The organism is Ruegeria sp. CF5 (assembly GCF_056537325.1).
Genome location: NZ_JBQFRI010000006.1, coordinates 1 through 227586, shown reverse-complemented (window position 1 = coordinate 227586; position 227586 = coordinate 1). Strand labels below are relative to the sequence as shown.

Below are 227586 nucleotides of genomic sequence, written 5' to 3'. Positions count from 1 at the left end.
ACTGAGTTGGAAGAGTTGCTGTCGGCACGGCAGGCGGCGGTATCCCAACAACTCTCCCGCCTGCGACTTGAGGGGTTGGTTGTCCCTCGTCGGGAAGGAAAGGCGATCTACTACCGCCTGGCCGATGATCGCCCGCGCCGCATGCTGGAAACCGTCTACGAACTCTTCTGTGAGTCCGGCGACCAGTAATATTATTGGGAATATTCAGGCGCTTAGGTTGACGATTTTGCGCTTCGGGGAAGGCAATGTTGGACCAGTGTCACCGGCCTGATGCACGGTTGCTTCTAACGAATACAATCTGATCTTGATCCAAACGCTCGCGTCGATTGCAAATGACGCGCTAGTGCTGTGTTGATTGACAACAGGGTCGTGTGCCCGTGAACGCTCTTGTCCCAGAGTGTCTTTTGTGCCGAACTGAGCATAAGGCCCCTTGATGCGCAGACCGTGATCCCATTTTGAACCTCTGGCCTGTGCCGCCTAATAGTGGTACCCGAGCGGTGTCGAGCACAGAAGGAATACACTATGATCCGCGCTACTCTTGTTGCACTGGCCCTGACTACACTGGCCGCCTGCGAAACGGCCAAAGGCGCCGGGCGAGACATCGAAAAAGCCGGGGACGCCATCCAGAATGCGGCTACAGACGTACAATCCAAGTTCTAACCCGCCTATATTGCGGGTGCGCGCACCACAAACTCAATATCTTGTTGTATTTTGAGCGATCACCGGTATCCTGTACATACAGGTGCATAGACGCGGTATTGCATCAGCTGACGCTGAAAACGGGGTTCCATTGCAACGCAACAGAACCCCGTTCCTCATTGAGAGGGTGAGTGGTGGTCTTCGTGAATTTCGACTTCGACAAAAGGAAAAGGCGTCAGGTGCGCAGACGCGGTCTTTGCACGTATCCAAGCGGACACTCCTGACGCCTTGCCGGTCCGGGACACCCTGAGGCACCCGATCCAGTTACTCCGGCTCCGAGGGAACCGCAGCTGCCGCGCCGCGCCCTAAAGCACTTTGCAGCACGCATTGACCTTCTGAGAAACTGGTCACCCGGCGCGAGTACGAAACTCGCCTGCGGCTAACCCGTCACCGGTAAGTCTTTGCAGTTCAACGCAAATCCTAGGACCCGCCTCTCCCCGCTTCGACCCCCTGGCCTTTGCGTCCCGCCCTGGTTCCTAAGAACCGTTGCGGTGTTTGGACTGTTGCATCTGACCCGCCACCGGACAAGAAAATAGCACTGCAGCATAAAATTTAGGCGGGGATAACATGTTAATATCCTGCGGGAAAACGATGTGGATAACCCGAGAAATCGCGCATCCGTGAAGGTTTGAATGCGGATAAGTTCACACGTGAACTGTCACCCAGAAAATGCCGCGTTTCTGCGGGTGCAAAGGCTGCGTACGCCCGGTTAGCCGCGAATTTGTCCGGTTTGTACCAGAATCACGGCACCAATCTTCCGAATCGTACAAAAGGAAAACCACCGATGCGCTACACGATTTCCGAGGCCCGCGCCCAGCTGGGACACCTGATCACCCGCGCGCAGGACCCACGTGAGGTGATCGTGGTGACGCGGCGCGGCGAACCGCTGGCCGCGCTGGTGTCGATTGCCGAGGCGAACCGGATCTGGGATCTGGACTCGGACGAGAGAGTGGGATGGAAGCATCCGCTGAGCGGCATTCGCGGATGGTGGTCACGGGGGCGAAACATCCCCGGACTGGAACCTGGACCGGACGGCACCTATGTCACCGCGCGCGAGGCAGCGCTGAAGGTTCGAGAGATCCAGATGACCCGCGCCGAGGAACGCCGCATCCTGGCGCGTGGCGGTCTGGACCCTGTCGAGGGCGGTGAGGTTGCCGCCCGGCCCGTCTCCTCCCTGTGGAGACGCTGGTTCCGTAATTGAGAAGCGTTCCGGCCCGGTCGGCGTACCCTTTAACCGGCTGCCGCATTTTGTGGACAACGGCAGAACATACCCCCTACTGCCGGTCCGGGCCGGAAACACTTCAGTTCACCTGACGTTCCAGAACGGTGCTATAGGTCGTTCCGTTCCGCAGGCTACGGAAATCGGCAAAAATCTTGCCGTCTTCGTATCGGGCGTCGATCAGGGCATTCACGCCGATCGTTGGATCAGCCGAGCTTTCGACGATGCCGATAGTGCCCGAGCCATCCATGCTGACGGTGCCGGTGGCGTCATAGACGGTCCAGTCGTCATTGGCCGCGCGCCGCCATTTGCTGGGGCCCCAGAACACGTTGTCCTGCTGCTTTTCGATATGCAGCACCCACTCGGCATTGCCAAAGCGCGGTGCGTCACCTGTTGCGGTGCGCGAGGGCGATACAGTGGTGTAGCTGCCTGCCCATGTGCCGCGCAGATCGGGCGTGGCGTCGGCCAGTGCAGCGGTTCCAAGGGCAAGGCTCGTGGCCAAAGCGGCTGCTCCGGCAGTCATGTATCTGGTCATGGGCTCTCCTCCTGAATGCGACCCTTTGGAGCTCAAAAGCGAACTTCCGTCGTTGTGGCATACAGATTGGGAGAGGCTGGCAAGGTTACAAGTTACCTTAGGGAAACTTCATGTTTGTTTAATCTGAGCGTTAGAGTTGAGGCAGGCGGCCAACCCGCCTGCCCCGGACGCTAATCACTGGAAAATCACAAGATCAGTTGAGGCCAAGCATCTCTTTGGCCTGAGCGAGCGTCTCAACGGACGCGTCATGGTCGCCCGCGTCATGCAGCTGCTGCCCCTCGTCGCGCCAGGCCTGAACCTGCACGATCTGTTCGTCAGTCAGGTCGGTGCCTGCAGCCAGCGCTGCGTCGATGGCGGCAATGTCGGTGGGGCACTGCCCGGCAAAGGCAGGAGCGGCAAAGAGACAGAGTGCGGCGGCAATAGTCAGATGTTTCATCGCAATATCCTCCTACGATGGTGAGAGGAAAATACCACAAATCCGAGGGCATTTCAGCGGAGTTGACCGGCGCGTAATGCAACTGGCGGGAGATGGCCGATAGTGCGCTGGGTGGCGCAAATTCGAGTGCGATGGTTGATCAGCAGAGATGAGGGCCGCGACCGACCCAAGAGGACTCCGCCCGTTTTGCCGGAGGCAAACCTTCGGTTTGATTGGGCGAACCGACGGTGCCGCCGGGCGAATTAGTTGACTAATGAGCTTTAATACTTTTTGGAGCGATTTGGTTCCTAGTCCGTAATTTCACCGATATTCTGAATAACATTTAAGACCCAGATATCTTCACCCTCTACTGTTCGAAGAGTTACAAAGAGATTTGAGTCTACAAATACGAGCCTTTGCTTCTCACCAGACAGTTTGACTTCCGGTGCGTTCCTTTCAAGCGCCCGCCCCTCTGCATTGCCAATAAGCCAGGCACACAAAAGGATAGCTGTGGAAACACCCATGGCCTTGATTTCACTCAGGTCCACTCGCCTATTTGAATAAACAAAACGTACTTTCCATTTTTCTTCAAAAAGATTTTCTGCTTGATAGCCGCCAACAATTACAATCGCCAAAATGAACACGATTGCTATCAGAAATCGAAACTCCCCTTCTAACGTGAAAAAGAAAATGCAAAAAGCAAAGATAGACGAAATCAATACAGGCCTACCAACCCAAATAAGTAGCACCGCGTCAAGTAGCCTTCTAGCCTTAACTATGTACCTCCGTGACCAACGCTTAGCTTTGGTGGGAAGAATTCTTGAAACGGACCAAGGAAATTGAATTATCAGCAGCCTAGAAAGACCGAATAGAGGATCGTAGATTACAAGGGTCGCTGCCCTTGCCAAAAAAATCGCAAAAGCAACTCGAAAAACAGCGTCTTGGGTGCAATACGTTAGTATTTGCACCCCAACGGCCTGACGGACGTGTTGCGGAAACTCCAATAAAACAGAATAGGAAAAAACGCTAAATGCGCCAAAAACCACTACCGACCAAACGATAAGCCATCTGTGCCTATTGTAAAAATCGGCTAGGACTTCCATTAGCTATCCATCTTCAACGCCGAAATAAACGCCTCCTGCGGGATATCGACCTTCCCGAACTGCCGCATCTTTTTCTTACCCGCCTTCTGCTTGTCCAGCAGTTTGCGTTTCCGCGTGGCGTCGCCGCCGTAACATTTCGCGGTCACGTCCTTGCGCAGCGCTGAGAGGGTCTCGCGCGCGATGACCTTGCCGCCGATGGCCGCCTGAATCGGGATTTTGAACATGTGGCGCGGGATCAGGTCCTTGAGCTTTTCGCACATCGCCCGGCCCCGCATTTCGGCCCGGTCGCGGTGAACCATGGTGGACAGCGCGTCGACGGGCTCGTCATTCACCAGTACCGACATCTTGACCAGATTATCCTCGGTATAGCCGGTCATCTGGTAGTCGAAGCTGGCATAGCCCTTGGTCACCGATTTCAGGCGGTCGTAGAAGTCAAAGACGACCTCGTTCAGCGGCAGGTCATAGACGACCATGGCGCGGGAACCGGCATAGGTCAGGTCCAGCTGGATGCCGCGGCGGTCCTGACAGAGTTTCAGCACGTCGCCGAGGAATTCATCAGGCACCAGGATGGTCGCCTTGATGCGCGGTTCCTCGATATGGTCGACCTTGGAGGGGTCGGGCATGTCGGCGGGGTTGTGCAGCTCGATCATCTCGCCGTCTTTCATGTAGACGTGATAGATCACCGAGGGGGCCGTCGTGATGAGCTCGATATCGTATTCGCGCTCGATGCGGTCGCGGATGACCTCAAGGTGCAGAAGGCCAAGGAAGCCGCAGCGGAAGCCAAAGCCAAGCGCTGCCGAGGTTTCCATTTCAAAGCTGAAGCTGGCATCGTTCAGGGCCAGTTTGTCGATCGCGTCGCGCAGGTCTTCGAATTCGGAACTGTCGACGGGGAAGAGGCCACAGAACACCACCGGCTGCGCGGGTTTGAAGCCGTCCAGCGCCACTTCAGCCCCGTTGCGGTCATTGGTGATGGTGTCACCGACGCGGGTGTCGCGGACCTGTTTGATGGAGGCGGTGAGAAAGCCGATCTCACCGGGGCCTAAGGAGTCGACCATCTCCATCTCGGGGCGGAAGACGCCGACACGGTCGACGTGATGCAGGGTATTGTTCGACATGAACTTGACCCGCATCCCCTTTTTCAGCGTGCCGTCCATGATGCGGACCAGAACGATGACGCCGAGATAGGCGTCGTACCACGAGTCGACCAGCATCGCCTTGAGCGGCGCATCCAGATTGCCCTGCGGGGCGGGCAGTTGCTGAACGATGGCCTCAAGCGTTTCGTGGATACCCTGCCCTGTCTTGGCGCTGACCTGAATGGCGTCGGTCGCGTCGATGCCGATCACGTCTTCGATCTGTTCCGCCACGCGGTCACAATCGGACGCGGGCAGGTCGATCTTGTTCAGCACCGGCACGATCTCATGATCGGCGTCGATGGCCTGATAGACGTTGGCCAGCGTCTGCGCCTCGACCCCTTGGGTGGAGTCGACAACCAGCAGCGAGCCTTCGACCGCGCGCATGGACCGGCTGACCTCATAGGCAAAGTCCACGTGGCCGGGCGTGTCGATCAGGTTCAGAACGTACTGCTCGCCATTGTCGGCGGTATAGTCGATGCGAACCGTGTTGGCCTTGATGGTGATGCCACGCTCGCGCTCGATATCCATGCTGTCGAGCAGCTGTTCCTTCATGTCGCGATCCTTGACCGTTCCGGTCTCTTGGATGAGCCGGTCAGCAAGGGTGGATTTGCCATGGTCGATATGCGCGACGATGGAGAAATTGCGGATATGAGCGAGGTCTGTCATGGGTTGGGATATGTCCGGAGTTTGGGGCCTCGTCAAGCGTTGAAGCGTTGCAATAAAGGCTGCACCAACGTCTTTCTGCCCCACGGCATTTACCCGATTTTTGCGAATGGGTAAGATGTTGGAGGCAAATGACCCAACCAACAACAAGAAAGCAGCATAAACGTTGGCCGATTATTCAATCTTTGTTCTTGGCGAAAGCCAGCTGACGATCTCGGTCACGCAGGGGCTGGACGGCGTCAATCAGGGCACGGGGATACACCTGATCGGTGAGACCATCACGATTGACTCGCGCGCGGCCACGGAAGTTTTCATAACCGATGGCGGAAGTGACACGGATTTTGCCGACAACGACAGCAATCAGCGACTGGACGGCGATCAGACGATTGACGGAACACTTTTCACCAGCGGCACGAGGGTTGAGGCCGAATATGGCATTACCCTGACGGATGGCACGAATACGTGGCAGGCCGTCGCGTTCAACGTGAACAATTCCTCTCCGTCCTATGCCACCGTCGAAGGGATCGCGTTCATTGGCGGTCCGGGCGCGTTTCCTCCGTCAGGAGTGCCGCTGACTGTCGTCGACACACAGGAAGGGCCCAGCTTTGACGAGGGCGATTATGTCACTCCGATCTGCTATGCCAAAGGGACCTTGATCGATACCGAAAACGGCAGCATCCCGATCGAGGCTTTGGCAGTAGGCGACAAGGTCTGGACACAGGATCACGGGTATCTTCCGGTGCAATGGACTGGATCACAGGATGTCATCACCGCCGGACGGTTCAGGTTGGTCGATGTCCCAACAGGTGTCCTGTCGAACTTTGCACCGCTGATGATTTCACAACAGCACAGGGTGCTGATTTCACATCCGATTGCTGAATTGCTGTATGCCAGCGCCGAAGTATTTGTGCCGGCAATCAGTCTGGTGGATGCGGGTGTCGCAAGCCTGTCTGACCACAAGATGGCCTGCTATCATCATATTTTGCTGGAGCACCACAGCGTTATCCGCGCAAACGGCGCTGCGTCCGAGAGTCTTTTGACCTCATCCCTCACTGCCCTGCAAAATCCGGACAGCCTGTTCTTCCCACAACTCGCCGGGCGGATCACGTCTGCAACAAGAACAGCAAGGCCTGCCCTAAAGCGGCAGGAAGCGGCGCATTTGGTGCAAATGGTCTTGTCCATTGATCCTGAGCGCCAATTGATTCATACTCGCGCGCAGCCGAGAGGGGCGTCAGATCTCTCCGGGCAGGCAAAATACGAGGCATGAGCATGAAACAGTTCCTCATCATCGCACTTTGTGCCACGTCGTTTACGGCGGTGGCTCCGCAATCCGCAGACGCGGCGCAGATCAAACGCGCCTGTATGGCGTCGGATCGTGAGGCCGCAACGCGGCAGCGGTGCAGTTGCATTCAGAAAGTGGCGAACGACGCACTGTCGCGCAGTGATCGCAAGGTCGTGGCCAAGTGGTTCACTGATCCACATCAGGCGCAGGTGCTCAAGATGTCGACCACCGCGCGCGACGATGCGCTGTGGGATCGTTATCAGGCGTTCGGCAAGCTGGCGCAGGCTGTCTGCCGCTGATCCCCGGCCCTTTTGATCTTTAAAGCGGATGAACCGCCCGGGCGCGTGCCCTGGGCGGGGTCTTTTTGTCTGAACGCTTGACCCCTCGTGCGGCTGGCCGCAGAAATGGCGCAGCAGAAAGGGTGCCGGAATGGTGATGAAAGGGATAACCCTGCGCGGGCTTGAGGTATTCGAGGCCCTGGCGCGGACCGGGTCGGTGGCGCAGGCCGCCGAGATCACCGGGCTGAGCCAGCCTTCGGTCAGCCAGCAGTTGCGCAATCTGGAAAACGCTCTGGGCACCGAGCTTGTGGATCACGGGCGGCGGCCGATGCGGCTGACGCAGGCCGGGCGCGGCTTTCTTACCCGCGTGCAGGCGGTGCTGGCCGAGTTGCAGATGGCCCAGAGCGAACTGGCCGTAATGGATCTGGGTCATCTGAGCACGCTATCCATCGGGTTGATCGACGATTTCGACAACGACTTGACGCCACGTCTGGCCACCCTGCTGGCCGACAGCCTGACCCGGTCAAAGTTCAAGCTGATCACCCTGCCCAGTCTTGAAATTTTCGAGGCGCTGGAATCGCAGCGGCTGCATCTGGCGGTGTCGGCCCATAGCGGCGAAGTGCTGGAGGGGGTGGTCGAATACCCTCTGGTCCGCGATCCCTTCATTCTGGTCGCGCCGAAAGGGGTTGTGCCCGGTGGGAGCGATGTGATCGCCGGGCTCAGGGACCTGCCGTTTCTGCGCTATGCGCGCGAGCAGTTGATCAGCCGCCAAATCGAAACCCATCTGGCCCGGCATCAAATGGAATTCGAGGAGCGGTTCGAAATCGGATCTCACCTTGCGCTGATGGCGATGGTGGCCCGCGGGCTGGGCTGGGCGATGACAACGCCGCTGGGCTATATGCGGGCAGCGCGGTTTCACGATGAGCTGGACGCGTTTCCCGCTCCGTTCGAGGAATTCTCGCGCACGATTTCGCTGTTCACCCGGTCCGACTGGCCGGATCAGGTGCCGCGCGACGTTGCCGGGATGATGCGACGCCTGATGCAGAGCCAGATCATAGACCCGGCGGTGGCGCGCCTGCCTTGGCTGAACGGACGCTTGAAGGTGATCGGCGACTAGCGGTCCAGATGCGCCTGCAGCCCGTCGACGGCTGCTTCGATCAGATCGAGCGCACCGTCGAAGTCGCGGGTGTAGTACGGGTCGGGTACGTGATCAGCCTGAGTTTCAGTGGCAAAATCCGTCAGCAGGCGCACCGGGGTCTCGCTGCCGGGCGGGCGCAGGGCCTCGATATCGGCGAGGTTGGAGGCATCCATCCCCAGAATCAGATCGAAGCAGTCGAAATCAGCGGCTGAAAACTGCCGCGCGCGTAGATCGCTCAGGTCGATGTCGCGGTTGCGCGCGGCCTGCTGCATCGGGCCGTAGGGCGGCTTGCCGACATGCCAGCCAGCGGTTCCGGCGCTGTCCGTGGCGTGGTGCGGGGCGCGGGCGCGAAAGACGCCTTCGGCGGCGGGGGAACGGCAGATGTTGCCGAGACAGACAAAGAGGATACGGTGGGTCATGGGCTTGGTGTATCGCGCGGAGGGGAAATGGAAAAGATCGTCATTCTGACCGGGGCCGGAATTTCGGCGGAAAGCGGGCTGGGCACGTTCCGCGACGAGGGCGGGCTGTGGGCGCAGCATCGGATCGAAGATGTGGCCACGCCTGAAGGATTTGCGCGCAATCCAGCGCTGGTTCACGGGTTCTACAATGCCCGGCGCGTACAGGCTGCAAAGGCGCTGCCCAATGATGCCCACAAGGCGCTGGCACGGTTGCAGCGGGAATGGCCGGGCGAGGTCATCATCGTCACGCAGAATGTAGACGGCCTGCACGAGGCGGGCGGGGCCGAGGATGTGATCCACATGCACGGTACTCTGGCTGGGGCGCTTTGCGGGGCTTGCGGGCATCGCTGGACATCGCCCGATGAAATGGCCGTGGGTGAGCCCTGCCCGGCCTGCGCCAATACCAGCGCGCGGCCGGATGTGGTCTGGTTCGGCGAGATGCCATATCACATGGATGCGATTTATGACCATCTGGCCGGGGCATCGGTCTTTGCCGCTATCGGCACGTCGGGGCAGGTTTATCCGGCAGCAGCCTTTGTGCACGAGGCCATTGCAGCGGGTGCACGCACGATCGAGTTGAATCTGGAACCTTCGCAAGGCGTTTCGAGCTTTGACGAAACCCGGTTTGGTCCGGCCACCGAAACCGTTCCACTATGGGTCAGCAAACTGCTTGGCAGCCGATAGCGGGCGGGCAAAGAAAGATTGCAGACATCGCGCCGAATTCTCGTTTATGCTGTGAAGACAACAAGCTGGGGAGCGTCATGACAGAGAACGAGACACGACACGGCGAGATCGTCGACGATGGCAGCATGGCAGATCGGGATGCGCTTGGTGAACATCTGGCGGGCTTGTGGTGGACTTTCCTGCTGCGCGGAATTCTGGCCGCGCTTGTAGGTATCGCGGCACTTTTCTGGCCGACAGGCAGCATCTCGCTGCTGTTGCGACTGGTCGGAGTGCTTTTGATACTGGATGGCGGGCTGACCTTGCTTGGGTTCGGTCGCCGAGGGCTGATCGGTGGTATCGGCCTCGGCGCCGTTGTGATCGGTCTGGTTCTGCTGATCTGGCCGGAAGGCGTTGCCAGAATTACCTTTTTCCTGTTGGGCGCCTGGGCGCTGATCATCGGTATCGGCTCTCTCATGGCGTTGGGGCAGATGCACACGCTGGACCCCGAGCGTGCGACGGTGCGCAATTCGGGCATCGTGGCGCTGGTCATCGGGCTGGTGTTGATCTTTTGGCCGGGTAGCGGCCTTGTGGCGCTGGGATGGGCAATCGCCTTTTCCGCGTTGGCGTTTGCCGTCGTCATGTTTTTCATGACTGCGCGCTTCAAACGCGCGGCGGACCGTCTGGCGATGCGCGTCGTCAACCGGTAGCGGTTCAATCGCCCAATCGCGGACCTTCAAAGCGACAACAGGCCGGGCATTGCCCGGCCTGACGCATGGATGAGGGCCGCAGAGCGGCCTGAAGACAGGTGTAACCTCAGTTCGAATGCCCGCTATGTGCGCCGCTGTCCTGGCGTTCCAGATCGACCGGGATCTCAACCTCGATCTCTCCGGCGTTTTCGAAGATCAGAGTTACGGGGACGGTCGCCCCTTGTTCGAAGGACTGCTTCAGCCCCATGAACATCACATGATCACCGCCGCGCTGCAGCGGGTGGGATTCACCTGCGGGAATGGCAAAGCCTTCCTCGACATGCATCATCTGGGCTACGCCTTCGTCATTGATCTTGTGCGTGTGCAGTTCGACCCGCGCCGCAACATCTGATTCCACGCCGATCAGGCGATCATCCGCGTCGCTGTGGTTCATGATCATCATGAAGGCCGCCCCGGCCTTGGCATTTTTACCAGATGAGCGTGCATAGGCGTCATCGACCATGATGGCGCCTTCCGCCAATGCGGTACCGGCAAGAGTCAGGGTTGCAAGGGTTGCGAACAGGGTGGATTTGAGGGTCATCGTGCCTCTCCTTTTTGATTTGGCTGAATTTATTGAAAAAATTCAGTCAACAGGAGGCGCGCGCGCAGGTGTCTGTGGCTGCGGCAATGAAATAAGGTTGTGCGCAACAGTGGCCGGTCCGGGCAGCGCACGGTCCGGTGGTGTCGGAAGGGATTGCTCGGCCTGCAGAACGGCCCCCAGAAGGCTGAGCGCATAATCCGGGCAGTAGTGAGGTGGCCGAGTCGGCTGACCGTCCTGGTCCATATAGACAACAACGGGGCCCGTGCCCGTGCACAGCACCATCTGGCCAACAGCCTCGCCAACGCCGCGCGAGGCGGCAACCCCCTGCCCGGTCAGAACCAACAGCACAGACAGAGCAAATGCCAGATATCCGCGTAGAACCATCATGTTGGGGATTCTATAGGCCGGTCCGGAAAAGCGCTTCAAGCGCATTCGACTGACTGCGACAGGATAGCCGCGCACCATGTCCGGAAACCGGGGTGCCGAATGCAGGTTCGGCCCTGCATTCGGCGATGGGACCGATTACCGGTCCAGATTGGGGCGCGACGACGTATCGGTTGTCATGCTTGTGTGCAGACGGTTTACGCGCCGCTGTATCTGAGTGCATTTCCTGATTCCGCTTGCCGCGAAATCAATCAGAATTCCAAAAAATGCATATTGTTTGAAAGGCATAGGCGGAGCCTCCGATCTACTAATATGCACAAACGTATTCGCATTTTTGCGAGCGGTATGTGAACAATGTCACGCCAAAACACGAATTAATATTAAATTTGAAAACAATTTTGGCGGTTCGGCTTTCACCCCGACAGAGGCAGATTTTCCAACTCACCGATCTTAAACAGGAAAACCCCGCACGATGTCGCGCGGGGTTCCGAAAATCGAAATGTAAGGCGGATCAGGCCGAGGCTTGTGCCTTGGCGATTTCCTTTTTCACCTTCAGTGCGTTTGCCGACAGCTCTTCGTCCTTGGCTTTGGCCAGGAACGCGTCCAGACCACCACGGTGGTCAACCGAGCGCAGGGCAGCCGCCGAGATGCGCAGCTTGACGCCACGGCCCAGGGTTTCCGACTGCAGGGTGACGTCGTTCAGATTCGGCAGAAAACGACGACGAGTTCTGTTTTTGGCGTGGCTGACATTGTTGCCAGTCATCGGGCCTTTTCCGGTCAGTTCGCAACGGCGCGACATGGTTTCTTCCTTTGTTTCTGGAGGCCGGGCATCTGCCTGCGGCCAAATCACAAGGGGCGCAACCCGAAGTCGCGCCCGAAAACTGGTTGGATGCGTGTAGTGGGAATCACGGATGGGGTCAAGATGGGCGGGCGCGAAATCTTTGCCGGTGCCGGTGGTTTTGATGTGACCGGGAAATGGCCCGCTCGGGCCATGCCTCCGGCGGCCGCATTTGTCAACGATAAGAAGGACGGCGCGGCGCAGGATCAGGCGCGGGACAGTGTCGTCAGCATCTTTTCTGCAGCGGCGCCCGGGCTGAGGTGGCCCTGTGATACCCGGTCATTGAGTACGGCCATCTCAGCCTTTGCCTCAGGCGTATCGAGGCGGGCCAGAAGGGCGTGGCGGACCTCCTGATCGAACCAGTAGCGGGCCTGTGCGGCGCGGTTGGCTGCCCAGTGGCCGTTTTCCCTGCGCCAGTCCGACAGCGCCTGCATCTCGTCCCAGGCTTGGGCCAGGCCCATTTCCTCGACCGCCGAAACCATTATGGCCTTGGGGAAATCGTCTGGATCCTGCGGGCGCTTGCGCAACAGACGCAACGCACCGGAATAGTCGGCGCAGGTGCGGGTGGCGGTGGCTTTCAGGTCACCGTCCGCCTTGTTGATCAGAATCATGTCGGCCATCTCCATGATGCCGCGCTTGACGCCCTGCAATTCGTCCCCGCCGGCCGGAGCCAGCAACAGCAGAAAGAGGTCAGACATCTCGGACACCACCGTTTCCGACTGCCCGACACCGACAGTTTCGATCAGCACCACGTCAAAACCCGCCGCTTCGCACAGGGCAATCGCTTCGCGTGTGCGGCGGGCAACGCCGCCAAGGTGGCTTTGGCTGGGGGACGGGCGGATAAAGGCGTTTTTCTCGCGGCTCAGACGCTCCATCCGGGTTTTATCGCCAAGGATCGATCCGCCTGAGCGGGCGGAACTGGGATCAACCGCAAGGACCGCGACTCGCAGCCCCTGCCCGGTCAGCAGCATGCCGAAACTTTCAATGAAGGTGGATTTGCCAACACCGGGCGTGCCCGACAGGCCGATGCGCAGCGACTGGCGGTCGGCGCGTCCGAGACGCTCCAGCAGCTCAGCGGCCTGAGCGCGGTGGTCAGGGCGTTTGCTTTCGACAAGCGTGATCGCACGGGCCAGCGCCCGGCGGTCGCCGTTCAAAATCTTGTCACTCAGGCTGTCTAATTGCATTCTGACCCCAAATTCTGTGGCACGAATACTTGCAGCCGACCAACCCGGTTTGTCCAGCCCGGACCGCATAGGAATTTTGATCCGTGTTTCGCCTGAGCCATGTTTTTTGCATTGTGACCCTTCTGGTTCTGCCTGCATCGCTGTTGGCGGAGCAGACGCAGGCGCGTTTTGCCTTGCGGGCACTTGGTGTGAAGGTGGGCGAGTTCACGCTGGACGGCAGCGCCGGCACCTCGCGCTATTCGGTGTCGGCGCAGCTTGCCACGACGGGGCTGGTCGGTGCGATCAAGCAGGTGCGGTTTGTTATTCAGGCGTCAGGGCGGCGCAAAGGGGATCGGTTCATCCCGCAACAGTACGTCGAGGATATGGACACAGGCCAGCGCCAGTCACGCGCACGGTTGACCTATTCGGGCGGCGTGGCGACGGCCAGCGGGTCGGAGATCGGGGAAAGGACGGCCTATTCCGTGACCGATCAGGAACAGCGCGGTGCGGTGGACCCGTTGACCGCGATCTTCATGGTTTTGCGGGATCAGCGACCCGAAGACCTGTGCAGGTTGCGACAGAAAATCTATGACGGCGAGCGGTTGACCGAGATTGCCCTGACCCAGCGTGTGGACTCAGGTGGCACGGTTCGGTGCAGCGGTGCCTTTACCCGGCTCAGCGGCTATGCGCCTGATGATCTGCGCAAGGGCAGCCAATTTCCTTTGACGGTAACCTATGAGGCGCAGGGCGGCGTCATGCGGGCGGTACATGTACAGGCGCAGACGGTCTATGGCGCGGCAACGGTTGTGCGGAAATAGTGCGATCTGGACGGCGCTGGCGAGTTGGCGGATAAGGGCCGGATGACACTGCGCCTGCCGATTGACGACGCCATTCCCGAACTGCTGGAGGTTCTGCGCACCTCGGGCCGGGCCGTTCTGCAGGCCCCGCCCGGAGCAGGCAAGACCACGCGCGTGCCGCTGGCCATGCTGGAGGCCGGGCTGTGCGACGGGCGTATCGTGATGCTGGAGCCACGCCGGCTGGCCGCGCGGGCAGCGGCGGAGCGCATGGCAGAAACGCTGGGCGAGCGCGCGGGCGAGACCGTTGGGTATCGTGTGCGGGGTGATGCGAAGGTTTCCAAGGCCACGCGGATCGAGGTCGTGACCGAGGGCATTCTGACCCGGATGCTGCAATCCGATCCCGACCTGCCGGGCGTGGGTGCGGTCATTTTCGATGAATTTCACGAGCGTTCGCTGAATGCTGATCTGGGGCTGGCCTTGTGTCTGGAAGTAACCGGGGCGCTGCGCGACGATCTGATCCTGCTGGCAATGTCGGCGACACTGGATGCTGACCCTGTGGGGCGCTTGATGGATGCGCCGCTGGTGACCTCGGAAGGGCGGAGCTTTCCGGTCGATCTGCGCTGGTTGGAGCGGCCCTTGGGGCAAAAGGCGCGGCGGCTGGATGCGCTTGTCGATCTGGTCGTACAGGCCGAGCGAGAGACGCGTAGCGTTGGCGGCGGAATGCTGGTGTTTCTGCCTGGTGAGGGTGAGATCAGGCGGGCCGAGGCGGCGCTGACCGGACGGTTGCCTGGGGTTTGTACGATCAGGCCCCTGTTTGGTGCCATGCCGTTTGCCGCCCAGCGCGCGGCGATTGCCCCGGTTAATGGCGGGCGAAAGGTGGTTCTGGCGACGTCGATTGCCGAAACCTCGCTGACCATTCCGGATATCCGGGTGGTGGTGGATATGGGTCAGGCCCGGCGTGCGCGATTTGATCCCGGATCGGGCATGTCGCGGCTGGTGACAGAACGGGTGACGCGGGCCGAGGCCACACAGCGCGCGGGCCGCGCCGGGCGTGTGGCAGAGGGTGCGTGTTACCGGTTGTGGTCGAAGGGAGAGGAAGGCGCATTGGCCGCCTATCCCCCGGCCGAGATCGAGGCGGCGGACCTGACCGGGCTGGCGCTGGAACTGGCGCTTTGGGGGGCTGATCCCGGTGATCTGGCCTTTCTGACCCCACCGCCCGAAGGTGCAATGGCCGAGGCGCGGGCGCTGCTGGCGATGCTTGGGGCGCTGGATGGCAAGGGGCGGATTACCGATCATGGGCGGGCACTGGCGGCGCTGCCGCTGCATCCGCGGTTGGGGCACATGCTAGTCGAAGCAGGCCCGCAGGCCGCGACTTTGGCGGCGCTGATGGCCGAGCGGGACCCGCTGAAGGGCGCGCCGGTTGATCTGGCGTTGCGTCTTGAGGCGCTGCGGGACCTCCGCGCGTTTCAGCGCAACCGGCCGTGGCAGGTAAACCCGGGCGTTGTGGACCGCATCCGGGGCGAGGCAAAGCGGCTGCAAAAGCAGGCTGGTGGCAAGACCCGCGACCTGAGCCCGGCGGCCATGGCGGCGCTGGCTTATCCGGATCGGATCGGACAGCGGCGCAAAGGGGATGTACCGCGATTTGTACTGTCGGGCGGCAAGGGTGTCGTGATGGAAAGCGGCGATACGCTGGCGGGTGCGTCCAATCTGGTGGCGATCGATACCGATGGAAACCCGCGCGAGGCGCGTTTGCGGATGGCGGCGCAGATTTCCGAACGCGAAATTCGCGATCTCTTTGCCGATCTGATTGAATGGGCCGACAGTTGCGCGTGGTCGAAGCGCGAACGGCGCGTCGTAGCGCGGCGGCAGGAGCGGTTCGGCGCCATTACTCTGGACGACCGCATCTGGAAGGATGTGCCGGACGAGGATGTCGCGCGCGCGATGCTGGACGGGGTGCGCGATCTGGGCATCCGGCTGGATGGCGCGGCGGCGCGGTTGGCGGCGCGGGTTGAGCTGGTGCGTTCCGAAGGCATTGATCTGCCTGACTTTACCGTCGAAGGGTTGACGGCCACGGTCGAAGATTGGCTGCTGTCAATGCTGTCCAGCGTCAAAACCGCCGAAGACTGGAAACGTTTTGATCTGTTGCCCGCGCTGCAAACGCGGTTGAGCTGGGATCAGATGCAAGAGCTGGACCGGCGCGCGCCGGGGTCTTTCGTGACGCCGCTGGGGCGCAAGGTCCCCATTGATTACGGCGCGGCGGTGCCGGAAATCTCGGTCCGTTTGCAGGAGCTGTTTGGCGTCACACGGCATCCGGTGATCGGGGGTGAGCCGCTGAAGATCACGCTGTTATCCCCTGCACAGCGGCCCATACAGATCACCCGTGATCTGCCGGGGTTTTGGGCCGGGTCTTATGCGGATGTGCGCAAGGACATGCGGGCGCAGTATCCCAAACATCCGTGGCCCGAAGACCCGACGCAGGCCGACCCGACACTGCGTGCCAAGCGGCGGTCGTAGAGGGGGCTTTGCCCCCGCCGCCTTCGGCGTCTCCCCCAGAGTATTTTCAAAAAGATGAAGAGCGGATCATGTCGGCGGCTTTTTCGGCGATCATGATGACGGGTGAGGCGGTGTTGCCGGATACGATTTTCGGCATGATCGAGGCGTCGATGACCCGCAGCCCGTCAAGACCGTGAACCCGCAGGTCCGGCGCGGTTACGGCCATGGGGTCGGTGCCCATTTTGCAGGTGCCGGTGGGGTGAAAGATCGTGGTAGCGATGTTGCCGGCCTCGTGCAGAAGTTCGGTATCGGACCGGATGGAGGGGCCGGGTAGAAACTCCTGTGGATCGTATGGCTGCAGCGCTTTGGCCGTCATGATCCTGCGCGCCTGTTTGACAGCGGTCACCGCGACCTGTTTGTCGCGTTCGGCGCTCAGGTAGTTGAGGCGGATATGGGGCTGTGGATCAGCAGCGTTTTGGGTGATGTGACAATCGCCGACGCTTTCGGGGCGCAGATTGCAGACCGATACGGTGATGGCCGGGAACGGGTGCAGCGGGTCACCGAGGCGGTCGGTAGATAGTGGCTGGACATGGTATTCCAGATCAGGAGTGGCGAGTGCAGGGTCGGATTTGGTGAACATGCCGAACTGGCTGGGTGCCATCGACAGAGGGCCGGAACGGGTCAGCGCGTATTTGAGGGCGATGCCGATACGCCCGGTCAAGGAGTTGGCGGTTTCATTCAGCGTACGTGTGTTACTGACACGGAAGGCGGTGCGGATTTGCAGGTGATCCTGCAGGTTTTCGCCAACGCCCGGCAGGTCGTGAACCGGGGTTATGCCCAGCGCGGACAGGCGGTCGGGCTGGCCGATGCCCGAAAGCTCCAGCAGTTTCGGGGAATTGATGGCCCCGGCGGCAAGCAGGACCTCACGTCTGGCACTGACGGTGCGCGCCTGCCCCTTGTGGCGGAAGGCGACGCCGGTGACACGGCGGCCATCAAGGATCAGCCGGTCGGTCATGGCATGGGTTAGTACCCGCAGGTTGGGGCGCTTCATGGCCGGTCGCAGAAACGCCTTGGTGGTGTTCCAGCGCACACCATTCTTCTGGTTTACCTCGAAAAAGCCTGACCCTTCGTTGGTGCCGGCGTTGAAGTCGGCGGTCGGCATATAGCCGAATTCCTTCGCGCCCTCCTGAAAGGCGCGTAGGATGTCCCAGCCGAGGCGCTGTGTGGTTACCTTCCATTCGCCCCCTGCCCCGTGCAGGTCGGTTTCGCCCTTGTGGTGATCCTCGGACTTGCGGAACCACGGCAGAACGTCATCCCAGCCCCAGCCGGTGTTGCCCATCTGCCGCCAGCCGTCGTAGTCGGCGGCTTGTCCGCGCATGTAGATCATGCCGTTGATCGAGGTGCAGCCGCCCAGAACCTTGCCGCGCGGATAGACGAGGGACCGGTTGTTCAGACCCGGCTCCTCGGCTGTCTTCATCATCCAGTCCACGCGCGGATTACCGATGCAATAGAGATAGCCGACGGGAATGTTCACCCAGTGATAGCGATCATTGCCGCCTGCTTCGAGAAGAAGAACGCGGGTGCCGGGGTCTTCGCTCAGGCGGTTGGCCAGAACACATCCTGCCGTGCCGCCACCAACGATCACGTAGTCGTAGTCTCCGTCCAGTTGATCTGTCATCCGGTTCCTCCCCTGTGCGTCAGCTTGCCGATTGGCGCGGCGGTTGCAATGGAGAACCTCGGGCAATCAGGCAGTTATTTGTGCCCCGAATTGTGAGGAATAGGCGGGGACATACCAACCGGAGCCGTCGAAGCAATCCGGTGCTATTGAAAATTCGCGGGAAAGGCCCACGTTCCAGTGCGATTGTTGAAAATTTCAGCCAAATCAGGTATCAAAGCGAACCCACGGAAATATCCGGGCACAAGACAGGCACTTTTGACATGGCAACATGGCTGCGTAATATCTGGGAAGAGGTCGCCAGACCTCTTGTCCTGCGTCCCAAGCGGGTGCAGTGCGCAGCGCTGTGCACCAAACAGGTGGACGGGCGGAATACCGTGCTGCTGATCACCAGCCGCGATACCGGACGCTGGATCATTCCCAAAGGCTGGCCGATCGACGGTCTGGACGGGGCCGAGACCGCGTTGCAGGAAGCTTGGGAAGAAGCCGGGGTTAGCCGGGCGAATGTCGACAGCGAGCCGGTGGGATATTATTCCTACGACAAGATGATGAAGGATGGCTCGGCTCTGCCGATCCAGACCAATGTTTATCATATCCATGTCTCGGAACTGGCGGATGACTATCCCGAGGCGCATGAGAGAAAACGGTGCTGGGTAAGTGCCAGCGATGCGGCAGATCGGGTGAGAGAGCCCGAGTTGCAGGCCATATTGCGGCAAATGTAACGGATTTGTAAAATTTTCATGACAACCCCTTGCCCCATCCGGCGCAAGGCTGTAGCGCGCGGGCGCCTGAAATAGTAAGCATTGCGCAAAGCAGATGACCGACAGCCAGACTGAACCGCGCTGGAAAGCGCTGGATAACGACCTGCATCGTATTTCGCGTGTCGAACGCGCGAGCGCCTATGTCGCGCGCCCGCTGGTGGCGCCGGGGATCGCGCTGGCCTTCATCGCTTTGGCCGGGCTGGTCGCTGCGGTGTGGTTCGGACAGGCAAACGGCGGGCTGGTCGTTGTCGCCGCTGCCGCTTTCGGTGCCTATATGGCGATCAATATCGGCGCAAACGATGTGGCCAACAACATGGGACCGGCGGTGGGCGCGAATGCGCTGACCATGGGTGGTGCCATCGTCATTGCGGCCATTGCCGAAAGCGCCGGTGCGTTGCTGGCGGGGGGCGATGTAGTATCGACCATCTCGAAAGGGATCATCGATCCGGCCTCGGTTCAGAATAGCGAGGTCTTTATCTGGGCGATGATGGCGGCGCTGATTTCGTCCGCCATGTGGGTCAATCTGGCCACCTGGATCGGCGCGCCGGTTTCGACCACGCATTCCGTCGTGGGCGGTGTGATGGGCGCGGGCATTGCCGCGGCGGGCATGAGCGCGGTCAGTTGGGGGACCATGGGGACCATCGCCGCCAGCTGGGTGATTTCTCCGGTATTGGGGGGCGTGATCGCCGCTGCGTTTCTGGCGCTGATCAAGGCCAGGATCCAATATCAGGATGACAAGATCGCTGCGGCCCGGCGCTGGGTGCCAATTCTGGTGGCGCTTATGGCGGGGGCCTTTGCCTCGTATCTGGCGGTGAAGGGTTTGAAACGGATCGTGAAGGTCGACCTGGAGCTGGCGTTGCTGATCGGTCTGGGTGCTGGTGTGGCGGTCTGGGCCATCACCGTGCCTTGGGTCCGCCGCAAGTCCGAAGGGATGGAGAACCGGACCCGTTCGCTGAAAACCCTGTTCGGTCTGCCGCTGGTGATTTCCGCCGCCTTGCTGAGCTTTGCGCACGGCGCGAATGACGTGGCCAACGCGGTTGGGCCGCTGGCCGCCATTGTCTATGCCGCCGAATTCGGGGATTTCGCCGCCAAGGTGACGATCCCGAGCTGGGTCATGATCATCGGAGCATTCGGAATTTCCTTTGGTCTGTTCCTGTTCGGCCCCAAGCTGATCCGCATGGTCGGCAGCCAGATCACCAAGCTGAACCCGATGCGGGCCTATTGCGTGGCGCTGTCGGCAGCGATCACGGTGATCGTGGCCAGCTGGCTGGGACTTCCGGTCAGTTCCACCCACATCGCGGTTGGCGGCGTGTTTGGTGTCGGGTTTTACCGCGAATGGCATTCGGAACGGCGGCGGCGCGGTCTGAACCTGAAACGCCAGCCCGAATTGCGGCTGGCGCAAGAAGAACGCCGGCGGCGCAAGCTGGTGCGGCGGTCGCATTTCATGACTGTCGTGGCGGCCTGGATCATCACGGTTCCGGCGGCGGCCTGTATGTCGGCGGTGATTTTCCGGGTTCTGACAGCATTCCTCTGACGCTGGTGCGTTCTGCGGTCAGCTGTAAATCTGATCGGGCGAGAGGGGTTCGTTCGGGGATTGCACGATCAGGGTCGCGACCCGCGAACAGATCGGGGTCGGGACGGCGTTTGCCTGACCAAGCCGCATGATCTCGCCCTGCAGGCTGTCGATTTCAGTGGGGCGCCCGGCCTTCAGATCATAGGCCATTGATGTGCGGGCGCTGGGGTCGATCGTCAGCATGCGCGCCGCGATGCGGGAAAACAGCGGCGTCGGCAGGCGCAGGATATGTGGCGTCATCCATGCCGGGAGTGGTGTCGTCGAAGCGACCGGGTGTCCGGCGGATTTGAGTACGCCCAGTGCCTCGGCCATCTGGTCGGCCATGAGGCGGCGCCAGCTTGGATCCAGCAGTTGTTCCCTGAGAGTCAGCCCGGACAGCGCATTGAGCGCGTTGTTAAGGTTGATCACCAGCTTGCCCCACTGAACCGCCTCGATCCGGTAGCTTTCGGTGACGGGCAGCGCGGGCGACGAGAGTGACATTGCCAATGCGCCCTGCCCTGTCTGGATCACGATATCGCCGGAGGTCGCGCGATGATACGCGGCCAAAGTGGTCGGAACGACGTTGAAAGGTACCATACCGGCACGAACATCGCGGTCAGGCAAGCCCGCGCGCAATATTCGAGCATTGTCCATCCCGTTTTGCCAAGAGAGGACCGGCGCGGTTTCAGGTCCATGCCGGGCGATCAGCTCGGCCATTGTTTCAGTGGCACCTGATTTGACCGTGACGATGATCAGATCGGCCGAGGCGAGACATTCCGGGTTTTCCGCAAGGGTCAGGCGGTCTGAGGAAACCGTGCAGCGCAGGCCAGAAAAATCTGTAACCGTGAGACCCTGCGCACGGATCGGATCCAGAATGCGGGCACGCCCCAGCAGGGTCACATCATGCCCGGCCTCTGCAAGCAAGGCCCCGCAATAACAGCCAATGCTGCCCGCGCCGGCGATGACAAGTTTCATGGCGCCCCTTTCCATTTGCGGAAAGGATGCGCCGGGATGAACCGCTGGGGCAAGGGCGGTACGGAATGACGTAGCGCCGCCTCGGTCAGAGGCCCAGGCACCAGCGCATGACCGCCTTTTGCGCATGCAGGCGGTTTTCGGCCTCGTCGAAGATGACCGAGTTGGGGCCGTCCATCACTTCGGACGTGGCCTCTTCTTCGCGGTGCGCAGGCAGGCAGTGCATGAACAGCGCGTCCGGTTTGGCGTGGGACATCAGTTCGGCGTTGACCTGATAGGGGCGCAGAAGGTTGTGGCGGCGTTCCTTGGCCGATTGTGCGTCATGCATCGAGACCCAGGTGTCTGCGACCACCAGATCGGCCCCTTCGACGGCCTTGAATGCGTCCCGTTCGACGGTGACTTTCGAGCCTTTGGAGCGGGCGAACCCCATGAATTCCTCTTCGGGGTCGAACTGGGCCGGGCCGGTGAAGGTGAAGTCGAACCCGAACTGGCCTGCTGCGTGCAGGAACGAGGAACAGACATTGTTGCCATCGCCGGTCCAGACGACCTTTTTGCCCGCGATGGGGCCGCGATGTTCCTCGAATGTCAGCACGTCGGCCATGATCTGGCAGGGATGGGTGCGGTCGGTCAGGCCGTTGATCACCGGCACATCGGCAAACTCGGCCATCTCGGTCAGGATGGTTTCATCGAACGTGCGGATCATGATCATGTCCACGTAACGGCTGAGCACGCGGGCGGTATCGGCGATGGTTTCGCCATGGCCAAGCTGCATGTCCTTGCCGCTGAGCACCATGGTCTGACCGCCCATCTGGCGCACGCCGACGTCGAAAGACACTCGGGTCCGGGTCGAGGGCTTTTCGAAGATCAGCGCCACCATGCGGCCTTCGAGCGGCTGATCGTCATCCAGAGCGGCCTTGGGGCGACCCAGGCGATCCTGCTTCATCGCCGCGGCCTGGTCGATCATGGCCCGCAGGTCGGCGGGATCGGTTTTGTGAATGTCGAGAAAATGGTTCATTGGATATCGCTTTTGGCTGTCGGCGGGTGGGGACCAGCCCCCACACCCCCGGGATATTTTTTAGCAAGAGGAAGGTTAGGCGGTTTCGAGATTGGCTTCGACCTGCGTGGCGGCCTTGTCGAGGCGGATCATGGCCTGAGCGACGTCATCCTCGGTCAGGGTCAGCGGTGGCAGCAGGCGAATCACGTTGTCTGCAGCGGGCACGGTGATGACGAGGTTGTCATAGCCTGCATTGACGACATCAATATTGGGCGCCTTGCATTTGAGACCCAGCATCAGGCCCGCGCCGCGCACTTCTTCGAACACGTCGGGGTGGTCGGCGATCAGGCCTTCGAGCTTTTGCCGCAGCAGGCCGGCCTTGCGGTTGACCCCTTCGAGGAACGCCGGAGTGGACACCTGATCCAGAACCGCGCAGCCCACGGCGCAGCCCAGCGGGTTGCCGCCATAGGTTGAACCATGGGTGCCCGCGGTCATGCCGCTTGCCGCGTCCTCGGTCGCCAGGACCGCGCCCAACGGGAAGCCGCCGCCGATACCCTTGGCAACCATCATGATGTCGGGCGTGATGCCCGCCCATTCATGGGCAAAGAGTTTGCCGGTGCGTCCGACGCCACACTGCACCTCGTCCAGGATCAGTAGCAGACCGTTGTCGTCACAGATCTGGCGCAGTGCCTTCAGCTCGGAATCGGGCACCGGACGGATGCCACCTTCGCCCTGTATCGGCTCGATCAGAATGGCCGCTGTCTTGTCGGTGATGGCGTTGGTGACACCATCAAGGTCACCGAAAGTCACATGCACAAAGCCGGGCAGCAGCGGGCCGAAGCCTTTGGTCATCTTTTCCGATCCGGCAGCCGCGATGCCCGCCGAGGAACGGCCATGAAAAGAGCCGTCGAAGGTAATGATCTCGACCCGCTCGGGCTGATCTTTGTCATAGAAATACTTACGCGCCATCTTAACGGCCAGTTCGCAGGCTTCGGTGCCGGAATTGGTGAAGAAGACGGTGTCGGCAAAGGTGTGTTCGACCAGCTTGTCGGCCAGCGCCTGCTGTTGTGGAATCTGATAGAGGTTCGAGACATGCCACAACGCATGGGCCTGATCCGACAACGCCTTGACCAGAGCCGGGTGGGCATGGCCCAGCGCGTTCACCGCGATACCCGCGCCAAGGTCGAGGAAACGTCGGCCATCCGCCTCGGTCAGCCAGGCGCCCTCGCCCTTCACAAAGCTGAGGGGCGCACGGTTATAGGTCGGCAGAACGGACGGGATCATCGGATCATCCTTTTCGAAAGTTTGAGCCCAAGTGAGTGATACACCAAGGGCGGGTTCGTCAACTGGTTTGGAGAGGGATGCGCTGATTTTGCAGCGCAAATGGATCAAACGGGCCGGTTACGCAAAGATGCGTCGGCGTCGGAGCAAAGAGATATGCGCGTGTCTGATCATGCGTGCTCTATAACGGCGCAATGCCGGTCTGAAAACCCGGTATTTTGGCAGACACGTAATTTTGGTAATCACGATGGCGGGCGCGGTTTTCGCGCTTGCCATTTGGCCTGCCGTGGCGCAGGGCTGTGGGCATGTATGTTCAGCAGCGTCAGAACCCGGCATTTGCGGCAACACTGATATTCGTCGCCAGCGCTTTCATTGCGGCCACGACGCTGCTGGCTAAGGCATTGGGGACCGAGGCACTTGGTCCGCCCCTGCATCCAATGCAGATCAGCCACGGGCGGTTTCTGTTCGCGTTCATCGTGATTGTCAGTGCGGTTGTAACACTACGTCCGCAGCTGCGCCGCCCACATTGGGGTCTGCATATCGGGCGGACCAGTTTCGGCTGGGCCGGTGTGACGCTGATGTTCGCCTCGGTCGCGTATATTCCGATGGCGGATGCCACGGCGATATCTTTCCTGAATCCGGTCTTTGCGATGATTCTGGCCATCCCGTTGCTGAAGGAAAGCGTTGGGCCGTGGCGCTGGCTTGCGGCGGCCGTGGCACTGTCCGGCGCGCTGATCCTGTTACGGCCGACACCTGAGAGTTTTCAGCCCGCAGCGCTGCTGGCACTGGCAGCGGCGGCGGTGATCGGGATGGAGCTGATTTTCATCAAGAAGCTGTCGGGGCGCGAAAGTCCCATCCAGATATTGCTGGTGAACAACGCGTTGGGATTGACCATCGCTTCGGTCGCGGTGCTGGCGGTCTGGCAACCGCCGACAGCCGAGCAATGGGCGGCACTGGCAGGGATCGGCGTGCTGATGGCCTGCGCGCAGGCCTGCTTTGTCAACGGGATGGCACGGGCGGATGCGTCCTTTGTCGCGCCCATCAGCTATGCAACGCTGATATTTGCCGCGCTCTATGACTTTGCGATCTTTGAGGTGATCCCGGATTCGGTCAGCATTTTGGGATCGACCATCATCCTGACCGGCGCGCTGATCCTTGTCTGGCGGGAAGCACGGGCCAGACGCAGCTGAGCCCATTCAAAAAATTTTGTGAGGCAGGTCCAGCCGCGACCTGCGTGTCGCATTTCCTCATGAAGGTGAGTTAAAAAGGCGCAATTTGAGGGCAGTTGATTAGCGAGATTGTCCCATGCACGAGCGTCGAATTCCCGAATGGGTCCGCCATGCCCCTGCCCCGTCCGTCCGCGATTTCGGCATTCTTGCCGGGCTCGAGGCGGTGGTGCGTGGTATTCTGATATCGGTCTTTCCGTTGGTGATGTACCGGGCGCTTGGCGATGCGGCGACGGTTTCGTTTTTGTACTTTCTGGTCGGCCTGATCTCGCTGGGGGCCGGGCTGATGGTGCCGTTCCTGATCCGGTTCATACCGCGCCGCTGGGCCTATACCGGGGGGTGTCTCATGTTCATGGGCGGCGCCCTGCTTGCGCTGGAGGGCAGCCCCGAGGCTGTTGTGGGCGCATTGGCGCTGAACACGGTCGCGGCAGTTGTGACCTTTATCTGTTTCAACGCCTATGTGCTGGATTACATCAGCAAGATCGAATTGGGCCGGTGCGAGACCAGCCGCATGTTCTACAGTGCACTGGGCTGGACCGCGGGCCCGATGGCAGGCGTGCTGCTGATGGAGGTCTGGCCCCCGGCCCCCTTTGTCATCAGCGCAGTTGCGTCGGTAGTCATGCTGGTGGTTTTCTGGGCCTTGCGGATGGGCAATGGCAAGCTGATCACCAAGGCGCGCGGACCGACAAAGAACCCGCTGGCGTTTCTGCCGCGTTTCTTTGCCCAGCCAAGGCTGGTGGCGGGCTATCTGTTTGCGATGATCCGGTCCTGCGGCTGGTGGATTTATGTTGTCTACCTGCCGATTTTCGCGATCGAGAACGGGTTGGGTGAACAACTGGGTGGCATCCTTCTTTCGGCAACGAATGCGATGCTGTTCGTCGCGCCACTGATCCTGCGCTGGGTACAGGGTCGGTCTCTACGCTCGGCCGTTCGGACCGGTTTTGCCGCGTGCGCGATCTGTTTCATCGCGGCTGGGGGGCTGGCGGGATGGCCCGTGGCCTCGGTCGCGGCGCTGGTGCTGGGATCGGTCTGCCTGATCGTGCTGGATATCTGTGCGGGCCTGCCCTTCCTGATGGCGGTGAAGCCGTCCGAGCGGACCGAGATGTCGGCGATCTATTCCAGCTACCGGGACGTATCGGGGATCATCACGCCGGGCGTCGCGTCGTTGGTGCTGATCGTCACGCCGGTGGCCGGGGTCTTTGCAGCTGGCGGGCTGGCGCTGTTCGGGGCGTGGGCCATTGCATCGCGGCTGCATCCGCGACTGGGGCGGCCACGGGTGCCTTTGCAGCCCGGATCACTGGCTGAAGCGGCCTAGGACTTGAGCCGGTAACCGGTACGCAGCATCTGCCATGTCAATGCGCAGACCAGAAGGGTTGCGACAGTGCAAACCAACACCCCAAGGATGGGCGAGCTGTCGGATACGCCGATCATGCCATAGCGTAGCCCGTCGATCAGGTAGAAAACCGGGTTCACGTGGCTGAGCCGGTTCAGCACGGTCGGCAGGGCGTCGACCGAATAGAAAGTGCCCGACAGGAACGCCAGTGGAGTGACGATGAAATTGGTGATCGCTGCCATCTGGTCGAACTTGTTGGCAAAGATGCCCGCGAACAGGCCCAGCGCGCCCATGAAGGCCCCGCCGAGGACAACAAATGTCAGTGCCACCAGCGGATGGTGCGGTGTCAGGCCAAGCACCAACGCCAGAGCGATGCCGACAGCAAAAGCGATGAAAACTCCGCGCGCGATGCCTCCCGCAAGATAACCCAGCAGAATTTCCAACGGAGACAGCGGCGGCATCAGCGTGTCGACGATATTGCCCTGCACCTTGGCGATCACCATCGAGGACGAAGTGTTGGCAAAGGCGTTCTGGATCACCGTCATCATCATCAGGCCCGGTGCCAGAAAGGTCAGAAACGGCACGCCCATGACATCCGGCCTGCCGGGGCCGATGGCGATGTTGAAGATCAGCAGGAACAGACCGGCAGTCACCAGCGGCGCTAGCAGGGTCTGCGTCCAGACAGCCAGAAACCGCAGCACCTCGCGCTGAGCGAGCGTATAGAGCCCCATCCAGTTGACCGCGCCGAAACCGCGCGGGTCTTTATCCGACAGAATCTGCATTGCTGCCCCCAAACCTGATTCGAAGACAGCTTGTAACTCGGGCCGCAGTGTTTAGAATAGGGGGCTGAGACGAATTCCGAAGGCGGCCCGAATCCGGGGCCGCTTTCCCGCTTTTTGAAAGGCTACCCATGTCCTGGACTGACGAGCGCGTAGAACTGCTCAAGAAAATGTGGGGCGAAGGCCAGTCGGCCAGCCAGATCGCCAAGGAACTGGGCGGTGTGACCCGCAACGCGGTGATTGGCAAGGTGCACCGTCTGGGCCTGTCGAACCGCGCCACCGGTGCAACTCCGGCCAAACCGGAACCCAAGGAAAAACCTGCGCCCGCCGCCCCCAAGGCCGAGGCCAAGCCGAAACCCGCGCCCAAGACCGAACCGGCGCGTCCCGCCCCCGCCCCTGCGGCCGAGGCGAAACCGGCCACCCCGGCGCGGCGTCAGATCATCCCGGCTGGCCAGCCGCTGCCGCCGCAGCCCTCTGCCAACGAGATCAGCCCCGAGGCGCTGGCCAAGGTCAACGAGGTCGAGAAGAAGGCCAAGAAACTGACGTTGATGGAACTGACCGAGCGCACGTGCAAGTGGCCGGTCGGCGATCCGGCAACCGAAGATTTCTGGTTCTGTGGCCTGCCGGTTGAAGCGGGCAAACCCTATTGCGAAGCCCATGTGGGCGTCGCCTTCCAGCCGATGAGCGCACGCCGCGACAGACGGCGCTGAGGCCAGCCGGTGCGCCAGGACCCCACAGCGTTGGAGGATACCTGGCTTGCCCGGGCCAAGCGGTTGCTGGCGTTGGCCGAGACCGGCCAGCATTTCACCCGCGATCCCTTTGACCGCGAACGCTATGACGAGATCGCCGGTATGGCCCGCGCCATGCTGGCTGATCTGGGCCGTGTTCCCGTTTCCCGGATCGAGGGTCTGATATCGGACCACGCGGCAGGATATGCCACCCCAAGTCTGGACATTCGCGGCGCGGTAATCCGCGACGACCGCATTCTGCTGGTGCGCGAACGCAGCGACGGGCGGTGGTCGATGCCCGGCGGCTTTGCGGACATCGGCACCTCACCCGCCGAGAACGCGGAAAAGGAAATCCGCGAAGAGGCCGGGCTGATTGTCCGCGCGCGACATCTTTATGCGCTGCGCCACAAGGCCCGCCACCCCTATCCCGCCGATGCGCGCGATTTCTACAAGCTGTTCTTTCTATGTGACGAGATCGGACCTCAAACACCGATGGCCGGGGCCGAAACCAGCGAGGCGGCATTTTTTACACTCGACGCCCTGCCCGAGCTGTCACTGGTTCGCAATCTGCGTACGGATATCGAGGCAGCGTTTGAGGCGCACCGTGTCGGACAGAAAGTCACGTTGTTTGATTGATCTTTGCCAAAAGGCAGGATCACTGCGCCGGATGTGATGGCAGGTCCGGTTCGGGCAGCCAGTTTGGCAGGTCCTCCGGTGAGACCGAGACATGCAGGTGCTCTGACCGGTCACGGCCGACCTTTCGATGCCCGCGCAGCAGAAAGATCTTACCCCAGCCGCGCCATGTTCCAACCGACGATGCGTTCGGGTCGGTCGGGAAACGGGAGCGCCAGTCGGCGGGCAAAGGCAGGCCGTGACGTTCGGCCTTGTCCAGCATCCAGATCAACGGGATGTTGCCCAGCGGGCGCGCCTCTTCGAACCCGCCCAACTGACCACCGACATCTCCATGGGTGCCCCTGAACCAGACCTGTTCCACATGGCCTTTGAAACCGGGCGTGCAATCCCAGAGCACCGGTTCGAACACCTCGCGCGTCTCGTCCAGCGCCAGAGCGTGGTATCCGTGCCGGGTTGAGGGGCCCAACTGGTGGTTGTGAAAGGCGTGGCGTTCTTCGGCCCAGCGCCACAGCAGCGGCAGGCGCAGGCCCAGCGCCTTCACGGTGTCCCAGACGCCAACCATTTCGATTGCCAGTTCCTCGTGGCAGAATTTGCGGCGAAACACGGCGGCCGCCTCTCCGCCGGAATTGCATTCGTAATGGCGGTAGGCCTGTTTGATGTTGCGCTCGGTTGCATGTTCCGCCTTGAGCAAACCGATCATGTCGATCACACCCGCAAGACTGCGCACGCCGTAGGCGCCGCGCGAGTACCCGATGAAGAAAATCCTGTCGCCCGGTTTGTAGCGCGAGGCGAGATAGCCATAGGCGCGGCGAATCTGGCGGTTGATGCCGCGTCCCATCAGGACGTCCAGCGTGGTTTTCCAGCTTTCCCACTGTACACCGGCCTCATAAAACACCGAAACTTGGCTGCCCATTTCGCAGGCCAGCCGATAGGTCATGCCCGCATGGGTTTCGCGCCCGGATTCAAGTGTGGACATGGTGCCGTCAAGGATGATGACGTGGCTGATAGGTTCGCGATGGCGTGTCTCGGCCGAATGCTCGGAGCGCAGTGGCCGCCCGAGCCATCCCAGAACCTTTTTAGTGAGCCGCGACAGTACCATCCTTCAACAGTTCCCATACCTTGTGGGGTGTGAAAGGCATATCCGCCTGCCGCACCCCGTAATCCCAGAGCGCATCCTGAACCGCGTTTGCCACAGCGGCCAGCGCGCCCACGGTGCCTGCCTCGCCACAGCCTTTCATCCCCATCGGGTTGGCCGTTGACGGAACCGGCGCCGAGGTAAACTTAATCATGGGTACGTCCGCCGCGCGCGGCAAGGCGTAGTCCATGAACGTTGCCGTGAGCAGTTGTCCATCTGCATCATGTACAACATGCTCGGCCAGTGCCTGACCAATGCCCTGCACCACCCCTCCGTGCACCTGCCCCTCGGCAAGCATCGGGTTGATCAGGTTACCAAAATCATCGACCACTGTATAGCGGTCAACGGTCACGACACCGGTGAAAGAATCGATCACGACTTCGGCAACATGGGCCCCGTTCGGGAAACTGCGATCCGGCAGTGTCGCCCGCGCCTCGTGTTGCAGCAGATCGGTGCGGCCATCGGCGCGCGCCATCTCGGCCGCCTCAATCAGCGTCGGCGTCAGGTTGGAGCCCGGCGCGCGGAAGGTTTCGTGATCGAACGTCACCCTGTCTTCCTCGACCCCCATCTTATCCGCAAGATAAGGCGTGAATGCGGCGACAATGGTGTCGACGGTGGCCAGAGTGGCATTGCTTTGCGTGGTGACCGACCGCGACCCACCGGTCCCGCCGCCCTGCGCCAGCCGGTCACTGTCGCCCTGCACCACATTGATAAGCTCTGCCGGAATACCTGTCTGGTCCGACAAAAACTGGGCATAGACCGTTTCGTGACCCTGCCCGTTCGATTGCGTCCCGACATAGAGGTTCACCGTCCCGTCCCCGCAAAACTCGACCTTTGCGCCTTCGGAAGGATCGCCCAGAATACTTTCGATGTAGTAGCACAGACCCTGCCCCCGGATCAGGCCACGTTCGGCATCCGCCGCCTTGCGCGCGGCAAAGCCTTGAGTCTGGTCTGCGGCACGGTCGAGAACCATGTCGAAATCACCAACGTCATAGGTCTCACCCGTCGCCGTCTTATAGGGAAACGCATCGGAAGGAATGAAATTCCTGCGCCGCAATTCCCACGGATCGATGCCCAGCTCGCGCGCGGCGCGGTCGATGGCGCGTTCAAGGACATAGATCGCCTCGGGCCGCCCGGCGCCGCGATAGGCATCGACCTGCGTTGTGTTGGTATAGAACCCTTCGACCCGCAGATAGGTGGTCTGCACATCATAGACGCCCATCAGAACGCGGCTGAACAGGTTGGTCTGGATCGCCTGACCGAAGTGGCTGTTATACGCGCCCAGATTGCATCGGGTATGCACGCGATAGGCGGTGATTTTATAGTTCTCGTCAAAGGCCAGCTCGGTCAGCGAGGTCAGATCGCGCCCGTGATGATCCGACAGCATCGCCTCGGTCCGCTCGGACATCCAGTGGACGGGCTGGCCCAGTTTCATGGCGGCAACCGCGACCGAGAAATATTCGGGGTATGGCATCGCCTTCATGCCAAAACCGCCGCCCACATCGGGGGTAGTGACCCGGATCACATCGGCGTCGAGTTTCAGTTTCTGCGCCAGCTGCGCCTTCATGCCCCAGACGCCCTGCCCACCATAGGCAAAATTCAGGCGCCCATCGGACCAGTTGGCCTGACAGCCGCGCGGTTCGATCGAATTCACGATCACCCGGTTGTCGTGCACGTCCAGCGAGACCGTGTGCGCAGCAGCCTGAAACGCGGCCTCGGTCGCCTGTTCATCCCCCAAGCCCCAGTCAAAGGCGCGGTTGTCGGGTGCCTCGGGGTGAAGCACCTCACCGCCGGGTCCGATATCGGTTTTGGCGGGCAGGTCATCGGTGTCCATCCAGATCAGTTCGGCCGCATCGCGCGCCTGCGCCAGAGTGTCGGCGACCACCACCGCAACCGGCTCTCCGACAAAGCGGACACGGGTTTTGGCCAGCATGTGCCGTTCAGGTGCAGCCCCTTGTGATCCGTCGCGGTTCGGAACCACGGAGGCGTTCATCACCGTGTCGACCCCGGCATCCGTCAGATCGTCGATTGTCATGACCAGACGAACGCCGTCGGCAGCACGCGCCGCATCCAGATCAAGCAAGGTGATTTCCGCATGGGCGACCGGGCTGCGAAAAAATACTGCGTGTAATGTGCCCTGCGGAATGGTGTCGTCCATGTACTGGCCCTGCCCGGTCAGAAACCGCTGATCCTCGACCCGTTTGACGGGTTGGCTTTTGCCGAACTTTTCCATGCCTTGCCCTCGCTCTGCGGTTTGGGGCGAGCCTAGCCCGTGCGCGGGGGAAGTCCAGAGAATGACCAAGAAAAACGCGTTTACCTTTCCGCCGGGCTTCGTCTATCGTCCCGGCATGACTTGGACCCATGAAACCGTTTTTCCGTTCACCGCAAAACTGTCCTCCGGCACTGAGACGACGCATGACGTTTATGTCGGTGGTGAGGGCCCGCCGATCATGATCTTACAGGAATTGCCGGGGATCGGGCCGGAAACGCTGGCATTGGCCCAACGGCTGAACGACTCGGGGTTTCGTGTGTATCTGCCGCATTTGTTCGGAACATTCGGCAAAATCACAATGGCCGGAAACCTGTTCCGTCTGTTCTGCGTGCGCCGTGAATTCAATATATTCCTGAAAGGCAAACAAAGCCCGATTTCTGACTGGATGCGCGCCTTGGCCCGCCATATCCGCGAACGCGAAGGCAGCGATGGCGTCGGTGCAATCGGAATGTGCCTGACCGGCAGTTTCGCCCTGCCCCTGATGGCCGAGGACGCGGTGGTGGGTGGTGTTGCCAGCCAGCCGGCCTTACCCCTATTTGGCGGAAATCAGTTGCACATGAGTGCCGAAGACATCGCGGGCGCCTGTGCAGGCATGGCGCAAAAAGGGCCCGGTCTGGCCATGCGCTACAAGGACGACTCGATGGCGCCCGAAAAGCTGATGCGCGCACTGGAAAACGCCTTTGGCGATCATCTGGAAACCGAGGAATATGCCGGCAAGCAACACTCGCTCCTGACCCTGCACTTCCACGAGCCCGCCTATCAGCGGGTCGAAGAGTATTTCAGGGCGCGTTTTGCACAAGCGGCGCAGGCCGAATAACGCTTACGCGCCCTTCCCCTTCCCGCATCCATTCGCTATTGCAGGCACCGACCCGAATTCGATGACGCAGGACGCACCCCATGGCGATGGAAAAGACATTCAACGCGGCCGAGGCCGAGGCCCGCATCTACAAGGCCTGGGAAGAGGCCGGAGCCTTTAAGGCAGGCGCGAACAAATCGCGCGACGAAAGCTTTACCATCATGATCCCGCCGCCCAACGTGACGGGCGCGCTGCATGTGGGCCACGCGTTCAACAACACGCTGCAGGACATCCTGATCCGCTGGCACCGGATGCGTGGGTTCGACACGCTGTGGCAGCCCGGTCAGGACCATGCGGGCATCGCCACGCAGATGCAGGTCGAAAAGATGCTGGCCGCCACCCAGCAGCCCGGTCGGCGCGAGCTTGGCCGCGAGAAATTCCTTGAGAAAGTCTGGGAATGGAAGGGCGAATACGGCGGCACGATCATTGAACAGCTGAAGCGTCTGGGCTCCTCCTGCGACTGGTCGCGCAATGCGTTCACCATGGCCGGAGCGGCGGGCGACCCGCGCACGGGACACGAAAATTCTGCGAATTTTCATGACGCGGTCATCAAGGTCTTTGTGGAGATGTACAACAAGGGCCTGATCTATCGCGGCAAGCGACTGGTCAACTGGGACCCGCATTTCGAAACCGCGATCTCGGACCTTGAGGTCGAGAATATCGAAGTCGCAGGCCACATGTGGCATTTCAAATACCCGCTGGCGGGCGGCGCGACCTATACCTATGTCGAAAAGGACGAGGACGGAAATATCGTGCTTGAGGAAGAGCGCGATTACATCTCGATCGCCACGACCCGCCCGGAAACCATGTTGGGCGACGGTGCGGTTGCGGTTCATCCGTCAGATGAACGTTATGCGCCAATCGTCGGGAAACTCTGTGAAATCCCGGTCGGGCCGAAAGAGCATCGCCGTCAGATTCCAATCATCACTGATGATTACCCCGATCCCGACTTTGGCTCGGGCGCGGTGAAGATCACCGGCGCGCACGACTTCAACGACTATGGCGTTGCCAAGCGCGGAAACATCCCCTGCTATCGCCTGATGGACACGCGCGGCCACATGCGGGCCGATGGTGCGCCGTATTCGAACGAGGCCTATAAGGCCGGGCAATACGCGCGCGGCCAATCCTTTACCGAAGGTGAGATTGACGCGATCAATCTGGTGCCCGATCACCTGCGTGGCCTAGACCGGTTCGAGGCGCGGGCGAAGGTCGTCGAAGAGATCACCAGCGAAGGGCTGGCCGTCATGACCCGCGCCGATGATGCGCGTCTGGGCGCAACGTCGCTGAAGCCCGATCACGAAGGTGCGGACAAGGCGGTTCCGCTGGTCGAGTCCAAGCCGATCATGCAGCCCTTTGGCGACCGCTCGAAGGTTGTGATCGAGCCGATGTTGACCGATCAGTGGTTCGTTGATGCGGAAAAGGTCGTCGGCCCGGCGCTGGATGCGGTCAGGGACGGCACGGTCAAGATCATCCCCGAGTCAGGTGAAAAGACCTATTATCACTGGCTGGAAAACATCGAGCCCTGGTGCATTTCTCGCCAGTTGTGGTGGGGGCATCAGATTCCGGTCTGGTACGGGCTTGATCTGTCGGCAGAAGATTTCCGGGGTGCGAACGACGGCGAACTGGATCTGGTCCAGCTTGGCCGACTGCTGAACGATGGCGGGATGCTTCATCGCGGCCATGTGCTGCATGCGGCCGCCAATTTCGACGGCGTGATCGAGAAATTCCTGGACGACAACGCCAACATCCCCAGCCCGCTCAGCCATTCCACTGTGATTGAGGTGGCGGACAAGCACGAGGCCATCCACCAGCTTGCGGAAAGTCTTGCGCAATACGCGCTCGATCAGGACCCGACCAAGCTGGTTTATCCGGTCTGGCGCGATCCCGACGTCCTCGACACATGGTTTTCCTCCGGGCTCTGGCCCATCGGCACGCTCGGCTGGCCCGAGCAGACCGAGGAACTAGAACGCTACTTCCCCACGGACGTTCTGATCACCGGGTTTGATATCCTGTTCTTCTGGGTCGCCCGGATGATGATGATGCAGCTGGCCGTGGTCGATCAGATCCCATTCCACACCGTCTACCTGCACCAGCTCGTCCGTGACGAGAAGGGCAAAAAGATGTCCAAGACCACCGGCAACGTCATTGACCCGCTGGAGATTGTGGACGAATTCGGCGCCGACGCGCTGCGGTTTACCAATGCTTCAATGGCGGCGATTGGCGGTGTTCTGAAACTGTCCAAGGAACGTATCACCGGCTATCGCAACTTTGGCACCAAACTGTGGAACGCCGTCCGCTTTGCCGAGATGAACGAGGTCTTCACCGACGCCGTCCCGCAACTGGATGTGGCCGACCTGAAGCCAAAGGCGGCCGTAAACCGCTGGATCATCGGCGAAACCGCCCGCGTGCGGGAAGAGGTCGACGCGGCGCTGGAAAGCTATCGTTTCAACGACGCCGCGAACGGACTTTATGCCTTTGTCTGGGGCAAGGTCTGCGACTGGTACGTGGAACTGTCCAAACCGCTGCTGCAGGGCGATGACGCCGAAGCGCAGGCTGAAACCCGCGCCACCATGCGCTGGGTTCTGGATCAGTGCATGGTCCTGCTGCACCCGATCATGCCTTTCGTCACCGAAGAGCTGTGGGGCCTGACCGGCACCCGTTCCAAGATGATCGTCCACGCCGACTGGCCTTCTTACGGCTCTGAACTGGTTGACGCCGACGCGGATCGCGAGATGAACTGGGTGATCTCGGTGATCGAGAACACCCGCTCGGCCCGTGCCCAGATGCGGGTTCCGGCGGGTCTGTATGTGCCGATGCTGGTGACAGACATCGACGCCCACGGACAGGCCGCTTGGGATCGCAACGAGGCGCTGATCAAGCGTCTGGCGCGGATCGACAGTCTGACAAAGGCGGATGAACTGCCCAAAGGCACCATCTCGATCGCGGCCCCGGGCGCTTCTTTCGGCCTGCCGCTGGCGGATATCATCGATATCGGCGCAGAAAAGGAACGGCTTGAGAAAGCCAAGGGCAAGCTGGCCAAGGAACTGGGCGGTCTGCGCGGGCGCCTGAACAACCCGAAATTCGTGGCCTCGGCCCCGGAGGAAGTTGTCGAGGAAGCCAAGGCCAACCTCGCAGCCCGCGAAGAAGAAGAAGCAAAGCTGAACGAGGCGCTCGCCCGCCTATCTGAAATCGCCTGATCTTCATCTTTTATCAAATACTCAAATACCGAACCCCGCCGCGCTTGCACCGGCGGGGTTTTCATTTCGTGGCAAGGATTTTCCCACTGTTCACGGAAGCCACCGGTTGTTAGCAAGTTCACTAGGTAAACCCGAGGCTGAGATGGCGCGTCCCTACCCCCCCATGCAAACCGTATCCACTGGTCTGGTGGTGGCTGTGGTCGGATTTTTCAGTTCTTTTCCCATCGTTCTGCATGGGCTGGATGCCATGGGGGCGTCGCCCCAACAGGCTGCCTCGGGCCTGATGACTGCAGCGGTAACGATGGGCCTTGCCGCCATCGTGCTGAGCCTTTGGTACCGGATTCCGGTCAGCATCGCATGGTCCACGCCGGGCGCGGCCTTGCTGGCGGTGTCGGCCACCCCGGCAGAGGGGTTTTCTGGCGCGGTCGGAGCGTTCCTGTGCGCGGGTGCGCTGACGGTGCTGTCCGGGCTGTGGAGACCGCTTGGCCGTCTGGCGGCAGCCATTCCGACGTCGCTGGCGCAGGCCATGCTGGGGGGCGTGCTGCTGCCGCTCTGCATCGTTCCGTTCAAGGCGGCAGTCGATCTGCCATGGCAGGCGCTACCAGTCATTCTGACATGGTTCATTGCCGGCCGTATCAACCGTTTGTTCGCAGTACCCGCCGCCGTTGTCGCCGCCGCCATCGTGGTGGTGCTGAACGCGCATGGGCAATCGGTTGCACCGGCGCACATCCTTGCCGTCCCGGTCTGGACCAGCCCTACATTCTCGCTTGCATCGGCTATCAGCATCGGCATCCCGTTGTACGTGGTCACCATGGCAACCCAGAACATCCCCGGCATCGCGGTGATGCGCAGCTTTGGATTTACGCCCAAACCCAGCCCACTGTTTTCTGCCGTGGGTGGTGCGAGCCTTTTGTCTGCGCCTTTCGGCGCACCTGCGACCTGCCTCGCTGCAATCACCGCAGCCATGTGTTCGAACGAAGACAGCCACCCCGACCCGAAACAACGGTATTGGTCGGCCATCATGGCGGGTGTGTTCTACTGCGTCTTCGGGGTTTTCGCCGTAGCGATCACTGGGTTTGCCGCCCATGCCGATCCGATGCTGATGGGCACACTGACCGGCGTTGCGCTGATCGGTGTGATGGCCAACGCCACCTTCGCGGCACTAGAGGTGCCTGCCGAGCGCGAAGCGGCCATTCTGACCTTTGCCATAACCGCTTCGGGCATCACGGTTTTTGGGTTGGGGGCCGCCGTCTGGGGGTTGCTTGCGGGGGGCATCGCTTATCTGGTTTCACACAAGGTACGCTGAAACCTATCGCTGAGGCATTGCGCGGGGTATAATCGCATCATGCTTAGATCGCTCGAAAAACTGATAGAACGTCAGATCCAAAAAGCGCAGGCCGAGGGTCAGTTGGAGGGCCTTGAAGGCGAAGGCAAGCCCCTGCCCGATCGCTCAAGCGAGGCCCAGACTGATCCCGCATTGGCGGCCGGTCACAGGATCATGGCGCAGGCCGGAGTTCTGCCCGAGGAATTCCAGATCAAAAAAGAACTGGATGCGGCCAGAAAGCACTATGCGACCCTCAGCGACCCCGAAGAGCGCAAGGCCGCAATGGCGCGGCTGGCTGATCTTGAGATGCGGTTCAATATGGCCCGCGATGCAAGGCGGGCCTTTATGCGTTAAGTGTGTTGCGAAAAATTCAGGCTGGTCAGCTTAAAAGCGATCACTGCAGGACCCCTGAAACCATTAACAGAACACCAGCCGTGTCCTCATCAATCGTGAGTTCGATGGCCTCAGCCTGGTCAGAGCCGTTATCATTCTGAATGACGGATTTTTTGGCCAAAAGTGAGCTTTTGGTGATGGTTTTCATTGCAGATTGCATATCCCGGCTATTACGGGGAATGGCGAGTTCGGCATACCCACGCAATTCCTGCGCAGCAAGCCGCGGCCTGAGTTCCTGAAAGTAGCGCACCGCTTCTGAGGGTTCGCCTGCTACGAATTGGTAGGTCACCATGGCCATGGTCGCTCTGTCACCAAGCTCTGCCTTTGTATTTTCGTATACACTCAGGAAAGCCGGATCTCCGACTATGCTGAGGCCATCAAGCAAGTCCAGTTTGGAATATTCGTCCAGTTCAACCGAGTTTTCGAAATCGGATTTGAGCTGTTGCAGAGCATCGAATGTTGGGCCGCCAAAATGATAAAGTTGTTCATACACAGAATTCCTGGCCGTTTCCAAATCCTCGATACGCCCCTCATCGGCGAGAACTTCCAGATATTCTTCGGCCAGTACGGGCAATCCGGCGGCAAGGGCACGTATCGCAGGCTCAATACTGTCGGGTCGTTGAGCAATCTTGCTCATTTTCTTGAAAACTGTACTGGGCTTTTCGTGGTAGATGCCATGAGCGACCATGAATTCCAGATTTTGTCTGACACCGGCCTCGGCCTCACCCGCCGCCGCCAGCACGTCATCCACCTGACGCTCGAACGCCTTTGAGTACCCGTTGTGGAGAACCTCGAAATAGACATGGGAAAGCGCCATAATTTCGGGCGGGCGTCCGAATTTTTCCGACTCCTGAACAAACAGGTCGCGGGCGCACTCAATATCCTCGACACACTCCATAACCTCGTTGATCCATTGCATTTCCGCCGCTTTCGCATCGGCAATGGCCTGCTGTTCCGACAGCAATACCTGAACTTCGGCGTCAAGCTTGTCACGTTCCTGTTTCAGAAGGGTCGGATTGACGTTTCCGATGGATTGCCCGGTCGCCAGCGATACCGCCAGACCAGAGGACGGGTGGGCCGAAACAATCTCGTCCAACTTGCTGATCGCGTCGTTCAGCGAGGCGAGTTTTTCTATCGGGTCCTCGTGTTGTTCCGCCGCCTGAACCAGCTGCACAGCCTCAACCAGCAGTGCATTTGCTTCGGCATCGCCAGCTATACCCGGAGTTGCTACTGAAAGGAAAACACCTGCGGCAAACGCCGCCAAACTATTCGTTTTGTTCATTATTTCACACAGATTCCACTAACTACGACAATAACCGCAGCTTCACTGAGCAGATTACAGCTTGTCAACTGCGGGAATCCGGTAAAACCGTGCGAAATCAATCAGAACACGCCTTAAGCGGGCGAGTTCACTTGAACTCAGGCTTACGACCCTGCATCTGGGCGGCGATGACCTCCATCTGGTCCGGCTTGCCGATCAGCTTGACCTGTTCGGCGGATTCTTCCAGCAGGACTTCCTGACGCGATCCGGCCTCGGCCACGTCAATCAGGCGTTTTGCGGCCCGGATGCCCGAGGGGCTTTTGCCGGCAATCTCTTCGGCAAGGGCAATCGCCTCGGTCAGGGGGTCGTCGGACAGCTTTGTCACCAGCCCCCAATCGGCTGCCTGCTGCGCGCCGATGGGCCGGGCGGTGTAGGTCAGCAGGCGCAGGACGTCCGAGCGGACCAGTTGCGGCAGCAACACCATGCCGCCCATGTCCGGGATGATGCCCCATTTCATCTCCATCACCGACCATTTGCTGTCGGGATGCGCGATGCGGATATCCGCACCCATCGCGATCTGCAGCCCGCCGCCATAGGCCACACCCTGCACCGCGCAGATCACAGGGACCGGGACACGGCGCCAGATCATCGCCAGCTCCTGAAGGTCGTTGGTGTCCCCATGGGTACGCCCCATCAGCCATTCTTCGGGATCGATGGTGCCCATTGTGGCAAAGCTGGCCATATCCAGCCCGGCGCAGAAACTTCTGCCTTCGCCCGACAGCACGACGGCGCGGGCGTCCGAGGCCGCTACCTCCTGCCCGGCGGACAGAATCGCCTGGATCATCGCACCATCCAGCGCATTCATCTTGTCACCCCGCGTCAGCGTGACATGGGCGATGTGGTCCTTGTATTCGACGGATACGCGTGACATGCGGGTTCTCCTGCTGATGTTTGGTCAACCATGCCCGCAAGTTGCAATGGTTTCCACCGCTACGTCGGGGCATATGGACAGTGCGGCTTGCCGGAACCCGTTCCTTGCGTTTATCTGCGCACATGAGTGATCCGCGTTATACCCCGCTTGCCCAGTCCCTACCTGCAACCGTGCCGTTTGTCGGACCCGAAACGCAGGAGCGCGATCGCGGCGCACCCTTTGCAGCGCGGCTGGGGGCAAATGAAAGCGTGTTCGGCCCCTCACCCCGTGCTATCGAGGCCATGGCGAAGGCCGCCAGCGACATCTGGATGTATGGCGACCCCGAAAATCATGATTTGCGCCATGCTCTGGCCAATCATCATGGTGTTATGGCGAAGAACATCGTGGTGGGCGAAGGGATCGACGGGTTGCTGGGCTATCTGGTGCGTTTGATGATCGGCCCCGGTGATGCGGTGGTAACGTCCGCCGGGGCTTATCCGACATTCAATTACCACGTTGCGGGCTTTGGCGGCGCTTTGCACAAGGTTCCGTATACCGGCGATCACGAAGATCCCGCCGCGTTGTTCGCACAGGCGGCAGAGGTGGACGCCAAGCTTGTCTACCTCGCCAACCCCGACAATCCGATGGGCAGCTGGCACAAAGGTGCGGATATCGTCCGGGCCATGGAGAACCTGCCGGATGGAACCTTGCTGGTACTGGACGAGGCTTATGTGGAATGCGCGCCCGAAGGGACCGCAGCACCGGTTGGCGCGGATGATCCGCGTGTGATCCGGATGCGGACCTTTTCCAAGGTTTACGGCATGGCGGGCGCGCGGGTTGGCTATGCGATAGGCGCGTCCGGGTTGATCTCGGCGTTCAACAAGGTGCGCAACCATTTCGGCATGAACCGTGCCGCTCAGGCCGGGGCGCTGGCCGCGTTGCGGGACGACGCCTGGCTGCACCAAATTCAGGACCGGATCGCCGAGGCACGAGAGCGCATCGGGCAGATCGCCCGCGACAACGGGCTGAAGCCCCTGCCCTCGGCCACTAATTTCGTGGCCATAGACTGTGGGCGGGATGGCGCGTTTGCGAAGGCGGTCTTGGACTCGCTGGTGGCGCAGGGCGTATTCGTCCGGATGCCCTTTGCGGCTCCGCAAAACCGCTGCATCCGGGTCAGTTGCGGAGAAGAGGGTGATCTGGACGCCTTTGCCGCAGCCTTGCCCAAGGCGCTGGCCGCGGCGCGCGGTTAGCCTGCAAGCACCGCCGCTGCTGCGTCCAGCGCGCCCGGTCCGCGCGGGATGTTCAGCGCCGCCATGGCGGTTTCAACACCGCCCAGCATTCCCATGACCATATGGCCGTTCACGTGTCCCATATGGCCCAGCCGGAAATACGAATCCTCGTCATCCATCCCCAACCCGATGCCGAGCGTCAGGCCCAGATTGTTTTCGGTATATTCCCGCAGCGGCGTGCCCTGTCCCTTTGCAAGACGCAACGCCGTGACCGCATGACTGCGGTGGGCATGTTCCGCGACATTCAGGCTCAGCGCGCCGCCTTCGGACCAGGTTTCACAGGCGGCCCAGACGGCCTGAGCAAGGCGTTCATGACGGGCCCAGATCTGCTCCATCCCTTCGGCGTGCATCATGTCCAGTGCCGCCCTGAGACCATAGAGGTGATGGGTGGGCGCAGTGCCCCCGAAATACTGATAGAACCAGCCGGGTTCGGCCCGCGGTTGCCAGTCCCAATAAGCCGACACACGGGGCATGGCGGCCCGTTTCTCCTGCGCCTTTTCGTTGAAAAAGACAAAGCCCAACGCCGGTGGCGTCATCAGCCCCTTCTGGCTGGCCGAGACCATTACGTCGACGCCCCATGCGTCCATCTCGAACCGGTCGCAGCCGAGTGAGGCGATGCAGTCGGCCATCAGCAGCGCCGGGTGGCCCAGATCATCAAGCAGCGCCCGCAAGGCCGGAATATCGTTTCGGACCGAGGTGGAGGTATCCACATGCACGGCCAGAACCGCCTTGATCCGGTGGGCATTGTCCGCACGCAGCACTTCGGCAATTCGGTCAAAGTTCCATGGCGCGGATTTGCCGAAATCGATCAATTCAACCTCGGCCCCGATACCTTGGGCCATTTCTGCCCAGCCGTATGTGAAGCTGCCCGAAGCCGGGGCCAATACGGTTTCACCCGGCGCGATCACGTTGGAAAGGGCAGCCTCCCACGCGCCGTGGCCGTTGGAGATATAGATCGCTACGTCGTGCTTTGTACGCGCCACGCGGCGCAGGTCGGCTGTCAGCGCAGGCATCATGTCGACCAACTCACCCGCATAGATATTGGGGGCCGGGCGATGCATCGCCTGCAACACCGCATCCGGCATGACCGAAGGGCCGGGGATCGCAAGATAATCGCGCCCCTGCGCGAGAGAGATTTTGTTTTTCATGAGGGCAACCTGCGTAAATTCGGGCTTACATTAGCGCCCGCGTAGGCCGCGTCAATGCATGAGGCTGGCGGCCTCACGTGCCAGCGCCTCAATCCCGGTCCAGTCGCCACTGGACACCATCTGTTTCGGCGCGACCCAGCTGCCGCCAGCGCAGATAACGTTCGGCATGGACAAATAATCCGGTGCATTTTCGGGCGAGACACCGCCGGTGGGGCAGAACCCGATCTGAGGCAGGGGAGCGCCGATGGCCTTTAGTGCCGGAGCGCCACCTGATGCCTCGGCCGGAAAGAACTTGAGCATGTCGTAGCCCTTCTCCAGCAGGGCCATCGCCTCGGTCGCCGTGGCGGCCCCAGGCAACAGGGGGAGACCTTCGGCCTCGCAGGCGGCAATCAATGTGTCGGTTGCACCCGGTGAGACGCCGAATTGTGCGCCCGCCTCTTTCGCGGCCCGGACATCTTCGGGGGTCAGCAATGTCCCCGCCCCTACTACTCCACCCGGCACCTGTGCCATGGCGCGGATGGCATCAAGGGCCGCGGGCGTGCGTAGCGTGACCTCAAGCGCGGGCAGCCCGCCTGCGACCAGAGCCTCGGCCAGCGGTGTGGCCTGAGCCGCATCGTCGATGACAAGAACCGGAACAATCGGCGCAAGGGCACAGATTTCGCGGGTACGGTGCGATTTTGAGGTCATGAATCAGGCTCCAAACACGCTGGCGCCGGTATCTGCCGACCCAACGGAATTGCGGAAAGTGGCGAAAAGCTCGCGACCAACGCCGAACTGGTTCGCGGTCAGGTCAGCCGATGCAGGCGTGCGGTCGAGGACACCTTTGGTCAGGATCTCCAACTCACCGTTCACCGCATCGACGCGCACCAGATCGCCATCGCTCAGATAGGCAATCGGGCCGCCCTCGAGCGCCTCGGGGCAGACGTGGATGGCAGCGGGAACCTTGCCGGACGCGCCCGACATGCGACCATCGGTAACCAGCGCCACCTTTTGCCCACGCCCTTGAAGGATCGACAGGATTGGCGTCAGCGAGTGCAACTCGGGCATACCGTTGGCTTTTGGCCCCTGAAAGCGGACGACGACGATCACGTCACCGGTGAATTCACCTGCCTTGAAGGCGGCCTTGACCTGATCCTGATCGTGGAAAACGCGCACGGGTGCCTCGACCACGTGATGCTCGGGCGCAACCGCCGAAACCTTGATCACTGCCGTGCCCAGAGAACCGGTCAGGCGCGACAGCCCGCCCGTGGGTTGGAACGGGTCCGAAGCCGGACGGACGATTTTCTCGTTCAGGCTTTCTCCCGCACCATCCTGCCAGATCAACTGACCATCAATCAGTTTGGGTTCCTGCGTGTAGTGGTGCAGGCCTTGCCCAGCGACGGTGAGTGTATCTGGGTGCAGCAGCCCTTCGTCGAGCAACGTACCGATGCAATAGCCAAGCCCGCCTGCGGCGTGAAAGTGGTTCACGTCTGCCAGACCGTTGGGATAAACCCGCGCGACCAAAGGTACTGCGGCTGAAATATCGGAAAAGTCCTGCCAATCCAGAACGATGCCACCGGCGCGGGCCATTGCGATCAGATGGATCAGCAGGTTAGTCGAACCGCCCGTTGCCATCAAACCGACGATACCGTTCACAAAGGCACGTTCATCGAGGATCTGATAAACCGGCGTATAGTTGTTGCCCAACGCGCTGAGCGACAATGCGCGGCGGGCGCCTTCTTGGGTCAGGGCGTCGCGCAGGGGCGTGTTGGGATTGACAAAGCTGGAGCCCGGCAGGTGCAGGCCCATGAATTCCATCAGCATCTGATTGGTGTTGGCGGTGCCATAGAATGTACAGGTGCCAGGACCATGATAGGCGGCCATCTCGGCGGCCATCAACTCCGCTCGCCCGATCTCACCGGCTGCGAATTGCTGGCGTATTTTTGCCTTTTCATCATTGGGCAAGCCGCTGATCATCGGCCCGGCGGGCAGGAAAACGGCCGGAAGATGCCCAAAGCTCTGCGCTGCAATAACCAGACCCGGGACGATCTTGTCGCAGACACCAAGGAATACAGCCGCGTCGTAGGTGTTGTGGCTGAGCGCCACCCCAGCGGCCAGAGCGATCACATCACGGGAAAACAGCGACAGTTCCATCCCCGCGGCCCCTTGCGTGACCCCGTCGCACATGGCGGGAACACCGCCCGCGACCTGAGCCGTTCCCCCTGCCGCCCGCGCTGTCTGGCGGATCAGTTCGGGGTAGCGTTCGAAAGGTTGATGCGCCGACAGCATGTCGTTGTAGCTGGTGACGATACCCAGATTGCCCGCATGCCCGGTGGCCAGCGACTGCTGATCCTCTCCTGCCCCGGCATAGGCGTGGGCCTGACCGCTGCACGACAGATGACCGCGGGCCGGTCCTGATGAGCGGGCCTGTTCCATGCGATCCAGATGGGTCGCGCGCAATGATGCGCTGCGTTCCGTGATCCGGTTTGTGACTTGGGTGATGACGTTGTGAACCATCTCAACCTCCGATCTGGCGCCAGCGGCGCCCGTCGCGGTGCATTAGCATCAGGGCCTCTTCGGGGCCGGAACTGCCCTGATCATAGGGGGCGGGCTTGTCGCGGCTTTCTTCCCACTCGCTTATGATGGGATCGACCCAGGCCCAGGCGGCCTCGACCTCGTCCCCGCGCATGAACAGGGTCTGATCGCCGCGAATGACATCCATCACCAGCCGTTCATAGGCGTCCTGCGCCCGAACGTCTGCGCCCAGCGCCTCGGCAAAGCTCATGTCCAGCGACACGTCCGCAAGACGGAAACCACCCGGCCCGGGGTCCTTGATGGTGGTGCGCAGGGTTATCCCCTCGTCCGGTTGCAGCCGGATCACCAGAACGTTGCCGCGCAACGGGCCGACATTGGGAAAGATCGTGTGCGGTGGGTCACGGAAGAACACGGCAATCTCGGACTCGCGGGCGCGCAGACGTTTGCCGGTGCGCAGATAGAACGGCACGCCGGCCCAGCGCCAGTTACCCACATGCACCTTGAGCGCGATGAAGCTTTCGGTGCGGCTGTCGGGGGTGCCCACGTGATCCAGATAGCCACCGCCACCGTCTTCGGACCGGTATTGACCGCGCGCAATGTCAGAAGGTGCGACCGGCTCCAGCGCCTCGATCACCTTCACCTTTTCGTCGCGCACCGAATTGGGCGCGAATTTAGAGGGCGGTTCCATGGCCGTCAGGCACAGAAGCTGCACAAGATGGTTCTGTATCATGTCCCGCGTTGCGCCGGACTGATCATAATAGGCCTCGCGCCCCTCGACACCGACGGTTTCCGCAACCGTGATCTGAACATGGTCGATATGCGTGGCGTTCCATAGCGGCTCGAACAGAGAGTTGGCAAAGCGCAGCGCCATCAGGTTCTGCACGGTTTCCTTGCCCAGATAGTGATCGATCCGATAAATCTGATGCTCTTCGAAAAATTCCCGCAGCTCGCCGTTCAAGGCTTTTGCCGAAGCCAGATCGTGGCCAAAGGGTTTTTCAACGACAATCCGGCTGTCCGGCGTCGCAAGGCCGTGATCGTGCAGCCGTTGCGCAATGCCGGAAAACAGATTTGGCCCGACAGAGAGGTAAAAAGCCCGGATGGTGTCAGGCCGCAGAGATTTGGCCAATTCGGGCCAGCCGTCGCTGCCCAGTGCATCCACCGAAACATATTCGACCTGTTTCAAAAACCGGTCCAGTACCTGAGGCTTTGATTCCGGCGCGAATTCCTGAATTGCGTTTCGGGCGAGCGTTCGAAATTCATCATCGGACATTTCGGACCGGGCCGAAGCGATGATGCGGGCCTCATCCGGCATCTGGCCGACCTCGAAACGGTGATAGAGACCCGGCAGGATCTTGCGATGCGCCAGATCACCCGTGGCGCCGAACAACACAAGGTCGAACGGATGCACAGGTATTACGCGTGAAACCATCGCCAGGCTCCTTTGAATTTGCCCTGCCCTGTCTAGCACAAACTGTTGGCAGGGTACGAAATGCATATATAGGTGTTAACGATAATGTTATCGCTAACATTCGTGAGCTGGATAAGAAAAACCCCGACAAAATGCAAGTCCGGAAGTCAGATTAAGACCATCACCGTGAAAATTCACCTCAGTCCTGATTTCGCAGCCATTCCATGACCGCCGGGCGCACGCTTTGTTCGCCCCGATGGCGGGCATCGGTGATGATCTTGCGCACCTCTTGCAGGTTGGACCGCAACAGCAGGCTTTTGACAGGACCGATGGAGGCCGGGCGCATCGAGAGTGTCCGTATGCCCATGGCTGCAAGGCACAGCGCCTCGATCGGGCGGCCCGCGTCCTCGCCACAGAAACTGAGGGGCGTGTCGGAAATGCCGCAGCGTTCGACGATCCGCTCGATAAGGCTCAGGAAGCTGACATTCAGCGTGTCGTACCGACGGCGCACAAGTTCGTTTTCACGGTCCGCCGCAAAGAAAAACTGTTTCAGGTCATTGCCGCCGATTGAGATGAAGCCGACATCGTCAAAGAATTTCTGAGGCGCAAAGACAAGAGACGGCGTTTCAAGCATGGCGCCCACTTCGAGCGTTTCCGGAAGGACGTGCCCGAGGCGTTTTTCCCGTTCGATCGTTTTGTCCACTTCGGCGCGGGCGGCGCGGTATTCCTCGGCCTGCGCAACGAAGGGGAACATGATGGTCAGCGGGCGGCCGTTGGCCGCGCGGATCAGCGCCTGAAGCTGCATGCGCATAACGCCGCGCTTGTCCAACCCGACCCGGATGGCGCGCCAGCCCAGCGCCGGATTCGGCTCGGCCACATGTTTCATATAGGGCAGAACCTTGTCCGACCCGATATCCAGCGTGCGGAAGACGACCCTTTTGCCATGAGCCGCGTCTAGAACCCGTTGATACAACGCCACCAGCTCGGAGCGTTTGGGCATCTGGTTCCGGATCAGAAACTGCAACTCGGTCCGGAAAAGCCCAACACCTTCGGCCCCCGAGTTGTCCAGCGATGGCAGATCGGCCATCAGGCCCGCGTTCATTACAAGGTTGACCCGTTCACCATCCCTCGTGACGGCAGGGCGTTCGCGGATCGACGCATAGCGTTCCTGCGCCTTTGCCTGCATGGCGATCTTGTCACGAAATGCACCGACAACCGTATCTTCGGGGCGCAGGTGCACAACGCCCTGATCCCCGTCCACAAGGATGTGGTCGCCGTTCAGTGCCTCGGTCGTGATCCGGCCGGTATGAACGACAAGAGGGATCGCCAATGCACGGGCCACAATGGTGGCATGACTACCAACCGAACCCTCCTCAAGCACGATGCCCTTGAGGGATCGCCCATATTCCAGCAGATCGCCCGGGCCGATATTGCGGGCGATCAGAATCGGGTCGGGCGGCAGTTCCAACCCGGTATTGTTGCCCTGCCCCGTCAGAATGCGAAGCAGGCGATTGCTGAGATCATCCAGATCGGCCAAGCGTTCGCGCAAATAGGGGTCAGTGACCTGACTCATCCTTGCGCGGGCCTGTGACTGTTCCTTCTCGACTGCGGCTTCGGCACTGAGGCCGCGCGCGATATCCTCTTCCATGCGCCGCATCCAGCCCTTGGAGTTGGCAAACATTCTGTAGGCTTCAAGAACCTGCAATTGCTCCTTGTCGCCGCCCTGCGAGATTTCGAGCATCTTGTCGACACCAACGCGCAGTTCCTCGACCGATTCAGTCAGGCGTTGAAGTTCACGTTGCGGGTCGTCCGCGATCGGGTTGGTGACAACGACGCGCGGCTCGTGCAGCCAGACGTGGCCCTCGGCAGAGCCTTCCTGCGCCGGGCCTCCCTTGAGCACGACGGATTGCTGGTGCAATGGGGACAGGGCTGCGCCTTCGCCGATAAAGGCGCCAAGTTCGGCCATCTCGGCCAGAACCATCGCCACCACTTCCAGAGCATAAACCTCGTCCGAGGAGAATTCCCGCGCCTCGCGGGACTGCACAACCAGAACGCCCAGCTTTTCGCCCAGACGCTGCACCGGAACACCAAGAAAGGAAGAGAACCTCTCTTCTCCCGTCTCCGGCATGTAGCGGAAGCCTTTGGCCGAGGGGGCATCCGCGGTGTTGACCACCTTGCCGTATTTGGCAACGCGGCCCACCAGCCCCTCACCCATGCGCATACGGGTCTGGTGCACCGCCTCGGGTGCCAGACCTTCGGTCGCGCAAAGCTCCAGCGTTTCTTCGTCGCGGAACAGATAGATCGAACAGACCTCGCACAGAATGCTGTCCGCAATCAGATGTGTGATCCGGTCAAGACGTTCCTGACCGGCGGCCTCGCTCGCCATTTCTTCGCGCAGCCGCCCCAGCAGCTTGCGGGATTCTGATTCTGTGCCGTCTGCCATGGCCCAATCACATTCAGGTGTCAGGCAAGTCCCTGGCAGAAATGCTCAGGCCGCCTTGTCCAGTTCAAAGGCATCATGCAGTGCTTGAACGGCAAGTTCCATGTATTTCCGATCTACGAGAACGGAAATTTTAATCTCGGAGGTTGTGATGACCTTGATGTTGATCCCCTCATCCGAGAGTACCTTGAACATTTTGGCCGCCACACCGGATTGAGAGCGCATTCCGATCCCGACCACGGACACTTTGCAGACATCGTTATCGGCAACCAGATCAGCATAGTTCAGCTCGCCACGCTCCTTGATTCCCAACAGCGCTTTTTCCGCCCGCGCAACCTGATCGGTTGGGCAGGAAAAGGTCATGTCCGTGCGCCCCTCGTCCGAGATGTTCTGAACGATCATGTCCACATTCACGCCCTCGTCGCTGAGCGCGGTAAAGATCGTCGAGGCGATACCGGGGCGGTCGGCGACCGACACAACGGTCATCTTGGCCTCATCGCGGGAATAGGCCACACCGGAGACTACGTTGGATTCCATGATTTCCTCCTCGTCGACGACCAGCGTACCGGCCTCGTCGGATTGTTCCTCAAAGCTTGAGAGGACGCGCAATTTCACCTTGTACCGCATCGCCAGCTCGACCGAGCGGGTCTGAAGCACCTTGGCCCCCAGCGAGGCCAGTTCGAGCATTTCCTCGAACGAAATCTTATCGAGTTTGCGGGCCTTTTCACAGATACGCGGGTCGGTGGTATAGACACCGTCCACGTCCGTATAAATGTCACACCGTTCGGCATCGAAGGCCGCCGCAAAGGCCACCGCAGTGGTGTCCGAACCACCACGACCCAGCGTGGTAATGCGCCCCTCGGGGCTGATACCCTGAAAGCCCGCGACCACGGCAACCTTCATGCCTTCGGCGAATTTCTGGTTGATATTGTCGGTCGGAATCTCTTCGATCCGGGCAGCCGAATGCGCGCCGTTGGTGATCAGCGGCACTTGCCAGCCCTGCCAGCTGCGAGCCGGGATATCCATTTCCTGCAGCGTCAGCGACATCAGACCGGCAGTCACGTTTTCGCCAGACGATACAACGGCATCATATTCGCGCGCATCATAAAGCGGCGAGATTTCATCGACCCAACCCACCAGTTCGTTGGTCTTGCCCGACATGGCCGAGACGATGACGATCACGTCATAGCCCTTGGCCACTTCTACGCCAACGCGTTTCGCCGCGCGGCGGATGCGGTCAGGATTAGCAACAGAGGTGCCGCCAAATTTCATCACGAGTACGGGCATGGGGCCAGTGTCTCCGCGCCTTGGAATTCCGATCCCGTGCCTCATATGCGAGGGGGGCCGCAAGGGCAAGTGGCCAAACAGGTTCTGCCTGCGGCGCGGGGCCGCTTTACATTGCCCGGCAGGGGTGCGAGCGTAACGGAAATACTGTTTACCAAAAGGTTACCCATGTACCGCTTCATTCTTGCCCTTGCGCTGCTGTCTTCCCCGGCCACCGCACAGGTTGCCACCCTTTCCGGTACGGACGGACAGAATTCGCTGGGCACGGTTCCCTGCACCGCGCTGGCGGGCCAGCCGCTGGAAAACTGCCCGGCCGAGCTGCGCCGCAAGGATGACGGCACCGCAACGCTTGCCGTGCAGCTTGGCACCGGCGAAGTGCGACGCATCTATTTCGAAGGTGCCGAGGCGGTCTCGACCAGTTCAACATCGCCCATCACCTCGGAATCGCGCGGCGACATTCTGGTGATTTTCATCGATCCCGGCGAGGTTTACGAAATTCCAAAGGCCGCGCTGACCAGTCAGTAGGCGTGCGCCTGTCCATCCCAGGTTTCAAAACAGCCCGTGGTTTCAAGCGAAAGCCCATCGAACCGTTCGGCAAGGCCCGACACGGCCTCGTTGACGTGGATGTCGGCGGCTGCTCCGCCCATATCTGTCTGCACCCAACCGGGGTGATAGATCCCGACGGCAATCCCATCGCCCCGGAGGTCCGTGGCAAGATTGCGCCCCAGATTGAGTGCCGCCGCCTTTGAAGCGCGATAGATATAACTGCCGCCCGGCGCACGCGTATGAGACGCCATCTGGGAGGAAATGATCACGATTTTACCGCCGGCCATGCGCAGGTTGGGCAACAGGGCCTGAACGGTCAGAAACACACCCGTCACATTCGCGGCAAAGGTCTGCGCCCACATTTCCGCCGGATAACCGTCGATCCCCTGCCCCTTGTCCAGATAGACACCGGCATTGCACACCAGCAAATCCAGCGGCTTGCCTTCCAGCTTTGCTGCCATTGCTGCCTGCTGGGTCGGATCGGTGACATCCAGCACAATGTCTGCCGCACCATCCCGTGCGGTGCCGGTGACATCATCCCCACGGGCACGCAGGTGTTCCGCCAGAGCCTTGCCGATCCCGCGATTGGCCCCGGTAATCAGTACATGCATGGATCAGTTTGTCTTTCTGCTGGGCATGAACGGCAGCGGTGCCACTGGCACGCCATCGTCAATGAGCGCCTTAGCCTCGTCAGGTTTGGCTTCGCCATAGATCGCCCGTTCAGGCGCCTCGCCCAAATGTATCTTCCGGGCCTCGGAGGCGAAATCCTTACCGACATAATCGGAATTTTCTTCGACTTTGCGCCGCAGTTCAGCCAGCACCGTCGAAACATCCCGGGATTGAGCCAGTGAATCTTCTGCCGTTTCCGCAACGGGTGCAGCCTCAATCCGGCGCGCAGGTCGCACACTGGGCGTCATGATTGCCTTGGTGACTTCCGCGCAACCGCAAACCGCACAGGACACCATTCCGGCCGCCGAAAGCTTGTCGTAGGCTTCGGCAGACTGAAACCAGCTGTCAAAGCTGTGTCCGTTGCTGCATTTCAACGCGTATTGAATCATGGTTTGTCCAAAATGGATGGTTGCGAAATAGATACTGACCAAAAAGGCGAGATCAAGACATCATAGCCGATAGATCCCGCAATTTGCAGTGAAAATCGAGTAAAACTCTGGCGAGGTCCTGTTGGTGTACGCGCGCTGCCGCTTTTTTGGGCGAAAACCACTTGCGTCTGCGCTCGGTCCGTTCCGGGAAACTTTCCGCCAGACTTTCAACCCGAACGGGAAACAATTCGACCGCACACAGCACATTTCCCTTGCTCGGGCGCCGTTTCAGGTAGGTATAGCGGCCAATGCTCTGCGCCTCGCACGACCCTACGACCCCGGCTTCTTCCCACGCCTCCCACTCGGCTGTTTTGGCGGGTTTCAACCCGTCGATCGGCCAGCCCTTTGGCACGATCCAGCGCCCCGTTTCACGTGTGGTGATCAGAAGGATACGTAAATCCCCATGATCGAACCTGTAACAAATCGCACCATATTGCGGCTGAACCGGGTAGGCACCGGGCCTTTGCAACATATCCGCCGGCAGTCTGGCGTTCATCGTACTTTCCGCAGAATCGTGTTGAACAAAGGCTCGGCCCCTCAAGACACATACCGGCCGGATATCGCGGCCAGACACTGGCACCATACCATATATTGAGGAATCAACCAAATATGCTGATCTAGATCGCCCTTTCAGGCAGGCGTTTGACCAGTCTTTGAACCAACTCGTCATGCGGTATGTCGGCGTCTATGGCCAGACGGCGCAGGCCAAAATGCACCCGGGCAATCTGTTGGTAATAGCGCGAATAAACGTAATTCGTGCCACCCCCGGCAAAAGCCCCGAGAACGGGAACCGACTGAGCCGCAAGCTTTTGCCCCAGAACCACCGACAGACGCGGCGCTACAACAGAGATCAGACGCTGGACGGCAGGGCCGGTTAGCGTCAGACGTACCGAGTAGAACCCCAGATCGGCCCCATCATCGTCGGCCAGCGGTCCCGCAGCGGAAAGTACGCGGATGCAATCAAATCTCACGCTGTCGGACGCCGGGTCAAAACCTTCTTTTGCCGCAGCGCCCTGAATTGAGCGCAACAACATGGTTGTCGTTGCCGGAAGCTCCATCAATGCGGTTGAAAAGCCGCCAAAGCCGCCTGCTGCACCCATTGCGGTTGTAACAGCGGTATTCACCCAAGGCTGCTGATCCGGAACCGCGCGCCGCGACGTCTGGGCTGCATGCAGGGCAATACGCAACGCACCTTCGGTGGCATCGTACAAACCGTTGCGCACCTGCGGCGGAAGTTGTTCCAGCAGAGATTCAGCCTTGCCGCCCAAATGGTTGAGCAACTTGACACCCGATCCGCCTGCCGATCTGTAGCGATCCGCCAACCGGTCAAGCTCTGCTTCCGTATCCACCGTTTCGACCAGAACAACATCCTGCACGTCGCGCACCTCCGTCTATGAAAGACATCGTGTCACGAGTGCCCGGATTCAATGGTTTATTTGCTCCAGCGGGTCACGGAACCGCAAATATCGCGCCATGAACCGGATACCAGTTCCATCCCCAGAACCCGGTCAGGGTTGGTCGGCGGCGGCATTTCCACGCCGCCCAGCCGATCGAAACCAAAGCGAGAATAATAAGGGGCGTCACCCACCAGAATCACGCGCTGCCAGCCCTTGCCGCGGCCCGCTTCGACACCTTCGCGGATCAGAAAACCGCCCAGACCTTCGCCCTGATGAGTCGGGTGCACGGCAACAGGTCCAAGCAAAAGGGCGTCATGTTCCCCGACATGCACCGGCCAGAACCGGATGGCCCCCGCCAATATCCCGCCAGTATCACGAGCGACCATGGACAGGCCGGATACGGGCGGCACGTCATCCCTCAAACGGTATGACGACAGCGCCTCGCGCCCCGGCGCAAAGCACAGGTCATAGAGGGCCTCGACCTCCCACCAATCACCCGGCTCCTCCGGCCTGATTACGAATTGCTGCACCCCTGCCCTCTTTTCCTTGCTGGAATTCGCCCTAGCACTTCGTTACGCCTTGGGCAAACGCTTGGAGAAAAGATGTTCTATCGCCCCGAAGACGGCCATGGTTTGCCGCACAATCCGTTCAACGCCATCATTACCCCCCGGCCCATTGGCTGGATATCGAGCCGGGATGCGGACGGGATCAACAACCTGGCCCCCTATTCCTTCTTCAACGGTGTCGCCTACACCCCGCCACAAGTGATGTTTGCCACAACAGGCACCAAACACGATCAGGATGGGGGAAAGGACAGCATCGCCAATATCAAGGCGACCGGGGTGTTTTGCGTCAATGTCGTGGCACATGCCCATCGGGACGCGATGAACGCCAGTTCCGCAGGCTTGCCCAAACATGTAGACGAGTTCGAACACGCAGGGCTAACCCCGATTGAGTGCGAAACCATCCCCTGCGCGCGGATCGAAGGCGCGCCCGCATCGCTGGAATGCAAACTCACACAAATCGTGACCCTGCCGGGAGAGGCCAACCGCGTTGTCTTTGGCGAGGTCACAGGCGTGCACCTGCGCGACGACTGTTTGCAGGACGGAAAGTTTGATGTCACCAGATTTCAGCCGCTGGCCCGGCTTGGGTATCGCGATTATTCGGTTGTGACCGAGCTATTCAGCCTGTCCAGGCCTGACGACTGATGCCACTGCCTGATCCTCATCGCAGATACCCGGTTACCCTGCCCGATGGGACCGACCACAAGGGCACGGTGTTTTTGTCCGAGGCGGTCGATCATCCACGGTTTGAGGCCGGGGCCTTCAGCTACGCATCAGATTTTGACCCGCCCGAGGATTGGGGGGCACGACTGGCCCCTTATCTGTTTCCGTTTTCGAAGGAAAAACTGAGCTTGGGCAATTTTTGCCAGATTGCTCATGGCGTTCGGTTCATTACATCTTCGGCCAATCACGCGATGACGGGACTGACCTGTTTTCCTTTTCCTGTCTTCGATCCTGACAGGATGTCGGGATACCAGCCCGATACGCGGGATACGATCATCGGGCATGACGTGTGGATCGGATATGGCGCACTGATTCTGCCTGGAACCCGGATCGGCAACGGATCAATCATTGGTGCCGGATCGGTTGTCCGAGGTGATATCCCACCTTACGCAATCGTCACTGGAAACCCCGCAGAGGTGCGGCGATACCGTTTTGAAGCGGATGTGATCGCCAGACTGGAAGCGCTTGGCTGGTGGGACTGGCCACCTCAAGAGGTTGGTGCCGCCGAAAGCGCCCTTCTATCCGGTGATATAGATAGGTTGGAACGTCTGGCACCAAATTGAAAGGCGACCCTCAGGCCGCCTTTCCAATACGTCAGTGACCGCCCAGAATTCCGGTCCGGACCGAATAATCCACAGCCAGCGCGTAATCCGGGTCGTCGTCGCTGTCGACCATGAGGTGACCCGCCTTGTTCAGCAGCTTGTGGCAATCCCGGCTGAGGTGCCGAAGCATGACGCGCTTACCCGCCGCCTCGTATTTCGCTGCAATCGCTTCGATAGCCTGCAACGCGGACTGATCCACGACACGGCTTTCCGCGAAATCAACGATTACAACGTCAGGGTCATTTGGCACGTCGAAAAGTTCCACAAAGCCTTCGGAGGATCCAAAGAACAGCGGGCCCTGAACTTCGTAAACTTTTGCGCCCTTTTCGGTCTCAGATTCACGGGTGATCGCGTGGATGCGTTTGGCGTTGTTCCACGCATATGCCAGCGCTGAGACGATCACACCGACGACGACGGCAACCGCGAGGTCCTCCATCACGGTCACGACGGTCACCAGCACGATGACGAACGCATCCATCAGCGGCACCTTGCGCATGATCTTGAACGAGTTCCAGGCAAAGGTCCCGATCACCACCATGAACATCACACCAACCAGAGCGGCCAGCGGAATCTGCTCGATCAGGGGCGAGGCGAACAGGATGAACACCAGCAGGAACAGGGCGGCAGCGATCCCGGCGATACGGGTGCGGCCGCCGGATTTCACGTTGATCATCGACTGGCCGATCATGGCGCAGCCGCCCATGCCACCGAAAAAGCCGGTGGCGACGTTGGATACGCCCTGAGCGATGCATTCCTGCGAAGCTCCGCCACGTTTGCCGGTGATTTCGCCGACAAGGTTCAGGGTAAGCAGAGATTCGATCAGACCAATGGCCGCCAGAATGACGGCGTAGGGCAGAATGATTTCGAAGGTTTCCCAGTTCAGCGGAACCATTGGGATGTGGAATGTGGGCAGGCCGCCCTCGATCGATGCCAGATCACCTACGCGCGGCACATCCAGACCAAAGCCGATCACCAGCGCCGCCACGACGACGATCCCGGCCAAAGGTGCGGGCACGATACGCGTGATGCGCGGCATCACCCAGATCACGGCCATGGTCAGCGCGACCAGACCCAGCATGGTGTAAAGCTGCATGCCCGAGAGCCATTCGCCACCACTCATGCCATGACCGGTGTTTTCCATCGTTCCCGGCACCTTGAACTGGCCCATCTGCGCCAGAAAGATCACGATGGCCAGTCCGTTCACAAAGCCCAGCATCACCGGATGCGGCACCAGCCGGATAAACCGTCCCCAGTGCATGGCACCGGCGATAACCTGCAGGATGCCCATCAGAACAACGGTCGCAAACAGGTATTCGACCCCATGCTGCGCCACAAGCGCCACCATCACCACAGCCAGAGCACCGGTCGCGCCCGAGATCATGCCCGGTCGTCCGCCAATCAGTGCCGTGATCAGACCGACCATGAAGGCCGCGTACAGACCGACCAGAGGGTGGACACCAGCGACAAAGGCAAAAGCCACCGCCTCGGGCACCAAAGCCAGCGCCACAGTCAGGCCCGACAGCAGTTCGATCCGCAGGCGGGAAAGGGTCAGCCCCTCGTCCGGCATCCAGCGCAGATCGGGAATGGCTAGGCGATTGGCAAAACTTGCCAGCAAGGCTCGGGGCATGGGGCTGTCCTGTGGATCTGTCGTGTTCGCGCGAAAGCGCCCTTTTACAGGCGTATCGCCCTGCGAGCTACCGCATCAGGCGGGACACTGCCATGCGAATTGTGCATGCCCTGAATCGCTTTTTCCGGACTCGTGCAACTTTGCCACGGTGCACACCCTTGCCAAACCGGCCGTTAACTCACAGATTTTCCGGCAACAACAAAGATTCAGCAGGGAGCGCACAGGTGGCTCAGACAAAAATTGCCGTCATCGGCGGATCGGGTATCTACGACATCGACGGATTGGAAAATTCCGAATGGGTTACGGTTGAAACGCCGTGGGGCGATCCGTCGGACCAGATTCTGACCGGATCACTGGGCGGCGTCGACATGGCATTTCTGCCCCGCCACGGACGTGGTCATGTCCATTCACCGACCGAGGTGCCCTATCGCGCCAATATCGACGCGCTCAAGCGGCTGGGTGTAACGGATGTGATCTCGGTTTCGGCCTGCGGATCGTTCCGCGAACATATGGCCCCCGGGGATTTCGTGATTGTCGATCAGTTCATCGACCGCACCTTTGCACGCGACAAAAGCTTTTTCGGCACAGGCTGCGTCGCCCATGTCAGCGTGGCGCATCCCACTTGCCCGCGCCTGAGCGATGCCTGCGAAACCGCAGGCAAGGCCGCTGGGGTCACCATTCACAGGGGGGGCACCTATCTGGCGATGGAGGGGCCGCAGTTTTCCACCCTGGCCGAGTCTAAGTTGTATCGCGAGCAATGGGGTTGTGACGTAATCGGCATGACCAACATGCCCGAAGCGAAACTCGCCCGCGAGGCCGAGCTTTGTTACGCCTCGATCGCCATGGTCACGGATTATGACAGCTGGCATCCCGATCACGGCGAAGTGGACGTGTCTGCCATCATCGCCACACTGACCGGCAACGCCGAGAAAGGGCGCGCGCTGGTCAAGGGCCTGCCTGCGCTGCTTGGCGCGGATCGTGCGCCCTGCCCGCATGGCTGTGATCGCGCATTGGAATACGCAATCCTGACCGCACCGGAAAAACGCGACCCGGCTCTGCTGGCCAAGCTGGATGCGGTGGCCGGTCGTATTCTATGACGCGACTGAATGCGCTGGACGCCGCGCGGTTCGTGGCGTTTTGCGGCATGGTTCTGGTGAATTTCCGCATCGCCGCGCAGGTTGCACCGGCAGATGATTGGGCGTCGGCCTTTGTTGACGCATTGGAAGGGCGGGCTGCCGCGCTTTTCGTGGTTCTGGCCGGGATCGGTGTTGGCCTGTCCGGGGTCTCAGCCTCGCAGTTATTGCGCCGCGCGGTTTTTCTGTTCTTGGTCGGATTGATCAACATGGCGGTGTTCGATGCGGATATCCTGCATTTCTATGCCTTGTACTTTCTTGTCGGGGCGATGTTTCTGACTGCCCCTGCGCGCAGTCTTTGGATTGGCGCAGTCGGCATCGTAGCGCTGAGCGTCGCGGCACATTTGATTCTGGACTATGACCGGGGCTGGAATTGGGACACGCTCAGCTACACCGACCTGTGGACCCTGCCGGGCTTTCTGTACAACGCGTTTTTCAATGGCTGGCATCCGGTGCTGCCATGGGCCGCGTTCCTGCTGATCGGGATGGCCATCGCCCGCGCCGACCTGCGTACGCTTTGTGTGCAGCACCGGTTGATCATGTGGGGTTTTGGTGCGGCGGTGCTGGCTTTGCTCCCACAAAATCTGACAACTGATCCTGATCTGGCCGCCCTGCTGGGAACTGAGTCCATCCCGCCGGGACCGTTCTACATCCTTGCGGGAACCGGCAGCGCCTGCATGGTGATCGGGTTGATGCTCAAGCTTTGGCCTGTGATCGAGCGGCTGCGGCTGGGAAAGCTGTTAACTGCACCGGGACGACAGAGCCTGACCTTGTATGTGGCGCATATACTGATCGGCATGGGCGTTTTGGAAGAGGCCGGGCTACTGAACGGCACCCTAACGGCACCGCAGATCGTCGCATACGCATTGTGCTTCTGCGCCTTGTCGTCGGCTTACGCCATCCTGTGGTCCCGTAAATTCCAGCGTGGTCCGCTGGAAGCCCTGATGCGGCGGGTAACCGAAACACGAAGGGCTTGACCCCGGCCTTTAACCGAGGCTTGATCGGCCGGAACTTCGGATAAGGATACCCTCATGCCCCTGGATCTTTGGCTGGCTTTCGTCGCAGCCTCGACCGCGTTGCTGCTAATCCCCGGCCCGACCGTGTTGCTGGTGCTTAGCTATGCTCTGTCCAAGGGGCGGAGTGTCGCCGTCGCGTCGGCAACCGGTGTGGCGCTGGGAGATCTGATTGCGATGACCGCATCGTTGCTAGGGCTCGGGGCACTTGTTTTGACCTCGGCAACTTTGTTTTCGGTGTTGAAGTGGATCGGCGCGGCCTACCTGACCTGGCTGGGCGTAAAACTGTTGTTCAGCGCACCGTCCAAGGCAACGGAAGCGGCAGAAGCTGATCAGGATATCTCGGCCAGAGGCGTGTTTGGGCACGCTGCTGCCGTTACCGCGCTGAACCCCAAATCCATCGCCTTTTTCATCGCATTTGTTCCGCAGTTCCTGCGCCCCGATGACGTGCTGGCACCCCAGTTCGTCATCCTGATCGCCACATTTGTTGGTCTGGCATGGATCAATGCGCTGGCCTATGCCCTTCTGGCTGACCGCCTGCGGAGCGTCGTGGGCAGCGCGAATGTCGTATCCGCCTTGACCCGCTTTGGCGGCCTGACGCTGATCGGGATGGGGATTGCAACGGCAGTGCTGCGCCGCCCTGCCTGAGACGGTTCAGTCGCCGGCGTTTTCTTTCATGAAACCGCGAATGAAACGGCGGATTTCCCGCGCCGCAGAGGTATCCAGTTCCTTGCAGAGCTCCACGAACGCATCCCGTTCGTCCTTGTCCAACCGCAAGACCAACTGACTGTTTTTCTTGGTCGAACCTTTGCCGTCTTTCTTTGCCACGCGCCTTTGCTCCGCCTGATACTTGATTCCCTGAGAGATGCATTGTATATACATCGCATAGAGAATGTAGATATCGAGCACCTAACAATAAAACGGAGGATAAGGCAATGAACCTTCATGCAGCTCAGGCATTTCTTCTGCGTGATCAGCGCAACTGGCGCAAACCGCATCTGTCGTGGTTGCCGGGTACTCTGTACCGCTACTACGGTCTGCCGAATGTGATCTCGAAGCGCCAAAGATAGTTTCCCTTCCCCCTCTTGCGTGCGCGGACCCGATGGGCGAAACACCTGTTGGTTACGCGATGCATCAGGGGATGAGCCATGCCCAAAAACAAAACGGTCAAGGATTACATCCGGACCATCGTCGATTTCCCTCACGAAGGGATCATGTTCAGGGATGTCACCACATTGTTCGCGGACCCGCGCGGATTCCGGATGGCAATCGACCAGATGCTGCACCCCTATGCGGGCGAAAGGATCGACAAGGTCGTCGGGCTTGAGGCGCGCGGCTTCATTCTGGGCGGTGCGATTGCGCACCAGCTGAGCGTTGGATTTGTACCGATCCGCAAAAAGGGCAAGCTGCCCGGAACGACCATCAGTCAGGATTACAAACTGGAATATGGCGAGGCCATCGTGGAAATCCATGATGACGCCATCCAACCGGGCGAAAAGATTCTGGTGGTGGACGATTTGCTGGCCACAGGCGGCACCGCTGCTGCGGGCATCAAGCTGATCGAGCGTCTGGGTGGCGAGATTATCTCGTGCGCCTTCATCGTTGATCTGCCCGAGCTTGGCGGCCGCAAGGCACTTGAGGCGATGGGCATGGACGTTCATGTCCTGTGTGAATTCGAGGGCCTCTGAGCGATTCAGCGCAGCACGGCGCCGGGGTTCATGATCCCCACAGGATCAAGCGACGCCTTGATGGCCCGCATGGCCGCCAGCCGCACCGGATCGCCATAGCGTTCCAGATCGGTCACTTTCAGCCGCCCCACCCCGTGCTCGGCACTGACCGAACCGCCAAATTCGGCGACAAGATCATGCAGCGCGTGCTTTACTGCCTCGCGCTGATCATCAAATTGCGCACGATCATGTCCTTGCGGGGGAAATACGTTGTAATGCAGGTTTCCGTCGCCCAGATGGCCGAAGCAATTGATACGGAACGGCCCAAATCCTGCGACAACACCAGCCCCGCGTTCAATGAACTCGGGTATCCGGGAGATCGGGATCGAGATATCGTGACTTGAGACCGAACCGATCAGCCTGTTTGCCTCGGGGATGTTCTCGCGCACGGACCAGAGCATCTGACGTTGCGCCTCGCTGTTGGCGATAACGCCGTCCGTGGCCAGACCTTTGTCAGATGCGCGCTGAAACAGGGTTTCCAGCAGAGTCAAATGGTTCTGCCCCTCGAACACGCCGATCTCGATCAAAACGCTCCATTCTGGCGCGCGATCGAATGGCTGGCGAATACCGGGCAGAACCTCGTCCAGAAACTGCAATCCCTGCCGGTGGATCAATTCGAACGCGCTGACGTCTTCGCCAACCAGATCGCGGGCCAGCGCCAGCAGAGAGATGGCCGCTTCGGGCGACGGAGTTTCGATTATCGCGGTGCCGATCCCGGTGGGGCGCGGATGCAGCTTCAGCGCCGCCGCGGTAATGATACCCAGTGTCCCTTCGGACCCGATCAGCAGGTTACGCAGGTCATAGCCGGTGTTGTCCTTTCGCAGCCGACTGAGCCCATGCCAGATTTCACCATTGGGCAAGACCGCCTCAAGCCCAAGACACAGATCGCGCGCATTGCCATACCGCAGGACGTTGACGCCACCCGCGTTGGTCGCAAGGTTACCGCCGATCCGGCATGAGCCCTGCGCGGCAAGCGACAGGGGGAACAGCCGGTTCGCGGACTCTGCCGCCGCCTGCACATCGGCCAGTACGGCACCGGCTTCGACCACCAGAATATTCTCGGTTGGATAGACTGCCCGAACCGTCGACATGCGTTCCAGCGAAATCATCAGCGGCGCGGGGCCATCCGGCATAACCTGCCCGCCGACCAATCCCGTCCCGCCGCCATACGGGACAACCGGCACCCGGGCGTCCAAAGCCAGCTTCACCAATGCGGCGACCTCGTCCACTTTCTTCGGCAAGGCCAGCACTCCGGCCTGCCCCGCAAAACGCCTGCGCGGTTCTTCCAGATAGCGCGCTTCGACCGGGCGCACGAGGTCGTCGCCGATCTTGTCACGGATGCTCTGAGCAAATGTTTCGTCGGCTGGTCTGAGGGTCATGCCTATTCCTTGCCCAAGCTGCGGCGCGTCGACAAGTATTATTCCTGTTCAATGAGATATTGTGGCTCCAGCACGACGACTGTGGGCCGGTCGGGCAGAGATCGCAGCGAAACCTCGATCTCCGAGACCCCATCGCGCACGACAGAGAATTCATCGCGAATGCCAGCCAGAAACCGATCAAGCGAATAGCCGGAGAACCAATGCATCGGAATGATGACGGAACTTTTCAACCGTTTGAGTACGGAGATCATTTCGGGCAGCGGCATCGTCGTGCCACCATCAACTGCCGCCATGACCACGTCCATCCGGCCAAGCGCCGCAAACTGTTCATCGCTCGGGATATGGTGCAGATGCCCAAGGTGACCGATGCACAACCCTTCGACTTCGAAAACGAATATCGAATTACCCTTCTCTTCGACACCCCCATAGAACGAGCGGATGTCGGTCGAGACATTGCGGATCAGCAGCTCTCCCAGATCGAGGTGGTGGTCTATGCCCTGCCCGAACTCGCCCCAGCCTTCCAACACATGGGGAATCGCGGGATCGGGATGCGCCGTCCAGTGCGTGTCATGCGCGTGGTTCATTGTCACGATGTCGGGAATAAGGGTCGCGCTGCCGATGAACCCGGTGAAATCGGTCACGGCATTCAGCCCGCCTTGAGTTTGAATAAGAAAGGACGCATGCGCGATATAACTGATCCGGACCGAGAATTCGGGAACCGGGTCCTGCCAGGCAGCCTTGTGCAGAAATTCGATGCCCGGTGCTGCGTCAGCAATGGCGATGCAATGGCTGGGCCGCCGCTCTTGCGCAGCCGCCCCACCCGCGATCACAATCAGTCCCGCAACAATCCACCGCATGGCCCAAGTGTAGCGCACCTGCCGCCCAAGTCATGCCCCTTCTTCCGTATGAATGCGGAATGGTGTTCGGGGCCGCGCCCAAAGACGCAAGCAGGGGCCGCTATCCGGCGTCCGTCCGTCCCCGCCGGTCAGACCGCAGACTGGCGTACAGAACATGCGTCCGCCAGCGCCCGTCGATCTGAAGATAGGACTGCGCCACGCCTTCGTATTTGAAGCCCGAGCTTTCCAGCAACCCCCGAGAGGCTGCGTTCTCGGGCAGGCAGGCGGCCTCGATCCGGCTCAGGTCGAGGCGCGTAAAGGCATGGTGCACCAAGGCGCCAATGGCTTCGCGCATGTATCCCTGTCTCGAAAACGCCTGTCCCGTCCAATATCCCAGCGTCCCTGCCTGTGCCGGGCCACGGCGGATGTTGTCCAAAGTGATCGCCCCCACCAGCACATCATCACTGCGGCGAAACAGGAACATCGGAATGGCCGTTCCGCTGACAATTGACCTCTGCGCCCAGTAGACCCGGTTGGTAAACGACTTGCGGCTCAGATGGTCATGCGCCCAAATCGGCTCCCAAGGGGTCAGATATTCTTTGGACGACCGTCGCAACGCAGACCAATCACGAAAATCGGAATGCACCGGCGGACGCAGGCTGAGCCGCTCGGTTTCGAGTTTCAGCTTGCGTCTGCCTAACAGCATCACGCCGCGCGCCTCTCCTGCAGTTCGGCCAGTGTGGGCGCGCCGGAAACCGGACCGTAAAGCGCCAGAGCGGTCGGAGCATTTACAGCCATCTGTTCCGCGAATTCACGCACTTCCGCCGTGGTCACAGCGTCGATCTTGGCAACGGTGGCCTCCAGCGGCGGAACCTTGCCCCAAATCTGCACAAGCCGGGCCAGACGTTCGGCGCGGTTCGAAGGGCTTTCAAGCCCCATCAGCATCCCGGCCTTCATCTGGGCGCGGGCGCGGGCAACCTCTTCGGGTGTCATGTCCTCGGCTGCGCGCTTCATCTCGTCGATGGTGATGTTGGCAAGTTCCGCCACCTGATCGGCAGAGGTACCGGCATAGATTGTCGTTGTCCCGGTATCGGCATAGGCGCCGGTCTGGGCAAAGATCGTATAGCACAGACCGCGCGTTTCACGCACTTCCTGAAACAGGCGCGAGGACATGCCGCCGCCAAGTGCCGTCGAATAAATCTGAGCAGTATAGATCGCGTCATCGCGATATCCGGGGCTTTCCAAGGCCAGTGCGAAATGCGCCTGCTCCAGTTCTTTCTCCTGCCGCGCCTCACCGCCGGTGAAGCGGCCCGGTTCGGCGACCAACCCTTTGCGTGGTTGCAGGTGGCCGAACATCTCTTCGGCCATTTTCATCAGCGCGTCGTGATCCACTGCACCAGCCGCAGACAGGATCATCTGCTCGGGGCCATAGTGTTCTGCCACAAAGCCTGACAGATCCTCGCGCGAAAACGCGCTGACCCGTTCGGTCGGTCCCAGAATGGTCCGCCCCAATGGCTGATCGTGATAGCTCTGCTCCTGCAGCCAGTCAAAGATCACGTCGTCCGGCGTGTCAAAGGCCTGACCGATTTCCTGCAGGATCACGCCACGCTCGACCTCGATCTCGCGCGGATCGAAGACCGGGTTCAGAACGATATCGCCGATTACATCCATAGCCAGCGCCACGTCATCCTTCAGGACACGCGCGTAATAGGCCGTCACCTCGCGTGAGGTGTAGGCGTTGATATATCCGCCCACATCCTCAATCGCCTCGGCGATTTGCAGCGCGGAACGCCGCTCGGTTCCCTTGAAGGCCATATGCTCAAGGAAATGGGCGATGCCGTTCTGCTCGATCCGTTCATGCCGCCCGCCGGCGGTTACCCAGATGCCGATGGCCGCCGATTGCAGCCCCGGCATATGTTCACTGACGATACGAAAGCCGTTCTTCAGTTGGTCCTGTCTGACAGTCACTCAGCGATATGCCTTCTGATATGATCCTCGAGGGCACCCAGATCGTTGGCGATGCGGGTCACCCGTTCCGGACGTTCATACAGATCAGACATGCGGGATGGAAGAGGCGGATGCACGTCGCTCGCCTTCTCGACCGCTGCCGGGAATTTTGCCGGATGCGCGGTGGCCAGCGTGATCATCGGCACATCAGCGGCGCGGTGTTCTTCGGCGACCTTGATGCCGACAGCGGTGTGCGGGCAGACCAGTTCCGTGCTGTGGGCCAGCGTGGATTTGATCGTGGCAAGAGTTTCCTCTTCGGAGACCCTTCCCGAGTCGAAGTTTTCGTGCAACGCTTCCATCGCACCCTGACTGACGTTGAAGCCGCCGTTTTTCAGTTCATCCATCAACTGTGCCACGGCGCCGCCATCCTCGCCATAGGCATAATACAGCGCCCGCTCAAAGTTCGAGCTGACTTGAATATCCATCGACGGGCTGATCGAAGGGATGGTGTCGCCCTTGAAATACCCCTCGCCCGACAGGCAGCGATACAGGATGTCGTTCTGGTTGGTCGCAACCACCAGCCGGTCGATGGGCAGGCCCATGCGCTTGGCGAGGTAGCCGGCAAATATATCTCCGAAATTGCCGGTCGGAACAGTAAAGCTGACTTTGCGGTGCGGAGCCCCGAGGCTTACCGCGGCGGAGAAATAATAAACGATCTGCGCCAGAACGCGGGCGAAGTTGATCGAGTTCACACCGGCTAGTTTCACACTGTCGCGGAAATCGAAATCGTTGAACATATCCTTCAACGCGGCCTGACAATCATCAAAATCGCCATCCACGGCCAAGGCGTGCACATTGCTGTCCGCAGGGGTGGTCATCTGACGACGCTGCACTTCGGACACGCGGCCATGCGGATACAGGATGAACACGTCCACCGCGTCCAACCCACGGAACGCCTCAATCGCCGCCGATCCTGTGTCGCCGCTGGTGGCGCCCACGATGGTCACGCGGTCCCCGCGCCGTTTCAGCGCCACCTGAAACAGTTGACCGATCAACTGCATCGCAAAGTCCTTGAAGGCCAGAGTGGGCCCGTGGAACAGCTCCAGCAGGAAGTGGTTCTCGTTCAACTGCTTCAGCGGCGCGCGGGCGTCGTGGCCGAACCCTTCATAAGCTCGGGCGATGATTTCTTTGAACTCATCCTCGGCAAACGATCCGCTGACATAGGGCCACATCACGCGGAACGCTATTTCCTCGTAGGGCAGACCGGCAAGTGCCGCGATCTCTTCCTGCGTCATCACCGGGATTTCGGCAGGCAGGTACAGGCCGCCATCCCGGGCCAGCCCGGTCAGCATCGCCTCTTCAAAGGTAAGTTCAGGCGCTTGGCCACGGGTTGAGATGTATTTCATTGCTCATCACTCTCTGAAGGGGCGCGGTTGCGCCACAGGAAATAACCAGTCATCACGGCCCAGACCAGAGCCAGACCAAACCATGTGATTGCATATTGCAGGTGATCGTTCGGAATGCCTGCGGCATCCACAGGCAGAGGCGTAATACCGGGGTCGGTTTGCGTTCGTGCAATCAACAACACCGGTTCCGTCCCAAGCGCCGCCGCCAGATTGGGCACGTCGCGGGCAAACCAGATATTATCGTCAAGATCCGGTTCAGGCGTGTAGCTGTCGATCTCATCCGGCCAGTGCAGGTTGCCTGTCACCGTCATCTGCCCCGTCAGCCGTTCGGATTGTTTGGCTGTGGTCGGAACAAAACCCCGATCCACCAGAATGGTCCGGTCTTCGGTGCTGAAGGACTGGATGATGCGATACCCTGCCCCGACCTGTTTGACCGAGACCAGAACGTGGATTTCCCCCGGCTCCATCTTGCCGGACACTGTAACCGGCAGGTACTTGTCGCCCTCGGCAGAGACAGACCCCGGCAGGCCCACGGAATCAGCTGAAATGCGGTCTTCGATCTCTGCCAGAACGCCTTGCTTCCATGCCAGACGCTGCACCTGCCAGAATCCCAACGACAACAGGATCGCCAGACCGGCGAAGCCAAAAATCAGCAGGAACAGGATGCGGCGCATATCGGGACCAGATCTCTTCATTTTTCGGCTCGGGCTGAACCGGCGTCTTGTTAAGAGGGACGCGGGTAAAATTGCAACCATGCAATTGTATCGGGCGCAATCTTGCGCCCTGAGAAAGAAAAAGCCGCCCCAAAGGGCGGCTTTTGCAATTGATCAGTCTGACCGGCGTTACATCAGCGGGGCCTGACCCCAGATGTAAACGGCGAAGAACAGGAACAGCCAGACAACGTCAACGAAGTGCCAGTACCAAGCCGCAGCCTCAAACCCGATATGTTTCTCGGGGGTGAAATCACCGCGCAGAGCTCGGATCAGACAGACCGACAGGAAGATCGTCCCGATGATGACATGCGCGCCGTGGAAACCGGTGGCCATGAAGAAGTTCGAATAGAACTGATCGTCGCCGAATTTCCAGCCTTCATGGGCCAGCAGTTCGTAATACTCAAACGCCTGCAGGAAGGTAAACGCGATACCCAGTGCAATACCGATGGCCAGACCGTTGATCAGCGCCTTGCGGTCGTTGTCATGCACAAGCGCATGGTGCGCCCATGTGATCGCACAGCCCGACAGCAGCAGGACCAGAGTGTTGATCAGCGGCAGGTGGAACGGATCGACCGCGTGGATGTCCGGCTGGATGTATTCGGTGCCGGCATAGTCGTACATCGGATACATGCGATGTTTGAAGAACGACCAGAACCAGGCAAAAAAGAACATCACTTCGGACATGATGAACAGGATGAAGCCATAACGCAGGCCGATACGCACAACGGGCGTATGATCGCCAGCGCGGCTTTCGGCCACCACTTCGGACCACCATGCGAACATGGTGTAGAGCACGGCCACCAGCCCTGCCCAGAACATCCACGGAGTGATTCCGTGCATCCAGAGAACAGCTCCGAACAGCATCACAAAGCCGCCGATCGCGCCGATCAGCGGCCAGATCGAGGGGTTCAGAATGTGGTAGTCATGGTTTTTAGCGTGTGCCATCAGCGTCCCTCACCTACAGGCATTAGTTCGTTGTTGTTTCCGCCTGCGCGTCAAGGGCGGCATAGCCCTCGGGCAGGTCGATTTCGTAGAATGTATACGACAGTGTGATCGTATGAACATACTTGGCTTCCGGGTCGTCGACGATTTCCGGGTCGACGAAGAAGGTCACGGGCATCTCAACCCGTTCACCGGGTTGCAGAACCTGCTCATCAAAGCAGAAGCAGGCGATTTTCTGAAAGTAGCCGCCCGCCGAATAAGGCGTCACGTTATAGGACGCCTGACCGGCAATCGGTTTGTCGGTCGGGTTGTAGGCCTCGTAAAAGGCCAGCCCGGTCTCGCCGATACGAATCTTCATCTCGCGCTCGACCGGCTTGAACTCCCACGGCATTTCCCGGGCCTTCGAGGCATCGAAACGAATGGTAACCGTCTGCTCCAGAATGTCATCGGGGGCCTGTTGCGCCACCCCGGTGGTGCCGCCGAACCCGGTGACACGGCAGAACCAGTTGTAGAAAGGGACTGCCGCCCATGCGAGGCCACCCATCAGCACAACAACGCCGACAAGCTGAATGACCGTTTTCTGGGGTCCCGACACTGCCATCAGTTCTGCACCTCTGCACGCGGCATCTCGAAGTCGCCACGCGTGACTTTGACCACGGTCAGCCCAAAGATGATGACGATCAGCGCGGCCAGTGTCAGCGCTACGCCCAGATTGCGGCCGAACCGGCGGTTATGCAGTTCGTGGGTTTTGCGTAGACTCATCCCCAGCCTCCCAGCCCATAGGGCTTGAGCAGCGCCTCGACCAGAATGGCGCCGAAATGCAGGAACAGATAGAGCAGCGAAAGCTTGAAGAATCCACGCTCGACCTTGAAGTTGTCGGCCTCGGCGTCGTCTTCGTTTCGGCGCGAGATTTTCCATGCACCATGCAGGAACAGTGCGTTCAGCACCAGAGCGACTGCCAGATAGATCGGACCACCGATGCCCGAGAAAGCGGTGCCAACAGCCAGCAGCGATAGCAACGCGGTATAGACCAGAATGTGCACCCGCGTGGCACGGCGGCCATGGGTCACGGTCAGCATCGGCACACCCGCATCGTCATAGTCCGAGCGCATGAACAGCGCCAACGCCCAGAAATGCGGTGGCGTCCACATAAAAGTCAGGGCGAACATCAGCCACGGCTCAAGAGTCATCGAACCGGTTGCGGCCACCCAGCCAATCACTGGCGGGAATGCTCCGGCGGCGCCGCCGATTACGATGTTGTGCGGCGTCGAACGTTTGAGCCACATCGTGTAGACGACGGCGTAGAAAAAAATGGTGAAGGCAAGGAATGCGCCTGCGAAGACGTTGGTGGCCAGGCCCAGCATGATAACCGACAGGCCGGACAGACCGAGGCCCAGCGCCAGCGCCTCGCCCGCTTCGATCTTACCCGCGGGGATCGGGCGGCCTTTGGTGCGCTTCATCACCTTGTCGATATCGGCATCCCACCACATGTTCAGCGCGCCCGAGGCACCGCCGCCGATGGCGATGAACAAAATGGCGCAGAATCCAATGAATGGGTGCACAGGAACCGGTGCGGCCAGCAGGCCGACAAGCGCGGTGAACACAACCAGCGACATGACACGGGGCTTCAGCAGGGCGAAATAATCGCCAAAGCTGGCCTCGTCCTCGTGTCCCTTCGCGGTCACGGTGCTGGCGTTGATGCTTGCGTCGCTCATTTTCGGTCCTTCCGGGGCGAAAGGCGCGCGGATCCCGCGCACCCTGCGTCTTTCGTCGGGCGAGAGTTTACCCCGCCCCCAGTGGCATCATCAGTTCGATGCGACCTGATAAGGCTGCGGAAGACCTGCATATTCTTCCTTGGCGCTTTCCAGCCACTGTTCATATGCCTCTTCGCTGACCACTTTCACGGTGATCGGCATGTAGGCGTGATCCTTGCCACACAGTTCCGAGCACTGGCCGAAATAGATGCCCTCTTTCTCGGCTTTGAACCACAGCTCTGCCAGACGGCCCGGTACGCCATCCTGCTTTACGCCAAAGGCGGGGATGGTCCAGGAATGGATCACGTCGGATGCGGTCACCTGCATCACCACGATCTTGTTCACAGGCACGACAACTGCGGTGTCGGTTGCCAGCAGAAACTCGTCTTCGCCGTAGCCTGCGTCGGCCAGCTTGGCGCGCATCGCGTCGTCCAGAACAAATGCCGATACATCAGCATCCGCAGGGCGGGCATCTGCATCCAGTGTCGCCGGGTGGCCCAGCATGTAGCTGTCGAATGCAAAATCATGGTCGATATATTCATAGGTCCAGTACCACTGGTTGCCGACCGCCTTGATGACCACTTCGCCTTCGGGGATTTCCTGCTGTTTGAACAGAACCGGCAGCGAAAACGCGCCGATGAACACCAGAATCAGAATCGGGCCAATCGTCCATGCGATTTCGACCGGTGTGTAATGCGAAAAGCGCGAGGGGGTCGGGTTGGCGCGCTGGTTGTAGCGCACGATGCAGTAGACCAGCAGCCCGGCGACCAGCAGACAGATTGCCGTGATGATAACCAGAATCATCCCGTCCAGCCGCTGAATTCCCTCGGCCAGACTGGTTGCTGCGGGCTGGAAGCCCACGCCGCCATCAACCGGTTTGCCGATAATCTCAAGCTCCTGAGCCATTGCGGGCAGGCTGGAGAGGGCTGCGAAAAGCCCCGAAAGCATCAAAGCATTCTTCATATTCTGTCCTGATCGTTTGATCTTTGCGTCCCTGGCGATAAGGCGTGAATCGGTCACACCTCTCCCGTTGTCTTTGACCGCGTTAAAAACCATATTCCGGAGGGTAGATAAAGCAAAATGCTTGCGTCAAACAGACGCTATTTTTGATCTGGATCAAACCGGAAAGGTTCCAACCGATGGCTCAAGCCCCGTTTCGCCCATTTGAAACCGCTCTACCGCATGACGAGGCGCTTGCCGTACTAAGGTCGGCAACCGACGGTGCGGAAGATGGCGAGCTGTTCGTCGAGCGGCGAAAATCCGAAGCGCTGGTATTCGATGATGGCCGTCTGCGCACTGCGTCCTATGACGCGTCCGAGGGGTTTGGCCTGCGCGCGGTTCAGCGCGATGTGGCGGGTTATGCCCATTCGACCGAGGTTTCGATACCGGCCCTGAAACGCGCAGCCGAGACCGCGCGACTTGCGGTGGGTGACGGGGGCGGCACACTGGCCGAGGCCCCCCGGGCGACCAATACGCGGCTTTATACGGACGAAGATCCGATCGAATCCGCCAGCTTTCCGGTCAAAATCGAAACCCTGCGCGAGATTGATGCCTTTGCCCGCGATCTTGACCCTCGGGTCGTGCAGGTCAGTGCCACCATTGCCGCGGCTGTACAGGAGGTCGAGATTCTACGCCCCGACGGGGTTCGCGTGCGTGATGTGCGCCCGATGACGCGGCTGAACATCTCGGTCATTGTCGAACAGAACGGCAGGCGTGAAAGCGGATCCGCCGGGGGCGGCGGGCGCGTTGGCCTGGACGGGCTGATTGATCCGGCAGACTGGCAGGGCAAGGCGCGCGAGGCGTTGCGGATTGCTCTGGTCAATCTGGATGCGGTCCCTGCCCCCGCTGGTGTGATGGAGGTTGCGCTTGGCCCCGGCTGGCCCGGTATTCTGCTGCACGAAGCCATTGGTCATGGGTTGGAAGGCGATTTTAACCGTAAAGGCAGCTCGGCCTTTGCCGGGCTTATGGGGCAGCAAATTGCATCGAAAGGCGTGACAGTCGTGGACGACGGCACAATTGCCGACCGGCGCGGTTCGATCACCGTGGATGATGAGGGCACACCTAGTTCCCGAACAGTGCTGATCGAGGACGGCGTTCTGACCGGGTACATGCAAGACCGCCAGAACGCGCGCCTGATGGGTGTGGCCCCCACTGGCAATGGGAGGCGGCAAAGCTATGCGCACAAACCGATGCCTCGGATGACCAATACGATAATGCTGGGGGGCGATGCCGATCCGGCGGAACTGGTGGCCGAGATCAAGGACGGTATATGGGCTGTGGGGTTCGGTGGCGGTCAAGTCGACATCACAAACGGGAAATTCGTATTCTCCTGTACCGAAGCATACCGTGTTCAGAATGGTAAGATCGGAGCGCCAGTAAAAGGAGCCACCCTTATCGGCGACGGGCCTTCGGCCCTGAAACGCATTCGCGGACTTGGCAATGACATGGAGCTGGATCCTGGAATGGGAACCTGTGGCAAGGATGGCCAGTGGGTGCCCGTGGGCGTGGGTCAGCCGACCGTTCTGATGGATGGGCTGACGGTGGGCGGATCGGCAGCCTGATTCGAAATCTACCTGCGGCGCAGGATTGTTCTGCGCCGCACCCCAAGCGACAACCTGCAACCCGGGATGGTTTATCTTCCGTTTTGCCAAGGCATAACTGGAACTTCGCAGTAGTTTTGCAGAAATTTTCGTAGATTTTTCCTCGATTCACCGAGCGTTAACCTCACCACCCGTAAACCGGTTCTGCAATCAGGCGGAGCGACGGATGACCGAGGAGCAGCTTTCTTCCAATCACCCCACACTCCCACCCACCACGGAAGATGATCGGTTTTCCTGGCTCCGTCTGTTGCGCTCACGCAAGGTCGGTCCGGCAACGTTCCGGCGGTTGCTGCGTGAACATGGGACAGCGCAGAACGCGCTTGCCGCGCTGCCGGAAATGGCGCGCGCTGCCGGGATAGAGGGTTATGAAATCTGCCCTCCCGGCGTTATTGAATCGGAACTTAGAGCGGCGAAAGCAGCCAATGCACGGCTGTTGTGCCTGTTCGATCCCGAATTTCCGAATGCCCTTACTGACTTGCAGGATGCGCCACCGCTTTTGTGGGCGGTTGGCGATCCGGGCCTACTGCAACGCCCCATGATATCGATTGTCGGTGCCCGCAATTGTTCTTCCCTTGGCGCGCGCATGACCCGGGCACTGGCGAAAGAGCTGGGAGAGGCAGGCTATGTCGTCGTTTCGGGCCTGGCCCGCGGCATTGATACAGCAGCGCATATGGCGGCACTGAACTCGGGCACGGTGGCTGTTCTGGCGGGCGGCGCTGATGTCGTCTATCCGGCGGAAAACGCCAATCTGGCAGCGGAAATCTCAGACAAGGGGCTGCGGCTTTCGGAACAGCCAATGAAGACCGTTCCGCAGGCCCGTCACTTTCCACGCCGGAACCGGATCATTTCGGGGCTGGCTCAGGCTGTCGTCGTCGTCGAAGCGGCCGCAAAATCCGGCAGCCTCATCACCGCGCGGGATGCGCTTGATCAGGGGCGCGAGGTTCTGGCGGTTCCCGGACATCCTTTTGATGCGCGTGCCGCAGGGTGCAATCTGCTTCTGCGGGATGGGGCCACGCTGATCCGGTCCGCTCAGGACGTGATAGATGCTCTGCCGAGGCAACAATCGGATCTGCCGTTGAATTCCCGCAGCAAGTCTGAAACTCCGGCTGCAACGCAACCGGTGAAAGACCCACGCGATGCCCAAGTATTGCATAGCCGCATCCTCAGACTTCTGGGGCCGTCGCCTGTGGCCGAGGATCAACTGATCCGGGATTTGTCGGTCAGCGCCGGAGAAATAGGCCCCGCTCTGGTCGATCTGGAACTTGACGGGCGGATACGACGGCAGGCGGGTGGTTTGCTGTCGCTTGCCAGCTGACGCAAAAACCCGGTCGGAATCACGATGACCGGCGCAACAAGGAACACACTCTGCACGCTGACAGCCGGACATGTGATAAAAACACCGAGCCATCGTGTTGATCTTTAGGCGAAAATCCAATTTCAAACGGAACGCATTGACAATCTGCCCTTGCCCCACACATTTTGCACGGCCATACAAGGCGCCAATTCCGTCGAGCGAGGTTTTTCACTAAATGCCTGTAGTTGTTGTAGAATCCCCGGCCAAGGCAAAAACGATCAATAAATATCTCGGCCCTGACTACACGGTTCTGGCCTCATACGGCCATGTGCGCGACCTGCCTGCCAAGAACGGATCAGTCGATACCGACGATGATTTCGCGATGACATGGGAGGTTGGTGCCGACAGCCGAAAACATGTCAAAGCCATCGCCGACGCACTGAAAGAAGACAATGCGCTGATCCTCGCAACCGACCCCGATCGCGAGGGCGAAGCGATCAGCTGGCACCTGCAGGAGGCGCTGACCAAGCGCCGCTCGATCAAGAAGGACACGCCGGTCAGCCGCGTGACATTTAATGCGATCACAAAGGACGCGGTGACGCAGGCAATGCAAAACCCGCGCGAGGTGGATATGCCACTAGTCGAGGCCTATCTGGCCCGACGCGCGCTGGATTATCTGGTCGGCTTCAACCTCTCACCTGTTCTGTGGCGAAAACTGCCTGGCGCGAAGTCGGCGGGCCGAGTGCAATCCGTCTGTCTGCGCCTGATCGTCGAGCGCGAGATGGAGATCGAAGCGTTCAAACCAGTCGAATACTGGTCGGTAAAGGCACTTTTCGAAACACCACGGGGCCAGACCTTTGAGGCGCGGCTTGTCACGCTGGCAGGCAAAAAGCTGGACAAGCACGATCTGGCCAATGCCACGCAGGCGGAACTTGCGGTGCAGGCGATCACCAGCCGCGCACTGAGCGTGACATCGGTCGAGGCCAAGCCCGCTGCACGAAACCCCAGCGCTCCGTTCATGACCTCGACCCTGCAACAGGAAGCCAGCCGCAAGTTCGGTATGGGCGCCCGCCATGCGATGCAGGTGGCGCAGCGGCTCTACGAGGCGGGCTACATTACTTATATGCGGACCGACGGCATCGACATGGCCCCCGAGGCGGTTGCGGCCACGCGCGATGCCATCAGTGACCGTTACGGCGCGGAATATGTGCCGGACAGCCCGCGTATCTACAAGAACAAGGCCAAGAACGCGCAGGAAGCCCACGAATGTATCCGCCCGACGGATATGAACCGCGACGCCAAGGCGCTGAAAGTTACCGATGACGACCAGCGCAAGCTGTATGACCTGATCTGGAAGCGTACCATCGCCTGTCAGATGGCTGCAGCGCGGCTGGAGCGGACCACCGTCGAGATCGGCAGCGACGACGGTCAGGTCGGATTGCGAGCCACCGGTCAGGTGGTGATGTTCGACGGCTTCATGCGTGTCTATGAAGAAGGCCGCGATGATGTGGCCGATGACGATGAAAAGCGCCTGCCCCAGATCATGCAGGGCGACCCGGCCCGTTTTGCAAAGACTTCGCTGCGCGATCAGTTCGCCAAGGCATCCGGCGACAGCACCGGCAAGACAGCCGCGATCCTGTCCGAAAACGAAGCCGTTCTGGCCTTGCAACACCACACTCAGCCCCCCCCGCGCTACACCGAGGCGACTCTGGTCAAGCGGATGGAGGAGCTGGGGATCGGGCGGCCGTCGACCTATGCCTCGATCGTGACCACGATTCAGGACCGCGAATATGTGCGCAAAGACAAAAACCGGCTGATCCCCGAGGAAAAGGGGCGGATCGTCACCATCTTTCTGCTGAATTTCTTCCGCCAATACGTGGGGTATGAGTTCACCGCAAATCTGGAAGGGCAGCTGGATGACGTGAGTGCGGGTGAGCGAGATTACAAGGACCTGCTGGGCAAGTTCTGGCGCGATTTCTCTGCCGCCATTGGCGAGACGTCGGAATTGCGCATCTCGGAAGTGCTGGACAAGCTGGACGAGGTGCTTGCGCCGCAGCTTTATCCGCCACGCGAAGACGGCTCGGACCCGCGCATTTGCCCGAAATGCGGTGTGGGCCAATTGCATCTGAAAACCTCACGAACCGGCGGCTTTGTGGGATGTGGCAACTATCCGGAGTGCAATTACACCCGTCCTATCGCAGGCGAAGGTGCCGAAGGCGATGAACGTCTGCTGGGCGAGGACGCGGGAGACGAGATCTGGCTGAAATCGGGCCGTTTTGGTCCGTATGTCCAGCGGGGCGAACCCACGCCCGAGAACAAGAAGCCGCCGCGCGCCTCACTGCCGCGCGGGTGGAGCAAGGATGATATGGATCTGGCCAAGGCGCTGACGCTGCTGAGCCTGCCGCGCCAAATCGGTGAGCACCCCGAAGGCGGAATGATCAGCGCCAATTTTGGCCGCTTTGGCCCCTACCTGATGCATCAGCTGGCAGATGAGGCCAAGCCGATCTATGCCAACCTCAAGGACCCCAACGACGTGTTCGAGATCGGCATGAACCGCGCGGTGGAGCTGTTGGCAGAAAAGCGCGCCAATCCGGGACGCGGAAGGCGCGCGGCGGCAAAACCGCTGAAAGAACTGGGCGACCATCCCGACGGCGGCGCAGTTCAGGTTCTGGATGGACGCTATGGGCCATATGTCAAATGGGAAAAGGTGAATGCCACCTTGCCCAAGGATGTGGAGCCGGCAAATGTCACAATGGAAATAGCGCTGGGCCTGATCGCGGAAAAGGCCGCAAAGAAGGGCACCAAAAAGAAAGCCGCACCAAAGAAAAAGTCAGCGCCCAAAAAGACGGCCAAGAAGGCGGCCACCGAATAACAATGACGCGGGCCCGGTAATCTACCGGGCTTGCATCATTAGGTAGAAATACCATTGCCCCTTGGTTTCATTGACTTCCTCGTGACGTGGCGGCACAACCTGCGCCATCACCAAGTCATTGGGGGAGTATTCCATGAAAAAAGTCTATGCCAATGCCACCGAAGCGCTCGATGGGGTGCTGAAGGACGGCATGCTGATCGCAGGGGGCGGGTTTGGCCTTTGCGGTATCCCGGAACTGTTGTTGGAAGCCATCAAGGAGTCGGGGGTCAAGGACCTGACATTTGCATCGAATAACGCAGGTGTGGACGACTTCGGCATCGGTATCCTGCTGCAGACGAGGCAGGTCAAAAAGATGATCAGCTCTTATGTCGGTGAAAACGCAGAATTCATGCGCCAGTACCTGTCTGGCGAACTTGAGCTGGAATTCAATCCGCAGGGCACGCTGGCCGAACGTATGCGCGCCGGAGGCGCGGGCATCCCCGGCTTCTACACCAAGACCGGCGTTGGCACCGTGATCGCCGAAGGCAAGGAGCACAAGGACTTCAACGGCGAGACCTATATCATGGAAGAAGGTCTGTTTGCCGATCTGGCCATCGTCAAAGCCTGGAAGGCCGACGACACCGGCAACCTGATTTTCCGCAAGACCGCACGTAACTTTAACGTACCGGCGGCAACCTGCGGTAAAATCTGCATCGCTGAAGTCGAGGAAATCGTGCCGCGCGGCGAGCTGGACCCGGACAACATCCATCTGCCCGGCATCTATGTGCATCGCATTATTCAGGGCGAGCACGAAAAGCGCATCGAACAGCGCACCACCCGTAAGAAGGAGGAAGCATAATGCCCTGGGACCGCAATCAGATGGCCGCCCGCGCGGCGGAGGAACTGGAAGACGGCATGTATGTGAACCTCGGCATCGGAATTCCGACGCTGGTGGCGAACTATGTCGGTGACAAGGACATCACTCTGCAATCCGAAAACGGCATGCTGGGCATGGGCCCCTTCCCTTACGAAGGCGAAGAGGACCCCGACCTGATCAATGCCGGTAAGCAGACCATCACCGAACTAGCCCGGACGGCGTATTTCGACAGCGCAACGTCTTTTGCCATGATCCGTGGCGGCAAGATCGCCGCTGCGATTCTGGGTGCCATGGAAGTGGATGAAAAGGGCGATCTGGCGAACTGGATGATTCCCGGCAAGCTGGTCAAGGGCATGGGCGGCGCCATGGACCTGGTCGCAGGCGTTGGCCGCGTGGTGGTTGTGATGGATCACACCAACAAACACGGCGACTCGAAAGTGCTGAAGGAATGCACCTTGCCATTGACCGGGAAAGGTGTCGTTGATCGCATCATCACCAATCTGGGTGTTCTGGATGTGGTCGAAGGCGGTCTGAAAATCGTGCAGCTGGCCGACGGCGTCAGCGAGGACGAGATGCGCGCGGCAACTCAGGCAACCATCGTCAACTGAGCACGCTCACCGATCAGAAAGGCCCGCCGTTTATGGCGGGCCTTTTCATTTCACTGGCCGTTCATGGACTGAAACACACACCCGTCAGAGATAAGTTCGGGTGGCGTGGCGCAGAGGGCTTTAGCCACCTGAAACGCGGCCAGAACCTTGGGAACGTAATCGCGGGTCTCGGAATATGGGGGAACGCCGCTGTGCTTGCGTACCGATCCCTCGCCCGCGTTATACCCGGCCAAAACCAGAATCGGATCGTTGCCGAACTCTTCCATCAGCCAGCTCAGGTACTTTACGCCCCCGGCAATGTTCTGAGCCGGCACGAGACTGTCTGAAACGCCGAACCGTTTGGCAGTTGCCGGCATCAGCTGCATGAGCCCCTGAGCACCCGCCGAACTTACCGCATCGGCGCGGCCGGCTGATTCAACAGAAATGACCGCCAGAACTAAGGCGGGAGACACATTGGTTCCTACCGTAGAGCGAAGAATGTCTATTCCACGCTCGGTCGCGATGTTCTGCAGAGACTGAAGGCGTGGTGAGGTTACCCCGGCATCAGTCAACGCCCGCATCGCCCGGTTCAACCGCCCCGCGCTTGCACTGGTCAGCTCAGGTGACACCCTGTCCCAGAACGTTCCATATTTGCTTGTCGGCGCGGGAAGTGCCGCCGGTATCGGTGGCGCGACACTGGCAACAACATTGGCCGAGGGTATTTCAGCACCTGTACTGGGTGCAAAGGGGGCTGCTGCGTGCTCCTCCGCGGTGATCTGTACTGTTATTTTTGGCCTAGTGCCGGGTTTTGGTGCCTTGATCCGCTTGTAGACCCCTTTGGTTTCGGGTTCGGTGGCGGTAACCTGTTGAGCGCCAATAAGAAGCAGCGCCAGCATGCCGGCGCAAGTGATCGCGTTCCGGAGGTACATCTGCCTGCCTCACTATTATTGTTTTAAGGCGAGTTGATACCGATTTCCTCCCGCAACACCAGAGAAACAAAGCGAAATGGGGCGGTTTTGCCTCATTTGATACCATTTTGCACCGCACGCTTTGCCCAGAACAAGTTGTGAAAAACTTTTTATCATTGTTTTTCAATGCTTTGTAAAATTCGTAACTAAAAAATTAAGGTCCGGGCAAAAAATTCCTGATTTGGCCCAATTCCTGCCACGCCTGATAGGCAATCTCTGTTTCATACCGAGACGGACAGGGACCGACGAGAGAGATGGTTCCGAATGTCGCCGAGGTTAGTATTTTTAAGTTTGATCCTTTAGGAGGGACGTAACATGATCAAGTTCATCAAGAACTTCCGCAAAGACGAAGACGGCGCCGTAACTGTAGACTGGGTCGTTCTGACCGCAGCCGTTGTTGCTCTGGCAGCCGTTGCATACCAGGGTATCTCGGGTGGTGCAGAAGGTCTGGCCAACAACGTTGACACAGCTCTGTCCGGCGCGACCGTCAGCACCGGTACCATCACCGGCACCGGCACCTCCACTGTTTCAGGCGGTATCACTGCTGCTGGCACCAGCGGTTCCAGCAACTAATATTTGCCGACACGGCAGAAACAGAAGCTACGCCTCATCCAGAGGCGTAGCTTTTTTGATTCAAAATCCCATACCGCGTGACTGTCAAAGCCTGGTGGCACGCCTCGCATATGCCAAATTGGCAAAACCCATTGAAAAGGCGTTTAAAATCCCGACTTTTCGGCAAATCCAACCTGATTTGGTCAAATTCTTGCCACGCATCTCTGGCTAAGATGACCTAATGCCACGGTATCGGAACGCGTGAGAGAGACGCAGCCGCATGCACGAGAAGGCTGAAGCAAGCTCGCGCCACCAGGAGGGACGCAAATTGATTACATTTATAAGGAACTTCAAAGACGAAGACAGTGGTGCTGTGACGGTTGACTGGGTGGTGCTAACCGCTGCGGTCGTTGCCCTTGCGGCGCTTGCCTATGTAGGAATCGCCGGCGGTTCGGAAACTTTGTCCAGCAGTGTCGGCAACGCTCTGGACCGCACGACCGTCAGCAGCGGTACAGCGACAGGCACAACATCGACCTCTGGCGGTATCATCGTCGGTGGAAGCAGCACCGGCGGCAGCTAAACCCGCTATTCCCGAGAAATCCCGCCGCGATCCAATCCGGGTCGCGGTTTCTTTTCGATCAGGACGACTTGCCAGGGAATATTTTTCAGTAAGAGTGCCAGGATATCGTTTTTGCAACAGTCATTTTGAGCATTTGTCCCTTATTTCGACACAATTAGGATATAGGAAATACTCTGTTTAATGCACTGCGCCAGCGGCTGCACGTTTGACGGAATACGAACGAGGTGTGTGAATGCGAGCTGTTTTTGGTCTTGTCCTGATTTTTGGGGTCGCGTTGGCGGGGGGTGCCGTTTACATGGCCCGAAACTATATTTCGGCCCATCAGGCCGAACTGGCGCGCGAGCGTCAGGCGCGCGCTGAGGCGTTGGCGAACGCGCAGGTCGAAACCGTCCCCACTGTTAATGTCATTGTGGCGAACCGCCCCCTGAAATACGGAGAGCGCCTGACCGAGGAAGATGTGCGCGTGGTCGGATGGCCCGAAACCGCGATTCCCGAAGGAACGTTCACTGAAATCGCCGTTCTGTTCCCCGATCAGGCGGACAACGAGCGTTTCATTCTGCGGACAATGGAAAAAGACGAGGCGATCATGGCCGTTAAGATCACCAAACCCGGTGAGGCGGCAGGGCTGACATCGCAACTTGAAAAAGGCATGAGGGCGTTCGCCATCAGCGTGGATGTGGCGTCGGGCGTATCCGGTTTTCTGCGCCCAGGGGACACTGTTGACGTGTATTGGACGGGATCACTTCGCAACATCTCTACCGATGTGGAAGGTGAGATCACGCGCCTTATTCAACCCAATATCCAGCTGATTGCAGTTGACCAATCGGCGGGTTCGGACGTAACCGGCACGACCATCGCCAGAACGGTAACCGTTGCAGCCACACCAGAACAGATCGCGGCCCTCGCCCAAGCGCAAAACACAGGGCGGTTGTCCTTGGCATTGGTCGGTATTCAGGACGATACGATCGCCAGTGCAATCGAGGTCGACCAGCGTAAACTTCTAGGGATTGAAGCCGCTGCACCGGTCATCAAGAAGGTCGAAGAAAAGGTCTGCACCAACCGAGTTCGCCGAGGCGGTCAGATTCAGGTCGAACAGATCCCCTGCACCAACTAACTGACTGCTATTCAGTTGTTAAACTTTCCTGGGCCGCGCAATTTGCGCGGCTCAAGTTTTTTGCATGTTGCCCATTATCCACATAAGGAACCTTCCAGAAACCCTTGATTATTGCATAAAATCGGGAAATCGCGCACAGTCTGGCATCATAGGGCGTAAGACCCAAAAAAACGAGGCGTGATCGGAGAGGCAGGTCACATGACATTAAGTTCCTGGATCAGGTCAACCCTGTTGGGGTTGGCACTTGTTATGAGCCCGGTCGGCCATGCCGCCTGGGCTGAAAATCTTCGAATCGTGAAGAACGGGACGGCGGAAACGCTCGAAGTTCCGATGAATCGCGCGATCGTCGTAGAAAGCGAGCAACCCTTTGCTGAGCTCAGCATTGCAAACGCGGGGATTGCTGACATTTCTTCTCTGTCGGACCGGACGATCTATGTCCTTGGTAAGTCCCCCGGGTTGACGACACTGACCCTGTTCGACCCCGGTGGAAATCTTATCACAAACGTGAAAGTTCGCGTTGCACCCGATGTGACCGAATTCAAGGAGCGTCTGAGACAGATTCTGCCGAACGAGCAAATCGAAGTTCGCACGGCAAACGATGGCATCGTCCTGTCCGGAACCGTTTCCAGCGGCGCGCGACTGGATCGCGCACTGGAGCTGGCCGAACGTTATGCGCCTGAGCGGGTTTCGAACCTGATGAATGTGGGCGGCGTACAGCAGGTGATGCTTAAAGTTCGGTTTGCCGAGATGAACCGCGCCGTGGCAAAATCGCTGACAACGTCTCTTGGCTTCTCCGGCACAGATGTCACAGCCGGATTCCAGTCGTTGAACACGCAAAATGCGCTGAACAGAGCGTTGAACGGCAACATTCCGAATGGTCAAACCAATACCGGTGCAATTCTGTTTGGCTTTGGTGTCGGGTCCACCCAGGTAGCGCTTATGTTGGAAGCCCTGGAAACCAAAGGACTTGTCCGCAGTCTGGCCGAACCGAACCTGTCAGCCCTGTCCGGGCAGGAAGCTACATTCCTGGCGGGTGGCGAGGTTCCAATTCCGGTCCCGCAGGAAGACAACGTAATCACCATTGATTACAAGCCCTTCGGCGTAGAAATGAAGTTCGTTCCGCGGGTGGTGGATGGTGATCTGATCAACCTGGAAATGGTCGCGTCGGTTTCGGCTATTGACCCCAACACCAGCTTTACATTCAACGGTGACACTATCCCCAGCTTTATCAGACGGGAAACCGCCACAACCGTTGAACTGCGAGACGGAGAGAGCTTTGCCGTTGCTGGTTTGATCCAGGATGATTTCAGGGACCTTAACTCGCAAGTCCCATGGATTGGCGACGTGCCGGTTCTGGGTTCGCTTTTCCGCAGTGCGGATTATCAGCGTGAGCAAAGTGAACTGATTATTATCATCACTACCCATCTGGTATCGCCGACACGCGGAGAAGCACTGGCCTTGCCAACGGACCGCGTCAAACCGCCAAGCGAACTTGATCTGTTCCTGAACGGCCACGTGTCCAGAACCGTTCGCGCCGGAAGCGGAGCCGCCGCAGAAGTCGCCAAGCAGGACTTTGGCGGGTCCTACGGTTATGTTCTGGACTGATAGGAGGATAGGACCAATGCAGAAGTGGATCATCACACTGGGCCTAACGGTCGCAGTCGCCGCCTGTTCTCGGGAAGCTGGATACGAGATTGATCAGGGAACGTTTGGCAACGCGAATCTGAACAATATCCAGGTCATGAACGGTGAACTGACCTATGGGCAGATTCTGAATCAACGCTTCTCCAATGAGGTGCCGACACAGATCAACTTTGCCTTCGACAGCACAAAGCTTGATGCTGCGGCACAGCAGACGCTGACTCAGCAGGCAAATTGGATCCGGCAGTTCCCCGAAGTCCGCTTCCGGGTTTACGGGCATACGGATTCGGTCGGCTCCGCGGCTTACAACAAGAGCCTCGGCTTGCGTCGGGCCCAAGCGGTTGTAGCGTTCTTTGCCAGCCAGGGTATTTCCCGGTCTCGCCTTGAAGCCGTTGTTTCCTATGGTGAAAACAGGCCGCTGATCTCAACGCCCGATCGCGAACGGCGTAACCGTCGGACTGTGACAGAAGTATCTGGTTTCGTCGATCGGCATCCGAATATCCTGGACGGAAAATACGCGCATGTCGTCTATCGAGAGTACATCGACAGCGCGACGACTGTTTCCAGCGTCACCGTTCAAAGCCGTGCCGGAAACTTCGCTGACGAATAACAATACTGTGTAATTGGGCGGCATCGTCGCCCAATTCCCTACAATTGGTTCTTTTGCGCCAAATTCTCGCCAAACTTCCGGGCAACATTTTCAACAATGGGTGACTTGCGGCCATTTTGACCGCTTTGGGGCGACTGTGTTTGCTCGGATGGCCGGCCAAGTCTCTACAACGAGGATTCTGTTAATGACCAGCGCTACGCCGCAAAACGACGCGAATTCAATTCTGGCCTGTACGGTTAGCCGGGATGTGCAGAATTTTGATCTGCTGATCGAAGATATGGAAGCCGCGTTGGGGGAAAGCTGGGGCGATCTGGGATTTGCTGAGGCGCTTGCCTTTTTCAGTCAGCCCGAAGCGGAAACCCTGCAATTCATTGCGCTGGCCATAGATGGCGAAGACGAAGACAACCTTTCACTGATGGGTGAGATCATTTCTCAGGCCAAAGCGAAAGGTATCAAGGTCGTTCTGATCGCCGAGGACGTTTCTCCTGCCTCACTTCACCAGCTGTTGCGTAAGGGCGCCGACGAATTCGTCCCCTACCCTCTGCCGGAAAAAGAGCTGCAGGAAGCGATCGAACGAATGAATCGGCCCGAACCCGCGGCAACGGCGCATCCGGAACGTGCCAACCTGTCCAGTGGAGAGTCCAAAGAGGGCGCCATGTTCGTCGTTCAGGGCCTCGCGGGCGGTGTGGGTGCAACAACGATGGCAGTCAATCTGGCCTGGGAACTTGCCACCGTCTCGGCCAAGGAAGCGCCAAGCGTCTGCCTGCTGGATCTCGACCTGCAATACGGCAGTGTTTCAACCTATCTGGACCTGCCACGACGCGAGGCGGTCTTTGAAATGCTGTCCGAAACCGAAACGATGGATGACGAGGTTTTTGGAGCCGCACTGCAAACCTTCGAAGACAAGTTGCACGTTTTGACTGCGCCGACCGACATGGTCCCGCTGGACATCATCACCCCCGAAGATGTCCAGCGCGTCATCGACGTGGCCCGCGCGCAATTCGATTATGTGGTTGTCGACATGCCCAAGACCCTGGTGCACTGGTCGGAAACCGTACTGCATGCCGCACATGTTTATTTCGCGCTGATTGAACTGGACATGCGTTCTGCCCAAAACGCCCTGCGCCTGAAACGCGCGCTGCAGGCCGAGGATTTGCCCTTTAACAAGCTTCGCTTCGCGTTGAACCGTGCACCAAAGTTTACCGACCTCAGTGGCAAAAGCCGGGTCAAGCGTATGGGGGAAAGCCTGGGTATTTCGATCGACCTTCTGCTGCCGGACGGTGGCAAACAGATCATGCAAAGCGGCGATCACGGGCTGCCACTGGCCAGTTCGGCCGCGAAAAATCCGCTTCGCCGTGAAATCGCAAAACTCGCACAATCACTTCACGTCCTGGGAACCAGTGACGCCGAAGCCGCCTAAACCCAACCCGAGGGGGGAGCCGTGTTTTCAAGATACAAAAAACAGCCTGCAGCGCAGCCTGTAGGAGCTGCCGCCAAAACCCCAGCGGCCGAAAAGCCGGCAACCACGCCCGAAGCGGCGGCCAAGCCAACGGCCATTGTCCGCAAGCCGGTGGCAAAAAAGTCCGCCGAGGTAACCTCTTCTGACCGTGATCGAAAGCGGAAAGAGCGCCTGGGTGAAATCAAGATCGAACTTCATCGGGAACTCCTTGAAAACCTGAACCTCGCAGCGCTTGAAAACGCAGCAGAGGCAGAATTGCGCGCCGAAATCAGCTCGATTGCCAGCGAGGTTCTCGAAGCTAAAAATATCGTTCTGAATCGCGAAGATCGCACGCAGCTGAACAAGGAGCTGTATGACGAGGTTACCGGCCTTGGCCCGCTGGAAACACTGCTTCAGGACGATACAATCAACGATATTCTGGTGAACGGGCCGCAACAGATTTTTGTCGAACGCGCCGGTAAGCTGGAACTCAGCGATATCACCTTCAAGGACGAAAAGCACCTTCTGCGCATCATCGACAAAATCGTGTCTGCGGTGGGTCGTCGTGTCGACGAATCCAACCCTTACGTGGACGCGCGTCTGGCTGACGGGTCTCGTTTCAACGCCATGGTGCCGCCGATTGCCGTGGACGGATCGCTTGTCTCGATCCGGAAATTCAAAAAGGACAAGCTGGGCATTGACGATCTGGTCAATTTCGGCGCCTTCACCGAAGAAATGGCTGCTTATTTGCAGGCAGCAGTCTCGACCCGCCTGAACGTGATCGTTTCGGGTGGTACCGGTTCCGGTAAGACGACCACGCTAAATGCCCTGTCCAGCTTTATCGACGATGCCGAACGCATCCTGACCATTGAGGATACGGCGGAACTTCAGCTTCAGCAGACGCATGTGGGGCGGATGGAAAGCCGCCCGCCGAACGTCGAAGGCAAGGGTGAAGTCAGCCCGCGGGACTGTCTGAAAAACGCCCTGCGTATGCGTCCCGACCGTATCATTGTCGGTGAAACGCGGGGCTCCGAGGTGATCGACATGTTGCAGGCGATGAACACTGGCCACGACGGTTCGATGACCACAATCCACGCCAACTCGGCCCGCGATGGTATATCGCGCCTTGAGAACATGATCGCCATGGCCGGTATCGAAATGCCGATCAAAGCCGTGCGCAGCCAGATCGCCAGCGCTGTGAACCTGATCGTACAGGCCAGCCGTTTGCAGGACGGTTCACGCCGCATGACTTCGATCACCGAGATCACCGGCATGGAAGGTGATGTGATTTCCATGCAGGAAATCTTCCGCTTTCAGCGCTCGGGCCTGACCCCCGACAATAAGATCATCGGACATTTTACGGCAACCGGCGTTCGCAGCCACTTTTCCGAGCGCTTCCGTCTGTGGGGCTTTGACCTGCCCGCTTCCATTTACGACCCGACAACGATGTAGGAACACAGTTATGCAAATCAGCATGGAGCCCCTCATCTATGGCCTTATCTTCATCGGGGTATTTGCCCTGGTCGAAGGTATCTATCTGGTCGCATTCGGAAAATCGATCAGCCTGAACAGTCGGGTCAATCGGCGCCTGGATATGCTCGACAAAGGAGCCGGACGCGAACAGGTGCTGGAACAGCTGCGCAAAGAAATGCAGCAGCACATGAAATCGCAGACCATCCCGCTGTATTCGCTTTTGGCTGATAAGGCACAAAAAGCGGCGATTGCGTTTACGCCTAGGCAGCTGATCATGATCATGGCGCTGGTTTCGGCGCTTGCATTTGTGGGCCTGAGCGTCGGAACCAACACGGAAACACCGATCCGAGCGGCGCTGTCTGTCTTAATTGGAATCGGTGCCGTTTACATGTGGGTCAGCAAAAAGGCCAAAACGCGCATGGGCCTTCTGGAAGAGCAACTGGCCGATGCCGTTGAACTGATGGTTCGATCCTTGCGTGTCGGCCACCCCTTCATCTCATCCATCCAGATCGTCGCCCGGGAAACGCAGGACCCTATCGCGACCGAGTTCGGCATTATTTCCGATGAATGCTCGTACGGGCGCGATGTTGGTGAGGCGCTCAAGGAAATGGCGACGCGTCTAGATATGCAGGATCTTCGCTTTCTGGCTGTGGCCGTTGCCATTCAGCAGCAATCAGGCGGTAACCTGGCTGAAATTCTGGCAGGGCTGGCCAAAGTGATCCGGGCACGCTTTCGCCTGTTCCGGCGCGTCAAGGCAATCACGGCCGAGGCGCAATGGTCGGGTAAATTCCTGTCTGCCTTCCCCCTCGTCTGTCTCGGTGTCATTCTGATTAACGACCCCGGGTATTATGACGATGTCGTCGACCATTACCTGTTTATCCCCGCCTGTTTCTTTGTTGGCATCATGCTGACGGTAAACCTGATCGTCATGCGCGTGCTGACCAACATTAAGGTGTAAGGACAAGCCATGGAATTTCTTACCCGTATCAACGACATTCTGACAGAAAACTTCGGAGAGTTCGGACCACTGATCGTCGTCGGCGTTCTGGGGCTGTTCATGATCCTTCTGACCCTTCCGTTCTTGCTGAACCAGCCGGAAGATCCGTTGAAAAAGCTGCAGCGTAGCAATGCAGCTTCGAACAAATCCAAGAAGTCGGACAAAAAAGACAGGCTGCGTACTGCGGGTCGGAACGAGCAACTTGAAAAGTTCGCGACGTTTCTTGAGCCGCAGAACGAAGAGGAACTGTCTGCCGTACAGCTCAAGTTGCGCCAGGCGGGATATCAGTCCAAGGATGCGGTCCGTTTCTATCACTTTGCCCAGTTCGCATTGGGGATCGGCGGCCTGCTGTTCGGCGTTCTGCTTGTAACCGTGTTTTCAGGCGGTCAGGAATTTACGGGCCAGCAACTGCTGCTGCGCGTTCTCGGCCCGGGCATCGCGGGGTATATGGTTCCAAAATACTGGGTCACGCGCCGCGTCGCTGAGCGCAAGGACAACATCACGGCCGGTTTTCCGGATGCGCTGGACATGATGCTGGTTTGTGTCGAAGCGGGCCAGTCTCTGGATCAGGCGATTGTTCGCGTGGCCGCGGAATCGCAAGCCTCATATCCCGACATCGCTCAGGAGTTCGAAGTCGTGGCTCATGAAATGAAGGCGGGCAAGGACAAGGACACCGTTTTGCGCGACATGGGAACACGTTGCGGTGTTCAGGACGTAAGTTCGTTCGTGACCGTGATGATCCAATCGGCGACATTCGGTACGTCGATCGCCGAAGCACTTCGCGTCTATGCAGGTGAAATGCGTGACAAACGTGTGATGCGCGCGGAAGAGGCCGCTAACAAGTTGCCAACCAAGATGACACTTGCCACAATGATGCTAACGGTGCCGCCGTTGCTGATCATTCTGGTCGGTCCTTCAGCGAAAGGCATCATGGACCTGCAAAACATGTGAGCGACCTGAAATGAAAAACCTGGGCGAGCGAACATATGCACGCCTCCGTAATTCCCTGAAAGCCATCGCAGTTCTTGCTGCGGTGGCTTCGTGCACTGAGCCCGGATCACAAAATGGCCCCTTCCCTCCCGGTGTGGATCCGCAAGGCCAGTCGGAAGACGGCGTGGAAGTCGGCAACAGGCTGATGGAAGCCGGTCAATTTGAACTGGCGCTCGACGCGTTCACACGGGCGGCGTTGGAAGACGGGATGACGACAGAAATCCTGACCTCGATGGGAACCGCCAATTTGGGTCTGAAACGGCTGGGGCAGGCAGAAACCCTGCTGCGCCGTGCCGTGGAGGATGATCCGGACTGGCCCGTTGCATGGAACAATCTGGGCGTCCTGCTGATGGAAACCGGTGAATACGCAGAAGCCGCGCAGGTGTTTCGAAGGGCGTATGCACTGGACAATGGCGAAAGTGACTCAATCCGGGACAATCTGCGGTTAGCACTCGCAAAAATGGAAAATCCTGTTAATAATGATGTCCAAGAAGAAGAATTTAAATTGGTGCGGCGGGGTGAAGGCGATTTCGTCATCCGCAAGACACCTTGATTGAGGCAAGTGCAGTAGGGGACGCAAAAATGCGCCATCCATTCCTGATTCCGACCATGGTGACATTCGGGCTGCTGGTTTCGGCCTGCTCGGACAAATCCGAAGATACAGTTGAACGTACATTTCAGGATGTGAACGTCATCGACGAAACCAACCTGAATGACGTCATGCTAAGCGCGGCAGATCCGAACGAAGCGGTCACCTATTTCCACGGGGCCGCAAGCAAGAACCCGGGGCGGGCGGATTTGCAGCGCGGTCTTGCGATCTCGTTAACCCGCGCCAGAAGGTATACCGAGGCTTCCTCGGCCTGGGCCAAGCTCGTTGGCATGAAGGGCTCAAACGTTTCTGATAAGGTCGACTATGCCGATACTCTGGTTCGTGGTGGAGAGTGGGACCGCGCCAAGGAAGTGCTGAACTCGATTCCACCCACGCATGAATCGTTCGAACGCTATCGGCTTGAGGCGCTTGTGGCCGATTCCAACAAGGACTGGAAACGGGCCGATCACTTTTATGAGACAGCAGTTGGCCTGACCACGCGCCCGGCGGGCGTCATGAACAACTGGGGATACTCAAAACTCACACGCGGGAACTATTCCGACGCCGAGCGCCTGTTCTCAGAGGCTATCCGTCAGGACAAGTCACTGTTCACGGCCAAAAACAACCTCGTCCTGGCCCGCAGCGCGCAGGGAAACTATTCCATGCCGGTCATTCCCATGACGCAGGTGGAACGCGCACGGCTGCTGAACACGATGGCGATTTCCGCCGTAAAACAAGGCGATGTGACAACAGCCAAAAACCTGCTGCGCGAGGCGATAGCAACGCACCCGCAACATTTCGATGAAGCTGCACGGGCGCTGAGCGCGCTGGAAGAAGCATAGGTCCATGGCCATCCCCGCTGCGGCGGCACTATGGTTTTTGCCGTTTGTGCTGCCAATTTGCTTTTACGTCGCCTTCACCGACATGCGTGAAATGCGGATCAAGAACCACGCGGTTGTTGCGTTGGCGGTTGTGTTTCTGGTCGTTGGGCTTTTCGTTCTGCCGCCGTGGTCCGAGGAATGGAGCCAAGGTCACATTGGTCCACTGGCGGTATCCCTGCCGTCTTATGCTTGGCAATTGTTGCATCTGGTCGTCATTCTGATCATCGGCATTCTACTAAATGCCGGAGGCGCAGTTGGTGCTGGCGATGCCAAATTCGCTGCCGCAGCGGCACCGTTCATCTGGACCGATGACTTTCGGCTGCTCATGGCAATTTTTACCGCGACGATTCTGGGCGCCTTCGCCGCGCATCGGATCGGTAAATACACCGGATTGCGCCGGATCGCGCCCGAGTGGGAAAGCTGGGAAAAAGGCAAACTTTTTCCGATGGGCCTGACGCTCGGGGGAACACTCGCCATCTACCTGATACTTGGCGCAATGTTCGGTTCGTAAACCACCATTTACGCGCCTTGCCTGCGCCTTTGTCCTGCCACAAATCTGCGACAGATTTTCCACAAGCGGCCTCTACCGTATTGAATTGACGTGCAACCTTGACAGACGAGCGACGCTCATGAACATGCAAACCACTTCCGTTCTGGCCCCCCCTGCCCCGAAGGGCCTTGAGGAAATGCAGCTTCCGCTCGTGATGATGCGGGACATTCTGCTCAAGACTATTTTCCGGAAAAACGTATCGATTGTCAGCGAGATCGCAGAAGCCATCTGTCTGCCCGGTTCCGTAACACAGGAACTGGTCGATATTGCGCGGGAACAAAAGCTGCTTGAGGCAACCGGTACGCTGAACGCAAACAGCGGCAACGAAATGGGGTATCAGCTGACGGATGCGGGCAAGGCGCGGGCGCTGGATGCGCTGAGCCAGTCCGAGTATTTCGGGGCCATGCCCGTTCCTCTGGCTGTCTATCGCGAACAGGTCAAACGCCAATCGATCCGCAACATTCAGGTCACGCGTGATCAGCTGGTCGGGGCGATGGGGCATCTGGTTCTGCCAGACAGCCTGCTGGATCATCTGGGTCCCGCAGTCAGCGCTGGTCGTTCAATCCTGATGTACGGACCGCCCGGAAACGGTAAATCCTCGATCTCGAACGGGATCCGTGATGCGTTGGGCGACAATGTCTATGTTCCGCGCGCCATCGAATATGCCGGTCAGGTCATCACTGTATATGACCCGATCGTTCACAACGCGATCGAGCAGGAACCCGACGATCCAAACAGCCTGCGCCGCCGCAAACGGTTCGACACCCGATACGTGATGTGCGAACGCCCCACAGTTGTGACCGGTGGTGAACTGTCACTGAATATGCTGGATCTGGTTTATAACCCGACCGCGCGAACGTATCAGGCACCGCTGCAATTAAAATCCACCGGTGGCATCTTCATCGTCGATGACCTTGGGCGTCAGGCGGAACCACCGCAGGCGCTGATCAACCGCTGGATTGTTCCTCTGGAAGAAAACAAGGACATTCTGGGCCTGCAATCTGGTGAAAAATTCGAGGTTCCGTTCGACACGCTGGTCATCTTCTCGACCAACTTTCACCCGAACGAGATCTTCGACCAGGCGGCGTTGCGGAGGATTTTCTTCAAGATCAAGATCGACGGCCCGAATCAGGAGAACTTCCTGAAGATCTTTGCCATGGTCGCTCGTAAACGCGGCATGCCGCTGGACGAGGCCGCGCTGGTTCATCTGCTCAAGGTCAAATACCCGACGATCAATAATATCTATGCGAACTATCAGCCGATCTTTTTGATCGATCAGATGATCGCGATCTGCGAGTTTGAGGGCATTCCCTATCAGATGAGCCCTGACCTGATAGATCGGGCGTGGGCCAACATGTTCGTAAAGGACGAGCATATCGTCAAATGATCGGCCTTGCAGGATGTGGACGCATGGGCGCGCCGATGCTGGCCACCCTGCTGCGCGCGGGGTTTGAAGCCAGAGGTTTCGACACACGCCCTAGTTCCGAATTCGGGGTCCTGTCCACGCATGTCAGCAATGATGTAACGGCTTTCGCATCCGGCTTGCAGATTTTGCTTACGGTCGTGCGCGATATTCCCCAGACCGAAGATGTTCTGTTTGGCGCTCAGGGCTTTGCAAACATTGATACGCTGAAGCAGATCATCATTTGCTCGACGCTTTCCCCACGATATGTGCTGGATCTGCGCAAACGGATACCACCAACCGTCAGCCTGATCGATGCCCCGATATCCGGTGCACAAATAGCCGCGCAAGAAGCGCGTTTATCGTTCATGCTGGGTGGGACCAATGCGGATCTGGACGCCGCGCAACCACTTTTTGATGCAATGGGTGCGCATTTCCATCGGATGGGCCCGTACGGTTCAGGCATGCAGGCAAAAGTGCTCAACAATCTGCTGGCAGCTTCGAATACTGCGATGACGCGACTGGTGCTGGAGTGGTCGCAGAATTCCGACCTCGACGAAGGCAAGCTATTGAAGTTGATCCACACAAGCTCGGGCCAGAACTGGTTCGCGTCAAATTTCGACCAGATCGAATTCGCCCGGGATGGATACTCTACTGAAAACACGATTGGCATTCTGGAAAAGGATGTCGAGAGTGCGTTGGACGGTGTGCCGGAAGAGTTGGATAGGTCCCTGCCGTTGGCCGTCAGAGACGCAATCAGAAACCTGACGGAAAAGCGCTGAGAAGCCGTTTCCGTCCCGCTGGGACACGGGTATTCTGCGAGTATGACGCAGATTCCCGCCCCGATCAGAAACTGGTTCACATCAAGGGGCTGGACTGTTCATCCCCATCAAAAGGACCTGTATGCGCGCGCGGCCGATCCTGCCACGCTACTGATCGCGCCAACCGGCGGTGGCAAGACAATGGCAGGGTTCCTGCCCACGTTGGCAGAACTGGCGGACGGTTCCCATACCGGATTACACACGCTTTATGTCTCACCCCTGAAGGCGCTGGCCGCTGACATAAAGCGCAATCTGCGAACTCCGGTGGATGAGATTGGCCTGCCCATTCGCATCGAAGACCGGACTGGCGATACCTCGGCCACGCAGAAAAAGCGACAGCGCGCAGACCCGCCACATATCCTGCTGACAACACCTGAAAGTCTGGCATTGCTCACCTCATACGAGGACGCGCCCCGCATGTTCGACGGATTGCAGCGCGTGATCGTCGATGAAATCCACGCCCTTGCAGAAAGCAAGCGTGGCGATCAATTGATGCTGGCACTGGCGCGGTTGCAAGCGTTATGCCCACAGCTCAGACGCGTTGGGCTGTCGGCTACTGTCGAGGATCCAACGGCGATTGCACAGTTTCTGGCACGCCACCCGGACCCTTGCGCCATCGTTCAGGCCGATCCCGGCCCCGATCCCGATATCTCGATGCTCAAGACCGATGAGAAACCACCCTGGTCAGGGGGCGGCGCGGCCTATTCGATCCCCGCGGTTCTGGATCAGATCAGGCGGCACCAAACAACACTGATCTTTCACAACACCCGCGCACAGGCCGAAATCTTTTTTCGCAACCTCTGGCTGGCCAACGACGACGGACTGCCAATCGGCATTCATCATGGGAGCCTCGACCGGCAACAGCGTGAGCGGGTCGAAGGCGCGATGGTGCGTGGTGAACTGCGGGCCATCGTGTGCACAGGTTCACTGGATCTGGGCATCGACTGGGGCGATGTGGATCTGGTGATCCAGATCGGCGCGCCCAAAAACGTCAAACGTCTGGTGCAGCGCATTGGCCGTGCAAACCATCGATACAACGCCCCCTCCAAGGCGCTACTGGTTCCAGCGAACCGTTTTGAGGTAGTCGAGTGCGTGGCAGCGCTTGAGGCCGTCAGAGAGCATGATCTGGACGGAGACCCGCGCGGCCCCGGACCTCGCGATGTACTGAGCCAGCACATCCTGATCGCCGCAGCGGCTGGCCCGTTCGATGCGGACGCACTTTTTAACGAAATGGTGTCAGCCGGGCCATACGCCAACCTGACCCGCCCCGAGTTCGATGCCTGTCTCGAATTTTGCGCCACGGGCGGCTACGCCCTGCGCGCCTATGACCGCTGGCAGCGTTTGCAGCAGCGCCCCGACGGGCGGTGGCAATTGCGCGATCCACGCGCGGCACAGCGGATTCGCATGAATCTGGGGACCATCCAAGATACGGACACGCTGAAGGTTCGGCTGAAACGCAACCGGGGCGGCAAACCACTGGGAGAGGTCGAAGAAGCGTTTGCCGCGTCGCTGACCCCCGGCGATACCTTCCTGATCGGAGGGCAGATCGTCCGCTACGAAGGACTGCGCGAAATGGTGGTCGAGGTGACCCGGCGTGCAGACAAGAAGCCCAAGATCGCCACCTTTTCCGGCACGAAATTCGCAACCTCGACGCAGCTGAGCGACCGGATATTGCGAATGTTCGCCCAGAAAGACTGGCCGCAACTGCCGCAGCACACCGCGGAGTGGCTGGCGCTGCAGCGGGACGTCTCGCGCCTGCCCCGGCGCGACCGTTTGCTGATTGAAAGCTTCCCCGAGGACCGGCGCGAACATATCTGCGTCTATGGGTTTGCAGGGCGCAATGCACAGCAGACCCTTGGCCTGTTGCTGACCAAACGAATGGAGGAATTGGGGCTGGCCCCTCTTGGCTTTGTCGCAACGGATTACGCCACATTGATCTGGGGGCTTGATGCGGTCACCGACCCACGCCCTCTGTTTCACATCAACGCGCTGCGCGAGGGTTTGGAAACATGGCTGGCAGGAAATGCGGTGATGAAACGGACTTTTCGGGCATCCGCCACCATCGCCGGCCTCATCGAGCGCAACACTGGTGGTCAGCGCAAAACCGGGCGGCAGGCGACGTTTTCTTCCGATATCCTGTACGATACGCTGCAAAAATACGACCCCGACCATTTGCTGATGCAGATCACCCGCGAAGAGGCCATGCGTGGTCTGGTGGATTTTGGTCGCATCGAAGCAATGATCGGGCGGATCAGCGGCCAGATTGATCTGGTACGTCTGGATCGCGTGTCGCCACTGGCAGCACCGCTGTTTCTGGAAGTTGGCAAGGTGCCGGTCAAAGGCGACGCCGAAGAACGCCTGCTGGCCGAAGAGAGTGAGAAGTTGCTGCAAACTGCGGGTTTAACGCCCGGCTAGAAATGGCCTTGAAAAGACAGTCGAAACCAGCAAAGAACGTAACATGAACGGATGGGGTTTTTCTTTTGCGGAAACGCGGCTGTGTGCGCTCGGCTCGGGCGCTCTTTGGTGGCCCGGTCAATCGACGCTCTGTGTCTCGGATCTGCATCTTGGAAAATCCGAACGTATCGCACGCAGGGGCGGCCCATCGCTGCCCCCGTACGAAAGCCGCGACACACTGAACCGGCTTTCTGATGACATCGAGCGCACGGGCGCCGAAACGGTGATCTGTCTGGGCGACAGCTTTGACGACCTCATCGCCTCGACTGCTATCCCCGAGGCTGAGAGGTTGCAGATTTCGGCCCTACAGGCGGGACGGCGATGGATATGGATCGAGGGCAATCATGACCCCGGCCCGGTTGAGCTTGGCGGGACGCATTTGGCCGAGTGGAAATGCGAAGGTCTGGTTTTCCGCCACATCGCGGAACCCGGTGCCACAGCAGAGGTGTCAGGACACTATCACCCCAAAGCGCGCCTCCGGGCCCGTGGGCGATCCATCAGTCGCCCGGCCTTTCTGGTGGATGAAAATCGGCTGATTTTGCCTGCATACGGTACCTATACCGGAAGCCTGCGTAGTTCAGAACCGGCGCTGTCCAAACTTATGCAATCCAACGCGGTGGCCATTCTGACTGGTGCGCAACCCCGCGCCATTCCCATGCCGCGCTGATCTATAACACGCCCGCCTGTTCCAACATCGGTCGGTACTTCCGGCTGACAGGAACAAGATCTCCGTTTTTCAAACGCAGATGTGTTTTGCCTGCCGCACGCTCTGCCCCGACGATCGCGGCCTCAGTCACCCAATGGGACCTATGCGTGCAATGCCCCGGCATCGGCTCCATTTCGTCAATTGCGTCAGTGAACCTTGAGCGAATGGTAAAGGTTCCGTCCGAGGTAACGATGTCCACGTTGTGATCACGGACCGTCAGCCGGTAGATTTCGCCATTGAAGGACGCCGGTAACCGCTTTGTCATACGCGGTCGGATTTCGACATCTTCACGCGGCGCATATGCTTCGCCCCGCCGAATCAACAACAAGCCCGCCGCAAACAAGGCACCATAAGGCGCTACGGTCAAAAACGCCGGACGGGCCAAACCTTCGTATGTCAGGAGCAATGAAACCAACGCCCAAAGCAACGGCGTAAACAAAACAGCAATCAATACCGCAAATGTCAGGTCCTGAGCGACCTGCTTCAGATTACCCCATCGCCGTTTAACCAAATCCCCGGATGTCCACGTCACCCCTACCGCCAAGAGCATTACGCAGCTCCAGAACAGGAATCGGCACCCAAAGGAAAGTTCCACATGATGAAACGGCGGCACCGCGTAGCTGAGCAAAAATACAAAAACTAAACCGGAAACCAGCCTGAGTGGACCATATACAAACAAAATTGATTTCAGTTTTGACCGCATGCCAAAATTGCTAACCACCTACCCGATTGCCGGTCTAAATCTTCGGGAACCGTTACAGCACCAATTGCTCGACCGGAAATTCTGTATAACATTCAATGGAATGCAAGAAAACCGTTTGTTGGCCTCACTACGGAACTAGCCGGGTTTTTCGACGGTAAATTCACGTGGTCTCGGGTGAAAGGCGCGATGGCTGCGCGCGGCAGGCTTCACCGGGCCGCAAAAACTGCGGCCCGGTGTATTACTCAGGCAGTCAGACCTTCGGGTTCAGGCAGGCCGTTGGCACGGCAGCAGGCCGTCAGGGTATTGGCCAGCAGGCAGGCAATGGTCATCGGGCCAACGCCGCCGGGAACTGGTGTGATTGCGCCGGCAACCTGCGAAGCGCTTTCGTAGTGAACGTCGCCAACCAGCTTGTTCTTGCCGTCACGCTCGATCCGGTTGATGCCGACGTCGATGACGGTGGCGCCTTCCTTGATCCAATCGCCTGGCACCATCTCGGGTCGCCCAACAGCCGCGACAACAATGTCCGCGCGACGGACAACGTCGGGCAGGTCCTTGGTGCGCGAATGCGCGATGGTTACTGTGCAGCTGTCACCCAGCAGCAGCTGTGCCATCGGCTTGCCGACGATGTTCGAACGTCCCACGACGACCGCATCCATACCGGAAAGCGAACCGTGGTGGTCACGCAGCATCATCAGGCAGCCCAGCGGCGTGCAGGGCACCATCGATTTCTGGCCGGTACCAAGTAGACCCACATTCGAGATATGGAATCCATCGACATCCTTAGCCGGGTCGATGGAATTGATCACCAGATCTTCGTTCAGATGCTTGGGTAGCGGCAGTTGCACCAGAATGCCGTGGACCGCCGGATCATTGTTCAGCTTGTCGATCAACGCCAGCAGATCCTCTTCCGAGGTCTCAGGATCAAGCTTGTGTTCGTACGAGTTCATACCGACTTCGACGGTCATCTTGCCCTTGGAACGAACATAGACCTGGCTTGCGGGGTCTTCACCAACAAGAACCACGGCAAGACCCGGCGTGATGCCGTTTTCTTCCTTCAGTTTCGCAACCTGATCCGCCACTTGGGCGCGCACCTTGGCCGCAAAGGCCTTACCATCGATGACTTGGGCTACCATCCATTGATCCCTTCTTTCAAAAGCTGATCGGGCGCGATCATCGCGCCCGGTCTTTCAGTCCGCGCCGATCACACGTTCTTCACGCGCAATCGACCAGTCAATCAAAATTCGCCAGAGATTTTCGGCCAAGTCGGGGTCCATCCCCGCCTCGCCCGCGCTGGCGCGAACATTCTGCACCACTTGTTCGACCCGTTCCGGAATACGGGCTGGCAGACGCTCACCCGGTTTCAATTCAGCGGCGCGGTCGATGTAACCTGCGCGCGTAACCAGCATGTCGATCAGATGCCGGTCAAGTTTGTCGATCTGAACCCGCAGTTCCCGCATCGTGGCGCAATCCTGCGGCGGTGTCAGAGTGGGCATGTTGGTCTCCTCATGGCCCGGGGATTCCCCGGACCACGAGATGTCGTATTCAGCAGCTTAGAACAAGCCCTCGATCTCACCTGCGTCATTGAGGCAGATGGTTTCAGCAGCCGGTTTGCGCGGCAGACCGGGCATGGTCATGATCTCGCCGCAGACAACCACGATGAACCCTGCACCTGCGGAAAGGCGAACCTCACGCACCGGAACCGAGTGGCCGGTGGGTGCACCACGCAGGCTGGGATCGGTCGAGAACGAGTATTGGGTTTTCGCCATGCAGACCGGCAGGTTGCCATAGCCTGCTGCTTCCCACTCGTGCAGCTGGTTGCGGATCTTGGCATCGGCCAGAACTTCGTCAGCACGGTAGATGCGCTTGGCGATGGTTTCGATCTTTTCGAACAGCGGCATGTCGTCCGGGTAGATCGGCGAGAAGTTCGCGGTGCCTGCATCGGCCAGCTCGACAACCTTATGAGCCAGATCGGCAGAGCCTTCCGACCCCAGTTCCCAGTGACGCGACAGAATCGCTTCGACACCATGTTCCGCACAGTAGTCGCTGACGGCCTTAACTTCGGCATCCGTGTCGGTGACGAAGTGGTTGATGGCAACGACAACCGGCACACCGAACGATTTGACGTTTTCGATGTGACGGCCAAGGTTGGCGCAACCGCTGACAACTGCATCGACGTTTTCCGCGCCCAGATCGGCCTTGGCAACGCCACCGTTCATCTTCATCGCGCGCACGGTGGCGACCAGCACCACGGCCGACGGGGCGATGCCCGCCTTGCGGCACTTGATGTTCATGAACTTCTCGGCACCCAAATCGGCACCGAAACCGGCTTCGGTCACGACATAGTCGGCGACTTTCAGAGCGGTCTTGGTCGCGATGACCGAGTTACAGCCATGCGCGATGTTCGCGAACGGACCACCGTGGACGAAGGCCGGGTTGTTTTCCAGCGTCTGCACCAGGTTCGGCTGCATCGCGTCCTTCAGCAGAACGGTCATTGCGCCTTCAGCCTTGATGTCGCGGCAGTAGACCGGGGTCTTGTCGCGGCGGTAGGCAACGATGATGTCACCCAGGCGCTTTTCCAGATCTTTCAGGTCGTTTGCCAGGCACAGGATCGCCATGACTTCGGACGCCACGGTGATGTCAAAACCTGCTTCACGCGGGAAGCCGTTCGATACACCGCCCAGCGAGCAGGTGATCTGACGCAGGGCGCGGTCGTTCATGTCGACCACACGGCGCCATGCGACGCGGCGCATGTCGATCTTCTGCTCGTTACCCCAGTAGATGTGGTTGTCGATCATTGCCGACAGCAGCGAGTGGGCCGAGGTGATGGCGTGGAAGTCACCTGTGAAGTGCAGATTCATCTCTTCCATCGGAACAACCTGCGCGTAACCGCCACCTGCAGCGCCGCCCTTCATGCCGAAGTTCGGGCCAAGCGAGGCTTCGCGGATACAGATCATCGCGTTTTTGCCGATGCGGTTCAGGCCGTCGCCCAGACCAACGGTGGTGGTGGTTTTACCTTCACCTGCCGGGGTCGGGTTGATCGCGGTCACAAGGATCAGCTTGCCATCTTTGCGGTCCTGAACCGAGTTGATAAAGTCCTGGCTGACCTTTGCTTTGTCATGGCCATAGGGCAGCAAATCCGCGGATTCGATGCCGATTCTTGCGCCGATTTCCTGAATCGGCTTCTTGTTCGCCTCGCGGGCGATTTCGATGTCGGATTTGTAGCTCATTGGGCAGGGTCCCTGGTTGAATTCCGTGCAAAACCGACGCGCAGCGTCGGCGCTGTGCAATCCATACCGTTGTGTACAATTGAGATGGATATAGATTCCGACATAATCATGCCGTGAAGCGGCGTCGCCTCGATTCGGTGTGTTCTAATCCATCGGATTAAAGCATTATGGCGCCCAGTTTCGCTGATCCGGCACAAACAAAGTCAATGCATCACCAAGTGCCAGCGCACCCGGGCGTTCAACCCAGGCTGTGACGCCCCGACGATTTTGGGCTGCCGGTTTGAATGCTGCCCCGTATCCCGGTGAAACCGACTCGATCTCGCGGCCGGGAATGACGCAGGGGCGGTTTTCCATATCCACGGTCAAAGTCAGACCACCCGATGCCTGCAACCGGGACGATGGCGGGATATGGGTGAAATCAGGTATTCCCCGCACGACGACGCTTGCCCCCAGCAGCGCCGGGTCAAGCCGGTCCAGACCCATCTCGGCCGCGATTACATCCAGTTCTTCTGCCGACAACACCGTAAGTTGGCGGACATTCCGGATTTCGGTCCCCACCGGGTACAGATTTTTCACACGCACGCAGGAAGCGCGATTGACACCCTCGTGCCGGGCGCCCCGATCGCCCGGGAAATCCAGTTCCAGCGTATCAACAGGTGTCGCGCGCAACGATTGTCCATGTGGGACATGTCCAAGCCAGACAACTTCGCCCGAGAATTCCGTTTCGCGCAATACCGGCATGCGGTCCCTCATTCCATTCGATGATCACCGCGATACTAATAATCGGTACCAAAGGATTGAAAAGTAAAAAGACCCGGGAATTCCCGGGTCTTTTGGATCAGGCCGTCGGTTCAGGCTCCATCCCGCCTTCGGGCGGTGCCTTCTTGGGCTTGGTCTTGGGAATGGCGGTTACGCTTGGCGCGCTGCCTTCATCCGGCTTGTCGCCTTCGTCATCACCATCGCCGGGCGACTCGCCGTTCATAACGCGTTTGATCTCATCGCCAGTCAGGGTTTCATATTCCAGCAGACCCTGCGCAAGACGCTCCCACTCTTCATTGTGGTCAGTCAGAATCTTGTGGGCGCGTTCATACCCTTGCTGAATCAGGTTTTTGACCTCTTCTTCGATCAGCTCTTTTGTATGAGCGGAAACCGAGAAGCCCGCCGTGTTGCCGGAATATCCTTCATGCGCTTCGGCATAGTCGATATTGCCGACCTTGTCGGACATACCCCAACGCATCACCATGGCGCGCGCCAACTGGCTTGCCTGCTGAATGTCACCCGCCGGGCCGTTCGAGACGTGGTCTTCACCGTATTTGATGATCTCGGCGGCCTTGCCCGCCATAGTCATCGCGAGTTTTTGCTCGCACTCGTCCTTGTGCCAGTTCAGACGGTCGATTTCAGGTAGGGAAACCACCATACCCAACGCACCACCGCGCGGGATGATCGTTGCCTTGTAGACCGGATCGCATTCGGGAAGAACCAGACCAACAACAGCGTGACCCGCTTCGTGATAGGCGGTCTTTTCTTTCTGGTCCTGCGTCAGCACCATCGAGCGGCGCTCGGCCCCCATCATCACCTTGTCTTTCGCGTTCTCGAAATCTTCCATGGTGACAAAGCGACGACCAACACGTGCAGCCATCAGCGCGGCCTCATTCACAAGGTTGGCCAGATCAGCACCCGAGAAACCCGGCGTGCCGCGCGCGATGATGCGCAGATCGACGTCGGGGCCCAAGGGCGTCTTGCGGGCGTGGACGCCCAGAATTTTCTCGCGGCCCTTGATGTCGGGATTTCCGACAGTGACCTGACGGTCGAACCGGCCCGGACGCAGAAGCGCGGGGTCCAGAACGTCCTTGCGGTTGGTGGCCGCCAGAATGATCACGCCTTCGTTCGCCTCGAACCCGTCCATCTCGACCAGCAACTGGTTGAGGGTCTGTTCACGTTCGTCGTTACCACCGCCATAGCCTGCGCCACGATGGCGGCCCACAGCGTCGATTTCGTCGATAAACACGATACAAGGCGCGTTCTTCTTCGCCTGTTCGAACATGTCACGAACACGGCTAGCACCGACACCAACGAACATTTCGACAAAGTCCGAACCCGAAATGGTAAAGAACGGCACACCTGCCTCACCCGCGATCGCGCGGGCCAGCAGGGTCTTACCAGTACCCGGAGGGCCAACCAGCAACGCGCCTTTGGGAATCTTGCCGCCAAGGCGCGAGAATTTCTGCGGGTTACGCAGGAATTCGACGATCTCTTCCAGCTCTTCCTTGGCTTCGTCGATCCCAGCTACGTCATCAAAGGTCACGCGGCCATGCTTTTCGGTCAGCATTTTCGCTTTGGACTTGCCAAAGCCCATCGCGCCGCCTTTGCCGCCGCCCTGCATCCGGTTCATGAAATAGACCCAGACGCCGATCAGCAGCAGGAAGGGCAGCAAAGTGATGATGAAGGACTGGAAGCCCGATTGTTGCTGCTTTTCGGCCCGAACGGGGATGTCCTTGTCGATCAGCAGTTTCGTTACCTCGGCATCGGTCGGCTTGATGGTCACATAGTCCTTGCCGTCATTGGTTCGATACCGGATTTGTTCGCCGTCCAGCGTCACATTCTTGACTTCACCCGCATCCACCGCGCTGACAAAATCGGAATAGGTTCTTTCATGGCTCTGGAGCGTTCCACCAGTGCCACTGAACAGGTTGAACAGTGCCAGGATCAAAAGGAACAAGACGACCCAGAAGGCGATATTTCGAGCGTTGCCCAAGGAAATTCTCCCAAAACGTTTCGGCAATTAAGGGGACTGCCGGGTTATCCCTTAAAATAGAGATGATTGAGGCAGGTTCAATGCGATAAAAGCGATGCGTAAAACTCTTCGGCTTCAGCATGGGTTTCGACCCGCCAGCCGTTTGGAAATCCGGCCAGCGGTGCGGCCAGCAGTTCCTCTCCGTCCCAGACAGCCGGAGTGGAAATCAGCGCGACCCTTGGCCTTCCGGTCTCACGCCAGTCCGGAAGGCGGCGCAACCCGTCTTCTCCCAAAGCTTTTACCCGGGCGGTGTCAGGTCCTGCACCTGTCACAATCCACCTACCATCCCAGCATTGCCCGGGGCGACAGATTTCATCGCGAACCGCGTTAAATTCCCTGCAAAACCGCACTTTACCGTTGGCAGGCACATACACACAGCCACCGAATACGCCGGACTCTCCGTTGCGTACCGACGCTATGGCCTGCTCGACTGCGCCCTTGCGTGGCGGATATTCCTTACGGCCCATCCATGAAACGATTCCAGCGATCAACCTCCGAACGATTTCGTCCGGCAAGCCGGCAAGGCCATCTACGTCAACCAACACATCACCTGCATCCACCTGCGTTACCTTGCGTGCGGATTCCTGCGCAAACCGCTCCAAAGCCTCACGGGCTTGTGTCAGATTGTCGGCTACGCGTGAAAGTGTTTCCGCGGTAATTCCCAGCGGCGCGAGCCCGGCAAGCGCCTCGCGCGCCTTTATGCGGTCAAATCTGGTGTCCTGATTCGAAGGATCCTCGACCCATCCAATACCCTCAGATTTCAGAAAGGCGCGCAGACGGGCGCGCGTAATTCCAAGCATCGGACGCAACAACTGTACCCCGTCCTGAAGACGCGCGACAGGCATGGCCGCCAAACCGGTGACACCGGCCGAACGCCCCAGCCGCATCAACACCGTTTCGGCCTGATCATCGGCGGTGTGCCCCAACAAAATGGCATCGATTCCGTTGCGCTCGGCCCAGTCGGCAAGCAACCGATACCGGGCGCGTCTGGCTTGATCCTGCAGGTTTCCCGATCCGTCCCATCCGCCCCAGTTCAGGATTTCGTGTGGAACATTCAGCCGCGCGGCGAGCTCGGCCACCGATGCCGCTTCTGTCGCGGATTCGGGCCGCAATCCATGGTCAACGGTTGCCGCCAGAACCTCGGTGCCTTCCTCATTCGCGATTCCCGTGATCAGGCACAGCAAGGCAACGGAATCCCCGCCGCCAGAGACGGCCACACCAAGTCGTTTTGGTAACACCGAGGCAAGCCGCGCCCGAATTTCGGCCCGAAGTGTATCTGCCTGTAAGGTCAAGAACAGCCCAAGGATGCCATCTCTTGCGTCGCATCCGCCACCGAAGTCGACGTCGGGAAGCGAACCCCAACCTCGCCCAACGTTATGCAGGCCTGATCGGTTTGACCCAACCGCCCAAGTGCAGCGCCAAGTTCATACAGTGCCTCAGGCGCTACCGGACCTTCCGATGCGCCTGTAAAACTGGCAAGGAACGCCCGCGCCGCTTCGCGCGTGTCACCCAGACCTTCCAAAGCCTGCCCTCGTTTCAGATGCGCTTCGGGCGCCAGAGGGCTGCCGGGATAAGAGGTGTCAAATTGCGCGAACATGTTTGCCGCCGACTGGAAATCTCCATCGGCCAAAGCCTTTGTAGCCGCATCAAAATCTGCCTGCTCGCCAATCGCCAGCTCACCCTGTTCATCACCGGTGGGTTGCGCGGGGTTCGAGGGATTTGCCGCTACCACGGGCGCATCGCCGCCACCCAGCGTCGAGGTTTCGCCAAGCGTGCTCAGGTCACCGCCTTCAAGCTCAACCAGCCGGAACTCCAGGTCGCCAATACGGTTGGTTCCATCGGCCACGATGTTCTCGATACGCTGGTTCATCTGCTCCGTCTGGCGCGTCAGGCGCTGCAACTCAGCCTCGATGGTGTTCACCCGTTCCAGAACGGTATCGCCGGACAGGTTTGGCGCCGGAGAACCTGTAGTCGAAAACTCGCGTTTCAGACGCTGAATCTCGACATGCAGAATTGTCAGCTCCTGACGGATATCCGCCAGTGTCTGCTGATCCTGCGCCTGTGCAACACCAGCGGTCGCGATGACCGCCGCCAGAACCAAACCTGCAATTCGCATTCTGTTACCCCGTCGTTGAACCCGTCAGCACAGTCACGGCCCGACGGTTCTTGGAATAGCACTCCTCGGTGCTGCAAATCTCAATCGGGCGTTCCTTGCCATAGCTGATGGTCTGAAGGCGGTTGCCAGCAACACCGCGCGAAATCAGGTATTCACGCGCCGCATTTGCACGCCTTGCGCCAAGGGCAAGGTTGTATTCCCGCGTGCCTTGTTCATCCGCGTGCCCTTCGATGGTCGCGTTGAAATCGGGATTCGCCATAAGCCACTCGGCCTGCCCCTGAAGGGTCGTCTGCCCCTGTGCCGTCAACGTCGACTGATCCACCTGAAACAGAACACGATCACCGACCGCCTGCTGGAAATAGGCGGGTGAGCGCGGATCGCTGGGCGAGCCCGGCACGACCGAGCCACTGCCGGTTCCGCCTCCGCCAAGTCCGGATGGATCGTTGTTGCTGCAGGCGGCGATCAGCGTCAGCGCGCCCAGAGCAGCTATTTTGCCCAATACGTTCATTCCAATGCCTCGTGTTCGGTTTGTTATTGGCCTCTCTCTACCACAGCGACCGGACCTTGTGAACGCTGCCGGTCGCCGGGCCAGATCAATTCTGCAATGGCGACCACGAGGGGTCGCTGGCCCCATCCGGCGTCCGAACAGGTCGCAGGTTGCGCCCGGTGATGTCCACCGAATACAGCGAGGACCGTCCGCTTGCCCCCTGTGTTTCCCGCGAGAACATGATGACCCGACCGTTGGGCGACCAAGTTGGCCCTTCGTCAAGGAACGAGGCCGTCAACAAGCGTTCCTCGCTGCCATCCGTGCGCATCACGCCGATGTGGAACCGACCCTGATTCTGCTTGGTAAACGCCACCAGATCACCACGCGGTGACCAGACCGGCGTTCCATAGCGTCCCTGACCAAAGCTGATGCGGGTCGCCTCACCTCCGTTGGCGGACATGATGTAAAGCTGCGGCGTTCCCGAACGGTCGCTTTCAAACACGATCTGCGTTCCATCCGGTGAATAGCTTGGCGCGGTTTCGATCGCCGGAGTGTTGGTCAAGCGCGTGCTCTGACCGGATGCCAGATCCATTTTCCACAGGTCGGTATTTCCGCCCTGCGTCAGCGAATAAACGATCGAGCGGCCGTCCGGCGAGAACCGTGGCGAAAAGCTCATCGTGCCTTCCTGTGTGTTCAGAACCTGCCGCTTCACCCGTCCGACATCCAGAACATAGATACGTGGGGTACCGCTTTCATAGCTGGTGTAGAGCAGCCGGTCGCCAGAAGGTGAGAACCGGGGCGCCAGAACGATTGCCGCGCTGTCGGTCAGGTACTGAACGTTTGCCCCGTCATAGTCCATGATCGCCAGCCGCTTGCGCCGCTGATCCTTCGGCCCGCTTTCCGAAACAAAGGCCACGCGGCTGTCGAAATAACCCCCTTCACCAGTGATCCGGCTATAGACCTGATCGGCCACCTTGTGGGCCATACGGCGCCAGCCATCAGTGGTTCCGGCAAATTGCAGCCCGTCCCCCATCTCCTGACCCGAAAAGACATCCCACACCCGGAACCGAACCGTCAGGCGTTTGCCCGATACATTGACGGCGCCGGTGACCAGAGCCTGCGCGTTGATGGCCTTCCAGTCCGCAAACTGAACCGGCGCATCGAAACTGCTGACACGACTGATGAATGCGTCTGATGATATCTCGCGAAACAGTCCCGTTCCGGTCAGGTCCGCTGCGATGACCCGGGATATATCGTTGGCATATTGCGTTGCCGCCGGGCCGTCAGGGACGAAACTGGGCACCGCGAAAGGCAGCGGTTCGATCACGCCCTCGTCTATCTCAATTCGAAGCGGCGTGTTTTGTGCATAGGCCGGAGCCATCAACAGCGTCATGCCGACAAAGAGGCTGGTCAGGAATTTCATCATTTGATCCGCATCCTCTCGGGATTGAATGTAATTTCGATATTTTGCCAATGGGCATATTTGTCAGCAGGCAGGTCATATCCCCTAGCACCGCCGCGGATAATTGCGCGCCGAGCAGCCTCAAACGCTTTGTTGGTGGAAACCGGTGTTCCGCCCGAACTACTCAACAAACGGATACTGCCCTCAACTAACTTACCATCTGGGCTCAATGAGAATCCTACGACCACAATGGTATTCAATGCATCAGTGGACAGCGAGCCAACATTCCATTTATCGGAAATTGCCCGTCGCAACGCATCCTTTTCACCGCCAGTCAGCGGAGGGCCAGAGGGTTTTGCTTCAGGCTGTGTTGCTTCTCCCCCCAAAGCCTCTCTTACCGCGTCGCTTGCATCGATTGCAGGCACCTCGGCCACTTCGGTTTCGGCAGGTGCCGGAGGTTGCGGTCGACGAACCTGCGGGCGCGGCGAGCGTTCCGGAGCCAGATCATCACTTTCTTCGGCTTCGGTCACGATCTGATCCGTTGCTTCCTCGGGCGCGGTCTGTTCCTGCTGATCTTGCTGCGTCTCGGCCCCTTCGTCCTGTGACACCGGAGGGGTTTCCACATCATCCGGCTTTACATCTGGCGGTGGCGGGGCAACCGGTTGCGGCGCGACTTTGTCTGCTGGGCGTGGATTGGCCTCGGGACCGGGCGGAACCGGAAGGGCGGCCACCTGAGTGTCGGGCTCATCCAACGCCGGGGGTTGGTCAATCACCTCGGGTTCAGGGGGTGTCACAACCGGCTCGGGTTCGACCTCCGGCTCAGGTTCGGCGGGAACCACGGGATCGGGACGGGACTGTTCGTCCTCTACCGGTTGCGGCGCATTCACGTCCTCGGCAGGTTCCGGGGGCTGTTGCAGGTCAGGTAGCGCATTCGTCACATCCGGCACCTGCTGGGCCGCAGTCATCGCCGCAAATTCCTCAGCCGAAATCACGGATACATCCTGCGTGTCGAACGGCAGCGGTTCGGATCGGAACGTACCGCCGAACAGCGCCCATCCAACCAGTGTCACATGGGCAATCGCCGAGATCTTGGTGCCGGTCTGCAAATCGCGGCCTCACTCTCCACCTTCGTCCAGCGTCGGCCCGCCCGTATCTGTCACCAGACCCACATTGGAAAACCCGCCCGAATTGAGCGCCCCCATTACCTGCATCACCTGCGCATAAGGGATGGTACCGTCGGCGCGCAAAAACACCCTGTCACTTGTTCGTTCAGCCGCAATTGCGCGCAGCTTGCCAATCAAATCTTCGCGCGCGACATCCGTTGTCTGGATCTGCACGCGGCCATCGGCGGTCAACGTCACGGTCAGCGGCTCTTCGTTATCACCGGGCAGCGCATTTGCCGCCGTCTTGGGCAACTCGACCGGAACTCCGACCGTCAACAGAGGTGCAGCCACCATGAAAATGATCAGCAGCACCAGCATGACGTCCACAAATGGCGTCACGTTGATTTCGGCCATTGGCTGCGCCCGGCCCCGCCGCCTGCCGCGCCTGCGTCCGTTGCCTCCGTTCTGCTGTACCGCCGCGCCCATGTCAGCCGTCCAACTGACGCGACAGGATCGTGGCAAATTCATCGGCAAAGGCTTCGTACCCCGCGACGATGCGATCACTGTCCGCGCTCAGCTTGTTGTAAAAGATAACCGCCGGAATGGCCGCCAAAAGACCAAGGCCAGTAGCCAGCAAAGCTTCGGCAATACCCGGTGCGACGACAGCCAGATTGGTGTTCTGTTGCTCGGCAATCTCGATAAACGCGTTCATGATGCCCCAGACCGTACCGAACAGTCCGATAAACGGCGCGGTCGAACCCACTGTCGCCAATACAGGCAGACCCTTTTGCAAGGTCTCGGCCTCTTTTGCGATGGCAACATCCATCGACCTGTCGATCCGCGCCTGCGCCCCGGCGATCATGCCGCCATCGTTTCGATGTGATCGTCGCCATTCGATCATGCCCGAGGCAAAAATCTTTTCCGAACTGCCATCGGGCTGAGTGCCAATCTGTTCAAACAGCTCATCCAGCGGATTACCGGACCAGAAGCTCTCATCAAAGTTCTGCGCCTCACGCCGCGCGGCGCGGTAGTTGATCAGCTTTTGGACAATGATGGCCCAGGACCAGAAGGATGCGATCAGAAGGATCAGCATCACCACTTTCACGATAAAGGTTGCGCGGGCAAACAGCCCCCACATGGAGAAATCGATCTCCTGCGCCAGCGCCAGCGTTTCAGCTTCCATAAACCTGCTCTTTTTTGCCTGATGGCCGTTCATTCAGCCTTGTTTTGCCGAACGCTAACGCAGATTGGGCCGAAAAGCCAACAGAACCACCCCCATGGACCAAATTGTTACTTCAATGCGCGAATCTCTGCCGGAAGGCGGATCGGCTTGCCCTCGCTGTTGATGCAAACCGCTGTCACAGTGGCCCGGAAAATCTCGGTCTCACCCCGCAGGACCAGTTGCGCCATCGTCAGCCGAACGCCGGACATCGACACCACCTCGGTCTCGACAATCAACTCATCGTCGAACTTGGCAGAGGCCAAATATTCAGCCTCGACCTTACGAACGACCCAGACAATCCCCGCATCGCGCATGGCGTTCTGATCATTACCCAGATTGCGCACCCAATCGGATCGGGCGCGTTCGATGAACCGAAGGTAATTCGCGTGATAAACGACCCCGCCCATATCGGTGTCTTCGTAATACACGCGGATCGGGAAGGTGTGCCGGGTGTTCGTCATATCCAGCCCATCCAAATGATTACCGCACCAAATGCCAAGAGGCCTAAGGCCTCAAGTATAGCCTTTCGTTTTGCGGCGGTTATTTCGTGACCACGCTCTGCCAACCCTGACCACACAGTATTTCCGGCCTGAATTGAAGAATACGCCGAAACACAAAGCCCTATTGAAGCAAGCACATTAAATGTTGGCGACACCCAGTCTCGAGAGGCAACTAAAAAAACGGCAGCAACGACCATCAATGCAACTCCAACCCTACGGGCGAGTTTGGACCGATTTATTGCAGCTTGAACTATCGCGCTTTGCCTCTGCGCTTCCGGTTCATGTTTTGCGAGCTGTCCAAAAGTTAACAATCCCAGAAGCATGGAAAAGCCAAGAATAGCACCGGAAATTTGGGTCGCAAAAAGTGGATCAATCAAGATGGACGCTCCAAACGGGCAAACAGACGCAATGCATGTGAAGCGTCATGGGCTACGGCTGGCAAGACCGGATCGTAAGCGGACCGAATTAACGCTGCGATATCCGGGCGCAGAACAGTTGTGTCCGCCGCAACCGCCAGAGGAGACTTTTCACGAAATGCGCTATCGCTCCAAAGCAGAACGGTCTGCACAACCTGACTCAGCGCAAGCGTCTCGGCCGGAATCTTCGACAGCTCTTCATCCATCTTCAGGAATACGAAGGCCGCTTTGATCGCGCCAACTTCGTCAAACCGAAACACGCGATACTGATTGGCCTCTGCCTCGATCAGACGCTCAACCAAAGGCCCAAGATCCGCGATCAGGCGATCAAGATCGGGCACCTCAAGAAGCTCCTGCCATTCACGAAAAAAGAAGACCATGCAGTTGGCCCCCAGTTCCGGATCAGTTTCGGCCATTTTGTGCCCGGCCAGCGCCACCACCGCTTCAAAGGCGCCTTTGACGACCGATAGCGTCCGATCCTCGACCCCAAAAACGATCGGCACGATTGGCCGCCCCCAGCGGGCAAACAGAAACTCACCGCTTTCGCGCGTGAACAGCGCTTCAATCTCTTCCGGTGTCACGTTGTTTCCTCTTGCCTCAAATATTCCCGCCAGAGGCATAAAATCTTCGGCGCGCCGCTTCAACCAAAGAGATCGCTTTGCCGCTTGGGCATTGCCATACCCAGATGCGCCCAGGCCTTTTGCGCCAGCATGCGCCCGCGCGGCGTTCGCTGGATCAATCCCTGCTGAAGCAAAAAGGGCTCAATCACTTCTTCCAGCGAGTCCCGGCTTTCAGACAGGGCAGCAGACAGCGTTTCAATTCCGACCGGGCCACCGGAGTAGTTTTCGGCGATCAGGCGCAAATACCGCCGATCCGCTCCGTCCAGACCAAGATTGTCAACGCCAAGCCGTGTCAATGCGCCATCCGCCAACTCGCGCGTGATCCGGCCATCGCCTTCGACCACGGCAAAGTCCACGACCCGCCGAAGCAAGCGACCGGCGATCCGGGGGGTGCCGCGTGATCTGCGTGCAATCTCACGCGCACCTTCGTCATCGGCAGGCGCCCCCAGCTTGCGCGCATTGCGGGTGACGATCTCGTGCAATTCGTCGACCGTATAAAACTGCAACCGCGTCGGAATGCCGAACCGGTCCCGCAGCGGAGTGGTCAGCAAACCCATCCGCGTGGTGGCGCCAACCAGTGTGAACGGTTGCAACTCGATCCTAACAGTCCGGGCCGCTGGGCCCTCGCCAATTACAAGATCCAGTTCGAAATCTTCCATCGCGGGATACAGAACTTCTTCCACTGCCGGATTCAGCCTGTGTATCTCGTCGATAAATAGAACGTCGCGCGCCTCGAGGTTGGTCAGGATCGCAGCCAGATCGCCCGCCTTGGCCAGAACCGGCCCTGACGTCATGCGAAAATTCACCCCCAGCTCGCGCGCAATGATCTGCGCCAGCGTCGTCTTTCCCAATCCCGGCGGGCCGTGAAACAACGTGTGATCCATCGCTTCATCCCGCTTGCGAGCGGATTGAATAAAGACCCGCAGATTAGCGCGCGCCTCGGCCTGTCCGATGAATTCATCCAGCCCCTGCGGACGCAACGCACGATCGTTATCTTCAGGCAGCGGCTCGGGTCTCAGGGCGGGGTCCGCGTCAACCATCAATCACTCAACCTTTCGGAGCCAGAAGTTTCAGCGCAGCGCGGATCAGGTCCGCCTCGCCCGCATCCGGCAGATTGGCCGCAGCTTCGGCCACCGCCGAGGCTGCATCGGACGGACCGTATCCCAGATTGGAAAGGGCCGAAAGCGCGCCAGCCGAGGCCGCAGCACTACCAGACGCCGGTTGCGGCGCACGCCTTGGGGTCGGGGTCGCATCCACTACCTCAACAACTTCCGGCGCAGGGCCATCCATGGCCTCGGCAACCGTGCCACCCATCGCCATGACACCCGGAGCCTTGTCCTTGAGGTCCAGCACAATCCGCTGCGCCGTCTTGGGGCCCACGCCCTTGGCCGCCTTGACCGCGCCCCAGTCACCCAGCGCTATGGCCCGGCTGACACCATCCGGCCCCAGCGCCCCCAGAATGGCCAGAGAAACCTTGGCGCCCACCCCCTGCACGGAACACAAGAGCCGGTGCCATTCCTTTTCAACCAGCGAAAGAAAGCCGTATAGCTGCATCAGATCTTCGCGCACGACCATGTCGGTATATAGGGCGACGGCTTCGCCCACCCCCGGAAGCGCGGCCATCGTCCGATCCGAGCAGTAGACCAGATATCCGACACCACGAACATCAATCAGAATGTGATCCGCCGCCCGATAATCCAGCCTGCCGGTCAGTTTTCCGATCATGCCCGCACCTCTTTCAATCGCGTTTGTTGTGCCTTGCCGTAATAGGCGTGACAGATCGCAATCGCCAGCGCATCTGCAGCATCAGCCCCCTTGGGCTGACATCCCGGCAATTGCAGCTTTACCATATGCAGGACCTGTTCCTTTTCGGCATGACCGACACCCACCACAGTTTTCTTGACCCGGTTCGGAGCATACTCGCCCACCAGCAAGCCGGCTTTCGCCAGTGTCAGCAAAGCCACACCCCGGGCCTGGCCAAGCTTGAGCGTCCCCGCCCCGTCCTTGTTCACGAAGGTCTGTTCGATAGCGGCCTGATCGGGCTGATGCGCGGCAATCACTTCGACAATCTGATTGTGCAGCGACAGCAGCCTCTCGCCCAGATCGTCCCCGTCCGAGTGGCACAGTCCGTTCGCAACGTGACTCAACCGGCTGCCATGCGATTCGATGACGCCCCATCCCAGGGTTCTCAACCCCGGATCAATGCCCAGAATCCGCATTTTTTGCCTCGGCCTGCTCGGGTTTTGTGACTTTTTTCATGCACTAGCACGAAACATGAACATTTTCCAAGTGATTTGACACGAGGGCAAAAACGACACGGGTTGCTCCAACGCGACAAAACCGGTCACTTCCCGACACGGAATATCCTGAAACCGACCAACTTTATGAAGATCAATTTACCAATAAATTAAGGGGTCTTAACCCTCGGCGAGCCTTGCAAAAATCGCATAGGACACATGCATTTTCATCTCTTGTGAAACAAAAATGACATCACTAGATGCCCGTCAGATCGAAAGATCGAAACGTTGACACAAACCAGAAGGAAACAGGATATGGCTGCACTGGACACCACCCGCACCACCACTGGCTCGTTCGGCCTCGTTGGCCGTATCGGCGCAATTTTTGCATCGGTCGTAAACACCGTTGTTGAATGGAACGATGCCCGCGTAACCCGCAACGCGCTGAACGGTCTGACTGACCGCGAACTGGATGATATAGGCCTGTGCCGCGGTGATATTGATATCGTGGCCGAAGGCCGCCACTAAACGCACCACTCACAAAGTTGCCCTGCAACAAGGGGCTACAGAAACACCGCGGGCTTTTGGCACGCGGTGTTTTTCTATCTCCGGACAGTTTTTGGGATCAGGGCAGAACTTTGCCCAACTGGGCCGCCAAAAAGCCCGATACCGGCTCGGTCTGCATCACCCATGCCCCGGCCTTTTCGACAGGCGTTCCATCATTCAGCCGCGAGACCCGCGCCTCGTAGGATGTTGTGCCCAGACTGGCCATCAAAAATGCCTTGAAGGCAAAAAAGCATAAAACACACAAGACCAGAAACCGCAGCGGGATCGCCGACCGCACACGTTGCGGTTTCATCACCACCAGACCATCCGGACGCATCTGGGTACGATAGCCCCGGCTCATCTTTTGATGTTTCTTTGCCAGGCGACTCACGCGCTGGTCGAATTCCAGTTGTTTCCCTGTCATGGCAGCCTCCGAAAACCGCCCCCCTACGAATCTAGGACGGTAGACAGAGAATGCGTCAAAAGAGGGGCAAAAAACCACAAAGCTCCTCAAAACGACCTAATTTAAGCCTTCTTTCCTTAAAACCAGCGTTGTCCACTCACCAATCTCACCCTTATTGACCAGATTGACGCCATTTTCGGAATAAACGGAAATGACTTCAGCCGCCTGTTCGTTAAGGATTCCCGACAGGATCGCGTAACCTTCGGGGCGCAGGTTCTGCGCAATCTCGGGGGCAAGCGCGATCAGAGGGCCTTTCAGAATGTTGGCGAAAATCAGGTCATAGGGGGTATTGGACTGCAAATCCGGGTGATCGAATCCCGCCGCTTCGATGCACCGGACGGTCCCTTCCATCCCGTTTGCGCGCAAATTGGCCTCGGCAACGTCTACGGCCACCTGATCGATGTCACTGGCGATGATATCACCATCCCAGACCCGCGCGGCAGCCATTGCCAAAACGGCGGTACCGCAGCCGATATCGGCCACTTTGGATGCCGTGAAACCGTCACTCAGCAGGTGGTCCAGAGCCTTGAGGCAGCCCAGTGTCGTGCCATGATGACCGGTACCAAAAGCCATCGCGGCCTCGATCAACAGCGGGATGCGCCCTTCGGGTAGCTTGTCGGCGTCGTGACTGCCGTAGACAAAGAACCGCCCGGCCTCGACCGGGGCCAGCTCTCGGCGTACGTGGGCGACCCAGTCCGTTTCGGGCAGTTCGGACACAACAAACGGCTTGGCCTCGAACGCGGCGGCCAGTACGGCCAGCGCGGTTTCATCCGGTTTTTCCGTGAAATAGCCGCCGACCTCCCACAGGCCCGATCCGTCTTCGACCTCGAACACGCCAACGCCGGTGGGTTCCGGGTCCAGTCGCTCCATCGCTTCGCCCAGACCTTCGGCGGCCTTTTTGCCGGTCAGAGTGGTAAGCGCGGTGAATGTGGGCATGGGGGCCTCCTGTCTCAGTTGCCTAAGCGCCTAGGGCCATGGGCAACCGAGGTCAAGCCGTGCCGCCTATTCCGCAGGCGCCGGAGCGTATTTCGACAGGATGGTTTCGTTGCCCGGCTCCGGGTGGCGCGGGATCAGCAGGGACAGGGCCAGCGACACCATCGCCATGGCGGCAGCCAAGGCAAAGACCGCACCGGGTGAGACCACCCACAGCAAACCCAGCAAGGCTGGCAGGAACACCGCGGCGATGTGGTTGATCGTGAACGCGACTGCAGCCGTCGGCGCGATATCCGCGGGATCGGCGATCTTCTGAAAATAGGTCTTCAACGCCAAGGCCAGCGCGAACAGCACATGATCGATCACATACAAAGTCGCCGCCAGAACCACGCCCCAGCCAAACCAGTAAATACCGCCATAAGCTGCAAAGACGATAGCCAAACCGGCATACTCGAAGATCAGCGTACGGCGTTCACCGAACACCGAAACCGCTTTGCCCAACAGCGGTGCGGCCATCATGTTGATCATCAGGTTGATCAGGTAAAGGCCGGTCAACTCGTGCACTTCGAACCCGAATTTCTCGACCATCATGAAGCCCGCAAACACGACAAAGATCTGCCGCCGTGCCCCGGCCATGAACTGCAGTGCGTAATACAGCCAGTAGCGGCGGCGCAGCACGATTTTCTTTGTCTGCGGCGTGGGTGCATCGAATTGCGGATAGGCGATCAGGCAGAACAGTGCCAAAAGCACCGTCACCCCGCCCGCAGCCATGAACACGAAGTTATACGACAGATCGAAACGATCCCAGGTCAGCACAATCAGGCCATACACAACCGCCGTAGCCGCCGAACCCATGGCCACCAGCCAGCCCAATACCTGCGGAGCCCGATCCTTGGGCAGCCATTGCAGCTGCAAAGACTGGTTTACCGTTTCGTAATAGTGAAACCCGATCGAGCTGAAGAGCGTGACAAACAGCAACCCGCCAAGGCTGGGGAACCACGCGGTCACAGCGGTGGCCACCCCCAGCATCATCAGCGAGATCATCGCCAACACCTGTTCGCGGATGAATATGATCACCGCAATCACGCCCACGGCCAGAAAACCAGGGATTTCCCGCACCGTGTGAAGCAGGCCGATATCCGCGCCATCGAAACTCGCCACCTCGATGACAAAATTGTTCAACAGCGCACTCCACGCGTTGAAGGCGATGGGCATGGTCAGCGCCATCACGAACAGGAGCGTCACAGGTCGGCGCCAGAACGGAAGGCTCTGCGCCTCGGAAAGCGGCATGGGTTTCAGCATGGGACTCCGTCTACGCCCATTTTCCGGCTTTGGCGAGGGGGAAGCACACCGTGCACAGCCACCCTGCGTGAATGCAGACGTCAGTAGAAACTCTGCGGATCGATATCCACCGTCAGGCGAATGTCACCTTTCAGACGCAACGGTGCGATCCAGCGTGCAATGGCGTCCTGAATGGGTGCGCCCTTGGGGGCCTTGACCAGCAACCGCACCCGATGCCGCCCCCGGATGCGCGCAATCGGCGCCGGGGCCGGGCCGAAAACCTGCGCGCCGATCTGGCGCAAGGGCGCATCATTGCGCGCCATGGCGTTGCCGATGTCGAAAACCGGGCCGACCTCGGGGCCCGACAGGACAATCCCCGCCATACGGCCATAAGGGGGAACCCCCGCCGCCTGACGCCCGGCGGCTTCGGCCTTCCAGAAACCCTCTTCATCCCCGGACAAAATCGCCCGGATCACCGGGTGTTCGGGCTGAAACGTCTGCAATAACGCCTGCCCCGGCTTTTCCGCCCGACCCGCACGCCCCGCCACCTGTCGCATCAACTGGAATGTCCGCTCGGCCGCGCGCAGGTCCGCGCCGTGCAGACTGAGGTCAGCATCGATGACCCCCACAAGCGTCAGTTTGGGAAAGTTGTGCCCCTTGGCCACCAACTGCGTACCAATAACGATATCTGCATCACCCTGAGCAATCTCTTCGATCTTGGCCTTAAGCGCCCGCGCCGAGCCGAAAAGATCGGAGCTGAGCATAGCGATCTTCGCCTCGGGGATTGTCGCCTCGGCCTCTTCGGCCAGCCGTTCGATCCCCGGCCCGACCGGTGCCAGTTTGCCTTCGACCCCGCAGGACGGGCATTCTTCGGGCATCGGTTTGGTTTCACCGCATTGGTGGCACATCAGGCGCTTCAGGAACCGGTGCTCGACCATCCGCGCATCGCAATGATCGCACGCGATCTGCTCGCCGCAGGCCCGGCACAGGGTCACCGGCGCATAGCCACGGCGATTGATGAACAGCAGCGACTGCTCGCCCCGCTCGATGCGTTGCCGCACGGCCTGGCGCAGCGACGGAGAAATCCACGTCCCCGGCTGCATCTGCTCGGCCCGCATGTCGATGGGTTTCATGTCGGGCAGTACCGCCTCTCCAAAACGCGAGGTTAGGTCCAGCCGGTCATATTTGCCTGCCTCGGCATTGGCCCAGCTTTCCAGCGACGGCGTCGCGCTGGCCAGAATGACACGCGCGCCACAAATGGCCGACCGCAGAACAGCCATATCGCGCGCACTGTAATGCACGCCGTCTTCCTGCTTGTACGAGGTGTCGTGTTCTTCATCGACAACGACCAGACCCAGATTGCGAAACGGCAGAAACAAGGCCGACCGCGCGCCCACAACCAGTTGTGCATCTCCCTGACCGACCATCCGCCAAACCCGACGGCGTTCAGTCATGGTCGCGCCCGAATGCCATTCCGCCGGACGTGCGCCAAACCGCGCCTCGACCCGGGTCAGGAACTCGGCGGTCAGGGCAATCTCGGGCAACAGAACCAGCGCCTGCCGCCCCATTCGCAGCGCCTCGGCCACGGCTTCCAGATACACTTCGGTCTTGCCGGACCCAGTGACGCCTTTCAACAGGGTCGTGCCATAATCGCCTGTCTGCTGCCCAGCTTGCAGCCGCGCCACCGCCTCTGCCTGATCCTCGGTCAGATCCTTCCCCGACAAATCCGGATCAAGATGCGGATAAGGCAGATCACGTGGACTGTCCTCTTCCCTTACTGCGCCTTGTTTCACCAACCCTTTGACAACCGAGGATGTCACCCCTGCCTGCTCGGCCAGTTCCTTCAGCGTAAAGGCAAGCCCGCCATAGTCGCGCAAGACCTCCAACACGCGGGTCCGTGCGTCGGTCATCCGGTCAGGTTCACCCTTACCCAACCGATATATCTTGCGCATCGATGGTGGGTCGCCCAATCCCGGCGCGCGGGTCGCCAGCCGCAGCATCGCGGGCATCGGTGTCAGCGTGTAGTCGGCCACCTTGCCCAGAAACACGCGCATCTCTTCGCGCATCGGTGCAACCTCAAGCACCCGGATCACCGACCGGGCCTTGCTGAGGTCAAAGCCCCCCTGCCCTGGCCCCCAGACCACGCCCAACACCTTTCGCGGCCCCAAGGGGACCTCGACAAAGGCACCCAGAAAGCACCCGCCCTCGGGCGCTTTGTAGTCCAGCGTCCGGTCCAGCGGCTGGGTGGTCAGGACCGCCACCAGTTCGCCTTGGTCGAAATACTCCTGACTGCTCAATGCGCGCCTTTCCTTGGCAGGGGTTTCGGCAGGTGTTTCTTTGAGGTAAAGGCATCCGCAACCAAGGCCAACCCATCAAAGGACTGCCCTCATGAAATTCTTCGTAGACACAGCCGAGATCGACGCCATTGCCGAGCTCAACGATCTGGGCATGGTGGACGGTGTTACCACCAACCCTTCGCTGATCCTGAAATCGGGTCGCGACATTCTAGAAGTGACCAAGGAAATCTGTGATCTGGTCGACGGGCCCGTCTCGGCCGAAGTGGTCGCAACCGAAGCTGAAGACATGATTGCCGAAGGCCGCAAGCTGGCAAAGATCGCGCCCAATATCGCCGTCAAAGTACCGCTGACCTGGGCCGGCCTGAAAGCCTGCAAGACGCTGACCGACGAAGGTCAGATGGTCAACGTGACCCTGTGTTTCTCGACCAATCAGGCGATTCTGGCGGCCAAGGCTGGCGCAACCTTCATTTCGCCCTTCATTGGTCGTTTGGACGACATCAATCTCGATGGAATGGACCTGATCGCCGATATCCGTCAGGTCTATGACAATTACGGGTATGAAACCGAAATCCTCGCCGCTTCGATCCGCACGGTGAACCACGTGACCGACAGCGCCCGCATCGGCGCCGACGTGATCACTGCGCCGCCCGCCGTGATCAAGAAGCTGGCGGATCATCCCCTGACTGACAAAGGTCTGGAAACCTTCCTGGCTGACTGGGCCAAGACAGGTCAGAAAATCCTCTGATATTCAGAGCTACCGCGCGGTGCCGCCAGGTACCGCGCTCGGCCCAACTGCCTTGCCTGATCTCTGATCGGGCCAAGCAGGCGGGAGCTTTTGTGTTCTGATTGCAATGGCCAACCAATACCACGAAGTACGGAAAATTTTACCGAGTCAAAGCGGCCAACTCATGCTATAAGTTGCCGCAACAACAAAATCGGACACAACATGAGCAGTAGCCCGACACTCAAAGACGATCTGCGCGCCGCTATTCTGGCCAAGCCGGATGCGATTCTGGACGACAAGGATCTGATGCAAGCGCTTGTCGCCGCCAATGAGCGGGCGATGGGCGAAAACATCATCGATTTGCGCGGCATCGCCATGGAAAGGCTGGAAACACGGCTGGACCGGCTTGAAGACACGCATCGTTCGGTGATCGCCGCGGCTTACGAAAATCTGGCAGGAACCAATCAGGTTCACCGGGCCATTCTCCGCCTGCTCGAACCGATGCAGTTCGAGGATTTTCTGCGCGCACTTGGCACCGATGTGGCCGAAATCCTGCGCGTGGACCGGATCACTCTGGTTCTTGAAACCACGCTTGAACACGAAGATCCCTCCATCAACACGCTGGACGGTGTGCTGACGGTGGCCGAACCCGGTTTTATCGACAGTTATCTGACCTACGACCGCGGTCGCCCGGCGCGCCAGGTCACGCTGCGCGAAATCCAGCGGGCTACACAAAAAGTCTATGGCGGCCTGTCGCAGCAACTGCGCTCCGAAGCTTGCCTCAAACTGGACCTCGGTAAGGGTCGGCTGCCCGGCATGATCGCCATGGGCTCGCGTGATCCGGGACACTTTACACCACAACTCGGAACTGACCTTCTGTCATTTTTTGCCGGTGTCTTTGAACGGTCGATGCGCCACTGGCTGTCATGAGCCTGATCTCACCAGCCTGCCGTGACGCACTTGAACGGTGGCTGGACAGCCTTGGGGCACTTTCGGGCCGGTCTGAGAATACACAAAACGCATATCGTGGCGACGTCGCTGAGTTTCTGTCTTTCCTGACGCTGCACAAAGGCGCGCGCGAAGGTCTTGGTGCGCTTGAAACGGTTACCGTATCCGACATGCGCGCCTGGATGGCGCAGCAACGCGGATCGGGGGTCGGCGCCCGGTCGCTTGCACGCAAACTTTCGGCTGTCAAAAGTTTCTACAGGTGGCTGTCCGAACGCGAAGGGTTCGAACCAACCGCCGTTCTGTCCACCCGATCCCCGAAATTCACGAAGAAGCTCCCTCGTCCTCTGGCCGAGGACGCGGCGCAGACAATGATCGAAACGGTCGAGATGCAATCCGCCTCGGATTGGGTGGCAGCGCGGGACGTAGCGGTCGTCACATTGCTCTATGGTTGCGGGCTGCGCATTTCCGAAGCACTTTCGCTGGCCGGACGCGACGCGCCGCTGCCCGCCACACTCAGAATCGTTGGAAAAGGCGGTAAAGAAAGGGTCGTTCCGGTGCTACCGGCGGCGCGGGATGCAGTGGATACCTACCTGCGGCTTTGCCCTCATCCCATGGCTCCGCAGTTGCCGCTTTTCCGGGGCGTACGCGGCGGTGCGTTGAATCCAAAGGCTATCCAGTCGGTCATGGCCAAAGCCCGCATGCAACTTGGGTTGCCCGCGACCGCGACACCTCATGCAATGCGGCACAGCTTTGCGACACATCTGTTGTCGGCAGGCGGCGACTTGCGGGCGATACAGGAGCTGTTGGGACACGCCTCACTGTCGACAACTCAGGCTTATACCGCAGTCGACACCGCGCGTCTGATGGAAGTGTACAACCGCGCGCATCCAAAGGCGTAGATCGGCAGACCTGTCGCCTTCGGGTCATGTTTCAGTCTGAAAATCCTTCAAAAACCGATATTTCGATGCCCCCGCCACAAAAGCCGGGCTTTTTGCTTTGCATCTCGGTTGAGCATGGTTCATGAAACGGCCATGACCTCCAGATTCAAAGCTCTCTTTGTTCACCTTTTCACTGCAACCGGTGCCGTATTTGCCATGTTGGCCATGCTTGCAGCTGTCGAAGAGAAATGGAGCCTGATGTATCTGTGGCTTGTCGTTTCCTTCATTGTGGACGGTATCGACGGACCGCTGGCCCGCCACTATCACGTCAAAAAGAACGCCCCGGAATTCGATGGCGTGCTGCTGGATCTGATCATCGACTACCTGACCTATGTGTTCATCCCCGCCTTTGCCCTGTTCAAGTCGGGGTTGATGGACGGCTGGACAGGGTGGTTCGCCATCATTCTGATCACCTTCGCCAGCGCAATGTATTTTGCGGATACACGCATGAAAACAAAAGACAATTCCTTCTCCGGATTTCCCGGGTGCTGGAATATGTTCGTCATCGTGATCTTTGCACTGGAACCGAATTTCTGGGTCATTCTTGCTTTGGTCACACTGCTGGCAGTTGCAATGTTCCTGCCGCTTAAGTTCATTCATCCGGTGCGGACGGAACGCTGGCGCGCCCTGTCGCTGCCGATGGCTTTTGCATGGACCTTTTTCGCAGGCTGGGCGGCGTGGGTCGATTTCCACCCCCAAAGCTGGGCGCATTGGGGTCTGGTAATCACCAGCCTCTATCTGGTTTCCGCAGGCATCGCACAGCAGATCATTCCGCAACGCACGGTCCCGGCCCGCTAATTCAGCGTGTGATACGCAGGCCTTGCCGCTAAAGAACGTCTTCGACTTCGAACTCGGTGCCGTTGTGGGTGAATACATCACCCTTCTGCAGCCCGGCCATGACCAGGTAGATCGGGCTTTGGGTTGAAATACCCATATAGGTCTTACCGTCCACTTCGAATCTGGTAGTTGAGACACAAACAACAAATCGACGATTATTGAACTTGATGACAGCGCCTGGGCTTACTGTGTCGGTCAATCCGAAATCAGTGTTTTCGATAACATCTATTTTGGCGTGGTGCGCCTGTACCGGGGCGTCAAAGGCCGCGGCCAAATCGGCATTCTCGCGAGATGCGGCGATATCATCCTTGTCGTGGCCTTCCCGGTCATCCAGTTGGGATTCCTTCATGAACGCATCATAATGCGCCTGAGCCGTTGCCAGTTCCTGCTCCTCAAGCGACATCAGGCGATCAATAATAGCTTTCTTTTGTCCAGCGCGATCTTGCTCGGCAGTCATGAAATGCGGTCCTTCATATTCGATCTTTTGAACAGGTTGTGTCGCAAACGGTGGGAATGCAACATGTTTCGATCTATCAGATCAGCAAGCCCGCAGCCCGTTCGTGCTTTAGCAGCTCGACTTTGGTTTCGATCCCACCCTGCCCCGAGAACCCACCAAGCCCGTTTGCCGCCAGCACGCGGTGGCATGGAATAATGACGGGAATGGGATTTGCACCACAGGCCTGACCAACCGGTTGTGCCGGTTGCCCCAGCTCTTTCGCGATATCCCCGTAAGTTCGGGTATGGCCAAAGGGGATTGCGTACATCAGGTCGCACACCTGACGCTGGAAATCCGAACCAGCGACCCGATAAGGCAGATCAAACTGCTCCAGCCGCCCCTCATCATACGCTTTCAGTTGCCCTGCGGCTTCTTTCAGCAAAGGGGTATCAGGTTCATCGTCCGCGCCGTTCCAGACCAGACGGACAATAACGCCATCGGCCTCTTCGACCCCAAGACATCCAAACTGAGTTTCAACGGCGATCATAGGCATGAACACAGGCTGGCAGATCAGCTGAAACAGTGCAAGCGGACAAAGAAAAACCCCCGCTGCGGCATGGCAGCGGGGGTTTGAATGACAATACGGTCTGCGATCAGGTCAATGCTTCGTCGCAGCGACCGCAAACATCGGGGTGCGTGTGTCGGCCGACATCCGGCAAGATTTTCCAGCAGCGCTGACATTTCACGCCTTCGGCTTTTTCAAACACAACGCCTACACCTTCGATTTCGGGAACTCGGAAAGCCTCGGCCGGGGCGGGATCGCCGGTCACGGTCAGGCCCGACGTGATGCACATGTCATCCACATCAAATGTGGACAACAGATCGCGCGTTTCCTCATCTTCAACATACACAATCGGCGCAGCCTCAAGGCTGGAACCGATCACCTTGTCCTGACGCTGAACCTCCAGTGCGGCTGTGACTGCGCGGCGGACGCGACGCACCTTGGCAATACCGGCCTCAAGTTCGGTGTGACGCCAATCAGCGGGCGTATCCGGGAAATCGACCAGATGGACCGAGCTGTCATCGCCCGGGAAACGCTCCAGCCAGACCTCTTCCATGGTGAAGACCAGAACCGGGGCCAGCCATGTGGTCAGGCGATGGAACAGGATATCCAGCACAGTGCGCGCCGCACGGCGTCGCACGCTGTCGCCATCGCAATACAAAGCGTCCTTGCGGATATCGAAGTAGAAGGACGACAGATCGACCGTGGCAAAGGTAAACACCGCACTAAACACGCCCTGAAAGTCGAACTCGGCATAGCCTTTGCGCACCTGCTCATCCAGATCGGCCAGTCGGCTCAGCACCCAGCGTTCCAGACGCGGCATTTCAGCCGAGTCGATCCTGTCAGCCTCGGTGAAATCGGCCAGCGAGCCCAGCATGAACCGCATCGTGTTGCGCAGGCGGCGATAGCTATCGGCGGTACCTTTCAGGATCTCCGGTCCGATCCGCTGATCGGCGGTATAGTCAGTCTGTGCCACCCACAGGCGCAGGATATCAGCGCCGTACTGTTTCACGACCTCATCCGGCACAATGGTGTTACCCAGTGATTTGGACATCTTGTTGCCCTTGGCATCCAACGTAAAGCCGTGGGTCACCACATTGCGATAGGGCGCGCGACCTTTGGTGCCACAGGCTTGCAGCATGGACGAATGGAACCAACCGCGGTGCTGGTCGGTGCCTTCCATGTAGACATCAGCGATGCCGTCCTCGGTCCCGTCCTCGCGGTCGCGCAGAACGAAAGCATGGGTCGAGCCCGAGTCGAACCATACGTCCAGCACGTCGAAGACCTGATCGTAGTCGTCCGGGTTGGCGATGCCGTCCAGCACCTGAGCCTTGAAGCCATCGGTATACCAGATATCCGCGCCGTCTTTCTCGAACGCCGCCTTGATGCGTGCGTTCAGGTCTGCGTCGCGCAGCAGATAATCCGCATCGGTGGGCAGAGCACCCTTTTTGGTGAAACAGGTCAGCGGCACACCCCATGCACGCTGGCGCGACAGAACCCAGTCCGGGCGCGCTTCGATCATCGAATACAGACGGTTACGACCGGTCTGTGGCGTCCATTTTACCAGTTCGTCGATGGACCGCAGCGCACGTTCGCGGATGGTGTCGCCCATCTCGCCCATACCATCGTCCAGCTTGCGATCAACGGACGCGAACCACTGCGGCGTGTTGCGATAGATGATCGGCGCTTTTGAGCGCCACGAATGCGGATAGCTGTGCTTGATCTTGCCGCGCGCCAGCAACCCGCCGACCTCAACCAGCTTGTCGATGACGGCCTTGTTCGCGTCACCTTCGCCACCCTTGCGGGACAGGATGTATTTGCCGCCAAAGAACGGCAAATCAGCGCGGAAGCTGCCATCGTCCATTACGTTATAGGTGATGACCTGCTCGAGCATGCCCAGATCGCGATAGAGTTCGAATTCCTCCATACCGTGCGAAGGCGCACAGTGGACGAACCCGGTGCCTTCGGTGTCGGTCACGAACTCAGCCGCGCGGAAATCGCGGATGTCGTCCCACTCACCGTTGCCGCCTTCGGCCCCGGCCAGCGGGTGGGTGAGTTGAACACCTGCCAGCTCATCCGTGGTCACATCGCGGACGCGGGTCCACTGGTCGTCATTCAGGCGTGCGCGGCCCAGCACGTCAGCAGCCAGATTGTCTGCCAACAGAAATTTGTCACCTACCGAGGCCCAGCATTCGTCGGGCGTACCAACGACCTCGTACAGACCGTAGGAAATATCCTTGCCATAAACGACCGCCTTGTTCGAAGGCATGGTCCAAGGGGTCGTCGTCCAGATCACCACATAGGCATCATCCAGATCGCCAGCGTTCACGACCTTGAACTTCACCCAGATGGTGAAGCTTTCCTTGTCGTGATACTCGACCTCGGCCTCGGCCAGAGCGGTCTTTTCGATGGGCGACCACATCACAGGCTTAGAACCCTGATAGAGCGTGCCGTTCATCAGGAACTTCATGAACTCGTCCGCGATCACGGCCTCGGCGTGATAGTCCATGGTGATGTAGGGATCAGCCCAGTTGCCGGTGATGCCCAGACGCTTGAACTCTTCACGCTGGATGTCGATCCAGCCTTCGGCGAACTTGCGGCATTCCTGACGGAAATCGACGACGTTCACCTCGTCCTTGTTCTTGCCCTTCTTGCGGTACTGTTCCTCGATCTTCCATTCGATCGGTAGGCCGTGGCAGTCCCAGCCAGGCACATAGCGCGCGTCAAAGCCCATCATCTGATGGGACCGCACGATCATGTCCTTGATGGTTTTGTTCAGCGCGTGACCGATATGCAGGTGACCGTTGGCGTAAGGAGGGCCGTCATGCAGGGTAAAGGGCTTTCTGCCCTCTTTCTCGCGCAGGCGGTCATAGACCCCGATTGTCTCCCACCGCTCCAGCCAGTTGGGCTCGCGCTTGGGCAGGCCGGCGCGCATGGGAAATTCGGTTTTAGGCAGGTTCAGAGTGTCTTTGTAGTCAGGTGTTTGGGGTGTGTCGGCGCACATGGGGGGCGTCCCTTGGATGATCTGGTCGTGTATGGATCGAAGCGGTCAGTGCGAAATCTCAAGCACCTTTGCCCGGCGTCTCGCGTAGTCAGAGCGCCGGGGATATAATTCGAATAATGATGGCCAGACGGTCATGCATGGCCGCGCTTATAGGACGCCCGCCCTCAATGGTCCAGAGGTTCCGCCCCCTGCGGTGATTGGCGCAATTTGGCCCACCGGTTTAGCCACGCCAGACCCGCCAGTGCGAGGCCCAGCGCAAGCAGAGAAAAGACGCGGATCAAACCACCCAGCCCGGCAATATCGATCAGAAACACCTTGGCCACGGCCAGACCGATCACAGCCAGCCCGGCCTTACGCATCAGGTCCGACTGGCGGGCAAGCGACTGATAAAACAGAACCGCGCCAATTATCAGTAGTGCCAGCGTGTATGTATAGAGTTCGGGCTGGGTGACGCCGTTACCTTCGTACATACCCTCCGCACCCTGCCAGACATGGCGGATCGCAAGGCCAAGCCAGAACGCCGCCAGTCCAGCGCCAGTAATATAGCAGAGCTTTCTCAGCCAATCGGGTGTGAACGAAATCCGCCACGCGGAAAAACCGATGACCAGAGCAGGCAAAAGATAGGCTACTGCCAGCGTGTTCATAATTGGCAGGCCAAGCACCGGTTCGGCACCCGGGCGCGTCAATGGGTTGGCGTCAACCAGCGCCTCCCCCAGCAATGCGATGCCGTGGAGTGCGAAAACCCCGCCCAACAGCGCCCGGAAAATCCGCAGCTTGCCTTCGATTTCCAAACGCTGAAGCTGCGTGAACGCAAGCAACAACCAAATAACAGCCAGCAATCCCAGCCCCCAATGGCTGTCCCTTGCACCACCTTCCCCGAAGCTTTCCAGCCAGCGCAGCAACAGCAGGGTCAGCAGGATACCAGCCGTTGACCACGCGGCACTTTCCAGCATCAGCGCCGCGACAGGGCGGGTCAAAGGTTTCAGCAGCCAAAAGGCAATCAGGAACCCGATCAGAGCGGCCCCGTAAACCAACGTCATCTCATGCACTGGAACTGTATTGGCCCAGTCGAGACCGGGGTCCAGAACCAGACGAACGCCGACCGTCACGACGCCAGCCCAGATGAACCAGCTCATCGGCGGCAGGTTAAACCTGCGATCCAGCGCAGCGGCGGCGACGATGGCCGTCACAAAGGCGATGGTCAACGCAGCCGAACTCAGCACTATGACACAGGCAAAGGTCAGGCAGGACAAGGCTGACAATGTTGCCAGTGCCGGTCGCATCCGGTTTTCGCCGTCCACGCGCGCAAACCGCTCGGCTATTACCACCATTAACGCACCCAATGCCACAGCGTGCAGTGCCCAAGGGTAGGCGCCGATCACATCTGCCGGGCGCCACCCAATCTCAAGCGCGACAGCCATCACCGGCGCGAAAAGCGCCGCTGCTCCGGCCCAGATAACGGCTGTGCGCCCGGCCCGGAATGATCGCCACGCCGAAACGATCGATATCAGCCCTGCCAGTACAACCAGAATTGTTACTGACATGGGAAAATCGGCCTCAGCGGTTTCCAGATAGGTAGCAGCAAATGTCCGGCTTACTGCGCCGCCGTCCAATCCATGCACCAGAACGAACCAGATCAGACCTGCCGCCGGAAATAAGGTCGCGTCCTGCAGAGCACGCGCATCCCGTGCCCATGTCATCAGCGCCAATGTCAGGCCGGACAGCAGAATAATCGCAAGCCAGAATTCGCTGCTCGTGTCGGCCCAGTGCAACGTCAATATGGCCGAGGATGTTGCAACGGCACCAAAGGCCAACCGCGTTGGAAACTCGGGCCAGACATCGCCTTTTTTTCGAACCAGAATTTCACAGATCATCGGGCCGGAATGATCGGGCCAAAGACGGCGTACGGGGATCACGATAGCGGCCAGCGCAAGTGCTGTGGCAAACAGCAGATACGCCCATTCGGTCAGCGGCGAGGCAAGAACAAGCAACAATGCGGACGCATAAGCCCCAAGCAGCGCCAGAACCGATATCCACGCCCAGCGCCGCACGGTGTCTATGCCCAAACCCAAAACGGAGATGACAAAGAAATAACCATAAAGCCACGACGGATCGTCCGACGCGCCGCCCACCAGAAACGGCGCGGAAAAGGCGCCGATCAGCCCTACAGCAGCCAAAAGCGGACCATGAAACCAGCCCAGCACCAGACCGGTAAGGGCGATTAGAGTCAAACCAATCAGGGCCGTTTCGGGTCCGATCAGGCCATAAAGCTGCCGCGCCGCCAGAACGCCGCCAAACAACGTGACAAGGCCTGCGCCCGAAAAGACCGATGGCAAATAGGCCGTGGCCGAGCTTTCATCGTCACCATATCTGCGCCGCACTAACTCGCCCGCACAAATTAAAGCAGCGCCAAAGATCAGGGCGGCGGCAACTCTGGCAGTTGGGGGCAAAAGACCGTTTTCCACGCCGTACTGAACAAGGAATATACCCGCCAACGCCAATGACAGGGCAGAGACAGCGTAAAACCAGTTTTCGCGCAGCCAGGCACCAAATGCCTCGAACCGGTCATGTCGAAAAACCACCGCCTTGGGTGTTGCCTCGTCTGATGGTTCGATCTCCGGACCCTGCGTTTCAACCTCAGCAGGTGGTCTCGGCTTTGACGCCTTTTGAGGTGCCCATGGCCCGGAAGAGGATTTTTCTTTTTCGGGCTCCGGCAATGGAGCCGTTGGGCGTCTCTCTTTCTCCGCCGGGCCGACAATTGCGGCACCCTGCGACGCAGCGATCTGGCGCTCCAGCTCCTCCACCCGCTTGCGAAGGCGTGCCTGTCCGATCAGGAGAACAACTATGGTTACCGGAATGGCCAGAACAATCAGGCCGACAAGGACAAGCAGTGACTCCAAAACAAACCTCCGGGTGGTATCGGCACAAGGTACTCTGGCCTGCAGCCGTGTGACAATCCGGATATCCTGATGATATCAATATGTTGCGATCCTGCAGGGTATTCGATCCTAATCCAGGAAAGGTATTTCCGGGCGCGCGAGCATTAGCCATATGATCGCCAGAACGGAAAAGAATGCCGGAAACCCGCAGGCAAACCAGATACGGAACAGGCGATAATATGCGCCCGGCAGTTCCGTCGCCCCCTCTACCGCGCGCTTCGCCAGATCGCGCATTCTCAGCTGAATCCAGACCACGGGCAGCCAGAAGGCACCTGTAACGACATACAGAACCAGCGAGAGCACGAGCCAACCTTCGGTCAGGTTCCAGCCCAACCGCCAGGCTAAAAAAGCACCGGTAACAGGCTGCAGAATGACCGCAGTCATCGTAAATACCAGATCAGCTACAACAACTGTTCCGGCAGTATGGGCGATGACCCTCGCATCGTTGCTTCGATGTGCCATCAGCATGAAAAAGGCTATTCCCGCACCGGTGCCCAAAAGCACGCAAGCACCGATCACATGCAACCAGCGCAACAGAAGGTCAGGATCGATCATCGGCTCTCCAGCAATTGACGGGCCAACAAGTACAGGACCATGGCTGGCAGAACCTTGACCAGCGGCCCCAACGGATCGGCCCACAGTTCAGGGGCAATACAAGTCGCGGCGATCAGATAGAATCCGGCGACCATTGCCTGAAGAAGACAGACACGCGCAGCCCAGGGTCGCCACAAAATAGCCAACCCCAAGGCCACGTCGACCAGCGACCAGAAGGCGACACTTGCAGCCGCCGCAGCGGCCGGCCAGCCCGATGCGGTCAATACCTCTTTGGCCGCAGAGAGGCTGATAAGGCCCACGACACCGGACAGCACCCAAAAAAGGCTGAGCACTCCGACAACGAAAGGCATGAACAGAGACATCCGTGCCGCAAGCCTGTACTCGCGACCACATGCGAAACCGGCATAGATTTCGGGCAGTGCGGACAGCCCGTGACCAGCAACCGAACGGTATGGTTCGGGGTCACCCAGAATGCCTTTATTTATCACCTTAAGGGACGTGCTGCGCAAGGGGGATCGCCAACCAAGCTTCCCCAGAAAATCAGCCGCGGCTGCAATCAGCCGAACGGTCCAATGTGGCATGCTGAACGTGATACGCGCCGGTGAAAATCCAAGCCAATTCCGGGTTTGTGCGACGACCTCTGCCAATGAATGCGCGTTGTCTTCCACCAGATCATAAGATCCTTGCGGGAGGTTTTTGGACACAGCAGCAGAGATGACGTTGCAAAGATCGGTCATGCCAACAGACTGAATAGAAGAGTCTGCAAAGGCGAGTGGTTGAAACAGCGGGACTGCGGCGATCATCCGCAGCATCGCCGTGCCGCCATAGTCGCTCTGACTGATCACAAGCCCGGGCTTCAGAACCCACAGGGAAGCGCCACATTTGCTCAGCGCCGCGTCTCCGGCGGCTTTTGTTCGCATGAATGCCGTGTCAGCATCAGGTACGGCACCAATGGCCGATACCTGCACCACGGCAATTCCCCTATCCGTACAAGCCTGCCCCATCGCGGCAATCGACAGGTGATGCACGGCCTCAAGATTGTCCTCGGGGCCGTCCTGCAAAGCGCCCGCGCAGTTCACAACGACGCCGATACCTTCAAGTGCCTCTGCCCAATCCTGTGGACGGGTAAGAGACCTCAAATCCCCCTGAACTAAATCTACACCCGGCAGGACCCTTGCACCTGTCCGCACGTTTCGCACCATGCCCCTGACGACATGGCCATTCCCCTGCAGAGTGCGAACAACCGCGCTTCCGATGAACCCGTAAGCCCCCAGAACCAGTACATGCCGTCTGATTATTGTATCGTCCAAGATGCGCATCCATTTTTCCGCCCGCGCATCATCAGACCTCGAACCGATACTTACCAGAGCATAACTTACCCCTGCGACATCAATACCTTGTCAGGGGTGAAACAGCGTTCCGACCAGATAGGCGATGGATGCAGCAAACCCGCCGATCAGGAACGTTTCAAACCCCGAACGCCACCACGGCGCTAGCGACCAGCGGCTTTTGAAGGCGCCGATGGCAAAGAAAACGCCCATCGTCGTCCATGCCGACAGTGCAAAGGCCTGCTCCATACCAAGAAGAAACGGCAGCAACGGGATCATCCCCGCGACGAGGAAGGCCAGAAATGTGGCCAGCGCAGCCTTGATGGGATGCGGGTCAACACTGCCCAGCCCATATTCCCCTTCGATCATGAGGCTGATCCAGTTTTCGCGATCCCTTGTTATCGCGGTTGTCGCATCCTCAAGCACCGGTCCTGAAAGACCCTTTTGTGCCAGAATCTCGCGTACCTCATTTCGCTCGCCTTCGGGGTAGAGTGAGATGTGGCGTTCTTCAATCGCCCGGATGCGGCGAATATTGTCCAGTTCGGCCTTGGTGCCCGAATAGTTTCCCGCCGCCATGGAAAACCCGTCGGCCAGAACATTTGCCAGACCAAGCGCAACAATGACAAACGGCGATAACCCTGCCCCCGCAACCCCCGCGACAATGGCAAAGGTGGTCACCGATCCGTCAATGCCACCATAAACCACGTCTCGCAGCACCCCTCGCCCGGGCGGAGCGTTGATCCTGTCTGAAATCTCCTGCTGGCTGTGCCCGTGGTCGGTCATGGCTGGCTCCCCCTGTTCCCGTCAATATCGGGTATGGGCGGGCCTTTGGCGTTGCGTCAGATCAATCCTTGCTGAAAAGCCCGCTTAGCGCACGTTTTACCATACCCCGCGTCGATGGCTTGTGTCGTTCCGAGAATGGCATCGGACGGCATACTTCCATAGCAGCAACCCCAACGCGGGCACTGAGGGCGCCGTTCACCAGACCTTCACCAAACCGGCGTGACAACTTGCTGAGGATGGATCCCCCCAACACAGGCTCAAGCAGATCATCCCCCACTGCCACGGCACCGGTTGCCACAAGATGAACAAAGACTGCACGGGTCAGACGCCAGCTGCCTAGGAACCCGGCACGCCCGCCATAAATTTCGGCTATCCGCCGTATCATCCTGAGCGACGCGGCCAGTGCGGTGACCACATCCGCCAGAGCCAATGGAACCAGCGCCGTCACCGTTGCAACCTGCCGTGCCGCAGCCTCAACCTCACGGCTGGCGGCGGCATCAAGGGGGGCGAGTAGTTCGTCCTCGGCCAGGGATAACAGTGAGGTGGCGTCGAACTGCTCTGACGCGCGCTCAGCCAGTCGCTCCCGGCCCCAACGTGTTTCCTCACGTCCCTTGTAGAAAGCGATCAGGCGGCTGGTTACATCCCGCGCCTGCGCCAGATCTTCTTCGGCCAGCGCTGCGTCCGCCGCCCGGCGCAGGCCATCCACACGCGACAGCCGACCAATGGCCGCCAGTTCCCGGATGGCGACGATCAGGGCAACCAGAACAAAAGCCGCGATTAACCCGGTGACGACCCAACCCAATATCGGTGCGCGCAACAACAATGATGTCGCAAAATCCCATGCGGCAACCGAAACCACCGCTCCAATCACCGCCAAGGCCAGCCCCCAGAACCATCTGGACAGTGCCGATGGCTTGCGGGCCGCAAACCGGGCCGCGGCCTGCATCGCCTCACCACTTGGTGGCGCGATATCAGGTACCGGGGGCGCTTCGGACACGTCCTGAACAGGCGCTGCGTCGTCTTCAAGATCAATCAGAACGGGACCCTTAGCCATTTGCGATCCTCTCAAGCCGCCAGACATATTTTATGTCAGGCAGGCATTCATCGTTGTCCGAACCATCCCTGCGCGCAGCCTCGACAAATCCGTTGCGCTCGTAGAATCGCCGCGCGCCAAAATTGGCCTCAAATGCAAAGAGAGACAGGTTCGGGCTTTGCGATTTCGCCCGCTCCAGCAACTGCTGTCCTATCCCCTTCCCCCGCGCAGAGGGCCTAAGGTAGAGCGAGTGAATTTCGTCCCTGTCCATCGCCAGAAATCCCGCAATTCCCCCACCTGTTTCAGCCACCGTGACCCAGCCCCGGTCAATCATCGTACCGCAAAAGGAAATCGTCTCGGCCAGCGAATGGAGTTCGGGCATCCACGCATTTTCGCGGGCGAAGCCATGCAGGATGTCTCCGGTCTGACCCGCATCCAGACTGCGCGCAGGGCGAAGGGTGACGGTCATAGGCGGTCTCCGATCAAAAACTGGGCCGAACGGTCCAGACGGATATGGGGCGGTCCGTCTCCGGGTCGCAGAGTCAGTGGCGCAGGTGCAAAATCCATGAACCCATAATCCTCACCCAGCCATGTTTCGGCTCCATCGCGTGCGGGGGACAGCAAATGCGCGGGATCTTCGGGCAGGTCTCCGGGATAAAAGGCCGCCTGCTTGCCGGTTTCCAGCAAGGTTCCCCGCACACAAGGCAACTCGACGCCGTTATGGGCGCGCATCTCTTCGGTCGTCGCCCGCAGCGACGCCAATGACAGGGCGGATGTTTCGGCCCCTGCAAACTTCGCCCGGTCCCGTGCCTCGCGTGTCAATGCCTCCATGATCGCGGTCAGGCGCGCATGTTGCAGATGGTGCAGATGATCGGCCTTGGTGGCGGCGAACAGTATACGTTCAACCCTTTTCCCCAGCAAAAGCTGGCTGAGCCATGCGTTGCGCCCGGGGCGAAAGGCAGACAAGATATCAGCCATCGCGCGTCGCATATCCTCGACCGCCTGCGGCCCCTTGTGGATCGCACCCAGCGCATCCACCAGAACAACCTGCCGGTCAATACGGGCGAAATGATCACGGAAGAAGGGCTTGACGACCTGCGCCTTGTAGGCCTCGTAACGGCGCTCCATTTCCCGGTGCAGGGTCCGGCGCCGCGCGGGACCACTAACCGGCAGCGGCGCGAATGTCAGAACCGGTGAACCTGCCAGATCACCCGGCAGCAAGAACCTGCCGGGAGTACAATCATAAAACCCTGCTTCGCGTGCAGAATTCAGATAGGCGGTGAATGTCCGCGCCAGCCCTCGCGCGGTGGCTTCGTCGTGCGACCCTGCCGGATCGGCTTTGCCAGCTTCAGCCAGATATTCGCTGGCCTCAGCGCGTGGCCTGATGCGGGACAGCGTTTCCTGCGCCCATTCCGCGTAGGATTTGTCCAACAGAGCCAGATCCAGCAGCCATTCCCCCGGATAATCCACAATATCCAGATGAACCGTCCGTGGCCCCTGCAGGCCCGAGAGCAAACCCGCCGGCTGCACCCTGAGTGACAGGCGCAACTCTGATACCGCGCGCGTACTGTCAGGCCAGTGCGGCGACGGCCCCGTCAACGCGCCAAGATGAGCCTCATAGTCAAAACGTGGCACAGTATCGTCAGGCTGAGGCTGCAGATAGGCGGCCACGATCCGCCCCTCCTGTTGCGCGACAAGGCCAGGCATGCGTCCGCGATCCAGCAGATTGGCCACCAGCGATGTGATGAATACTGTCTTGCCGGATCGCGCCAAACCAGTGACGCCCAACCGGATCACCGGCTCGAAAAACGTCTCGGACACCCGGTCGCCCACGGTTTCGACGCCGCGCACAAGACTGTCTGCCAGTGAAGAGATGACCAAACTGCCGCCCCGCTTTTTTCGTTTCAACCAAGATAGGTAGCACGAGCCCGCGTTGCCAGAGCTTTTGGCGCAACCCGGTCTTGCCCGTTGGCGCAGCGCAGGATACCAGCACGCCATGCCAAGATTTGCTTTAAAAGTCGAATATCAGGGGGAACCGTTCGCCGGGTGGCAACGGCAAAAGGAATTGCCGTCGGTGCAGGGTGCAATCGAACAGGCACTGTCCCGGATCGAACCGGGGTCGCACACCATTGCGGCGGCGGGGCGCACGGACGCTGGTGTACATGCATTGGGACAGGTGGCGCATTGCGACCTGACCAAGGACTGGGACCTGTTTCGTTTGTCCGAGGCGCTGAACTATCACCTCAAACCGCAGCCGGTGGCGATCCTCAAGGCAGCGCGGGTCGATGACGACTGGCACGCGCGGTTTTCAGCGCTTGAGCGGCAATATCTGTTCCGCATCCTGATCCGCCGCGCACCCGCGACGCATGACAAGGGGCAGGTCTGGCAGGTCAGCCACCCACTGGATGCTTACGCGATGCAGGCCGGGGCCGATATGCTGATCGGACGGCACGATTTCACGACATTCCGGTCATCAATCTGTCAGGCAGCCAGCCCGGTAAAGACTCTGGACGAATTGCGGGTCGAGCAGGTCAACGGGTTCTCCGGCCCCGAGGTGCATTTTCATGTGCGTGCCCGGTCGTTCCTGCACAATCAGGTGCGCAGTTTTGTCGGTACGCTGGAGCGTGTCGGCGCGGGCGCGTGGTCACCCGAAGATGTCCGCGACGCGCTTGAGGCTGCTGACCGCGCCGCCTGCGGACCGGTCTGCCCGCCGCAGGGGCTGTATCTGGCGCGCGTCGGATATCCGGAACCGGTATTCGACTGACCTGTAGCGTTCTGCAATTCAGATTGCGCGCAACAGCAAACCCGTCGCGACGACAACAATCAACAACCCGGCCACAAGTTCAATCGTCGGGGCCAGTACTGCCGCAAAACGCGTAGTCGCGGCCGAGGTCAGCAGCCCGCCGCGCAACCCGAAAGAAGCCCAGCCGACCAATGTCGTGACAGTCGCGGTCCCCAGCGCCATCGCAAACGCCCCGGCAATTCCAAGCATTGCGATACCCATTTGCCAGGTAAGGATCAGCAGGAATAATGCGCCCGTACATGGGCGCGCGGCAATCCCGGCGATCAGAACCAGCGCCTCACGCACAGTACCCACCTGTGCGACTTCTTCCGGGCTTGGCCCATGCTTGTGACCGCAGTCAGAGCACGTGCCTTCACCGTGATGATGGTGTTCACCGTGATGATGGTGTTCATCGTGATGATGATGCACGTGCTGAGACGGCTCATTTTGCCGCTGGCTGCGATGACGCCGAAAAAAGGTTCTGGTGGCGCGTACGACCAACCATAAACCGATGACTGAAATCGCGGCATAACTGACCGGCGCCATGATCTGTTCCGTTGTCCCGACAAGGCTTTCGCGAGACATCTGGAACACCAGAACACCGGCATAGACCAGCACGATGGCAGTCACTGCCTGACCAAGGCTGGACAGCACGCTGATTGCCGACAAACGCAGGAACGCGACCTGCCGCCCCAGCCCGTATCCGCCGATCAGCACCTTGCCATGACCGGGTCCGACAGCGTGAAAGAATCCGTAGGCAAAACAGACGGTCAGCAAGGTTGCAACCGCTTCGGGTTGTTGCGCGCGCGTGGCTCTCAGGGCCAGTGCAATTCTGTTCTGAAACGCGCGCTGTTCACCCGCGGCCCAGGCGGCCAGCTGGTCAAACCCGCCGCTGCCCCAGAACCAGAGCAACAATCCACAGGCGACGGCAACAGGAACGATCAGGTAGCGGGACATGACAGACGAATTTCAGCCGCAAATTCGGCCCCAATTAGGGGGATATCATTTTCCTCAAGATCGTAATTCGCGTCGAGCGTTTTCAGAAATGCCTGCATCTGTGCCAGTTGCCCATCAATGTCGGGATCTTTCTTGTCGATCTCACAGGTGTCCTGTCCGGTCACGATGACCGGGCGCGTAATCTCGTAAGCGGTGTAGTAGGTCTCGTCATAGGCTTTGATCGACAGCGCGTTGGCTGCAACCGGGCTGCCCTCAATCCTCCGCAGATGGGACGTGACGATGCGCCCATCCTCCATTACGGCCGTTGGCTCGTTCGGGCCTGACAAAGGAACGGTTGCGTCACCGTTCATGATCACCAGATCGCCGTTATATCCTTCGACCCATTGCGCATCGAAACCGGCAAGCTTGTCCGTTTCCTCGGCTGTCAGAACGCCGTCGGCATCCGGGTCCAGCCCCATATCCTCGAGCACCAACAGCGAATAAAACGCATCATAGGCCCATGTAACGCGGACATGTGTCAATTGCCCTGCCTCGTCGACAACGAACTCCAGTCCGGTGTCGATGAAAACATGGGGGTGCGCAGTCACCGTTACAGGCAACAAACACGTCAGACATGTGGCCAGCCATCGCATAAGCGCAAGTTAGTGCAGGTCACCCCGCTGGGCAATCCGATTGGCAGACAGGCGCGAAATCCGGCCAAGGGCAACTACTTTGGCGGAAACAGAACCAGCGTTTGCAATGCTGTGCCAACCGGACCTTCGGTATCATAGAGAACCGATTGCGACATACCGATCCCGGTTGAATGCCAATGGGATACCGACTCCGAAGCGAGCCAGTCCGAAACGGGTTCTCTGTGGATGTGAACCGTCAGATCCGTGTTCATGAATCCCATTTCCGTTAGCGGTGCATTCCACGAGATTCCATTCCCGCAATCGGCAAGCGGGCACAGAGACTGAATTGGCGACTGATCCTCACCATCAAGCAGCGGTGGTGCGCGCATCCAGATTGTCTTTGGCCCGGGTCCCTGATTTCCACCTTCGGGATAGGCCACATCCACGAAATGCGCAAAGACGGGCAGATCGTGCCGCATCTGACGAATTGGAAATGGCCCGACGCCCGAATTGCCGAAATCGGGGCCTTGGGTATCCGGCGTGGGGACCTGACCCAACTCCTTGCGGATCAGATGCATCGTTGTTGCCGTCGCGCACAGCGTGTCGTCAAGGTCATGCACTGTGACCCGCGTCATCGCCAGCGTCTTGGTATGGCGCACGGTTTCAGCGGCCACTCTTAAACCCGCCAGAGGCAGCGGGCGCAACAGATCGACGGTCAGGCGCGTCAGCATCTTGCCTTCACCGACCTCAATTTCAGCCGCGCGCGCAATCAGTCCCGTGACGGGGCCCGCATGGCAGTGATCAGCCGACCACGGCCCCCGAACTGGGTCGTTTCCTATGAACGCCCCATCCGGGCCGATATGGAAATAGGATTGGACGGCCGGTTCAGGTTGCATCATACCGCGCTCTCCGGTTCAGACCTTTTCCTGCGTGTATTTCCGCAACTCGGTGCGTGCGACCTGACGGCGATGCACCGCGTCCGGACCATCGGCCAGCCGCAGGGTACGCACATGCGTCCACGCGGTCGCCAGCGGCGTATCCTGACTGATCCCCTGCCCGCCATACATCTGCACCGCCTCGTCGATCACCTTCAGCGCCACCCGCGGAGCGACAACCTTGATCTGGCTGATCCACGGCGCGGCGGCCCGGGCGTCGCCCTGATCCATGTACCACGCCGCCTTGAGGCACAGCAGGCGCGCCATCTCAATTTCCATCCGGCATTCCGCGATGATGTCATAATTTGCGCCAAGTTGGGCAAGCCGCTTTCCAAATGCTTCACGCTGCATCGAACGTTTGCACATACGCTCCAGCGCGATCTCGGCCTGACCGATTGCGCGCATGCAATGATGAATGCGCCCCGGCCCCAGGCGGCCCTGGGCAATCTCGAACCCGCGACCTTCGCCCAGCAGGATGTTTTCCGCCGGAACCCGTACATCCGTAAACCGGATGTGCATATGGCCGTGCGGCGCGTCGTCGTGGCCATAGACCTGCATCGGGCGCAGAATCTCGATACCCGGTGTGCCGGCTGGAACCACGATCATCGACTGGCGCTTGTGCACCGGCAATTCCTCACCACCGGTCCGGACCATGACGATATAGACCTTGCAGCGCGGGTCCCCTGCCCCTGACGCCCACCATTTCTCGCCGTTCAGAACATAGTCGTCGCCATCGCGCACGCAGGACATCGAAATATTCGTTGCATCCGATGAGGCAACATCCGGTTCGGTCATCAGATAGGCCGAACGAATTTCACCTTCGAGCAGCGGCTTCAGCCAGTCGGCCTTCATCTTGTCCGAACCATAACGCTCGAACACTTCCATATTCCCGGTGTCCGGAGCCGAACAATTAAAAACTTCGGCCCCCAGTGGGGTCTTTCCCATTTCCTCGGCAAAATAGGCATATTCGACGGTTGTCAGACCAAAGCCCTTGTCGCTGTCGGTCAGCCAGAAATTCCATAGCCCGGCAGCTTTGGCCTTGGCCTTGAGCCCTTCAAGGATCTCGGCCTGTCGTTCGGTATATTGCCAGCGGTCGCCATTGCCGATCTCGGCCTGGTACTCTTCCTCCAGCGGCATGACCTCGTCCCGTATCATATCCGTGACACGTTGCAGAAGCTCTCGGTTTTCGTCCCGCATTCCAAAAGTCATATTCATCAAATCAACTCCTCTGACCGGCAGACCGGTCTTTACCTTTGCCCCGAAGATGACTTAGCTGCGGTGGCAAAGTCCAGTTGCGTGACGGGACGTAACACCAAAGATATTCAGGGGAGAGAGCACGCTCATGGCACTACTGGTCGAAACAGGTCTGTCCGGATGGATGAGCGATGCGCAAATCGCCGGGGAAATCGCCGATCTGCTACCGGGGGCGGATATCCGCACGCCGCAAACGGTTGGAAATTCGGCTGAGATCACAATGATCGCCGTCGTGGGCCTGCAGGACGACCACCCGGCACGCCTGCCCAATCTGCAACTAGTGCAAAAGCTGGGCGCGGGTGTGGAAACCATTGTTGGCCATCCGGCTTTGCCCGAACATGTCCGTATCACGCGGCTGAAACCGGACGCACCTGCGCAGGGCATCGCCGAGTGGTTTCTGGCCTATATCCTGCGCACCCAGCGCAACATGGTTTTTCATGATGCCGAACAGGACAAAAGTGCATGGAAGCCTCTGGCCCCCAAATCCGCGTCGGACACAGTCGTCGGCGTTCTGGGCCTTGGACATATCGGCAGCCGCACGGCAGGAATGATGCGCGATGTCGGGTTTCAGGTCAAAGGCTGGAGCCGCTCTCCCAAGGAACTTTCAGGCGTCGATTGCCGCCACGGTGCTGAAGCGCTGCCGGAACTGCTGGGCGAGTGCGATCATGTTTGTGCGATCCTGCCTTCCACTCCGGATACAATCGGCCTGTTCAATGCGGATCTTCTGGCGGCCATGAAACCGGGCAGCCAGTTGTTGAATGCCGGGCGTGGTGATCTGGTTGACGAAACGGCGCTGTTGGCGGCGCTGGATCGGGGCACACCGGGACATGCCGTTCTGGATGTAGTCCATCAGGAACCGCTACCTGCGGACAGCCCGCTCTGGCAGCATCCCGGCGTAACCATCACGCCGCACGTGTCAGGCTGGCATCTGGGTGATGCGATCAGGGATGTGGCCGAGAACTTTCGGCGGCTGAGCGCGGGCGAATCCCTGCTGCACGAAGTCGACAGACGGCGCGGGTACTGATTGCAGGGGCGGGCCGGTCCCGCCACCTGCTTTGGAGGTCAGCCGATAAAATCGTTGTACCCGGCCTCGTCCATATAGTCGTCCATCTGCGACAGGTCCGTGGCCTTGACCTTGAAGAACCACCCGTCGCCGGTCGGGTCTTCGTTGACCAGCCCGGGATTGTCGGCCAGCACCTCGTTCACCTCGATGACCTCACCATCCAGCGGCGCCAGAATATCCGACGCGGCCTTGACCGACTCGATCACGACGATCTCGTCATCCTTGCCGACTTCGGTGCCCGTTTCGGGCAATTCGACAAAAACGATCTCACCCAGCTGTTCGGCGGCATGGGCGGTAATGCCAACCGTCACCACATCCCCGTCAGCCACCAGCCATTCATGTTCTTCGGTAAACTTCATATCCCTGTTTCCCTTAGGTGCGTTTTCGATATTTCATACCCGCGCACTGTGTGATTTCAACACTTTCCACGACAGGCCAGAGATTCTCTGCCGACCCGGCAACAACCGCTCTGAAACAGGGTCAGGGCGTCAAAATCCAATTCCCGTTCGCATCACGGCATCTGCGGGTGCGAATCTCGCGCGCGGTCTCCTCGCCCGCGGGCTGAACGAAGTTCTGCAGGTGCACGCAATTGTCGCGCACGTCGCGCACACGGACGGTCCCTTTTGATCCCGTATCCTCATTCACCCACGATCTCTCCTTGCCGACACTGGGTGTGCCACTCTTCAACAACGCATTCGAGGTGGCATTCAGCACCTCAAAATCCGCAGGGCTCAACCCCATCTCGGCGATGATGCGAGAGATTGACTTGGCTTGTGCCATTGGCGCCGCTGCCAACAATGCCAGCGCGACCAAAACTGTAGTAATCCGGGCTTTCATGTTTGCCTCACGAAAATGAATTCCATTTGGCCTCAAGGATATACGCCTGACAGAGTCGGGCCAAGACCCGGCTTTGAATCTTCAAATAATTCCGAACAAACCTATCGCGATGGCGCAGCTAGGACCGGCGCCGCGTTCTGCCCATATTGCAGGCGAAACGAACAGGGGCTTACGATGGCAAAACCGACCTATTATGCGTCCATGGGCGGACATCCCGGACAGGAACAACTTTTGACTGACCGTGCCATGTTCACGGATGCCTATGCCGTGATCCCCAAGGGCACCATGCGCGACATAGTCACCAGCTTTCTGCCCTTCTGGGAGGGCACGCGTCTTTGGGTTCTGTCCCGCCCCCTGAGCGGTTTTGCCGAGACATTCTCGCAATACATCATGGAGGTGCAGCCCGGAGGCGGCAGCGATCAGCCCGAAACCGACCCGCAAGCAGAAGGGGTGATTTTCGTCGTTGAGGGCACTGTGCTGCTGACGCTGGATGGCGAAACTCATGAACTGGAAACCGGCGGCTATGCCTATATCCCGCCGGGCAGAGATTGGGCGCTGCATAACCGTGCCGGGACCGTTGCCCGGTTCCATTGGGTCCGCAAGGCCTATGAGGCTGTTTCCGGCCTACCCGCCCCCGACCCGATCATCACCAACGAAAATGACATTGCGCCCATCCCGATGCCGGGGACCGAAGGGCGCTGGGCCACAACCCGTTTTGCCGACCCACAGGACCTGCGCCACGACATGCACGTCAATATCGTCACCTTCGAACCGGGCGGCGTGATCCCGTTTGCCGAAACACATGTGATGGAACACGGCCTTTACGTGCTGGAAGGCAAGGCGGTCTATCGGCTCAACCAGGATTGGGTCGAGGTCGAGGCAGGCGATTACATGTGGCTGCGCGCCTTTTGCCCGCAGGCCTGTTATGCGGGCGGCCCGGGGCGGTTCCGTTATCTGCTCTACAAGGATGTGAACCGTCACATGCCGCTGTCACTGTCTCGTCGCTGACTTGTAAATGCCCCACATCCCAAGGGTTTTTTCCCGGCAGGGCTTCACAGAGGCGGGGAAATTTGCTCAAATCAGACAAGTGTATTGATAAGCTTTGGAGATTGTTCGATGAAACTGCGCAACACGATGGTGGCGCTGGCCGCCCTGCTTTCCTTTGCAGCGATCGACACGGCTCCGGTTGCGGCAAAGGAAGAAACCAAATCCGTCTTCGTTATGAGCCGGACCTGGGCGATAACACAGGTATCTGATGAGCCTGTGATCTATCGGGCCACACGCGACAACAACAACCTTAACCCCTTTGGCCCGCCGCCACGCCTGCGCACCATTCAGGCCATTGCCGCGATTCAGCAGGCAACCGGGTGCAAACCGATCGTGGCCAGCATGTATCAGAACATCTCGGGCCAGTTCTTTTCGCAGGTCAGCTGCAACTGACGATGATCAGAACGGGCATTGAGGTCGCCCCTTTGCCCTGACATAGCTTGCGCATGAAACTCGCGATCAACGGATTCGGCCGCATTGGCCGCACGATCCTGCGACAGGTCCTCGCCCTGCCGCAGGGATCGGGAATCGAGCTGGTGCTGATCAATGACATCGCGCCGCTCGAAACCTGCGCCTATCTTTTTAAATACGACAGCACCTTTGGCCCCTATCCCGGTACCGTGCTTGAGGGCGAGGAAGCACTGATCGTGGATGGGCACAGCGTTCCGATGACCCACAGCGCCGATCTGGCGCGGGTCGATCTGTTGGGCGTCGATGTCCTGCTGGACTGCACAGGCATCGCACGCACCTCGGACGTTGCCAGCCGTGGCCTGACGGCTGGCGCGGGCAAGGTTCTGATCTCAGGCCCTTCGCCTGCGGCAGAGGTGACCGTGGTTCTGGGCGCCAACGAGGATCAGCTCGGCAATGCAAGGATCGTCTCGAATGCGTCCTGCACAACCAACGGACTGGCCCCACTGGCCAGAGTTCTGGATGAGATCGGCGGTATAGCCTCGGCCCATATGACCACCATCCACTGCTACACCAACAGCCAGCCAATGGTTGACGCTCCGCGCGGCGATCTGGCCCGCTCGCGCGCTGGCGCGCTTTCAATGGTTCCCACAACGTCAAGCGCCACGCATCTGATCGACGTGGTGCTGCCGAACCTCGCGGGACGCATCTCGGGCGCAGCCGTCCGCGTACCGACCGCCAGCGTGTCTGCCGTGGACCTCGTGGTGCAACTGGAGCGCGGATTTGAGGCTGAGGAATTCGAAAAGGCGCTGCGTGGTGCCGTTGCATCCTCGCCGGTACTGGGCTGGACCGACTTGCCGCTGGTGTCATCTGATCTGCGCACGCGGTCCGAATCCCTGATCATCGCTGGCCCCGAAACACGAATGGTCGGAGGAAATCAGGCGCGGGTTTTTGGCTGGTACGACAACGAGTGGGGATTTTCCGCCCGAATGCTGGACGTCGCCCGGATCATGGCCGAAGGCTGATCCGGCCCGTTCGCAGCGCGCAGGTCGACCCCGCGCGCTGCCTGTTCAGGATCACAGGTCAGTGCAGGCTGCCGGAACCATGGCCCGCCATACCGCCCGAGACTTCTTCGGTTGCTTCGTCCGCCAGTTCTTCCGGCAGAAGAAGGTTCAGCAGAATAGCAATCAGGGCTGCCGGTAACAGGCCGCTTGTCATCAGAATACGCGCCGTATCCGGCAGATGCTGGACTGCTCCGGGCTCAAGCTGCAGGCCAAGACCTATGGACAGTGAAATCGCAAAGATCACCATGTTGCGCCGGTTCCAGTTTACATCTGACAGCATCGAGATACCTGCCGCGACGACCATACCGAACATGACGATCACACCGCCGCCCAGCACTTCGATCGGAACGGTTCGGATGATCGCGCCTACCTTGGGCACAAGGCCGCACAGGATCAGGAACAAGGCGCCGCAAGTCACGACATGGCGGCTCATGACGCCGGTCATCGCGATCAGGCCGACATTCTGACTGAACGACGTGTTGGGAAAGCCGCCAAAGATACCGGCAACGGCCGAGCCCAGACCGTCTGCGTAAGTGGCCCCGGCAATCTCGTCATCAGTTGCTTCGCGCCCTGCACCACCCTTGGTGATGCCCGATACATCGCCGACGGTTTCAACCGCCGAGACGAGTCCCATCAGGCAAAAGCCGATGATCGCAGCGGCCGAGAACTCAAACCCGTATTTGAACGGCACGGGCAAGGCGAAAGTGGACGCGCGGCTCCAGCTGTTGCCGATTGCCTCGAATGTGACCATCCCAGCCATCAGCGCGTAGAGGTACCCGACCGCAAGCCCGATCAGCACTGCGGAAATTGACAGCATGCCCCGCGTGAAGAATTTCAGCGCCAGCGTGACAACAACCACAACCAAAGCTGCCGACCAGTTCAGAAGCGAGCCATATTCGGGCGTGCCAATGGCCGGAACACCACCGGCCGCATATTGAATGCCCACTTTGACCAGCGCCAAACCGATCATGGTCACGACAAGGCCGGTGACAAGCGGCGGCAGGGCAAAGCGAATCTTACCGATAACGAGGCCCAGACAGGCGTGGAACAAACCACCGATGATGACACCGCCAAACAGCGCCCCCAGGGCATCGACGCCTTTCCCGGCAACCAACGGAATCATGATCGGCAGAAAGGCAAAACTGGTTCCCTGCACGATGGGCAGGGCCGCACCAACGGGGCCAATCGTGATGGTCTGCAGCAAGGTCGCGACCCCTGCAAACAGCATCGACATCTGGATCAGGTACAGCAATTGCGGAAAATCGGGTGAGTTCGATCCAAACCCGAACCCGGCCGCCCCTGCGACGATGATCGCGGGCGTGACGTTGGATACGAACATCGCCAGAACGTGTTGAATGCCCAGCGGTATCGCCTTGTGCAATGCCGGTGTATAGTTCGGATCCCGGAGCTGTTCCGGCGTTCCTATCGAAGTTTCGGCCATGAGTTACTGTCCTCCCTGTCAGTTTTCATGGGGGTCTTGCCGCTTATTCCGCGGCTTCGCTGGTCACTCCTCCACCAGATACGGGGTGTCGAACCAGTATTCTTCAAGATTGCTTCCCGCACCGATCCGGTCGACGACGGCAAACAGACCGGGCCCGGACAGGGGCGTCAGCACACCGTGCCATGTACCCCTGTGATAATTCACGGCCTGGCCCGGTTGCGTCACGAAAGCGCGAGGGCGGGCGGGCGTTCCGTCCTTATCCGCAGCAACAATGACCAGAAACGGTTGGTGCGTCATGGGAATGAACGCCTGACTTCCCTCCGGATGACGCTCAACCATATCCAGTTGATAGGGCAATGTGCGCGGGTTTGCGTCAAACAGGCTGATCCCCGCACGGCCGTCTGCAAAATCCAGCTGCGCGCGGTCGTGATACCTGCCGCACTGCCCCTGATTGATGATCTTATCCGGCTCGCCCGCGACGTCGATCAGGTCGCCGAAGGGCGCGAACGCTTCTGCCGAGATCGGCTCGATTGTTATCCGCGCGCTCATGAGGGCAGCAGGTCCCGCAGCCGGAATTCGGCAATCCGTTCGACCTGTCGGCAGGCTTCAGAGAATTCAGTATCCCTGTCCTGATCAATCCGGCGTTTGAAAGCGTCCAGAATGGACGCCTTGTCGTGGTCACGCACCGCAATGATGAAGGGAAACCCGAACGTGTCGACATACCGTTGGTTCAGATCGGTGAATGTCGCCCGTTCCTCATCGGTCAGTGCGTCCAACCCGGCCGAGGCCTGCTCGGACGTGCTTTCCTGCGTCAACCGTTTCGCCTGCGCCAGCTTACCCGCCAGATCGGGGTGGGCTGTCAAAACGCCCAGACGCTCTGCCTCGGATGCAGACCGGAACATGCGCGCCAGCGCGTTGTGCACCCCTCCGGCGGTGTCGTGCGCGGGGCCGAGTTCCAGATCAAACGCCCGCTCGGCGATCCAGGCGGAGTGTTCAAAGACGCCGCCAAAGGCCGCAACAAACTCCTCGCGCGTCATCTGTGACGGGCGTGGTCGCGCGACGGGTGAATGCGTTGCCGCCCAATGTTCGGCAACCTGCAGACGGGTCGCGAACCAGACATCCTGAAAGCTGCTGACGTAGTCCAGAAAACGCCGCAGAGCCATGACCCGGCCGGGGCGTCCGATCAGACGGCAATGCAGCCCAATGGACAGCATTTTGGGCGATCCCGCTTCACCTTCGGCATAGAGCGCATCGAAACTGTCCTTGAGGTAGGACAGGAACTGGTCGCCGGAATTGAATCCCTGCGGCGTCGCAAAGCGCATGTCGTTGCAGTCCAGCGTATAGGGCACAATCAACTGATCCCGATCGCTCACGTTCATCCAGTAAGGCAGATCGTCGGCATAGGTATCGGCCACATAATCGAAACCGCCCTCTTCCGCCGCCAGCCGAACGGTGTTGACCGAACAGCGGCCCGTGTACCAGCCGCGGGGACGCTCACCCACCACCTCTGTATGCAGGCGAATGGCCTCATTCATCTGGGCGCGCTCGTCCTCCTCGGTCATGTCCTTGTGTTCGATCCACTTCAGCCCGTGGCTGGCAATTTCCCAACCCGCGGATTTCATCGCCGCCACGTGATCCGGCGAACGTGCAAGGGCCGAGGCCACACCATAAACGGTGATTGGAAAATCCTTGAGCAGGCGATGTAACCGCCAGAAACCGGCCCGCGCCCCGTATTCATAGATCGATTCCATGTTCCAGTGCCGCTGCCCCGGCCATTGCGCGGCCCCTACGATTTCGGAAAGGAACGCCTCGGACGCCGCATCCCCGTGCAGCACGCAGTTTTCGCCGCCTTCCTCGTAGTTCAGTACAATCTGCACTGCTATTTTGGCGCCATCCGGCCAGCTCGCATCGGGCGGATTGGCTCCGTAACCGATCATGTCACGGGAATAGCGGGGTGGCTGCATTACGTCATCCGTTGTCAAAGTCATCACTCAAGAATTCTATATCTCAGAAAAATGTATCTGATTATCAAATCAAACCGAACGCTGTTTCCATTTCTTTTGATGCGTCTCACAGGTTCAAAACCCTTACAAATCGGTGTCAGATGAATCTTGTCCACCGGTTGAGGTGCCAAACGGCGCTTCCGGATATGGCAGAATGAGACTAAGGAGACGACTGTGGCAGGTTACCTGACAACCCATGTTCTGGATACGGCGCGGGGCCTGCCCGCTGCGGGAATGAAGATCGTGCTTTACCAGATTGACGGGGACACGCGCACCCGGCTGGCCGAATGCGAAACCAACTCGGATGGCCGCACTGACAGCCCGATATTGCCGCAGGACAGGTTTGCCACCGGTCAGTACGAGCTGATGTTTCATGCCGGCGACTATCTGCGCGCAATCGGAATGAGTGGTGATGAACCCCTTTTCCTCGACCAGATCCCGATCCGTTTCGGTTTGTCCGATCCGGATGCCCATTATCACGTGCCGCTACTGCTATCGCCTTACGGCTTTTCGACCTATCGCGGCAGCTGATTGCGATCAGCTCTGGCTTTCAGCGCTTTTGATCACTGAACTGATGTGCGGGACCATGTAGTCCATGAACAATCGCGCCTTGGGGTCCTGATGACGTCGATGCGTATAAAGACAGGCCATCTGAACGGGGACCGGCGGGGTTTCGTTGGCAACCGTAACCAGGCGGCCTGCTTTCAGGTGCTCTGCCACCTCGAACACCGGTTTCATCGCAATTCCCTGCCCTGACAGCGCCCAGTCGGTCAGGACGTCCCCGTCATCACATTCGAACCGTCCTGAAACCGCGAACTTTTTCGGTCCTTCGGGCGTTGTCAGCACCCACTGGAATTCAGTTGCGCCCGGGAACCGCAGGTTCAGACACTCATGCCCGCCCGAGATCAGGTCGGCACCGGATTGCGGCATGCCCCTTTGTTTCACATAGCCTGGTGCGGCGCATAATACGCGCTGGCAATCCGAGATCTTGCGAATTCGCAACGTGCTATCCTCGGGCTGACCTATGAAAAAGGCCAGATCCAACCCCTCGGTCGTCAGGTCCACCGACCTGTCCGTCAGCCGTAGTCGCACATCAATTTCCGGATATTGTGACAGAAAATCAGGGACATGTGGCGCAAGTAATCTGCGCCCCACCCCCAACGGAGCCGCTACAAACAGTGATCCGCGCGGGGCTTCGGTCAGGTGCATGACCTGCGCTTCAGCCTCGTCCACAGCATCCAGAACCGCCACGGCGCCGGGATAAAACGCCCGCCCCTGTTCGGTCGGCGTCAGGTTTCGTGTCGTGCGCTGAAACAGACGCACACCCAGATGATCCTCAAGCTGAGAGATTCGCGCCGATGTCACAGCCGGAGATATACGCAGGTCGCGCCCAGCAGCTGACATGCTGCCCAGATCATAGACCCTGACGAAGGTTCGGATGTTGTCGAGATAGGACATCTTCTCGTTTTTTTTGATACAGTTTGACAATATACGGGAATACCGAAGAAAAGCCCGCTTGCCTAGTGTGGCAGCAAGCAATCGGAGACCTCACGCATGTACGACTTCGCCGTGTTCTGGGACTGGATGGCATTTGCCGTGCGCTGGCTGCACGTCATCACGGCTATCGCCTGGATCGGATCATCCTTTTATTTCATTGCGCTGGACCTTGGCCTGAACCGGGATATCCCCGGCCCCGCAGATGGCGAAGAATGGCAGGTCCATGGCGGCGGCTTTTATCATATCCAGAAGTATCTGGTCGCACCCGAACGGATGCCCGACCACCTGACCTGGTTCAAATGGGAAAGCTATGCGACATGGCTCAGCGGCGCGGCGCTGTTGATGATCGTCTATTGGGTCGGCGGAGAGCTGTATCTGATCGACGCGCAAAAGGCCGATCTGGCGCTGTGGCAGGGCATTCTGATTTCGGCAGCCTCACTGACCATTGGGTGGCTGATCTACGACTTCCTTTGCAAGTCGGGGCTTGGTGAGCGCCCCACCCTGCTTATGGTGCTGCTGTTTGTTCTGCTGGTTGCGATGGGCTGGGGATATAACCAGATCTTCACCGGCCGTGCGATGATGCTGCATCTGGGCGCCTTTACCGCTACGATCATGACGGCAAACGTGTTTTTCATCATCATGCCCAACCAGCGCATCGTTGTGGACGATCTGAAAAACGGGCGCACGCCCGACCCCAAATACGGCAAGATCGCCAAGCTGCGCTCGACCCACAACAACTATCTGACGTTGCCGGTCGTGTTCCTGATGCTGTCGAACCACTATCCGCTGGCCTTTGCCACCGAATACAACTGGATCATCGCCAGCCTTGTATTCCTGATGGGCGTCACGATCCGGCACTATTTCAACACACGACATGCCCGTGCGGGCAATCCAACCTGGACCTGGCTGGTTACCGCTCTGTTGTTCATCGCAATCATGTGGCTGTCGACCGCCCCAATGTACAAGCCACTGGAAGAGGCCGAGGCCCAACCCCTGACCCCGTACGAACAACGCTTCGCTGGGGCCCCCGGTTTCGAAGAGGCGCATGACGTGGTGCTTGGACGTTGTTCCATGTGCCACGCACGCGAACCCGTGTGGGAAGGTATCCTATGGGCACCCAAGGGCGTTCTGCTTGAAACCGAAGCCGATATTGCGCGCAACGCACAGCAGATTTATCTGCAGGCTGGTGTCAGTCACGCAATGCCACCTGCCAATGTGACCTTCATGGAGCCCGAAGACCGTGAGGCCATCATCCGTTGGTTCAAAAGCGTCGGATCGTAACGCGGGCGTACATTCAAGGCTCAGGCTGCCGGAAATTACCTGAAAACCCTAAATTTCCTTTCCATCGACCTGCCCAAATGTTCTAACATGAACGAGAGCAGCCGTGATGTTGAGCATTTCACGGCAATAATGATTTCGACTTGGGGCAGTTGGAGCCGGGTAATGAAGCTGAACAGGCCATCGGGCATGGTAAAATGCTGGCTGTTCACACTGATTTCTTTGTCCCTTCCCAGTGCGGCCGCCGCTCTTGAGACAACGCTGTCTGCCCCCGGCACCTCCGAACAGTTGCAGGAGAGGATCGAAGAGACCTCCTCGGTCTTGACGGCCAATTCCCGTGGCCTGGACACGCCTTTGGAAATTCTGTCAGCCGCACTTTCGGATTATCGGACCGTGGTGCAGATTTTGTATGATGAGGGGTATTTCAGCCCGGTCGTCAGCATCAAACTAGATGGCCAGGAAGCCGCGAGTATCGACCCGCTGGGCGTTCCGAAACAGATCAACCGCGCCGTGATTTCTGTTGAGGCCGGGCCGACCTTTACCTTTGGCACTGCTATTGTCCAACCGTTGGCCCCAGAAACGGAATTGCCAGAAGGGTTCGCTCCGGGCAAACTGGCGACGACCGCCATCATTCAACAAGCCACCACCGTTGGCGTTCAATCCTGGAGAGACGCAGGCCACGCAAAGGCGGATGTGGCGGATCAAAAGATTATCGCGCGCCACGCTCAGTCCAAGCTGGATGCCGAGATTGACCTGGCCCCCGGCCCCCGGCTGACCTTCGGCAAGATGTTCATTCACGGCGACACGAGTGTTCGTCATCGCTCGATCGAAAAGATCGCCGGTTTTCCCACCGGCGAGGTTTTTTCGCCTCAGCAGGTGCAAAGGGTCGGCACCCGGTTGCGCCGCACCGGCACCTTTAACGTGGTCTCGATAAAAGAACGCGACGAGCCCAATCCGGACGGCACACTGGATTTTGACGCGACTTTCGAGGACATGCCAAGACGCCGATTGACCTTCGGGGTCGAGGTTGCGTCGCGTGACGGTGTCGATGTCACGGCGACCTGGACCCACCGCAATGTCTTTCGACGCGCCGAGCGCTTCCGGTTCGAGGCTGCAATCCGAAATATCGGGGGGGCCGAAGACATCGATGGCCGGATCGGGATGCGCCTGGATCAGCCAGACAGGCTGGGTCCGGATGACAACACATTTTGGAGCGCATTGCTGGAGCGTCGCAACACCGAGAACTACAACGTGTCGGTCGCTTCGCTGGCCTATGGTGCGCGCCGGACATTTTCCGATCGCCTCTATGCCGAGGCTTCAGCGGGTTTCTCGTTCTCGAATGCCGATGATGCCTATGGAAGCGGTCGCCAGTTCAGATACTTCATCCTCCCGTTCCGTTCTGAATGGGATCGACGCGACAGCAAGGTCAGCGCCACGCGCGGGTTCTATCTGGATTCCAACGCGATGCCGTTTGTCGGCGTCTCGGGCACAAAATCCGGCCTGCGCCTGTTTTTTGACGGGCGCGGATACTGGGATTTCGGCAGCTCAGGACGGGTCGTCGTGGCCGGGCGCGTCCAACTGGGATCGGTCATCGGCCCGCCGGCGGATGGCGTAACGCCTGACTTCCTGTTCTTCTCCGGTGGCGCGGGTACGGTGCGTGGTCAACCTTATGAAAGCCTCGGAATTCCGGTTGGTACAGGAATCGCGGGGGGCAAATCCTTCCTTGGTCTTTCCGGCGAGGTTCGGGGCAAGGTGTCCGAAAAACTCTCTCTCGTCGGCTTTTACGACTACGGCACAGTGGATACGGCGTCGTATATCACCAGCAACGCCGTTTATCATGCAGGTGCCGGATTGGGGATACGGTACGATTTGGGCGGGTTCGGCCCGCTACGCTTTGATCTTGCCTATCCAGTCTCGGGCCCCACCGGGGACGGTTTGCAATTTTACATCGGGATCGGACAGGCATTTTGATCCGTCGCGCTTCATATCCTGTTCTGATCGTCAGCCTGACGATCGGGTCCCCTGTGTTCGCGCAGGACCAGTCCGAAGATGAAGGCGGGATGCTGGTCGATTTCCTTCAGAACACGCTTTCGACCGACGGCCGGAACATCAGGGTCCGGGGACTGACCGGCGCATTGAGCTCCCGCGCCACGATCGATGAAATCACCGTATCGGATGACGAAGGTGTCTGGCTTACCATCAAGAATGCCGAGCTTGACTGGAACCGGCTCGCCCTTCTGCGGGGTCGGTTCTCGGTCAATGCTCTGACGGCAGGGGAAATCGATGTCGCCCGCGCGCCAGAGCCTGCTGCGACACAGACCCCACCCCCAAGCGCGGAAACGCAACCGTTCCAACTGCCTGAGCTACCCGTGGCAATTGAGGTCGGTCAGTTGCGTGTCGACAAACTGGAACTTGGCGAGCCGCTGATCGGTCTTGCGGCCGAGCTTTCAGTCGATGGTAAGTTGAATCTTGCCGATGGCGCGCTGGACACGTCACTGGGCGTCACCCGGCTGGATCGCCCCGGCGACTCGATCAGCCTGACGGCGCAATTCCAGAACGAAGGCAGCGAGATCAACCTTGATCTGCAGGTTGACGAAGACGCAGGCGGGCTGATTTCCACGGTTCTGAAAATCCCGAATGAGCCACAGCTCAGCCTGTCTGCAAAGGGCAACGGGCCGATCACCGATTTCACTGCGGATATATCCGTCAGCAGCGATAGCACACAGCGAATTGCTGGGCAGGTCCGCCTTCGCGAAGCTGCTACCGATGACGGTGACTCAGCACCGGGCATCGCATTCACGACCGATCTGTCCGGCGATCTGACCCCGTTCCTGACCGATGACCTTGATCCCTTCTTTGGGACCGACACGCGGCTTTATGTGGACGGTAATACCGGCCCTGATGGTCAGGTCGCCCTGTCTGATCTTGATATCACCTCTGAGGCTCTGAAGCTGGAAGGCGAGATGAACCTTGCCGGCGGCCAACTGGAAAAAGCCGCCTTGCAGGCCCGAATTACTCCGCCACAGGGTGAAACCGTTGTTCTGCCCGTCACCGGTGGCGATACATTAATCGGTGCCGCACAACTTTCGGGACTTTTCGATCAGACCAATGGCAATCTGTGGGACATAAGCCTGACGGCAAACGACGTCGCCACGCCGCAACTGAATCTGGACCACGCCCGACTGACCGCGCAGGGAACGTTCGAACAGGGCGACACCCTGCTGCTTGACGGTGATGTTCAGGCGGCTCTGGACGGTCTGAGCATGTCCGACCCTGCGCTGAGCACAGCCTTGGGCGAACGCGTCACTCTGGACGGCCTGTTCAATCTGCGTGACGACAACGCATTGGAAATCTCGGACCTCGAACTGCTGGGAACAGACTATACCCTCGGCGCGGATGCCGTGATCAGCGGGTTGGACAGCGGTCTGAAGGTCGACGGATCGGCCTCGCTTGTGGCCTCGGACCTGTCGCGGTTTTCGGGGCTGGCGAAGATGGATCTGGGCGGCTTCGTGTCAGCACAGGTTCAGGGCAGCGGCTCACCACTGGAGGGGAGTTTTGACGGCAAGCTGGACGTGACGGCGCAAAATTTGTCGGCCGGTCGTGACGAAGTAGACTCCCTTATCTCCGGCGACACACAGATTTCGGTGAATGCCGCCCGTGGCGGTGACGGCCTGACGATTCGGGATTTTTCGATCACCGGAGACGCTTTGACAGCGCAGGCCAGCGGTGTCGTCACCACCCCCAACGGGCTACTTACAATCGACGGCAAAGCGGACGTCAGCGCGCCGGATTTGTCGGTCTTTTCGGGATTGGTGCAACAAGATCTCGGTGGCTCTGTTCAGGCGTCCGTCCAAGGCAAAGGCACCCCTGAAACGCTGGAGTTCGACGCAACGGCCAACCTGACAGGACGCAACCTGCGGACCGGCCTGACCGAGATCGACCCGATCATCACCGGCCGGACGCTGATAGAACTGGACGCGGCGCGGGCGGGTGATCAGGTGACGATCCGCAAGGCAAATGTAAACGGTTCAGCCCTGACGGCTGAAATAGTGGCCACAATTGACGACCCGGCAGGTGCACTGGCCATCGACGGCGAAGCCAGCATTAATGCGCCTGATCTTTCGGTCTTTTCGGGGCTGGCCAAACGCGATCTTGCCGGGTCGGTGCAGGCAAAGGCGAAGGGTAAGGGCAACCGGAAAACCCTGGAATTCGATGTTCAGGGCAATCTGGACGCGGACGACATCCAGACCGGAATCGATCAGCTTGATAATCTTATCCAGGGCAGAACGACCCTTACAGTCGACGCTGCAAACAATTCCGATGGTCTGAACATCCGCAACTTCCGCCTGTCCGGCACGGCTCTTTCGGCGCAAGCCCGCGGTGTATTGAACGACGAGACGAGTGGGTTGAATTTCTCGGCCGAACTCGACGATCTGGCGCGTGTATCCAAAACCCTGACGGGCCCGCTTACCGCCAGTGGCGACGTTTCCCCGACCAACACAGGGCTTCAGGGCAATGTTCGGCTGAACGGGCCCGACAGCTCTTATGCCAATCTGGTGGGTACCGTCGAAAGCTCAGGTGCCGCCGATCTGGATTTCGACGCCAAACTGAATCAGCTTGAACGGTTCGTTCCCGATTTCCCCGGAACAGTTTCGGCCACTGGAAACGCAAAGCGCAGCGACGGAATCTGGACAGTGGATGGCCGCGCGCAGGGACCTGCGCAGATTGACGCGACAGTGACGGGAACCTTTAACGAAACCGACACCACCGCCGATCTGAACGCAAAGGGCAACGTCAACGTCGGTATCGCCAACAGGTTCATCACGCCCAACAAGATCGACGGAGCCGCAAGGTTCGATGTCTCGCTAAAGGGCAAACCCGGTTTGGATGCACTCAGCGGAACCGTGACAACCTCGGGCACCTCGATGGCGATCCCATCTGTCGGCCAGACACTCACCGACATCGGCGGAACGGTCAGGTTGGCGCAAAGCCGGGCCACCATTGACCTGCGCGGTGGCCTGCGCGCGGGCGGCAACTTTACGGTGAGCGGACCGCTGGACCTGACACCGCCATTCAATGCGCAAATCACGACCGCGCTGAACGAACTCGTCCTGACTGACAAGCTGCTCTATGAAACGGTTCTGAACGGGCAGATCGCCATGTCGGGCGCTCTTGCGGGCAACAGTTCTATCGCCGGTCAGATCGTTTTCGGCGAGACCAACATCAATCTGGCAGCCGCAGCGGGGGCAGTTGGTGCGGCTCCAATCCCGCCTATGACCCATGTCAACGAGTCCCAGGCTGGGTTCGTCACCCGTGAACGCGCCAATCTGGTCGCAAAAGAAGACAAATCCGCCAATCAGTCCCGAATCGCACTGGATGTGGGGTTGCTTGCACCCAAGGCGGTGTTTGTACGCGGGCGGGGTGTCAATGCGGAACTGGGCGGCAGCATCCAGATAGGCGGAACCACAACTTCGGTCGTGCCGTCCGGACAGATCGAACTGATCCGAGGTAACATCGACATTTTGGGTCGCAGGCTCGCGCTGACCAAGGGGCTCGTGACCCTGCAGGGCGATCTGACGCCTTATATCGAGTTTGCCTCCTCAACCAGCACCTCTGACGGCACCGCAACCATCGAAATATCCGGACCGCTCGATTCGCCTGAGGTCGATGTCTACTCGGACCCTGAACGCCCCGCCGAAGAGGCGCTGGCCATGCTGCTGTTCGGCAATCGCTTTTCCGAACTGTCACCCTTTGTCATTGCCCAGATGGCGGCATCCCTTGCGCAACTCAGCGGGGCCGGAGGCGATGCGACCAAGGGAATTCGCGATGCTACGGGTCTGGACAATGTCGATGTCGGCACATCCGAAAGCGGCGCGGGACGGCTGGGGGCCGGGGCCTATCTCAGCGATAACCTGTATACCGATTTCACCGTCAACACCGAGGGCGATACCGAGGTGAATTTGAATCTGGACGTCACTGACAATTTCACGGTCCGGGGCACGGTGGACGGCCGCGGTGAAACCGGCATCGGCGTGTTTTTTGAACGTGACTATTAAACGGCTCTCGCTCTGGTGACTTGACCCACGCGGTAGCCCATGCACCATCTGCACGAACAACAAACGAGCCGTCATGACCTTTACCACCCGTCCGGAAATCACGGGGACCTTCGGGGTCGCCACAAGCACGCACTGGATCGCCTCGGCAGTCGGCATGAAAATGCTCGAACAGGGCGGCAATGCTTTTGACGCAGCTGCTGCAATGGGGTTCGTGCTGAACGTTGTCGAGCCGCATTTGAATGGCCCCTTGGGCGATATACCCATGCTGATCAAACACGCCGGGGAAGAAGCGCCCACCATGGTCTGCGGTCAGGGAACTGCACCGGCAGCAGCGACAATAGAACACTATCGCGACGAAGGGCTCAGCCGTATTCCCGGGACCGGTTTGCTGGCAACGGTCATTCCGGGTGCATTTGACGCATGGATGATCACGCTGCGTGACCATGGTTCATTGCCGTTGCGGACGGTGCTGGAACCGGCGATCCATTATGCTGAAAAGGGCCACCCTGTTTTGCCGCGCGTGGCGCATACGATTGCCGGGCTTGGCGACTTCTTCCGTGACGAGTGGCCGACGTCCTATCAAACCTGGCTGCCCAATGGAACGGCCCCGCAACCGGGACAGTTGTTCAAAAACCCGCAACTGGCCAACACCTGGCAGCGGCTGCTGCTCGAGGCCGAGGCGGCGACGGGGCGAGAAAAACAGATCGAAGCCGTGCGGAATGCTTTCTACCGGGGCTTCGTGGCCGAGGAAATCGACAGCTACCTGCAAAACGCCTGCGTCATGGATGCCTCCGGCACCCCGCATCGCGGCGTTCTGACCGCGCAGGACATGGCAGGTTGGCAAGCCCAATACGAACCGCCGCTTTCCACCGATTATAAGGGATGGACCGTCTGGAAGGGCGGACCCTGGACGCAGGGGCCGGTTCTGTTGCAGTCGCTGAACATTCTGGCTGGTTTCGAACTTGCCCCCCAGAACCACGACGACTTTCTGCATCTTGTCACCGAGGCGATGAAGCTGAGTTTCGCAGATCGCGAGGCATACTACGGTGATCCCGACCATACAGAAATCCCGGTCGATACACTGTTATCCCAATCTTACGCCGACGAACGGCGCAACCTGATCCGTCAAACTGCTTCCATCGAACAGCGCCCGGGGCACCTGCCCGGATTGGAACACTGGGCCGACGCGTCTGTCGCCCATGCCGCCGAAACGTTCAGGACGGATGGGCAGATCGGCGCCGGGGAACCCACGATGGCACACCTTTCGGAAAAGCGTGGCGATACCGTGCATCTGGATGTCATCGATCGGTGGGGCAACATGGTGTCGGCCACACCATCGGGCGGATGGCTGCAATCATCACCCGTTGTTCCGGGACTGGGGATGCCCCTCAACACGCGGGCACAGATGTTCTGGCTGCAAGAAGGGCTGCCAAATTCGCTGGCCCCGGGGCGTCGCCCACGCACAACGCTTTCCCCTTCGATGGCGCGCGACCCAATTGGCACCGAACTGGCCTTTGGCACACCCGGCGGCGATCAGCAGGATCAGTGGCAACTCATCTACCTGCTGCGCCTCATTCACGGCGGCATGAACCTGCAGGAAGCTATCGATGCGCCGCTGTTTCACACGGCCCATTTCCAAAGCTCCTTTTACCCGCGCGAGGTGCGCCCCGGGCATCTGATGATCGAACAGAGTTTCGGCACGGATGTGATCGAAGGCTTGAGGGCACGCGGCCACGACGTCGAGGTGGCCGAACCCTGGACAGTAGGGCGCCTGACAGCAGCCAGCCGTACACCAGACGGGCTGCTGCGTGCAGCGGCCACGCCAAGGCTGATGCAGGCCTATGCTATCGGGCGCTGATCAGGCCTGTTTACGGCGAATACCGATGGGCCGCCCAATTTGCGGATCTGCCTGCAGTTCCTTGTGATCGGCAACCATTCGCGCCAGCCGTGCGACGGCCCAATCCGGGTAAGGGGCCGAGCGGCCTGTCTCATGACTGACATTCATGAACAGCCCCTCCTGCGTCGCGCAGACCTGGTCATCGGTTTCCGACAACATCCGGGCAAAGTAGTGACCTCGTTTTTCATCCGAATCCAATAGGACGAACTGAAAATAGAAACGCTCGCCTTCGCGTATCTCGCGCAAAAAATGCAGGTGGGACTGCAACATATACGGCCCCTGCCCTGCCGCCTTCACCTGTACTTCACCCAGCCCAAGCTGGCGCACCATCACTTCTTCAAGCGCCAGATCAAAGGCAACGCCATAAAAGCCCACGTTCATATGGCCGTTGTAATCGATCCATTCCGGGCGAACTTGAAATCCCCGGACCTCGACCGGAGCGGGATAGGGGCCATCATGGCCTTCGGCCGCAGTGTTATCCGTGGACACGTGTTTTCTCCTCATCTCAATCTTCGAAAATTGCCACCGCCCTGACAAACCCGGCAGACGCGCCCTTGATCTTGAACGGAAAGCACGAAATTTCGAACCCCGTTGGCGGCAGGTCTTCAAGGTTGGTCAGCTTTTCGATGTGGCAATACCCGACCTCCATCGATGCCCGGTGCCCTTCCCAAATGATACCCGGATCGCCCGATTTCGCGTATTCCTGCGCGGTCAGAGGAAACGGCGCATCCCAGCTCCAGGCGTCGGTACCGGTCACGCGCACGCCCCGCTCGGTCAGGTACAGAGTCGCCTCGCGCCCCATCCCGCAGCCTTTCATCAGATAATCCGGCTGGCCATACCGTGTCCCGGCCGATGTATTCACCACCACGATATCCAACGGCTGCAGGTCGTGGCCGATACGCTTCAACTCTGCCTCGACATCTTCTGCAGAGGCGACATACCCATCCTCGAAATGGCGGAAATCCAGTTTGACACCCGAATTCATGCACCATTCCAGCGGTACCTCATCAATGGTAATCGCACGTTCGCCTTTGTTCATCGTGGAATGGTGGTGATACGGCGCGTCCAGATGTGTGCCGTTATGGGTGGCAATCTGCAACCGCTCGATGGCCCAGCCTTCTCCGCCCGGCAAATCCTCTTTCTTCAATCCCGGAAAAAAGGCCATGACCTGCTCGGCGGTCTGGTCATGCGTCATGTAATCGATCTGAGGCAACATGATCGGGGGGTCCGATATGATGCCGGTTTCCAGCGGCACAGACAGGTCGACAAAGCGGCGGGGCATGGAAAACTCCATTGATTGCGAGACCTCCAAAGGGTTGGCCGCGCGCAAGCCAGTGTCAAGCAACGAAAAAGGCGACCTTTTTGGGGCCGCCTGTTTCAGGTTCGTGAGTGGTGGTGGAATTATTCCGCCGCGATGGCGTCTTCGATCTTTTCGACCCGGATCGCCGAGAATTTGAACTCGGGGATTTTGCCATAGGGGTCGATTGCAGGGTTGGTCAGGATGTTCGCGGCCGCCTCAACATAGGCGAAGGGAATGAACACCATGTCCTCGGCAATCGCCCGGTCGGCGCGGACCATGATTTCAATCGAACCACGACGCGTGGTCAGGCGGATCATCTCGCCCGGCTCGATCCCCATCAGCTTCAGCGTCCGGGGGTTCATAGAACAATTCGCTTCCGGTTCGACCGCATCCAGAACCAACGACCGGCGCGTCATCGAACCGGTATGCCAGTGCTCCAGCTGACGACCCGTCGTGGCAATCATCGGGTATTCGTCATCCGGCGCCTCATCCGGCGGGATCACGCTGGCAGGCGTGAAGCGCGCGCGGCCATCGGGACGCGGGAAACCATCGCCGAACACAATTGCCTGCCCGGGATCGGTTTCGCTGAGCGACGGATAGGTGATGGTTTCGGTCTTCAGACGCTCCCACGTGATGTTGTTGAGCGAGTTCATCGTCAACTTCATCTCGTCAAAGACCTGAGACACGTCCGTGTAGTCCCAGTTCAGCCCGATCCGCTGCGCCAGTTCAACGGTGATCGCCCAATCCTCGCGCGCCTCACCCGGAGGTGACACGGCGGGGCGTACCCGCTGCACCTGACGGTTGGTGTTCGACACGGTGCCGTTCTTTTCGTACAGCGCCGAGGCGGGCAGAATGATGTCGGCATAGTTCGCCGTTTCCGTCAGGAAGATATCCTGTACGATCATCAGCTCCAGCTTGGCCAGCGCCTCGCGAGCGTGACCGGCATCCGGGTCGGACATTGCCGGGTTTTCACCCTGAATGTACATACCCTTGATATTGCCGGCATAAATCTGGTCGATGATCTCGGTAACAGTCAGGCCCTTCTCGTTCGAGAAATCCTCGGACTCCCACACGTTGTTGAACTTGGCGCGAATACCGTCATCCGTCACCGACTGGTAATCCGGCAGGAACATCGGGATCAGACCCGCGTCCGAGGCACCCTGTACGTTGTTCTGACCACGCAGCGGGTGCAGACCCGCACCCGGTTTGCCAACGTTGCCGGTCATCAAGGCCAGCGAGATCAGGCAGCGCGAGTTGTCGGTGCCATGGATATGCTGGCTGACGCCCATACCCCAGAAGATCAGACCAGCCTTGGCCTGCGCAAAGGTGCGCGCAACACGACGCAGCTGATCCGGTTCGATGCCGCAGATTGGCGACATTGCCTCGGGCGTGAACTGGCGCAGATGCTCTTTCTCGGCTTCCCAGTTCTCGGTCCAGCGGTGGATGTACTGGCTGTCGTACAGCTCTTCCTCGACGATCACATTCATGATCGCGTTCAGCATCGAGACGTCGGCACCCGGACGGAACTGCAGCATTTCATCGGCAAACTTGCGCATGCCAACGCCACGCGGGTCCATCACGATCAGCTTGCCGCCGCGCTTGGCGAACTGCTTGAAATAGGTTGCCGCAACCGGATGGTTCTCGATCGGGTTCGAACCGATGATGATCGCCACATCCGCGTTTTCGATCTCGTTGAAGGTCGCTGTCACGGCGCCTGAACCCACGTTCTCGATCAGTGCAGCCACCGACGACGCATGGCACAGACGGGTGCAGTGGTCGACGTTGTTGTGCTTGAAACCCTGACGGATGAACTTCTGGAACAGATAGGCTTCTTCGTTGGTGCACTTGGCCGAACCAAAGCCCGCGACATAGCGCGGATTTTCGTCGCGCAGCGCCTTCAGCTTGGTCGCGGCCAGATCCATCGCCTCTTCCCATGTCGCTTCGCGGAAATGGGTCGACAGGTTGCCCGGATCGACGTTAAGCCCCTTCTCAGGTGCATCTTCGCGCCGGATCAGCGGCTTGGTCAGGCGGTGCGGGTGGTGGATATAGTCAAAGCCAAAGCGGCCTTTGACACACAGACGGCCTTCGTTCGCGGGGCCGTTGATGCCCTCGACATACTTGACCTTGCCGTCTTTGACCTTCAGCGAGACTTTACAGCCCACGCCGCAGAACGGGCAGACGCTTTCGGTCTCGGAATCGTAATCCTTGCTATCGCCCTGTTGTTTGTCATCCAGCACGGTGGCAGGCATCAAGGCCCCCGTCGGGCAGGCCTGAACACATTCACCACAGGCCACACAGGTCGATGTGCCCATCGGGTCGTTCTGGTCAAACACAACTTGCGAGGTGTGGCCGCGACCGGCCATGCCGATCACGTCATTCACCTGCACTTCGCGGCAGGCGCGGACGCAGAGGTTGCAGTTGATGCAGGCGTCCAGATTGACGCGCATCGCAACGTGGCTGTCATCCAGCAGCGGGATTTTCTCGGCCTCTTTCGCCGGGAAACGGCTGTCACTGACGTCGTTCAGCTTGGCCATGTCCCAGAAATGGCTCGAGACGTCGTGCGGTTCCTCGGGCTGATCGGCCACCAGAAGTTCCATGACCATGGCGCGCGATTTCTCGGCACGATCCGAGTCCGTTTTCACCACCATACCGTCAGCGGCAGGGCGGATGCACGAGGCGACCAGAGTACGCTCGCCTTCCACCTCGACCATACAGGCGCGGCAGTTGCCGTCGGGGCGATAGCCCGGCTGTGGCTTGTGGCACAGGTGCGGAATGGTAAATCCCTGCCCCTTGGCGGCTTCCCAGATGGTCCAACCTTCGGGGACGGTGACATCTTCGCCGTTCAGGTTGAAGGTGACGGTCTTGGTTGGGCTTGCATCAAGCATGGCTGTCTCCCTCAGATTTCGTCAGCGAAATGTTTCATGACCAGGCGGATCGGGTTCGGGGCCGCCTGCCCCAGACCGCAGATCGAGGCATCGCCCATGACCTGACACAGGTCTTCCAGCAGGTCCTGATCCCACTTGTCGGCCTGCATCAGCTTCACCGCCTTTTCACAGCCCGCCCGGCAGGGCGTACACTGACCACAGCTTTCATCCTCGAAGAACCGCAGCATGTTCAGGGCCGCATCGCGGGCGGTATCCTGATCGGACAGAACCACCACGGCGGCGGACCCGATGAACGTGCCCAGCGGCTGCAGGGTGTCAAAGTCGAGCGGGACGTCGTCGATACTAGAGGGGAGAAGACCTGACGACGGCCCGCCCGGTTGATACGCCTTGAAGACATGACCATCGGCCATACCCCCGGCGGCATCAATCACGTCAAGAATGGTTGAACCTGCAGGCAGCAGGTAAACACCCGGCTTCGCAACCCGGCCCGAGACCGAATAGCTGCGCAGACCCTTGCGACCATTCTTTTCAACTGAATTCAGAATCTGCGGCCCTTCGCGGCAGATTTTTGAGACCCAATACAGCGTCTCGACATTGTGCACGAGCGTCGGGCGGTTAAAGACCCCAACCTGCGCCACAAACGGAGGACGGTGGCGCGGCAGGCCCTTTTTGCCTTCGATCGACTCGATCATCGCGGATTCTTCACCGCAGATATAGGCACCGGCACCCCGGCGCAGGTCGATATAGCCTTTTTCGACAATCCCGGCCTCTTCCAGCGCGGCAATCTCGGTTGCCAGAATTTCCAGAACCGCCGGATATTCGTCGCGCATGTAGATAAAGCAGGTCTCGGCCTCAACCGCCCATGCGGCGATCAGCATGCCTTCAAGGAAGACATGCGGCGTGCGCTCAAGATAGTAACGGTCCTTGAACGTGCCGGGCTCACCTTCGTCGCCGTTCACGGCCAGATAGCGTGTGCCCTCGTTCATGCGAACAAAGCCCCACTTCTTGCCGGACGGGAAGCCAGCACCACCCAGGCCCCGCAGGCCCGAGGACAGGATGTCTTCCTGCACCTGTTCCCAGTTACCACCCTCGCGCAGCTCTTTCAGTTTGGCGTAGCCGCCGTTCTCGACATAGGTCGAAAAGGTCTCAAAGTCGGGCAGATGGGCGTGGGTATCGCCAGCCGCGATGGCCGCGTTCACTTTTTCAGGGGTGGCATGATCGATATGGTTATGACCGATCTCCAGCACCGGCGCGGTGTCGCAGCGGCCCATGCAAGGCGCGCGCACCACACGCACCTCAGAAGCATCAAGACCGTCCTCCAGCGCCTTCTGCAACTGCTGGGCACCAGCCATTTCGCAGGATAGGGAATCACAGACACGGATCGTCAGCGCGGGCGGAGGCGTCTCACCCTCTTTCACCACATCGAAATGGGCATAGAACGTGGCGGTTTCGTAAATCTCCGCCTGACCGATCCGCATCTCAACTGCCAAGGCGGCAATATGGTCGGCGCTGATGTGGCCGTGTTCGTCCTGAATCAAATGCAGAAATTCGATCAGCAGATCGCGGCGGCGCGGGCGGTCGCCCAGCAGGCGCGCAATTTCGGCCTGTGCTTCATCCGTAAACTGCCGGCCCTTGGGCGTGTGCCGCCCCTTGCCTTTACCTGACTTCCAGACGCCTTTTTGCGCGCCCGATGGCTTGGTATCCAATGGTGCCATGATGCCCTCCGATTGAGGCCCCCGTCTCTCATCAGCAGATCATATCGTCAAATCTCAAAATACAATCGCACGATAACGACACCTTATCACCGCAAAGACGTCACGACGGCCCGCAACGCATCCACGGTCGGCAATTCCGGATCTCGAGTGAGGGTCGCAAGGCAAATCGGCTTGCTGACAACGGGGTCGATCAAAGGCAGCACTCTTGTCCCCTTCAGATCCCCCAGTGCACGCACCAGCACACGTGGAACCACCGTCGCCGCCAACCCTTCGCGCGCCATCACCATCGAAGCCGTAAATCCGCTGGTTTCTGCTACTACATGCGGATGTAGCCCCTGTTCCGCAAAAATCCTGTCCAAAATCCTCCGGTTTTGCATCTGCGGCTCAAGCAGGCTGATCGGAAACTCCGCAACCCGCGCCCAGGGAATCGGGCCGGTTTCGTCCGTCATGTGTGCGGGGATCAGCAGAACATAGGTTTCCTCATACAAAGGCTGCACCTGCCTCAGGTCCGCGCCGATACTGTCGCCATAGGTTACGCCCGCATCGATGCTGCCCTCATCCAGCCGGTGCTGGATCGACGAGGCAGACATCGTTTCGATTCGGGTCAGAATGCGTGGATGCGCTTGTTGCAAACGTTTGATCAACCGTCCCGTAAACGCGATGGCCGTCGGGATAACACCCAGAATCAGTGTTCCGGTAATCTCGCCACGCGCGGCCAGAACCTGTTGTTCCAACGCCTTGGTGTCGTCCAGTATCCGCCGCGCCCGGCGCACGATCATCTCGCCCTCTTCCGTCAGCCCTTGAAACCGGTTGGCCCGGCGCACGATGGACACACCCAGCCGATCCTCGAGGTTCTTGATCCGCATGGAGAACGCCGGTTGAGAGATACCGCATTCTTCGGCCGCTTTGGCAAAATGACGATGCCGCGCCAGCGCGTTCAGCAATTGCAGGTCTCGAAGTTCGATCACGGCGGTCAGCCCCGGTTTTGAGTGACAGATCACCAACTTAACGCAGCGCCCGCAAAGTGAAAGGCCCGGCGCCCGGGCCCAGATCACTCAGGTTTCGCTCATTACCCCGATACGAGCGGCCAAGTCAGGCGCAGTGATCGGCCAGCAACGTTCCAAAACCTGTAAGGGCCTCTGACACGCCAGCCTTGCGCAGAACCTGCCAATAAACCGCAGCATTGCAGGCAACAACCGGCTTTCCCGTTTCAGCCTCTATCTCGCTGATGATCCCGACGACCGGCAGGGCTGTTCCAACCTGCAAAATCGCGTCGCAGTCGGCTGCCGCTACTTCCCAGAAAACCGCCCTGATCTGATCAATCGGGGTCTCGCAGATTTCCGGCAGTGACGGTGCACAGGTACCCTTGATCGAAACAACCGTGAACCCCGCAGCCTCGACATTAGCCTTCACGACCTGATCCACCTCAGGCGCGAAGGGGGTGACGACTGCGACCCGGCTGGCACCGAGCTGGCGCAAGGCCGCGTGGTTGGCAGTCGATGCATTCACGACCGGAACGCCGACGGCCTCTTCCACCTCGGCGCACCGTCGTGCCAGCTTGTCGACACCACCCGGCGCGGCATCCGTCGTCAGTCCGATGGCAATCGCAACCGGGTTGCAATCCATCAGCTTCTGCGCCTCTTCAATCAGGTCGTCGGATACATTTTCTCCGCCCAGCCGGAACCTTTGCATCTGGTTGGTCACACCTGCAGGCCGCAGCAATTCCAGTTCGGGCTGCACGACGGTGTTCATGGCCGGTGTCATCACCCCAATCAGGGCGCGGGGGGCAAGCGTGTCAGCCATTGGTAACCCCCGCAAGAGTAGCGTTCAGCCCGGTCATGCCACCGATATAAATCTGGTCGCCCACCACTTCGTTCATCTGCGCCGCGACATCTGCGTCGCAGTCAAAGTGGCTTTCCCAGATGCCCAGTGTCCTGCTGCCATGCGTGATTGGAACAAACCGATGGGTCGACACATAGTTCCGAACCGGCAGCGGACAGTCGATAATGTCGTAGCTGTAGTAGTAATCACGGTCCGACAGGGCCAGAAGAGTTTCGCGAAAGACGGATCCGTCAACGATATCCAGATGCCGGATACTGCCGGGCGTGATCGCAGAACCGCTTTCCATCCGTGCCGCCGACACAGCCGGGTTCCATCCAGCCACCCCGTCAAAGGACCGAACAAGGGACCAGACCTGGTCTATTGGGGCGTCCAAAACCATGCTGCGGAATACGTGCATTTGCGACCTCGTTCGTGATGGTGACCAGCACCATGCTAGCGAACCGGCATAGTACGTCCAGTCTCAAAGGCGACGTAATTCCTGTCGCATTTGAAGTAGATAACGATCCCGAACGCGCGTCCCCTGTTGCAAAAGGATGGCGGAAACTGATGGCGCGACGAACACGAAAACCGGCTGAATCGCCCGCGCACCGGACCGTAGCCCCGCCTGCGGGAGGCAGGTTCCAGCCCCTCGGCCCAACCAGAGTTTCGGCAATCGTTGATGCGGCCTTCGCAATCCTTGCCCGAACCGGTATGGGGGATTGCCCCCCGGATATTGCTGCCGCGGCCATCGAAAACGGGGCAGGACTGCGATCTGACGGACGCCTTTGCTTCCCGCGTGGGATGGTCGAAAAGGCGATTGGCCGTGCTACGAAATCTGTAAACCTGCCCGGATTTTCCAATGATCACGGCCTGACCATCGGTGGCGGTCACGTGCACATCGGCACGGGCGGTGCCGCTGTTGAAGTCCCTGATCCAACGGGCGGCTTCCGCGAGGCGCAACTGCGTGATCTCACTCAGATGATGACGCTCGTCGGTCGGTGCGTGAATATACACTATGGCGTTCGGCCGCTTGTGGCCCGCGATCTTGATACGCCGCTGGCATTGGATGTGAACACCGCCTTTGCCTGCCTCAAGGCCTGCCCAAAGCCGATCGGTGTCAGTTTCGACACGGCTGCCCATGTCGGGCCGGTCACGCAAATGTTCGACCTGTCGCTGGGTGGCGAAGACCGGTTTCGCCATCACCCGTTCTGTTTCGGCGTCATCGTACATGCCGTCTCGCCGCTGCGCTATGCGCCCGAAGGGGTGGACATCATGCGTGCTGCAATCGCCGCCGGAATGCCTCTGCAAATTTGCACGGCGGCACAGGCCGGGGCCACCAGCCCGGTGACGCTGGCCGGCGCTTTGGCGCAGGGTCTGGCCGAGGCTCTGGCCGGGCTGATGATCGTCGATACCCTTAGCCCCGGCTTCCCGACCATTCTGGCCTTCATGCCCTTCATCAGCGATTTGCGGACAGGGGCCATGACGGGTGGCAGTGGCGAGGCCGCCGTTGCCAACGCGGCAGCGGCCCAGTTACTGCTGCATCTTGGCCTTCCTTCGACCGTGTCCGCAGGCATGACCGATGCCAAGATGCCGGACGCCCAATCAGGCTATGAAAAGGGCTATACTGTTGCACTGGCCGCGCAGGCGGGGGCGGACATGATCAACCTCAGCGTCGGCATGCTGGCCTCGCTTATGGTGGCCTCGCCACAGGCGCTGATCATCGACAACGACATGTGCGGCGCCATCCTGCGTTCGGTTCGCGGCGTTGAAATGACAGGGGATGCGGTTGACCTGGACCTGATCGAGGCGGTCGCCACCGGGCCCGGTCACTATCTGGGCGAGGCGCAGACGCTGGCCCGCATGAAAAGCGAATACGTCTATCCCACGCTGGCCAATCGTCAAAGTACACAGGACTGGCTTGACGCGGGCAGCCCCGACATCCTCGAACAGGCTGATGAGCTGGTTCAGCAAATGACAATCGAGCCCCCGGATCACCTGCCCCCGGACCGCGAAGCGGCCATTCGGGCCGCATTCGATATCAGGCTTTAAGGAGCATCCGATGAAAACCCATGCACGCGTAGTGGTCATCGGCGGCGGTGCCGTCGGCTGTTCGATCCTCTATCATCTTGCCCGCGCAGGCGTCACAGACACCGTCCTGCTGGAGCGGGACGAGTTGACAAGCGGCTCAACCTGGCACGCGGCGGGCAACATTCCGACCTATGCAAATTCATGGCTTGGGATGCGCGCGGGAAATTATGCGTGGTCTCTCTACAAGGATCTGGAACATGTGGTGGACAGCCCAATCACCTATCGCCACACCGGCGCGTTCTGGCCAGCACATACGCCGGAACGGATGGAGCTTTTCGGCCACCTAGAAGGCATCGCGCGCAGCGCCGGATTCGACCTGCATCGTCTCAGCCCCGCTGAAATGGATGCCATGCACCCGTTCTGGTCCCCCGATGACACGGTTCTGGGCGGCATCATGGACCCTTACGAGGGTGACATCGACCCCAGTCAGCTGACACAGGCGTTGGCCAAGGGCGCCCGCGACCTTGGGGCCGAAATCCGGCGGTTCTCGCCAGTCACGGCCATCGAACGCCTTCCCAACGGGGAATGGCGCGTCTCGACCGCCAAAGGTGATATCACCGCCGAGATCGTGATTAACGCAGGCGGTTTTTATGGGCGCAAGGTTTCGGAAATGGCGGGCATTTACGCACCTGTCATCACCTTGGAACACCAGTATCTGGTAACCGAACCCCTGTCCGAGCTGGAACAGTACCCCGACCTGTTCCCACTGGTTCGCGATCCGGATATCCGCTTCTACCTGCGCCGTGAACGCAATGCGTTCCTGCTGGGATCTTACGCCCATGCGGGTCGTCCGGCATGGGCCGACAGTGGCCCGCCCGACGATTTTGCCCACCAGCTTTTCCCGGACAGCGTCGAGGACATCCTTGACGTGCTCGAAGACACGATGGCGCATGTTCCACTGCTGGGCAAAGCGGGTGCGCAGCGGTTCGTGAACGGCCCCATCGCCTATGCCCCGGATGCGCTACCGCTGGTGGGCCCGGCGGCGGGCGCGCCGAACTTCTATCAGGCAACGGGGGTTCAGATCGGCATCACTCATTCGGCGGCCATCGGAAAGGCCATGGCCGAATGGATCACCGAAGGCGAAACCGAATGGGACCTTTCCGCCTGGGATCCGCGCCGCTTCGGCGATTGGGCTACACCGGATTACGCCCATGCCCGCGCGTCAGAGCATTACGACCTGCAATACGCCATTCCGTTTCCGCACCGAAACATGCAGTCGGGTCGACCCGTTCAGCAAACTCCGCTTTACGACACCCTCAGGGCCAGCGGTGCCGTGATGGGCCAGATCGCCGGGTGGGAACGCGCGTTCTGGTTCGAAACCGACGTGGTCAAAGACACCGGGCATCTCAGCTATCATGACGAACCCTGGCACGCTGCGGTTCGCCGCGAATGCGAAACCGTACGGGACGCGGCAGGGCTGATGGATCATGGCGGGTTCACGAAATACACGGTTCAGGGCCCTGATGCCGAAGCCTTCCTGAACCACGTCTTTTGCGGCACGATGCCCAAAGTGGGCCGCACAAAACTGTCCTACATGCTGACACCCAAGGGCCGCATCTGGTCCGAGGCCACGATCGCCAGACTGGCCGAGGACCAGTTTCTGCTGTGCGGACCAACCCTTGCGGACCTACGCGATTACGACTGGCTGAAAAGCCACCTGCATGACTATGACGTTACCTTGACCCGAGGCTTCCAGCACGACGGCGCGCTGATGCTGATGGGCCCGAAATCACGCGAGATTCTGGGCGCGTTAACAGATGCCGATGTCTCAGCAACAGCCGCGCCATGGCTTTCGGCTGCTCAATTCAAGGTCGCCGGAGTGGACGTCACCGCGCTGCGTGTGTCCTATGTCGGAGAGCTTGGCTGGGAACTGCATGTCGCCAGCGAAAATCTGAACCCTCTCTACGATGCCATCATGGCCGAGGGCGCGGCGCACGGCATCTGTCAGTTCGGTTCCTACGCGCTCAACGCGATGCGGATCGAAAAGGGGTACCACGCATGGGGCGCGGATTTCGGAACCGAATACACTTTGTATGATGCCGGGCTACAAAATTTCGCCAATCTTAAGAAGCCGGCGTTTGTGGGGCGTGAAGCGGTTGTAAGCCAATCCCAGACCGCCGCCGAATGGGAATGGGCCGGGCTGGAAATTACACAAGCCTCACCCGATCCTCTGGCGTCTGAACCGATTCTTATCGATGGCCAACCGGTTGGATATGTGACGTCAGGAAGCAGTGGTTACAGAACCGGCAAGACACTTGTTCTTGGATATATCCAGCGCGGCACCCTCGGGATGGGCGAAACCTGTCAGGTCATAATTTTGGGCGAGGCGTATGAGGCACGTCGCCACGACCCGCATCAGTACACGCCCCAAAACGGCGGTTGATAAGGCTACCGCCGCTGCGCGTCCCTGATCAAAGCAGCCAGTCGAAAGAACCCATGCGCCATCTTGGTGTACGGGGTCAGCAGGAAAAACGTCAGAACTGACCCAAGATGCAGCGCCAGCAAGGCGGGCATCAGGGCGGTTGTCCCCAGCACGTATAAGGCGATCCCGCTGAGCCCGACGAACCCCAGCAACAGGATAAACCCGAACTCGCCAGACCACGCGCCTTGGTCACCAAGATCCGGATCCGAGCGCAGTTTCAACGCAATCATCCAAACGCATCCCAGCACCATCAGCACACCGCCGGGCAGACCCAGAAGTTTCGGGATCGAAAACAACCCGTAGGGCGCGGACATATCGAATCCATAGTGCAAAACGGTGGCCGCGCTGGTTGACGCAAAGCACAGCAGAAACCCATACATCACCGCCTGATGCGCGTATCGGCGCGCCTGCGAGAACCTGTCTTCGTCTTCGAAGTTGCAACCCTCGCCATGACCCGCAGCCAGATCCCTGATTGTGGCCGCGCGTGCAACAGCGCGGGCAAAGTCCCGAAAGCGAATTGGCTCGCCGCCGATGTCCCGCCAGAAGCGCCGTAACCCAACTGCAAGGCTGCCCAAGGGCAACAGGAACGCTGGGGCAAAGATGCCGACCATCGCCGCGTGAGAGAGAACGGCATAAAAACCCTGACCGTCCGCAGGGCCAAGGGCCTGCATTGCCCAGAACAGCAGGGCAATCCCGGCAACCAGCGCCAAGGCAATCGCACCGCCATGACTATGAAAACGTCGTGCCAAGGGCTGTGGCCAGACGTAATTTTCCCAGCTTTCGCGACGAATTTCGGCCAGTACGCCGGGCAGGTTCAGATCAAACTCATGCGGCGCGGTGTACTGGCAGGCGTAGTAACATCCACGGCAGTTGTGGCACAGGTTTGCCAGTTGCACCATATCGCTGTCGGCAAAGCTGCGTTTAGCGTGCAGGGCCGGAAAGACCGAGCAATAGCCCTCACAATACCGACAGGCATTGCAGATTTCGGCCTGTCGGCGCGCTTCGTGGATCAAATCAGTTTGCATGTCTGGCTGCCTCACGCCCTGCAATCCGGCCAAACACCGTTCCGATGGCCATGCCAAACCCGGCCAGATACCCCTGCCCCAAAATCGACCCTGCCATGGTTTCCCCCGCCGCCCAGAGATTGCTGATCGGCCCGTCGGCTGTCGAACACTGCGCGTTTTCGTCAACCTTCAGCCCCAGATAGGTGAACGTCACCCCGGTCCGCAGGGAATAGCCATAAAACGGCGGCTCTGTGATTGGGCGTGCCCAGTTTGTTTTGGGTGGTGTCAGTCCACTTGTGGCCACGCCGTCCAGTTGCGTCGGGTGAAACGCGGATGTGTCGCCGCAGGCCGCATTGAACCCGTCCACCGTCTGCCGCAGCCTATCCGGCGGCAATTCCATCATCACAGCCAGCTCTTCCAGCGTGTCCGCTTTGAGAGGCGGAAAGACAGAAGGCATGAACAAGTCCAGCGCCTTCGAGTCGATAATCGCATACCCCACCTGATCCGGCTGCGCCGCGACTAATCGACCCCAGATCGCATAACGTTTGGGCCAGAGGTCTTCGCCCTCATCATAGAACCGCTCGGCATTCCGGTTCACGACAACCGAAAACGGCACGCAGTCCAGCCGCGTGACAATACCGCCGTCATATTTCGGCGCCCGCCCGTCAATTGCAACCGCATGGCACTGATCCGCGTCGCCGACGCTTTCGGCGCCCTGATCCAGCAGGTCGGCCAGAACAACACCGCGGTTATAGGGCGTACCCCGGATCAGAAAGTTGCGTGCCGGCGGCCCCCACGCCCGGGTTAGCCAGTCGATATCGGCCTGAAATCCGCCCGAGGCAACAACTACAGCTTTCGGTGAAATACTGTGCGCCTCGCCCCGGTACGAATACTCAACACAGACAATCCGGTCGCCTTCCAGTGCAAGATGCTTCACGGCCGCATCGTATAGTACGTCCACGCCCAGCGCTTCGGCCTTACGGTAATAGGCGTTCACCAGAGATTTTCCGCCCCCCATGAAAAACGCATTTGTCCGCGCCAAGGACAATGTGCCCGACAACGATGGCTGAAAGCGCACGCCATGTTCCTCCATCCACGGAAGGCACCCTTCGGACTCGCGGATGACCATGCGGGCCAGATCTTCGTTGGTTTTGCCCCCGGTGACGGTCAGCAGATCGGCCAGATATTCCTCTTCATCATATGCGTCCACCAGCGGCCCCATTGGCTGGTGGTGCATACAGCGGAAATTGCGGGTGTGACGCGAGTTGCCCCCGCGATAATCCTTGGGCGCCGCCTCCAGAATCAGAACCTTAGCTCCGGTTCGGGCAGCCGTCATCGCCGCACAAAGCGCGGCGTTCCCCCCCCCGATCACGGCGATATCGTATTGGTCCGAACCTATTGCACACATATGCTTTGAATAGGTTGCCGGGGGCGGTTTGACCATTGGGGATTTTTTCAATTTTCATTTCGAATTGCGTGTTTTTAGCAAATCCCGTGATCACCTTATCGTCGAAGTAAACGCCGGCATGACTTTGGCAGAGAAAACGGCGTTCCGGCCTGAATCTGATTCAGACTTATGCGTCGCCAGAAACATTAAGTGACTAAAATACTCAGGTTGACATATCCGACAAATTCTCTCAGTTACACCACCGGAAACGCCCTGTGCTCCGGATAACGTGCTGGCGCCAAACATTAACCAAAGGGAAAACCATGTCCAAACTGCTTTACACAACCGGCGCGCTGGCAATCCTGGCCACCTCTGCCGCAGCAACTTCGGCAGCACCGGCCAAAACCGACGTACTGAATACATACGCCAATATTGCCGAAGCCAAGTATGAGGACAGCGTTGCCACTGCGAAGACCCTGCAAGCCGCAATTGACGCGCTGATTACCGACCCGTCCGCCGAAAACCTCAACGCAGCGCGCAGCGCCTGGATTGCGGCACGTGTTCCCTATCAACAGACCGAAGTTTATCGTTTCGGCAACGCCATCGTCGACGACTGGGAAGGCAAGGTGAACGCATGGCCGCTGGACGAGGGCCTGATCGACTATGTTGACCCGGCATATGGCGGTGCAACCGACGAGAACGAATTCGCCGTTCTGAACGTGATCGCCAACCCCAGTTTCGAACTGTCGGGCGAAACCATCGATGCCGGTAAAATCACCCCGGAACTGTTGGCTGAAACGCTTCACGAAGCAGATGGGATCGAGGCCAACGTCGCCACCGGCTATCACGCCATCGAATTCCTGCTGTGGGGGCAGGACATGAACGGCCACGGCACAGGTGCAGGCAACCGACCCTGGACCGATTACGCCCGGGGCGCCGACTGCACCGGCGGCAACTGCGACCGGCGCGGCCAATACCTGAAAGCCGCCACCGATCTTCTGGTCAGCGACCTTGAATGGATGGCGACACAATGGAATTCCGATGGTGCGGCCCGCGCAGCGCTGTTTGAGAACGAAACCGCAGGCGTCAGCGCCATCCTGACCGGCATGGGATCGTTGTCCTATGGCGAACAGGCGGGCGAGCGGATGCGCCTTGGTCTGATGTTGAACGACCCCGAAGAAGAACATGACTGCTTCTCGGACAACACCCATAACAGCCACTACTATGATGGGCTGGGCATCCAGAACGTATATCTGGGCGAATACGCCCGCGCAGACGGCACATTGGTTTCCGGCCCCTCGCTGTCGGATCTGGTTGCGGCCGCTGATGCGGAACTGGACGCCGAGATGAAAACCAAACTGTCCAATACCATGCAGGCGCTTGGCCGGATCAAAACCACTGCCGAAGCGGGGTTTGCCTATGACCAGATGCTCGAACAGGGCAATGAAGGCGGCGAGGCCCTGATCATGGGTGGTGTGGATGGTCTGGTCGATCAGACCAAAACCATCGAACGCATCGTGACCACGCTCGAACTCGACCAGATCGAATTCGAAGGTTCGGACAGCCTGGACAACCCCAACGCCGTTTTCCAGTAGTTCCTTCTTTCAGCTCAGCCAGCATCACACTGGTTACTCAGGCTGTTCGCACTAGAAATCAGCCAAGCAATCAGGGCCGTAGGCAACGGCCCTGATTTAGTGCAAAGTGCCCGGGCGCACCTAAGGGACCGGGTGGATACTGGTTGAACGACCTGCCGCCCAAAATTTTGAAACAACGGCGTTTTTTGTGGCGGAGGCGAATATGCCCACATTGGACTGGAATAAAGAAACCTGGGGCAACCGGGATCATTGGGACCAAAAGGTCAGCCACGGCGAATCGTGGTCAAAGGGTTGGGGCACAAGTGAAGTCCATTGGAAGTTTCACCTGCTGCCGCGGCTGCAACCCATTCTGGCGAAATCCGGCTCGGTTCTGGAAGTGGCGCCGGGCTATGGCCGGTGGACCAGATTTATCGCCCCTTATGCTGACCGCCTGACCACGGTCGATCTGAACGAGAATTGCATTGAGCACCTGAAGACGATCGATCTTGGCTGCGACAACATCGAATACTTCGTCAACGACGGCATGACGCTGACGGATGTCCCTGATCAGTCGGTAGATTTCATTTTTTCCTACGATTCTCTTGTCCATTGCGACAAGACCGTGCTGGAGTCATATCTTTCCGAATTTGAACGTGTCCTGCGCCCTGACGGAATTGCGTTTTTTCATCACAGCAACCTTGCAAATGCGCGCAAGCCCGAGGAACTGGCAGGTCAGAAAGTGACCTCTCATGCACGCGATCCTGAAGTTTCAGGAGAATGGGTAAAGCAACAGATTGACCAGTCGGAAACGCTGGAATTGCTCCTGCAGGAAAATGTCGACTGGGGTAACGAGAATTGGTTCATCGACTGTTATTCAGTGCTGCGCAAAGGAAAGACAGGGCAGAAAACAAGATACAGCAATCTGTCAATCATCCGGGAAAAAACAGCGGCAAGGAAATGGTTCGAGATTACGAAATCTCCCGGGCAGGAATGACCCGTCAATACCCTGCGACGACTACTTGAGAAATTCGCCCCTGATCGGCCTTTTCCATCCTCGCGGGAAAGGCCGATTTCATTTGAAGTATACCCGAAGCCATTTCCTATTGGCCTTTCGGCATAGGGCAGATTTCTCTGGACCTCAGAATATAATCTGACTAATTAAGTAAGAAATATAAACCCCGCGAGTCGCCATGATCGTCTGTCATTGCACAAACATTTCCGACCACGAAATCCGCGCTGCGATTGACTGGATGAGGACCGCTGATCCCCAGACGGTGATCACGCCGGGAAAAATCTACCATGCCCTTGGAAAATCAGCAGATTGTGGCGGTTGCATGCCGCTTTTTCTAGACACGATGCGCTCAAGCGATAGTCTGGAAGTCCCAATGCAACTCCGCGCCCTACGCGCCGGAGTAACACAGGAGAGTGCAGATGAAGGGCGACCCCAAGGTCATAGAATATCTAAACAAATCTCTGCGGCATGAACTGACGGCGGTCAGCCAGTATTGGCTGCACTACCGCATGCAGGAGGACTGGGGTCTTGGCAGCATGGCCAAGAAAAGCCGCGAGGAATCCATCGAAGAAATGGAACATGCGGACAAGCTGATCGAACGAATCCTGTTTCTCGAAGGCCACCCGAATCTTCAAAAGCTCGATCCGCTTCGAATCGGCCAGACCCCGAAGGAAACACTCGAATGTGATCTGGCCGCCGAAATCGACGCCAGAGCTCTTTACAAGGAAGCGCGCGAATACTGCCGGGAAGCTGGCGACTATGTGTCGATGTCTCTGTTCGAGCGATTGATGGCCGATGAAGAAAGCCATATCGACTTCCTCGAAACTCAGCTCGACCTCTTTGAAAGGATCGGCGAAGCCAACTATGCGCAACTCAACGCGTCAAAAATGGACGAAGGCGAATAGCCTCATTCTCCTGCCGGTGGCCGCGTTCGCGGCCACCCAATCCTTGTCAGCTCCGCTGCAGGACGACCATCTCAATACTCTTCCCAGAACACCTGACGAACAGGCCCGAATTACGGCAGCGACAGCTTTGCCAACCGATTTCAGCGCGCCGCAACCGTTCGAGGAACTCAGTGCAGGTGCCGCCACCGTGCGGGCACGGACGAATGCCGACGCGTTTTCGCAACCCTCCGACAATCTTGAATTCGAGCAGGAGCTGGATTTCCGGGTCGGCAACGGATTGTTCAAGAAAATCTGGGTCTCATCCCCCTCTTCCACTCTTGCCTCGGACGGGCTCGGCCCGCTTTATAACGCCCGCTCCTGCCAGCGCTGCCATGTCAAGGATGGCCGTGGGCATCCTCCGGCCGGTCCTGAAGACAGCGCAGTGTCAATGTTCCTGCGCGTCTCGATCCCCGGCACGGCCAAAGAGGGTCACGCCGATATCGCAGATTATATCACCACCCTGCCCGAACCGACATATGGCGGCCAGATGCAGGATTTCGCGCTGGCCGGACACCCCGCCGAATACCGGTTGGATATCACCTATGAGGAGGTCCCGGTCGAACTTTCCGATGGCGAAACCGCCTCGCTGCGCCACCCGACCTACAAGGCCGCCGATCTGGGTTATGGACCACTGCACCCGGACGCCATGCTCAGCCCGCGCGTGGCACCTCAGATGATCGGCCTTGGGTTGCTCGAGGCCATTCCGGTTGACGACCTGCTGGCGAACGCGGACCCGGATGATGCGGACGGCGATGGTATCTCGGGCCGCGCGAATATCGTCTGGTCGACCGAGTTCGACAAACCGATGATGGGGCGGTTCGGCCACAAGGCAGGCATGCCCACCATCATGGAACAATCGGCCGCTGCCTTTGCCGGAGATATTGGCATCTCAAGCCCGCTTTATCCTTCGCCCCACGGCGACTGCACGGGGGCACAGGTGAACTGCATCGACGCTCCGCATGGCGATGACGACCTGCGCGGGTACGAGATCGACGCCGAAGGCATGGACCTCGTCGCCTTCTACAGCCGCAATCTTGGCGTGCCCGCCCGCCGCGACGTGGACGACCCGCAGGTGCTGCGCGGCAAACAGGTATTTCACGACGCGGGATGCGCCTCGTGCCACACCCCGTCATTTGTCACTCACCGCATGCCTGACCGTCCGGAACACAGTTTCCAGCTGATCTGGCCCTATTCCGACCTATTGCTGCACGACATGGGCGAAGGGCTGGCCGACAACCGCCCCGAGGCCCGCGCGACAGGCCGCGAATGGCGCACACCACCGCTGTGGGGCATCGGCTTGACTGAGCGTGTCTCGGGGCACACGCAATTCCTGCATGACGGGCGGGCCCGCTCGTTGCTCGAGGCGATCCTGTGGCATGGAGGCGAGGCACAATCCGCCCGCGACACTGTTGTGTCCATGCCCAAGGCCGATCGGGATGCGCTGATACAATTCCTCGAAAGCCTCTGACCGATGCGTATACCTGCCATTGCCGCAGCGCTGCTGCTTCCCCTGATGGCCCTCGCTGATGAGCGGGGGCCAATCCTGTCCGAAACAACCGAAACCCATATCCTGCCACACTTCTCACGGCTCGCCGAAACGGCAGGCACGCTGAACGCAACCGCCCTGGCTGACTGTGCACCGGATTCGAATGCCCTGCGCAGCGCCTATGGTGACGCCTTTGATGCCTGGATATCCGCCAGCCATCTGCGGTTCGGTCCGACCGAGACCGATGACCGCGCCTTTGCGTTGGCCTTTTGGCCAGATACCAAGGGGTTCACACCCAAGGCACTGTCTCGCCTGATCGCCAGCAAGGGCCCGGTGGTACAAGATCCCGCCACCTTTGCCGAAACCTCGATTGCCGGACGCGGGTTTTATGCGCTGGAGTTGCTGCTTTACGACCCTGCGTTTGCGGAACAGGGTGACGCGGAGTATCGCTGCGCCCTGATCCGCGCCATCGCGACGGATATCGACCGGAACGCGGACGCCATTCAGCAGGACTGGCAGAGCTATTCGCTTAAACTGACGCAGCCCGGCGAAGGCAGCCCCTATCGTTCAGGCGATGAGGCGATGCAGGAGTTGTACAAGGCCCTGATGGCGGGGCTTGAGTTTACTGCCGATACCCGCCTTGGCCGACCCATGGGTACGTTCGACCGCCCGCGCCCAAAACGGGCCGAGGCGCGCCGCTCTGAACGCTCGCAGCGCCACGTGGAACTGTCGCTGATCGCCCTGCGAGAACTGGCGGCGCTGTTGTCTGCCGATCACCCCGACATCGCCGCCGATCTTAACGCCGCCTTTGATCGTAGCATCGACAACGCCCAAACATTGGACGATCCTGCATTTGCCGGGGTTGCAGACCCGCAAGGGCGTTTCCGGATCGAGGCCCTGCAGCAATCCATCAACGATATCCGTACGATTGCCGCGATCGAACTAGGCCCGACCCTTGGCATCAGCGCCGGTTTCAACTCGCTGGACGGGGACTGAACCATGACCAGCCGCCGTCATTTCCTTGCCGGTCTGGCCGCTGCCACATTGGCCCCGGTCAAAGGATGGTCCGCCGTCGGCGCACCGGATTTTCTGTCCGCAGCCCTGTTCCCGGACGGCTCGTACCGGCTGGCCGGTCTGGACGCCCGGGGTGCGATCACCTTCTCACTGCCCCTGCCCGCACGCGGTCACGCCGCTGCGGCCCACCCCCACCGCGCACAGGCCGTGGCCTTTGCGCGTCGTCCCGGCACCTTTGCTTTGGTTGTCGATTGCACGACAGGTGAGCAAATCGCACAGCTTGACGCGCCAAAGGGCCGCCATTTCTTTGGCCATGGCGTTTTTTCAACGGACGGCGCACAGCTTTTCACCACTGAGAATGATTATGACGCCGGTGAGGGGATCATTGGCATTTGGGATGCCGAAAACGGGTACTCGCGACTGGGCGAATTCCCATCCGGCGGCGTTGGGCCGCACGAGATGCTGCTGATGCCCGGTGGTACATCCATTGCCATTGCCAATGGCGGCATCGAAACCCATCCGGACACCGGCCGCACCAAGCTGAACCTGCCCACGATGCAGCCCAACCTGATATATACCGACCTTTCCGGCGGGGTACTGGAACAGGTGGAACTGCCGCGCGCGATGCACAAAAACTCGATCCGCCACCTTGCGATGCGGGCGGACGGGCTGGTGGCCTTTGCCCTGCAATGGCAAGGGGACAAGACACAACACCCGCCCCTGCTGGGCCTGCATCGCAGAGGTGAACCGCCCCGTTTGCTCTCTGCGCCCGAAGCCGAACAAAGCACGTTGCAGGGATATGCGGGCAGCGTCGCCTTTTCGACCGATGGTGAAACCGTCGCGATCACCTGTCCGCGCGGCAATGCCCTGCATCACTTCCGAACCCGGGATGGCTCATTCGCCGGAGCCATTGCAGTGGAAGATGTCGGCGGGCTGAGCACCGGAGCCGAAGGTTTGATTTTCACCACCGGCACAGGTGAGATGGGCAGTCTGTCCAGGGATCGCGCCCGGATCACAGCACGGGCGCCATGCCAGTGGGATAACCATCTGATCCCAATACATCGACACGCATAATCTCGGCAAACCCCCGCCACATAGATTACACTTGGACGAATCAAACGGCTGCCTTATTGGCGGGCGCTAAACCTGGCCACCCGAACCGCAAGGACTGACTTGATTGAAACAGACGCCTGACGCACCGCATTCCATCTACGGGGTTGAGAAATGGGGCAAGGGCCTCATCGAGGTGACGGAGAAGGGCGAGATCGGATTGCGCAACCCCATGGCGCCCGATGCCGCGGCAATCAGCCTGCCGGGTATCCTGAAAGACCTGGACGAGCGCGGCATCAAATCACCGATGATCTTGCGCATCAGCAGCTATCTGGAAAGCGAAATCGCCCACATCAACGAAAGCTTCCGCGATGCCATCGCGCGGGTAGGCTACAAGGGCAGCTATCGCGGTGTGTTCCCGATCAAGGTAAACCAGCAGGCGCAGGTCATCGACCGCATTGTCGAATTTGGCCAAAAGTACAATTACGGGCTCGAGGCCGGATCAAAGCCCGAGCTGGTGATTGCTCTGGCCCACCGTCTGGCGCGCGAGGCGTTGATCGTCTGCAACGGCGTCAAGGATGCCGAATTCATCCAGCTAGCCATCCTTAGCCGCAAGATCGGCTTTAACACGGTCATCGTGCTGGAAAGCCCGAAAGAGGCCGACACGGTGATCGAGGTCTATAGCGAACTGGGCATCGAGCCCCTGATCGGTGTGCGTGTGAAACTGACCAACCAGATCAGCGGCAAGTGGGAAGAAAGCTCGGGCGACCGTTCGGCCTTTGGCATGAACACCGATCAGTTGGTGGCCACTGTCGACAAGCTGAAAGACGCCGGGCTGTTGCATTGCCTCAAGCTGCAGCACTCGCATCTGGGCTCTCAGGTTCAGGACGTCAACGACGTCCGCCGGGCTGTGGGCGAGGCGTGCCGATACTACACCGAACTCACGCGCGAAGGCGTGCCGCTGACGCATCTCGACCTCGGTGGCGGTATGGGCGTGGACTATACCGGCGAGAAGAAAGCGGCAGAGAACTCGATAAACTACACGGTCGAGGAATACTGCGCCAATGTCGTCGAAACCGTTGCTTATGCGATGGATGAGGCCGAGGCCGCCCATCCCACACTGGTCACAGAAAGCGGCCGTGCGGTTGTGGCGACATCCTCGATGCTGGTCTTCAACGTACTGGAAAGCACGCTCTACGACGCGCCCAACGGCCCCGAAGTGGATCCGGACGACCACCATCTGGTCTCGGACCTCGCTGCGGTACACGGTTATCTCAGCAGCGACCGCCTGCAGGAATGCTGGAACGACGCCACCTTCTACCGCAACGAGCTGCGCGCGCTTTTCAGACGCGGCTATGTCGACCTGCGCCAGATGGCCCGCGCCGAACGCATCTACCTGTCGCTGATGGCCAGCCTCAAAGCGCTCGCGGCATCGGACGAGTTGGAAACAGACGTAGACGACCAGTTGGAGAAGGTGGCAGATATCTACCACTGCAACTTCTCGCTGTTCCAATCCTTGCCCGATGTCTGGGCAATCGACCAGTTGCACCCGATCGTGCCTTTGCAAAACCTGAACCAAGCGCCCGATCGTCGCGCGGTATTGTCCGACATCACCTGCGACAGCGACGGCAAGATAGACCGGTTCATTCTGGCCGACGGCGTCTCGCCCAGTTTGCCGGTGCACTCCCTACCCGAAGACGACGAATACTTCATGGGCGTCTTCTTCGTCGGCGCTTATCAGGAAACGCTGGGCGATCTGCACAACCTGTTCGGCGACACCAATGTCGTGACAATTGACCTGCGCCCCGACGGCGGCTTCGACCTGTTGCACGAACAAGAAGGCGACACGATTTCCCAGGTCCTGTCCTATGTGGAATTCGACCCGGCCGACTGCGTCGCCGCCTTCCGCAAAATGGTGGACGAGGCGATCTCAACCGGTACTCTGATGGCCAAGGACCGCAAAACCCTGATGAGCGCGTACCGCGACTCGATCAACGGCTACACCTATTACGAATAACCCCAGAGAGGAGATGACCCCCATGGGAACTTTGAGTGGCAAAACACTGGTTGTCGGTGCGGGCGGCGTATCCCACGCCGCCGTGCACAAGATGGCGATGAATTCGGACATATTCACCGAAATCACGCTGGCCAGCCGCACCAAGTCGAAATGCGACGCCATCGCCGCAGCCGTGAAAGAACGTGTAGGCGTCGATATCAAGACTGCCGAACTGGACGCCTACAAAGTCGCGGACACCGTGAAGCTGATCAAGGAAACCGGAGCGGAACTCCTCGTGAACCTCGCCCTGCCCTTTCAGGACCTTGTGCTGATGGACGCGTGTCTTGAGGCCGGTATCCACTATCTCGACACTGCGAACTATGAGCCCGAGGACGAGGCCAAGTTCGAATACCACTGGCAGTGGGCTTATCAGGACAAGTTCAAAGAGGCCGGTCTGACTGCCATCCTCGGTTCAGGCTTCGATCCGGGCGTGACCTCGGTCTTCGCCAAATGGCTCAAGAAGCACAAGCTGGACACAATCCGCCAGATCGATGTGCTGGACGCCAATGGCGGCTCGAACGATCAGGAATTTGCCACCAACTTCAACCCCGAGATCAACCTGCGCGAAGTGCTGGCCGAAGTGCGCCACTGGGAAAACGGTGCGTGGCAGCACAGCCCGGCGATGACCCATAAGGTCGAGTTCGACTTCCCCGCTATCGGCCCCAAGAATATGTACCTGATGTATCACGAGGAACTGGAATCGCTCTCGACCCACTTCCCCGAGATCGAGCGCGCACGCTTCTGGATGACCTTCGGTGACGCCTACATCACCCATGCCAAAGTGCTCGAAAACGTCGGCATGACCCGGATCGACCCGGTGATGCATGACGGCAAGGAAATCATCCCGATCCAGTTCCTGAAAACCCTGCTGCCCGATCCCGGTGATCTGGGTGCGGAAACCAAGGGCAAGGCCTGCATCGGCGACATCGCCACGGGTCAGGCCAAGGACGGCTCGGGTGAGAAGACGTATTACATCTACAACATCTGCGACCACGAGGAATGCTATGCCGAGGTCGGCAGCCAGGCCGTCAGCTACACCACCGGCGTCCCTGCCATGATCGGTGCCGCGCAGGTGATCAAAGGCAACTGGTCCGAGCCGGGCGTCTGGAACATGGAGCAGCTCGACCCCGACAACTTCATGGACATGCTGAACGAACACGGCTTGCCATGGCAAGTCCACGAACTCGACGGCCCGGTCGAATTCTGATCTGGACTTCATCTTTTCAAAAATACTCCGGGGGTCCGGGGGCAGCGCCCCCGGCCTCTCCATCACACGGAGACGCTGGACATGTCCGACATGATGACCACCCAAGCGGGCGATGCCGGAGCCTTCCGCGATTTCGACCTGAGCCGCGTACCCACACCCTGTTTCGTGGTCAACGAAAAAGCCGTCGAGCGTAACCTGCACGTCCTCGCCGATATTGGTGCACGCTCGGGCGCACATGTGCTCAGCGCGCTCAAAGCCTTCTCCATGTTCTCCCTCGCCCCGCTGGTGCGTCAGCACCTCGGCGGCACCTGCGCCAGCGGTATCTACGAGGCCCGGTTAGGACGCGAGGAATACGGCGGTGAGGTCGCAACCTTCTGCGCCGGGTACAAAGACGCTGACATGGACGAAATTCTGTCTCTGTCGGACCACATAATTTTCAACAGCCCCGCGCAAAAGGACCGCTTCCTGACAAAGGCTCAGGCAGCAGGCGTACAGGTTGGTTTGCGCATCAATCCCGAACACTCCGAGGGCGAGGTGGCCAAATACGACCCCTGCGCACCCTGTTCGCGCCTAGGCACCCCGGTCAGCCAATTGACCGCCGAAACCCTGACCGGAGTTGATGGCCTGCACATGCACACCCTCTGCGAACAGGGGTTTGAACCATTGCAACGCACATGGGCCTCCGTTGAACCCAAACTGAAACCGTTCATAAGCCAGCTCAAATGGCTGAACTTCGGTGGCGGCCACCACATTACCCGCGACGATTATGATCGCGACGGGCTGGTCGCACTAATCGAAGACATCCGTGAGACATACGGCATCGACGTCTATCTCGAACCCGGCGAGGCGGTGGCGCTGGATGCGGGCATTCTGGTCGGCGAGATCCTTGACCTGCCGGTGAATGGCATGAACCTCGCGATCACCGATATCTCGGCCACCTGCCACATGCCCGATGTGATCGAGGCCCCCTATCGCCCCGCCCTGATGGACGAGGTCGACGCGGGCCATACCTACCGGCTTGGTGGTCCTTCCTGTCTGGCGGGTGATGTGATCGGCGATTACACATGGGACAAACCGCTTGAGATCGGCCAGCGCTTTGCCTTCCTCGATCAGGCGCACTATTCGATGGTCAAAACCAACACCTTCAACGGCGTCCCTCTGCCCACCATCGCCCTGTGGAACAGCGAAACGGACGAACTGAAAATCATCAAACAGTTCGGCTATGAAGACTTCAAAGAGAGATTGTCATGAGCATTTTCCTCGACAGTGAACTGACCGCCGCCGAGCGCACCGAAGATGCCCGGTTCCGCGTGATCCCGGTGCCTCTGGAACGCACGGTCTCGTACGGGTCGGGCACTGCTAAAGGTCCCGAGGCGATCATTGAAGCCAGCAATGAGCTTGAGCGCATCACAGGTCACGCTGAGCCCTGCGTCGAGGGGATTTTTACCGAAGCGGAGCTCGACTGTAACGGCGCCCTGCCCGAGATCATGGATCGCCTTGCCGAGCGCACCGAAGCCGCAGTCCGCGCGGGCAAAATCCCCGTCGTTCTTGGCGGCGAGCATTCGCTCAGCTACGGGGCAGTCACAGGTGTTGCCCGCGCGCTGGGTCAACCGGTTGGTATCGTTCAAATCGATGCCCATGCCGACCTGCGTGACGCGTATCAGGGTGAGAAGCACTCGCACGCGTCGGTCATGCATCTGCTGGCACAGGACGGCATTCGCCTTGCCCAGTTTGGCGTGCGTGCATTTTGTACAGAAGAGGCCAAATCCCGTGTACAAAACAACATTTTTCACGTGGATGCTGAAGAATTGGTTACCGGCAACATTCACGCCATCGACCTGCCCGAAGATTTTCCCGAACTGGTCTATGTCAGCTTTGACGTCGACGGCCTGGACCCTGCGATCATGCCAGCCACCGGCACCCCCGTCCCCGGCGGGCTGGCGTATTATCAGGCGCTGCACCTTGTTGAACATGCCCTCAAGGGTCGCAAATGCGTGGGCTTTGATGTTGTCGAACTGGCCCCCAACGGCGACACCGCGTGGGATTTCACAACCGCCCAGATCGTTTATCGTCTGATGGCCTCCTGCTGACCCGCGCGGCAAAACGCGGGCTCTGATATCAGAACCCGCGCGTCACATGTTTCACCCGCAGTGAATGCAGAGTTCAGGCAGACCTATCCGGTCCGCCTGAGCTGATCGTCAGTCGACCTTGCCGTCATCGACGGTTTCGTTCAGCTCCATGTGGCCTTCGCCTTTGTTCAATAGCCGGCGCAGCATGGGTTCGAAGAACTCCAGCGGCTTGGTGGGATAATCCGGGTCAAAAGCGCACTGGTCGTATTCGTGGCAGAAGTAACGGCAGTCTTCCCAATAGGGACTGTCGCGGTATTTGTCGCGCGCGTTACGGTCGCCGCCCAGATGATGGTTGTAGTAGTACCCCTGAAACACGCAGTGATGTTTGAGGATCCAATGGGTCCGCTCACTGACATAGGGCTTCATCATCGCCGCGGCCAATTCGCCATGGTTATAGGGTGAGAGGATATCGCCGGTGTCATGCACCAGTGCGGCCACAATGATCTCTTCATCCGCGCCATCCTCATAAGCGCGCGTCGCCGCCTGAAGGCTGTGCTGATAGCGGTTCACGGGATACGGGGTCCATTCCTCGTCCAGCGAGCGGATCGCATCAAGGATCCGGTCAGGCAGCGCGGCGTTATAGGCTTCCTCATAATCCATGACCGCAAGGAAATCTTCCTTGGTCGCTTCTCCAAAGCTGGTCCAGGTCGGTTTGTGGCTCTTGTCAAGCATGGCGGCATCCCTTGGCATTTCTGGTTCAGGCAGGTTAAACGCAATTAAATGACAAAAAAAATGAATTGATTTTATCGTTTCGATCAAAAAATACTTTCACATGCAGACTAAGTCATTGGAAACATTTTTGTGCGTTGCCGAAACGGGCGGCTTCCATGCTGCGGCTCGAAAGCTGAACGTCACGCAAACCGCCGTCAGCGCCCGAATCCGTCTGATTGAGGAAGCGACCGGCAAGGCCCTGTTTACGCGCGGGGCTGGCGGCACCGCCTTGACGGATTTTGGTCGCCAATTCCGTCCTTATGCCGAACAGATGCTGTCGCTCTGGTCATTTGCTTCACGAGATCTTCCGGCACAAAGCCAAAGCCGCGTGGCACTCAGGCTCGGATCGCAGCTGAGCATCTGGGATCCGCTGCTGGTGGATCTTGCCGTCCGGTTTGAAGAGCGGTTCGGGAAGCTGTTGCTGACCCTGAACTATGATCATGACCTGAACGTGATCGACGCGGTTGCCACGCATGTTCTGGATGCGGCCCTGACCCATGTTAAGCCATCCGATCCCCGCGTGGTGTGCCACGAACTCAACCCGGAACGCCTGCTATTGATCGAAACGCCGGGTGCGTCCGGCAGTGAGGATGACTCGCTCTTTGTCAATCTGGAGCTGGGCGAGATGTATCAGGACCACGTCCGTGCAACGGCCCGACAGGCGTCGGGTCAGACGATCTTTCTTGGAAACTGCATGATGGCGCTGCGCTATGTTCTGCAACGCGGCGGGCAGGGATATTTTCCGGCCTATGTGGTAAAACAATATCTGGCCGATGGCGCGTTGATACCGGTCCTCCCGGCGCGCGACCTGATGTTGCCGCTGTATCTGGTCGTACGCCCGGAAAACGAACATCACGGGCTGGTCGACGAGGTACTGAGTTGCCTCAGGGACCTCAGAGAGCAAAAAACCCGGCCTTGATACAGGCCGGGTTTGCCATTGATCAGAAACCTTTAAGATAGGCGATCACGTCTGCCTGATCGCTTTCTTTCTTCAGGCCGGGAAAGGACATCTTGGTCCCCTTCACCAGTTCCTTGGGCTTGGCCAGGAACAGGGCCAGATTTTCTTCGTCCCAGACCAGACCACCATCTGCGGCCTCGATCAATGCGCCGGAGTATTTGAAGCCTTCGACCTGACCGGCAGGGGCGTCAACGATACCATTCAGCATCGGGCCAACTTTGTTCTTTGCGCCCTCACCTACGGCATGGCAGGCCTTACACTTCTTGAAAACCTTTTCGCCATTTTCGGCATCTCCTTCTGCCATGGCGGGCATGGCCAGGGCGGCTGCTAGCGTTGACAGGATGAGCGTGCGTTTGATCATGTTTCTTTCCTTTTCATGTCTCATATCAGCATTTCGAGTTTCGATTGCGGGAATTGTGTAAGAACCCGGGCGATGTCATCTTCCGACAGCAGGCAAAGCGCAGTGGACAGCCCGTCCGCAACCGCAGCGCCGGGGGCGGAAACAGATACTACGCGGTGAGTTGGCGTACCGCCGCGAGGGTCCAGGATGTGCCCCTGTTCCGCGCTCAGCATGGTACCTGCCGGGGACGAGGTCGCGATCGCCCGGTCGCGCAATGTGATACGACGAACTGTTGCCCCTTTCGGTTCGGCCAAGCCAACCCGCCACGCCGTTCCGTCTGCGCGTTGCCCGAGGGCCGAAATCTCTCCCATATCGACCAGAACGTCACGCAATCCGAATCCTTTGAGCAATGTCGCCACTCTGTCGGTGATCGCTCCCTGAGCGATACCGTTCAGCGTTAGCGCCGAAACACCCGGACGGGCCAGTCGAATTTCACCCGAACGCACCGTGACATTGTGCCACCCAACGGCGGAATTAGCCTGCGCAATCTGGGTTTGCTCTGCGCCCGTGGCCACAGCGTGCCACAATGGTTGCACGGTCGGATCAAAGGCGCCCCCGGTTGCGTCATGGATCGCGCCACTCAGGCTGAGCACATCCAATAGCTCGGGCGCGGGTGCTGGCAATACTCCGTCACGGTTCAGTCGGCAAAGCTCCGAATTAGGACGATACAGGCTAAAGATGTTCTCCAGCCGGTTCACCTCGGCTTCAACCGCAGAGATGACGGGCGCAGCCTGCGCCTCAGTCAATCCTTCAAGGCGCAGGCTGGCCCCTGCGCCCAGCGCGACACCACGCCACCGGGCAACCGGTGCAGCGATGGCACCTGCGGGCAGCGCCGCACAGGCGGCAGAGATCGTCAGAAAGCGGCGACGCGATACATGGGTCATGCCGGTGTCTCCAGGCTGAGGTCCAGATCGACGGGTCCAAGAACTTCTTCGGCCGGAATTTCACTCAGCGGCAGTGCTTCTCCGCCGTACTGATCGATGAAACCCAGCGCTGCCGAAGAGTTGGCAAAGGGAACGACTTCGGGCGCGCCCATACCACCCGCCACGTTTGCCCCAACGACAAATGTTGCGCCATCGGCAGAAATCCAGTTGGAAATCCCCGGCTGTCGCCAACTGGGTGCTACCCCCATGTCGCTGACATAGATGGCGGTAATTTCCGCGTCGCGTTCGGGGCTTTTGAGATAGGCCAGCATGTCGCGCACCTGAGCGAAAAACAGCGGTGCGGGATAGCCTTCAAGATGAATTTGCCCCTTTGGCCCGCCATGTTCGGCAATGTTCATCTGGCAGAAATAGCTAAGCGCGGTTTCCGTCAGATCGACCGGCTCGGGCGGTGCTGCAACCTGTTCCTCCTTACAGGCGGCAAGGGCCACAAGGGCGATAAGTGCAAGGTGCTTCATGGCTCGACCCTCCGGAATGCGGCGCGCGCCAAAAGGAAACCCAGAAACGGCCACAGCAGCAGCGAGGCAGGCGCTGCCCAGACTGGCAATGCCTGCGCCGCGCCGGACATGCCGGATGCCATCGCAACACCTTCGGTCGCCGCGATGTTCCACAAACGGAATGCGTCGGCCGGGTTGGCCACCATCACCCAAGGAAAGACGGATCGGGTGAAGGTGCCGCCCTGATCCATGACCACGGCTCCCAACAGCCCGAGGTCATAAAGGACGACAAAGACCAGCCAAAGCCCGGCCGACAGACCTGCCGCCGCCGTGGCGCCCCGTGCGAGGGCGGACAGCAGGTATCCCAGCGCCAGAAACACGGCGCCCAGCAGGATGGATGTGAGGATCAGGCGCACCAGAGCCATCAGGCTTTCCGGTCCCGCCCCGCCGAACCATGCGGCGACGGCACCGGCTGTGCCGAAACCAACAGTCATGGCAAAGGCCAGAGCGGCCAGATGGGCCGCGAATTTACCCAGCAGAATTTCACCTCTTCCGGCAGGGTAGGACAGCAGCAGGGCAAGACTGCCCCGGTCAACGTCTCCGGCGATGGCGTCAAAGGCGATCATCAAGGCCAGAAGCGGTGCGAGGTAAACCGACAAGGTCGTCATCGAAGCGACAGACACGGTCAGCATATCCACGCCCAGCGTTCCGGTAGGGGCACTGCCAGCAAAGGTCAGCGCCAGTGCGAACAACACCATGATCAGCGTTGCCACCAGCAGCCAGCGATTGCGGCGCAAAATCATCATCTCGGTTCGGGTGATGGCAAGAAAGCGGGTCATTGCAATGCCTCCTGCGCATAGTGGCGATACAGGTCTTCCAGTTTCGGCGGGGTCATTTCCACATCTGCCACCGCGTCACCCATACCCGCGATACGCCGCAGCGCCTCCATCTTGTCGGCCGGGGCGCATAGCAACTCGACCGAGGCTCCGTTGACGCGATCACCGCCCAGCTTTGCGGCCAGCACATCGGCGTTTTCAGTCGCACGTACACGCAAACGGATCGGCAGCCCGGCCAGTGCCGACAGATTGCTCAGGGTATCATCAGCCACCATCTGCCCTTTGCGCATGATGGCAATACGGTCGGTGCGCGCCTCGACCTCGGTCAGCGCGTGCGAGGCGATCAGGACTGCCGTGCCCTGCGCCGCCAGATCATCGATGATGGCGTATAGATCCTGACGCGAGATCGGATCGAGACCGCTTGTCGGCTCATCCAGTAACGCCACTCTGGGTTTGCCCAGCAGCACCTGCGCAAGGCCTAGTCGCTGCCGCATCCCTTTGGAATAGGTCCCGATCCGGCGATCAAGCGCGTCGCTGAGGCCGACCCGATCCAGCAGCTCCGGCACATCGGCCTTTGCGCCCGAGAGGCTGGCAAACAGGGTCAGCTGCTCGCGCCCGGTTAACGCGGGATGGAACGACACCGCTTCGGGCAGATAGGCCGTATCCCGCCGCGCCTGTGCGCTGCCGGGGCTGGCCTCGCCTATGCGGATCGCCCCATCGTGGATGGGTGTCAGTCCGAGAATGGATTTGATCAGGGTCGATTTGCCCGCGCCATTATGGCCCAGCAGCGCCACGCGCTGACCAGGGGCAAGGGACAGGTTGATATCGCTGAGGACGCGGGTTGATCCGCGGTCCTTGCAAACATTTTCGATGGTCAGGGCCTTATCCGTCATGAGGCACCTTTTTCATTGCTGGGGGTTCAGGGGCTTTGATCAGGGGATTGCTGTCGATCACCCCTCCCGGCAGCAGTGCCGGAAAGGCCGATTGCGACCAGCGCACCAGCTGCACGGCAGGAGAGCCGAGCAGCATTTTGGCTGCGGGTTGGGTCCACAGCACATGGTCCATACTATCGTTGGGGCGATAGGGGGCGTCGGCAATGCCGTTGCCGTCAACGTCATAGGCGGCAAAATCGGACCAGTAGTTGCCGCGCCCGTCCTCGGACCACTCGACCCATTTGGTCGAGACGTATTTCACCTGTGTCCGGTTGCCGATGAACGCGTTGCCCACGATGCGGTTGCGTTCGGACCCGGCGGTAAAGTGGATACCGATACCGCAGCCCTGGAACCAGTTGTCGGTGAAGTCGTTCTTGTTGGAATTGTACAGAAAAGTGCATTTCTCTTTGGCACCTTTCACCACGTTTCCGGAAATCACGCTTTTGTTGGCATAGTTCAGCATCACGCCATGCTCGCGGTCACCAATCGACACATTTCCGGTGACTTTTACGCCGGTCGAAAACATGACGGCATAACCTAAGTCATTTCCGATCGAGATATTGTCGCTGACCACCGAATCATCGGCGTACATGTAGTGAACGGCAAAGCGCAGATCGCGAAACAGATTGCCCGAAAAGAAGTTCTTCTTCGAAGAATTGACGAAGATGCCATCCCGGCCAAATTGAATGTCATTGCCTTCAACCACCGCACCCGGCGCGTTCCAGACATAGACACCATTGCCGCGCGCGTTCATATGGCGGTCCTGCCGTCCTTCGATCCGGTTGCGGCGAACGATACTGTCTTTGGCACCGTGAATGTCGATGCCATAGAGATTGCCCAGCAGAACATTGTCTTCGACCACCGGCGCGCTGGCCGTTTTGGTCAGTTTGATACCGCTGTCGATCTCATCATGGCCCGAGCCCGAACCAACTACCGTCAGGCCGCGCACGGTCACGCCCGGCCCCGTCACGGTGATGACGCTGCCTGCGCCCTGCCCGTCGATGGTGGCCTGCCCCAGCCCGTCGATGGTGACGGGCCGGTCCAGAACCAGTTGTTCGGTGTAGGTACCGGGGCTCAGGCGGAGGGTGTCTCCATCCGCCGCCTGCGCCAATGTTTCGTTGATGGCCCCTGCCCGGTTGGGCACATCCCAATCCGCCGCCCAAAGGGGCGAGCCGAGCAGGAGCGGTATGAGCAGGGGCCAGCGCATGATTACGCGCTCCGCGGCTCAACAAGCATCCGGCCGCGCATCTCCATGTGCAGCGCGTGGCAGAACCACTGGCAATAGTACCAGTGCACGCCCGGACGGTCGGCGACAAATGTGACCGAGGCGGTGGCCTGCGGCCCGATCTCCATCGCGACACCAAAGTTCGACAGGCACAGGCCGTGGGTCACATCGTCGACGTCATCCAGGTTGGTGACATAGATGGTAACCTCATCGCCCTGCTTGACCGTGAACTTCTCCATGCTGAAGGTCGGCGCGATCGAGGTCATGTAGACACGCACCTTGTTGCCGTCGCGGATGGGTTCTTCGGCCCCTTCTTCCAGATCGACGCCATCAGCCTCGGCCTGTTTGCGCGCATCTTCCCACATCGGGTCGTCGCGGTTCCAGACATTGATCGGGTTCACCTTGGACCGGTGCACAATGATCGAGTCGTGCGGTTCCGCAAAGGTCGGGCCGTCATGGACCACCTTCATCTTGTCGCCCGAAATATCGATCAGCTGCTCGTTCTCCGGCTTCAGCGGACCCACGTTCAGGAAGCGGTCTTTCGAAAACTTGTTCATCGAAATCAGCCACTTGCCATCAGCTTCGGCGGTTTCACCCATCGAGGTCGAGTTGTGACCCGGCTGATACTGCACGTCCACCTTGTCGAGGATCGGATCGACATCAGAACCGGCATAGGCCTCAATCGCCTTGGCGATGTCCCATTTCACGATCTGGCTATCGAGGAACAGGGTGGTATAGGCGTTGCCCTTGTTGTCGAACGCAGTGTGAAGCGGGCCAAGACCCAGCTGAGGTTCGGCAACGACAGCGGAACGCGGATCGGCATTGTCAGAAAACAGCGCGTCGACTTTTTCCACATCGATCACAGAAACGGTCGGCGACAGTTTACCGTTGATCATGATGTGTTTCTTGTCGGGTGCGGCGTTCACACCGTGCGGCGAGTTCGGGATCGGGATGTAACGGGTCAGGTTGCCGCCTGCCTCTTTGCGCCCGTCCACAACCTTGACGCCGTTCAGTTCCTGATAGTTGCCGGCGGCTACGGCCTCTTCGATGCCTTTCAGGTTGAACACGACCACGTGGTCCAGCTCGTTCTCGGTCATCTCGGCCAGGTTCATACCCATTTCCGAGTTGTACGAGGTCGAAAAGGCGTATTTGCCCTGATAGTCGCAGTCGGTGTTGTCGAGGTTGCCCGACACCATCACCTGCCACGCGATCTCCATCGTGTCGCCATCGATGGCGGTAAAGATGTTCACGTATTGCGACGGATCGTCAAGGATCTGGCCGTCATTGACCAGCGGTGCCTCGTGTTCGCCATTGGCAAAGATGTAACCGGTGCGCGGATATTTCTGCGGACGCAGGCCGTGAATGTCATGCGCGTTCGGGATCTCGATGATCTTGTCGCATTTCATCACATCGCAGCGCACGCGGGCCACGCGGGTGTTCGCCTTGTCGTTCATGAACAGATAGCGGCCGTCATAGGTGCCATCGGTGAAGGACATGTGCGGGTGGTGCAGGTCGCCGTTGTCATAGGTAACCTTGCCGTTTGCGGCCAGGAACTCTTTGGTTTCGGGCAGCAGGCCCTCGGTCAGGATTTTCAGCGACTCGTTGGTCTGACCCCAGCCGGTGGCCGAGCAGCGGTTGAACACAGGTACCCGCATCAGCTCGCGCATGGAGGGCACGCCCATGATGCGCAGCTCGCCGGTCTGGCCCGACGACCAGAAGCCGTAATATTCATCCAGTTCGCCAGGCTCCAGATGCTGCTTGGCCGCGGCGCTGGCCTCTTTCGCGGACATCAGGGTCGAACCCAGACCTGTCCCGGCCAACACGGCGCCGGTTGCAGTCGCACCCAGCATTCCCCGGCGTGTGACTTTCAGTTTGTTATCGTGTTCCGACATGATCGTTCCTCCTTTTTAGGAAACAGATTGCGGTTTGGCGTTCGGATGGTTCGCCGGTGGTTGTCCGAGAGGGGTCTTGAGGTTGACCGACCCTGTCTTGGCCCGCCGTTTCAACTGGCGGATGACGACGGGACACTTCGCCTCGGACTGATAGAGCACCTGACAATGCAGGCAGGTGACGCACTCGTTCGGGTTGATCTCTCCGGTGGGGTGGATTGCCTGAACGGGGCATTCGTTGGCGCAGGTCTGACAGGGGGTGCCGCAATCCTTGTAGCGGCGCAGCCAGTCAAACATGCGTATACGGGCGGGGATGGCCAGCGCTCCGCCCAGCGGGCAGAGGTAGCGGCAATAGAACCGTTCGATGAACAGCCCGATCCCCAACAGGGCCAGCGCAAAGACCACAAACGGCCAGTCGCGCATGAATTTCAGGATGATGGCGGTCTTGAAGGGTTCAATCTCGGCATATGTCTCGGCCAGCGGGATTGAGACGAAACTGAGGCCAAACAACCCGAGGAAAATCATGTATTTCGCGGGCCAGAGGCGTTCGTTCAGGCCCCATGGCAAGGTCCATTGCGGGACTTTCAGCGCGCGGGCGATCTTGTTGGTCAGCTCTTGCAGCGCACCAAACGGGCACAGCCAGCCGCAATAGGCGCCGCGACCCCAGAAAAGCAGGGCGGCGGCCACAGCGAACCACTGAATGAAGACCAGTGGATCCAGCAGGAAGGCGTCCCACGAGAAGCCGGTGCGCAGGCTGCCTGCCAGCGCCATCAGGTTCACCACGCTTAGCTGCGCATTGGCGTACCAGCCGATGAAGAACAGGGTCATTGTCAGATAGCCGATGCGGAACCAGTAGAAGACCCGCGCGTTCATTGTGGCGTGGAACTGGAAGAAGAAGGTTGCGGTCAACACCAGCAGCATGACGCCAAGCACGGCGATCTCGATCGTGCGGTCCTTCCAGATGCGCTTCCAAAGCGCGGCTTTGGCGTTGGCTTCGTCGGTGGCATCGTCAACAATCGTGGGCGTGGCGACGGGCAGCAGGTAATTTTCGGGCAGTTTGTAGCCCAGATCGAAGGTCAAAAAGGTCTTTTCAACCGCGCCCACGGCCCGTTGCGCCAGCAGTTGCAGGCGGAAGGGTTCGGCCGGATCGAACTCGGCATCGGCGGGGATCTTGAAGATGTCGAGTTCGCTGAAGCTTGGCGCGTCGGGGGCTGCAACCTCGCCCAATCGCCGCTGTTGACGGTCGAAGAACCGGACCGAGCGGTCACCCTGAATCAACTGTATGCGGTCAAAGATTCCCCCGCGCACATAGCCGGAACCCTTGAAGCTGTAGGCACCGCGGCCCAGCACCAGAATGGCCTGCTCTCCCTCATCCAACCAATTGACAAGATTGGAATATTCCGCCTCACCCAAAAGCGATTTTCCGATTGAGGGTACCGAGACCAGAGCCATGTGCATGTCGATGAAAGTGTCATCCGGCTCACCAGGTTCGGGGCGTTTGATGGCGCGCTGATCGCCGGTGGCCTCAAAAGCGGCGTTGATCTGCCCGATATCCAGCGTCAGACGCCGGACCGAGCCGTCACCGGACAGGGTTGCCCAGTCGTAGGTCGCACTTTGCGCCATGTCGACTTCGCGTTTGGGTCCGTCGGCCTGTACCGGAGACAGCCCACCCAGCCCCAGCGCGCGGGCCACCTTGATCCCGCCACGCACGAGGCTGTCGTCGATCACCATAATCGTCACAGTCGCGCCCGAGATGATGTCGAGGTCGTGCCCCTCGCCGCCGGTTTCGGCCTCACGTTTGAGGTCAAGACCCGCATAGCCTTCGGTCAACTCGACCATGCGCGAGTTGGGAATACCAATAAGAACAATGGGTTCCGAGTGCTTAACCAGCTTTACGCCGGTCAGAACCGCGTCGGCGTCTATGGCTGCAACCACGTGAATGGGCTTGCCGGAATAACCGGTCGTACCCACAAAATCGGATGTCAGGAAAGCCCATGCAATCGTCTCGCCCCCCTTCAGAACAGGGGCGACCTTGACGTCATCGCGCACCGGGCCAAAGGCATCGGCACCGGGGGACAATTCGGCGGGATCGATCTCGGGCAGGAAGCTGGCGAGGCTGTCGGCATGGGCCGCTACGGCCATCAGGCAGGACAGGATCAGGGCCAGAAGAAAATGGGTTGCGCGCTTAATCGTCATGGCGCACCTCCGGATACTTGGATTGACGCCATGGACGCGCGTGGGGCGCGTTCGGTTCTGTTTTGGGTCGCGGACGGGGGTCCGCGGGTTTCGGGCCAGAGACGGGCCGAATTGTACGATTTGTACAGGTTCTGGCACCCCAATGTTTCGGTTTGTACACTTGCTGTCAGACCCAATTCGGGCAAGTTCGGCAGCGGTGCCGCCCCGGTCACGGCGCAAAGGGCGCAGTCGGCGCATTTCGGACAGGGCGCGGTGGGATCAGTGGAACCTTCTTCCGGCTCGATCTGAACCCAGACCGCCCCTGCCTCCGAGCAGATCTCCATCCAGACGCCTTGTCCGGGACTCGCCAGCGCCGGACCGAGCATCTGCAACAGCAACAGGAGGATGCCCGCCAAGCCCACCACCGCACGAAACGCGCGGTCGAGAGGGTTAGGGTGGATGCGGAAGGCAGGCATGGAGACTCCGACTCGGGAAGTTTGTCCGAGTCATAGGGAGTCTGTAGGTGAGAAGACTTGACTTAGGTCAGGTTCACAAAATTGAACGCAAGTGACGACCGCCGACATATTGCAGTTGCGGCCGCATCAGGAATGGGCCGGGTGGCTAAGATCTGACCGCAATTCAATCTGACTTAGCCGGACCCAACAGCCACCATGTTTCGACCATTCCCATTCCCTTGATGTCGACCTGCCCCCGCTTTTCGAACCGGTAGTCACCGACCAGTTCGCTATACGCCGGCCCGGTGACCTGAATCCGTCCGGGCTCGCCGTGGCTTTCCATGCGGCTGGCCGTATTCACCGTCTCGCCCCAGACGTCATAGAAGAGCTTTTTGTTGCCGATGACACCGGCCACGGCGGGCCCGGCGTGGAGGCCAATTCGGATGTCCACTGTGTCTTTCAGTTCACCAGACAGGGGTTTCATCGCCTCAAGCATCCCTAATGCCATTTCCGCTACGCGGTGAACTGGATCACCGCAAGGATTAGGCATTCCGGCCGCAACCATATACGCATCGCCGATCGTCTTGATTTTCTCCAAACCATACGTCTCCGCGATCGCATCAAATCTGCTGAAAATCAGGTTGAGAAAATCCACAACCTTTTCCGGCTCCATTGCGGCGGAGCGTGGGGTAAACTGGACGATATCCGCAAATAAAATGGCCACTTTCGGCAGGTTGTCCGCGATTGTCTTGTCCGGTTCAACCTTGAGCCGCGCAGCGATTTCTTCCGGCAACAGATTGTAAAGCAATGCTTCCGACTTTGCATATTCAGCCTCAAGCGCGTCTTCCGCACTTTCAGCCCGCAGAAACGCGAAATAGACCGCAACGGTGATCATGGCTGCGGTGAGAAAAGCCGCAAGGACAAGAAGCACGCTTTGAAACGGTGGCACGTTGGCTGCGGGTAGCGCAGGTTCGGAAAAATGCAGCGCGGCGTATGCAACAGAGAGCGCACAAACCAGCGTGCAAAGGATGATGCTTTGTTTCCATTTGGTTCCCACCACAACAACGGCAGCGGGTGGAACGACAAGTATATACAGATAAACACCCGACTCAGCGCCCACGAAATAGGTGAGCGTAACAAAGCATCCGCAGATGGATATCGTGGAAAAGGCCGTCAAGGCGGCCGCGCCCAGCCGGCTGACGAATGGCAGGGCAAAAATACTGAGCCCCAGAACCACAAGCACCACGGATGCAGGCCACATCGACATGTCGTGAAACTGATAGAATCCGATGAAGAAGAACGAATTGGCCGCCCCCCACAAACTGACGACATTTGCAGTCAGCTGACGCCGTTTTTGACGTTGCGACTTGCCCTCGAAACCGCAACTTAAATACCAGTCAAGCCATCGAGGAATTCGAACGCCTGGCAGTATGTCTGAGACCGCCATTAAAATCCCCTGTCAAAAAACTCCTTCAAACATAGCGGTGTTGTTTGGATTTGGTAAACGCGGTGACGTTTGCCCGGCGGAAACAAAAATGAGCGCGCTAATTTATCGCGCGCTCCAGTCTCAGGGAGGGTAATGAAAAAAATACGCTTCAAATAACTCGATAACGCACACTCTGTAATGATCCCAGCATGGCACGGATCAGAGGTGCGGTCAGTGAAGCCGGTTACACAGTTGGGCCATTCGACCGATTAATTTGGCGGCCATTGGCAAAAAGAAGCCCCTGAGATTACCATTTGGCAATGCACTTTCGGATGTTGAACCGCGCGTGGCGTCATGTGCCGAGTTGATCGCGCAGCAACCGGCGCAGGATTTTTCCGGATGCGGATTTCGGGATTTCCTCGACCACCTCCAGAATGCGGACCTGTTTGTAATGGGCCAGCCGGTCTTCAAGGTAGTCCTGCACGTCGCCCAGTGTCGGGGCCGTCTGGCCCGGCGCGGCGACGATGAAGGCCATGGGCAGTTCGCCCGCCTCGGCATCGGGTTTGCCAATCACGGCGGCATCGGAAATCGCGGTGTGGGTCAGAAGCTCGGCCTCAAGCTCGGCCGGGGCGACCTGAAACCCATTGTACTTGATCAGTTCCTTGAGCCGGTCGGTGATATAGATGAACCCGTCATCGTCAACATGGCCGATATCCCCGGTTCTGAGCCATCCGCCATCGACCACGGTGTCCGAAGTGGCCTGCGGATTGTTGAGGTATCCTTTCATCACCTGTGGGCCGCGCACCCAGATTTCCCCGTCCTCTCCCGTTGGCAGGTCGTCCTGCGTTTCGGGGTTTACGATCCGGAATTCGGTGTTTGGAATCACCACGCCCGATGCGCCAGGTTTGCCCCTGCCGAAAGGCGACAAGTGGCTGACGGGCGACAACTCGGTCATGCCGTAGCCTTGTGTGGCATTGGTGCCAAGGCGCTTGCCCATGGCTTCGGCCACGTTCGCACCCAGCGGTGCGGCGGCCGAGTTGACCTGCACGACACAGGACAGGTCGTGGTGATCGACCATCGGGTGCATCGCCAGTGCCAGAGCGACCGGCGGTACGACCCAGAGCCGTGGTGTTTTGTATTTGACCACCAGCGACAGGTACATCTCGAGATCGAAACGCGGCATGGTCACCAAACCGCCATTTGATGCCAGATAGATGTTCTGCAGGATCTGAAGCCCGTAGATGTGGAAGAACGGCAGAAAGGCGATCGTCAGTTCGCCGGGGTTCATATCGACGGTGGCAAGCGTCTGGTCGATATTCACAACAAGGTTCTGGTGGGTCAGCATCACGCCCTTGGGCAATCCCGTCGTGCCCGAGGAATAGGGCAGCGCGACGACATGCTCGGCGACATCGACCGGGGCCTGCTCCTCCAGCGGCGGTCCCATCAGTTCGGACAGCGCAACCATGCCTTCGGGCGCGTCGCCGATGACCACAATCTCCTGCACGCCGGTGCCCTTGATGGCCTCTTGCGCGGTTTCGGCAAACATCTCAACCGTGACCAGAATGTCGGCTCCGGCGTCGATAAGCTGATGGTTGGTCTCATGCGCGGTATAGGTCGGGTTGATCGTGGTCACCGTTCCGCCCGCCCAGGCCGAGGCGTGAAAGACCACACAATATTCGGGAAGGTTGGGGGCCATCAGGGCCACCACTTTGCCTGCGCCCCATCCGCGTTGTGTAAGCCCCCCCGCCAAGGATTTGACACCATCTATGAACTGCGCACCGGTTATCGAGCGTCCGGACGGCCCGTCGGTCAGGACCGCCATGTCGGGGTCGATGCCCTCGAACACGCGCTGAGTAATGGTTTTTTCGGTCAGTGAAACGTCAGGAAATGAACTCTTGTAAATCGTCATGAAACATCCTCCCTCCCTGAAGGATGGCACAGGGAGGGAGGCAGACCAAAGATTTTCCTGACTCTGCGGCGGTTTCGGGCCGATTGAACAGGGTCGTTATTGCGCGGCGACCGGCATCCGGGCGATCTGACAGCGTTGCCAGAGGGCCGATAATGCACCGACCAGATGGTCGATATCGGCGTCGGTATGGACCGGCGACGGGGTAATGCGCAGGCGTTCGGTCCCTTTGGGAACGGTCGGGTAGTTGATCGGCTGGATGTAGATGCCGAACTCTTCCAGCAGGGTGTCCGAGATGAACTTGCACTTGACCGGATCGCCCACCATCACTGGAATGATGTGGCTGGGGTTGGGCAGGTGGGGAATGCCTTCGGCATCCAGCCGTGCGCGAACCTGTGCGACGCGCATTTTCTGGGTATCCCGTTCGACCGCAGACTGTTTCAGATGCCGGATCGAGGCGGCGGCCCCGGCGGCGATGGCTGGCGGCAGTGCGGTGGTAAAGATGAACCCACTGGCAAAGCTGCGCACGAAGTCACACAGGGCGGCCGAGGCGGCGATATATCCACCAACCACACCAAAGGCTTTGCCAAGCGTGCCTTCGATGACCGTCAGCCGTTCCATCAGACCCTCGCGTTCGGCAATGCCGCCGCCGCGTGGGCCGTAAAGGCCGACGGCGTGCACCTCGTCCAGATAGGTCATGGCGCCGTATTTGTCGGCCAGATCACAGATTTCCTTGATGGGGGCGATGTCGCCATCCATCGAATAGACCGATTCAAAGGCCACCATCTTGGGCGCATCCGGATCAGCGGCGGCCAGTTTCGCCTCGAGGTCCTCGAGGTCGTTGTGTTTCCAGATCACCTTTTGGGCGCGGGAATGGCGGATGCCTTCGATCATCGAGGCGTGGTTGAGCGCGTCCGAGAACACGATCAGGCCGGGGATCTTGGAGGCAAGGGTACCGAGGGCAGCCCAGTTCGAAACATATCCGGAGGTAAAGAGGAGTGCTGCCTCTTTCCCGTGCAGGTCGGCCAGTTCGGCTTCGAGCAGCACGTGATCGTGAGTGGTGCCGGAAATGTTGCGGGTGCCCCCGGCCCCTGCCCCGCAGCGGTCAAGCGCATCATGCATTGCCGCAAGGACGGACGGGTGCTGGCCCATGCCTAGATAGTCGTTCGAACACCAGATGCGCACGTCGCGCCGGGTTTCACCGTCGGTCTGGCGGGCATTTGGAAAAGCGCCGCAGCGGCGCTGAAGGTCGATGAAAACACGGTAATTCCCTTCGTCCCGCAGATTGTCGAGGCTCTGGGTGAAATATCGCTCGTAGTCCATGACGTTCTCTCCCGGGAATACTGGCTTTGTGGTGACGTTAGAACCGGTGGCGGGCCGGGAACATGACTATTGTCAAGTGTCGCAAAGGATTGACGGCAGGTCGTGGAAAAGGCAGGTGCACCGGGGCCCACTTTGACGTAGTTTGGGTTCGAATGACCCACTGGCCGGATCGAGCCAGCAGGAAATTAATGAGGTGGCCTTATTGGCGCATGAAGCACAGAAAGCGATCGCGCGGCAGTCATTGCTGTTACGATCACTGCCGGAACAGCATGTCGACACGTTGCTGAGTCACGCGATCTGGCGGAAATACGACCGCGGAGAAACCATATTTCTGCAGGAGGAAGAGGCACAGGCCATTCACGTCGTACTGAGTGGCTGGGTCAAGCTGTTCCGAATGGCGCCCACGGGTGCCGAAGCGGTGGTGAGCGTCTTTACCCGCGGAGAGAGCTTTGGCGAGGCCGTGGCGCTGCGCAACATGCCCTATCCGGTTTCGGCCGAGGCGGTTTCTTCCTGCGAGATCATGCACGTGCCCAGCCCGATCTTCATCTCGCTGATGAAGGAAGACCCGGAGATCGGAATTTCGATTCTGGCGGCCACGTTTACCCATCTGCATTCGCTGGTAGCCCAGCTGGAACAACTGAAGGCGCAGACCGGAGCCCAGCGGGTGGCGGAGTTTCTGCTGAACCTGTGCGATTGCGAGACCGGGGACTGTGACGTCACCCTGCCCTACGACAAGATGCTGATCGCTGGGCGTCTGGGCATGAAACCCGAAAGCCTGAGCCGGGCGTTTTCGCGACTGAAGACGGCTGGCGTTACGGTCAAGCGCAACCACGCGGAAATTTCGGATATCGAGGTGCTGCGCGATTATGCCGAAAGTGATCCGGCAGAGAACTGGAGCAGGTAATGAGTGAACGGATGCAAACGGTTCTGGACGCAATTGATGCGGCCAACGACGCGGACCCCAAGCTTGAGGATGGCCGCCCGGAGGCGCTGCTTTATGGCGAACGGATGAGCGCTGAGATGAACCGGCTGTTTCCCGGTGCGGGGGATGTGCTGCAGATCGCGGCGCGGGGGCAGCATGTGGAGCGCTGGAAACTGGCGCGGTCGGAATATCCGGAAGGCCGCGCGGGCTATCTGGCCTGGCGCAAGGCACAGGGCGTGCATCACGCCGAGGTGGTCATGGGGCTTATGACCAAGGCCGGGTACGGTGCAGAAGACACCGAGGCGGCGGGCCGGATGCTGCGCAAGGAAGGCATCAAGCGCGATGCGGATGTGCAGGCACTGGAGGACGTGATCTGTTTCGTATTCCTGAAATGGTATTTTGCACCGTTTGCCGAAAAGCACTCGGCTGAGAAAATTCAGCGCATCGTGGAAAAGACTGCCCGGAAAATGTCGGCTGAGGCGCGAGCGCGGGTGCTGAAGGAATTTGACCTGCCCGAGGATCTGGCGGCGGCGTTCCGAGGCTGAGGCCCTTCCGCCCGTTTACGGCGCATCTGCGATGCACCCACACGGTTGGGCAGGGTCGCGCCTGCGGTTGGGCGGCGAAATCTGAACCGGTATTTTGGGAAGGTCCGGTGGCGCGATATCAGTCTTATATCATCTGCACGAGTCCCAGAAGCGGCAGTACGTTGCTGTGCGGACTGCTGGCGGCAACAGGTATTGCGGGTCTGCCGGATTCGCATTTTCACCGGCCGTCGGTTCCTGCCTGGCTGGACGCCCACGACTTGTCTGATGAGCAATTTTCGGACGAGCTCGAAGCGCTGAACGCTGTATTCGATGCGGCGATCCGGTGCGGAACGGGGGACACCGGAATGTTCGGACTGCGAATGCAGTGGCACAGCTTTGAGTTTTTCCGCAAGAAACTTACCTGTCTGCATCCCGCGCTGCCCAGTGATGCAGATCGTATGCAAGCGGTGTTCGGAGCGACGCTGTTCATTCATCTGACGCGTCCGCAAAAGCTGGAACAGGCCATTTCGCGCGTCATCGCCGAGCAGACGGGGTTGTGGCACCGGGCTGCTGACGGGACAGAGATGGAACGTCTGTCCGCGCCGCAGGAACCTGTTTATGACGCCGCAGCGATCTCTCACCATCTAACCGAACTGACCGCCTTTGACGAAGGGTGGGACGGCTGGTTCAGGGACATGGCAGTAGAGCCGTTGCGGATTTCTTATGACGAGTTGTCCCGCGATCCGCAGGCAACGCTGGCGGGCATTCTTGAGGCGCTGGGGCTGGATGTGACAGTCGCCGATGGGCTTGCCGCGCCGACGGCAAAGCTTGCGGATGATGTCAGTCAGGCGTGGGCGGCGCGTTTCCGGGCGAGAGAGGCACAGGTGGGATGACCGGCGCGCGCATCAGATCAGGTACAACCCAAGCAACAGCAGTGTGAATACGGTCAGCACCGCAGTGAACCCCCGGAGCCATGCGGGGCTTTGGGCGAGGTCCAGATAGCGGGCAAGTATGATGCGGGCCTTGGCGAGGGCCAGAAACAGGATTCCCGCGCCGATGAACTTGGGTGACAGCGGCAGGGTGGTCAGCAATGCGGTTGTCAGGCTGAGCGCCAGAAGTCCGAGCCATGCGATTGTGAGGCGGTCGGGGAGCCTCTGGCGGAAGTATCTGGTGCCAGATGAAGAACGGATCATTGCCATCACCCCAACAGGTAGATCACCGGGAACAGCAGCACCCAGACCAGATCGACCATGTGCCAGAACTGGGCGCCTGCCTCGATATTGCGGGGATCGTCGCGCCAGGCGACCAGCAGCAGGATGCACACCCCGGCAAGGACGTGCGCGGCGTGGAAACCCGTGAGAAGGTAGTAGAACAGGAAGAACGGGTGGGATTCATAGCTGATGCCCTGCCCCGCCTTGCCTGCATATTCCGCGCCTTTGATGATGAGGAAAAGGACACCCAGCAGGGCCGCACCGATCAGGGCAAGGCGGGCGGTTGTACGGCGGGCTACCTGCCGCCATTGCAGCGCCTTGGCGGCGAGAAAGCCGGACGTGACCAGAACGGCGGTATTGAGCGCCGCGCCGGTGCGATAGAGGTGGGATTGCGCCTCGGCAAAGCCAGCCGGGTCGGTGAGGCGCACGCCCATGAAAGCGACCAGCCCCGCGCCGAAGACCAGCAACTCGCTGATGATCAGCACCCACATCAGAAGCTCGCCTGGAAGCTCGTCGATCAGGGCCGCATCGCTCATGCGCCGACCAGCTGGCGGTAGATCTGCGGCAGGGCCATGGTCAGGCGGTGCGGGTCGGGGATGACGGCAAAGCCGCCCTGTCCGAACATGCGGGGGAACCAGCTTTTGCCGGTCTTGTCGATGGTGACGCCAAAGACCGATTGTCCGGCGCGGAGCGCCTCACGCACGGCCTGCCTTGTGTCTTCGATACCGTGACGGCCTTCGTAATGGTCCAGATCGTTGGGTTTGCCGTCGGTGATGACCAGCAGCAGGCGGCGTTTGCGGGATTGCGCGGTCAGATCGGCGGAACAGTGGCGGATCGCGGCCCCGAGGCGGGTGTAATGACCGGGGCGCAGCGAGGCTATACGTTGTTCAACCGTGGCGCCCATCGGTTCGTCAAAGCGTTTGCAACGCTGGACATAGACCCGCTGGCGTTTGAGCGAGCTGAAGGCGTGTATGGCGAAATCGTCGCCGCAGGCATTCAGGCCCCAGGCCAGAGCGGCCAGTGCCTCGCGCTCGATATCGATGACGGCGCGGCCGGTGACGGCGCTTTCGGTCGAGCGGCTAACGTCGAGCAGGATCGACACCGCCAGATCGCGAGCCTCGGGCCGGGATTGCAGCCAGATGCGTTCATTGCCTTCGCCGCTGGCATGACGGTCGGTTTCGGCGCGCACGGCGGCTTCGATATCCAGCTGATCGCCGTCCAGATGGCCACGGGTCATGACGCGGCCCGGGCGCAGGGCCTCGAACTGGCGTTTGACGGCGCGGATGCGGCGGGCGGTGGCGGGGTCCTTGCCAAACTCAGCGGCGTCCTCGCGGATTTCCGCGTCCGAGGTCAGGACGTTGACGTGATCCGGCAGGTAAGCTCCTGTCCGTACGTCCCATTCGGGATAGAGGATACGACCCGACAGGCGTTCGCGGTTCACATCCTCGGGCGCGAGGTCGAGGTGGAGTTTCAGCTTGGTCGGCGGCGCCTTGGAGATCTGGCCCAGGCCAATCTCGTCCTGATCGTCGGCGGCCTTTTTGGCATTGTCGGGATCATCGTCATCGATGCGACGGTTGATATTGAGGAATTCGGCCCAGCTGAGGATCGCCTCGAACTTGTGCAGAATGAAGCTGTCGCTGCGCGACGCCTGATCGGATTTGCGGCGGCGCGCACGGTGGGTCTTTTCACCCGACTCTTCGGGCGGGCCTTCGGTGTCGGGGTTTTCAACCTCGTTATGTTCGGAAAAGCCGACGGCGCGCAGTTCCGGCCACAGGGCAACCGGCCGGAAATGCTGATAGCCGCGCGGGGCGATAAGATCATCGTCAAGCGCCTTCAGCTGTTCGGCCCGCGCCGAAAGCGGCGTGGGGTCGCCCAGCATTTGGCGGACCAGTTCTTCGACGGCGGCTTCGACCGGGGGCAGATCGGGGACGTCGCGTTGGTGCAGCAGCCCCTTGCAAAGCTCGGAATACAGCGGGCGCAGGCCCGGGGCGTCGTCAAGCGTCGCCGCAACCATTTCCTGCGCGGCGGTCAGGGCGTGCAGATCAGCACGCAGGGGGTCATCTTCGTCAATTCGGGTTCCCGCATGGGCGGCGGCGGCGGCAAGCCAGACATAGAGCGCGCCGTTGGCTTCGCGTGCGGGAAAGACGGCCAGTCGGTCCGGCAGGCGCAGAACCTCGCCGTCGAACGAGGCGCGCGGAAGCTGCTCGGCCTCGGTCGCCAGACGGCGGCGCCAGCTTAGGCGGTGGTGCGAAATTTCGGGTGAGACCGGGCGCAATTCGACGCCCGGACTACCCCCAAGTCCCCGAAAGAGGACTGCCAGCCGCCCCGCGACCTCAGAAAGGTCGACCGCGGCTCCAACATGCACCTCAGGTGCATCGAGGCGGCTGGCAAGGGTGTGCCATAGTTTCCCGATCGTTTCTTCGGGTTCCCATGGCTCGAAATCGATCTTGACCATCGGCCGGCCTCACCCAAAGACAGCCGTGACAAGATCGAGGAGCCCGCGTTTGATATCCTCGTCATCGGTCAGAGGTTCGATCATGGCGGCAAGGATGGCGCGGTCTGTAGACATGCCCTGTGCGATCAGCGTCGCGGCATAAACGACCAGACGGGTAGAAACGCCTTCCTCGAGATCCTGACCCTTGAGCCCGCGCAGCTTACCGGCCAGACGGACCAGCGGTTTGCATCGTTCCAGCGGCAGGCCGCTTTCCTGCGAGACGACTTCGGCCTCCATCTCGGGCGAGGGGAAGTCGAATTCCAGCGAGATGAACCGCTGCCGGGTCGAGGGTTTCAGGGTTTTCAGGATGTTCTGGTAGCCGGGGTTGTAGGAAGCCACCAGCATGAAGCCGGGTGCGGCCTCAAGTTCTTCGCCGGTGCGGTCGATCGGCAGGATACGCCGGTCGTCTGTCAGCGGGTGCAGCACGACGGTGACGTCCTTGCGGGCCTCGACCACCTCATCGAGGTAGCAGATCGCGCCTTCGCGCACTGCGCGGGTCAGGGGGCCATCGACCCAGACGGTTTCGCCGCCTTTCAGCAGGTAGCGACCGATCAGGTCAGCGGCTGCCAGATCGTCGTGGCAGGCCACGGTGTAAAGCGGGCGGCCAAGACTGGCGGCCATGTGGGCCACAAAGCGGGTCTTGCCGCAGCCGGTCGGGCCTTTCAGCAGGACCGGCAGGTTGTTGGTATAAGCGGCGGCGAACACATCGCATTCGTCGCCCTGGGGGAGGTAGAAGGGGGCGTCAGCCGCCCCCGTTCCCATTTGTATGGAGCCGTCCATATCCATTACTCCGCAGGTGTTTCGGCTGCGCCGGGTTCAATGATCTCTTTCCGGGGAACCCAGATCGAGTAGATGAACAGCAGCGCACCAAGGACCACGACCAGACCAGAACCAAGACGCATCCAGTAGAAGATCTCGATCTGATCCTGCACATCCATGAAGTAGTCACCGACCACCCGTTGCATGTGAGTCTGAACAGTACCGGCAAAGGTCAGCACGAAGGTCATGAAGACCATACCGCTGGTCATCAGCCAGAAGGACGCCATGTTGAGAACCTGATTGTAGGGATCGCGGTTCTTGAGGATCGGCATGGCATAGCTGAAGATCGCCAGGTTGAGGCAGACATAGGCACCGTAGAAGGCAAGGTGACCGTGAGCCGCGGTGATCTGTGTGCCGTGGGTATAGTAGTTCACCCCGTGCAGCGTGTGCAGGAAGCCCCAGACACCGGCACCGAAGAACGCCAGCGTGGCACAGCCCAGCGACCACAGAAGTGCGGCCTTGTTCGGGTGGTCACGGCGGCCCTTCCAGACCATGACAAAGGCAAAGGCCATCATCGCGAAGAACGGGATCACTTCGAGGCTGGAGAAGATCGAACCGATCCACTGCCAGTACGCAGGCGTACCGATCCAATAGTAGTGGTGGCCGGTGCCAAGGATGCCCGAGAACAGGGCGGCGGCAACGATGACATAGAGCCATTTCTCGACGATCTCACGGTCAACGCCGGTCAGCTTGAGCATCAGATAGGCCAGGATCGAGGCCATGATCAGTTCCCACACACCTTCGACCCACAGGTGGACGACGTACCACCAGTATTGTTTGTCCAGGGACAGGTTGCCCGGGTTGTAGAAGGCAAACAGGAACAGCAGTGCCAGGCCCCAGAGACCCAGAAGCAGGATGTTCGAAATCGCGGTCTTCTTACCCTTCAACACCGTCATCGAGACGTTGTAGAGGAAGATCAGCGCGGCAACGACGATGCCTGCCTTGACCCATTTGGGCTGTTCAAGGAACTCGCGTCCTTCTTTGCCCAGCAGCCAGTTGCCTTCGAACAGGTTGAAGACATAGGTCACGACCACGCCCAGTGTGCCGACCACAAGGATGATCAGCTGCAGATAGGCCAGTTTGGTCGAATGGATCTCACGCTCGGTCTCTTCCGGGATCAGGAAATAGGCCGCGCCGAAGAAGCCAAGGATTAGCCAGACAATCAGCGAGTTGGTGTGCAGCATCCGCACGATGTTGAACGGCAGAAGCTCGCTCAGGAAGTTGGGGGATACATAGATCAGGCCAGCCAGCAGGCCGCCGATCACCTGTATCGCGAACAGGCCCATGGCTACTGCGAAGTAGGCGTAGGCCACCTTTTGGGATTCGTATTTCATTTCTCGGTTCCCTTCTTAGCCCGCGTCGTTCGGCGGCCAGTCCTGAGCGTCGATGTTGTCCGTCCAGATCAGGAAGTTCGCCAGATCGCGGATTTCTTCGTCGCTGAGGTTGAAATTGGGCATCTGCCGCCGGCCTTCGATGCCGGTCGGTTGCGCCTCCATCCAGCCCTTGAGGGTTTCAAAGGCCGACTCTGGGTCGTCGAGAACGCCCCAGCGGGTCATCACATTGCCGACCTCGGGGGCGAAATACGCACCCTCGCCCAGAATCGAGTGACAGTTGACACAGGCATGTTTTTCCCAGACGTGCTTGCCCCGGATCACGCTGTCATCGAGCTTGGCCGCGTTTTCGGACCGCACGATGTACAGGTGGGAATGGGCCGACAAGGCCAGAAAGATGAGAATAAAGAACAGTGACCCGCCATAGAATATGTTGCGGGCCATGCTCTTGGTCATGACTTCGCGCATTGCGCTCTCCTTTGCGCCGCTTTGCTGATGCAAGGAGCATGGCGGTCGGGCCATAGGTACGCCTTAACCAAAGTCAAGACTGCCGGGCGAATTCCGGTTTGGTCACGCAACCGGGTGGGTGCGGGATCGGGCCGTCACTCTGGCACCCAACGTCTGGTGTTTATGTCGCAATACCTAAAAATCGCCCGGATATTGCCTTGAAAATTGAATTTTGACCCGGCATTGATTTACCCGGTTAGAGATGGTGCCGCCATTTGCGCAACCGCGCGGGATAACAGGCGGGCCGAAGTGAGTAGTTGGGTTAAAGATGGCAATCAATATTTACGGCGCATTCCGTTCTGACTCGACCATGACGGACAGCCAGGCGCAGCTATATCAGCCGGGCACCACCTTTCAGATCACCGCATACAGCCAGATCACGATCTCGGACGGGGCCGACCCCACGATCATCGACGGCGATAATGTTTCCAATGAAACTCCAAATGACCCGAGCCAGACCTATCTGGGTCAGTCATTTGCGTGGGACTATACCATCGAGGTCAACGATGGCGTGAACACCTATGAAATCGGCGTTATGGACTGGGACATCAACAATGATGGTGATTTCGACTTTCCGTCGGCCGAACAGGGTTACTTTCTTGGCTTTATCGGGGGCGTTCCGCCGCTGAACACCACCCTGACGATCGGGGCACTGACCGATAACGGTGCAGACATTCCGGTGAATACCGTTGTGCCTTGTTTCACCCGGGGAACACTGATCGAAACGCCGCAGGGGCCGCGCGAAATCGACACCCTGTCGGTCGGGGATGAGATTGTCACGCTGGATCGCGGCGCGCAGCCAATCCGCTGGATCGGATCGCGCGAACTGGGGCCGGAAGAATTGGCCGCCAAGCCCATGCTGCGCCCGATCCGGATTGCCGCCGGTGCGTTGGGCTGTGGCCTGCCATATCGCGACCTGCTGGTTTCACCGCAACACCGGATGCTGGTGCGGTCTGCCATTGCGATCCGGATGTTCGATGCCGAAGAAGTTCTGGTTCCCGCACACAAGCTGGTAGGTGTTCCCGGCGTCACGGTCGACGAAACGGTCGAAAGCGTGACTTATATCCACGTCCTGTTCGACCGGCACGAGGTTGTTTTTGCCGAAGGGGCGCCATCGGAAAGCCTGTTTACCGGCCCCGAGGCGCTCAAGGGTGTCAGCCCTCAGGCGCGCGGTGAAATTCTTGACCTGTTCCCGTCGCTGATGAGACCCGACTATATCCCTGATGCCGCGCGCAGGATCCCTGCCAGAGGCGGCCAGATCAGGAGATTGGTGCACCGCCATCTCAAGAACGACCAGCCACTGATCGGGCGGAACTAGCACTCAAAACTGTCCCCTTTTGTTGCCTAAGCAACGAAAGGCCCAATCTCAGCTTCCGACATTACGGCCGTTTTCAACGGCAAACCAAGATTGGCAGTGCCCAATCAGGTGCAACTTGCCATGAAGGTAGGAAAACCTGTTCGTCGTAACCAGCGAAGGCAGTCGGTATTGATCACACCCCCGAACATCATCCGGGGGTGTGATCATCGGTATTCACTCTTCGCCGGTGAGCGTTTCGACTAGCTTGCTGATTTCCTCTACGTGCCACATGTCGGTGATTTTGCCATTCCGGACGGTGAAAATCTCGATCCCGGCAATATCAAAGCTGCGGGGTGTTTCGGTCGTTGGCATACCAAACAGATTGTTGGTGTTGGTTCCCTTGTAGCGCCAGTACACGATGGCCTTGTCGTCGCCCGAAGGCAAAACCATGACCAGGTCGTGCTTTGAATCCGGTGCCCCATCTGCCAACGCAGCGTAAGTGCCGACACCGCCGTCAACGTGCCCGCCCTCATGAGCGGCATCGTGATCAACGAAATCCTCTGCGTAATAACTGCGAAGTTCCTCTGAATTCATTGGTCGGGCATCTGCGACTTCGTAGAACTCGCGGATCGTTTTTACGGCATCGTTGGCATAGGCGGTTGTTGCGGCAGTCATCATCATTGCTCCGGACATTATCCAAGTTGTCAGTTTCAACATTTCATAGATCCTTTTCTTGCGAACTGATGGCTGCTAATTAAAGGGTAAATTCATTTCGTCTAGTACGCACTATTTTAGCTACTAGTATACTAAAGGGTACTGCAATCGGAGGCACCGCATGCGAACCGAAACAAAAGAACGCGTATTTCCGGAAGGTTACCTGACCTGTCCGGTGCGCCGCACTCTGAGTGTAATAAGCGGGAAGTGGACGCTGCTGATATTATATGAGCTGACGGATGGGCCTAAGCGCTTCAATGCGCTGAAGCGCGATCTGGCAGGTATCTCTCAGAGGTTGCTGACCGCTCAGTTGAAAGCGATGGCGGAAGACGGTCTGGTGCATCGTGAAGTTCTGGATGTCGTGCCGCCCCATGTCGAATATTCGCTGACCCCAAAGGGGCATAGTCTGGCCCCGGTGATCGAAGCCTTGGAACACTGGGGATTGGCTGAAATTGCGGCTGATTCAACTGACTGACAGAATTTTGCGCGTTCTGGGCGCGCTCATGCAAACCACACCTAACCGGGCCTAAAATTGTCGTGCAGGGCCCGATCAGGCGGTGGTTGCCCGTGGCCCCGTAAGCGAGGGCCACATGGCGATCAGGTACAGGCCGATGGCGCAGATCCACAGGCCGTCAGCCACCAGCATGGCGGTCAGGTAACCGGTGTCGAGCCCGGTGCCGAACCACCGGACGATTGCCGCCGCCGCCATCAGCCCATAGGCCAGAACCATTGGCTGTGGCGCCACCAATGCACGGCCGCTATGGCCCAGCGCGGCGCGGCTCATCACCGCAAGGGTCATGCCGCCGACGCATCCGATGCCCAGGACGTGCAGGGCGCCGATCTCGTTCCCGATTCCCAGCAGGGCAAGCCCCCACAGGATCAGGCCAAGGGCCAGCATGCCAAGTCCCAGATGCAGGGCGATCAGGATGGGCTGACGCATGGCCCAGCCTGCGCGCCAGCGCGACAGCCGCACAACTTGAAGGACGCCAAAGACCAGAGCCAGCGCTCCGGCCACCGGCCCGCTGCCAAGGACCAATATCGACAGCGGCAGCATCAGCGCGGTCACAAGGCTGGCTTTTTCCACTCGCGCGACGCTGACCGGCCATGCGGATTCAGGCTCACCCGCGCGCTTCATCGCGTTGCGGGTGAAGGCCGGAGTGATGCGCCCCCCCAAAACGGCAATCATCGAGCACAGGGTCAGCAGCCCCGCGCGCAAACCGGTGTTCAGCGTATCATCGGTCACGCCCATCCACTCCAGATGGGTCATGAGGTTGGCGATCCAGATGAAACCGAGAATCAGCAGAAAGACCATATTTTGGGGTTTTGGGCGGCGGATCAGCTGGCTGCCGATCTTGGCCGCCAGAATCGGGATGAAGGCCAGATCAAGCACCGCGACCAGCCACGGCGCAAGCGATGCGGAAAACCACATCGCGACCCGCCCCGCCAGCCACAGCCCGGCCGCCGTGGCGATGAACAGGGCACGCGCGTTCGGGGCGCCGGTCCAGTTGGGCACGGCAGTCAGAAAGAACCCGCCCAGCGCGGCCGCCGCGTATCCAAAGATCATCTCGTGCGCGTGCCACATTGGCGGGCTCATGGCGTAGGAAGAAGCCTGAGATGGGATCGCGCCGCTCTGCATCGCCAGCCACAGCCCCCAGGCCCCGCCCGCGAATAACCCGTAGAGCCCGGCGGACAGGAAAAAGACGCGAAACCCTTCACCCAGAACGCGCGTGGCAACAGTTGTCATGGATATCTCCTCTGCCTCGATGGCTGTGCGCGATCTGTGGTCGCGCCCTGTTCCAAGATCAGTAGCGGCACAGGAGGTCGCCATACTTAACCAAAATCAAGACGGCTGAAAAAAGATGACTGTCAAAAGCAGGATTTACAAAGCCCTGTGCGGGCCAAAGGACAGGTGATCGCATCACGTTTCCGAGAGCTTCGTTGACTTTGGTCAAGGCGCTTTCCGAGTGCAGGGCGCACTCTCTGCCCTGCCTCACCACGCATATGGAGAGTGATCATGTCACTTGGAATCAGCTACAACAAAACCGGCCGCGCATTTGGGGTTGGTTTGGCGATGCTGCTGGGCAGCGTCGCTGCACCGGCCTTTGCCGAAGAGCCAACACTGAGCGAGGAAGCCTTTGAGGCCTCCAAGCAGCTATATTTTGAACAATGTGCCGGTTGCCACGGTGTTCTGCGTAAGGGCGCCACCGGCAAGAACCTTGAACCCCATTGGAAAAAGACCGCAGACGATGGCACCGTCACCGAAGGCGGCACCCTGAAACTGGGACAGGAACGCCTTGAAAAGATCATCGCCTGGGGAACCGAAGGCGGGATGAACAACTTCTCGGACATCATGACCGAGCAGGAAATCAAGGACATGGCGACCTACATCATGATGGAGCCGCCAAAGCCGCCTGAGATGTCGCTGGATCAGATGATGGCGACCCGCAAGGTTTATGTGGAAGAGGCCGATTATCCGACCGAACCGCTGCATGGCCGTAACTGGGAAAACTTCTTTGTCGTCATCGAGCGTGATGTAGGCAAGGTGGCCGTGATCGACGGTGACACCAAAGAGGTGCTGACGCACATCCCGACCGGTTATGCCGTGCACGTTCTGAAGGCGTCCGAGCACCACAAGCTGGAAGAGCCCGAACAGCCCGGCCGCTTCTGGTACACGATGGGCCGCGACGGCAAGATGACCAAGATCGACCTGTGGCAAACACCGGACAAGATGTTGGTTTCCGAGGTCAAGATCGCCTATGACGCCCGCGACGTTGCCGTTTCCGGCGATGGCAAATACGTCATCGGTGGTGGTTACTGGCCGCCGCACTTCGCAATCGTTGACGCTCAGACCATGGAACCGGTCAAGGTCGTATCGACCCGCGGCGTGAACGTGGACGGGGACTATGTGGAAGAGGCCCGCGTGGCCGCGATCTACACCACGCCGAACGAACCCACATGGATCGTTGCCGTGAAGGAGCTGGGACAGCTGTGGCAGGTCGATTACACCGATCTGGACAACCTGCGGATCGACAAGATCGACAGTGCCAAGTTCCTGCATGACGGGTTCTTTGACCCGACAGGCCGTTACTTCCAGATCGCCGCAAACGCGTCGAACAAGATGGTGGTCGTCGATACCAAGACCCACAAGCTGGAAGCGATGATCGACACGGCCGCGCTGCCGCACCCCGGTCCGGGCGCCAACTGGAATGACCCGAATTGTGGCCCGGTGGCCGGTACGACTCACCTTGGTGTTGGTACCGTGACTGTCTGGGGTAATGACCCCGAGAACCGTCCGGACGATGCCTGGAAGGTCTGCTACGAAGTGGAAACCGACGGCCCCGGCCTGTTTGTCCGCACTCACCCGAATTCGGATTACATCTGGGCTGACCAGACCAAACATCCGGAGCCGGAAATTCAGCAGTCGGTTCAGGTCATCTCGAAGGAAACCGGTGAGATTGTGAAAACGATCCAGATCACCGAAGACGAAGGCAGTGCCGCCGTCCACTTCGAGTTCAACGCCGATGGCACCGAGGTCTGGGTTTCCAAGTGGAACCTGTCGGACTCGAAAGAGCCGAACGGTCAGATCGTGATCTTTGACGCCAAGACGCTGGAAGAGATCGGCCGTATCGAGGGGCTGTACGCACCAACCGGCAAGTTCAACGTCTACAACCGGTCGAACCACGTCACCTGACGGGATCGCAACCAAAACCTGAAAGGGCGGGCCCCTCGCCCGCCCTTTCTTCGTTTGCCCTTTGAGCCAATGCGCCGGCCTGACACGCCGCGCCAGTCAAGACAGCTAAAACGGAGCCCGGATATGACTTCCGAACCGGATAAAAAACCACCGATCTGGCGCCGGTATTTCCTGTGGGGAATGCCCGTGGCCGGTATCGCCGCGGCCTTTGTCGGCGGCATCATCTTCTGGGGCGGGTTCAACACCGCCATGGAAGCGACCAACACCAAGGATTTCTGTATCTCGTGCCACGAGATGCGCGATTTCGTCTATGAGGAATACACCGGCACGATCCACGACGTGAACCGTTCGGGCGTGGGCGCGGTCTGTTCTGACTGCCACGTGCCCAAGGACTGGACGCACAAGATGATCCGCAAGATCAAGGCGTCCAAAGAGCTGTACGGCAAGGTGGTCGGCACCATCAACACCCGCGAAAAGTTCGAAGCCAAGCGCGTGCATCTGGCGATGAACGAATGGGAGCGGATGAAAGCCACCGACTCGCGCGAATGCCGGAACTGTCACGATTTTGAATCGATGATGCCCGAGTTCCAGAAACCCCGCGCACGTCAGCAGCACCTGAACGCGATGGAGATCGGTCAGACCTGCATCGACTGTCACAAGGGGATCGCCCACTCGGATGCCCGTGACCGTGCTGACGAGGAATATCTGGAAGAACTTGAGGCGCCGAACCCCGCCTTCATCCGCCCGATCCCGCCGGAATACCTGGCCAGTCTTGCAAAGATCGAAGCCGAGGAAGCTGCCGAGGCCGAGGCTGAAAAAGCCGCCAAGCAGGCCCAGCAAGAAGCTGTTCAGGCCCAGATCGCAGCCGCTGTTGACGCAGCCGTTGCCGAAGAACGCGCCAACGCAAGCGGAGAAGAAGAGGCCGCAGCGCCCGCCGCAAGTGGTGGTGGCAGCGATGTCGGTGGCAACATCGACTGGAACGCCGTGGCAAGTGCGGATCTGAAACTGTTCTACCCCGGTCAGGCTTCGTTTGAATGGGTACAGAACGGCAAGTTCCATGGTGGCGCCCGTCCCCTGACCAAGGGTGGCGATCAGTGCTCGACCTGTCACGCCAAGGAACTGGATGCGATCGGCAACAAGATCGTGGCCGGTGGCGAGCTGGAACCGACGCCGATCCCCGGCAAGCGTGGTGTCATCGATGCGACCGTTCAGGCCGCGCATGACGACGAGAACCTGTACATTCGCATGCAATGGCCGGATGCGGGTCACAGCCCTGCCCCCTTCGTCGAAGGCGGCAAGATGGACCCCGACAACCAGATCAAGGTTGCCATGATGATCACCGGCACCGGCATCGAGTTGGGCGATCAGGTGGGTTGCTGGGCCTCGTGCCACGCCGACAACACCTATATGCCCTTCGCGCCCGAGGCCGATGCGATTGCCGCCAATGGTGATTTCACGGGCCGCATGAACACTCAGGACACGGTGACCAAATACATCAGCGAAAGCCGCACCGAGGTTGATACCAAGGGCCGCCGCGGTAAGCCGATGGGTGGTTGGGACAAGCTGGAGGCCGAAGCCCAAATCGAGCAGTACCTGGCCGACGGTACCTTCCTTGACCTGATGCGCGTCTATGCCGATGGCAGTGCCTCGAACGGTTATCTGCTGGAACAGCGCGTGGTCAACAACGGTGAAATCGCCGCCTCGGCCAACCTGTCGGGTGGCATGTGGACTGTCGTCTTCTCGCGGCCGCTGAATTCCGGTGCGCCAGGGGATGTGCCGCTGGAGCCCGGCCAGACCTACACGGTCGGGTTTGCGATCCACGACGACTTTGCCGCGGCAAGGTTCCACCATGTGACGCTGAACACCAGCCTCGCGCTGGATGACGACACCGCCAATATCAACGTGGTGAAACAGTAACGGACGGGGGCCGGATGATCCGGCCCCTGCCCTTTTTCGGACAGGAGAATTGGACCATGAGAACCCAAAACCTTCTTCCTGCTCTGCTGCTTATGGCATCACCGGCATTTGCTGCGGACGAAGACACTGCCGCAATCTGTGCCGAGGCGGAAGAGCGCTATGTCGAGATGTTCGGCCAGCCCTCTTCTGACGTCGAGGACGCGAAGGTGGTGCTGATGTACAAGTACAACTTTTGCCCCGCCGAACTGACGGTCAAGGCAGGAACCACGGTGCGCTGGGTCAACGTGGACAAGCGCACCAGCCACAGCGTGCTGCTGAAGGATGGCAGCGAACCCGAATCCGACCGGATTTTCCCCGAGGAAACAGTGGACATGACCTTCCTCACCCCCGGTCCGCAGGATTATCTGTGCGGACCGCACTGGGAGACGCAGAACATGATCGGAATGATCACAGTCGAACCCTGAGCCGAGGCAAAAATACAGGCAAGATCAAAGGGGCGCGGGCGCAAATCCCGCGCTCCTTAACTTATGTCAAGGAGGTTGGTTTGCGATTGCGCCAGTCTGCCCCCATGACACGCCCGGTTCCCCCAGCAACGTCCCATTTTAGCGCGTGGAAGCTGCCGAAGATCCGGGTTCCGAAGACATTCAGAACAAGCGAGTTTGCACATGAGCGGTAAGGTTTTTCTGATTGGCGCTGGCCCCGGCGACCCCGAGCTGATGACCCTGCGCGCCCTGCGTATGCTGCAAGAGGCGGATGTTGTGGTCTATGACCGTCTGGTCTCGGACGACATCCTTGCCATGCACGCCGAAGGTGCGCGGTTGATCCCGGTGGGCAAGGCCCCCAAATGCCACACCGTTCCGCAGGACCGCATAAACGAAATTCTTCTGGAGGAAGCACGCGCCGGTCACACCGTTGCGCGCCTGAAGGGTGGCGATCCGATGATATTTGGCCGCGGCTCGGAAGAGGCCGCCTATCTGTTGGAACATGACATCGCGGTAGAATATGCGCCAGGCATCACTGCGGCGCAGGGGGCATCCAGCTCGACCGGCGTGCCGCTGACCCATCGTGGGCTGGCGACCTCGGTTCAGTATGTCACCGGCCACCGGCAGGCGGACAAGATTCTGGATCTGGACTGGAAACGTCTGGCCGACCCGGACTCGACACTGGTGGTGTATATGGGCGTGGCCAATATCGGTCAGATCGCCATGGGCCTGATGACCGAGAATCTGCCCGGATCAACTCCCGTTCTTGCTGTGGGCAAGGCCACCACCCCGGACGAGCGCCGCCTCGTGTCGCGACTGGACCGGCTGGCCTCGGATGTGCGCGAGGCCGAACTGAAGGCGCCCACATTGTTCATCATCGGTCAGGTGGTTTCGCTGTATGCGGAACGGCCTGTGACCGAGTTGCTGGAGCAGGCTCATGGCTAGCATCTGTCAAACAAACAGCGGTCGCGCGGGCTGGCCTTCGCGGGCTGTTCTGACGACCGCCATCATGGTCGCGACCTCGGCCTTGGCCGCCGACGCGCTGGACCCCAACGCACTAAGGCGTCTTGTTCATCAGGATTGCGGGTCGTGCCACGGGCTGTCGCTGAAAGGCGGTCTTGGCCCGGACCTGCGCGCGGAAAACCTGAAACACTACGACGCGGATGTTCTGACCGGGGTGATCCTTGACGGTATTCCCGATACGGCCATGCCGCCCTGGCGGCCTTTGATTTCCGAAGAAGAGGCCGAATGGATCGCCCGTTACCTGCTGGAACCGGAGGCACAATGAAACATATCGTCCTTGGCCTTGTGGCAACATTGATGATGACCGCCGCGCATGGTGAACCCACCGCTACCGGCGATCTGGGGCTGGTGATCGAACGGGCGCAGGGCTCGGTCCTGCTGGTGGATCAGTCCGAGCGCGCAGCACTTGCGCGGATCGAGGGGCTGGGCGATCTGTCCCATGCCTCGCTGGTTTATTCCCCGGATGAACGGTTTGCCTATGTATTCGGTCGCGACGGCGGGCTGACCAAGATCGATATCGTGACCCGGCAGATCGTAAACCGGGTCGTGCAGGCAGGTAATGCCATCGGCGGTGCGATCTCGGACGATGGCAAGCTGGTGGCGGTGTCGAATTATGAGCCCGGCGGCGTGCGCGTCTTTGATGCCGATACGCTTGAGATGGTCGCGGACATCCCCACCGACAGCAAAACCATCGGCCTTGTCGATGCGCCGGGACGCCGGTTCGTTTTCACCATGTGGGACACGGGCGAGACCTGGATCGCCGATTTCGCCAGTGGCACGCCGGAGATCACCAAAATCCCCGATATGGGCAAAAACCCCTATGACGCGCTGATCACCGCCAATGGCCGGACCTATATCACCGGCCTGTTCGGCGAAGACGGGCTGACCGCGCTGGATTTGTGGTCCGAGAATCCCGAACCCATTCGGGTCCTGCCGGATTATGGGCGCGGGCAAGAGGAAATGCCCGTCTACAAGATGCCCCATCTTGAAGGCTGGGCATTGACGGGGCGCGAGTTCGTTTTGCCCGCCGTTGGCCATCACGAGGTTCTCTGGATCGACGCCGACACCCTGACCGAAACCGGACGGACCAAAACCCATGGCCAACCAGTCTTTGCCATGGCGCGGCCCGACGGGCGGCAGGTCTGGGTGAATTTCGCCCATCCGCTGAACGACACGATTCAGGTGATCGACTCAGTGAGCAAAGAAATCATCCACGAATTCAAACCCGGCCCTGCGGTGTTGCACATGGAGTTCACACCGCGCGGGCATGAGGTGTGGCTCAGCGTGCGCGATGCCAACAAGGTCATGGTCTACGACACGCAAACATTTGAGAAACTGCGCGAAATCGAGGCGGACAGTCCATCGGGCATATTTTTTACCGCCCGCGCGCACAGAACGGGATTGTGATTCATGTGCCATATTACCGACCCGATCGACCGTCGGCTGCTGGATGATTTCCAGCGCGATTTTCCGGTCGTTGAACGCCCGTTTCAGGTTCTGGCCTACACGCTGGGGCTGAGTGAGGACGATGTGCTGGACCGGCTGGCCCGGATGCGCGCGGCGGGGCGGATCACCCGTGTCGGCGCCACCATCGCGCCCGGAGCCGTCTCGGCCAGCACACTTGCTGCCGTCGCCGCACCCGAAGAGCGTATTGAAGAGATCGCGGCCCTGATCGATTCCGAGCCGGGCGTAAACCACAACTATCAGCGCGAAGATGCCTGGAACCTGTGGTTCGTGGCCACCGGGCCGGATCGCGCGCATGTGGATGATACCCTGTTGCGGATCGGGCAACGCACGGGGCTGCGGGTTCTGGACTTGCGGCTGGTGCGGCCCTTCAACGTGGATCTCGGGTTTCGCATGTCGGGCGGCACCCGGAGCGTCCCAAATGCGCGGAAAGTAGACCGCTCGGCCATGCAGCCGGGTGACCGTGATCTGTTGCAGGCGCTGAGCTCGGGTCTGCCACTGGTAGTCGATCCGTTCCTGGCGCTGGCCCGGTCGCTGGACCGCGACGGGGCCGAGGTTATGAAGCGTATCGATGTTCTGCATCGGGCGGGCATCATCTCGCGCCTTGGCGTCATCGTTCGCCACCGCGCTTTGGGATGGTCGGCCAATGCGATGGTGGTCTGGGATCTGCCTGCCGAGCAGATCGACCGCGCCGGGCCGGCGCTGGCTGCCCATCCGGGCGTGACGCTGTGTTACGAGCGCCGACCCATCGAGGGGGTCTGGCCATATCGCCTGTATTCCATGATCCATGCCCGTTCGCGCCCCGAAGCGCGCGAGGTTCTGGGCGAGGCTGCCAATCTGCCGGAACTGGCGGGGGCGCAGCACAAGGTGTTGTTCTCGACCCGCTGCTTCAAACAGACCGGCGCGCTGATCAAGCCCAAGGAGGTGGCTGCATGACACCACTGGATGCAACCGACCGCGCCATCCTGAACCGGATGCAGGATGATCTGCCGCTGACAGCACACCCCTATGCTGAGGTGGCCGTTGAGCTGGGAATAAGCGAGGACGATCTTCTGGAGCGGCTGGCGCGGATGAAAGAGGATCGGGTGATCACACGCTTTGGTCCCTTTTTCGACGCCGCGGCGATGGGAGGCGCGTTCTGCCTGTGCGCCATGGCGGTCCCTGCGGGGGAATTCGAATCCGTCCTGACCAAAGTCAATGCGCATCCGGAGGTCGCGCATAATTATGAACGTACGCACCGGTTGAACATGTGGTTCGTGCTGGCCACCGAAACGCCCGAGGGGATCGCGGCCACCGCCGATGCAATCGAACGGGAAACGGGGATTGAAGTTCTCCGTTTCCCCAAACTTCAGGAATTTTTCATCGGCTTCCGGGTGGCGGCATGATCGACGCAAGAGACAGGCAGATTATCGAGGCGCTGCAAGGCGGTTTGCCGCTGGTAGCTGCACCATATGCCGCTGTGGCCCAGGGCCTTGGCATGGACGAGGATGCCCTGCTGTTCCGGCTGGCCGAACTGAAATCGCGCGGTGTGATCCGTCGCATCGCTGCCGCACCGAACCATTACAAGCTGGGCATGACCTCGAACGGGATGACTGTCTGGGATGTGCAGGACGATCGCATAACCGAACTGGGCGCACAAATCGGCGCACTGCCCTTTGTCACCCATTGCTATGAACGCCCCCGCGCCCTGCCCGACTGGCCCTATAACCTGTTTGCCATGGTCCATGGTTCGGACCGGGACGAGGTCGAGGAAAAACGGGCCGAGATCACGGCCATTCTGGGCGATGCCTGCCGGGCCAAAGATATCCTTTATTCCACTCGCATCCTGAAAAAGACCGGGCTGCGCCTGAAAAAGAAAGGCTGAGACATGTTCCGCCTGACCGAATACATGCACCAACTGGTCGAGCCGACTCCGGTGCGCAAACGCCGCCCCGGACCGGTGAAACCCGTGGTGATCTGGAACCTGACACGGCGCTGCAACCTGAAATGCCGCCATTGTTACACCGTTTCGGCGGATGTGGCGTTTCCCGGCGAGCTCAGCCATGAGCAAGCCATGAAAACCCTTGAGGATCTGGGCCACTTTCGCGTCCCGGCCCTGATCCTCTCGGGTGGGGAACCGCTGGACCGGTCGGATTTCTTCGATATCGCCGGTCGTGCGCGGGAACTGGTGCCGATGCTGGCGCTATCGACCAATGGAACGAAAATCCATGGCGAAACTGCTGATCGGATTGCCGAAGTTGGTTTCAGCTATGTCGGAATTTCACTGGACGGGATCGGGGCCACGAATGACTGGTTCCGGGGTGTCGAAGGCGCCTTTGACGATGCCTTACGCGGCGTGCGGGAATGCAAGAAGCGCGGGATCAAGGTGGGGCTGCGGTTCTGCCTGACCGAAGGCACGCAGCATCACCTGCCCGATCTGCTGAAGCTGTGCGAAGATGAAGGGGTGGACAAGTTCTATCTGAGCCATCTGGTCTATGCCGGGCGCGGAGACAAGAACCGTGGCGAGGATGCCGAACATCAGCGCACCCGCAGGGGTATGGACCTGCTGCTGGAGCGGGCGTGGGAGGCGGCCTCGGGCGGGCGGCCTCTGGATATCGTGACGGGCAACAACGATGCTGATGCGGGGTATTTCCTGAACTGGGTTCGCGACAAGTTCGATGATGAGAAGGCCGCGCATGTGCGTGAACATCTGGCGGCGTGGGGCGGAAACTCCAGCGGGCTGGGTGTGGCCAATATCGACAATCTGGGCCGGGTGCATCCCGATACCTACTGGTCGGATTACACCGTGGGCAACGTCAAGACGACGCCGTTTTCCGAGCTCTGGACCGGGGAAGACCGGATGCTGTCCCTGTTGCGCACCCGTCCGCGCCCGCTGAAGGGGCGGTGCGGCGCCTGCCAGCTGAAGGATGTTTGCGGTGGCAACACCCGCATCCGGGCCTTGCAGGTGACCGGTGATCCGTGGGCCGAGGACCCGGCCTGTTATCTTTCGAACGAAGAAATTGGTGTGAACGATGCGGGGGAACGTCTGCAGGTCACGCCATTCCGGGGGAAAAGCCATGATCCGGCGCATCAGTTCTTTTGAAACCGTTTGCTCTGCTGGCCCGGCCGATACGCGGGTGGTGAGCGCGGGAGCCTCCGGCTGGAGTATTTTTGAAAAGATGAAGATGGGGGGGCTGGCCTGCCTACTTAGCGTAGGCGCAGCTTGGGCCGATGCGCCCTCGGATTACGCGGAACATTGTGCCTCTTGCCACGGTGAGAACCGTCTTGGCGGAGTTGGACCGGCGCTGATCCCTGAGACCTTGAAGCGGATGCGCGGGCCACGGGTGGCGGCGGTGATTGCCGACGGGCGGACGGCCACGCAGATGCCAGCCTTCTCCCATGAACTGGACGCCTTGCGGATCGAGGAACTGGCCGGTTGGCTGAAATCCCCGCTGGAAACCGATCCTGTTTGGAGTGAGGTCGAAATCATGGCCAGCCGCACGTTGGACGAAGGTTATGCACCTGTCGACGCCCCCGTCTGGGCCAGCGATCCGATGAATATCACGCTGGTGGTGGAAACCGGGGACCATCACGTTAGTGTCCTGGATGGTGACACGTTCGAGGTTCTGGACCGGTTCGAGACGCCGTTTGCCGTGCATGGCGGGCCAAAGTTCAGCCCCGACGGGCGGTATGTCTTTATCATGTCCCGCGATGGCTGGGTTCAGAAATACGACATCTGGGCGTTGAAGCAGGTTGGGCGGGTCCGGGCCGGGCTGAACAGCCGCAACATCGCCATGTCGGGGGATGGCAAATGGCTGGCTGTTGCGAACTACCTGCCGAACTCTCTGACACTGCTGTCTACGGACGATCTGGCGGTCGCCAAGGTTGTTGAAGTCAAGGGCAAGAAGGGCAAGCCCAGTCGGGTTTCCGCCGTGTATCAGGCGCCGCCGCGTGAAAGCTTTGTGCTGGCGCTGAAGGACGTGCCGGAAATCTGGGAGGTGTTTTACGGAGCGAATCCGCCTCAGTCCGGGTTGGGACATGACTTTCGTATCGAGGGGCAATTCAAGAACCCCGACCCCTTCCCGGTGCGCAAGATCACCACGCCCGACTATCTGGACGATTTCTTTTTCGACCAGAGCTATGAATACGTCATGGGCGCCTCTCGTGACGGCAAGGGCGGTCAAGTCATCGATCTGGTCATTGGCCAGAAAGTGGCCGATCTGGATCTGCCGGGGATGCCGCATCTGGGGTCGGGTATCACCTGGAAACGTGGTGAAACGACTGTGATGGCGACACCGCATCTGACGGACGGAACCGTGTCGGTCATCGACATGGGCACGTGGGAAACGGTGAAGCGGATCACGACCGAGGGCCCGGGTTTCTTCATGCGAAGCCACGAGAATTCGCCTTATGTCTGGGCAGACGTCTTCTTTGGCCCGAACAAGGACGCCATGCATGTGATCGACAAGGAAAGCCTTGAGATCGTCAAGACGTTGCGCCCAGCCCCCGGCAAGACCGTGGCGCATGTGGAGTTCACCCGCGATGGCAACCGTGCGCTGGTGTCGATCTGGGAGGATGACGGCGCGGTGATCATCTATGATGCGCAAACGCTGGAGGAAATCCGGCGGCTACCGATGCGCAAACCTTCGGGGAAATACAATGTCTGGAACAAAATCACCTTCTCGGAAGGCACCAGCCACTGAAGGGCGGTGGCCAGTCTGGAAACTGGCCATCCTTCTGTACCCGGCGTCGGCGCTGACCGTGGCGATCAATCTGTTTCTTGTCGGGCTTATCGCCCATAGCGCTGGGTTCGGGGCAATCCGGCCAGTGCCTGCGATCCTGTGGTCAATCCCGCTGGGCATCCCGGCGGCATGGCTGGCCGGGCGCTGGCTGCGCGGGCTGATGGACGAAGCGGACGGTTAGGCGCGAGGGAACTCAAGGGCCGACCGGTCAGACCGGAGACAAAGAGGCCTTGCCACCCCGATCCCTGCGTTTGATCAGCGGACGCCCGGCGAATGCGAAAAACAAGCAGGATACGGAAATGCCAAAAATTGCGGGCAAATAAAGCAATATCCAAAGGTTCGGGCGGTCGATTACGATCGATGCCACAAATCCGCGTACACCTTCGAGCACAACCAGTATCGTGAAGGCCGCCAGAATTTGCGGCCACAGACCAAAGCGGGAAAAGCTGCCAAGCATCAGCGTCGAATAGCCAACCAGTGCAACGGCGATGCAGATGGCAATCCAGGAAAACCGCTGGTGCAATTCCTCGATCAGTTCACCCTGGCTGAACTTGTCAGCCTCGGCCACTGCCGCGCGATCCCAGATGAGTTCGGATGTCGGGATGGCTTCGAGGCTGCGTGTGTGACCGTCGTCGCTGTCGGTCAGCTCGGAAATGTCGAATGTAACATCCTCGAACAGGGTTGAAGACAGGGTTCTTCCCTCGCGGTCGAGGCGCAGCGCGACGCCATCCAGCATAACCAGATTATAGCCCGTGTCGCTGTTGACCAGATAGGCGGTTGTTCCGGAATAGTTGACCGGGTGCAGCTTGTCGCGCCCATCCGAGACGAAAACGTCGTGCAGAGTTCCATCCAGATCTATGCTGCTGATATAGACGGTAACGCCTGGCGTCGGGTGCAGAAACTCGCCCTCGTTCAGCAGTTGGGCGGTGACATCTCCGGCGACTTCGGCCTGTCGCTGCTCAAGTTGCAGAACCGACGCCGGCCGCAGATAGACGCTGATGACAGCCATCATCAACCCGGAAAAGAGGCCGAACAGGAACACCGCGCGGGCCAGCCGCAAAGGGCTGCTGCCGGTTGCCAGCATCACCGTCAATTCGCTTTCTCGGCTCAGTCGGTTGGTCGCATAAACAGCTGCCGCGAACACCGCCATCGGCATGACGGTTCGGATCAGCGTCGGCAGGGTCAATGCAGTGAATTCGAGAAACACCATCGCGGACTGGCCACCGCTGATGACATGGTCGAACAGGCTGACCGACCGGGTGATCCAGAACACGCCTACCAGAACCAGTGTGAAAAATCCGAACAGAACAAGCAGCTGCCGCAGGAAGTATCCATCGAAACGCGACATGTGACTCCATCCGGTCGCCAGGGTTTCCGCGGATGTTATGCCATTCGAACCCGGGAGGAAACCGCGATTGCACGGCAGAAGCGAAACATAAGAAATATGTTGAGTGCCATTTTGACAAGGAAACGGGCTGGTAAGGAAACGGACCGGATCAGCATGTTGGCGATTGATCTTGATGGCAGGGGCAGCAGGGTTCGAACCCGCGACCTACGGTTTTGGAGACCGTCGCTCTACCAACTGAGCTATACCCCTGTATCGAGCATCCAGATATGCCAGCCGCGCGGCGGACTCAAGAGGCTTTTTCGATTTTACCCACAGTTCTGTTACAGACAAACCGATTGCACGCGACGCCAAGTCGGGTATGACTTTGCCCGGCCAGCAGGAGGACGCCGCCAGTGAATTTGCGCAAGAGAATCGCAAACAGCGAAACCGCTCTGAACTGGTTCGCGCGGCGCATTGCGAGCTATATCCGCATGGTGCATCGAAATACCAAGTGGCAACGCATCGGATACGAGGAACTGGATCAGCTGGCCGAACAGGGTGAACCGGTCATCGTGGTGCTGTGGCACCAGCGTCTGGCCCAGTCGCCCTATTTCTTTCCGCTGGACAAGGGCCGCATCTGTTCCATCACCTCAGCCGCGCGCGCAGGCAGCATGGTTGGACGGGTTCAGCAGCAATTCGGCATGGATACAATTGCCATGTCCAGCCACAAGCGGCACGTTGCCCTGTCGCGCGAAGTGCTGGGCAAGATGAAGCAGGGAATATCGATCGGTATCGCAGCCGACGGGCCGCGCGGGCCCGAGCGGGTGTCATCGACCGTGCCACTGATCTGGGCACGCACCTCGGGCAAACGGGTGTTCGGCATCACTTATTCCGCCCGCCACGGCCGAGAAGCCGGGACATGGGATCGCCTGCTAATGCCGAGGCCCTGGCGGAATGAGGGCGTATTTCTATGCCGCGAATGGACCGACCCCGTTCCTCGCAAGGCCAGCGAAGACCAGATCGAGGAACTACGGCAGAGCCTTGAACGGCACATGAACGACATCACGGCCGAGGCCGACCGGATGGTGGGACGCGAACCGTGGCGGGGCGGTCAGGCAAACTGACCCCGCGCAACGGCCTCTCTCAGAACCAGATCTTGAAGTTCAACGACCCTACGACCTGCCCTTCGGGCTGCGGATCGAATTCGCGGCTCAGATACGTCGCGCCGTAAAAGAAGGTTCCGTATTTCGCCTCCCAGTTCAGGCCAAGCCGGGCGCGGTAGCGTTCATGCTTGAGGCTGACGGTACCTGAATTCGGAATATAGGCGCTGTCGGCCACATAGGCCGCATCGACGCCGAACACGGCGCTGAACCCTTTCGGGCTTTTGCGCATGGTGCGATAGCGCTGCCCGGTGATTTTGTCGCGCACCAGCAGCTCCGAGCGGCCCATCTGACCAAACACCAGATCGAATCCTACGCGGGCCAGCGTTTCGTCACCTGCACGAAGAGAGGCAAAAGGGCGAATACGCGTGGAACGCCCCAATTCCCATTCGCGTCCAACCTCTGCAATTGCAGTCGGATAAAAGCCGTTGGGGATCTGATCATCCAGAACCGCCTGCGATGGGGGCGTGCTGCCGATCAGCTTGTGAAACTCGGTCTGGAGGCTGTCGACGCCGGTCTGAGGACCGACCGCCACAAGTTCGGCGCCCAGCGTGTATTCTGCCTGACGTCTTTGAAAATGCGTGAATGCACCCAGTGACAGAATACCTGCATACTGCCTGTCCGTAGCACTGGGCGTAATCAGGTCCTCGGGTGAGATCATCTGAGTATAGGCTCGGATTTCGATCACGTCTCCGAATGCCTCGGGCAATTCCCCGTTCCATCCGCGCGCTAGAACCCAGGACAGGTTCAGGGACGAGGTCTGCCAGCGGTCGTGATCGTCACCGATCAGATCATCGCTGAACATCCAGCCAAAGCCCACCAACTCGTGCTTTGTCGGTTTGGTCTGATCCGGCACAATCGTGTTCGACTGCGCAAAAAGCAGTTGTGGAATGCACAGCAAAATGGCTGCCAGAAAATTTTTCATGGTTCAGTCCCGGTTCCTGTCTGCTTCAGGTAAGTTGTTCGTCCTGCCTTAATCTTTGAAAAACTGTAGGAAATAGAATCTCTTGCAGCAATAACGGCAACAATCCGCACAATGGGTCGATACCAAAAAGCAACATTTTCGGGGCCGATGACCAAGCGAGCGCAGGAATGGCAATTTCGGTGCGCAAACTACATCGATTATGTGCAGACGTTGATAACGCGTCCGGCGTCACACCCAGAATGTCAGCGCCAGCGGCAATACCACAAGGGTTGCAAGTGTCGAAACCAGAATGAACCCCGCCACATCCGGGGCTTTTTCCGGAAGATACTGATCGGCGAACAGATAGTTGGCCACGGATGACGGCATCAGGCAGCACAAAATCACCACGCCCCGCTCGGTTCCCGTAAATCCGAACAGTTGCGTCACCGCCAGTGCGACCGACGCCGCGATAATCAGGTGGATTGCGGTAAGCAGGCTGGCCTGCCGAACATCTCCGATCTTGAACGAGGCAAGGGTGTGCCCCATCGTCAGCAGCAGCAAAGGAATCGCAAGCCCGCCGAGAATATTAAAGCTCGCCGCCACCGGCTTGGGCAGAGATGTATCCGTCATCACCAATCCCAAAGCGATTAGGGCGGCGTAGATGACCGGAGAGGTCAGCACCGCCTTCAGCGAAACGGAACGGGAGGGAATCCAGATGCCGACCGTGAACATGCTGAGCAGGATGACAACGACGAATCCCATCGCATAGGCCATGCCCGCATCCCCGAACGCGAGCAGGGTCACCGGCAAGCCGATGCTGCCGACATTGCCGTGCGTCAACGGCCCCAGAAACGCCGGAATGGAATAGCCCAGCAATCGCAGGGCCAGCAGGCTGAAAATGGCCAGTCCCGCGACCGCCATCGCCGCCGCGGCGATCACGGTTAAAAACGTGGGACCATCGATCTGGGCTGTCGAGATATGAGAGATGACCAGAGTGGGAAACCCGACACGCGATATGAGGTCGTTCACCACCTTGTTGTCAAAGGGTGCCTTGATCAGGGCCAGAACATAACCAACGCCGACACAGAGCAGTACCGGCAGAATGATGTTGAAGACATTCAGGAAAATGTGTTCGAGGTGAGTCGTCATCACTGTTCGGTCGTTCTCCGTTCGGGTTCCCTGACTTCCGAGCGTGCAAGCCCAGAGCAAAGTTTGGGTTTCTCAAGCGATGGCCCACTGTAACGACCATAATGAGACAAATAACGGAAACTGAACACAAAAAAAGGGCGCCCCTGGGGGCGCCCTTTCTGTCTGATCATTCGCTTGCGCGAATTATTCGACGATTTTCGACACAACGCCGGCGCCGACGGTGCGGCCGCCTTCGCGGATCGCGAAGCGCAGACCGTTTTCCATCGCGATCGGTGCGATCAGTTCAACTTCGAACGACACGTTGTCGCCGGGCATGACCATCTCGGTGCCAGCCGCCAGCGTCACGGTGCCGGTCACGTCAGTC

Annotated in this window: 217 protein-coding genes and 1 tRNA gene (1 of these 218 only partly in view); 97 read left to right on the top strand and 121 right to left on the bottom strand. The window is 59.5% G+C overall.

Annotated elements, in window-relative coordinates:
- From ACR0NW_RS15740 to ACR0NW_RS15730, 3 genes are all read left to right on the top strand, one after another.
- Positions 1 to 189 carry the 3' portion of a metalloregulator ArsR/SmtB family transcription factor gene (locus ACR0NW_RS15740; protein ID WP_170651493.1) on the top strand. 153 nt of this gene lie to the left of the window's left edge, so 189 of the gene's 342 nt are visible here — the last part of the coding sequence; its start codon lies beyond the left edge, outside the window; the stop codon is at positions 187 to 189.
- Positions 190 to 522: 333 nt separating this feature from the next.
- The gene (locus ACR0NW_RS15735; protein ID WP_480451028.1) at positions 523 to 660 is read left to right on the top strand and encodes an entericidin A/B family lipoprotein; all 138 of its coding nucleotides are present in this window, start codon (positions 523 to 525) and stop codon (positions 658 to 660) included.
- A gap of 823 nt (positions 661 to 1483) precedes the next feature.
- The gene (locus ACR0NW_RS15730) at positions 1484 to 1900 is read left to right on the top strand and encodes a type II toxin-antitoxin system Phd/YefM family antitoxin (protein ID WP_480451030.1); all 417 of its coding nucleotides are present in this window, start codon (positions 1484 to 1486) and stop codon (positions 1898 to 1900) included.
- 100 nt (positions 1901 to 2000) lie between these two features.
- On the opposite strand, the gene ACR0NW_RS15725 is transcribed toward ACR0NW_RS15730, so the two are convergent.
- The 4 genes from ACR0NW_RS15725 to lepA all read right to left on the bottom strand — a co-directional run bounded on the left by ACR0NW_RS15725 (position 2001) and on the right by lepA (position 5770).
- Positions 2001 to 2453, bottom strand: a complete 453-nt coding sequence (locus ACR0NW_RS15725) for a hypothetical protein (RefSeq protein ID WP_480451032.1) — start codon at positions 2451 to 2453, stop codon at positions 2001 to 2003.
- A 193-nt stretch (positions 2454 to 2646) separates the two neighbouring features.
- Positions 2647 to 2889 carry a hypothetical protein gene (locus tag ACR0NW_RS15720; RefSeq protein WP_480451034.1) on the bottom strand — a complete coding sequence of 81 codons (243 nt, stop codon included), beginning with the start codon at positions 2887 to 2889 and terminating at the stop codon, positions 2647 to 2649.
- A 287-nt stretch (positions 2890 to 3176) separates the two neighbouring features.
- The gene (locus ACR0NW_RS15715) at positions 3177 to 3971 is read right to left on the bottom strand and encodes a hypothetical protein (RefSeq protein ID WP_480451036.1); all 795 of its coding nucleotides are present in this window, start codon (positions 3969 to 3971) and stop codon (positions 3177 to 3179) included.
- Positions 3971 to 5770 (bottom strand): translation elongation factor 4, encoded by a 1800-nt coding sequence (lepA, locus tag ACR0NW_RS15710; RefSeq protein ID WP_480451037.1) that lies wholly within the window; start codon positions 5768 to 5770, stop codon positions 3971 to 3973. Before lepA ends, ACR0NW_RS15715 begins: the two co-directional genes overlap by 1 nt.
- 163 nt (positions 5771 to 5933) lie before the next feature.
- Here lepA and ACR0NW_RS15705 point away from each other — a divergent pair, with 163 nt between their 5' ends.
- The 3 genes from ACR0NW_RS15705 to ACR0NW_RS15695 all read left to right on the top strand — a co-directional run bounded on the left by ACR0NW_RS15705 (position 5934) and on the right by ACR0NW_RS15695 (position 8444).
- Positions 5934 to 7034, top strand: a complete 1101-nt coding sequence (locus ACR0NW_RS15705) for a Hint domain-containing protein (RefSeq protein ID WP_480451039.1) — start codon at positions 5934 to 5936, stop codon at positions 7032 to 7034.
- Between the two features lie 2 nt (positions 7035 to 7036).
- Complete coding sequence (locus tag ACR0NW_RS15700; RefSeq protein WP_170651484.1) at positions 7037 to 7348, top strand: hypothetical protein; 312 nt, start codon at positions 7037 to 7039, stop codon at positions 7346 to 7348.
- A 130-nt stretch (positions 7349 to 7478) separates the two neighbouring features.
- The gene (locus ACR0NW_RS15695) at positions 7479 to 8444 is read left to right on the top strand and encodes a LysR family transcriptional regulator (RefSeq protein ID WP_480451040.1); all 966 of its coding nucleotides are present in this window, start codon (positions 7479 to 7481) and stop codon (positions 8442 to 8444) included.
- Here ACR0NW_RS15695 and ACR0NW_RS15690 read toward each other — a convergent pair.
- Positions 8441 to 8884: a low molecular weight protein-tyrosine-phosphatase gene (locus tag ACR0NW_RS15690; RefSeq protein WP_480451042.1), complete on the bottom strand. Its 444-nt coding sequence runs from the start codon at positions 8882 to 8884 to the stop codon at positions 8441 to 8443. The genes ACR0NW_RS15695 and ACR0NW_RS15690 overlap by 4 nt on opposite strands.
- Positions 8885 to 8911: 27 nt before the next feature.
- On the opposite strand from ACR0NW_RS15690, the gene ACR0NW_RS15685 reads away from it, so the two are divergent.
- Both ACR0NW_RS15685 and ACR0NW_RS15680 read left to right on the top strand, forming a co-directional pair.
- Positions 8912 to 9607: an NAD-dependent deacylase gene (locus tag ACR0NW_RS15685; RefSeq protein ID WP_480451044.1), complete on the top strand. Its 696-nt coding sequence runs from the start codon at positions 8912 to 8914 to the stop codon at positions 9605 to 9607.
- A 77-nt stretch (positions 9608 to 9684) separates the two neighbouring features.
- On the top strand, positions 9685 to 10293 hold the full coding sequence (locus tag ACR0NW_RS15680; RefSeq protein WP_480451046.1) for an HdeD family acid-resistance protein: 609 nt from the start codon (positions 9685 to 9687) through the stop codon (positions 10291 to 10293).
- Positions 10294 to 10399: 106 nt separating this feature from the next.
- On the opposite strand, the gene ACR0NW_RS15675 is transcribed toward ACR0NW_RS15680, so the two are convergent.
- The 4 genes from ACR0NW_RS15675 to meaB form a co-directional block, all read right to left on the bottom strand.
- Positions 10400 to 10873 carry a copper chaperone PCu(A)C gene (locus ACR0NW_RS15675; protein ID WP_480451048.1) on the bottom strand — a complete coding sequence of 158 codons (474 nt, stop codon included), beginning with the start codon at positions 10871 to 10873 and terminating at the stop codon, positions 10400 to 10402.
- A gap of 42 nt (positions 10874 to 10915) precedes the next feature.
- Positions 10916 to 11305, bottom strand: a complete 390-nt coding sequence (locus ACR0NW_RS15670; protein WP_480451049.1) for a hypothetical protein — start codon at positions 11303 to 11305, stop codon at positions 10916 to 10918.
- 463 nt (positions 11306 to 11768) lie between these two features.
- On the bottom strand, positions 11769 to 12056 hold the full coding sequence (gene rpmB / locus ACR0NW_RS15665; protein ID WP_039532366.1) for a 50S ribosomal protein L28: 288 nt from the start codon (positions 12054 to 12056) through the stop codon (positions 11769 to 11771).
- A gap of 245 nt (positions 12057 to 12301) precedes the next feature.
- Positions 12302 to 13279 carry a methylmalonyl Co-A mutase-associated GTPase MeaB gene (gene meaB / locus ACR0NW_RS15660; RefSeq protein ID WP_480451050.1) on the bottom strand — a complete coding sequence of 326 codons (978 nt, stop codon included), beginning with the start codon at positions 13277 to 13279 and terminating at the stop codon, positions 12302 to 12304.
- Positions 13280 to 13362: 83 nt separating this feature from the next.
- On the opposite strand from meaB, the gene ACR0NW_RS15655 reads away from it, so the two are divergent.
- Both ACR0NW_RS15655 and hrpB read left to right on the top strand, forming a co-directional pair.
- The gene (locus ACR0NW_RS15655) at positions 13363 to 14076 is read left to right on the top strand and encodes a DUF3108 domain-containing protein (RefSeq protein ID WP_480451051.1); all 714 of its coding nucleotides are present in this window, start codon (positions 13363 to 13365) and stop codon (positions 14074 to 14076) included.
- A 42-nt stretch (positions 14077 to 14118) separates the two neighbouring features.
- The gene (hrpB, locus tag ACR0NW_RS15650; protein ID WP_480451052.1) at positions 14119 to 16569 is read left to right on the top strand and encodes an ATP-dependent helicase HrpB; all 2451 of its coding nucleotides are present in this window, start codon (positions 14119 to 14121) and stop codon (positions 16567 to 16569) included.
- 46 nt (positions 16570 to 16615) lie between these two features.
- Here hrpB and ACR0NW_RS15645 read toward each other — a convergent pair whose 3' ends face one another.
- Positions 16616 to 18226, bottom strand: coding sequence for a GMC family oxidoreductase (locus tag ACR0NW_RS15645; protein WP_480451053.1), 1611 nt, complete (start codon positions 18224 to 18226; stop codon positions 16616 to 16618).
- A 260-nt stretch (positions 18227 to 18486) separates the two neighbouring features.
- Here ACR0NW_RS15645 and ACR0NW_RS15640 point away from each other — a divergent pair, with 260 nt between their 5' ends.
- The gene (locus tag ACR0NW_RS15640; RefSeq protein WP_480451054.1) at positions 18487 to 18945 is read left to right on the top strand and encodes an NUDIX hydrolase; all 459 of its coding nucleotides are present in this window, start codon (positions 18487 to 18489) and stop codon (positions 18943 to 18945) included.
- 94 nt (positions 18946 to 19039) lie between these two features.
- The gene (locus ACR0NW_RS15635; RefSeq protein WP_480451055.1) at positions 19040 to 20518 is read left to right on the top strand and encodes an inorganic phosphate transporter; all 1479 of its coding nucleotides are present in this window, start codon (positions 19040 to 19042) and stop codon (positions 20516 to 20518) included.
- 18 nt (positions 20519 to 20536) lie between these two features.
- Here ACR0NW_RS15635 and ACR0NW_RS15630 read toward each other — a convergent pair whose 3' ends face one another.
- The 3 genes from ACR0NW_RS15630 to ACR0NW_RS15620 form a co-directional block, all read right to left on the bottom strand.
- Entirely contained in the window at positions 20537 to 21511 is a 975-nt protein-coding gene (locus tag ACR0NW_RS15630) for a 2-dehydropantoate 2-reductase (RefSeq protein WP_480451056.1), read from the bottom strand.
- Positions 21512 to 21596: 85 nt separating this feature from the next.
- A complete protein-coding gene (gene argF / locus ACR0NW_RS15625) occupies positions 21597 to 22523 on the bottom strand; it encodes an ornithine carbamoyltransferase (protein WP_480451057.1) in 927 nt (308 codons plus the stop codon).
- Positions 22524 to 22598: 75 nt separating this feature from the next.
- Complete coding sequence (locus ACR0NW_RS15620; protein WP_480451058.1) at positions 22599 to 23786, bottom strand: acetylornithine transaminase; 1188 nt, start codon at positions 23784 to 23786, stop codon at positions 22599 to 22601.
- Between the two features lie 302 nt (positions 23787 to 24088).
- Between ACR0NW_RS15620 and ACR0NW_RS15615 the strand changes: the two genes are divergently transcribed.
- Both ACR0NW_RS15615 and ACR0NW_RS15610 read left to right on the top strand, forming a co-directional pair.
- On the top strand, positions 24089 to 24973 hold the full coding sequence (locus ACR0NW_RS15615) for a DMT family transporter (protein ID WP_480451060.1): 885 nt from the start codon (positions 24089 to 24091) through the stop codon (positions 24971 to 24973).
- Between the two features lie 115 nt (positions 24974 to 25088).
- Positions 25089 to 26324, top strand: a complete 1236-nt coding sequence (locus ACR0NW_RS15610; RefSeq protein ID WP_480451061.1) for an MFS transporter — start codon at positions 25089 to 25091, stop codon at positions 26322 to 26324.
- Here the strand turns inward: ACR0NW_RS15610 and ACR0NW_RS15605 are convergent.
- Positions 26321 to 27124 (bottom strand): ABC transporter permease, encoded by an 804-nt coding sequence (locus ACR0NW_RS15605; RefSeq protein ID WP_170651465.1) that lies wholly within the window; start codon positions 27122 to 27124, stop codon positions 26321 to 26323. The two genes, ACR0NW_RS15610 and ACR0NW_RS15605, sit on opposite strands and share 4 nt — an antisense overlap.
- Positions 27125 to 27252: 128 nt before the next feature.
- Between ACR0NW_RS15605 and ACR0NW_RS15600 the strand changes: the two genes are divergently transcribed.
- Together ACR0NW_RS15600 and ACR0NW_RS15595 are read left to right on the top strand one after the other, a co-directional pair.
- A complete protein-coding gene (locus ACR0NW_RS15600) occupies positions 27253 to 27831 on the top strand; it encodes a GcrA family cell cycle regulator (RefSeq protein ID WP_170651464.1) in 579 nt (192 codons plus the stop codon).
- A gap of 9 nt (positions 27832 to 27840) precedes the next feature.
- Positions 27841 to 28485 (top strand): NUDIX hydrolase, encoded by a 645-nt coding sequence (locus ACR0NW_RS15595; RefSeq protein ID WP_480451063.1) that lies wholly within the window; start codon positions 27841 to 27843, stop codon positions 28483 to 28485.
- A gap of 19 nt (positions 28486 to 28504) precedes the next feature.
- Here ACR0NW_RS15595 and ACR0NW_RS15590 read toward each other — a convergent pair whose 3' ends face one another.
- Together ACR0NW_RS15590 and ACR0NW_RS15585 are read right to left on the bottom strand one after the other, a co-directional pair.
- Positions 28505 to 29581 (bottom strand): DUF2235 domain-containing protein, encoded by a 1077-nt coding sequence (locus ACR0NW_RS15590; RefSeq protein WP_480451064.1) that lies wholly within the window; start codon positions 29579 to 29581, stop codon positions 28505 to 28507.
- Positions 29559 to 31850 (bottom strand): xanthine dehydrogenase family protein molybdopterin-binding subunit, encoded by a 2292-nt coding sequence (locus ACR0NW_RS15585; protein ID WP_480451065.1) that lies wholly within the window; start codon positions 31848 to 31850, stop codon positions 29559 to 29561. The genes ACR0NW_RS15590 and ACR0NW_RS15585 overlap by 23 nt, the downstream gene beginning before the upstream one ends.
- Positions 31851 to 31911: 61 nt before the next feature.
- Between ACR0NW_RS15585 and ACR0NW_RS15580 the strand changes: the two genes are divergently transcribed.
- The 4 genes from ACR0NW_RS15580 to ACR0NW_RS15565 all read left to right on the top strand — a co-directional run bounded on the left by ACR0NW_RS15580 (position 31912) and on the right by ACR0NW_RS15565 (position 37620).
- Positions 31912 to 32706 carry a dienelactone hydrolase family protein gene (locus ACR0NW_RS15580; protein WP_480451068.1) on the top strand — a complete coding sequence of 265 codons (795 nt, stop codon included), beginning with the start codon at positions 31912 to 31914 and terminating at the stop codon, positions 32704 to 32706.
- 80 nt (positions 32707 to 32786) lie between these two features.
- Positions 32787 to 35942: a valine--tRNA ligase gene (locus ACR0NW_RS15575; protein ID WP_480451070.1), complete on the top strand. Its 3156-nt coding sequence runs from the start codon at positions 32787 to 32789 to the stop codon at positions 35940 to 35942.
- A gap of 142 nt (positions 35943 to 36084) precedes the next feature.
- Positions 36085 to 37248: a benzoate/H(+) symporter BenE family transporter gene (locus ACR0NW_RS15570; RefSeq protein WP_480451072.1), complete on the top strand. Its 1164-nt coding sequence runs from the start codon at positions 36085 to 36087 to the stop codon at positions 37246 to 37248.
- Between the two features lie 39 nt (positions 37249 to 37287).
- On the top strand, positions 37288 to 37620 hold the full coding sequence (locus ACR0NW_RS15565) for a DnaJ family domain-containing protein (protein ID WP_480451073.1): 333 nt from the start codon (positions 37288 to 37290) through the stop codon (positions 37618 to 37620).
- A 40-nt stretch (positions 37621 to 37660) separates the two neighbouring features.
- On the opposite strand, the gene ACR0NW_RS15560 is transcribed toward ACR0NW_RS15565, so the two are convergent.
- Together ACR0NW_RS15560 and ACR0NW_RS15555 are read right to left on the bottom strand one after the other, a co-directional pair.
- Positions 37661 to 38941 (bottom strand): hypothetical protein, encoded by a 1281-nt coding sequence (locus ACR0NW_RS15560; protein WP_480451074.1) that lies wholly within the window; start codon positions 38939 to 38941, stop codon positions 37661 to 37663.
- Positions 38942 to 39068: 127 nt separating this feature from the next.
- A complete protein-coding gene (locus tag ACR0NW_RS15555) occupies positions 39069 to 39851 on the bottom strand; it encodes a crotonase/enoyl-CoA hydratase family protein (RefSeq protein WP_480451076.1) in 783 nt (260 codons plus the stop codon).
- Between the two features lie 122 nt (positions 39852 to 39973).
- Between ACR0NW_RS15555 and ACR0NW_RS15550 the strand changes: the two genes are divergently transcribed.
- Positions 39974 to 41080, top strand: a complete 1107-nt coding sequence (locus ACR0NW_RS15550; protein ID WP_480451306.1) for a pyridoxal phosphate-dependent aminotransferase — start codon at positions 39974 to 39976, stop codon at positions 41078 to 41080.
- Here ACR0NW_RS15550 and ACR0NW_RS15545 read toward each other — a convergent pair.
- The 6 genes from ACR0NW_RS15545 to ACR0NW_RS15520 form a co-directional block, all read right to left on the bottom strand.
- Complete coding sequence (locus ACR0NW_RS15545) at positions 41077 to 42267, bottom strand: pyridoxal-phosphate-dependent aminotransferase family protein (RefSeq protein ID WP_480451079.1); 1191 nt, start codon at positions 42265 to 42267, stop codon at positions 41077 to 41079. The two genes, ACR0NW_RS15550 and ACR0NW_RS15545, sit on opposite strands and share 4 nt — an antisense overlap.
- Positions 42268 to 42318: 51 nt before the next feature.
- Entirely contained in the window at positions 42319 to 42954 is a 636-nt protein-coding gene (locus ACR0NW_RS15540) for a bifunctional 4-hydroxy-2-oxoglutarate aldolase/2-dehydro-3-deoxy-phosphogluconate aldolase (protein WP_480451080.1), read from the bottom strand.
- A gap of 3 nt (positions 42955 to 42957) precedes the next feature.
- Complete coding sequence (edd, locus tag ACR0NW_RS15535) at positions 42958 to 44763, bottom strand: phosphogluconate dehydratase (protein ID WP_480451082.1); 1806 nt, start codon at positions 44761 to 44763, stop codon at positions 42958 to 42960.
- Between the two features lies 1 nt (position 44764).
- On the bottom strand, positions 44765 to 46210 hold the full coding sequence (zwf, locus tag ACR0NW_RS15530; protein ID WP_170651452.1) for a glucose-6-phosphate dehydrogenase: 1446 nt from the start codon (positions 46208 to 46210) through the stop codon (positions 44765 to 44767).
- A gap of 178 nt (positions 46211 to 46388) precedes the next feature.
- On the bottom strand, positions 46389 to 48632 hold the full coding sequence (gene ptsP, locus ACR0NW_RS15525) for a phosphoenolpyruvate--protein phosphotransferase (RefSeq protein ID WP_480451084.1): 2244 nt from the start codon (positions 48630 to 48632) through the stop codon (positions 46389 to 46391).
- A 45-nt stretch (positions 48633 to 48677) separates the two neighbouring features.
- Entirely contained in the window at positions 48678 to 49916 is a 1239-nt protein-coding gene (locus tag ACR0NW_RS15520; protein ID WP_170651450.1) for an aspartate kinase, read from the bottom strand.
- Between the two features lie 165 nt (positions 49917 to 50081).
- On the opposite strand from ACR0NW_RS15520, the gene ACR0NW_RS15515 reads away from it, so the two are divergent.
- Positions 50082 to 50438: a hypothetical protein gene (locus ACR0NW_RS15515; protein WP_480451086.1), complete on the top strand. Its 357-nt coding sequence runs from the start codon at positions 50082 to 50084 to the stop codon at positions 50436 to 50438.
- On the opposite strand, the gene ACR0NW_RS15510 is transcribed toward ACR0NW_RS15515, so the two are convergent.
- The 5 genes from ACR0NW_RS15510 to ACR0NW_RS15490 all read right to left on the bottom strand — a co-directional run bounded on the left by ACR0NW_RS15510 (position 50432) and on the right by ACR0NW_RS15490 (position 53483).
- Complete coding sequence (locus ACR0NW_RS15510; RefSeq protein WP_480451088.1) at positions 50432 to 51070, bottom strand: SDR family NAD(P)-dependent oxidoreductase; 639 nt, start codon at positions 51068 to 51070, stop codon at positions 50432 to 50434. The two genes, ACR0NW_RS15515 and ACR0NW_RS15510, sit on opposite strands and share 7 nt — an antisense overlap.
- 3 nt (positions 51071 to 51073) lie before the next feature.
- Positions 51074 to 51517: a DUF1178 family protein gene (locus ACR0NW_RS15505; RefSeq protein WP_480451090.1), complete on the bottom strand. Its 444-nt coding sequence runs from the start codon at positions 51515 to 51517 to the stop codon at positions 51074 to 51076.
- Between the two features lie 52 nt (positions 51518 to 51569).
- The gene (locus tag ACR0NW_RS15500; RefSeq protein ID WP_480451091.1) at positions 51570 to 52052 is read right to left on the bottom strand and encodes an NUDIX hydrolase; all 483 of its coding nucleotides are present in this window, start codon (positions 52050 to 52052) and stop codon (positions 51570 to 51572) included.
- 121 nt (positions 52053 to 52173) lie between these two features.
- On the bottom strand, positions 52174 to 52932 hold the full coding sequence (locus ACR0NW_RS15495) for an EcsC family protein (protein ID WP_480451093.1): 759 nt from the start codon (positions 52930 to 52932) through the stop codon (positions 52174 to 52176).
- Positions 52933 to 52988: 56 nt separating this feature from the next.
- Positions 52989 to 53483: a GNAT family N-acetyltransferase gene (locus ACR0NW_RS15490; protein ID WP_170651444.1), complete on the bottom strand. Its 495-nt coding sequence runs from the start codon at positions 53481 to 53483 to the stop codon at positions 52989 to 52991.
- A gap of 72 nt (positions 53484 to 53555) precedes the next feature.
- Here ACR0NW_RS15490 and ACR0NW_RS15485 point away from each other — a divergent pair, with 72 nt between their 5' ends.
- Together ACR0NW_RS15485 and ACR0NW_RS15480 are read left to right on the top strand one after the other, a co-directional pair.
- Complete coding sequence (locus tag ACR0NW_RS15485; RefSeq protein ID WP_480451095.1) at positions 53556 to 54161, top strand: flavin reductase family protein; 606 nt, start codon at positions 53556 to 53558, stop codon at positions 54159 to 54161.
- Entirely contained in the window at positions 54161 to 54802 is a 642-nt protein-coding gene (locus ACR0NW_RS15480) for a CatB-related O-acetyltransferase (protein WP_480451096.1), read from the top strand. The genes ACR0NW_RS15485 and ACR0NW_RS15480 overlap by 1 nt, the downstream gene beginning before the upstream one ends.
- A 31-nt stretch (positions 54803 to 54833) precedes the next feature.
- Here the strand turns inward: ACR0NW_RS15480 and ACR0NW_RS15475 are convergent, their stop codons facing one another.
- A complete protein-coding gene (locus tag ACR0NW_RS15475; RefSeq protein ID WP_170651441.1) occupies positions 54834 to 56468 on the bottom strand; it encodes a SulP family inorganic anion transporter in 1635 nt (544 codons plus the stop codon).
- Positions 56469 to 56692: 224 nt separating this feature from the next.
- Here ACR0NW_RS15475 and ACR0NW_RS15470 point away from each other — a divergent pair, with 224 nt between their 5' ends.
- Genes ACR0NW_RS15470 through ACR0NW_RS15460 form a run of 3 tightly spaced genes read left to right on the top strand, consistent with a single transcriptional unit; the run spans position 56693 to position 59262 of the window.
- A complete protein-coding gene (locus ACR0NW_RS15470) occupies positions 56693 to 57565 on the top strand; it encodes an S-methyl-5'-thioadenosine phosphorylase (RefSeq protein WP_480451098.1) in 873 nt (290 codons plus the stop codon).
- A complete protein-coding gene (locus ACR0NW_RS15465; protein ID WP_480451100.1) occupies positions 57562 to 58578 on the top strand; it encodes a DUF418 domain-containing protein in 1017 nt (338 codons plus the stop codon). Before ACR0NW_RS15470 ends, ACR0NW_RS15465 begins: the two co-directional genes overlap by 4 nt.
- A 54-nt stretch (positions 58579 to 58632) precedes the next feature.
- The gene (locus ACR0NW_RS15460) at positions 58633 to 59262 is read left to right on the top strand and encodes a LysE family translocator (RefSeq protein WP_480451101.1); all 630 of its coding nucleotides are present in this window, start codon (positions 58633 to 58635) and stop codon (positions 59260 to 59262) included.
- A 6-nt stretch (positions 59263 to 59268) separates the two neighbouring features.
- Here the strand turns inward: ACR0NW_RS15460 and ACR0NW_RS15455 are convergent, their stop codons facing one another.
- Positions 59269 to 59442, bottom strand: a complete 174-nt coding sequence (locus ACR0NW_RS15455) for a hypothetical protein (protein ID WP_170651437.1) — start codon at positions 59440 to 59442, stop codon at positions 59269 to 59271.
- Positions 59443 to 59549: 107 nt separating this feature from the next.
- Between ACR0NW_RS15455 and ACR0NW_RS15450 the strand changes: the two genes are divergently transcribed.
- Together ACR0NW_RS15450 and ACR0NW_RS15445 are read left to right on the top strand one after the other, a co-directional pair.
- Positions 59550 to 59684 (top strand): hypothetical protein, encoded by a 135-nt coding sequence (locus ACR0NW_RS15450; protein ID WP_480451103.1) that lies wholly within the window; start codon positions 59550 to 59552, stop codon positions 59682 to 59684.
- A 78-nt stretch (positions 59685 to 59762) separates the two neighbouring features.
- Complete coding sequence (locus tag ACR0NW_RS15445; protein ID WP_480451104.1) at positions 59763 to 60302, top strand: adenine phosphoribosyltransferase; 540 nt, start codon at positions 59763 to 59765, stop codon at positions 60300 to 60302.
- 5 nt (positions 60303 to 60307) lie between these two features.
- Here ACR0NW_RS15445 and ACR0NW_RS15440 read toward each other — a convergent pair whose 3' ends face one another.
- The 11 genes from ACR0NW_RS15440 to coxB form a co-directional block, all read right to left on the bottom strand.
- Positions 60308 to 61720, bottom strand: coding sequence for an FAD-binding oxidoreductase (locus tag ACR0NW_RS15440; RefSeq protein ID WP_480451106.1), 1413 nt, complete (start codon positions 61718 to 61720; stop codon positions 60308 to 60310).
- A 38-nt stretch (positions 61721 to 61758) separates the two neighbouring features.
- Positions 61759 to 62577: an MBL fold metallo-hydrolase gene (locus ACR0NW_RS15435; RefSeq protein WP_480451308.1), complete on the bottom strand. Its 819-nt coding sequence runs from the start codon at positions 62575 to 62577 to the stop codon at positions 61759 to 61761.
- A 100-nt stretch (positions 62578 to 62677) separates the two neighbouring features.
- Complete coding sequence (locus tag ACR0NW_RS15430) at positions 62678 to 63262, bottom strand: GNAT family N-acetyltransferase (protein ID WP_480451108.1); 585 nt, start codon at positions 63260 to 63262, stop codon at positions 62678 to 62680.
- The gene (locus tag ACR0NW_RS15425) at positions 63262 to 64524 is read right to left on the bottom strand and encodes a M16 family metallopeptidase (protein WP_480451110.1); all 1263 of its coding nucleotides are present in this window, start codon (positions 64522 to 64524) and stop codon (positions 63262 to 63264) included. The genes ACR0NW_RS15430 and ACR0NW_RS15425 overlap by 1 nt, the downstream gene beginning before the upstream one ends.
- Positions 64521 to 65909 carry a threonine synthase gene (thrC, locus tag ACR0NW_RS15420; protein ID WP_480451113.1) on the bottom strand — a complete coding sequence of 463 codons (1389 nt, stop codon included), beginning with the start codon at positions 65907 to 65909 and terminating at the stop codon, positions 64521 to 64523. Before thrC ends, ACR0NW_RS15425 begins: the two co-directional genes overlap by 4 nt.
- Positions 65906 to 66583, bottom strand: coding sequence for an SURF1 family protein (locus ACR0NW_RS15415; RefSeq protein ID WP_480451310.1), 678 nt, complete (start codon positions 66581 to 66583; stop codon positions 65906 to 65908). The genes thrC and ACR0NW_RS15415 overlap by 4 nt, the downstream gene beginning before the upstream one ends.
- A 168-nt stretch (positions 66584 to 66751) precedes the next feature.
- On the bottom strand, positions 66752 to 67567 hold the full coding sequence (locus tag ACR0NW_RS15410) for a cytochrome c oxidase subunit 3 (protein ID WP_170651430.1): 816 nt from the start codon (positions 67565 to 67567) through the stop codon (positions 66752 to 66754).
- Between the two features lie 22 nt (positions 67568 to 67589).
- A complete protein-coding gene (locus ACR0NW_RS15405) occupies positions 67590 to 68165 on the bottom strand; it encodes a cytochrome c oxidase assembly protein (protein ID WP_480451115.1) in 576 nt (191 codons plus the stop codon).
- Entirely contained in the window at positions 68165 to 68326 is a 162-nt protein-coding gene (locus ACR0NW_RS15400) for a hypothetical protein (RefSeq protein ID WP_170651428.1), read from the bottom strand. Before ACR0NW_RS15400 ends, ACR0NW_RS15405 begins: the two co-directional genes overlap by 1 nt.
- Positions 68323 to 69279: a heme o synthase gene (cyoE, locus tag ACR0NW_RS15395; protein WP_170651427.1), complete on the bottom strand. Its 957-nt coding sequence runs from the start codon at positions 69277 to 69279 to the stop codon at positions 68323 to 68325. The genes ACR0NW_RS15400 and cyoE overlap by 4 nt, the downstream gene beginning before the upstream one ends.
- Before the next feature lie 90 nt (positions 69280 to 69369).
- Positions 69370 to 70281, bottom strand: coding sequence for a cytochrome c oxidase subunit II (coxB, locus tag ACR0NW_RS15390; protein WP_480451117.1), 912 nt, complete (start codon positions 70279 to 70281; stop codon positions 69370 to 69372).
- Positions 70282 to 70457: 176 nt separating this feature from the next.
- On the opposite strand from coxB, the gene tldD reads away from it, so the two are divergent.
- The 5 genes from tldD to ACR0NW_RS15365 all read left to right on the top strand — a co-directional run bounded on the left by tldD (position 70458) and on the right by ACR0NW_RS15365 (position 77548).
- Positions 70458 to 71879: a metalloprotease TldD gene (gene tldD / locus ACR0NW_RS15385; protein WP_170651425.1), complete on the top strand. Its 1422-nt coding sequence runs from the start codon at positions 70458 to 70460 to the stop codon at positions 71877 to 71879.
- A gap of 205 nt (positions 71880 to 72084) precedes the next feature.
- Complete coding sequence (gene dprA / locus ACR0NW_RS15380; RefSeq protein ID WP_480451120.1) at positions 72085 to 73233, top strand: DNA-processing protein DprA; 1149 nt, start codon at positions 72085 to 72087, stop codon at positions 73231 to 73233.
- A 214-nt stretch (positions 73234 to 73447) separates the two neighbouring features.
- Entirely contained in the window at positions 73448 to 76084 is a 2637-nt protein-coding gene (gene topA, locus ACR0NW_RS15375; protein WP_480451122.1) for a type I DNA topoisomerase, read from the top strand.
- A 133-nt stretch (positions 76085 to 76217) separates the two neighbouring features.
- Positions 76218 to 76922 carry a CoA transferase subunit A gene (locus ACR0NW_RS15370; RefSeq protein ID WP_170651422.1) on the top strand — a complete coding sequence of 235 codons (705 nt, stop codon included), beginning with the start codon at positions 76218 to 76220 and terminating at the stop codon, positions 76920 to 76922.
- Complete coding sequence (locus tag ACR0NW_RS15365; RefSeq protein ID WP_170651421.1) at positions 76922 to 77548, top strand: 3-oxoacid CoA-transferase subunit B; 627 nt, start codon at positions 76922 to 76924, stop codon at positions 77546 to 77548. Before ACR0NW_RS15370 ends, ACR0NW_RS15365 begins: the two co-directional genes overlap by 1 nt.
- Positions 77549 to 77598: 50 nt before the next feature.
- Here the strand turns inward: ACR0NW_RS15365 and ACR0NW_RS15360 are convergent, their stop codons facing one another.
- Positions 77599 to 78456, bottom strand: a complete 858-nt coding sequence (locus ACR0NW_RS15360) for a lytic transglycosylase domain-containing protein (RefSeq protein ID WP_480451125.1) — start codon at positions 78454 to 78456, stop codon at positions 77599 to 77601.
- A gap of 354 nt (positions 78457 to 78810) precedes the next feature.
- On the opposite strand from ACR0NW_RS15360, the gene ACR0NW_RS15355 reads away from it, so the two are divergent.
- The 16 genes from ACR0NW_RS15355 to pdeM all read left to right on the top strand — a co-directional run bounded on the left by ACR0NW_RS15355 (position 78811) and on the right by pdeM (position 95254).
- A complete protein-coding gene (locus ACR0NW_RS15355; protein WP_480451126.1) occupies positions 78811 to 79068 on the top strand; it encodes a hypothetical protein in 258 nt (85 codons plus the stop codon).
- A 307-nt stretch (positions 79069 to 79375) separates the two neighbouring features.
- On the top strand, positions 79376 to 79627 hold the full coding sequence (locus ACR0NW_RS15350) for a hypothetical protein (RefSeq protein WP_480451128.1): 252 nt from the start codon (positions 79376 to 79378) through the stop codon (positions 79625 to 79627).
- 232 nt (positions 79628 to 79859) lie between these two features.
- A complete protein-coding gene (gene cpaB / locus ACR0NW_RS15345; protein ID WP_480451130.1) occupies positions 79860 to 80741 on the top strand; it encodes a Flp pilus assembly protein CpaB in 882 nt (293 codons plus the stop codon).
- A 198-nt stretch (positions 80742 to 80939) separates the two neighbouring features.
- On the top strand, positions 80940 to 82346 hold the full coding sequence (locus tag ACR0NW_RS15340; RefSeq protein ID WP_480451133.1) for a type II and III secretion system protein family protein: 1407 nt from the start codon (positions 80940 to 80942) through the stop codon (positions 82344 to 82346).
- A gap of 16 nt (positions 82347 to 82362) precedes the next feature.
- Entirely contained in the window at positions 82363 to 82992 is a 630-nt protein-coding gene (locus ACR0NW_RS15335) for an OmpA family protein (protein ID WP_480451134.1), read from the top strand.
- Between the two features lie 184 nt (positions 82993 to 83176).
- On the top strand, positions 83177 to 84412 hold the full coding sequence (locus ACR0NW_RS15330) for a CpaE/TadZ family protein (RefSeq protein ID WP_480451136.1): 1236 nt from the start codon (positions 83177 to 83179) through the stop codon (positions 84410 to 84412).
- A gap of 21 nt (positions 84413 to 84433) precedes the next feature.
- Positions 84434 to 85882: an ATPase, T2SS/T4P/T4SS family gene (locus tag ACR0NW_RS15325; RefSeq protein WP_170651414.1), complete on the top strand. Its 1449-nt coding sequence runs from the start codon at positions 84434 to 84436 to the stop codon at positions 85880 to 85882.
- A gap of 10 nt (positions 85883 to 85892) precedes the next feature.
- Entirely contained in the window at positions 85893 to 86861 is a 969-nt protein-coding gene (locus tag ACR0NW_RS15320) for a type II secretion system F family protein (RefSeq protein WP_480451138.1), read from the top strand.
- 9 nt (positions 86862 to 86870) lie between these two features.
- Positions 86871 to 87851 (top strand): type II secretion system F family protein, encoded by a 981-nt coding sequence (locus ACR0NW_RS15315; RefSeq protein ID WP_170651412.1) that lies wholly within the window; start codon positions 86871 to 86873, stop codon positions 87849 to 87851.
- Positions 87852 to 87861: 10 nt separating this feature from the next.
- Entirely contained in the window at positions 87862 to 88443 is a 582-nt protein-coding gene (locus ACR0NW_RS15310) for a tetratricopeptide repeat protein (RefSeq protein ID WP_480451140.1), read from the top strand.
- A gap of 29 nt (positions 88444 to 88472) precedes the next feature.
- Entirely contained in the window at positions 88473 to 89321 is an 849-nt protein-coding gene (locus ACR0NW_RS15305) for a tetratricopeptide repeat protein (protein ID WP_480451142.1), read from the top strand.
- 4 nt (positions 89322 to 89325) lie between these two features.
- Positions 89326 to 89871: a prepilin peptidase gene (locus ACR0NW_RS15300; RefSeq protein WP_480451144.1), complete on the top strand. Its 546-nt coding sequence runs from the start codon at positions 89326 to 89328 to the stop codon at positions 89869 to 89871.
- Between the two features lie 118 nt (positions 89872 to 89989).
- Positions 89990 to 91297, top strand: a complete 1308-nt coding sequence (locus ACR0NW_RS15295) for an ATPase (RefSeq protein ID WP_170651408.1) — start codon at positions 89990 to 89992, stop codon at positions 91295 to 91297.
- On the top strand, positions 91294 to 92094 hold the full coding sequence (locus tag ACR0NW_RS15290; RefSeq protein ID WP_480451146.1) for an NAD(P)-dependent oxidoreductase: 801 nt from the start codon (positions 91294 to 91296) through the stop codon (positions 92092 to 92094). The genes ACR0NW_RS15295 and ACR0NW_RS15290 overlap by 4 nt, the downstream gene beginning before the upstream one ends.
- A gap of 42 nt (positions 92095 to 92136) precedes the next feature.
- A complete protein-coding gene (locus ACR0NW_RS15285) occupies positions 92137 to 94548 on the top strand; it encodes a ligase-associated DNA damage response DEXH box helicase (protein WP_480451148.1) in 2412 nt (803 codons plus the stop codon).
- A gap of 43 nt (positions 94549 to 94591) precedes the next feature.
- On the top strand, positions 94592 to 95254 hold the full coding sequence (gene pdeM / locus ACR0NW_RS15280) for a ligase-associated DNA damage response endonuclease PdeM (protein WP_480451150.1): 663 nt from the start codon (positions 94592 to 94594) through the stop codon (positions 95252 to 95254).
- 1 nt (position 95255) lies between these two features.
- Here pdeM and ACR0NW_RS15275 read toward each other — a convergent pair whose 3' ends face one another.
- From ACR0NW_RS15275 to ruvC, 19 genes are all read right to left on the bottom strand, one after another.
- The gene (locus tag ACR0NW_RS15275) at positions 95256 to 95843 is read right to left on the bottom strand and encodes a LytTR family DNA-binding domain-containing protein (RefSeq protein WP_480451152.1); all 588 of its coding nucleotides are present in this window, start codon (positions 95841 to 95843) and stop codon (positions 95256 to 95258) included.
- A 395-nt stretch (positions 95844 to 96238) separates the two neighbouring features.
- Complete coding sequence (gene folD / locus ACR0NW_RS15270; RefSeq protein WP_480451154.1) at positions 96239 to 97129, bottom strand: bifunctional methylenetetrahydrofolate dehydrogenase/methenyltetrahydrofolate cyclohydrolase FolD; 891 nt, start codon at positions 97127 to 97129, stop codon at positions 96239 to 96241.
- A 54-nt stretch (positions 97130 to 97183) separates the two neighbouring features.
- Positions 97184 to 97489: a chorismate mutase gene (locus ACR0NW_RS15265; RefSeq protein ID WP_480451155.1), complete on the bottom strand. Its 306-nt coding sequence runs from the start codon at positions 97487 to 97489 to the stop codon at positions 97184 to 97186.
- A gap of 57 nt (positions 97490 to 97546) precedes the next feature.
- Positions 97547 to 99223, bottom strand: a complete 1677-nt coding sequence (locus tag ACR0NW_RS15260; RefSeq protein ID WP_480451157.1) for a formate--tetrahydrofolate ligase — start codon at positions 99221 to 99223, stop codon at positions 97547 to 97549.
- Between the two features lie 165 nt (positions 99224 to 99388).
- Positions 99389 to 99964, bottom strand: coding sequence for an MOSC domain-containing protein (locus tag ACR0NW_RS15255; protein WP_480451158.1), 576 nt, complete (start codon positions 99962 to 99964; stop codon positions 99389 to 99391).
- A gap of 97 nt (positions 99965 to 100061) precedes the next feature.
- Positions 100062 to 101978 carry an ATP-dependent zinc metalloprotease FtsH gene (gene ftsH, locus ACR0NW_RS15250; RefSeq protein ID WP_170651399.1) on the bottom strand — a complete coding sequence of 639 codons (1917 nt, stop codon included), beginning with the start codon at positions 101976 to 101978 and terminating at the stop codon, positions 100062 to 100064.
- Positions 101979 to 102055: 77 nt separating this feature from the next.
- On the bottom strand, positions 102056 to 103309 hold the full coding sequence (gene tilS / locus ACR0NW_RS15245; protein WP_480451160.1) for a tRNA lysidine(34) synthetase TilS: 1254 nt from the start codon (positions 103307 to 103309) through the stop codon (positions 102056 to 102058).
- Positions 103306 to 104133, bottom strand: coding sequence for a tol-pal system protein YbgF (gene ybgF / locus ACR0NW_RS15240; protein WP_480451162.1), 828 nt, complete (start codon positions 104131 to 104133; stop codon positions 103306 to 103308). Before ybgF ends, tilS begins: the two co-directional genes overlap by 4 nt.
- 4 nt (positions 104134 to 104137) lie before the next feature.
- Positions 104138 to 104641 carry a peptidoglycan-associated lipoprotein Pal gene (gene pal, locus ACR0NW_RS15235; protein WP_170651396.1) on the bottom strand — a complete coding sequence of 168 codons (504 nt, stop codon included), beginning with the start codon at positions 104639 to 104641 and terminating at the stop codon, positions 104138 to 104140.
- Between the two features lie 85 nt (positions 104642 to 104726).
- Positions 104727 to 106046 (bottom strand): Tol-Pal system beta propeller repeat protein TolB, encoded by a 1320-nt coding sequence (gene tolB / locus ACR0NW_RS15230; protein ID WP_170651395.1) that lies wholly within the window; start codon positions 106044 to 106046, stop codon positions 104727 to 104729.
- On the bottom strand, positions 106043 to 107128 hold the full coding sequence (locus ACR0NW_RS15225) for an energy transducer TonB (protein WP_480451164.1): 1086 nt from the start codon (positions 107126 to 107128) through the stop codon (positions 106043 to 106045). Before ACR0NW_RS15225 ends, tolB begins: the two co-directional genes overlap by 4 nt.
- A 9-nt stretch (positions 107129 to 107137) precedes the next feature.
- A complete protein-coding gene (tolR, locus tag ACR0NW_RS15220) occupies positions 107138 to 107611 on the bottom strand; it encodes a protein TolR (protein WP_480451165.1) in 474 nt (157 codons plus the stop codon).
- Position 107612: 1 nt separating this feature from the next.
- Complete coding sequence (gene tolQ / locus ACR0NW_RS15215) at positions 107613 to 108308, bottom strand: protein TolQ (RefSeq protein WP_170651392.1); 696 nt, start codon at positions 108306 to 108308, stop codon at positions 107613 to 107615.
- 107 nt (positions 108309 to 108415) lie between these two features.
- Complete coding sequence (gene ybgC, locus ACR0NW_RS15210; RefSeq protein WP_480451167.1) at positions 108416 to 108808, bottom strand: tol-pal system-associated acyl-CoA thioesterase; 393 nt, start codon at positions 108806 to 108808, stop codon at positions 108416 to 108418.
- Complete coding sequence (locus ACR0NW_RS15205; RefSeq protein ID WP_480451169.1) at positions 108805 to 109224, bottom strand: hypothetical protein; 420 nt, start codon at positions 109222 to 109224, stop codon at positions 108805 to 108807. Before ACR0NW_RS15205 ends, ybgC begins: the two co-directional genes overlap by 4 nt.
- Positions 109221 to 109844 (bottom strand): hypothetical protein, encoded by a 624-nt coding sequence (locus ACR0NW_RS15200; protein WP_480451170.1) that lies wholly within the window; start codon positions 109842 to 109844, stop codon positions 109221 to 109223. Before ACR0NW_RS15200 ends, ACR0NW_RS15205 begins: the two co-directional genes overlap by 4 nt.
- Before the next feature lie 59 nt (positions 109845 to 109903).
- A complete protein-coding gene (ruvB, locus tag ACR0NW_RS15195; RefSeq protein WP_170651388.1) occupies positions 109904 to 110923 on the bottom strand; it encodes a Holliday junction branch migration DNA helicase RuvB in 1020 nt (339 codons plus the stop codon).
- A gap of 7 nt (positions 110924 to 110930) precedes the next feature.
- A complete protein-coding gene (gene ruvA, locus ACR0NW_RS15190; RefSeq protein ID WP_480451172.1) occupies positions 110931 to 111608 on the bottom strand; it encodes a Holliday junction branch migration protein RuvA in 678 nt (225 codons plus the stop codon).
- Positions 111605 to 112102: a crossover junction endodeoxyribonuclease RuvC gene (gene ruvC / locus ACR0NW_RS15185; protein ID WP_480451174.1), complete on the bottom strand. Its 498-nt coding sequence runs from the start codon at positions 112100 to 112102 to the stop codon at positions 111605 to 111607. The genes ruvA and ruvC overlap by 4 nt, the downstream gene beginning before the upstream one ends.
- Positions 112103 to 112435: 333 nt before the next feature.
- On the opposite strand from ruvC, the gene ACR0NW_RS15180 reads away from it, so the two are divergent.
- Positions 112436 to 112648 (top strand): DUF1127 domain-containing protein, encoded by a 213-nt coding sequence (locus ACR0NW_RS15180; protein ID WP_170651385.1) that lies wholly within the window; start codon positions 112436 to 112438, stop codon positions 112646 to 112648.
- Between the two features lie 97 nt (positions 112649 to 112745).
- Here the strand turns inward: ACR0NW_RS15180 and ACR0NW_RS15175 are convergent, their stop codons facing one another.
- The 4 genes from ACR0NW_RS15175 to ACR0NW_RS15160 all read right to left on the bottom strand — a co-directional run bounded on the left by ACR0NW_RS15175 (position 112746) and on the right by ACR0NW_RS15160 (position 117640).
- Positions 112746 to 113090 carry a hypothetical protein gene (locus tag ACR0NW_RS15175; RefSeq protein WP_480451176.1) on the bottom strand — a complete coding sequence of 115 codons (345 nt, stop codon included), beginning with the start codon at positions 113088 to 113090 and terminating at the stop codon, positions 112746 to 112748.
- A gap of 96 nt (positions 113091 to 113186) precedes the next feature.
- Positions 113187 to 114065: a 50S ribosomal protein L11 methyltransferase gene (locus ACR0NW_RS15170; RefSeq protein WP_480451178.1), complete on the bottom strand. Its 879-nt coding sequence runs from the start codon at positions 114063 to 114065 to the stop codon at positions 113187 to 113189.
- Between the two features lie 66 nt (positions 114066 to 114131).
- A complete protein-coding gene (locus ACR0NW_RS15165) occupies positions 114132 to 115364 on the bottom strand; it encodes an MFS transporter (RefSeq protein ID WP_170651382.1) in 1233 nt (410 codons plus the stop codon).
- Positions 115365 to 115444: 80 nt separating this feature from the next.
- Positions 115445 to 117640 (bottom strand): primosomal protein N', encoded by a 2196-nt coding sequence (locus tag ACR0NW_RS15160; RefSeq protein WP_480451181.1) that lies wholly within the window; start codon positions 117638 to 117640, stop codon positions 115445 to 115447.
- 91 nt (positions 117641 to 117731) lie between these two features.
- Here ACR0NW_RS15160 and fsa point away from each other — a divergent pair, with 91 nt between their 5' ends.
- From fsa to ACR0NW_RS15140, 4 genes are all read left to right on the top strand, one after another.
- Positions 117732 to 118385 (top strand): fructose-6-phosphate aldolase, encoded by a 654-nt coding sequence (gene fsa, locus ACR0NW_RS15155; RefSeq protein WP_170651380.1) that lies wholly within the window; start codon positions 117732 to 117734, stop codon positions 118383 to 118385.
- Positions 118386 to 118586: 201 nt separating this feature from the next.
- Positions 118587 to 119294 carry a DUF484 family protein gene (locus tag ACR0NW_RS15150; RefSeq protein ID WP_170651379.1) on the top strand — a complete coding sequence of 236 codons (708 nt, stop codon included), beginning with the start codon at positions 118587 to 118589 and terminating at the stop codon, positions 119292 to 119294.
- Positions 119291 to 120211: a tyrosine recombinase XerC gene (locus ACR0NW_RS15145; protein WP_480451183.1), complete on the top strand. Its 921-nt coding sequence runs from the start codon at positions 119291 to 119293 to the stop codon at positions 120209 to 120211. Before ACR0NW_RS15150 ends, ACR0NW_RS15145 begins: the two co-directional genes overlap by 4 nt.
- Before the next feature lie 132 nt (positions 120212 to 120343).
- On the top strand, positions 120344 to 121048 hold the full coding sequence (locus ACR0NW_RS15140; RefSeq protein WP_480451185.1) for a CDP-alcohol phosphatidyltransferase family protein: 705 nt from the start codon (positions 120344 to 120346) through the stop codon (positions 121046 to 121048).
- A gap of 28 nt (positions 121049 to 121076) precedes the next feature.
- On the opposite strand, the gene ACR0NW_RS15135 is transcribed toward ACR0NW_RS15140, so the two are convergent.
- The 10 genes from ACR0NW_RS15135 to ACR0NW_RS15090 form a co-directional block, all read right to left on the bottom strand.
- Positions 121077 to 121544 carry an alanine--tRNA ligase gene (locus tag ACR0NW_RS15135; RefSeq protein ID WP_170651376.1) on the bottom strand — a complete coding sequence of 156 codons (468 nt, stop codon included), beginning with the start codon at positions 121542 to 121544 and terminating at the stop codon, positions 121077 to 121079.
- 76 nt (positions 121545 to 121620) lie between these two features.
- A complete protein-coding gene (locus tag ACR0NW_RS15130; protein WP_480451187.1) occupies positions 121621 to 122076 on the bottom strand; it encodes a methylated-DNA--[protein]-cysteine S-methyltransferase in 456 nt (151 codons plus the stop codon).
- Between the two features lie 100 nt (positions 122077 to 122176).
- Entirely contained in the window at positions 122177 to 125089 is a 2913-nt protein-coding gene (ileS, locus tag ACR0NW_RS15125; protein WP_480451189.1) for an isoleucine--tRNA ligase, read from the bottom strand.
- 164 nt (positions 125090 to 125253) lie between these two features.
- Entirely contained in the window at positions 125254 to 127989 is a 2736-nt protein-coding gene (locus ACR0NW_RS15120; RefSeq protein ID WP_480451192.1) for a DUF2339 domain-containing protein, read from the bottom strand.
- Positions 127990 to 128097: 108 nt separating this feature from the next.
- Entirely contained in the window at positions 128098 to 128580 is a 483-nt protein-coding gene (locus ACR0NW_RS15115; RefSeq protein WP_480451312.1) for a DUF2269 family protein, read from the bottom strand.
- Positions 128580 to 129893 carry an SDR family oxidoreductase gene (locus tag ACR0NW_RS15110; protein ID WP_480451194.1) on the bottom strand — a complete coding sequence of 438 codons (1314 nt, stop codon included), beginning with the start codon at positions 129891 to 129893 and terminating at the stop codon, positions 128580 to 128582. Before ACR0NW_RS15110 ends, ACR0NW_RS15115 begins: the two co-directional genes overlap by 1 nt.
- Before the next feature lie 90 nt (positions 129894 to 129983).
- Positions 129984 to 130694, bottom strand: coding sequence for a VIT1/CCC1 transporter family protein (locus ACR0NW_RS15105; RefSeq protein ID WP_170651370.1), 711 nt, complete (start codon positions 130692 to 130694; stop codon positions 129984 to 129986).
- Between the two features lie 61 nt (positions 130695 to 130755).
- Positions 130756 to 131748 carry a YcjF family protein gene (locus tag ACR0NW_RS15100; protein WP_480451196.1) on the bottom strand — a complete coding sequence of 331 codons (993 nt, stop codon included), beginning with the start codon at positions 131746 to 131748 and terminating at the stop codon, positions 130756 to 130758.
- Entirely contained in the window at positions 131741 to 132196 is a 456-nt protein-coding gene (locus ACR0NW_RS15095; RefSeq protein WP_480451198.1) for an N-acetyltransferase family protein, read from the bottom strand. Before ACR0NW_RS15095 ends, ACR0NW_RS15100 begins: the two co-directional genes overlap by 8 nt.
- Positions 132193 to 133608: a YcjX family GTP-binding protein gene (locus ACR0NW_RS15090; protein ID WP_480451200.1), complete on the bottom strand. Its 1416-nt coding sequence runs from the start codon at positions 133606 to 133608 to the stop codon at positions 132193 to 132195. The genes ACR0NW_RS15095 and ACR0NW_RS15090 overlap by 4 nt, the downstream gene beginning before the upstream one ends.
- Positions 133609 to 133723: 115 nt before the next feature.
- Here ACR0NW_RS15090 and truA point away from each other — a divergent pair, with 115 nt between their 5' ends.
- On the top strand, positions 133724 to 134491 hold the full coding sequence (gene truA, locus ACR0NW_RS15085) for a tRNA pseudouridine(38-40) synthase TruA (RefSeq protein ID WP_480451201.1): 768 nt from the start codon (positions 133724 to 133726) through the stop codon (positions 134489 to 134491).
- 18 nt (positions 134492 to 134509) lie between these two features.
- Here the strand turns inward: truA and ACR0NW_RS15080 are convergent, their stop codons facing one another.
- The 4 genes from ACR0NW_RS15080 to ACR0NW_RS15065 all read right to left on the bottom strand — a co-directional run bounded on the left by ACR0NW_RS15080 (position 134510) and on the right by ACR0NW_RS15065 (position 138227).
- Positions 134510 to 135466 carry a nickel/cobalt transporter gene (locus ACR0NW_RS15080; RefSeq protein WP_480451203.1) on the bottom strand — a complete coding sequence of 319 codons (957 nt, stop codon included), beginning with the start codon at positions 135464 to 135466 and terminating at the stop codon, positions 134510 to 134512.
- Positions 135451 to 136065, bottom strand: a complete 615-nt coding sequence (locus ACR0NW_RS15075) for a DUF1007 family protein (protein ID WP_480451204.1) — start codon at positions 136063 to 136065, stop codon at positions 135451 to 135453. Before ACR0NW_RS15075 ends, ACR0NW_RS15080 begins: the two co-directional genes overlap by 16 nt.
- 107 nt (positions 136066 to 136172) lie before the next feature.
- On the bottom strand, positions 136173 to 136976 hold the full coding sequence (locus tag ACR0NW_RS15070) for a thioesterase family protein (protein ID WP_480791882.1): 804 nt from the start codon (positions 136974 to 136976) through the stop codon (positions 136173 to 136175).
- A 15-nt stretch (positions 136977 to 136991) separates the two neighbouring features.
- Complete coding sequence (locus ACR0NW_RS15065) at positions 136992 to 138227, bottom strand: acyl-CoA dehydrogenase family protein (RefSeq protein WP_480451206.1); 1236 nt, start codon at positions 138225 to 138227, stop codon at positions 136992 to 136994.
- Between the two features lie 127 nt (positions 138228 to 138354).
- Here ACR0NW_RS15065 and ACR0NW_RS15060 point away from each other — a divergent pair, with 127 nt between their 5' ends.
- Positions 138355 to 139290 (top strand): 2-hydroxyacid dehydrogenase, encoded by a 936-nt coding sequence (locus tag ACR0NW_RS15060; protein ID WP_480451207.1) that lies wholly within the window; start codon positions 138355 to 138357, stop codon positions 139288 to 139290.
- Positions 139291 to 139328: 38 nt separating this feature from the next.
- Here the strand turns inward: ACR0NW_RS15060 and gcvH are convergent, their stop codons facing one another.
- Together gcvH and ACR0NW_RS15050 are read right to left on the bottom strand one after the other, a co-directional pair.
- On the bottom strand, positions 139329 to 139688 hold the full coding sequence (gcvH, locus tag ACR0NW_RS15055) for a glycine cleavage system protein GcvH (protein WP_170651361.1): 360 nt from the start codon (positions 139686 to 139688) through the stop codon (positions 139329 to 139331).
- A 121-nt stretch (positions 139689 to 139809) separates the two neighbouring features.
- Positions 139810 to 140166: a hypothetical protein gene (locus tag ACR0NW_RS15050; protein ID WP_480451209.1), complete on the bottom strand. Its 357-nt coding sequence runs from the start codon at positions 140164 to 140166 to the stop codon at positions 139810 to 139812.
- A 174-nt stretch (positions 140167 to 140340) separates the two neighbouring features.
- Between ACR0NW_RS15050 and ACR0NW_RS15045 the strand changes: the two genes are divergently transcribed.
- From ACR0NW_RS15045 to ACR0NW_RS15035, 3 genes are all read left to right on the top strand, one after another.
- Complete coding sequence (locus ACR0NW_RS15045) at positions 140341 to 141174, top strand: bifunctional allantoicase/(S)-ureidoglycine aminohydrolase (RefSeq protein WP_480451211.1); 834 nt, start codon at positions 140341 to 140343, stop codon at positions 141172 to 141174.
- Positions 141175 to 141282: 108 nt separating this feature from the next.
- The gene (locus ACR0NW_RS15040; RefSeq protein ID WP_480451213.1) at positions 141283 to 141606 is read left to right on the top strand and encodes a hypothetical protein; all 324 of its coding nucleotides are present in this window, start codon (positions 141283 to 141285) and stop codon (positions 141604 to 141606) included.
- 53 nt (positions 141607 to 141659) lie between these two features.
- On the top strand, positions 141660 to 142646 hold the full coding sequence (locus tag ACR0NW_RS15035) for a type I glyceraldehyde-3-phosphate dehydrogenase (RefSeq protein WP_480451215.1): 987 nt from the start codon (positions 141660 to 141662) through the stop codon (positions 142644 to 142646).
- A 58-nt stretch (positions 142647 to 142704) separates the two neighbouring features.
- Here the strand turns inward: ACR0NW_RS15035 and ACR0NW_RS15030 are convergent, their stop codons facing one another.
- The 3 genes from ACR0NW_RS15030 to puuE all read right to left on the bottom strand — a co-directional run bounded on the left by ACR0NW_RS15030 (position 142705) and on the right by puuE (position 146090).
- A complete protein-coding gene (locus ACR0NW_RS15030; RefSeq protein ID WP_480451216.1) occupies positions 142705 to 144126 on the bottom strand; it encodes a nucleobase:cation symporter-2 family protein in 1422 nt (473 codons plus the stop codon).
- 63 nt (positions 144127 to 144189) lie between these two features.
- Positions 144190 to 144675 carry an ureidoglycolate lyase gene (locus tag ACR0NW_RS15025; protein ID WP_480451217.1) on the bottom strand — a complete coding sequence of 162 codons (486 nt, stop codon included), beginning with the start codon at positions 144673 to 144675 and terminating at the stop codon, positions 144190 to 144192.
- A complete protein-coding gene (gene puuE / locus ACR0NW_RS15020) occupies positions 144672 to 146090 on the bottom strand; it encodes an allantoinase PuuE (protein WP_480451218.1) in 1419 nt (472 codons plus the stop codon). The genes ACR0NW_RS15025 and puuE overlap by 4 nt, the downstream gene beginning before the upstream one ends.
- A 213-nt stretch (positions 146091 to 146303) precedes the next feature.
- On the opposite strand from puuE, the gene uraH reads away from it, so the two are divergent.
- Positions 146304 to 146660: a hydroxyisourate hydrolase gene (gene uraH, locus ACR0NW_RS15015; protein ID WP_480451220.1), complete on the top strand. Its 357-nt coding sequence runs from the start codon at positions 146304 to 146306 to the stop codon at positions 146658 to 146660.
- Between the two features lie 6 nt (positions 146661 to 146666).
- Here uraH and ACR0NW_RS15010 read toward each other — a convergent pair whose 3' ends face one another.
- Positions 146667 to 147587, bottom strand: a complete 921-nt coding sequence (locus ACR0NW_RS15010; RefSeq protein ID WP_480451222.1) for a LysR family transcriptional regulator — start codon at positions 147585 to 147587, stop codon at positions 146667 to 146669.
- 96 nt (positions 147588 to 147683) lie between these two features.
- Here ACR0NW_RS15010 and ACR0NW_RS15005 point away from each other — a divergent pair, with 96 nt between their 5' ends.
- The 4 genes from ACR0NW_RS15005 to ACR0NW_RS14990 all read left to right on the top strand — a co-directional run bounded on the left by ACR0NW_RS15005 (position 147684) and on the right by ACR0NW_RS14990 (position 156818).
- On the top strand, positions 147684 to 148907 hold the full coding sequence (locus ACR0NW_RS15005) for a urate hydroxylase PuuD (RefSeq protein ID WP_480451223.1): 1224 nt from the start codon (positions 147684 to 147686) through the stop codon (positions 148905 to 148907).
- Positions 148908 to 149069: 162 nt separating this feature from the next.
- The gene (locus tag ACR0NW_RS15000; protein WP_480451225.1) at positions 149070 to 150875 is read left to right on the top strand and encodes an autotransporter assembly complex protein TamA; all 1806 of its coding nucleotides are present in this window, start codon (positions 149070 to 149072) and stop codon (positions 150873 to 150875) included.
- Positions 150872 to 154960, top strand: a complete 4089-nt coding sequence (locus ACR0NW_RS14995) for a translocation/assembly module TamB domain-containing protein (protein WP_480451226.1) — start codon at positions 150872 to 150874, stop codon at positions 154958 to 154960. Before ACR0NW_RS15000 ends, ACR0NW_RS14995 begins: the two co-directional genes overlap by 4 nt.
- Before the next feature lie 73 nt (positions 154961 to 155033).
- The gene (locus ACR0NW_RS14990) at positions 155034 to 156818 is read left to right on the top strand and encodes a gamma-glutamyltransferase family protein (protein WP_480451228.1); all 1785 of its coding nucleotides are present in this window, start codon (positions 155034 to 155036) and stop codon (positions 156816 to 156818) included.
- On the opposite strand, the gene ACR0NW_RS14985 is transcribed toward ACR0NW_RS14990, so the two are convergent.
- The 7 genes from ACR0NW_RS14985 to ACR0NW_RS14955 form a co-directional block, all read right to left on the bottom strand.
- Positions 156819 to 157346, bottom strand: coding sequence for a thioesterase family protein (locus ACR0NW_RS14985; protein ID WP_480451230.1), 528 nt, complete (start codon positions 157344 to 157346; stop codon positions 156819 to 156821).
- A gap of 16 nt (positions 157347 to 157362) precedes the next feature.
- The gene (locus tag ACR0NW_RS14980; RefSeq protein ID WP_480451231.1) at positions 157363 to 158139 is read right to left on the bottom strand and encodes a cyclase family protein; all 777 of its coding nucleotides are present in this window, start codon (positions 158137 to 158139) and stop codon (positions 157363 to 157365) included.
- A 119-nt stretch (positions 158140 to 158258) separates the two neighbouring features.
- Complete coding sequence (gene fdhF / locus ACR0NW_RS14975; RefSeq protein WP_480451233.1) at positions 158259 to 161042, bottom strand: formate dehydrogenase subunit alpha; 2784 nt, start codon at positions 161040 to 161042, stop codon at positions 158259 to 158261.
- 11 nt (positions 161043 to 161053) lie between these two features.
- The gene (locus ACR0NW_RS14970; protein WP_480451234.1) at positions 161054 to 162757 is read right to left on the bottom strand and encodes an NAD(P)H-dependent oxidoreductase subunit E; all 1704 of its coding nucleotides are present in this window, start codon (positions 162755 to 162757) and stop codon (positions 161054 to 161056) included.
- An 86-nt stretch (positions 162758 to 162843) separates the two neighbouring features.
- Positions 162844 to 163725 (bottom strand): LysR family transcriptional regulator, encoded by an 882-nt coding sequence (locus ACR0NW_RS14965; RefSeq protein ID WP_480451236.1) that lies wholly within the window; start codon positions 163723 to 163725, stop codon positions 162844 to 162846.
- Between the two features lie 124 nt (positions 163726 to 163849).
- Positions 163850 to 164560: a maleate cis-trans isomerase family protein gene (locus ACR0NW_RS14960; RefSeq protein WP_480451237.1), complete on the bottom strand. Its 711-nt coding sequence runs from the start codon at positions 164558 to 164560 to the stop codon at positions 163850 to 163852.
- Positions 164553 to 164996: an SRPBCC family protein gene (locus ACR0NW_RS14955; RefSeq protein ID WP_480451238.1), complete on the bottom strand. Its 444-nt coding sequence runs from the start codon at positions 164994 to 164996 to the stop codon at positions 164553 to 164555. The genes ACR0NW_RS14960 and ACR0NW_RS14955 overlap by 8 nt, the downstream gene beginning before the upstream one ends.
- A 149-nt stretch (positions 164997 to 165145) precedes the next feature.
- Between ACR0NW_RS14955 and ACR0NW_RS14950 the strand changes: the two genes are divergently transcribed.
- Together ACR0NW_RS14950 and ACR0NW_RS14945 are read left to right on the top strand one after the other, a co-directional pair.
- Positions 165146 to 166627: a trimethylamine methyltransferase family protein gene (locus tag ACR0NW_RS14950; RefSeq protein WP_480451239.1), complete on the top strand. Its 1482-nt coding sequence runs from the start codon at positions 165146 to 165148 to the stop codon at positions 166625 to 166627.
- A 10-nt stretch (positions 166628 to 166637) separates the two neighbouring features.
- Complete coding sequence (locus ACR0NW_RS14945; RefSeq protein WP_480451241.1) at positions 166638 to 169049, top strand: GcvT family protein; 2412 nt, start codon at positions 166638 to 166640, stop codon at positions 169047 to 169049.
- 5 nt (positions 169050 to 169054) lie between these two features.
- Here the strand turns inward: ACR0NW_RS14945 and tcuB are convergent, their stop codons facing one another.
- Together tcuB and tcuA are read right to left on the bottom strand one after the other, a co-directional pair.
- Positions 169055 to 170113, bottom strand: coding sequence for a tricarballylate utilization 4Fe-4S protein TcuB (gene tcuB, locus ACR0NW_RS14940; RefSeq protein WP_480451242.1), 1059 nt, complete (start codon positions 170111 to 170113; stop codon positions 169055 to 169057).
- Entirely contained in the window at positions 170103 to 171500 is a 1398-nt protein-coding gene (gene tcuA, locus ACR0NW_RS14935) for an FAD-dependent tricarballylate dehydrogenase TcuA (RefSeq protein ID WP_480451314.1), read from the bottom strand. Before tcuA ends, tcuB begins: the two co-directional genes overlap by 11 nt.
- A 302-nt stretch (positions 171501 to 171802) precedes the next feature.
- Between tcuA and ACR0NW_RS14930 the strand changes: the two genes are divergently transcribed.
- From ACR0NW_RS14930 to speB, 11 genes are all read left to right on the top strand, one after another.
- The gene (locus tag ACR0NW_RS14930; RefSeq protein ID WP_480451244.1) at positions 171803 to 173074 is read left to right on the top strand and encodes an imelysin family protein; all 1272 of its coding nucleotides are present in this window, start codon (positions 171803 to 171805) and stop codon (positions 173072 to 173074) included.
- Between the two features lie 202 nt (positions 173075 to 173276).
- Positions 173277 to 174047: a class I SAM-dependent methyltransferase gene (locus ACR0NW_RS14925; protein WP_480451245.1), complete on the top strand. Its 771-nt coding sequence runs from the start codon at positions 173277 to 173279 to the stop codon at positions 174045 to 174047.
- A 196-nt stretch (positions 174048 to 174243) separates the two neighbouring features.
- Complete coding sequence (locus ACR0NW_RS14920; RefSeq protein WP_170651339.1) at positions 174244 to 174537, top strand: (2Fe-2S)-binding protein; 294 nt, start codon at positions 174244 to 174246, stop codon at positions 174535 to 174537.
- Positions 174485 to 174970, top strand: coding sequence for a bacterioferritin (gene bfr, locus ACR0NW_RS14915; RefSeq protein ID WP_170651338.1), 486 nt, complete (start codon positions 174485 to 174487; stop codon positions 174968 to 174970). The genes ACR0NW_RS14920 and bfr overlap by 53 nt, the downstream gene beginning before the upstream one ends.
- Positions 174930 to 176477 carry a di-heme oxidoreductase family protein gene (locus ACR0NW_RS14910; RefSeq protein WP_480451246.1) on the top strand — a complete coding sequence of 516 codons (1548 nt, stop codon included), beginning with the start codon at positions 174930 to 174932 and terminating at the stop codon, positions 176475 to 176477. The genes bfr and ACR0NW_RS14910 overlap by 41 nt, the downstream gene beginning before the upstream one ends.
- Positions 176478 to 176480: 3 nt before the next feature.
- Entirely contained in the window at positions 176481 to 177491 is a 1011-nt protein-coding gene (locus tag ACR0NW_RS14905) for an imelysin family protein (protein WP_480451248.1), read from the top strand.
- A gap of 3 nt (positions 177492 to 177494) precedes the next feature.
- Positions 177495 to 178583, top strand: a complete 1089-nt coding sequence (locus ACR0NW_RS14900; RefSeq protein WP_480451250.1) for a DUF1513 domain-containing protein — start codon at positions 177495 to 177497, stop codon at positions 178581 to 178583.
- A 103-nt stretch (positions 178584 to 178686) separates the two neighbouring features.
- Positions 178687 to 180576 (top strand): biosynthetic arginine decarboxylase, encoded by a 1890-nt coding sequence (gene speA, locus ACR0NW_RS14895; RefSeq protein WP_480451251.1) that lies wholly within the window; start codon positions 178687 to 178689, stop codon positions 180574 to 180576.
- Positions 180577 to 180598: 22 nt separating this feature from the next.
- The gene (locus tag ACR0NW_RS14890; RefSeq protein ID WP_480451252.1) at positions 180599 to 181822 is read left to right on the top strand and encodes a saccharopine dehydrogenase family protein; all 1224 of its coding nucleotides are present in this window, start codon (positions 180599 to 180601) and stop codon (positions 181820 to 181822) included.
- Between the two features lie 81 nt (positions 181823 to 181903).
- A complete protein-coding gene (gene nspC / locus ACR0NW_RS14885) occupies positions 181904 to 183073 on the top strand; it encodes a carboxynorspermidine decarboxylase (RefSeq protein ID WP_480451253.1) in 1170 nt (389 codons plus the stop codon).
- Entirely contained in the window at positions 183070 to 183912 is an 843-nt protein-coding gene (gene speB / locus ACR0NW_RS14880; protein WP_480451255.1) for an agmatinase, read from the top strand. The genes nspC and speB overlap by 4 nt, the downstream gene beginning before the upstream one ends.
- A 108-nt stretch (positions 183913 to 184020) precedes the next feature.
- On the opposite strand, the gene ACR0NW_RS14875 is transcribed toward speB, so the two are convergent.
- On the bottom strand, positions 184021 to 184623 hold the full coding sequence (locus ACR0NW_RS14875; protein ID WP_170651330.1) for an HD domain-containing protein: 603 nt from the start codon (positions 184621 to 184623) through the stop codon (positions 184021 to 184023).
- A gap of 100 nt (positions 184624 to 184723) precedes the next feature.
- Here ACR0NW_RS14875 and ACR0NW_RS14870 point away from each other — a divergent pair, with 100 nt between their 5' ends.
- On the top strand, positions 184724 to 185581 hold the full coding sequence (locus tag ACR0NW_RS14870) for a LysR family transcriptional regulator (protein ID WP_480451256.1): 858 nt from the start codon (positions 184724 to 184726) through the stop codon (positions 185579 to 185581).
- Positions 185582 to 185603: 22 nt separating this feature from the next.
- Here ACR0NW_RS14870 and ACR0NW_RS14865 read toward each other — a convergent pair whose 3' ends face one another.
- The 12 genes from ACR0NW_RS14865 to hemA all read right to left on the bottom strand — a co-directional run bounded on the left by ACR0NW_RS14865 (position 185604) and on the right by hemA (position 199565).
- The gene (locus ACR0NW_RS14865) at positions 185604 to 185981 is read right to left on the bottom strand and encodes a c-type cytochrome (protein ID WP_480451258.1); all 378 of its coding nucleotides are present in this window, start codon (positions 185979 to 185981) and stop codon (positions 185604 to 185606) included.
- Positions 185982 to 186001: 20 nt separating this feature from the next.
- Entirely contained in the window at positions 186002 to 186904 is a 903-nt protein-coding gene (locus ACR0NW_RS14860; protein WP_480451259.1) for an FAD:protein FMN transferase, read from the bottom strand.
- Complete coding sequence (locus ACR0NW_RS14855) at positions 186901 to 187419, bottom strand: nitrous oxide reductase accessory protein NosL (protein ID WP_170651326.1); 519 nt, start codon at positions 187417 to 187419, stop codon at positions 186901 to 186903. The genes ACR0NW_RS14860 and ACR0NW_RS14855 overlap by 4 nt, the downstream gene beginning before the upstream one ends.
- The gene (locus tag ACR0NW_RS14850; RefSeq protein WP_170651325.1) at positions 187416 to 188237 is read right to left on the bottom strand and encodes an ABC transporter permease subunit; all 822 of its coding nucleotides are present in this window, start codon (positions 188235 to 188237) and stop codon (positions 187416 to 187418) included. Before ACR0NW_RS14850 ends, ACR0NW_RS14855 begins: the two co-directional genes overlap by 4 nt.
- A complete protein-coding gene (locus ACR0NW_RS14845; protein ID WP_480451260.1) occupies positions 188234 to 189127 on the bottom strand; it encodes an ABC transporter ATP-binding protein in 894 nt (297 codons plus the stop codon). The genes ACR0NW_RS14850 and ACR0NW_RS14845 overlap by 4 nt, the downstream gene beginning before the upstream one ends.
- Positions 189117 to 190373 carry a nitrous oxide reductase family maturation protein NosD gene (locus tag ACR0NW_RS14840; protein ID WP_480451262.1) on the bottom strand — a complete coding sequence of 419 codons (1257 nt, stop codon included), beginning with the start codon at positions 190371 to 190373 and terminating at the stop codon, positions 189117 to 189119. The genes ACR0NW_RS14845 and ACR0NW_RS14840 overlap by 11 nt, the downstream gene beginning before the upstream one ends.
- 2 nt (positions 190374 to 190375) lie before the next feature.
- Positions 190376 to 192283, bottom strand: coding sequence for a TAT-dependent nitrous-oxide reductase (nosZ, locus tag ACR0NW_RS14835; protein WP_480451263.1), 1908 nt, complete (start codon positions 192281 to 192283; stop codon positions 190376 to 190378).
- A 15-nt stretch (positions 192284 to 192298) separates the two neighbouring features.
- The gene (locus ACR0NW_RS14830) at positions 192299 to 194476 is read right to left on the bottom strand and encodes a 4Fe-4S binding protein (RefSeq protein ID WP_480451264.1); all 2178 of its coding nucleotides are present in this window, start codon (positions 194474 to 194476) and stop codon (positions 192299 to 192301) included.
- The gene (locus ACR0NW_RS14825) at positions 194473 to 194931 is read right to left on the bottom strand and encodes a DUF2946 family protein (RefSeq protein ID WP_480451266.1); all 459 of its coding nucleotides are present in this window, start codon (positions 194929 to 194931) and stop codon (positions 194473 to 194475) included. The genes ACR0NW_RS14830 and ACR0NW_RS14825 overlap by 4 nt, the downstream gene beginning before the upstream one ends.
- Positions 194932 to 195094: 163 nt before the next feature.
- A complete protein-coding gene (locus ACR0NW_RS14820) occupies positions 195095 to 196357 on the bottom strand; it encodes an adenylate/guanylate cyclase domain-containing protein (RefSeq protein ID WP_480451267.1) in 1263 nt (420 codons plus the stop codon).
- A gap of 331 nt (positions 196358 to 196688) precedes the next feature.
- A complete protein-coding gene (locus ACR0NW_RS14815; protein WP_480451269.1) occupies positions 196689 to 198245 on the bottom strand; it encodes an AMP-binding protein in 1557 nt (518 codons plus the stop codon).
- Between the two features lie 96 nt (positions 198246 to 198341).
- Entirely contained in the window at positions 198342 to 199565 is a 1224-nt protein-coding gene (gene hemA / locus ACR0NW_RS14810; protein ID WP_480451270.1) for a 5-aminolevulinate synthase, read from the bottom strand.
- 202 nt (positions 199566 to 199767) lie between these two features.
- Between hemA and ACR0NW_RS14805 the strand changes: the two genes are divergently transcribed.
- From ACR0NW_RS14805 to ACR0NW_RS14795, 3 genes are all read left to right on the top strand, one after another.
- Positions 199768 to 200469, top strand: coding sequence for a Crp/Fnr family transcriptional regulator (locus ACR0NW_RS14805; protein ID WP_170652538.1), 702 nt, complete (start codon positions 199768 to 199770; stop codon positions 200467 to 200469).
- Positions 200469 to 201032: a DUF4202 domain-containing protein gene (locus tag ACR0NW_RS14800; protein WP_480451272.1), complete on the top strand. Its 564-nt coding sequence runs from the start codon at positions 200469 to 200471 to the stop codon at positions 201030 to 201032. Before ACR0NW_RS14805 ends, ACR0NW_RS14800 begins: the two co-directional genes overlap by 1 nt.
- A 107-nt stretch (positions 201033 to 201139) precedes the next feature.
- Positions 201140 to 201904: a Stf0 family sulfotransferase gene (locus tag ACR0NW_RS14795; RefSeq protein WP_480451273.1), complete on the top strand. Its 765-nt coding sequence runs from the start codon at positions 201140 to 201142 to the stop codon at positions 201902 to 201904.
- Positions 201905 to 201916: 12 nt separating this feature from the next.
- Here the strand turns inward: ACR0NW_RS14795 and ACR0NW_RS14790 are convergent, their stop codons facing one another.
- From ACR0NW_RS14790 to ACR0NW_RS14765, 6 genes are read right to left on the bottom strand one after another with little or no spacing between them, the layout of a single operon-like run.
- On the bottom strand, positions 201917 to 202204 hold the full coding sequence (locus ACR0NW_RS14790; RefSeq protein ID WP_480451274.1) for a cytochrome C oxidase subunit IV family protein: 288 nt from the start codon (positions 202202 to 202204) through the stop codon (positions 201917 to 201919).
- 5 nt (positions 202205 to 202209) lie between these two features.
- Positions 202210 to 202758, bottom strand: coding sequence for a cytochrome c oxidase subunit 3 (locus ACR0NW_RS14785; RefSeq protein WP_170651314.1), 549 nt, complete (start codon positions 202756 to 202758; stop codon positions 202210 to 202212).
- Positions 202755 to 204677, bottom strand: coding sequence for a nitric oxide reductase activation protein NorD (locus tag ACR0NW_RS14780; protein WP_480451276.1), 1923 nt, complete (start codon positions 204675 to 204677; stop codon positions 202755 to 202757). Before ACR0NW_RS14780 ends, ACR0NW_RS14785 begins: the two co-directional genes overlap by 4 nt.
- Before the next feature lie 9 nt (positions 204678 to 204686).
- Positions 204687 to 205496 carry a CbbQ/NirQ/NorQ/GpvN family protein gene (locus tag ACR0NW_RS14775; RefSeq protein ID WP_239343148.1) on the bottom strand — a complete coding sequence of 270 codons (810 nt, stop codon included), beginning with the start codon at positions 205494 to 205496 and terminating at the stop codon, positions 204687 to 204689.
- Positions 205497 to 205501: 5 nt separating this feature from the next.
- On the bottom strand, positions 205502 to 206869 hold the full coding sequence (locus ACR0NW_RS14770) for a cbb3-type cytochrome c oxidase subunit I (protein WP_170651311.1): 1368 nt from the start codon (positions 206867 to 206869) through the stop codon (positions 205502 to 205504).
- Between the two features lie 15 nt (positions 206870 to 206884).
- Positions 206885 to 207334: a c-type cytochrome gene (locus tag ACR0NW_RS14765; RefSeq protein WP_480451277.1), complete on the bottom strand. Its 450-nt coding sequence runs from the start codon at positions 207332 to 207334 to the stop codon at positions 206885 to 206887.
- 307 nt (positions 207335 to 207641) lie between these two features.
- On the opposite strand from ACR0NW_RS14765, the gene ACR0NW_RS14760 reads away from it, so the two are divergent.
- Positions 207642 to 208691, top strand: a complete 1050-nt coding sequence (locus ACR0NW_RS14760) for a Hint domain-containing protein (protein ID WP_480451278.1) — start codon at positions 207642 to 207644, stop codon at positions 208689 to 208691.
- 213 nt (positions 208692 to 208904) lie between these two features.
- Here ACR0NW_RS14760 and ACR0NW_RS14755 read toward each other — a convergent pair whose 3' ends face one another.
- Positions 208905 to 209387, bottom strand: coding sequence for an ester cyclase (locus tag ACR0NW_RS14755; protein WP_480791881.1), 483 nt, complete (start codon positions 209385 to 209387; stop codon positions 208905 to 208907).
- A 118-nt stretch (positions 209388 to 209505) separates the two neighbouring features.
- Here ACR0NW_RS14755 and ACR0NW_RS14750 point away from each other — a divergent pair, with 118 nt between their 5' ends.
- The gene (locus tag ACR0NW_RS14750) at positions 209506 to 209859 is read left to right on the top strand and encodes a winged helix-turn-helix transcriptional regulator (protein WP_480451282.1); all 354 of its coding nucleotides are present in this window, start codon (positions 209506 to 209508) and stop codon (positions 209857 to 209859) included.
- A gap of 75 nt (positions 209860 to 209934) precedes the next feature.
- Here ACR0NW_RS14750 and ACR0NW_RS14745 read toward each other — a convergent pair whose 3' ends face one another.
- Positions 209935 to 211128 carry an NnrS family protein gene (locus tag ACR0NW_RS14745; RefSeq protein ID WP_480451284.1) on the bottom strand — a complete coding sequence of 398 codons (1194 nt, stop codon included), beginning with the start codon at positions 211126 to 211128 and terminating at the stop codon, positions 209935 to 209937.
- 270 nt (positions 211129 to 211398) lie between these two features.
- Between ACR0NW_RS14745 and ACR0NW_RS14740 the strand changes: the two genes are divergently transcribed.
- The 12 genes from ACR0NW_RS14740 to ACR0NW_RS14685 all read left to right on the top strand — a co-directional run bounded on the left by ACR0NW_RS14740 (position 211399) and on the right by ACR0NW_RS14685 (position 222863).
- Positions 211399 to 213075: a cytochrome D1 domain-containing protein gene (locus tag ACR0NW_RS14740; RefSeq protein ID WP_480451285.1), complete on the top strand. Its 1677-nt coding sequence runs from the start codon at positions 211399 to 211401 to the stop codon at positions 213073 to 213075.
- A 123-nt stretch (positions 213076 to 213198) separates the two neighbouring features.
- The gene (locus tag ACR0NW_RS14735; protein WP_480451287.1) at positions 213199 to 214992 is read left to right on the top strand and encodes a NapC/NirT family cytochrome c; all 1794 of its coding nucleotides are present in this window, start codon (positions 213199 to 213201) and stop codon (positions 214990 to 214992) included.
- A 56-nt stretch (positions 214993 to 215048) separates the two neighbouring features.
- Positions 215049 to 215456, top strand: coding sequence for a cupredoxin domain-containing protein (locus tag ACR0NW_RS14730; RefSeq protein WP_480451289.1), 408 nt, complete (start codon positions 215049 to 215051; stop codon positions 215454 to 215456).
- A 201-nt stretch (positions 215457 to 215657) separates the two neighbouring features.
- The gene (gene cobA, locus ACR0NW_RS14725; RefSeq protein ID WP_480451290.1) at positions 215658 to 216419 is read left to right on the top strand and encodes a uroporphyrinogen-III C-methyltransferase; all 762 of its coding nucleotides are present in this window, start codon (positions 215658 to 215660) and stop codon (positions 216417 to 216419) included.
- Positions 216412 to 216762 carry a c-type cytochrome gene (locus tag ACR0NW_RS14720; protein WP_480451291.1) on the top strand — a complete coding sequence of 117 codons (351 nt, stop codon included), beginning with the start codon at positions 216412 to 216414 and terminating at the stop codon, positions 216760 to 216762. Before cobA ends, ACR0NW_RS14720 begins: the two co-directional genes overlap by 8 nt.
- Positions 216759 to 217904 carry a cytochrome D1 domain-containing protein gene (locus ACR0NW_RS14715; RefSeq protein WP_480451292.1) on the top strand — a complete coding sequence of 382 codons (1146 nt, stop codon included), beginning with the start codon at positions 216759 to 216761 and terminating at the stop codon, positions 217902 to 217904. Before ACR0NW_RS14720 ends, ACR0NW_RS14715 begins: the two co-directional genes overlap by 4 nt.
- Positions 217905 to 217907: 3 nt before the next feature.
- The gene (ahbB, locus tag ACR0NW_RS14710) at positions 217908 to 218897 is read left to right on the top strand and encodes a siroheme decarboxylase subunit beta (protein WP_480451293.1); all 990 of its coding nucleotides are present in this window, start codon (positions 217908 to 217910) and stop codon (positions 218895 to 218897) included.
- Entirely contained in the window at positions 218894 to 219346 is a 453-nt protein-coding gene (locus tag ACR0NW_RS14705) for an Lrp/AsnC family transcriptional regulator (protein ID WP_480451295.1), read from the top strand. The genes ahbB (ACR0NW_RS14710) and ACR0NW_RS14705 overlap by 4 nt, the downstream gene beginning before the upstream one ends.
- Positions 219343 to 219825, top strand: coding sequence for a siroheme decarboxylase subunit beta (gene ahbB, locus ACR0NW_RS14700; RefSeq protein WP_480451296.1), 483 nt, complete (start codon positions 219343 to 219345; stop codon positions 219823 to 219825). The genes ACR0NW_RS14705 and ahbB (ACR0NW_RS14700) overlap by 4 nt, the downstream gene beginning before the upstream one ends.
- Before the next feature lie 3 nt (positions 219826 to 219828).
- Positions 219829 to 221043 carry a heme d1 biosynthesis radical SAM protein NirJ gene (nirJ, locus tag ACR0NW_RS14695; protein ID WP_480451297.1) on the top strand — a complete coding sequence of 405 codons (1215 nt, stop codon included), beginning with the start codon at positions 219829 to 219831 and terminating at the stop codon, positions 221041 to 221043.
- Between the two features lie 82 nt (positions 221044 to 221125).
- Positions 221126 to 222643: a cytochrome D1 domain-containing protein gene (locus ACR0NW_RS14690; protein ID WP_480451316.1), complete on the top strand. Its 1518-nt coding sequence runs from the start codon at positions 221126 to 221128 to the stop codon at positions 222641 to 222643.
- The gene (locus ACR0NW_RS14685) at positions 222600 to 222863 is read left to right on the top strand and encodes a hypothetical protein (protein ID WP_480791880.1); all 264 of its coding nucleotides are present in this window, start codon (positions 222600 to 222602) and stop codon (positions 222861 to 222863) included. The genes ACR0NW_RS14690 and ACR0NW_RS14685 overlap by 44 nt, the downstream gene beginning before the upstream one ends.
- A gap of 27 nt (positions 222864 to 222890) precedes the next feature.
- Here ACR0NW_RS14685 and lptF read toward each other — a convergent pair whose 3' ends face one another.
- Both lptF and ACR0NW_RS14675 read right to left on the bottom strand, forming a co-directional pair.
- Positions 222891 to 224030 (bottom strand): LPS export ABC transporter permease LptF, encoded by a 1140-nt coding sequence (lptF, locus tag ACR0NW_RS14680; RefSeq protein ID WP_480451300.1) that lies wholly within the window; start codon positions 224028 to 224030, stop codon positions 222891 to 222893.
- Positions 224031 to 224203: 173 nt separating this feature from the next.
- Positions 224204 to 224279 (bottom strand) — tRNA-Trp (locus ACR0NW_RS14675).
- Between the two features lie 143 nt (positions 224280 to 224422).
- On the opposite strand from ACR0NW_RS14675, the gene ACR0NW_RS14670 reads away from it, so the two are divergent.
- Positions 224423 to 225133: a lysophospholipid acyltransferase family protein gene (locus ACR0NW_RS14670; protein WP_480451302.1), complete on the top strand. Its 711-nt coding sequence runs from the start codon at positions 224423 to 224425 to the stop codon at positions 225131 to 225133.
- 19 nt (positions 225134 to 225152) lie between these two features.
- Here ACR0NW_RS14670 and ACR0NW_RS14665 read toward each other — a convergent pair whose 3' ends face one another.
- The 3 genes from ACR0NW_RS14665 to ACR0NW_RS14655 form a co-directional block, all read right to left on the bottom strand.
- Complete coding sequence (locus ACR0NW_RS14665) at positions 225153 to 226094, bottom strand: lipid A-modifier LpxR family protein (protein ID WP_480451303.1); 942 nt, start codon at positions 226092 to 226094, stop codon at positions 225153 to 225155.
- 228 nt (positions 226095 to 226322) lie between these two features.
- Positions 226323 to 227222 carry an AEC family transporter gene (locus ACR0NW_RS14660; RefSeq protein ID WP_480451305.1) on the bottom strand — a complete coding sequence of 300 codons (900 nt, stop codon included), beginning with the start codon at positions 227220 to 227222 and terminating at the stop codon, positions 226323 to 226325.
- A 183-nt stretch (positions 227223 to 227405) separates the two neighbouring features.
- The coding region (locus tag ACR0NW_RS14655; protein ID WP_480791879.1) for an EF-Tu C-terminal domain-related protein at positions 227406 to 227586 on the bottom strand (181 nt) is incomplete at its 5' end.

What these genes read in the sequence shown, in the direction of transcription:
- ACR0NW_RS15735 (WP_480451028.1), top strand. Translation starts at nt 523, where the DNA reads ATGATCCGCGCTACTCTTGTTGCACTGGCCCTGACTACACTGGCCGCC.
- ACR0NW_RS15730 (WP_480451030.1), top strand. Translation starts at nt 1,484, where the DNA reads ATGCGCTACACGATTTCCGAGGCCCGCGCCCAGCTGGGACACCTGATC.
- ACR0NW_RS15725 (WP_480451032.1), bottom strand. Translation starts at nt 2,453, where the DNA reads ATGACCAGATACATGACTGCCGGAGCAGCCGCTTTGGCCACGAGCCTT.
- ACR0NW_RS15720 (WP_480451034.1), bottom strand. Translation starts at nt 2,889, where the DNA reads ATGAAACATCTGACTATTGCCGCCGCACTCTGTCTCTTTGCCGCTCCT.
- ACR0NW_RS15715 (WP_480451036.1), bottom strand. Translation starts at nt 3,971, where the DNA reads ATGGAAGTCCTAGCCGATTTTTACAATAGGCACAGATGGCTTATCGTT.
- lepA (WP_480451037.1), bottom strand. Translation starts at nt 5,770, where the DNA reads ATGACAGACCTCGCTCATATCCGCAATTTCTCCATCGTCGCGCATATC.
- ACR0NW_RS15700 (WP_170651484.1), top strand. Translation starts at nt 7,037, where the DNA reads ATGAAACAGTTCCTCATCATCGCACTTTGTGCCACGTCGTTTACGGCG.
- ACR0NW_RS15695 (WP_480451040.1), top strand. Translation starts at nt 7,479, where the DNA reads ATGGTGATGAAAGGGATAACCCTGCGCGGGCTTGAGGTATTCGAGGCC.
- ACR0NW_RS15690 (WP_480451042.1), bottom strand. Translation starts at nt 8,884, where the DNA reads ATGACCCACCGTATCCTCTTTGTCTGTCTCGGCAACATCTGCCGTTCC.
- ACR0NW_RS15685 (WP_480451044.1), top strand. Translation starts at nt 8,912, where the DNA reads ATGGAAAAGATCGTCATTCTGACCGGGGCCGGAATTTCGGCGGAAAGC.
- ACR0NW_RS15680 (WP_480451046.1), top strand. Translation starts at nt 9,685, where the DNA reads ATGACAGAGAACGAGACACGACACGGCGAGATCGTCGACGATGGCAGC.
- ACR0NW_RS15675 (WP_480451048.1), bottom strand. Translation starts at nt 10,873, where the DNA reads ATGACCCTCAAATCCACCCTGTTCGCAACCCTTGCAACCCTGACTCTT.
- ACR0NW_RS15670 (WP_480451049.1), bottom strand. Translation starts at nt 11,305, where the DNA reads ATGCGCTTGAAGCGCTTTTCCGGACCGGCCTATAGAATCCCCAACATG.
- rpmB (WP_039532366.1), bottom strand. Translation starts at nt 12,056, where the DNA reads ATGTCGCGCCGTTGCGAACTGACCGGAAAAGGCCCGATGACTGGCAAC.
- meaB (WP_480451050.1), bottom strand. Translation starts at nt 13,279, where the DNA reads ATGCAATTAGACAGCCTGAGTGACAAGATTTTGAACGGCGACCGCCGG.
- hrpB (WP_480451052.1), top strand. Translation starts at nt 14,119, where the DNA reads ATGACACTGCGCCTGCCGATTGACGACGCCATTCCCGAACTGCTGGAG.
- ACR0NW_RS15645 (WP_480451053.1), bottom strand. Translation starts at nt 18,226, where the DNA reads ATGACAGATCAACTGGACGGAGACTACGACTACGTGATCGTTGGTGGC.
- ACR0NW_RS15640 (WP_480451054.1), top strand. Translation starts at nt 18,487, where the DNA reads ATGGCAACATGGCTGCGTAATATCTGGGAAGAGGTCGCCAGACCTCTT.
- ACR0NW_RS15635 (WP_480451055.1), top strand. Translation starts at nt 19,040, where the DNA reads ATGACCGACAGCCAGACTGAACCGCGCTGGAAAGCGCTGGATAACGAC.
- ACR0NW_RS15630 (WP_480451056.1), bottom strand. Translation starts at nt 21,511, where the DNA reads ATGAAACTTGTCATCGCCGGCGCGGGCAGCATTGGCTGTTATTGCGGG.
- argF (WP_480451057.1), bottom strand. Translation starts at nt 22,523, where the DNA reads ATGAACCATTTTCTCGACATTCACAAAACCGATCCCGCCGACCTGCGG.
- ACR0NW_RS15620 (WP_480451058.1), bottom strand. Translation starts at nt 23,786, where the DNA reads ATGATCCCGTCCGTTCTGCCGACCTATAACCGTGCGCCCCTCAGCTTT.
- ACR0NW_RS15615 (WP_480451060.1), top strand. Translation starts at nt 24,089, where the DNA reads ATGTATGTTCAGCAGCGTCAGAACCCGGCATTTGCGGCAACACTGATA.
- ACR0NW_RS15610 (WP_480451061.1), top strand. Translation starts at nt 25,089, where the DNA reads ATGCACGAGCGTCGAATTCCCGAATGGGTCCGCCATGCCCCTGCCCCG.
- ACR0NW_RS15605 (WP_170651465.1), bottom strand. Translation starts at nt 27,124, where the DNA reads ATGCAGATTCTGTCGGATAAAGACCCGCGCGGTTTCGGCGCGGTCAAC.
- ACR0NW_RS15600 (WP_170651464.1), top strand. Translation starts at nt 27,253, where the DNA reads ATGTCCTGGACTGACGAGCGCGTAGAACTGCTCAAGAAAATGTGGGGC.
- ACR0NW_RS15590 (WP_480451064.1), bottom strand. Translation starts at nt 29,581, where the DNA reads ATGGTACTGTCGCGGCTCACTAAAAAGGTTCTGGGATGGCTCGGGCGG.
- ACR0NW_RS15585 (WP_480451065.1), bottom strand. Translation starts at nt 31,850, where the DNA reads ATGGAAAAGTTCGGCAAAAGCCAACCCGTCAAACGGGTCGAGGATCAG.
- ACR0NW_RS15580 (WP_480451068.1), top strand. Translation starts at nt 31,912, where the DNA reads ATGACCAAGAAAAACGCGTTTACCTTTCCGCCGGGCTTCGTCTATCGT.
- ACR0NW_RS15575 (WP_480451070.1), top strand. Translation starts at nt 32,787, where the DNA reads ATGGCGATGGAAAAGACATTCAACGCGGCCGAGGCCGAGGCCCGCATC.
- ACR0NW_RS15570 (WP_480451072.1), top strand. Translation starts at nt 36,085, where the DNA reads ATGGCGCGTCCCTACCCCCCCATGCAAACCGTATCCACTGGTCTGGTG.
- ACR0NW_RS15565 (WP_480451073.1), top strand. Translation starts at nt 37,288, where the DNA reads ATGCTTAGATCGCTCGAAAAACTGATAGAACGTCAGATCCAAAAAGCG.
- ACR0NW_RS15560 (WP_480451074.1), bottom strand. Translation starts at nt 38,941, where the DNA reads ATGAACAAAACGAATAGTTTGGCGGCGTTTGCCGCAGGTGTTTTCCTT.
- ACR0NW_RS15555 (WP_480451076.1), bottom strand. Translation starts at nt 39,851, where the DNA reads ATGTCACGCGTATCCGTCGAATACAAGGACCACATCGCCCATGTCACG.
- ACR0NW_RS15550 (WP_480451306.1), top strand. Translation starts at nt 39,974, where the DNA reads ATGAGTGATCCGCGTTATACCCCGCTTGCCCAGTCCCTACCTGCAACC.
- ACR0NW_RS15545 (WP_480451079.1), bottom strand. Translation starts at nt 42,267, where the DNA reads ATGAAAAACAAAATCTCTCTCGCGCAGGGGCGCGATTATCTTGCGATC.
- ACR0NW_RS15540 (WP_480451080.1), bottom strand. Translation starts at nt 42,954, where the DNA reads ATGACCTCAAAATCGCACCGTACCCGCGAAATCTGTGCCCTTGCGCCG.
- edd (WP_480451082.1), bottom strand. Translation starts at nt 44,763, where the DNA reads ATGGTTCACAACGTCATCACCCAAGTCACAAACCGGATCACGGAACGC.
- zwf (WP_170651452.1), bottom strand. Translation starts at nt 46,210, where the DNA reads ATGGTTTCACGCGTAATACCTGTGCATCCGTTCGACCTTGTGTTGTTC.
- ptsP (WP_480451084.1), bottom strand. Translation starts at nt 48,632, where the DNA reads ATGGCAGACGGCACAGAATCAGAATCCCGCAAGCTGCTGGGGCGGCTG.
- ACR0NW_RS15520 (WP_170651450.1), bottom strand. Translation starts at nt 49,916, where the DNA reads ATGCCCGTACTCGTGATGAAATTTGGCGGCACCTCTGTTGCTAATCCT.
- ACR0NW_RS15515 (WP_480451086.1), top strand. Translation starts at nt 50,082, where the DNA reads ATGTACCGCTTCATTCTTGCCCTTGCGCTGCTGTCTTCCCCGGCCACC.
- ACR0NW_RS15510 (WP_480451088.1), bottom strand. Translation starts at nt 51,070, where the DNA reads ATGCATGTACTGATTACCGGGGCCAATCGCGGGATCGGCAAGGCTCTG.
- ACR0NW_RS15505 (WP_480451090.1), bottom strand. Translation starts at nt 51,517, where the DNA reads ATGATTCAATACGCGTTGAAATGCAGCAACGGACACAGCTTTGACAGC.
- ACR0NW_RS15500 (WP_480451091.1), bottom strand. Translation starts at nt 52,052, where the DNA reads ATGAACGCCAGACTGCCGGCGGATATGTTGCAAAGGCCCGGTGCCTAC.
- ACR0NW_RS15485 (WP_480451095.1), top strand. Translation starts at nt 53,556, where the DNA reads ATGTTCTATCGCCCCGAAGACGGCCATGGTTTGCCGCACAATCCGTTC.
- ACR0NW_RS15480 (WP_480451096.1), top strand. Translation starts at nt 54,161, where the DNA reads ATGCCACTGCCTGATCCTCATCGCAGATACCCGGTTACCCTGCCCGAT.
- ACR0NW_RS15475 (WP_170651441.1), bottom strand. Translation starts at nt 56,468, where the DNA reads ATGCCCCGAGCCTTGCTGGCAAGTTTTGCCAATCGCCTAGCCATTCCC.
- ACR0NW_RS15465 (WP_480451100.1), top strand. Translation starts at nt 57,562, where the DNA reads ATGACGCGACTGAATGCGCTGGACGCCGCGCGGTTCGTGGCGTTTTGC.
- ACR0NW_RS15460 (WP_480451101.1), top strand. Translation starts at nt 58,633, where the DNA reads ATGCCCCTGGATCTTTGGCTGGCTTTCGTCGCAGCCTCGACCGCGTTG.
- ACR0NW_RS15450 (WP_480451103.1), top strand. Translation starts at nt 59,550, where the DNA reads ATGAACCTTCATGCAGCTCAGGCATTTCTTCTGCGTGATCAGCGCAAC.
- ACR0NW_RS15445 (WP_480451104.1), top strand. Translation starts at nt 59,763, where the DNA reads ATGCCCAAAAACAAAACGGTCAAGGATTACATCCGGACCATCGTCGAT.
- ACR0NW_RS15440 (WP_480451106.1), bottom strand. Translation starts at nt 61,720, where the DNA reads ATGACCCTCAGACCAGCCGACGAAACATTTGCTCAGAGCATCCGTGAC.
- ACR0NW_RS15435 (WP_480451308.1), bottom strand. Translation starts at nt 62,577, where the DNA reads ATGCGGTGGATTGTTGCGGGACTGATTGTGATCGCGGGTGGGGCGGCT.
- ACR0NW_RS15430 (WP_480451108.1), bottom strand. Translation starts at nt 63,262, where the DNA reads ATGCTGTTAGGCAGACGCAAGCTGAAACTCGAAACCGAGCGGCTCAGC.
- thrC (WP_480451113.1), bottom strand. Translation starts at nt 65,909, where the DNA reads ATGAAATACATCTCAACCCGTGGCCAAGCGCCTGAACTTACCTTTGAA.
- ACR0NW_RS15415 (WP_480451310.1), bottom strand. Translation starts at nt 66,583, where the DNA reads ATGCGCCGCATCCTGTTCCTGCTGATTTTTGGCTTCGCCGGTCTGGCG.
- ACR0NW_RS15410 (WP_170651430.1), bottom strand. Translation starts at nt 67,567, where the DNA reads ATGGCACACGCTAAAAACCATGACTACCACATTCTGAACCCCTCGATC.
- ACR0NW_RS15405 (WP_480451115.1), bottom strand. Translation starts at nt 68,165, where the DNA reads ATGGCAGTGTCGGGACCCCAGAAAACGGTCATTCAGCTTGTCGGCGTT.
- ACR0NW_RS15400 (WP_170651428.1), bottom strand. Translation starts at nt 68,326, where the DNA reads ATGAGTCTACGCAAAACCCACGAACTGCATAACCGCCGGTTCGGCCGC.
- cyoE (WP_170651427.1), bottom strand. Translation starts at nt 69,279, where the DNA reads ATGAGCGACGCAAGCATCAACGCCAGCACCGTGACCGCGAAGGGACAC.
- coxB (WP_480451117.1), bottom strand. Translation starts at nt 70,281, where the DNA reads ATGAAGAATGCTTTGATGCTTTCGGGGCTTTTCGCAGCCCTCTCCAGC.
- tldD (WP_170651425.1), top strand. Translation starts at nt 70,458, where the DNA reads ATGGCTCAAGCCCCGTTTCGCCCATTTGAAACCGCTCTACCGCATGAC.
- dprA (WP_480451120.1), top strand. Translation starts at nt 72,085, where the DNA reads ATGACCGAGGAGCAGCTTTCTTCCAATCACCCCACACTCCCACCCACC.
- topA (WP_480451122.1), top strand. Translation starts at nt 73,448, where the DNA reads ATGCCTGTAGTTGTTGTAGAATCCCCGGCCAAGGCAAAAACGATCAAT.
- ACR0NW_RS15370 (WP_170651422.1), top strand. Translation starts at nt 76,218, where the DNA reads ATGAAAAAAGTCTATGCCAATGCCACCGAAGCGCTCGATGGGGTGCTG.
- ACR0NW_RS15365 (WP_170651421.1), top strand. Translation starts at nt 76,922, where the DNA reads ATGCCCTGGGACCGCAATCAGATGGCCGCCCGCGCGGCGGAGGAACTG.
- ACR0NW_RS15360 (WP_480451125.1), bottom strand. Translation starts at nt 78,456, where the DNA reads ATGTACCTCCGGAACGCGATCACTTGCGCCGGCATGCTGGCGCTGCTT.
- ACR0NW_RS15355 (WP_480451126.1), top strand. Translation starts at nt 78,811, where the DNA reads ATGATCAAGTTCATCAAGAACTTCCGCAAAGACGAAGACGGCGCCGTA.
- cpaB (WP_480451130.1), top strand. Translation starts at nt 79,860, where the DNA reads ATGCGAGCTGTTTTTGGTCTTGTCCTGATTTTTGGGGTCGCGTTGGCG.
- ACR0NW_RS15340 (WP_480451133.1), top strand. Translation starts at nt 80,940, where the DNA reads ATGACATTAAGTTCCTGGATCAGGTCAACCCTGTTGGGGTTGGCACTT.
- ACR0NW_RS15335 (WP_480451134.1), top strand. Translation starts at nt 82,363, where the DNA reads ATGCAGAAGTGGATCATCACACTGGGCCTAACGGTCGCAGTCGCCGCC.
- ACR0NW_RS15330 (WP_480451136.1), top strand. Translation starts at nt 83,177, where the DNA reads ATGACCAGCGCTACGCCGCAAAACGACGCGAATTCAATTCTGGCCTGT.
- ACR0NW_RS15320 (WP_480451138.1), top strand. Translation starts at nt 85,893, where the DNA reads ATGCAAATCAGCATGGAGCCCCTCATCTATGGCCTTATCTTCATCGGG.
- ACR0NW_RS15315 (WP_170651412.1), top strand. Translation starts at nt 86,871, where the DNA reads ATGGAATTTCTTACCCGTATCAACGACATTCTGACAGAAAACTTCGGA.
- ACR0NW_RS15310 (WP_480451140.1), top strand. Translation starts at nt 87,862, where the DNA reads ATGAAAAACCTGGGCGAGCGAACATATGCACGCCTCCGTAATTCCCTG.
- ACR0NW_RS15305 (WP_480451142.1), top strand. Translation starts at nt 88,473, where the DNA reads ATGCGCCATCCATTCCTGATTCCGACCATGGTGACATTCGGGCTGCTG.
- ACR0NW_RS15300 (WP_480451144.1), top strand. Translation starts at nt 89,326, where the DNA reads ATGGCCATCCCCGCTGCGGCGGCACTATGGTTTTTGCCGTTTGTGCTG.
- ACR0NW_RS15295 (WP_170651408.1), top strand. Translation starts at nt 89,990, where the DNA reads ATGAACATGCAAACCACTTCCGTTCTGGCCCCCCCTGCCCCGAAGGGC.
- ACR0NW_RS15290 (WP_480451146.1), top strand. Translation starts at nt 91,294, where the DNA reads ATGATCGGCCTTGCAGGATGTGGACGCATGGGCGCGCCGATGCTGGCC.
- ACR0NW_RS15285 (WP_480451148.1), top strand. Translation starts at nt 92,137, where the DNA reads ATGACGCAGATTCCCGCCCCGATCAGAAACTGGTTCACATCAAGGGGC.
- pdeM (WP_480451150.1), top strand. Translation starts at nt 94,592, where the DNA reads ATGAACGGATGGGGTTTTTCTTTTGCGGAAACGCGGCTGTGTGCGCTC.
- ACR0NW_RS15275 (WP_480451152.1), bottom strand. Translation starts at nt 95,843, where the DNA reads ATGCTCTTGGCGGTAGGGGTGACGTGGACATCCGGGGATTTGGTTAAA.
- folD (WP_480451154.1), bottom strand. Translation starts at nt 97,129, where the DNA reads ATGGTAGCCCAAGTCATCGATGGTAAGGCCTTTGCGGCCAAGGTGCGC.
- ACR0NW_RS15265 (WP_480451155.1), bottom strand. Translation starts at nt 97,489, where the DNA reads ATGCCCACTCTGACACCGCCGCAGGATTGCGCCACGATGCGGGAACTG.
- ACR0NW_RS15260 (WP_480451157.1), bottom strand. Translation starts at nt 99,223, where the DNA reads ATGAGCTACAAATCCGACATCGAAATCGCCCGCGAGGCGAACAAGAAG.
- ACR0NW_RS15255 (WP_480451158.1), bottom strand. Translation starts at nt 99,964, where the DNA reads ATGCCGGTATTGCGCGAAACGGAATTCTCGGGCGAAGTTGTCTGGCTT.
- ybgF (WP_480451162.1), bottom strand. Translation starts at nt 104,133, where the DNA reads ATGCGAATTGCAGGTTTGGTTCTGGCGGCGGTCATCGCGACCGCTGGT.
- pal (WP_170651396.1), bottom strand. Translation starts at nt 104,641, where the DNA reads ATGAACGTATTGGGCAAAATAGCTGCTCTGGGCGCGCTGACGCTGATC.
- tolB (WP_170651395.1), bottom strand. Translation starts at nt 106,046, where the DNA reads ATGATGAAATTCCTGACCAGCCTCTTTGTCGGCATGACGCTGTTGATG.
- tolR (WP_480451165.1), bottom strand. Translation starts at nt 107,611, where the DNA reads ATGGGCGCGGCGGTACAGCAGAACGGAGGCAACGGACGCAGGCGCGGC.
- tolQ (WP_170651392.1), bottom strand. Translation starts at nt 108,308, where the DNA reads ATGGAAGCTGAAACGCTGGCGCTGGCGCAGGAGATCGATTTCTCCATG.
- ybgC (WP_480451167.1), bottom strand. Translation starts at nt 108,808, where the DNA reads ATGACGAACACCCGGCACACCTTCCCGATCCGCGTGTATTACGAAGAC.
- ruvB (WP_170651388.1), bottom strand. Translation starts at nt 110,923, where the DNA reads ATGGTTGACGCGGACCCCGCCCTGAGACCCGAGCCGCTGCCTGAAGAT.
- ruvA (WP_480451172.1), bottom strand. Translation starts at nt 111,608, where the DNA reads ATGATCGGAAAACTGACCGGCAGGCTGGATTATCGGGCGGCGGATCAC.
- ruvC (WP_480451174.1), bottom strand. Translation starts at nt 112,102, where the DNA reads ATGCGGATTCTGGGCATTGATCCGGGGTTGAGAACCCTGGGATGGGGC.
- ACR0NW_RS15180 (WP_170651385.1), top strand. Translation starts at nt 112,436, where the DNA reads ATGGCTGCACTGGACACCACCCGCACCACCACTGGCTCGTTCGGCCTC.
- ACR0NW_RS15175 (WP_480451176.1), bottom strand. Translation starts at nt 113,090, where the DNA reads ATGACAGGGAAACAACTGGAATTCGACCAGCGCGTGAGTCGCCTGGCA.
- ACR0NW_RS15170 (WP_480451178.1), bottom strand. Translation starts at nt 114,065, where the DNA reads ATGCCCACATTCACCGCGCTTACCACTCTGACCGGCAAAAAGGCCGCC.
- ACR0NW_RS15165 (WP_170651382.1), bottom strand. Translation starts at nt 115,364, where the DNA reads ATGCTGAAACCCATGCCGCTTTCCGAGGCGCAGAGCCTTCCGTTCTGG.
- fsa (WP_170651380.1), top strand. Translation starts at nt 117,732, where the DNA reads ATGAAATTCTTCGTAGACACAGCCGAGATCGACGCCATTGCCGAGCTC.
- ACR0NW_RS15150 (WP_170651379.1), top strand. Translation starts at nt 118,587, where the DNA reads ATGAGCAGTAGCCCGACACTCAAAGACGATCTGCGCGCCGCTATTCTG.
- ACR0NW_RS15145 (WP_480451183.1), top strand. Translation starts at nt 119,291, where the DNA reads ATGAGCCTGATCTCACCAGCCTGCCGTGACGCACTTGAACGGTGGCTG.
- ACR0NW_RS15140 (WP_480451185.1), top strand. Translation starts at nt 120,344, where the DNA reads ATGACCTCCAGATTCAAAGCTCTCTTTGTTCACCTTTTCACTGCAACC.
- ACR0NW_RS15135 (WP_170651376.1), bottom strand. Translation starts at nt 121,544, where the DNA reads ATGACTGCCGAGCAAGATCGCGCTGGACAAAAGAAAGCTATTATTGAT.
- ACR0NW_RS15130 (WP_480451187.1), bottom strand. Translation starts at nt 122,076, where the DNA reads ATGCCTATGATCGCCGTTGAAACTCAGTTTGGATGTCTTGGGGTCGAA.
- ileS (WP_480451189.1), bottom strand. Translation starts at nt 125,089, where the DNA reads ATGTGCGCCGACACACCCCAAACACCTGACTACAAAGACACTCTGAAC.
- ACR0NW_RS15105 (WP_170651370.1), bottom strand. Translation starts at nt 130,694, where the DNA reads ATGACCGACCACGGGCACAGCCAGCAGGAGATTTCAGACAGGATCAAC.
- ACR0NW_RS15100 (WP_480451196.1), bottom strand. Translation starts at nt 131,748, where the DNA reads ATGGCTAAGGGTCCCGTTCTGATTGATCTTGAAGACGACGCAGCGCCT.
- ACR0NW_RS15095 (WP_480451198.1), bottom strand. Translation starts at nt 132,196, where the DNA reads ATGACCGTCACCCTTCGCCCTGCGCGCAGTCTGGATGCGGGTCAGACC.
- truA (WP_480451201.1), top strand. Translation starts at nt 133,724, where the DNA reads ATGCCAAGATTTGCTTTAAAAGTCGAATATCAGGGGGAACCGTTCGCC.
- ACR0NW_RS15080 (WP_480451203.1), bottom strand. Translation starts at nt 135,466, where the DNA reads ATGTCCCGCTACCTGATCGTTCCTGTTGCCGTCGCCTGTGGATTGTTG.
- ACR0NW_RS15070 (WP_480791882.1), bottom strand. Translation starts at nt 136,976, where the DNA reads ATGATGCAACCTGAACCGGCCGTCCAATCCTATTTCCATATCGGCCCG.
- ACR0NW_RS15065 (WP_480451206.1), bottom strand. Translation starts at nt 138,227, where the DNA reads ATGAATATGACTTTTGGAATGCGGGACGAAAACCGAGAGCTTCTGCAA.
- ACR0NW_RS15060 (WP_480451207.1), top strand. Translation starts at nt 138,355, where the DNA reads ATGGCACTACTGGTCGAAACAGGTCTGTCCGGATGGATGAGCGATGCG.
- gcvH (WP_170651361.1), bottom strand. Translation starts at nt 139,688, where the DNA reads ATGAAGTTTACCGAAGAACATGAATGGCTGGTGGCTGACGGGGATGTG.
- ACR0NW_RS15050 (WP_480451209.1), bottom strand. Translation starts at nt 140,166, where the DNA reads ATGAAAGCCCGGATTACTACAGTTTTGGTCGCGCTGGCATTGTTGGCA.
- ACR0NW_RS15045 (WP_480451211.1), top strand. Translation starts at nt 140,341, where the DNA reads ATGGCAAAACCGACCTATTATGCGTCCATGGGCGGACATCCCGGACAG.
- ACR0NW_RS15040 (WP_480451213.1), top strand. Translation starts at nt 141,283, where the DNA reads ATGAAACTGCGCAACACGATGGTGGCGCTGGCCGCCCTGCTTTCCTTT.
- ACR0NW_RS15035 (WP_480451215.1), top strand. Translation starts at nt 141,660, where the DNA reads ATGAAACTCGCGATCAACGGATTCGGCCGCATTGGCCGCACGATCCTG.
- ACR0NW_RS15030 (WP_480451216.1), bottom strand. Translation starts at nt 144,126, where the DNA reads ATGGCCGAAACTTCGATAGGAACGCCGGAACAGCTCCGGGATCCGAAC.
- ACR0NW_RS15025 (WP_480451217.1), bottom strand. Translation starts at nt 144,675, where the DNA reads ATGAGCGCGCGGATAACAATCGAGCCGATCTCGGCAGAAGCGTTCGCG.
- puuE (WP_480451218.1), bottom strand. Translation starts at nt 146,090, where the DNA reads ATGCAGCCACCCCGCTATTCCCGTGACATGATCGGTTACGGAGCCAAT.
- ACR0NW_RS15010 (WP_480451222.1), bottom strand. Translation starts at nt 147,587, where the DNA reads ATGTCCTATCTCGACAACATCCGAACCTTCGTCAGGGTCTATGATCTG.
- ACR0NW_RS15005 (WP_480451223.1), top strand. Translation starts at nt 147,684, where the DNA reads ATGTACGACTTCGCCGTGTTCTGGGACTGGATGGCATTTGCCGTGCGC.
- ACR0NW_RS15000 (WP_480451225.1), top strand. Translation starts at nt 149,070, where the DNA reads ATGAAGCTGAACAGGCCATCGGGCATGGTAAAATGCTGGCTGTTCACA.
- ACR0NW_RS14990 (WP_480451228.1), top strand. Translation starts at nt 155,034, where the DNA reads ATGACCTTTACCACCCGTCCGGAAATCACGGGGACCTTCGGGGTCGCC.
- ACR0NW_RS14980 (WP_480451231.1), bottom strand. Translation starts at nt 158,139, where the DNA reads ATGCCCCGCCGCTTTGTCGACCTGTCTGTGCCGCTGGAAACCGGCATC.
- fdhF (WP_480451233.1), bottom strand. Translation starts at nt 161,042, where the DNA reads ATGCTTGATGCAAGCCCAACCAAGACCGTCACCTTCAACCTGAACGGC.
- ACR0NW_RS14970 (WP_480451234.1), bottom strand. Translation starts at nt 162,757, where the DNA reads ATGGCACCATTGGATACCAAGCCATCGGGCGCGCAAAAAGGCGTCTGG.
- ACR0NW_RS14960 (WP_480451237.1), bottom strand. Translation starts at nt 164,560, where the DNA reads ATGGCTGACACGCTTGCCCCCCGCGCCCTGATTGGGGTGATGACACCG.
- ACR0NW_RS14955 (WP_480451238.1), bottom strand. Translation starts at nt 164,996, where the DNA reads ATGCACGTATTCCGCAGCATGGTTTTGGACGCCCCAATAGACCAGGTC.
- ACR0NW_RS14950 (WP_480451239.1), top strand. Translation starts at nt 165,146, where the DNA reads ATGGCGCGACGAACACGAAAACCGGCTGAATCGCCCGCGCACCGGACC.
- ACR0NW_RS14945 (WP_480451241.1), top strand. Translation starts at nt 166,638, where the DNA reads ATGAAAACCCATGCACGCGTAGTGGTCATCGGCGGCGGTGCCGTCGGC.
- tcuB (WP_480451242.1), bottom strand. Translation starts at nt 170,113, where the DNA reads ATGCAAACTGATTTGATCCACGAAGCGCGCCGACAGGCCGAAATCTGC.
- tcuA (WP_480451314.1), bottom strand. Translation starts at nt 171,500, where the DNA reads ATGTGTGCAATAGGTTCGGACCAATACGATATCGCCGTGATCGGGGGG.
- ACR0NW_RS14930 (WP_480451244.1), top strand. Translation starts at nt 171,803, where the DNA reads ATGTCCAAACTGCTTTACACAACCGGCGCGCTGGCAATCCTGGCCACC.
- ACR0NW_RS14925 (WP_480451245.1), top strand. Translation starts at nt 173,277, where the DNA reads ATGCCCACATTGGACTGGAATAAAGAAACCTGGGGCAACCGGGATCAT.
- ACR0NW_RS14920 (WP_170651339.1), top strand. Translation starts at nt 174,244, where the DNA reads ATGATCGTCTGTCATTGCACAAACATTTCCGACCACGAAATCCGCGCT.
- bfr (WP_170651338.1), top strand. Translation starts at nt 174,485, where the DNA reads ATGAAGGGCGACCCCAAGGTCATAGAATATCTAAACAAATCTCTGCGG.
- ACR0NW_RS14910 (WP_480451246.1), top strand. Translation starts at nt 174,930, where the DNA reads ATGCGCAACTCAACGCGTCAAAAATGGACGAAGGCGAATAGCCTCATT.
- ACR0NW_RS14905 (WP_480451248.1), top strand. Translation starts at nt 176,481, where the DNA reads ATGCGTATACCTGCCATTGCCGCAGCGCTGCTGCTTCCCCTGATGGCC.
- ACR0NW_RS14900 (WP_480451250.1), top strand. Translation starts at nt 177,495, where the DNA reads ATGACCAGCCGCCGTCATTTCCTTGCCGGTCTGGCCGCTGCCACATTG.
- ACR0NW_RS14890 (WP_480451252.1), top strand. Translation starts at nt 180,599, where the DNA reads ATGGGAACTTTGAGTGGCAAAACACTGGTTGTCGGTGCGGGCGGCGTA.
- nspC (WP_480451253.1), top strand. Translation starts at nt 181,904, where the DNA reads ATGTCCGACATGATGACCACCCAAGCGGGCGATGCCGGAGCCTTCCGC.
- speB (WP_480451255.1), top strand. Translation starts at nt 183,070, where the DNA reads ATGAGCATTTTCCTCGACAGTGAACTGACCGCCGCCGAGCGCACCGAA.
- ACR0NW_RS14875 (WP_170651330.1), bottom strand. Translation starts at nt 184,623, where the DNA reads ATGCTTGACAAGAGCCACAAACCGACCTGGACCAGCTTTGGAGAAGCG.
- ACR0NW_RS14870 (WP_480451256.1), top strand. Translation starts at nt 184,724, where the DNA reads ATGCAGACTAAGTCATTGGAAACATTTTTGTGCGTTGCCGAAACGGGC.
- ACR0NW_RS14865 (WP_480451258.1), bottom strand. Translation starts at nt 185,981, where the DNA reads ATGATCAAACGCACGCTCATCCTGTCAACGCTAGCAGCCGCCCTGGCC.
- ACR0NW_RS14860 (WP_480451259.1), bottom strand. Translation starts at nt 186,904, where the DNA reads ATGACCCATGTATCGCGTCGCCGCTTTCTGACGATCTCTGCCGCCTGT.
- ACR0NW_RS14855 (WP_170651326.1), bottom strand. Translation starts at nt 187,419, where the DNA reads ATGAAGCACCTTGCACTTATCGCCCTTGTGGCCCTTGCCGCCTGTAAG.
- ACR0NW_RS14850 (WP_170651325.1), bottom strand. Translation starts at nt 188,237, where the DNA reads ATGACCCGCTTTCTTGCCATCACCCGAACCGAGATGATGATTTTGCGC.
- ACR0NW_RS14845 (WP_480451260.1), bottom strand. Translation starts at nt 189,127, where the DNA reads ATGACGGATAAGGCCCTGACCATCGAAAATGTTTGCAAGGACCGCGGA.
- ACR0NW_RS14840 (WP_480451262.1), bottom strand. Translation starts at nt 190,373, where the DNA reads ATGCGCTGGCCCCTGCTCATACCGCTCCTGCTCGGCTCGCCCCTTTGG.
- nosZ (WP_480451263.1), bottom strand. Translation starts at nt 192,283, where the DNA reads ATGTCGGAACACGATAACAAACTGAAAGTCACACGCCGGGGAATGCTG.
- ACR0NW_RS14830 (WP_480451264.1), bottom strand. Translation starts at nt 194,476, where the DNA reads ATGACGATTAAGCGCGCAACCCATTTTCTTCTGGCCCTGATCCTGTCC.
- ACR0NW_RS14825 (WP_480451266.1), bottom strand. Translation starts at nt 194,931, where the DNA reads ATGCCTGCCTTCCGCATCCACCCTAACCCTCTCGACCGCGCGTTTCGT.
- ACR0NW_RS14820 (WP_480451267.1), bottom strand. Translation starts at nt 196,357, where the DNA reads ATGGCGGTCTCAGACATACTGCCAGGCGTTCGAATTCCTCGATGGCTT.
- ACR0NW_RS14815 (WP_480451269.1), bottom strand. Translation starts at nt 198,245, where the DNA reads ATGACGATTTACAAGAGTTCATTTCCTGACGTTTCACTGACCGAAAAA.
- hemA (WP_480451270.1), bottom strand. Translation starts at nt 199,565, where the DNA reads ATGGACTACGAGCGATATTTCACCCAGAGCCTCGACAATCTGCGGGAC.
- ACR0NW_RS14800 (WP_480451272.1), top strand. Translation starts at nt 200,469, where the DNA reads ATGAGTGAACGGATGCAAACGGTTCTGGACGCAATTGATGCGGCCAAC.
- ACR0NW_RS14790 (WP_480451274.1), bottom strand. Translation starts at nt 202,204, where the DNA reads ATGATCCGTTCTTCATCTGGCACCAGATACTTCCGCCAGAGGCTCCCC.
- ACR0NW_RS14785 (WP_170651314.1), bottom strand. Translation starts at nt 202,758, where the DNA reads ATGAGCGATGCGGCCCTGATCGACGAGCTTCCAGGCGAGCTTCTGATG.
- ACR0NW_RS14780 (WP_480451276.1), bottom strand. Translation starts at nt 204,677, where the DNA reads ATGGTCAAGATCGATTTCGAGCCATGGGAACCCGAAGAAACGATCGGG.
- ACR0NW_RS14775 (WP_239343148.1), bottom strand. Translation starts at nt 205,496, where the DNA reads ATGGACGGCTCCATACAAATGGGAACGGGGGCGGCTGACGCCCCCTTC.
- ACR0NW_RS14770 (WP_170651311.1), bottom strand. Translation starts at nt 206,869, where the DNA reads ATGAAATACGAATCCCAAAAGGTGGCCTACGCCTACTTCGCAGTAGCC.
- ACR0NW_RS14765 (WP_480451277.1), bottom strand. Translation starts at nt 207,334, where the DNA reads ATGCGCGAAGTCATGACCAAGAGCATGGCCCGCAACATATTCTATGGC.
- ACR0NW_RS14760 (WP_480451278.1), top strand. Translation starts at nt 207,642, where the DNA reads ATGGCAATCAATATTTACGGCGCATTCCGTTCTGACTCGACCATGACG.
- ACR0NW_RS14755 (WP_480791881.1), bottom strand. Translation starts at nt 209,387, where the DNA reads ATGTTGAAACTGACAACTTGGATAATGTCCGGAGCAATGATGATGACT.
- ACR0NW_RS14750 (WP_480451282.1), top strand. Translation starts at nt 209,506, where the DNA reads ATGCGAACCGAAACAAAAGAACGCGTATTTCCGGAAGGTTACCTGACC.
- ACR0NW_RS14745 (WP_480451284.1), bottom strand. Translation starts at nt 211,128, where the DNA reads ATGACAACTGTTGCCACGCGCGTTCTGGGTGAAGGGTTTCGCGTCTTT.
- ACR0NW_RS14740 (WP_480451285.1), top strand. Translation starts at nt 211,399, where the DNA reads ATGTCACTTGGAATCAGCTACAACAAAACCGGCCGCGCATTTGGGGTT.
- ACR0NW_RS14735 (WP_480451287.1), top strand. Translation starts at nt 213,199, where the DNA reads ATGACTTCCGAACCGGATAAAAAACCACCGATCTGGCGCCGGTATTTC.
- ACR0NW_RS14730 (WP_480451289.1), top strand. Translation starts at nt 215,049, where the DNA reads ATGAGAACCCAAAACCTTCTTCCTGCTCTGCTGCTTATGGCATCACCG.
- cobA (WP_480451290.1), top strand. Translation starts at nt 215,658, where the DNA reads ATGAGCGGTAAGGTTTTTCTGATTGGCGCTGGCCCCGGCGACCCCGAG.
- ACR0NW_RS14720 (WP_480451291.1), top strand. Translation starts at nt 216,412, where the DNA reads ATGGCTAGCATCTGTCAAACAAACAGCGGTCGCGCGGGCTGGCCTTCG.
- ACR0NW_RS14715 (WP_480451292.1), top strand. Translation starts at nt 216,759, where the DNA reads ATGAAACATATCGTCCTTGGCCTTGTGGCAACATTGATGATGACCGCC.
- ahbB (WP_480451293.1), top strand. Translation starts at nt 217,908, where the DNA reads ATGTGCCATATTACCGACCCGATCGACCGTCGGCTGCTGGATGATTTC.
- ACR0NW_RS14705 (WP_480451295.1), top strand. Translation starts at nt 218,894, where the DNA reads ATGACACCACTGGATGCAACCGACCGCGCCATCCTGAACCGGATGCAG.
- ahbB (WP_480451296.1), top strand. Translation starts at nt 219,343, where the DNA reads ATGATCGACGCAAGAGACAGGCAGATTATCGAGGCGCTGCAAGGCGGT.
- nirJ (WP_480451297.1), top strand. Translation starts at nt 219,829, where the DNA reads ATGTTCCGCCTGACCGAATACATGCACCAACTGGTCGAGCCGACTCCG.
- ACR0NW_RS14690 (WP_480451316.1), top strand. Translation starts at nt 221,126, where the DNA reads ATGGGGGGGCTGGCCTGCCTACTTAGCGTAGGCGCAGCTTGGGCCGAT.
- ACR0NW_RS14685 (WP_480791880.1), top strand. Translation starts at nt 222,600, where the DNA reads ATGTCTGGAACAAAATCACCTTCTCGGAAGGCACCAGCCACTGAAGGG.
- lptF (WP_480451300.1), bottom strand. Translation starts at nt 224,030, where the DNA reads ATGTCGCGTTTCGATGGATACTTCCTGCGGCAGCTGCTTGTTCTGTTC.
- ACR0NW_RS14665 (WP_480451303.1), bottom strand. Translation starts at nt 226,094, where the DNA reads ATGAAAAATTTTCTGGCAGCCATTTTGCTGTGCATTCCACAACTGCTT.
- ACR0NW_RS14660 (WP_480451305.1), bottom strand. Translation starts at nt 227,222, where the DNA reads ATGACGACTCACCTCGAACACATTTTCCTGAATGTCTTCAACATCATT.